Raw genomic sequence first — 228,432 nt, forward strand, 5'->3', positions numbered from 1 at the left:
TCATCGGCAGCAGCGCGCCGAGCGCGACATCGCCGTCCGCGTTCCGCTTGAACCAGATGTTCGGGAACCCGAGGAACCGGTGCCAGGCCACACCCATGTTCGTGTTCAGCGAGATGGTGATCGCCCAGACCATCGTCGTACCGAGCTTGATCATCGCGAACAGGTAGACCAGGTTCTGGAGCGTTTCGACGCTCAGCCCCTTGAAGGCCAGGACCAGGGGGTACGAGGCGAAGTACGCGGGGTCGTAGCTGTCGACGTGGTGGAGGGCGCCCTCCAGGCCGCGCAGCGCCATGATGGCGGTGCCGATGATGAGGATGACGATCTCGACGAAGTACGCCTGGCCCATCTTGGAGCCCGTGAAGCGCGACTTGCGGCCCGCCCGCGAGGGGAGGTTCAGCTGGCGGATCGCGATCAGCACGATGATGCCGAGGGTCGTGCCGAGCGCGATGAACTCGATGTAGAGCTCGTACGGGAGGAAGCCGCCGATGACCGGCAGCACCCAGTCCGCCTTGAACAGCTGGCCGTACGCCGTGACGATCGTCAGGCCCAGCGTCAGGAAGCCGACGGCGACGAACCAGTGGGCGACGCCCACGACGCCCCAGCGGTTCATTCGCGTGTGGCCGACGAACTCCTTGATCAGGGTGATCGTCCGCTGCTTGGGGTCGTCGGTGCGGCTGCCTGCCGGTACTGCCTGTCCCAGACGGACGAAGCGGTAGATCTGCACGATGGCTCGGGTGATGAGCGCAACGCCGACGACCGTCAGCACCAGCGACACGATGATCGCGGCGAGTTGCATGAGTAGGGCTCCTCGGGCCTGCGAGAGCGGGATCCAGTTACGTACGTGCGACTGCCCACTACTACTAAGCAGTAACTTATTTGGTCTGTGCTGACACTATCCACTTAGTCCACCCTGCTGTAGCCGGGCGGGCGGTGATCTGTGTCGCTCAGGTGTGCCTTGGTTGTGCCTTGGGCTGTGCCGCGGGCGGTGTCCCGGGTGGTGTCCCGGGTGGTGCCTCGGTCGGGCTGGCCTGTCGGAGGGTCGTCCGCAGGGTATTGCGTACGGCCTCCGTCAGGATCGCCAGGTCGAGTACTACTCCATGGTGCTCTGCGTAGTGCTGGTCCAGCAGGGCGGGGTCGTCCCACGGCATGCCCGAGCGGGCCCGCACCTGGGCCAGGCCGGTGAGTCCCGGCCGCAGCTCCTGCCGCCACTGCCGGGCCCCGGGGTGCGCGGACCGGGGGTCGCCCGGGGCCAGCGGGGCGGGGCCGACGAGGGCGAGGTCGCCCCTTACGACATGAGGGAGCCGGGAGAGCAGGTCCAGCCGGAGCCGTCGGGTGCGCAGGCTGCGGAGCTCGAAGACCCTGCCGTCCAGACCGGTGCGGGGGCGGCGGTCCCAGGCGCCGCCCGGGGTGCGCCGGGCGGTCAGGACGAGGGCACCGACGGCTACGGCGGGGGCGGTCAGGGCCAGCAGGGCGGTGCCGAGGGTCAGGTCCAGCAGCCGTTCTGCCGTCGTGCGGGGGGCGAGGCGGTCCGCCAGGCGTTCCGCCCGGTCCAGGAGGCCGGTCAGGTGGGCGGCGGGGCGCGAGGGGAAGTGGCCGCGCGCTGTTGCCGGGTTCGAGCGGGTGACGGCGGGAGGGGCGGCGGGGCTGGTGGCCGGTGTGCGGGGGGCGGCCGGTGGCGGTGTGGCTTCCGTGGGGCGGGGCTGTGGTGGCACCGGTGCCTGTGTGCGTACGGGGTTCTGCCCCTGCCTCCTCCGCTTCTCCCTCCGCTTCTCCTTCTGCCTGTTCTGTCGTACGCGCCGCTTCCTCGCGTTCTGCATCGCGCCCACCCGGGGTTCGAGATTCGATGGTGTGACGATCCACGGTGAAACCTGCCGGTCGGGGACGGTTGTGACCGTCTCGCGGCATTTTGTGACAGAACGATCCCATGGTGGGACGGTGGGGTGCGGGGTGTGCGAGGGGTGTGGCGTGCGCGGGTGTGTCCGTGGGGCGGGAGCGGGGGCGATGTGTGGTCCGGATAAGCACTTAAGTTGAGCCCGACCGACTCAGGTCTGTTGACTAGGGGGCGGGTGTCATGCATTCTTGAGTCAGATCCACTCAAGTAGTCAGTTGGAGGAATTGAAATGGCACGTGCGGTCGGCATCGACCTGGGCACGACTAACTCCGTCGTCAGCGTTCTCGAAGGCGGCGAGCCCACCGTCATCACCAACGCCGAAGGCGCCAGGACCACGCCGTCCGTCGTCGCCTTCGCCAAGAACGGCGAGGTGCTCGTCGGCGAGGTCGCCAAGCGCCAGGCGGTCACCAACGTCGACAGGACCATCCGCTCCGTCAAGCGCCACATGGGCACTGACTGGAAGATCGACCTGGACGGCAAGAGCTTCAACCCGCAGCAGATGAGCGCCTTCATCCTGCAGAAGCTGAAGCGCGACGCCGAGTCGTACCTGGGCGAGAAGGTGACCGACGCGGTCATCACCGTCCCGGCGTACTTCAACGACTCCGAGCGTCAGGCGACCAAGGAGGCCGGTGAGATCGCGGGCCTCAACGTCCTGCGCATCGTCAACGAGCCGACCGCCGCCGCCCTGGCGTACGGCCTGGACAAGGACGACCAGACGATCCTCGTCTTCGACCTCGGTGGCGGCACCTTCGACGTGTCCCTCCTGGAGATCGGTGACGGCGTCGTCGAGGTGAAGGCCACCAACGGTGACAACCACCTCGGTGGTGACGACTGGGACCAGCGTGTCGTCGACTACCTGGTGAAGCAGTTCGCCAACGGGCACGGCGTGGACCTGTCCAAGGACAAGATGGCTCTCCAGCGTCTCCGTGAGGCCGCGGAGAAGGCGAAGATCGAGCTCTCGTCCTCGACCGAGACCACGATCAACCTGCCCTACATCACGGCGTCCGCCGAGGGCCCGCTGCACCTGGACGAGAAGCTCACGCGCTCGCAGTTCCAGCAGCTGACCTCGGACCTCCTGGACCGCTGCAAGACCCCGTTCCACAACGTCATCAAGGACGCGGGCATCCAGCTCTCCGAGATCGACCACGTCGTTCTCGTCGGTGGCTCCACCCGTATGCCCGCCGTCGCCGAGCTCGTCAAGGAGCTGACCGGCGGCCAGGAGGCCAACAAGGGCGTGAACCCGGACGAGGTCGTCGCCATCGGCGCGTCGCTCCAGGCCGGTGTCCTCAAGGGCGAGGTCAAGGACGTCCTGCTCCTCGACGTCACCCCGCTCTCCCTCGGCATCGAGACCAAGGGAGGGATCATGACCAAGCTCATCGAGCGCAACACCACGATCCCGACCAAGCGTTCCGAGATCTTCACGACGGCCGAGGACAACCAGCCCTCCGTGCAGATCCAGGTCTACCAGGGCGAGCGCGAGATCGCGGCGTACAACAAGAAGCTCGGAATGTTCGAGCTGACCGGTCTGCCGCCGGCCCCGCGCGGCGTGCCGCAGATCGAGGTCGCCTTCGACATCGACGCCAACGGCATCATGCACGTCGCTGCCAAGGACCTCGGCACCGGCAAGGAGCAGAAGATGACCGTCACCGGTGGCTCCTCGCTGCCGAAGGACGAGGTCAACCGGATGCGCGAAGAGGCCGAGAAGTACGCCGAGGAGGACCACGCCCGCCGCGAGGCCGCCGAGTCCCGCAACCAGGGCGAGCAGCTCGTCTACCAGACGGAGAAGTTCCTCAAGGACAACGAGGACAAGGTCCCCGGTGACGTGAAGACGGAGGTGGAGACCGCTGTCGGCGAGCTGAAGGAGAAGCTCAAGGGCGAGGACACCGCCGAGATCCGTACGGCCACCGAGAAGGTCGCCGCCGTCTCCCAGAAGCTGGGCCAGGCGATGTACGCCAACGCTCAGGCCGAGGGCGCGACCCCGGGTGCCGAGGCCCCGGGCGACGGCCAGGCCAAGGCCGCCGACGACGACGTCGTCGACGCCGAGATCGTGGACGACGAGAAGGACACCAAGGACACCAAGGGCGGTGCGGCGTGACCGAGGAGACTCCGGGCTTCGAGGAGAAGCCCGACGTCCCCTCCGGCGCCACCCCTGATGACGCCGAGCCGAAGGCCGCCGCTCCCTCCGAGGAGGAGGCGGCGGCCCCGGCCGGGGACACCGACCAGACCGTCGGCCTGACCGCACAGCTGGACCAGGTCCGTACGGCGCTCGGCGAGCGCACCGCGGACCTCCAGCGGCTCCAGGCCGAGTACCAGAACTACCGCCGCCGTGTGGAGCGGGACCGGGTCACGGTCAAGGAGATCGCCGTCGCGAACCTCCTGTCCGAGCTCCTGCCCGTGCTCGACGACGTCGGCCGCGCACGGGAGCACGGCGAGCTGCTCGGCGGCTTCAAGTCGGTCGCCGAATCGCTGGAGACGGTCGTCGCGAAGCTGGGCCTCCAGCAGTTCGGCAAGGAGGGCGAGCCCTTCGACCCGACGATCCACGAGGCTCTGATGCACAGCTACGCGCCGGACGTCACCGAGACGACCTGCGTGGCGATCCTTCAGCCGGGGTATCGCATCGGCGAGCGCACCATCCGCCCCGCGCGGGTGGCCGTCGCCGAGCCGCAGCCGGGCGCCACGCCCGCCGCGGCCAAGGAAGAGAAGACAGACGACGAGGAGAGCGGTGGCACCGAGGAGGTCTGACGGCAACGCGTCTGACCACCAGGGTGCACACCGACCGGCCCGGCGGTCGGCCCACGGGCCGGCCGCTCGGCCGATCGTCCGGAAGGAGGGACGTCGATGAGCACGAAGGACTTCGTCGAGAAGGACTACTACAAGGTCCTCGGCGTCCCCAAGGACGCCACCGACGCCGAGATCAAGAAGGCGTACCGCAAGCTCGCCCGGGAGAACCACCCCGACGCCAACAAGGGTGACGCCAAGGCGGAGGAGCGCTTCAAGGAGATCTCCGAGGCGAACGACGTCCTCGGCGACGCCAAGCGGCGCAAGGAGTACGACGAGGCGCGCGCCCTCTTCGGCAACGGTGGCTTCCGCGCCGGTCCCGGTGGTGCCGGCGGCAACTTCAACTTCGACCTGGGCGACCTCTTCGGCGGGGGCGCACCGGGCGGCGGACAGGGCGGCGCGGGCGGCGGCTTCGGCGGCGGGGGCGGTCTCGGAGACGTCTTCGGCGGGCTGTTCAACCGCGGCGGCACGGGCAGCCGTGTCCAACCGCGGCGCGGCCAGGACGTCGAGTCCGAGGTGACGCTCAGCTTCACCGAGGCGGTCGACGGGGCCACGGTCCCGCTGCGGATGTCCAGCCAGGCGCCCTGCAAGGCGTGTTCCGGCACCGGTGACAAGAACGGCACCCCCAGGGTCTGCCCGACCTGCGTCGGCACCGGCCAGGTCTCGCGCGGCAGCGGCGGCGGCTTCTCGCTCACCGACCCCTGTGTGGACTGCAAGGGCCGGGGCCTCATCGCCCAGGACCCCTGCGAGGTCTGCAAGGGCAGCGGCCGGGCGAAGTCGGCCCGGACCATGCAGGTCAGGATTCCGGCGGGCGTCTCCGACGGCCAGCGGATCAGGCTGCGCGGCAAGGGCGGCCCGGGCGAGCGCGGCGGTCCGGCGGGCGACCTGTACGTCGTCGTGCACGTCGGCGCCCACCCGGTCTTCGGCCGCAAGGGCGACAATCTCACGGTCACGGTGCCCGTCACGTATCCGGAGGCGACGCTCGGCGGCGAGGTCAAGGTCCCCACCCTCGGCGGCCCCCCGGTCACCCTGAAGCTTCCCGCGGGCACCCCCAACGGGCGTACGATGCGCGCCCGGGGCAAGGGCGCGGTGCGCAAGGACGGCACCCGCGGCGACCTCCTGGTCACCGTGGAGGTCGCGGTCCCCACCTCCCTCGGCCAGGAGGCCAGGGACGCGCTGGAGGCCTACCGGAAGGCGACCGCGGACGAGGACCCGCGGGCGGAACTGTTCCAGGCTGCGAAGGGAGCTTGAGATGGACGGCCGTCGACGCAATCCGTACCAGCTGACCGATGAATCGCCGGTGTACGTGATCTCGGTGGCGGCCCAGCTCTCGGGCCTGCACCCGCAGACACTGCGACAGTACGACCGCCTCGGCCTGGTCTCCCCGGACCGTACGGCCGGGCGCGGTCGGCGATACTCGGCCCGCGACATCGAGCTGCTGCGCACGGTGCAGCAGCTGTCGCAGGACGAGGGCATCAACCTCGCGGGTATCAAGCGGATCATCGAGCTGGAGAACCAGGTGGCCGCGCTCCAGCAGCGCGTCGCCGAGCTCTCGGCGGCGGTGGACGGCGCGGCGGTCGCCATGCAGCAGCGCGAGGCCCAGGTGCACGCCTCGTACCGCCGCGATCTGGTGCCGTACCAGGACGTGCAGCAGACCAGCGCGCTGGTGGTCTGGCGGCCCAAGCCGAAGCGGTCCGCGGAGTAGGGCGGCGGGGCACCGGGGGGTACATACGACGACGGCCGGGCCGGGAGAACACCAGATGTTCTCCCGGCCCGGCCGTCGTCGTATGTCCGCGGCGTCGCACGGCTGGCACCAAGTGGCCGGGGCGCATGCAGCAAGTTGACAGTGATCGCCGCCTGGTCCGGCCCGCCCCGCTGGCAAGCTGACATACGTCGGCGGACGAAGCCGGCGAGACACGTGACGCAGTGAGTACGGGGAGGAAGAGATGGGTGTCTACGCGTTCACCGGGAGGATGGTCGGTGCGGGAGGACTGCTCCTGGCGCTGGTCGTCGGAGCGGCCGCCGCACCGGCCCACGCGAGCGCCGGAGCCGGGACGGTCGCCGCGTCCGCGACCGCCGCGCCGCTGTTGACCGGGGCTGGGGCTGGGGCTGGGGCCGGGGGCAATGCCGGTGCCGGTGCCGGTGCTGGGGTCGGTACGGCTTCGGAGGCGGTGTCGGACGTGGTGTCGAGGGTCACCTCGGCGGTCTCCCGAGTGCTCTGCGGCGCACCGCTGCCGAAGCCGGTCGGACCGTTCATGGGCAAGGTGAAGTGCGTCAACGGCTGGCAGTAGAGGACCCGGTGGAGATCACGGTGGTCCGTGCCTCCACCGACGCCGCGCCCGCCGGCACCGCGGTGCTCCGGCTCATCGGGATGCTGCCCGCGCACTGGGACTGCGGCCAGCACATCGAGGAGGACCGGATCACCGTCCTGGTGCGCGGCGGCGTGCGGGACGCGCGGGAGCGGTGCGCCGAGGCACTGCGGGACCGGGCCCTGGAGGGGTGGGTGCTGGAGGGGAGCGGGTAGGGCCTTGCCTCTCCCGTCTCAGATCCAGCCCTTCTCGCGGGCCAGCAGGGCAGCGTGCGGGCGGCTGGTCGCGTCCAGGATGCGGAGCACGTCGGCGACATGGCGGCGGTACGTCCGTACCGAGATGTCCAGGTTCCGTGCGCCCGTCTCGTCCTTGGCGACCCGGCACATCTCCTCCATGACGCGCTGCTCCATCTCGGACAGCACGCCCGAGGGCGCGGGGTGGGTGTCGATCAGGGCGGAGAGGTCCGTGGACTCGGTCCAGATCTTCTCGAACAGGGCCAGGATGTTGGAGACCAGCCCGGCCTGCTGGGTGACCAGCGCGCCGCGCGAGGTGTCCGAGGGATCGACGGGCACCAGGGCCGTACGCCGGTCGTACACGAGGATCCGCTCGGACAGCTTGTCCGCGGCCCGGATCGACGCGCCCTGCGCGGTGAGTTCGCGGAGGTAGGCCACGGTGGGCGGGTGGTCGAGTGCTTCCCGCAGCACCACGCTGCGGATCTGCACGCCCCGACGTAGGCACCGGGTGTCCAACGGGCGGGCGTGCGCGATGTTCTCGGGGGTGAGTGCTGTGTACGGCTCGACGGAAAGGATCTCCTGGCGGGCGAAGAAGGCCAGGTCGTCGATCCGGTCGCGGATCTGGCGGAGCACTTCGAGCCGCTCCACGCCCTGCGTGGCGAGGGGCCGGGCCTGCTGTTCGGCGGTCAGCTCGGCGACCAGATGCCGGGACCTGGTGACCTGGTGGAGCTGTTCGTGCAGCTCGCGCAGCCGTATCTCCGTGAGGCGCTCGACCGCGGTCTCCGGATCGGCCGCCGAGACGCCGCCGTGCCCGTCGGTCCGCAGCAGGCCCAGCTCGGCCAGCCGGGCGAGGGCCTTCTCCACCTCTTCGCGCGGGCTGTGGAGGAGGACGCCGATGTCCTCGGTGCTGGTGCCCGGATTGCGCAGGAAGTGCCGGTAGGCGCGTTCCTCCGTGGTGTTGAGACCGAGTATGGACAGGCTTCCGTCGTTCACTGCTGCCGCTCCCCCGCGTGCCGCACGACAACCGACGGTGCTGCCGCATCGGTCAAATGCCGCGCAACCGTCGAACTGATGAGGGAGAGGGTAATGCAAAGGTAAAGCAGCAGGTAGTCCCTGCCGGCCGGGTGGCGGGCGCGGGACGGGGGACAGTGGACGATCAATGGATGGAGACTGCTGTGACGGCGATGGCTGACGAACGGATGACGGTCGACGAACGGATGACTGCCGGTGGGCGGACGGCTGCCCATGGGCGGGCGATGGCCGGTGGGCGGCAGGCGATGGACTTCGCCGCGCTCACCGAACGCGAGCTGGAAGTGCTCGTACTGCTGGCGAGCGGCGAGCAGAACCGCTGGCTGGCCCGGAGGCTCGGCATCACGGAACGTACGGTTCGGGCCCACACGTCGAGCATCGTGCGCAAGCTGAACCTGAAGTCGCGGTTCGAGGCCGCGATCGTGTCGTACCTGCATGCCGAGGACATCAGGAGGGCCGCGTCCGTGACCTGACGCCGTGACCTGACGCCGCGGTACGTGCGCACGTCGAGGTGCGCACATTGAAGGGCGCACATTGAAGTGCGCAAGCCGAAGTCCCCTGCCGGAAGTCTTGCTTCCGGCAGGGGGCTTCGGTCGTTCACGGGCCCGCCCCTACGGCAGGGCCGCGCTGATCGCGTCCACCGCCATCATCCACATCGGCTGACCGCCGGTGCCGAACGCCGCCGACAGCGCGTAGCCGATGGCCGCGTCGAGCGGTTCGGGGGTGCCGGCGTCCTCCTGCCACTCGGCTATCACCCGGCGGTCTCCGTCCGAGGAGAAGTCCCCGAGGTGCTTGCCGTCGCGGGTCAGCCGGCTGAACGGGATCGAGTTCGGGACGAGCCGGTAGTGGATGCCCGCGTGACGGACGTCGACCCGGTACGTCTGCCGCCGGAGCTTCCCCTTGCCGGGCTTGATCGTCGCGGCCTCGCCGTCCACCGTGATCGTGAGGTGCCGGGGGTCGCGGGTGCCGATGACGATGTGGTCGTCGACCTCCGCCTCGGGGGCGCGGACGATGGTGATGGTGGGAATCCGCTCGCCGCTGACGACGAGCTTCTCCCGCTGCTCGCCGAGGAGTTCGACGGAGATCTCCCCGTAGTGGTCGTCCTCGGTCGAGGCGGGCAGGGGGAGGGGGGTGGTGTCGGTCATCTGGATCCTTGAATCCTTCGATCGTGCGATCGTGCTGAGGGGGGTGTTCGCAGGGAGTCAGTGACGTACGGGACTGGGGTACGGGACTGGCGTACGGAATTCTCGCAGGCGCGGCGGTGCTTCGGCGCAGTTCAGTGCATCGTCGCAGCAGTCTCCGCGGCTGCCGTGGCGACCGCCGGGGCCGTGGTCAACTGCGTCGCGGTCAACTGCGTCGCGGTGAGGTCCTGGTAGAGGGCGCTCCGCTCCAGCAGCTCCTCGTGCCGTCCGTAGTCGCTGACCCGGCCGTTCTCGAACAGCACCAGCCGGTCCGCCGTGGTGACCGTCGAGAGCCGGTGGGCGATGAGCAGCACCGTGCAGTCCCGTGCGGCCTCCTCCACCGTTCTGCGCAGAGCGGTCTCGCTGAGCCCGTCGAGGTGCGCGGTGACCTCGTCCAGGAGCAGGACCTGCGGGCGGCGCAGCAACGCCCTCGCGATGGCGAGGCGTTGGCGTTCTCCGCCGGAGAGGGCGAGGCCGCGGGCGCCCACCGCCGTGTCGAGGCCGTCCGGGAGCGAGGCGACGAAGCCGTCGAGCAGGGTCCGGCGGAGCACGTCGGCGACGGCTTCGTCGCTCGCGTCCGGTGCGGAGTAGAGGAGGTTCTCCCGGAGCGTGCCCGCCAGCATCGGGGAATCCTGCTCGACGTAGGCGATCCGGCGGCGGAGTTCTGCCCGGCCGAGTGAGCGGATGTCGGTGTCGTCAAGGAGGATGCGGCCGTCGTCGGTGTCGTAGAACCGCTGGATCAGGGAGAACACCGTGGTCTTGCCGGAGCCGGACGGGCCGACGATCGCGGTGACCTTCCCCGCCGGTGCGACGAAGCCCGTGCCGTTCAGGACGGGTGTACGCCCCTCGTAGGCGAAGGTCAGCCCGTCGACCGTGACGCGGGGCGGCGGGCCGGAGGGCGCCGACGGCGTACCGTCCACGTCGTCCTCCGCCGCCATGGACCGCACCTCCTCGATCCGGGCCAGGGCGCCGAGTCCCTGCTGGAGGGCGGTGGTGCCGCCGACCAGGGAGAGGACCGGGCCGCCCAGGTTGAACAGGTAGAGCAGGAAGCCGATCAGCGCGGCCAGTTCGAGGGTGCCCATGGCGACCAGCGCACCGCCGAAGCCGATGACGGCGAGGAACGACGCCTGGACGATCAGCCCGGCCAGTACGGCGATCAGCGCGTGGTAGCGGGCGCCCTTGAGGCCTGCCCGGTAGGCGCGTTCGGCGGCCTGGGTCGCCCGCTCGGTCTCCTTCGCCTCGCCGCCGTTGGCCTTCACGGTGCGGGCCGCGCCGAGCGAGCGGTCGAGTGCCGCGCCGATCTCGCCGACGGAGGTCTGTGCCTCGGTGGTGACCCGCTTGATACGGGGCATGACGACGCCCATCGCGATGCCGACGACCACCAGCACGGCGGAGGTGATGCCGAGCAGCGGCAGGCTGACGATGCCCATCAGCACGATCGTGGCCAGCAGGTGGATCGACCCGTCGACGAGCTGGATGAGACCGCCCGTCGCCGCGTGCTGCACGAGCGTGCTGTCGGAGGTGACGCGCGTGGTCAGTCCACCCGGCTCGGTACGGTCCAACTCGGCCGTGCGCAGGCGTATGAGGCGCGCGATCAGGCCGCGGCGGACCTGGAGCACGACGCGTTCGGCGGTCCGCTCGCTGAGCCAGGACTGTAGCCAGGTCAGCCCGATGGAGGCGAGCAGCAGGCCGAAGAGCAGGAGGATGTCCTCCCGCAGCCCTCCGCCCGTCATGAGCTTCGCCAGCACCGACTGGATGACCAGCGGCTGGGCCAGACCGGCGGCGCTGCCCATCAGGGTCAGGGCCAGCACGGTGAGGAGGATGCCGCGGTGCGGACGCGCGTACGAGAGCAGCGCCCGCAGCGCGGGCCGCTCCGCCGGAGACTGTTCTGCGTCAGGTGTGTTCACACCCGTAGTTCTATCCCCTTCTACCTGTGCGGGGAACTGTCGTTTGCGGCAATGCCGTAAGAGCCAATGGTGCGGGCCTCACGGTGTGGGTCAACATTCTTTCTGTCCGCAACGGACACCGGGAAACCGGGCATCACCGAGATGGCCGGGAATGCCGGACGTAAATCCCCTTTCGCCTATGGAGGCAACTCTCATGCAGAACGTCACCGAGAAGGACCTGTTCGACGGCTACACCGCCTACACCTCCGCCGAGGAGCTCGGCCTGCACGACGGCAAGGAGGCCGCGCCGGCGTTCAGCCCCACCATCCCGTGGGCCATCCGCGCCACGATCATCAGCGCGCGTTCCTCGCAGCAGTGCGCCGCCGCTCTCGGCTCGCTCGCCGCGAAGACCGTCGAGAACAAGTGCTGACCAGGCTCTCTTCGCTGTGAGCCGCGGGGTCCGGCCGGACGTGCCATGGGCACGCTCCGGCCGGACCCCGGCCCCCAACGCGCACAGGAGGCGTCGTGGAGGAACAGCAACGGGACTTCGAGCGCATCCTCGTCGTGGGGACGGGGGCCCTCGGCGTCGCCTTCCTGCCGTTCTGGATCAACTGGCTCGGGAACTCCTTTCCCGATACGGAGAAACGGGTCGCGCTGACCCGCTCCGCATGCCGATTCGTGTCACCGGACGCGGTGGCCGTACTCTCCGGGAAAGAAGTATTCATCGACGACTGGAACGCTTTTTCCGGCGTCGCCGTACCCCATGTGAGCCTCGCGGAATGGGCGGATCTGATTCTCGTCCATCCCGCCACTCTGAATTTCGTCGGCCGATTCGCCCTCGGCGTCGCCGACACCCCGCTCATGGTCGCTCTGCACACCACCCGCGCCCTGGTCGGCGTCGCCCCGTCGCTGCCGCCCGGTGCGCTCGGGAGCCCGGTCGTCCAGGGGCACCTGGCGGCCCTGCGCGAGCGTCCCGGTGTGGTGCTCGCCCCGACGATCCCCGCGCGGAGCGCGAGTACCGGAGAGGTGGAGGACGGTGGCTCCGCGCCGCTGAACGAGCTGTACGACCTGTGCGTCGCGCGCCGGAAGGAGTGTGCGCTGTGAGCGTGGCACATCCCCTTGCCGGTAGGGCCGTTCTGGTGGCCGAGTACGGCACCGGCCTTCAGGTCACCCGGGTGCACCGGGTCCCCGGCAGCGGCGCCAGTGACACCCTTGGTGCCGGTGCCGGTGCCGGTGCCGGTGCCGGTGCCGGTGCCGGTGCCGGCGTGGCTGTCGACGACGGTGTCGGTGACTTCCTGTGGTGGCACGGGCCCGGCCCTCGTCGTGTCGGCCCGCTCCGCGCGCCCGGTCGGCTGCTGCGCCTCGTCCCCGACCTGGAACCCGCCACGGGGGCCGCGCTGTTGTCCACCGGGACGCCGTACGGAGACGGGCTGCTCCACCGGGCCGCCGGGTCCGCATCGGCCGCCGCCTGGCTGCGGGACCCCCGCCCGCAGGCCGGGCGGCTCGTCGCCCACTCCCTCGCCGCCGCCGCACGCGCCCTCCGGGCCCTGCACGGGGTCCCCCTGCCCCCGGACCCGGAGCCGCTCCCTCCACCGGGAGTGCGGCGGCTGCGGGAGTGGGCGGCCGGGACCGGGACGCTCGCCCCGGCGGCTGCCCGGCTGCGCCGGTGTGCTCTGGAGGTGTGGGGCGGCGACCGTGCGGAGCGGCTGCTCGACTGGGCGGACGACGCCGTACGCCCCTCGGGCCCCGGAGCCTCTGCCGTACCGCTGCACGGCTGGGCGTCGGCCGGTTCGCTCGTACCGCCCCGGAGCCGGGGCAGGGTGGCGCTGCTGACCGGCGAGGACCTGGGCGTGGGCCGCCGGGAGTTGGACCTGGGCTGGATGCTGGGCGACCTCGTCGAGCTGGCCTGGTCGTCACCGCTCTACCGGACGGCGGGGGAGGGCGCGGGGCTGCCGTCCGCGGCCGTCCTCCAGCGGGTGTTCCTCGGCGCGTACGACGAGGACGGCGACGGCGACGACGGCGACAACGACAACGACGGCGACAACGACGGTGACAACGACAACGGCGGCGACGGTGACGGCCACCGGCTCTGGGGGCCGGTGTACGACCCGGGTGCCGTCGGGCGCTGCGCCGTGCTCCGCGTCGTCACGCACATGCAGGACTTCGCCACGTACTGCGAGTGGAGCGACGAATTGCTCGACTACCTCGCCTTCACTGCCGAGTTGATCGATGAGGAGGGCCGCCGCGCGGTCCCCCGAGGAGTGTCATGACGAGCACGACGAGCACGACGAGCACGACGAGCGGGCCAAGCACGACGGAGACGACCGGAGCGACGGTCGATGCGCCCGCGCTGATCCGGTTCCGGCCGACCGGTCTCGACACGGCGCCGGAGGTGAACGCGCTGCTGGAGCGGCTGGGGCTCGGCCCCTTCGTGCCGGACGGGCTGACCGCCTTCGGCGGGCGCAACGACAACTGGGCCGGTACGACGACCGGCGGCCAGCAGGTCTTCGTCAAGACCGTCGCCCGCGCCCCCGACGGCAGTCGGCCCGAGATCGACCGCGCCCTCGCCTTCGAGGCGGCGGCCGCGCGGCTCCCGGCCGGTTCGCCGCTCCGTACCCCCGAACACCTGGGCACCGACCGGGCCGCCGCCGTCAGCGCCTTCCGGCTGCTGCCCGGGGCCCGTTCGGGCTCGGAGGTCGCGTTGGACGGCGACTTCGACGAGGAGCTCTGCCGGGAGGCGGGACGGGCCATCGCCACGCTGCATGCGATGGGAACGCCGGAGTCCGGTGCGGACCCGGGCGCCGACGCGGCCCCCGCCATCGACACCGCCGAAGCCCCGCTGCCGCCGATGCGCTGGCTCCGGGCGTTCCCGTGGAGCGAGGTACAGGACCGCAGCATGGCGCAGATCGCCGCCTGGAAGCTGGTCCAGGACGACACGGAGGCCGTCGCCGCGCTCCACCGGCTGCGGGAGCGGGAGCGTAGGGCACCGCACACCCCCGCCCACTGCGATCTGCGATTCGACCAGTTCCTCGTCCACGGCGGGACGCTCCACCTCTGCGACTGGGAGGAGTTCCGGCTCGCCGACCCGGCCCGCGACGTCGGCGCGTTCGTCGGCGAGTGGCTCTTCCAGGCCACGTACTCCGTCTTCGCACCGACGGGCGAGGCCACGGCCGCGCAGGACTCCGTCGCGCTCGGTTTCGACCTCGCCCACGAGGAGATCGTGGAACGCGGCGCGGCCGGACTCCGCCGCCACATCCCTCGTATCGCGGCCTTCTGGGAGGGCTACACCGGCTGCCGCACCCCGGATCCGGAACTCGCCGAACGGGCCGTCGGGTTCGCGGGATGGCACCTGTACGACCGGCTCATCGCCACCGCGCAGGCGCACGCCGTCCTCAACCCGGTCGCGCGCGCCGCCGCCGGGATCGGGCGGACGCTGCTGCTGAATCCGGCCGGTGCGGTGACCACCCTGCGCCTGACCGATACGACAGCCGCGTCGAAGCCCGACGCCGCCCCTGACGCCCCGCCGACCGTCTCACCGCCCGACTCCGTACGGCGTACTGACCCCGTACGGCGTAACGAAGCCGCACTCCGTAACGAAGCCGTACGACGTACCGACTCCGCCCCGTCCGGGAGCTCCCGATGACCCTCACCCCCGCGCCGCGTCTCGTCGCCGCGCTCGACCTCGTGTCCGTACGCGCCGACGCCCTCGAAGCGCGGGTCGCCGGGCGGAGGCTGACCGCGGACAGCCCACGCGACCTGCGCGGGCGGCTCACCAACGCGCTGTACGAGGAGTTCCACGCCGGGAACGGGGCGCACCGCCGGGAAGCGGACGCCCCGCCCCGCCGTACGCTGCGCGACTCCGCGCTGGAACGCCGCCTCTCCGCGGCCGTGCCGCACGCCACGACACCGGTCACCGGCCGGCTGCTGGAGGTCGGGGACGGCGGTGAACTGGTCGTACGGCTGCCGGAGATCACCGCGCGGCTCACCGCCGACCGGCTCATCGGCCCCGGTGCGCCCGTCCCCGGCGAACTGGTCGAGGTCGCCCTTGAGGCGGCACGGCCCGCCCTCTCGCCCGGCTTCTTCTACGTGATGGGCTCGCGGCCCCTGCCCTCTCCCGCGGGTCCGGTCCGCCGACTCTTCCTCCACGCCCGCGACGCGGACGGGGCCGTCGGGCTGTGGACCGCCGCGCTGGCCGCGCTGGAGGGCGTCGGGGCGCGGTACCACGCCAAGGTCCTGTCCGACGAGGACGACTACCCGCGCCGCGACAGCGTCGTCGTCTATCTGCACGGCGACCACGTGCCGGCCGAGCGGGCGGTGGCCGAAGCCGTACGGGACCTGCCGGGCCTCGGCTCCGACACCTCGCTCTTCACCGCCAGGCTCGCCCCCGGCGTCGCCGCCGCGTGGGACCCGCGCGATCCGCGGCCCGGCCGTGACGGCATGAGCTTCGGGCAGCACCGCAGCTTCGCGCTGGCCACAGCCCTCGTCGACCACGCGCAGGCGCCCGGGTCCGGCGACCTCGCCGACCACGTCGTACGTGCCTTCCGCGAAGCGGGCATCGACCCCGAGCACCCCGAGAACAACCTTGCCGGAACCACCATCACCGCGACCGCTGGAGTGTGAGCCCGATGATCATCACGGAGACGACGGAGACGACGGAGACGGCAGACATGATGGAGACGACGGAGACCGCTGCTGAGATTCCTGAGGCGGCGGAGACTTCTGAGATTCCTGAGGCGGCGGAGGACGGCGAAACCGCCGTCGGCGCAGGAGGTTTCGGCGCGGCGATCACCGCCGCCTACAGCGACGCGCTGGCCGGTGTGTACGACGACATCTACCCGAGCACCCCGGACCTCGACGACATCGCGACGTACCTGCTCACCCTCACCGCACCCGGCGCGAGCGTCCTCGAACTCGGCGTCGGCACCGGCCGGGTGGCGCTTCCGCTCGCCGAGCGCGGCTTCGACGTCACCGGTGTCGAGTCTTCCGAAGGGATGCTGGCGCGCCTCGCGGAGAAGGACCCCGAGGGCCGGATCACCCCGGTCCACGGTGACTTCTCCGGTCTCGACCTCGGCCGCGCCTTCGACGTCGTCCTGGCCCCGTTCAACGTGCTGTGCTGCGCGATGGCGGTCGACGAGCAGATCGCGCTGATGCACGCGATGGCGCGGCACGTCACGGCGGACGGGCACGTGGTGATCGAGACGTTCGACCCGAGCGACTACCACGTACAGAAGAAGAACGAGGTCAACACCTACCCGATCGGCGCGCGCGGGGCGCTCATCGAGTCGGTGGGCGTGCTGCCCGCCTCGCAGAACATGATGTTGCAGAGCACGCTTTTCCTGGACGGCGACGCCCCCAGGTCCGCGACGACCGTGATGCGGTACGTGTGGCCGGGCGAACTGGACCTGCTCGGTGCGATCGCCGGTCTGGAGCTCGTCGGCCGGTACGCGGGCTGGCGCGAGCAGCCCTTCGACGGGGGCGACAGCCGGAAGATGTGCGTGTCCGTGTTCCGGCCGCTGAACTCGGGCGGCTGATATGAGCCCGAGCGTGTCCGTGCTCCCCGGCGGGCTGCGCGTGTGCGTCGATGCGGTCCCGCAGTACGGGCGCGGCCTGGCAGCCGTCGCGCTCACCGTGGCGGCGGGGGGCGACGACGACCCGGCGGGACGCCACGGTACGGCGCATCTCGTCGAGCACCTGATGTTCCCCCGGTCGGGCCCGGGAGGCGCCGGTGACCTCGCCGGGCAGGGGCACGCCGCGCTGATCGAGGGCGCGGGCGGGGTCTGCAACGCCGAGACCCACCGCGACCACACGGTCTTCCACACCACCGTCCCCGCCGAGCTGCTGCCCGACGTCCTGGCGTGGGAGGCCCGTCGCCTGCTCGGCTTCGTGCCGACGGAGGACGTGATCCGCACCGAAACCGCCGTCATCGGGGAGGAGATCCGCGGTGCGGGGGCCGCCGGACGGTACTGGGAATCGGCGCTGGGTGCTCTGTACCCGGGCAGCCGGGACAGTTTCGGTACGGCGGCCGAGCTCGCGGGCATCACGGCCGGTGAGGCCGAACGCTTCTTCCGGGCGCACTACACGGCACCCCGGATGGTGTTGTCGGTCGTCGGGGACGTGGACCCCGCGCGCGTCACGGCGGCGGTGCACGAGGTGTTCGACGGGGTGGGTGCACCGGGTGCGCAGGGTGCGCAGGGCTTGCTGGAGGCGCCGGGAACACCGGGAGTACCGGATGTGTCAGGCGCGCTGGGGGCGCAGGGAGTGGCTGGAGTTTCGGGTGCGTTGGGGGAGACCAGGGCGTCGGGTCCTGTTCCCGCTTCCCGCCAGGAGATCCGTACCGCCTCACTGTCCGCCGCCGGCCCCGGCGTCGCGGTCGGTCACCGGCTCCCCGACCTGGTGACCGACCGCCCCGCGTACCTCGCCCAGGCGGTTCTCGCCCAGGTGCTCGGCCGGTCCCGGCTGCCCGCGCTGGCCCGGTCGGCCCGGGACGGGCACCGACTCACCTCCGCCACCGTCACCTGCGGGTACCACGGCCAGTGGCTCGCCTCCGCCGCGCCCGACCTGACCCTCGCCGTGCTCGGCCGGGCGGCCGGGACCGGGGTCGACGCCGCCATGGACGTCTGGCGGTCCGTACTGCGGTCCGTGGCCGACCGGCCCCTCTCCGAGACCGAGCACCGGCGTGCGGTGAACTCGCTGCTCGTCGCCTGGCACCGGCAGGCCGACTCGCTCCCCACCCGCGCGGTCGCCCTCGGCCGTGACGCCCTGCTCCTGCCGGGCTCGGCGGGTCCCGACGCGCTGCCCGCCGAGCTGCGCCGCACGACCCCCGCCGAGGTGTCGGCGGCGGCCCGTGCCCTGCTCGAAGGGCCCACCACCGTGACCGAACTCGTCCCGCAGGAAGGCATAGCCGGATGACCCGGGCCAGCACCGCCACCGTTTCGCCCACCGTCTTGCCCACGGCCCTGTCCCCAGCCTCGCCCACCGTTCCGCCCACCGCTCTGTCCACCGTGCTGCCCACCGGGCTGCGGGTCCTCGCGGCACACGCCCCCGGTGCCCCGCTCGCGGAACTCCGCCTCGTCATCCCGTACGCGCGCACCGAACCGGGTCTCGCCGGCGCCCAGGAGCTCCTTGCCGCCTGCCTCGGAACGGGCAGCCGGGACCGTACCCGGCAGGAGATCGCCGACCGGGCCGCCGACCTCGGGGCGGAGTTCAGCACCGTCGTCACCGCTGAGTCCCTGATCCTCTCGGTCAGCGTGCTCGCCCCGGGCCTGCCCGGTGCGCTGGACCTGCTGGCCGAACTGCTGCTGCGCCCGAGGTACGAGGAGGGCGAAGTGGCCCTGGCCCAGCGCCGGGCGGCCGCCGCGCCACGTGCCCCCGCGCCCCGGGTCCGGCTGCGCCGCGCCGCGCTCGCGCACGGGTTCGGTCCGCACCCGCTGTCCTCGGAGTCCGGGGGTACGGCACCGCTCCTGGACGTCGTCTCCCTGCTTCCCGACGACCTCTTGGCTCTCCACGCGCGCGCCGTCGTGCCGGACGGGTCGTCGCTGGTCGTCCTGGCGGGCGAGGAGCCGGACGCCGTACTGCGCATGGCCGACGAGCGGCTCGCGCCCTGGTCGGGCGGCCCGTCGGGGCTCGTGCTGCCGCCGTTCGCGCACCTGGTTCCGCGACCGGGCCGGGTGTCGCTCACGGAGACGGAGACGGAGAAGGGGAGGTGGACGGGGACGAGGAGCGGGGCCGACGGGGGAGGCCGTGGCGACGACACCGCCGGGGAACAGGCCCTCGTCCTGACCGTCGGGCCCGCCGTCCCCACCGCCGATCCGCTCCACGCACCCTTCCACCTCGCCCAGTTGCTGCTGGGCGGCTACGCATCCGCCCGGCTCGCCCGGCAGGTGCGCGACCGGCACGGCCTCGCGTACGCCGTCTCCGCCCGCCTCCGCGAGAACGGGGCGGGCAGCTGGCTGGAGATCGAGTGCGCGGGAGCGCCGGGCGGCGCGGGCAGGCTCGCCGACGAGGTCACCCGATGCCTCCGGGAACTCGCCGAGGAGGGCCCGTCCCGGACAGAGGTGGATCGCGCCCGCGCCTACGCGACCGGCTTCACCCGCTTCGCCCTGGCGACCCGGGCGGAGGAGGCGAGTGCGCTGGCGGGGTTCGCCGCGGCGGGTCTGGAGCCGGACTGGCTGGAGGGCTACCGGGCCCGTGTCGCCGCCGTCACGCCCGAGCAGGTGGCGGAGGCGGCCGCGCGCCACCTGGCTCCGGACCGGGCCGTCGTGGCGACGCACGAGCCGGGCCCCGAGGGCGCGCCGACCGTCGACCACGAACCGAGCGCCTTTGCCCCCGCCTCTACTCCTGCCCCTCCCTCTGCCCCTGCCCACGCCTCTTGCACCGCCCCTGCTGCCCAGCTCGACCACCCCACCCCGTACGAACTCCGCGACCAGAAGGGTGCCCACCGGTGAACCCGGCCGTCCTCTACCCGCTCCAGCCCGACCACCCCGAACTCGTCGCCCCCTTCGCTGCGCTCGTCCAGCGGTCGGGGGCCCGGCGCCTGTGGATGTGCCAGTCCTTCCAGGCCGAGACGCACCAGGCGCTCGCGTATCTGGCGGGTGCGGGGCACGCGGTGCCGGTCGGGACGAGCGTGACGCTGCTTCCGCTGCGGCATCCGTACGAGGCGGCGCTCCAGGCCCGTTCACTGGCGCTGCTCACCGGCGAACCGGTCGTCGCGGGATTCGGCATCGGCAACCCGGACTTCGTGGCGGGCCTGACGGGACGCCCGTACGGCAGTCCGAGGACTGCGGTCCGCGACTACCTGCGGTCGGTACGCGCGCTGCTGGACGGCGAGCGGGTCGAGTTCAGCGGCCCGTACCACCATCTCGACGGCACGTTGCCGGTCCTCCCGCACGCGCCGCGGGTCGAGGTGGGCGCGGGCGTGCTGCGGCCCGGGATGGCGCGGACGGCGGGGGAGGCGGCGGACGTCGCCGTCACTTGGATGACGCCGCCCGCCTATGTGGCGGGGACGCTGCGGCCCGCGCTGGAGGAGGGGGCGGCAGCGGCCGCCCGGCCCCGGCCGCCCCGGATCGCGACGGCCGTCCACGTCGTCGTCGACCGGCCCGGCCGTGACGTGCGCGGCCTGGCGCTCGCTGCGACCTCCGGGCACCGGGAGGCGCCGCACTACGCGGCGATGCTCCGGGCCGCCGGGCTCGTTCTCGACCCGCACGACCCGGCGGGCACGGCGGACGCCCTGCTGCGCCACCGGGTGGTCGTGGCGGGCAGCGCGCGGGAGATCGCGGCCGAGCTCGACGCGTACCGCCGCAGCGGGGTGGACGAGGTGCTGCTCAACCCCACGGGGGTGCTCCTCGGGGAAGGGGTGCACGCGGCCGCGGAGGACGTCGAGGAGATCATCGCCGCCTGCCGCAGCTTCCTGCCGGACGTCCGGCAACAAGCTGCGTCCGTGGAGCCGCCGGAGCGGCCCGGACAGCTGGTTGGCTGAAGACACACCGGCAGGTGAGCGCTGAGCGAATCCGCCGGTTGCGGCCGATCAGCGGGATGCGGCCAAGCAGTCTGATGCGGCCGATCAGCGGGATGCGGCCAAGCAGTCTGATGCGGCCGATCAGCCGGATGCGGCCAAAGCGGTCTGATGCAGTCAGTCAGCGGGACGCAGCGCATCAAACCCGATGTACCGAATTGACCGAACGGCAGGACAGGACACAACACGTGCGATCCGTGCGACCAGAGCATCCGCCCCGGGCAGGGGGCAGCGTCGTCTTCTCCGGAGTGAGCAAGCGGTTCGGCGATCACCAGGCCCTCGACGACGTGAGTTTCGCGTTGCGGCCGGGCAAGGTCACCGGTCTGCTGGGCCCCAATGGGGCGGGCAAGAGCACGCTGCTGAGGATTCTGCTCGGGCTGGCCCGCCCCGACTCGGGGGCCGCCGAAGTGCTGGGCGGGGAGCCGCTGTCCGCTCCGGAGCGGGCGCAGCGGGTCGGCGTGGTCATGGACGCGATCGGCTTCCACCCGCGGGTGACGGTCCGCCGTCAGCTGGAGATCTCGGCCCGCTCGCTGGGGCTGCCGTCCGCGCGCATCGCCGAGGTGATCGGGCAGGTCGGCCTGGACGGTGCGGAACGCAAGCGGGTCAAGGCGTGTTCCACCGGTATGCGGCAGCGTCTGGCGCTGGCCGTCGCCCTGCTCCCCGACCCTGAACTCCTGATTCTGGACGAGCCGTTGAACGGGCTCGACCCGGATGGTATCCGCTGGATGCGCCGGCTGGTCGAGCGCTCCGCCGCTGAGGGGCGGACCGTGCTGATCGCCAGCCACATGCTTTCCGAGGTCGAGCAGAGCGTCGACGACGTGGTCGTCCTGCGTCGCTCGGTGCTGTTCACCGGTTCGCTCCAGGAGTTGGTGCAGCGCGGCGGAGGCCGCCTGGAGGACGCCTACTTCGCACTCGTCGAGGGCGCGGACGCCGCGCCGCGTACGGAGGTCACCCGTGCCTGAGGTCCTGCGCAACCAGCTTTCCGCCGAACTTCTCAAACTGCGTTCGGGCCTGGCCCTGCCGACGCTTCTCCTGGTGGCCCTCGCCTTCTGTGCGCTGGGCCAACTCGGCCTGGTGTACGCGGATTCCGACCCCGCTTCCGCCGGTGCCGAGCTCACCGAGAACATCGTGGGGCTCGGCGCGTCCGCCGCGCTCTTCGCGACGCTGCTCGGGGCCCTGCATGTCACCAACGAGTTCAGCTCCGGTGCGATCGGCCGCACCGTCCTGTACGCCCCCGGGCGCTCCTCGGTCGTCGGCGCCAAGCTGCTGACCGCGACGCTGTCCGGGCTGGTGTTCGGCGTCGCGGCGGTGGTCTGCTCCCTCGCCGTCGGTTACGCGGCCCTCGCGGCCAAGGACGCCGAGCTAACGGTCGATGGTTCCACCTGGACGACCGCCGCCGCCGTCCTGACCATCTGCACCCTGGCCGGCCCGTGGGGTGCGGCGATCGGCTTCGTCGTCCGCAACCGGCTCGCCGCGGTCCTCGGCCTGGTCGTCTGGGGCACGCTCGGTCAGATGCTGGTACTCGGCCAGCTCCCCGAGGTGGGCCGGTTCCTGCCCGAGGGCGCGCAGTTCGCCCTGCTCGGCGATGCCTCCGCCTACCCGGACGCGCTGGCGGCGCCGTACGGCCTGCTGCTGCTCGTGGGCTGGGCGGCGGCGATGTCCCTCGCGGGCGCCCGCCTCTTCAACCGCCGCGACGTCTGATCACGGGCCGCCGCCACCCGCCGTGCCTGGCCTGCCTCACCCCTGCCGTACCGGGCCTGCCTCGCCAGCCGTGCCTGGCCTGCCTCCGCGCTGCCTCACCCGCCGCCACGGTCCGCCCCGGCGATCCCGGACCGCACGAGGAGGGCGCCGAGGTGGGTGCGGCTGGTGGCGCCGAGGGTCTGCATGAGCTTGGCGATGTGGGCGCGGCAGGTGCGGACGCTGATGCCCATCTTCCGGGCGACGACGTCGTCCACGTGGCCTTCGGTGAGGAGGCGGGCGATGCTGAGCTGGACAGGGGTGACCGGGGCGTCCGGTGCGGCCGTGCGATGGTTCTCGGCCAGCGGGACGGACTGTGCCCACAGCACCTCGTAGACCTGGATGAGGTAGGAGACCAGGGCGGGATGCCTGATCCGCAGTGCGGTGTTCCGGTCGGCGGAGGCGGGGATGAACGCGACCGTCCGGTCGATGATGATCAGCCGCTCGACGGTGAGCTCGGTCGTGCGCACCTGAAGGTGCTGGGCCGGTACCCGGGACAGGTAGTCCCGGATGGAGCTGCTGTATCTGGCCGGGTGCTGGTAGATGTGGCGGATCCGTGCGCCGCGCTGGATGGCCTTGTGCGCGTTGGCCAGAGCTGCTCGCAGGGTTTCGGCGGGCCGGTTGCTGCCGGGCTGGGCGGTCAGGATCTCGTCGGTCGAGGCCGTGGCGGCTTCCTTGATGGATGCCTGGATGGTCGCGAATCCCTCCAGCACCGTGATCGCCAGGTTGGGGTCGTCGTCGGTGACGGCGGTCAGCGGCAGGAGTGCCTCGCTCAGCGAAGCCGCGAGGCGCAGACGCTCGTCGATCGCCCGGGATACGGGCTGCAACAGGTGGGCCAAGGCGGCTGACGGCGGTACGGGGCGCATCCACCCGTCGTCCCACGGGTCGGGGTGCAGCAGAGCCAGATCGATGAGGCAGGGTGCGGCCCTGAGTTCGGCACGTGGCACCCGTCCGGCGCGAAGGGCCTCGCGGTACAGGCGTAACCCTGGTCCGCACACCTCGGTGTTCGCGTGCGGGTGGGGTGTTTCACCCTCTTCCAGTGCCATTTGGTACCCCCCTGCTTTGTGCAGTGCAACAAGTGGACGGTGGTGCCACGGTAGTAGTTGGGGGGATTCTGTACGTGTCGAGGGAGCCGGGAACTCCCTCGGTGCACCTACGGGCGTGGCTGTGCTCTCCCCCGTTGCGCAGTCACGCCCGGGCCCGAGGCGCGAGGGTCGCGGATCAGGAGTCCGATTCCAGGATTCCCGACCGGGCGATCAGGTAGCCGAGTTGGGCCCGGCTGGTACTGCCTAGGGCGGCGGAGAGCTTGGCCACGTGGGCGCGACAGGTACGGACATTCATGCCGAGTCGGCGGGCGATGGAGTCATCGACGTGGCCATCCACCAGGAGTTGTGCGATGGACCGCTGGACACCGCTGATGCCCCGTGGCGTCGGGTCGTACTTGACCTCCTCCAGGAGAGGGGCCGCGCGGGTCCAGAGCTGTTCGAAGACTTTAGCCAGATACTCGACGAGTCCGGGGTGGCGTAGCTCCAGAGCCACCTGACGGTCGTCCTGGGCGGGAATGAAGGCGACCGTACGGTCGAAGATGATCAGGCGCTCGATGAGTTCTTCGAGGGTGCGGATCTCCACGTGCGTATCCGCCATGCGTTCCGCGTAGGCGAGCGTGCCGGGGCTGTGGCGCACGGTGTGCTGGTACAGCGTGCGGATGCTCACGCCGCGGTCCACCACGGACATGCCCCGCTCCAGGGCCTCGCTGAGCCGGTCCTCGCTGCGGCCGCCCCCGGGCTGCACGGTCAGCACCTCCGTGCGGCACTCCGCCGTGGCGAGATCCAGGGCGGCGTTGATGCGGTTGACGCCTTCCAGCACGGTGATGGCGTGGGTGGTCGGCGGATCCTGGGCGCTGATGGCCATGAAAGGCTCGAAGGATTCGGTCAATTCGACGGAGTGCCGTCGACGCTCCTGTATCTCGCGTTCTATGGGGTGCAGGCGTTGCGCCAGCGCCGCCGACGGAGGTACGGGCCGGAGCCACTCGGCATCATCGGGGTCGGGGTGGAGCAGCGCGAACTCCATCAGGCATGGTGCCGGTGCGACTTCCGCGCGCGTGATGCGTCCGGAGCGCAGAGCACTGGCATAGAGGCGACTCCCCACCTCACAGAGTTCAGTTATCCCGTGAGGATGTGTCGGCTTTGTGTTGCTTGTGGGCATATCTCCACCCCCCAGGTTCCTGAACATTCAGGAACATGATGCATCGACTCAGTGGTGTTCGAGTGCCCAGGTAGGACATCGTCTTAGGTGCGGGGGAGAAGAAACCACAAGTGAGGACGAAGCCGACTATGGATAAGCGAACGCTTCGCTCGGCGCTTGCCGCCTCGTTCATCGCAGCTGCGGTCTTCGGCGTGCTGGGCGGCAGCGGAATTGCCTCGGGCACCGAGGCTGCATCCGCGCCGGGGGACATCGCCTGGGGTACCGAAGCGGCGGCTGCGCCCGGCGACATCGCCTGGGGAGCCGAGGCGGTAGCCGCGCCGAGCGACATCGCCTGGCTGGTGTCACCCTCCTCGGGTGACATTGCCTGGTCCGCCCCGGCCCGCACGGTCGCATGACCACCCCGCCGGACGACCGCACCTTTCGGCGCGAGATGGCAACCGCCTATCGCTCAGGGTGGCATTTCATCGATCTGCTCACGGCCCTCCCCCGCCGTGGCGACTCGTTGATGGTCACCCTGTTCGGAGAGCCGATCGTCGTGGTGATGGAAGAGGACGAGGACGTCCGCGCCTATCGCTGTCTCCGTCGGCCCCGTGGTGCGCCGCAGCCGGTCCGCTGCGCCGTGAGGTACGGCATGATCTTCGTCAATCTCGATCAGCGGGACCACGAGCTGTTCGACGCAGAACCCCTTTCCGCCACCCCCCGCAGTGCCTGAGCGATTCCCCCGTCGTCACCTATCGCTCCGGCGCTTCCCCCACACAGCGGCGCCACCGTGACCTGAACACGGTGGCGCCGTTGTGCTGCCTCCGCGGCCCAGGGCCCCTCAGGCCCTGCCCTCAGGCCCTGCCGAGCGCCCGGTCCAGGGTGATCTCGATGACGACCCGGTCCGGGTTGGGCCGAGGCGTGCGCTCGTAGCGCTCCGCGTAACGGCTCACCGCGTCCGCGACGACCTCCGGCTCCGTGCGGATCGTCGCGACGCCCTCCAGGGTCGCCCAGCGGGCCCGGTGCATCTGGCAGACGGCCACCCGCGCTCCGTCGGGGCCCGCGGCCAGGATGTTGGCCACCTTCCGGCTGCCCTTGTTGGTGATCACGCGGGCGACCCCGGCCTCCGGGTCGTACGTCACGCCCACCGGCACCACGTGCGGCGTGCCGTCGGGGCGGAGTGTGGTCAAGGTGCACAGGTGGTACTCGCGCCAGAACGCGAGGTACTCGGGGCTGGGGTTGCGTACGTCTGCCATGGGGGCAGCGTAGGCGGGGCCGGGCCGCCCGCGTAGGCGGGACCGGGCCGCCCATGGGTATCCACGTGCGGAACCTCTTGAGTGGAGTAGACTCAACTTTGTGCACGTTGCATAAGTCAACGCCATGACTCACCAGCTGCGAGGAGGAGTAACCACACGTGGACGCAGAGCTGACCAACAAGAGCCGGGACGCGATCAACGCGGCCACCAGCAGGGCCGTGAAGGACGGGCATCCCGACCTCACTCCTGCGCATCTGCTCCTCGCGCTGCTGGAGGGCGAAGGACGGCAGGCGAGCGCGAACATCACCGATCTCCTCGCCGCCGTGGACGCCGATCAGGCCGCCGTGCGCGGCGAGACCGAGCGGCTCCTCGGCACCCTCCCCAGCGTCACCGGCTCCACCGTCGCCCCGCCGCAGCCCAACCGCGAGCTGCTCGCCGTCGTCCAGGACGCCGCGCAGCGGGCCAAGGAGCTGGGCGACGACTACACCTCCACCGAGCACCTGCTCATCGGGATCGCCGCGAAGGGCGGCCGGGCCGGTGAGATCCTCGACGGGCAGGGCGCCAGTGCGAAGAAGCTGCTGGCCGCATTCGAGACGAGCAGGGGAGGGCGCCGGGTGACCACACCCGACCCGGAGGGCCAGTACAAGGCCCTGGAGAAGTTCGGCACCGACTTCACCGCCGCCGCGCGCGAGGGCAAGCTGGACCCGGTCATCGGCCGTGACCAGGAGATCCGCCGTGTCGTGCAGGTGCTGTCCCGCCGGACGAAGAACAACCCCGTGCTCATCGGTGAGCCCGGCGTCGGCAAGACCGCCGTCGTCGAAGGGCTCGCCCAGCGCATCGTCAAGGGTGATGTTCCGGAGAGCCTGAAGAACAAGCGGCTGGTCTCCCTCGACCTCGGCGCCATGGTCGCCGGGGCCAAGTACCGCGGCGAGTTCGAGGAGCGTCTGAAGGCCGTCCTCTCCGAGATCAAGGAGAGCGACGGCCGCATCATCACCTTCATCGACGAGCTGCACACCGTCGTCGGCGCGGGAGCAGGCGGCGACTCCGCCATGGACGCGGGCAACATGCTCAAGCCGATGCTGGCCCGCGGTGAGCTGCGCATGGTCGGCGCGACCACGCTCGACGAGTACCGTGAGCGCATCGAGAAGGACCCCGCCCTGGAGCGCCGCTTCCAGCAGGTGCTGGTCGCCGAGCCCTCCGTCGAGGACACCATCGCGATCCTGCGCGGTCTCAAGGGCCGTTACGAGGCCCACCACAAGGTCCAGATCGCGGACTCGGCGCTGGTGGCCGCCGCCACCCTCTCCGACCGGTACATCACCTCCCGCTTCCTCCCCGACAAGGCCATCGACCTCGTCGACGAAGCCGCCTCGCGGCTGAGGATGGAAATCGACTCCTCGCCCCTGGAGATCGACGAACTCCAGCGTTCCGTCGACCGGCTGCGGATGGAGGAGCTGGCGCTCAAGAACGAGTCCGACGCCGCCTCCAAGCAGCGCCTGGACAAACTGCGCCGCGACCTCGCCGACAAGGAGGAGGAGCTGCGCGGCCTCAACGCCCGCTGGGAGAAGGAGAAGCAGGGCCTCAACCGGGTCGGTGAGCTGAAGGAGCGCCTCGACGAACTGCGCGGCCAGGCCGAACGCGCCCAGCGCGACGGGGACTTCGACACCGCCTCCCAGCTGTTGTACGGGGAGATCCCCGGCCTGGAGCGGGAGTTGGAGGAGGCCGCCGAGGCCGAGCAGGAGGCCGCCAAGGACACCATGGTCAAGGAGGAGGTCGGCCCGGACGACATCGCCGACGTCGTCGGCTCCTGGACCGGCATCCCGGCCGGGCGGCTGCTGGAGGGTGAGACCCAGAAGCTGCTGCGGATGGAGGACGAGCTCGGCAAGCGGCTGATCGGGCAGAGCGAGGCCGTGCAGGCCGTCTCCGACGCCGTACGCCGTACGCGCGCCGGGATCGCCGATCCCGACCGGCCCACCGGGTCGTTCCTCTTCCTCGGGCCCACCGGCGTCGGCAAGACCGAGCTGGCCAAGGCGCTCGCGGACTTCCTCTTCGACGACGAGCGGGCCATGATCCGCATCGACATGAGCGAGTACGGCGAGAAGCACAGCGTCGCCCGTCTCGTCGGCGCCCCGCCCGGTTACGTCGGCTACGAGGAGGGCGGCCAGCTCACCGAGGCCGTCCGCCGCCGCCCGTACAGCGTCGTGCTCCTGGACGAGGTCGAGAAGGCCCACCCCGAGGTCTTCGACATCCTGCTCCAGGTCCTCGACGACGGCCGGCTCACCGACGGCCAGGGCCGCACGGTCGACTTCCGCAACACCATCCTCATCCTCACCTCCAACCTCGGCAGCCAGTTCCTGATGGACCCCCTGGTCAAGCCCGAGGCGAAGAAGCAGCAGGTGCTGGACGTGGTGCGGGCCTCGTTCAAGCCGGAGTTCATCAACCGGCTCGACGACCTCGTGGTCTTCTCCGCCCTGTCCGGCGACGAGCTCGCGCACATCGCGGGGCTCCAGATCGGCCGGCTGGCCCGGCGGCTCGCCGACCGGCGGCTCACCCTGGACGTCACCCCCGAGGCACTGGCCTGGCTCGCCGAGGAGGGCAACGACCCCGCCTACGGTGCGCGACCGCTGCGCCGGCTCATCCAGACGGCCATCGGCGACCGGCTCGCCAAGGAGATCCTGGCCGGTGAGGTCCGCGACGGTGACACCGTACGGGTGGACCGGGCCGAGGACGGGCTGATCGTCGGCCCCGCTTCGTAACCGAAGGTCACCGGGTGTCGCAGCCCGTGGCCGTACGCCCGCCGGTCCCCGTCCCCACACGCTCTCTGTCAGCTTGTGGCGGATAGGGGCCGTGCGGGCTTGCCATGCCCCGCCCGCCATGGGAGAGGATGGCCGTACTCGTCACGAAGGGAAATAACGGTGAGCATCGATCCGTCCTCGATTCCTAATTTCGGGGGCCAGCCCGAACCGCAGGCGGCAGGACCGGAGGGCCCCGTCGTCCCTGACCAGGACCTCGTCAAGCAGCTCCTCGACCAGATGGAGCTGAAGTACGTCGTCGACGACGAGGGCGACCTCGCGGCACCGTGGGAAGAGTTCCGGACGTACTTCATGTTCCGGGGCGAGGACGAGCAGCAGGTCTTCTCGGTCCGTACGTTCTACGACCGCCCCCACGCGCTCGATCAGCGTCCCGTCCTCCTGGACGCCATCGACGACTGGAACCGCCGCACCCTGTGGCCCAAGGTCTACACCCACGCCCACGAGGGCGAGGAGGGCGAGGCGGGTTCCGTCCGGCTGATCGGTGAGGCGCAGATGCTCATCGGCACCGGCGTCAGCCTGGAGCACTTCGTCTCCTCCACGGTCAGCTGGGTCCGCGCGTCGATCGAGTTCGACAAGTGGCTCGTCGAGCGCCTCGGCATCCAGCCCGCCGAGGACAAGAAGGACGGCGAGGAGCCCGCCGGCGCCTGACGCCACGGCCCACGGCAGCGGCCCGGGAGGCGGTCATCACGACCGACTCCCGGGCCCTTTCCGTATCCGGGCTGATCCGCCCCGTGCCTGGCCGTACTCAGCCCAGCCGTCCCAGCCGTTCCACCGCCTCCTCCAGCACGTCGTCCCTCTTGCAGAAGGTGAAACGGACCTGGCTGCGGCCCGCCTCCGGATCGTCGTAGAAGACCGAGTTCGGCACCGCCGCCACCCCGCAGCGCTCGGGCAGCGCCCGGCAGAAGGCGTACGCGTCCTCGTCGCCGAACGGGGCGATGTCGGTGGTGATGAAGTACGTCCCCTCCGGCTCGTACACCCGGAAGCCCGCACTCCGCAGGCCCTTGGCGAGCAGGTCGCGCCTGCGCCGCATGTCCGCGCGGAAGTCCGCGAAGAACGTGTCGGGCAGCGCGAGCGCCTCGGCGATCGCGTACTGGAACGGGCCCCCGCTGACGAACGTCAGGTACTGCTTCGCCGAGCGCACCGCCGTCACCAGCGGCGCGTCCCCGGTGACCCAGCCGATCTTCCAGCCGGTGTACGAGAACGTCTTGCCCGAGCTCGAAATGGAGACCGTGCGCTCGCGCATCCCGGGCAGGGCGGCGATCGGGTGGTGCGCGCCCTCGAAGACCAGGTGTTCGTAGACCTCGTCGGTGACGACCAGCAGGTCGTGCTCCACCGCGAGGGCCGCGATCCCGGCCAGCTCGTCGGGCGTGAGCACCATGCCCGTCGGGTTGTGCGGGGTGTTCAGGAGCAGGAGACGGGTGCGCGGGGTGATCAGGGCGCGCAGTTCGTCGAGGTCCGGGCGGAAGTCCGGGGCGCGCAGGGTGAGCGGTACGCGCTGCGCGCCCGCCATGGCGATGCACGCGGCGTACGAGTCGTAGTACGGCTCGAACGCGATGACCTCGTCGCCCGGTTCGAGCAGGGCGAGCAGGGAGGCGGCGATCGCCTCGGTGGCGCCGGTGGTCACCAGGACCTCGGTCTCCGGGGACCAGGTCAGGCCGTAGAAGCGCTCCTGGTGGGCGGCGACGGCGCTGCGCAGTTCCGGGATGCCGGGGCCCGGCGGGTACTGGTTGCCGTGCCCGGCGCGCAGCGCCCGGACGGCCGCCTCCCGGATCTCCTCGGGGCCGTCGGTGTCGGGGAAGCCCTGGCCGAGGTTGATGGAGCCGGTCCGCAGGGCCAGCGCGGACATCTCGGCGAAGATCGTCGTGCCGAACGCGGCGAGGCGGCGGTTGAGCAGCGGCCGTCCCGCTGCGGGGTTTCCCTGGGTCGGTCGTCCCTGTGTCATGGGCGCCATCCTGTGCCGAAGCTCTGGAGTTGCTCAAGTCTGCTTTCACCTCCGCAGGCTGGGGCATGCCCCTGTCACGCGGGCAACCGGCACGCGGAAACAACGGGAAACGGAAAACGGGGAAGCGACGGGGGAACCTCGCTTCGGGGGAAGAAAGGCGGGTGAACGGCATGGTCTTCGTGGTGCTGATCGCGGCGGTGGTCGTAGGGGGACTGGTGTTCCTGGTGCGCAGGAGCGGAGGCGGCACGTCCGGCGCGAACGGCACGGGCGGGGGCTGGGTCGGCGGCACGGGCGGGGGCTGGGTCGGCGGCTCGGGCGGGGATTCGGGCGGGGATTCGGTCGGTCACTCGTGCGGTGGCGGCTCCTCGTGCGGCGGCGGCGGTGGCGGGGGTGGCGGCGGGTGCGGCGGTGGCAGCTGAGCCACGGCTGAGCGCGCCGTCCGGCAGTCACCGACAGTGACCCGGCGCCGGGCGTCCGGAGGGCGAACTCCCTCCGGACGCCTTTTTGTTGCGCGACGCGGACGTGTTCGGTTGAACAGTTGAACCGTGCTGCCCCCGAGGGGATGGAAACCACGGCAAGTTGGGCGAAAACGCTGTGAGTGCGGCGTACTTCGTGATTCCCTCGTCGAAGAGAACATTCAGCCCTCGGACCCCAGTTGGACCAGATCGGGCGTTCCCCTTCCCTCCACGCGCAGTAATACAGGGGCGCCCCGCTGTCCATGTGTCCATGTGTGTTTGCGGAGCCGACCCATGCTCACGACCCTCCAGACGGCCTATTCCGATACCCGCGCCGCCGACCTGGCCTGGACGCTGGGCCGGGAGCCGCTGCCCGCCCTCGCCGTCCTCGACCTCCAGCTCGACGGCGCGGAACTCCAGCTGCGACTGCTCGGCGCCTCCCACCAGGTGCTCCTTCAGGAGGACCGCGGAGTCTGCTCCGAGACCGTCGCCTGTATGCCCGGCAGCAGCACCCCTCTGCCCCTCGGCGTCGCGAAGCGGCTCGGGGAGTGGGAGTACGAATTCGCGGCCCGCGTAGAGACCCTGACCCAGGGCCAGTTCGCGGGGCGCGCGCAGGAGCTGCTCGCCCTGGTGAGCGACCACCCGCACGGTCTGGCGGGCACCTTCCCCGGCAGCCCGTACGCCTTCACCGCGATGCTCGCCCACCGCGCCGAGGGCCAGGTGCGGTGGCGCACCTGGCACGCGTATCCGCAGGAGGGGCAGTTGGTGGTGACCCGGACCCGGGTGGGGGTGCGGATTCCCGCGGCCGCGGCCTGAGCCGCGGGCATGCCGGTGGCGCGGCACTTGCACCCTTGTGGGTGACAAAAAGCGATCGTTCAGTGACGTAGCGTTCGCATCATGATCGACCAGCAGGTGTCGCTACGAGGGGGCGCGGCGCGGCTTCCCGTGCGGCCGAGGACCGGCCGGTTCCTGGTGCTGGCCGCTGTCTTCATCTGCGCCGCCTGCGGTCTCGTCTACGAGCTCGAACTGGTCGCCCTGGCCTCGTATCTGATCGGTGATTCGGTCACCCAGGCTTCCGTCGTGCTCTCCGTGATGGTGTTCGCGATGGGCATCGGCTCTCTCCTCGCGAAACGTTTGCGCTGCCACGCCGCGGTCGGGTTCGGGCTGATCGAGGCGGCCCTCGCCCTGATCGGCGGCTCCTCGGCGCTGGTCCTGTACGCCACCTTCGCCTGGCTCGGCGAGTCGCGGCACGCCCTGGTCGGGTTCTCCCTGGCGATCGGTGTGCTGATCGGTGCCGAGATCCCGCTGCTGATGACGCTGATCCAGCGCGTGGACCGGCAGGACGCGGGCGGGGCCGTCGCCGACCTCTTCGCCGCCGACTACGTGGGCGCGCTCGTCGGGGGGCTCGCGTTCCCCTTCCTCCTGCTGCCGATGCTGGGGCAGCTGACCGGTGCCCTGTTCACCGGCGTGGTGAACGCGGCGGCGGGCGGCGCGCTGATCCTGTGGGTTTTCCGGCGCGACCTCAGCTCCCGCTGCCGGTGGCTCCTCGTCCTGGTCAATGTCTCGGTGATCGCGGTCCTGGGCACCGCCACGGTGCTCGTCGACGACTTCGAGCGGGCGGCGCGGCGTGCGGTCTACGGGGACCAGGTGCGGGTCGCCGTGCAGACGGGGGTGCAGGAGCTCGTCCTGACCGGCGCGGACCGCGATTCCCTCGACCTCTATCTCGACGGCCGCCTGCGGGTCAGCGCCCGTGACGAGTACCGCTACCACGAGGCCCTGGTCCACCCCGCGATGAACGGGCCCCGTGCCCGCGTCCTCATCCTCGGCGGCGGCGACGGGCTGGCCGCCCGCGAGGTCCTGCGCTACCCGGACGTCCGCTCGGTCACCGTCGTCGAGCTGGACCCCGCCGTCACCCGACTGGCCCGCACGGACCCCGCCCTCTCCGGCCTCAACGGCCACGCCTACCGCGACCCGCGCCTCACCGCCGTCGCGGCGGACGCCTTCACCTGGCTGCGGGCCGACCGCGCGCGCTACGACGTGGTGATCTCCGACCTGCCGGACCCGGGCATCACCGCCAGTACGAAGCTGTACTCGGCGGAGTTCTACGGGCTGATCGCCCAGGCCCTCGCCCCGGACGGGCGGTTCGCGGTGCACGCCGGGCCGATGGGGGGCCGCCCGGAGACCTACTGGACGGTGGAGGCCTCCGTCCGCGCGGCCGGCCTCACGACCCGCCCGTACCGCATCGCCGGCCGGTACGCCGGCTTCGCCGCGAGCCCGGACCGGGTCGGGGGCGAGGGCCACGGCCCGGAGGACTGGGGCTTCGTCCTCGCGGGGCCGGGCGAGGTGCCGCAGCTCGCGCTGGCCGCCGGGGGGCCCGCGCTGCGGTCGCTGGGGAGCCGGGAGCTGCGGGAGGGCGCGCGGGCCGCGGACGCCGCACGGCTGCCGGGGCGGACCCCGTCGACACTGGTCCACCCGAGGTACTGGGAGGACGTGTGAGGACGTGTGACGTGTTGAGGCGGAGGGCAGGTTTCCGTGGCATGGGTCGCCGTTCGGCGGGCGGAAGCGCTGACGTCCGGGCCGTGGCCGATTAGGCTCGGTCGGCATGGAGCATGAGGTGCACGTTCCGGTTCCCGTCCCGGCCCTGCGGCGCGCGCTGGGCGATCCCGTCCGCGTCGCCCGCTGCGTCCCCGGCCTCCAGCAGGACGCCGACGCCTCGGCATCGCCCCTGGCGGGCCGACTGAAGCTCCGGGCCGGCGGCCACACCATCACCTACCGGGGCGAGCTGAGGCTCTCCGGCCCGGAGGGTGCGGAGACGGCGGGCGGTGAGCGGTTCTCGGTCACCGGGGACGGCGTGGAGGTCCGGGGCCGCGGTGCGGTGAAGCTCGCCCTGACCATCGCCCTCACGGAGGCGGACGGCGGGACGACCCTCACGTACAGCGGCACGGCGAGCGGGGACGGCCGGCTGGTCGAGCTGGAGGAGGGCGCGGCCCTCGCGGCCGCCCACCGGCTCCTGGACCGCTTCACCCAGCAGCTGGTGACGGAGTCGCTGGCGGCGCGGGCCGAGGACGGCGGAGCGGCCGCCGAGGGGCTCGCGGGCGACGACGAGCCCGTGGGGGAGGGTGCCGGGGACGCGGCCGAGCCCGACGCCGAAGCGGGTTCCGGGCCCGTGTCGGACGCCGAAGCCGACACAGGAGACGGGCCCGGGGCTGTGCCCGACACCGACCTCGACGCCGAAGCCGACAGCGAGGCCGAGGACCGGGCCGAAGACGGGTCCGTTTTTGACTCGCCCGTGCCGCCGCCCTCGCTCGACCCCGTCGCCGGGGTGGAGTTCACCGTCCCGGACGAACCGCCCGCCGAGGCCGCGCACGCCCGCCGCACCATGATCGGGCGCAGCGCGGAGGAGGTCGACCACGCGCCCCCGCGCGGTCGCTACGCCCCTGTGCCTTCCCCGGAGGCGGGCGGTGCGAGCACCGTCCTGCGCTGGGCCGCCCCGGCCGCCGCCCTCGCGCTGGCCTCCGCCGTGGTGCTGGGCCGGGCGTTGCGGCGCCGCAGGACATGAGCCGCCAGTAGGGTCGTCGGGTGAGCAGGAGCGAAGAGAACGTCAGGCTGAGTGTCGGCGACGCCGAGTTGACCGTCGACCCCGTACACGGCTGCCGCATCAGCAGCCTGCGGATCGGGGGCGTCGAACTGTTGCGCCAGGGCGAGCGGTACGGCTGCTTCCCGATGGTGCCCTGGTGCGGACGTACCGGGAACGGGCGGTTCCGAAACGGCGACGCGCTCCACGAGCTGCCACTGAACTCCCCGCCGCACGCCATCCACGGCACGGGCCGGGACACCTCCTGGCACACCGCGCACACGGCCGCCGACGCGGACGAGGGCCGGGCGTCCTTCTACTACGACCTCGCCGAGCCCTGGCCGTACGAGGGCCGGGTGACGCAGACCTTCGAGCTGACCGAGGACGGGCTGACGCTGGGCCTCGCCGTGGAGACGTACGGCAACTCCTTCCCGGCACAGGCGGGCTGGCACCCCTGGTTCCACCGCAGCATCGGGGGCGGCCGGGATGCTGAGCTCTCCTTCGACGCCGCCTGGCAGGAGGAACGCGGCGCGGACCATCTGCCCACCGGCCGCCGCATCGACCCCGTCGCGGGGCCGTGGGACGACTGCTTCGGGATGCCCGACGGTGTCGACGTCAAGCTCACCTGGCCGGGGCAGCTGGAGCTGACGGTGAAGAGCCGCAGTGAGTGGGTGGTCGTCTACGACGAGCAGGACGAGGCCGTCTGCGTGGAACCGCAGTCCGGGCCGCCGAACGGACTGAACACCGCACCCCGGCTGGTCACGCCGATCGACCCGCTGGAGACCACGACGACCTGGAGCTGGGTCCGGCTCTGAGCCGGTTCGCGGCCGGGTGTGCGATCAGGGATTCCGGCACCGCTTACCCTCGTGGACATGACTGACGTACGCGCTGAGCTGCTCCAGCAGATCAAGGACAAGGCCGTGGTGCACGGCAAGGTGACCCTCTCCTCGGGTCTGGAAGCCGACTGGTACATCGACCTGCGCCGGGTCACGCTGGACGGCACCGCCGCGCCGCTGGCCGGGCAGGTCATGCTCGACGCCACCGCCGAGCTGGACTACGACTGCGTCGGCGGACTGACGCTCGGTGCCGACCCGGTCGCCACCTCGATGCTGCACGCCTCCGCCGCGCGCGGTAAGAGCCTGGACGCGTTCGTCGTCCGCAAGGCGCAGAAGGCGCACGGGATGCAGCGCCGGATCGAGGGCACCGACGTCAAGGGCCGCCGCTGCCTGGTCGTCGAGGACACCTCGACCACGGGTGGCTCGCCGCTGACCGCCGTCGAGGCGGTGCGCGAGGCGGGCGGCGAGGTCGTGGCCGTGGCCGTGATCGTCGAGCGCGGGGCCGCCCCGGCGATCGCCGAGGCCGGTCTGCCGTACGTCCACGTCTACTCGGTGGCGGACCTGGGCCTCGCCTGAGCCTCGCCCCACCAGGGTGTGACCTGCGGTTTTCGTCAGGGGTGGACGGTTTCACGTGAAACCGTCCACCCCTGACCCGTAACCGTCCCGTATCCAACCGGGTCCGCCGGGTGGAGCCGGAGGGAGAGTCTGGGAAGATGGGGGCGACGATGACGTCGCCCCCAGGTCAGGGACCAGCCTGCACACCCGCACATCCCAAGGAGCGGTCAGATGCCCATCGCAACCCCCGAGGCGTACGCCGAGATGCTCGACCGGGCAAAGGCGGGCAAGTTCGCCTACCCGGCCATCAACGTGACCTCGTCCCAGACCCTGCACGCCGCCCTGCGCGGCTTCGCGGAGGCCGAGAGCGACGGCATCGTCCAGATCTCCACCGGCGGTGCGGAGTTCCTGGGCGGCCAGCACAACAAGGACATGGTCACGGGCGCGGTCGCCCTGGCGGAGTTCGCGCACATCGTCGCCGCGAAGTACGACGTCACCATCGCGCTGCACACCGACCACTGCCCCAAGGACAAGCTGGACGGTTACGTACGTCCGCTGCTCGACGTCTCCGCGGAGCGCGTCGCCAAGGGTCTGAACCCGCTGTTCCAGTCCCACATGTGGGACGGTTCGGCCGAGACCCTCGCCGACAACCTGGCCATCGGCCAGGAGCTGCTGGCCAAGGCCGCCGCCGCCAAGATCATCCTTGAGGTCGAGATCACCCCTACCGGCGGTGAGGAGGACGGCGTCACGCACGAGATCAACGACGAGCTGTACACGACCGTCGACGACGCGCTGCGCACCGCCGAGGCGCTCGGCCTGGGCGAGAAGGGCCGCTACCTGCTGGCCGCCTCCTTCGGCAACGTCCACGGCGTCTACAAGCCCGGCAACGTCGTGCTCCGCCCCGAGCTGCTGAAGGACCTTCAGTCGGGCGTCGCCGCCAAGTACGGCCAGGCCGCCGGAAGTCAGCCCTTCGACTTCGTCTTCCACGGCGGCTCCGGCTCCACCGCGGAGGAGATCCTCACCGCGCTGGAGAACGGCGTCGTGAAGATGAACCTCGACACCGACACCCAGTACGCCTTCACCCGCCCGGTCGTGGACCACATGTTCCGCAACTACGACGGTGTCCTGAAGGTCGACGGCGAGGTCGGCAACAAGAAGACCTACGACCCGCGCACCTGGGGCAAGGCGGCCGAGGCCGGTATGGCCAAGCGCGTCACCGAGGCCTGTGCGAACCTGCGCTCCACCGGTACGAAGCTGAAGTAACCATCCGTCGTTACCGACGTACGGTGCCGGGCCCGGTCCTCCTTCGGGGGGCCGGGCCCGTTGCTGTGCCGAGATCACCTGGAGAAGGAGGGCCCGTCGTGGCCGCGCTCTATGACTTCGACACCGCCGTCGACCGCCGGGGCACGTGGTGCGTCCAGTGGGACGGGGCCGCCGACCGGTTCGGGGCCGACGGCCTGCTGCCGTTCACCATCTCCGACATGGACTTCGCCACCGCCCCCGAAGTGCTGGAGGCGCTCCGGGCCCGGCTGGAGCACGGGGTGTTCGGCTACACCACCTGGCAGCAGGACGACTTCCGCTCCGCGATAGCCCACTGGTACGCCACCCGGTACGGCACCGACATCGACACCGGGCAGCTCGTCTACGGCCCGTCCGTGCTCAGCCAGCTCTCCCAGCTGCTCCAGATGTGGACGGAGGAGGGGGAGGGCGTCGTCGTCCACACCCCCGCCTACGACGGTTTCCGCAAGGCGATCACCGGGCTCGGGCGGGAGCTGCGCGGGGTGCCGGTGGGGGACGAGGAGGCGCTGGAGCGGGAGCTGGCCCGGGCGGACGCCAAGGTCCTGGTGCTGTGCTCGCCCCACAACCCGACGGGCCGGGTGTGGACGGCCGGAGAGCTGGCCCGGACGGCGGCGCTCGCGCAGCGGTACGGGGTCGCGGTGATCAGCGACGAGATCCACGCGGACTTCGTGCACGAGGGGCAGGTCCATGTGCCGTGGCCGCGGGTGGCGGGCGAGGGCGGGGGCGCGGGCCGCTGGGCGGTCGTCACCTCCGCGTCCAAGTCCTTCAACTTTCCCGCGCTGACCGGTTCGTACGGGCTTGTCGGCGATCCGGCGGACCGGGCGGAGTTCCTGCGGCGGATGGAGACGGCGGAGGGGCTGGCCTCCCCGGCCGTGCTGTCGCTGACCGCGCACATCGCGGCGTACCGGGAGGGCGGGGCGTGGCTGGACGCGGTACGGGAGTACGTGGCGGGGAACCTGGCGTACGTCGCGGAGCGGTTGGGCGCCGCGCTGCCCGAGCTGGGGTGGGTGCCGCCGCAGGCCGGGTACCTGGCGTGGATCGACCTGCGGCCGCTGGGGGTGGACGAGGACGCGTTGCAGCGGGTGCTGGTGGAGCGGGAGAAGGTGGCGGTGATGAGGGGGTCCGTCTACGGGGCGCCCGGGTTCGTCCGGCTGAACGTGGGGTGCCCTCGGGAGAAGGTGGTGCTGGGAGTGGAGGCGTTGGTGCGGGCGGTGAGGAGCACGGAGTCGAGCCCTTCCGCCGGTTGAGGAGCGGAGGCCCGGGGCAGCGCCCCCGCGTCGGGGCTCCGGGAGCGCGGAGTGCGGGCAGGGGCGCCGAGGGGGAAGCTGGCCCCATGGCTGCTGCTGCCTCCGAGCCCGGGGAGACGTCCGGGGAGATCCGTGTCGCCTCGCCGGCCGGGCGGTGGGTCGTGCTGACCACCGTGCTCGGGTCCGGCATGGCGATGCTGGACTCCACGGTCATCAACGTGGCCCTGCCCCGCATCGGCGCCGACCTCGGCACGGATCTGGCCGCGCTCCAGTGGACCGTCAACGCGTACATGCTCACGCTCGCCGGGCTGATCCTGCTCGGCGGGGCGCTCGGGGACCGGTACGGGCGGCGGCGGGTGTTCGTGGTGGGGGTGGTGTGGTTCGCGGTGGCCTCGTTGCTCTGCGGGATCGCGCCGAACGCGGGGGTGCTGATCGCCGCCCGGGCCCTGCAAGGGGTGGGTGGGGCGCTGCTCACGCCGGGGTCCCTGGCGCTCATCCAGGCGAGCTTCCATCCCGACGACCGGGCCCGGGCCGTGGGACTGTGGTCCGGGTTCGGCGGGGTCGGGGCGGCCGTGGGGCCGTTCGTGGGCGGGTGGCTCGTCGACGGGCCCGGGTGGCGGTGGGTGTTCCTGCTGAACCTGCCGCTCGCCGCGATCTGTGTGCCCGTCGCCCTCCGGCACGTGCCGGAGTCGCGCGATCCGGCGTCGCACGGCCGGTTCGACGTACTGGGGGCCGTGCTCGGTGCGCTCGCGCTGGCCGGGGTGACGTACGCGCTGATCGAGGCGCCGGAGCGGGGCGCGTCCCCGCTCGTGATCGGGTCGGCCGTCGGCGGGGTGCTGCTGGGGGCCGCGTTCGTGCGGGTGGAGCGGAAGCGGGCCGATCCCATGCTGCCGCCGTCGATCTTCCGCTCCCGGCTGTTCACCTCGGTCAACCTGGTGACCTTCTGCGTCTACGCGGCCCTTGGCGGCTTCTTCTTCCTCTCCGCGATCCAGCTCCAGGTGGTCGCCGGGTACTCGGCGCTCGGCGCGGGCACCGCCCTGCTGCCCACCACCGTGCTGATGCTGCTCTTCTCCGCCTCGGCCGGTGAACTGGGGCGGCGGATCGGGCCGCGCATCCCGCTCACGGTGGGCCCGCTGCTCGCCGCCGCCGGGATGCTCCTGATGCTGCGGGTGGGGCCGGGCAGCGCATCCTTCGGCTCGTACGTCGGCGAGGTGCTGCCTGCCGTCCTCGTGCTCGGCACCGGGCTCGTCGTGGTCGTCGCGCCGCTCACCGCGACCGTCCTGGCCGCCGTGGACACCGGGCGGGCCGGGCTGGCCAGCGGCATCAACAACGCCGCCGCACGGGCCGCCGGGCTGATCGCGGTGGCCGCCCTGCCGCTGCTCGCCGGGATGGGGCCGGAGGCGTACCGGGACGCGGGCGAGTTCGCCGCGACCTTCCGGCGGGCGATGCCGATGTGCGCCGGGCTGCTGGTCGCGGGCGCGGTCATCGCCTGGTGGACGGTCCGCGCCCCGGCGGCCGCCGCCGTCCGGGGCGAGCGGCCCGAGTGCGCGGTGCACTGCGGGGTCGCCGCCCCGCCCCTGGAACCGGAGCAGCCCTCCCCGCGGCGACCGGGGCGCGGTCCCGCCGGGACATGACGGCAGGCACACTTGAGCCATGTCCATCCACGAGAACCTGCTCGGGGGCCCTGCCCCGACCCACCTCCCCGACGACCCGGAGCCGCGCGAGCTGCTCGCCGCGGGCACCCCGCCCGCCGAGGTCGCCGCGAAGTACCCCACATCCTCGCTCGCCTGGGCGCAGCTCGCCGACGAGGCGTTCGAGGGCGGCCGGGTCGTCGAGTCGTACGCGTACGCCCGTACCGGCTACCACCGCGGCCTCGACGCCCTGCGCCGGGCCGGCTGGAAGGGCCACGGCCCCGTACCGTTCGAGCACGAGCCGAACCGCGGCTTCCTGCGCGCCCTGCACGCCCTGGCGCGGGCCGCCGGGTCGATCGGCGAGACCGCGGAGCACGAGCGCTGCTCGACGTTCCTGCGGGACTCCTCGCCGACCGCCGCCGACATCCTGAGCTGACCCCGGCCGCGCACTCCGTAGCCGGGCCCGACGCTCACACAGCGCGGGTCCGGCCCAGGGCCTCCCTTCGGACCAGGCCGGGCTCGCGGGGTCCGGTGCGCACATCTGCCGCGTTGTCGTCAGTCTCCGACGCTCCGCGTCGACTCCCTCCTCCGCCTTGCAGCTGCACGCACCGGACCCCGCTCCCTGATCCGGCCTGGTCCGAAGGGAGGCCCTAGTATGCGAGCAGGGGACCGGAGCTCCATCACCTCACGGAAGGGGCGGACCGCTACCCGGAAGCTCGTGTCGAGGAGACAGCGATGTCGACGAATCACCCCGACCCCGAAGCCACCGGTGCGGACACCCCGTACCTGGACTTCGCGGGAACGACTCCGTACGAGGACTATGTCCAGGCGGATGTCCTGACCCACCTCCAGCACCTCCGCTCGGACGACCCCGGCGAGATGGTCTTCCTGGTCACCACCCAGGTCATGGAGCTGTGGTTCACGGTCATCGTCCACGAGTGGGAGACCGCCACCCGCGCCCTGCGCGAGGACCGCATACCCGTCGCGCGTGACGCCCTGAAGCGTTCGCTGCGCGAGCTGGAGGCGCTGAACGAGTCCTGGCGGCCGCTCGCCGGACTCACCCCCGCCCAGTTCAACTCCTACCGGGGGTCGCTCGGGGAGGGCTCCGGATTCCAGTCCGCGATGTACCGGCGGATGGAGTTCCTGCTCGGCGACAAGTCCGCGTCCATGCTGGTGCCGCACCGGGGTGCGCCCCGCGTGTACGCCGAGCTGGAGAAGGCGCTCGGGGAGCCCAGCCTCTACGACGAGACGCTCGCCCTGCTGGCCCGGCGCGGGTACGCCATCCCCGAGGCCGTCATCGGCCGGGACCTGACCAAGCGCTACGAGCCGTCGCCCGAGGTCGAGGCCGTGTGGGCGGAGATCTACGCCTCCGACGACCAGAACGAGGAGCTGGTGCGCCTCGGCGAGCTGCTCACCGACGTCGGCGAGCTCGTCTGGCGATGGCGCAACGACCACCTCGTCGCCACCCGCCGGGCGATGGGCTCCAAGACCGGCACCGGCGGCTCCGCCGGAGTGGCCTGGCTGGAGAAGCGCGCCACGAAGAACGTGTTCCCCGAGCTGTGGACGGCGCGCAGCCATGTCTGAGACCTCCCGTGACACGCTCCGTGAGCGGGCGCTGAAGCTCGACGCCGCCGACCCGCTCGCCGACCGCCGGGGGCTCTTCGCCCTCGACGAAGGCGTCTATCTCGACGGCAACTCCCTCGGTGCGCTGCCCGTCCACGTTCCCGCCCGGGTACAGGACGTCCTCACCCGGCAGTGGGGCGAGCTGCGCATCCGGTCCTGGGACGAGAGCGGCTGGTGGACCGCGCCCGAGCGGATCGGTGACCGGATCGCCCCCCTCGTCGGGGCCGCCGGAGGCCAGATCGTCGTCGGTGACTCGACCAGCGTGAACGTCTTCAAGGCGGTCGTCGCGGCGGGCCGCCTCGCGGGCGAGGGACGTGACGAGATCTTGGTTGACGCGACGACCTTTCCCACGGACGAGTACATCGCGGCCTCCGCCGCACGGCTGACCGGCCACCGGATCGTGCCCGTCGCACCCGCCGACGTACCGGCCGCTCTCGGCCCCCGTACGGCCGCCGCCCTGCTCAACCAGGTGGACTACCGCACGGGCCGGCTGCACGACCTGCCCGGACTGACCGCCGCCGTCCACGCGGCGGGCGCGATGGCGGTGTGGGACCTCTGCCACAGCGCGGGCGCGCTGCCCGTCGGGCTGGACGAGAACGGGGTGGACCTGGCGGTCGGCTGTACGTACAAGTACCTCAACGGCGGCCCCGGTTCGCCCGCGTACCTGTACGTCGCCGAGCGCCACCAGGCGGCCTTCGACTCCCCGTTGCCGGGGTGGAACTCGCACGCCGACCCGTTCGGCATGACCCCCGACTACGCCCCGGCGGACGGTTCGGCACGGGGCCGGGTCGGCACGCCGGACATCGTCTCCATGCTCACGCTGGAAGCGGCGCTGGACGTGTGGGACGGGGTGTCGGTGGACGCCGTGCGGGCCAAGTCCCTCGCGTTGACGGACTTCTTCCTGGAGTGCGTCGAGGCGTACGTTCCGGCGGGCCGGGTCACCTCCGTCACGCCGGCCGCGCACGCCGAACGAGGCAGCCAGGTCGCCCTGCGCTGCGAGGACGCCGGGCCTGTGATGCGCCGCCTCATCGAGCGGGGCGTCGTGGGCGATCTGCGGCGGCCGGATGTGCTGCGGTTCGGCTTCACCCCGCTGTACCTGGGGTTCGCCGACGCGGAACGGGCGGCGTGGGTGCTGGCCGAGGTGCTTGAGGAGACAGCGGAGCCGCAGGCGGCCTGACGGGCCGTCACGGCGCCTGCGGCCGGGCGGGGACGGTACCGAGTGCTGGTACCGTCCCCGCAGGTCAACCCAGTTGGGCACCTGACCCAGGCATAGGCACTGGCATAGGCACAGTCACAGGCATAGGACGGTTGAGCAGCATGTCGGATTCTGCCGCGCGTGATCGGGACGAGGCCGAGAGCGCATCGGCGTTCGCGCATCCCGAGGTCGTCCCTGACCGGACCGCCTCCTACGGCGAACACCCCGACCAGGTCATCGACTTCTACGCCCCGCGCGACGGCCGCACCGCCGCCCCCCTCGTCGTCCTCCTGCACGGCGGCGCCTGGCGGGCCCCGTACGACCGGGCCCATGTCTCCCCGCTCGCGGACTTCCTGGCCCGCCGGGGGTTCGCCGTGGCGAGCGTGGAGTACCGGCGGGGCGCTGCGGCCGACTCGGGGCAGGCGCCCGGTACGGAGCTCGGCGCGGACCCCGCCGCGGGGCGCTGGCCGGACACCTTCGACGACGTGGCCGCCGCGCTCGACGCCGTACCGGCCCTGGCGGCACAGGAGTTGCCGGAGGCCGACGTGCGGCGCGTCGTGGTCACCGGGCACTCGGCGGGCGGACACCTCGCGCTCTGGGCGGCGGCACGGCACGTACTGCCCGAAGGGTCGCCGTGGCGCCTGCCTGCCCCGCCGCCCCTGCGCGGGGTCGTCGCACTGGCCCCGATCGCGGACTTCGCCAAGGCCGTGGAGCTGGGCGTATGCGGTGGAGCGTTCAGCCAACTGCTGGGGGAGGGCCGTGAGTCGGACGACCGTATCGCCCATGCCGACCCCGCGGCCCTGCTGCCCACCGGGATCGCCACGGCGATCGTCCAGGGCATCGAGGACATCGTCGTCCCGCAGGCCGTGTCGGAAGCGTACGTCGACGCGGCGGCGAAGTCCGGCGAGACGGTCGGGCTGACGCTCCTCGGCGGGGTCGGGCACTTCCCGCTGATCGACCCGGCCGCCGACGCCTGCGCGATCGTGGCGGAGGAGATCACGCAGCTGGCCTGGTGACGAAGGGGCCGCGGGCGGATCGCACACCGCAGTTGCGGACAGAAAGTGTCCGCAAGGGTCTCTAACTTGGTTGTTGTCGACCCGAACGGGCGCGAGGCGAATGGGCGCGAACCGTACGGGTACCGAACCGAGCTGAGGAGAACCCCATGACGATCCTGGTGACCGGGGCCACGGGAACGGTCGGCCGCCGTGTGGTCGAGCAGCTGCTGGAGCGCGGCGAGCACGTCCGGGCCCTGACCCGCGACCCGGCGCGGGCGGAGCTGCCCGAGGGCGTCGACGCCGTCCGGGGCGACCTCACGGACCCGGCGTCCCTGGAGTCCGCGCTCGACGGTGTGACCGGACTGCACCTCATCACCTTCGGCGGGGCCCTCTTCGCACCGCTGGAGACCGGTTGGGAGATCCTCGCGCTGGCCCGGAAGGCGGGCGTGCGGCGGGTGACCGTGCTCAACGGGGGCGGGGAGACCCCGATGGAGAGGGCGGTCCGCGCGAGCGGGCTGGCCTGGACGGTCGTGATGCCGGTGGAGTTCATGGCGAACGCCCTGGAGTGGGCGCCCGGAATCAAGGCCGAGGGCGTGGTGCGTGAACCGTACGTCGGCCGGCTGAGCGCGATGGTGCACGAGTCGGACATCGGCGCGGTGGCGGCGGTGGCGCTCACCGAGGACGGTCACGCGGGCCAGGTGTACCTGGTCACCGGTCCGCAGGTGCTGACCGTCGGCGACAAGGTGGCGGCCATCGCGGCGGCGCGCGGCGCGGACATCGAGCTGGTCGAGCTCACGGAGGAGCAGGCGCTGGAGTCGTGGCGGGCCAACGGGATGCCCAAGGACGTGATCGGGTTCCTGATCGACGTCTACCGGGACACCCCGCCCGAGGGCCGGACTGTGATCGACACCGTCCAGCAGGTCACCGGACGGCCGGCGCGGACGTTCGCGCAGTGGGCGCGGGAGCACGCGGAGCACTTCCGTGCGAAGGCGTAGCCAAGGGGGCCCTCGGGGCTCCGGACGGAGTGCGGTGGAGGCGGGGTAGTCCTTGAGACGGACCCCGCCGAATCCATATCGGTGCTGACGACCCGCCGTCCGCCGCCGCCTACCGTGGGAGCGTGACCGAGACCCAGACAAAGACCAAGGGCCCGGAGTTCCGGGCAGCCGAAGGGGCGATGAACGGCCTGCGGGAGGACCTCTTCCGCCAGGCGCTCGCCTACCGCCCCCTGCCGCCGCTGAACCCCGAGGGACGGCTGATCCGGCGGCTGCCCGGAGGGCTGCGCAAGGGCGTCGTCTGGGCCCCGCACGCCCTGGTGCTCTTCGCCGCCTTCGTGGTGATGATGATCGGCTTCGCCGAGTGGGAGTTCCGCTTCCTGATGGGTCTGGTGCCCGCGATAGCGGTGGCGATGACTCTCGTCAGGCCGGTCGCCGCGTTCTGGGCCTCCATGCTGGCGACCGTCTTCTGCGGGGTCCTGAGCGGCGAGCTGTGGGCGCCGAGCGCCTTCGCGGCGCAGGTGGTGGTCATGGTGGTCGTGGCCGCCCGGACCCGGCCCCGCACCGCCGCCTGGATGTGGCTGCTGACCCTGCTGTTCGGGATGCTGCTGGAGGGCGGCGACCCGACCGTCACCGCGCCCCTGGCGACGCTCTCCGCCTTCGTGCTGCTCGTCGTCGCCGTGGTCCAGATCCGGCGTGACGCCGAGCGCGAGGTCACCGTGCAGCGCACCGTCACCGCCGTCGAGCGCGACCGGCGCACCCTGCTGGAGGAGCGCACCACGATCGCCCGGGAGCTGCACGACGTGGTGGCCCACCACATGTCGGTCGTCGCGATCCAGGCCGAGGCCGCCCCCTACCGGGTCGAGAACCCGCCGCCGGAGCTGGAGCAGGCCTTCGTCACCATCCGGGAGAACGCCGTGGCCGCCCTCACCGAGCTGCGCCGCGTCCTCGGGGTCGTACGGGCGGAGGACTACGAGGCGCCTGACGCCCCGCAGCCCACGCTCGCCGTGCTGGACGGGCTGCTGGACAACGTCCGCGAAGCGGGTCTGGAGACGGAGAAGGTGATCACCGGGGCCGTCCGCGAGCTGCCGCAGGGCGTCGAGCTGTCGGCGTACCGGATCGTCCAGGAGGCCCTGAGCAACAGCCTGCGGCACGCGCCGGGCGCCTCCGCCAGGGTCGAGCTCGGCTATGTCCTCGGCGGGCTCGGACTGCGCGTGGTCAACGGGCCCCCGACCGGACTGGTCAAGCCGTCCCAGGGGGCCGGGCACGGGATCACCGGGATGCGGGAGCGGGTCGCGATGCTGAACGGTGAGATGACGGCCGGGACGACGGCGGACGGCGGGTACGAGATCGCGGTGTTCCTGCCCGTACCGCTGTCCGAGGAGCCGGAGACACGGGACGCGACGGGCAGCGAGGTGACCGGCCGCGACACGACCGGCGGCCCCCCGGACACGGACGCGGACGGCAACGCCGACACGGTCGTCATCGAACGGGACGGCCGCGCATGAGCGACACCGATATCCGGGTGCTGATCGTCGACGACCAGATGATGGTCCGCGAGGGCTTCTCGGTCCTGCTCAACGCGATGCCCGGGATCACCGTCGTGGGGGAGGCGGTGGACGGGCGGCAGGCCGTCGCCCAGGTCGCCGCCCTCCGCCCGGACGTCGTGCTGATGGACATCCGTATGCCCGAGATGAGCGGGATCGAGGCGACCCGCGAGATCGTCGCGCAGGACGCCGACGCGAAGGTCCTGGTGCTGACCACGTTCGACCTCGACGAGTACGTGTACCAGGCGCTGCGGGCCGGGGCCTCGGGCTTCCTCCTCAAGGACGCCTCGGCCCGGCAGCTCGCGGACGGCGTGCGGGTGGTGGCCTCGGGCGAGGCGCTGCTCGCCCCGACGGTCACCCGGCGGCTGATCACCGAGTTCTCCAAGCTCGCGGAAGCCCCGCGGCCGCCCGCCCTCGCCCGCGTCGGGGACCTCACGGAGCGCGAGACGGAGGTCCTCGTCCTGATCGCGCAGGGCCTGTCCAACGCGGAGATCGCCTCGCGCCTGATCGTCGCCGAGTCCACGATCAAGACGCACGTCAGCCGCATCCTGGTGAAGCTGGGTCTGCGCGACCGCACCCAGGCGGCGGTGTTCGCGTACGAGGCACGGCTGGTCACGCCGGGTTGACCCCGGCGGGGCTGCCCCGGGCCCCTTGCGCCGGCGGCGGAGGCGGGTAGCGTCGGGTCATGCACGTGTCATTCGACCCCTGGTCTCCCGCGTTCGTCGCCGACCCCTACCCCGCCTACGCCGCCCTGCGCGCCGCCGGGCGGGCGCACTGGTTCGAGCCGACCGGGCAGTGGCTGATCCCGCACCACTCCGACGTATCGGCGCTGCTGCGCGACCGCCGCCTGGGCCGTACGTATCTGCACCGCTTCAGCCACGAGGAGTTCGGCCGCACCCCGCCGCCCGCCGCGCACGAGCCGTTCACCACGCTCAACGGTCAGGGGATGCTCGACCTGGAGGCGCCCGACCACCCCCGTATCCGGCGGCTGGTCTCCAAGGCGTTCACCCCGCGTACGGTCGAGAACCTCGCCCCGACCGTACGGCGGCTGGCGGCCGGGCTGGTCGACGCGTTCGTGGCGAAGGGCGGTGGCGACCTGCTGGCAGAGGTCGCGGAGCCGCTTCCGGTCGCCGTGATCGCCGAGATGCTCGGGGTCCCCGAGGCGGACCGGGGGCCGCTGCGGCCCTGGTCGGCGGCGATCTGCGGGATGTACGAGCTGAACCCGTCCGAGGAGACGGCGAAGGCCGCCGTCCGGGCGTCGGAGGAGTTCTCCGCGTATCTGCGCGGGCTCATCGCCGAGCGCCGCAAGGCCCCCGGCGATGACCTGATCTCGGCGCTCATCGCCGCCCACGACGAGGGGGAGCGGCTGAGCGAGCAGGAGATGATCTCGACCTGTGTGCTGCTGCTGAACGCGGGCCACGAGGCGACGGTGAACACCACGGCGGGCGGCTGGCGCACCCTCTTCCACCACCCGGAACAGCTGGCCGCCCTGCGCGGCGACCCCGCGCTGCTGCCCACCGCGATCGAGGAGCTCCTGCGCTACGACACCCCGTTGCAGATGTTCGAGCGCTGGGTGCTGGACGACATCGAGATCGACGGTCAGGTCATCCGGCGCGGGGCGGAGGTGGCGCTGCTGTTCGGCTCGGCCAACCGGGACCCGGAGCGGTTCGCGCACCCGGACACGCTCGACCTGTCCCGTCCGGACAACCCGCACATCACCTTCGGCGCGGGCATCCACTACTGCCTGGGCGCCCCGCTGGCCCGGCTGGAGCTGGCCGCCTCCTTCGGGGAACTGCTGGGCAAGGCGCCCGGGATGCGACTGGCGGCGGAACCGGAGTGGCACCCGGGGTACGTGATCCGGGGGCTGAAGGAACTGGTGGTGGAGGTGTAGGCACACAGCCGGTGGGCTCTGCGCCCCGGCGTGCCCGTGGGCACCGCGAACCGGCGCCTTCAGCAGGGCGGTCCGCAGTCCACCAGCGCCTGAGGGCCTGTCAGGACGTCGAAGCCGTACCCGAACGCGGCGATCCCCGCGACGGCCGCCAGCAGCCCGAGCGCCGCGCGCCACCGGCCCCGTACGACGGCGAAGACGGCCAGGGCGGCCGCGGCCCCGCCGACGGCCATGACGGGCAGGCCCAGCCAGAAGACGTTCGGGTTGGTCTCGCTCTCGAAGGCGCCGAAGAGGCCTCTCCTGCCGTACGGGAGCCAGACCATGATGCCCGCGAGCGTGCCGAGCACGGCGATGAGGCAGCCAGCGGTGCCGGTGATGGCGTCCCGTCGGGTGTCCGTGGTGTTCATGCCAGGGGGGACGTGGGTGGGGTCCGGGCCGGTTCCCCCTCAAGCCGCTTCGGCGATCGAGGAGCGCGGCCCCGGGGACAGCGCCCCCGGGGACAGCGCCCCCGGAACTAGGTCAGTGGGTACGACGTCCTGCCCGACGCCTCGTCGATCTCCTCGTGCGCCTTGGTCAGCAGTTTCATCGCCAGTTCGTTGAGCGCTCTCGCTCCCGCGATCTCCTCGCCGACCCGCTGCTGGTCCTCGTCCGACGGGTGGCGGCTGGCGTAGCCGTGGGCGCGTACCTCTGTTCCGTCGGAGAGGCGGACGAGCGCCGCCGCACGGGTGCGATGGCTGTCCTCCTCGAATTCGAGGTCGATGTGCCATCCGACAGCGATCCTGGTCATGACGGTCACCTCCGGGACGTCCGCGGTCGTCTCCTTTCAGCGTGCGCCTGTCGTCCCGTCCGCGCTCGCCGGGGGCGGCAGCATCAGCCCCCAGGCGCCCGCCCGCACGGTCCAGGTCCGGGTACGGACAGGGCCGCCGGTCTGTATGTCGGCCCGGTAGCGGAAGTCGGCGCCGGAGACGGTGACGGCCTTGGCCTCCACGGTGACGTCCTCGCCGTCCGAGGTGCGGACGACGACGTCGACCAGGCCCGCGTCGCCCTGGGAGGTCACCGAGACGCCCCGTACGGGCGTGTCCAGGTCGCTCAGCAGCACCCCGTCCGCCTCGATGCGCAGCCGGTGCGTGCCCGGGTGGGCGGCGGCGACCGGGGCCGGGCGGACCAGGGACGTCATCAGGGAGCGGCAGGTGTCCCAGACGGCCGTGACGCCCGAGTGCGGGGTCCCCGAGCCGGGCGGCGGTGCCGGGGCGGGGATGCGCAGCCGGCCCAGCACGACGCCGTCGCTGTCGTCCACGAGCAGGTCGAGCCGCCGCACCGCCCCGTCGAGCGCGGTCCGCGCGGCGGCCACCGCGCCCCGGGGCACGCCGAGGGCATGGGCCACCTCCAGGGCGTGCGCCGCGCCGACGGGGATCAGCGAGAGGACGCCCCGGGCGAGCTCCCGCTCGCGGTGCAGCTGGGCGACGGCGCGCAGCAGGGCGTGGTCGTCACCGACCACCACGGGGCGGCGAGGACCCCGGCGGGACAGGGCCCGGGCGAACTCCTCGGGGGTGTCCGGAAGGCAGATCTTGGCGTGCGAACCGGCGCTCAGCACGTCCTTCGCGATACGCACGGACTCGCCGTCGGTCCGGCGGGCAACCGGGTCGATGACCACCAGGAGCTGGTCGCCGCCGTCGCCGGGGGGCTCTGCAGCCGACACCTCGGTCCTTCCTCGGGTAGCATCTTGGTGCAAGAGCCCCTTGCGCTATTGCGCCAGGGGCTTCGTCTATTCCGGGGCACCCGGTTCGACGGCTCAGGCTTTGCCGTACATCGTCGTGCGGCAGGTACGACCTTGACGTACGCCCCCTGACCTTGGACATGCCCCGCCCGGAAGGGGTGTACGCCTGTGCCCGCACTTGTGCTGCTCGGTGCTCAGTGGGGTGACGAGGGCAAGGGGAAGGCCACCGATCTCCTCGGTGGATCCGTGGACTATGTCGTGCGTTACCAAGGCGGAAACAACGCCGGTCACACGGTCGTCGTGGGCGACCAGAAGTACGCACTGCATCTCCTCCCCTCCGGAATCCTGTCGCCGGGCTGTACCCCGGTCATCGGGAACGGTGTCGTGGTCGACCCGGCGGTCCTGCTCTCCGAGCTGAGCGGTCTGAACGAGCGAGGCGTCGACACGTCCAAGCTTCTGATCAGCGGAAACGCTCATTTGATCACTCCGTACAACGTGACGATCGACAAGGTGAGCGAGCGCTTCCTCGGCAAGCGCAAGATCGGTACGACGGGCCGGGGCATCGGTCCGACGTACGCCGACAAGATCAACCGGGTGGGAATCCGCGTCCAGGACCTCTACGACGAGTCGATCCTGGAGCAGAAGGTCGAAGCGGCCCTGGAGCAGAAGAACCAGCTTCTGGCCAAGGTCTTCAACCGGCGGGCGATCGAGGCCGGCCGGATCGTCGAGGAGATGCTCCAGTACGCGGAGCAGATCAAGCCGTTCGTCGCCGACACGACCCTGATCCTGAACGATGCCATCGACGAGGGCAAGGTCGTCCTCTTCGAGGGCGGCCAGGGCACCCTGCTCGACGTCGACCACGGCACGTATCCCTTCGTCACCTCGTCGAACCCGACCGCGGGCGGCGCCTGCACCGGTGCCGGCGTCGGCCCGACGAAGATCAGCCGCGTGATCGGCATCCTCAAGGCCTATACGACGCGCGTGGGCGCCGGTCCGTTCCCGACCGAGCTGTTCGACGAGGACGGCGAGGCGCTGCGGCGCATCGGCGGCGAGCGCGGTGTCACCACCGGCCGTGACCGCCGCTGCGGCTGGTTCGACGCCCCGATCGCGCGGTACGCGACCCGGGTCAACGGCCTGACGGACTTCTTCCTCACCAAGCTGGACGTCCTCACCGGCTGGGAGCGGATTCCGGTCTGCGTGGCGTACGAGATCGACGGCAAGCGCGTCGAGGAGCTCCCGTACAGCCAGACCGACTTCCACCACGCGAAGCCGATCTACGAGACCCTGCCGGGCTGGTCCGAGGACATCACCAAGGCCAAGACCTTCTCCGACCTGCCGAAGAACGCGCAGGCTTACGTGAAGGCCCTGGAGGAGATGTCGGGCGCCCCGATCTCCGCGATCGGCGTCGGCCCCGGCCGCACCGAGACGATCGAGATCAACTCGTTCCTGTAGGCAGCCGGTACCGGCCCGCACGGGCTGTACCGCCTGCCCGGATCTTCCGGCCCCGTCCACATGATGGACGGGGCCGGAAGATTTTACTTTCGGTACCGTTCCCAGGATGGTCTAGACCTTGACAGGTACAGACCATCCTCGCTTGAGTGTCGGACACCCCCACGGCGGCGCACGGCCGGACGTCGCGCCGCGTCGAAGGAGTGTGATCACGTGATCCGACGTGTCTTGAGTGTGCTGGTCGCGCTGGGCGCGCTTGTCGCGGCGCTCGTCATCCTTCCCGCCGCCACCGCACAGGCCGCCGCCTGCGCCACGGCGTGGAGCTCGTCCTCCGTCTACACAGGCGGCCAGTCCGCCTCGTACAACGGCCGCAACTACACCGCCAAGTGGTGGACCCTGAACGAGACCCCGGGCAGCTCCGACGTCTGGGCCGACCAGGGTGCCTGCGGCGACGGAGGCGGTGGGGATCCGGGGGAGAACGACGGCTTCGTCGTCAGCGAGGCCCAGTTCAACCAGATGTTCCCGAACCGCAACGCCTTCTACACGTACCAGGGCCTCACCGACGCCCTGGGCGCCTACCCGGCCTTCGCCAACACCGGCAGCGACGAGCTCAAGAAGCGGGAGGCCGCGGCCTTCCTCGCGAACGTCAGCCACGAAACCGGCGGGCTGGTGTACATCAAGGAAATCAACGAGGCCAACTACCCGCACTACTGCGACGCGGGCCGGCCTTACGGCTGCCCGGCCGGACAGGCCGCCTACTACGGTCGCGGCCCCATCCAGCTGAGCTGGAACTTCAACTACAAGGCGGCCGGTGACGCCCTGGGCATCGACCTGCTGAACAACCCCTACCTCGTGGAGCAGAACTCCTCGATCGCCTGGAAGACCGCCCTCTGGTACTGGAACACGCAGACCGGCCCCGGCACGATCACGGGCCACAACGCCATCGTCAACGGGCCCGGCTTCGGCGAGACGATCCGGTCGATCAACGGCGCGCTTGAGTGCGACGGCGGCAACCCGGCGCAGGTCCAGAGCCGCATCAACAAGTTCACGCAGTTCACCCAGTTCCTCGGCACCACCACCGGCCCCAACCTGAGCTGCTGACCCGGCAACCTGGGCTGCTGACCCTGCCCGGCCCTGCCCGACTCTGATCCACCCGTGTCCCCATCCGTGCGGGGGGTGTGCCCGGCTCGCGCCGGACGCACCCTCCGTTCCGGCGTCCGGCGTCCGGCGTCCGGGGCGCGGTCGGCGCGGTCTGCGCGCTCGTGGACAGGGCGCCGCCCCCCCTGCGACGCGACTACGGGAACCGGGAGTCCGGGCGGACCCGGTCAGATCAACTGCGGCCGCACCGACATCAGCAGGTGCCTGTGGGCGTCCGTGCCCGTCCCGTCCGCCCCGCCCGTGATCATCGCGCGCTGGCCCGCCCCCAGCAGAAGGAGCCGCAGTGACGGCTCCTCGAAGGCGGCCAGCGCGTGGGCCAGATACGCCGGGTTGAAGGCCACCACCATCTCCTCGGCGCCCTCCAGTTCGGCGGGGACCCGCTGTGAGGCCACATCGTCCTCGTAGCCGGCCTGGAGCAGGACCGAGGCATCGGCACGGGAGAAGGTCATCTGCACCGGGCTGTCCCCGTCGGCGACGACGGAGACCCGCTTGACGGCCTCCATCAGCCGGGCCCGGTCCACCACCGCCACGGCCGGGTCCTGCATCGCGAACAGCTTCTCGTGGCGCGGCAGTCGGCCCTCCAGCAGGCGCACGGTGGTCCGCATCCCGGCGTGCTCGAAGCCCGCCGAACCGGCGTCCAGGGCCACGCTCACCAGCCCGGACCGCCCAAGCGAGCGGGCGATCTCGGTCAACCGGCGGGCGGAGACGATGACATCGGCGCTCTCGCCGGGGGCGGTGGCCTTCCACGGCAGCGTCCGCACGGCGAAGCGGTACCGGTCGGTCGCGGCGAGTGTCATCGTCCCCGCCTCCCCGTCGAGCCCCAGCCGGATGCCGGTGAGCGCGGGCAGGGTGTCATCGCGCCCCGCGGCCACCGCCACATCGGCGACCGCCGCCGCGAACAGCTCCGCGTCGACCGCTCCCCGGACCTGCGGCAGCGCGGGCAGCGCCGGATAGTCGGCCAACGGCAGCACGGACAGGCCGAACCGGGCACCGCCTCCCGACACCGTGAACCGCGAGCCCTCCACCGCGCACTCCACGGGCCCCTCGGGCAGCACCTTGCAGATGTCCAGCAGCCGTCGCCCCATCACGAGCACCCTGCCGGGCCGCAGGACTTCGGCGTCGCTCACGTCGATGCGCGCGGACGCCTCGTAGTCGAGCCCGGAGATCCGCAGCCGCCCGCCCTCGACCTCCGTGTCCAGCAGCAGTCCGCCCAGCACGGGAACGGGCGAGCGCACGGGCAGGACGCGGGCCGCCCAGGCCACGGCGTCGGTCAGAGCGCTGCGCTCGATACGGAACTCCATGGTGGTGCCTTTCCTCGGAAGCCGACACCGAGCACGCTAGAAGGCACCACTGACAGTCGGCCCCGGGCACGAGTCAACGGAAAGGCCATGAGGCCGGGCACCGACGACAGCGACCACCCCCGTGAGCCGCTGCCGTCGTTCCCCGAAGGACGTGCCCGAGCACGTTCGGACGATAGATCGCGGGGTAGGGAGACCGGGAGATTCAATACGCCCAGTGGGACGGCCGCGGAGGTATCAGTCCGCACAGCCACACCGGCCGGGCAGCGGCCGAGCAGGCCACGGACAGCAGACATCGGGGGAACACGTGCGAGTGCGTGAGCGGGCCGACGACCTCCTGCGGATGCACCGACTGGTGCGGAGCGGCGGCACGCCCGCCTTGCTGCGCTGGCTCTCCGGCCGGGCCGACGGCTGGGCCGGCCTCGTCGGGTCGGACGGGACCGTGCTGCACGCGGCGGCGCGTACGGCGGGGGCGGTCGTCCCCGATGTCGCAGAGCTGCTCGCCGAGGGCGCCACCGCCCTGACCGAGCGCGGGGCCCAGGCGTACTCCCTGGACACCGGCGAGCACACCGCCCTCCTCTTCCCCCTGCACACCGACGACCCCGGTACCGCCCCCGTGCTCGCCGTCGTCACGCCCCGGCCCGTCGCCGCCGGGCTCGCCACGCTGCTGGCGGACGTGGTGCTGGCGCTGGAGCTGTGCTGGCAGGCCGAAACGCTGGAGCGCAAGCGGCGCCGGGTGGACCTCGCCGAGTCGCGGGGCCGGGAGGCGGTGCTGCACCTGCTGATGACGGGCCAGCTCTCCATCGCCCAGCAGGTCGCCGGTGCGCTGCGTCCCCGGCTCCCCGACCCGGTGCGGGTGTGCGTCGTGGAGTGCTCGGGCGACGGGCGGGACGAGGTGGCCCGGGTCTGCGCGGAGGCGGACGGCGGCCGGTCCTGGATCGTGCGGTGCCCCGTCTACGTACGCCACCTGATCCTCGTGACGCCCGCGGACGAGGCGCCGCAGGGGACCGCCACCGACCGGGTCGACCGGGTCACGACCGACCGGGTCGCCACCGGCCGGGTCCCCATCGACGAGGCCGTCGCCGCCCGGGTCGGTGACTGCGTGGTCGGTGTCAGCGAACCGGTGCCGCTCGCCGACACCGCCACCGGCTACCGCCAGGCCTTCCATGCCCTCGCCGTGGCCCGCGAACTGCCTTCCCGGCACGCGAGGTTCGGCGTATCGCCGGAGGCGGCGCTCGTCGTCGGCCGCGCCGGGCGGCAGTGGGCCGACGCCCTGCTCGCCCCGCTCCTGACCCACGTCCCCCGCCGCGCCCAGGACCCCGTGAGCCAGGAGCTGGCTGCCACCGCCGCCTCCTGGCTGGCCTTCTCGTCGCACGCGACCGACCACCTCAAGATCCACCGCAACACCCTGGCCGCCCGCGTCCGGTTCATCGGCGAGCTGCTCGGCCTCGACCTGCACCGCCTCGCCGACCAGGCCGCCCTCGACCTCGCCCTGCGCATCCGCGCCACCCCCGCCCCGGCCTGCACCGCCGAGCCCGCCCCGTACGCGGACGGCACAGGCACAGGCACAGGTATCGGAACAGGCGCGGGCACCGGCACCGGCACCGGCCCGGGTACGGCAAAGGCGGCGCAGGCTCTCGACGAGCTCCTGCGCCGCCCTTCTGTACGGGAGTGGGCCGAACAGCAACTGGCCCCGGTCCAGGAGGTCCGGGGCGCGGAGGAGACCCTGCGCACGTGGCTGGAGTGCGAGGGCCGCCTCGGCCCGACGGCCGCCCGGCTGGGCATCTCCGTCCCCGGCGCCCGCAAGCGCCTCACCCGGCTGGAGACCGTGCTCCAGCGCTCACTGCTCCGGCCCCCCAGCGCCCGCTACGACCTGTGGCTGGCACTGCGGAGGAAGGACCTGGATCTGGCCCCCGGCCCGGACCTGGACCTGACGGCGTGTGATGCCGTCACTTCGTGACGGACGACGGAACTGGAGAGGACCGCGAGCGCTGTCGCGGTCACCGATGGGGCGCGGCCCGTATCGCCGTGCAAGGCCTACCGGTGACACGCCCGCACGAATTCTGCGGGCGCACACCGTGGGTCCTGCTGTGCCCGCTCAGTCCGCCCAGGTGAGGAAGGCCGACCAGGCGTCCGGCGCGACGGCGAAGTCGGGCCCGTCGGGCACCTTGGAGTCACGGACGTGGACGGAGTGGGGGCAGGCGGCGACCTCGACGCAGTCGCCGCCGCTGGCGTTGCTGTAGGAGGACTTACGCCAGTCGAAGGCGACCTCGATGCAGTCGCCGCCGCTGCTGCTGCTGTAGCTCGACTTGAACCACCGGAGGGTGCTGCTCATTCCTTCACTCCTGCCAACCGCATGATGAGGTCCAGCGATTCACGAGGACCCAGGGCCTGTGACCGGATCTTCGCATAGCGCTGAGCATAGATGCTCACCTTTGCCGGGTCACTGATCAGCAGGCTCTCGTCCTGCGGCTCCAGATAGACGAGATGTTCATGCGCGGGAGTCTCCAGCAGGTTCATCGAGCCGCGATCACCCGCGTACTCCCCGTACTTCCCGGCATCCAGGGGCAGCACAAGCAGCGTGACATTGCGCCGCCGGGCGCACTCCACAAGATGGAGCAGCTGCTCCCGCATGATCTCCTCGTTGCCGATGACGCGGCGCAGGACGGCCTCGTCGATGATGATCTCGATCATCGGGAGCGGGTCCCGGTCGAAGAGGGCCGTACGTGCCAGACGCAGCTGGACCAGCTCCTCCACGCGCTCGTCGGAGAGCGGTGGATATCCGCCACCGATGAGCGCCCGGGCGTAGGCCTCCGTCTGGAACAGTCCGTGGATGACGTTCGTGGCGAACAGCTGGAGGCTGATCGCGGCCTCCTCCAGCAGCGCGTAGTCCTGGAACTGCTGAGGCAGCCGCTCCATCCGCATGTACCGCCGGGCCGTCGTGAAGATGCCGGTGCCGTTGCCGAAGACCCGTTCCAGCTCGACGAGCATGGCGTCACTGGCGGGCTGCGCGCAGGTCTCCATCGCGCTGATCGCCGCCGCCGAGTAGCCGAGCTCCTTGCCCTCCTGCTCCTGTGTCCACCCGCGCTGGATGCGTAGCGTGCGAGCGATCTCCGCCACCATCTGGGCGGTCGGGCTCGCGGATTCCTTGTTCTCTGCACTCGCCATTACGCGATCTCTTTTCGACTCAACCGAACTCAACCGGTCACTACTCGATACCGTCGAACTCAACTCGGCTTCAGCGAAGTCGGTGCAGGTCAACGGCTATGCGACGCACCTCGGCAGGTAGGGAGAACGCTAGGCGACGAGCGCCACAATCGTCTTGTGAATGCAACGAATCGCGGGCTGAAAATCGAGTGGATTCCGGACTCCGGATTCCAGCTCCGCAAGGCGGGCGTGCAATTCGACGCCGTCCGCGTCGACGGCGACGAGGGGCGGCGGCTGGCCGACCTGATGGAGGAGTTGGTCGGGGGCGAACCGGGCCCGGTCGTCACCGAGTCGAACGGGCGGCGCGGGGTGTACTTCCTCGTACCGGCGGGCTCCACGGCCGGACGCCCGTGGCCGCGCGAGGTGTCGACGTTCAACGGGGCGACGGGCCGGGTCAGTTACGTACCCGTACCGGCGCTCGGGGGTGACACCTGGCCGCTGATGTGGCGGTACCGGCCGACGTGCGCGCACCGGTTCGTGCACACGCTGATCCTGTTCAACGCGGCTTATGCGTTACTGAGTTGAGTGCCTGGGGTGGAGGGCGGACGGCGGGCCCAGGGGGGGCATGGCGGGACCAGGCGGGGCATGGCGCCGATCCAGGTCGAGCCGACCGGATGTAGCTCAATCCGACTTGGTGTAGGTCAGGCTCTCGCCCGTGCCGGTCACCGTCCGGCGCAGGGTGCCGTCCGGCAGCAGGGTCAGCTCGGTGGCTTTGCCGGGGGAGCATGAGGTGGCCGGTTCGCCGGAGGAGACGGCGGAGGGCCCGATCCGGACGGGGCCGTCGGCGGTGGGGCGGGCGGCCAGGCGTGCGCTGAACTCGCAGTGGTACGTGGAGCCGGAGGAGAGGGGACCTTCGGCGGTGAGGGAGAGGACCGGGTCGCCGACGTCGCCCTGGCGGATGGTCAGCGTGCGGGTGGAGGGGCCTTGGTCGCCGGGTATGGAGCCGGACCAGGTGCCGAGGTAGACGCGGGGGACGGTGCCTTCGTTGTCGGTGGTGCCGCTGTCTCCGCTGCCCCCGCTCCCGCCGTTGCCTCCGCTGTCGCCGTTCGCACTTCCCGTGTCGTTCGTGCTGTTCGGGCCGTTCGCGTCGGCTGAGGAGGACGCGTCCGGGGAGATGGTGGTGCCCATGCCTCCGTCCTTCATGAACGCGTACACGGACCCGCCCGCACCTATCGCGACGACCACGGCGACGGCTATCAGCGCGGCGGTGGCCCCGGCGGACCGGCGGTCCCGGGCGGGAGGGGGCGCGGGGGTGAAGTAGGCGGGGGAGAAGGGCTGCTCGGCGGTAGGGCCGTGCGGGTGGGGGTACGGGGGCGGCTGGGGATGGGCATGGGGGTGCGGGGGCGGGTTCGGGTGCGGCGGGGCTGAGGCAGGGGGCGGAGCCGCGGGGGCTGGCGGGGGCACGGAGGCTTGGAGGGCCGCCGGGGCCGCCGGGGCCGCCGGGGCCGTCGGGGCCGTCGGGGCTTGCGGGTCCTCCGCGTCGAGCAGCTCCACCGCATGGCGGCCCAGTTGGGCGATGAGGATGCCGGGGAGCCAGGGTTCGTCCGCCTCGGCCCCGCCCAGGCGCGCCAGGATCTCGTCCGGGCCGGGCCGGGCCGCCGGGTCCTTCGCCAGACAGTCCCGTACGACGTCGGCGAGCTCCTCCGGTACGCCGGTCAGGTCCGGGTCCTCCTGGGCGATCCGGAACATCAGGGCGTGGGGCCCGCCGCCGTCCGCCGAGCCGAAGGGCAGGCGGCCGGAGGCGGCGTACGCGAGGACGGACCCGAGGCAGAACACGTCGCACGCGGTGGTCACGCGCTCGCCGCGCACCTGCTCCGGGGCCATGAACCCGGGCGAGCCGACGATCGCTCCTGTGCGGGTCAGGTCGCCGTCGGGCACGGAGTCCAGGGCGCGGGCGATGCCGAAGTCGATGACCCGGGGACCGTCGATGGTGAGGAGGACGTTGGACGGCTTCAGATCGCGGTGGATGAGCCCGGCGCCGTGGATGTGCTGGAGGGCGTGGGCGAGCCCGGAGCCGAGGAACCGGACGGAACGTACCGGGAGCGGCCCGTACGCCCCCGAGGCCGCGACGGGGGCGCCGGGGCGGCCGGAGACGATGCGCTGGAGGGAGGGCCCGGCGACGTAGCCGGTGGCGACCCAGGGGACCGGGGCCTCGGTGTCGGAGTCCAGCACGGGGGCGGTCCAGGCCCCGCCGACCCGGTGCGCCGCGTGGACCTCCTGGCGGAAGCGGGCGCGGAACTCGGGCCGCTCGGCGAGCTCGCGGCGGACGAGTTTGAGGGCGACGGTGCGGCCGCGGTCGGAGCGGGCGAGGAAGACCTGCCCCATGCCGCCTTCACCGAGGCGGCCGAGGAGCCTGTACGCGCCGATGCGGTGCGGGTCCTCGGCCCCGAGCTTGTCCATGGCGCGTTCCTCCCCTGTGCAGCCCGCACGAGGATAGCGCCGCGCCCCGACGACCGCCCCGTCCCGGATCTCCCCGCCGGGATCCGTATGCGCCGCTGCTCGCCCGCTTGATTTGGACGACCGTCCAGGACTACCGTCCAATTCGGACGAAGAGTTCAGACCTCTCTGCAACCCTGGAGTGCGTGATGGATCATTCCCTGCTGGCGACCCTGACCGCGGCGTTCCTGGTCTGGGAGGCACTCCTGCTGATCCCCATGGTCCCGGGGAAGCTGGTCGACACGAGGGACTTCTCGTCGCTCCCGCGCTGGCAGTACAACGGGTTCAACGCCTACCTCACGTCCCTCGGGCTGGCCAGCTTCGTGGTGGCCGGGTTCGCCATGGCGGGCCGGCACTGGGTGTTCGTGGCGGCACTGGTCCTGAGCCTGGGCTACGCCGCGGTCTTCGCGGCGGACCTCGGCGCGGTCTTCCCGGTCGTGCCCGACCGGCTTCCGGTGCAACTGCTGGTGCTCGAAGTCATCGCGCTGGCCTCGGCCGGTGTGGGTGCCGTGATCGCGATCCAGGGCATGCGCCTGTGAACACCACATCCCCTTCCGGCGCGACTACACGGGAGAAGATCATCGAGGCCGCGGCCTCCCTCATCCCCGAAGTGGGCTGGGGTGGTGTGACCAGCAGGCGGGTCGCGGAACGCGCGGGCGTGAACACCGGTGTGATCCACTACCACGTGGGAAGCATCGGCGAACTCCGGCGCATCGCCGCGGTGGGCAGGATCCGGATGTTCTTCCTCGACCGGCTCGGTGACGCCCTGACGCAGGAAGATCCGTCATCGGCCGTCGAGATGATCCTCCGCTCACTGTGCTCCGGTGACTCGCACGACCCGGAACTGCTACTGCTGTACGAATCCCTGGTCGCGGCAAACCGGGACGACCAGCTGCGCACCGAGATCGCCGCCTCCCTGTCCCAGTTCCGGCAGCGGTTGCACGACTGGTTCGCCGAGCACGGAGTCGCGCGTCCACTCCCTGCCGCAGTGACCCTCATCGCGGCGATGGACGGCTTCCTGCTCCAGCGAACGCTCGACCCGGACCTCGACCCCGCCCCCCTCATCGACGGCATCACCGCCCTGGTGACACGCCAACCGGTATAGCGTTCCCGCGCGAAACCGCGCCGGACTCCAGCCCGTCCTCGCGCGCCGGACTGGCTGGAGCGGGCCGGGTCCGGGCCCGGGGCGGACGGCCCCGGCGGTCAGCCTCTCCACCGCCCCCGACAACCGCTCCAGCACCCGCACCGTCTCGCGGGTCCCGGACCCGACACCCTGCCGACCTCCGCGCCCCACGTCATACAAGGTGGCCATGGAGACCGCCCCCACCAGCGCCTACGCTCACCGCATGACCCCTCATGCCCCTCATGTCCCGTGCGCCGACCCCGCGGCCGGTGCGGCCGTGAAGGCCGCGGACCGCGCGCACGTGTTCCACTCCTGGTCCGCCCAGGGCCTCATCGACCCGCTCGCCGTCGCCGGCGCCGAGGGGGCCTATTTCTGGGACTACGACGGCAACCGCTACCTCGACTTCACCAGCGGGCTCGTCTACACCAACATCGGCTACCAGCACCCGACCGTGATCGCCGCGATCCAGGAGCAGGCGGGCAAACTCGCCACCTTCGCGCCCGCGTTCGCCGTCGAGTCGCGCTCCGAGGCCGCACGCCTCATCGCCGAGCGCACCCCGGGTGACCTGGACAAGATCTTCTTCACCAACGGCGGTGCCGAGGCCGTGGAGAACGCCATCCGCATGGCCCGGCTGCACACCGGTCGTACGAAGGTGCTCTCCGCCTACCGCTCGTACCACGGCGCGACCTCCACCGCGATCAACCTCACGGGCGACCCGCGCCGCTGGGCCTCCGACAACGGTTCGGCGGGCGTCGTGCGGTTCTGGGCGCCGTTCCTCTACCGCTCGCCGTTCTACGCCGCGACCGAGGCCGAGGAGTGCGCCCGCGCACTCCAGCACCTGGAGGACACCCTCGCCTTCGAGGGCCCGGCCACCATCGCCGCGATCATCCTGGAGACCGTCCCGGGCACGGCGGGCATCATGACCCCGCCGCCCGGCTATCTGGCGGGTGTCCGCGAGATCTGCGACCGGTACGGGATCGTCTTCGTGCTGGACGAGGTGATGGCCGGGTTCGGACGCACCGGCGCCTGGTTCGCCGCCGACCACTTCGACGTCGTGCCGGACCTGCTGACCTTCGCGAAGGGCGTCAACTCCGGTTACGTACCGCTCGGCGGCGTCGCCATCAGCGCCGAGATCGCCGCGACCTTCGAGACCCGCCCGTACCCCGGCGGCCTCACCTACTCCGGCCACCCGCTGGCCTGTGCCGCCGCCGTCGCCACCATCCAGGTGATGGAGGACGAGAGGGTCGTCGAGCACGCGGCCCGGATCGGCGAGACCGTCCTCGGCCCCGGCCTGCGCGAACTCGCCGAGCGCCACCCCTCCGTCGGCGAGGTGCGCGGTCTCGGCGCGTTCTGGGCACTGGAGCTGGTCCGCAACCGCGAGACCCGTGAGCCGCTCGTCCCGTACAACGCCTCGGGCGAGGCCAACGCCCCGATGGCCGCCTTCGGCGCGGCGGCGAAGAAGCAGGGGCTGTGGCCGTTCATCAACATGAACCGGACCCACGCCGTCCCCGCTTGCAACGTCACCGAGGCCGAGGCCAAGGAGGGCCTCGCGGCGCTGGACATCGCACTCTCCGTGGCCGACGAGCACACGGTGTAGCGCCCGTACGTCCGGCCGGCGCGTACGCCAGGTAACCGGACGATCCGCTTCCGTACGCTATCGGCCCCGGAAGTGCCCCCAGTCGGCCGCCGCCGTGCCCGGAAACGGGCACGGCGGCGGCCCTGGCTTAAGGTGACCCGAGCCTAAGGTGACTGACCCTGACCGGGAACGACCGGCCGAAGGGGATGAACAGGGATGAACGGGAGGAACCGGTATGGGCCCGAGTGGAGGTGTGACCCGCAGTACCCTGCGCCAGCAGATCGCCGACGCGCTGCGTGACGAGGTGCTCGCAGGGCGTCTCCCGCCGGGCCGGGAGTTCACGGTCAAGCAGATCGCCGTGCAGTACGGGGTCTCCGCGACGCCCGTCCGCGAGGCCCTGTTCGACCTCTCCGCGCAGGGGCTCCTCGCCTCCGACCAGCACCGGGGGTTCCAGGTCCGCGAGTTCAGCGTCGCCGACTACCGTGCGATGACCGAGGCCCGGGCCCTCGTCGTCGAGGGCCTTTTCCGCGACCCCGCCGCCCGGGTCGCGGTCCGGCCCGACAGCCTCGCCTCGATCCGGCGGCGGGCGGCGGAGGCGGTCCGCGCGGCGAAGGGCGGCGACCTGGACGTACTGATCGGGTACGACCTGCGGTTCTGGCGGGAGCTGGGTCAGTTCGTGCTCAACCCCTACATCGCCGACTTCCTCACCAAACTCCGCGTCCAGGCCTGGATGTTCGCCGTGCACCGGCTACGCGGCGAGAACGGTGAGGGCGCGGACGGGAGCGCCCTGTGGGACGGTCACGAGGAACTGGTCGAGGCCATCGCCCGGGGCGACCACGAGCAGGTCCACGCCACCCTGCACTCCTACTACGCGCACGCACTGGCCTGGGCGGACCGCCTGGAGGCGCAAGAGCGGTGAGCCCCGAGGGCCCTGCGAGCCTTGCGGGGCTCCGAGTCGGGCCCCGAGTCGGGCCCCGAGTCGGGCCGCGGGTCGGGCCGCGGGTCGGGCCGCGCGGCAAGCTCTGTACAGCCCTCCGGACAGCCCTCCGGGCAGCCCTCCGGTCTCTCCGTTCTCCCTGGGGCACTGTGCGTGAGGTTCCGCCCGCATTACGCTGTCCCGACGATCGCCCGAACCCGTTGGAGAGCGAGACTTCGTGGCCTGTGACCTGTGGCTGGTCCCCCTCGTCGACGTGCTGTGCCACAGCGCCGACAATCCGTTCGCCGAAGAGATCGCCGTCTACGACAAGGCGTTGAACGACGCGGGCCTGCCGCCCGTCCCCGTCTACGCGTACATGCCGGGCCTCACGGGAGACGTCGCCCCCGTGGCGGGCTTCGACTACGACGCCCTGCACTTTCTGCGCCGCGCCTATCTGCTCCAGCTGAGCGGCCTCGCCGTCACCCCGGTCGCCGGTCTCGACGGTGACTACGAGCAGTTGCTGGAGATGTTCGAACAGGGCGCGCAGCAGTCGCATCTGGTCTGGCACTACGACCACGCGGGGGCGTACGTCCCCGTGGACTTCCCGGCGCCGCTCTCCGACGACGCGCTCCTGGCGGGCGGCGGCCCGCTGGGCTCCGCGCACGGGCTGCTGCGGGAGCTGGAGTTCGTCGCACCGGCCATCGGCATCGACCCGGCCAACCCCCCGGCCGCCCCGCAACCACCCGCGGGCCCCACGGCCCTGGAGCAGCCGGCGGACCCGATCCCCTACGACGACAGCCCGTTCGCCCGGGAACGCCACGTGTGGCTGGGCCTCCACGCGGCGGCGACCCGCAGCCTGGCACAGGGCTCAATGATCATCTTCAGTTGACCGCGACGGGCTGGGGACCCGGCCCGCGCGCTCTACCTGCGGGCGGGGGCAGGGGGCGCTGAAATCCAGCCCGTCCGGCGATTGAGGCCCGGGGCCGGGGGCAGCGCCCCCGAAGCAACCTCACCGCGCCCCCGGCTCCGGCGGCCGCTGCCGCGGCATGTTCGGCCGGGCCGCCACCGACGGCACCGAGAACCGCCCCTGCACCGCCCCCGACTCCGCCCGTCCGCCCGCGCTTCCGGTGACCAGCGCCTGCATGCCCATCGGCGCGGGCCCGGCCCGGAACTCCACCATCCAGTCCGCCGTCTCCGACCGCACCAGCTCGGTGACGTCCTCGGAGAACCTCCGCAGCACCCCCAGACACCGCTCCGCCGCCTCGCTGGCCGTGCCCTCGGCCGGCCCGAGCATCTCCCGTACGCACTCCGAGGCCCAGTCGAACTGGAGCACCTGGAGCCGTCGGTGCACGGCCTGGGCCGTGGCGAGGTTCCTTATCCAGCCGGAGGTGAGGCCGAAGTACCGGTCGCAGGCCATGCAGGCGGCGCCGAGGAGCAGTGACAGATAGCCCCACCCGGCCGAGCCGCTCAGCGCACCGGTCAGATCGAGCAGCGGGAGGGCCGCCCCGGCGATCACCCCGGCGGCGGTGCCCATTCGCAGGGCCCGCGCTCCCCGGCGCTTCCAGACCCGGTCCTTGAGGTACCAGTCGGCGGTGTCCAGGGCCCCTGCCTCGACCCAGCGGTAGAGCTCGTCCAGCCGCTCGGCGGGCTCGCCCCAGTCGCCGAGCGGGAAGGGGCGTCCGGTCAGATCGCGCCCCCCGGCGCGGCCGGTGGCGCTGTCTGCGGTCCTGGCCCCGTTCCCGGTAGCGGAACTATCCGCTCCGTTCTCACCGGATCCCGCATCGGACTCCTTGCGGGGCGGCCCCTCGGGCTGCATCTCCGGCTGACTCACCGGGGCACTCCTCTGCACTCTGACGGACGGGACGGCTCCCGTGGTGTAACTCTGCGTCACTGAATATGTGCGCTCGTGCGCCGTTGCGCATGCCCTTCCTACCGCCGAATGGTGGGCTGGGGGGCCGAAATCGCGGGATTCCCGCCTGGGCGGGGCCGCTGGTCAGGTATAGGAGCCCTCACGGCGGTTCTGGAATCTCACCCGAAAGAGTTGGTCACCGGTGGGTGGAGCGCGGCGACCGGGGAGCACGTAGGCTCGGCATACCGAAACATTTGTCGTCGAAATGCCAGGAGTGACCGTGATTCCCGGTGGTGGCCAGCCCAATATGCAGCAGTTGCTCCAGCAGGCCCAGAAGATGCAGCAGGATCTCGCCGCGGCCCAGGAGGAACTGGCCAGGACCGAGGTCGAAGGACAGGCGGGCGGCGGCCTCGTGAAGGCCACCGTGACCGGCTCCGGCGAACTGCGCGCCCTGGTGATCGACCCGAAGGCGGTGGACCCGGAGGACACGGAGACGCTCGCCGATCTCGTCGTCGCGGCCGTCCAGGCGGCCAACGAGAACGCGCAGGCGTTGCAGCAGGAGAAGCTCGGCCCGCTGGCGCAGGGCCTGGGCGGCGGTGGCGGCATCCCCGGCCTGCCGTTCTGACGCCGTTCTGACCGGACTCCCAGGGGTCCGGGCCCTACTGGTACCGACCCGTACCCACTACGGTACGGAGCAGGAAGCGAAGAAAGGCGTTCCGTTGTACGAAGGCGTTGTTCAGGACCTCATCGACGAACTGGGCAGGCTGCCCGGCGTCGGTCCCAAGAGCGCGCAGCGGATCGCCTTTCACGTCCTTCAGGCCGAGCCCACGGACGTGCGCCGGCTGGCCCACGCCCTCCTGGAGGTCAAGGACAAGGTCCGGTTCTGCGCCGTGTGCGGCAATGTCGCGCAGCAGGAGCAGTGCGGGATCTGCCGGGATACGCGCCGCGACGTGAGCGTCATCTGCGTCGTCGAGGAGCCCAAGGATGTCGTGGCGATCGAGCGGACGCGTGAGTTCCGGGGTCGCTACCACGTTCTGGGCGGGGCGATCAGCCCCATCGAGGGAGTGGGCCCGGACGATCTGCGCATCCGTGAGCTGCTGGCCCGGCTCGCGGACGGCTCCATCACGGAGCTGATCCTCGCGACCGACCCCAACCTGGAGGGCGAGGCCACCGCGACGTATCTGGCGCGGATGGTCAAGCCGATGGGCCTGAAGGTGACCCGGCTGGCCAGCGGTCTGCCGGTCGGCGGCGATCTGGAGTACGCCGACGAGGTCACTCTGGGCCGCGCGTTCGAGGGGAGGCGGCTGCTGGATGTCTGACCCCGCGGCGGTACGCCCCCGATCCCGGCCCCGCACTTACGCACTGTCGTCCGCTTCACCGTCTGTGACCGCGCCCACGGGAGGTCCCCTCGATGTCTGACGCCACGCTGAACTCCGTCACGCAGGACCCGGGCGACTTCGCCGTCCAGATCGCGGACCAGATCAAGACGTTCATCGTCGCGGTCACCGAGGTGTCCAGGGTCGAGGAGCCGGAGGAAGCCGTTCCGGTGCTTCTCCTCCAGGTCTCGCAGCTCCTGCTCGCGGGCGGCCGCCTCGGTGCGTACGAGGACGTCCTGCCCGACGAGCGCTACGAACCGGACCTCGGCGCGGAGCCGGACGCGGACGGCCTGCGCGAGCGGTTCGCGGCGCTCCTGGAGCCGATCGACGTCTACTCCGAGGTCTTCGACCCGTACGAGCCCCGCAAGGCCCCCGTCCCGCACCGCATCTCCGACGACCTCGCCGACCTGGTCACCGACCTCGGCCACGGCCTGGCCCACTACGAGGCCGACCGCACGGCCGAGGCGCTGTGGTGGTGGCAGTTCTCGTACTTCTCCAACTGGGGCTCCACCGCCTCCGCCACGCTGCGCGCCCTCCAGTCCCTGGTCGCCCACATCCGCCTGGGCCAGCCCCTGGAGGAACTGGACGGCCTGGACACCGACCAGGACCCGGGCGAGGAGGACCTCGCCGAGGAGGCGGGCCGCGTGATGCTGGAGGAGATCGCGGGGCCTCTGGGGCTGCGGCCGGTGAAGTAGCCCCTGCTCCCGGCCGCCGACCTCCTGGCCGCCGACCTCCCGGCCGCCGACCTCCCGGCCGCCGACGCGGAGCCCGTCTCCGTGGGCTGAGCTGCCCGTTCTCCCGCGTACCGGCCCGATATTCATAGCGGGCCGACGGACCTGATTGTTAATCTCCCCCAGCCCTTGATCACTGATCTTCGAGGGCCGAACAGGGGAGGGGAACGCGCATGACGGGACGTACCGGACATGGACGAGCGAGACGGGCGGCCACCGCGGTGGTGATCGCCGCCGGGACGGTGCTGGCGACGCCGGGCACCGTACTGGCGGCAGTGGGCGGGCTCCCGCCGAAGCAGCCGCTGGTCGCCGATCTGAAGACGGGCGGCGCGGCGTGCGTCTTTGGCGAGGACCGTCCGTACGTGATGAACGTTCCGCAGGTGACGGCCCGGTTGTACGGGCCCGGCGACGGCCAGTCCGGTGAAGTGGGCCGGGTCCGGGGCGAGTTCGAGGCGTGGTGGCGGGGCGAGGGCGGTGCCGAGGAGCGCGTGACCCTGACCACCGCGATGAAGGGCGACACCGCCCCGTTCAGCTGGCAGCTGCCGAGCACCGTTCCCGACGGCACCGTCGTGTCCTGGCGGGTGCGCGCCGCCAACGACGACGGGACATCGGCCTGGAGCAGCGAAGGGGCGGGCGCGCCCTGCGAGTTCGTCTACGACCGCACCCTGCCCGACGCCCCGGTAGTCACCTCCGCCGACTACCCGGACGACGACGTCTGGCGGCCCGGTGTCGGTGTCCGGGGGACCTTCCACGTCACGGCGCAGGCCGACGACGTCGTCTCCTACGCCTACTCCTTCATCGGCGGGCCGCAGAAGACCGTCGAGGCCGGGCCCGACGGATCGGCCGAGATCCGTTTCCTGCCGGAGCGGACCGGCCGGCAGACCCTCTCCGTGCAGGCGCAGGACCGGGCGGGCAACCGTGGTCCGCGCACCGACCACGCGTTCCTGATCGGCGCGGGGCCCGCCCCGGTGGCGCGGTGGAAGCTCGCCGACGCGGCGGGCTCCCGCTCGGCCGCCGCGGAGACCGGCACCCCGGCCCGGGCGGGCAAGGGCGTCACGTTCGGCGCGCCCGCGCCCTCCGGCACCCCGCTCACCTCCACCGCCTCGCTCGACGGATCGGGCCACGGCTTCCTGACCCCGGGCGCCCCGGTCGTCGTCGACACCGCGAAGGACTTCGCGGTGGGCGGCTGGGTGCGGCCGGCGCGCGTGGACGGCACCCGTACGGTCCTCTCGCAGGACGCGGGCACGGCACGCGCCTTCACCCTGGGCCTGACCCGGGCCGGGACGGGACCCGCCTGGTCGTTCTCCGTCGGCGGCGCGAAGGTCACGGGCGGGCTGCCCGAGACCGGCGGCTGGGCCCATGTGCTCGGCCAGTACGACGCGGAGACCGGCACGGCCCGGCTGTACGTGAACGGCCGCGCGGTCGGCGAGGAGACGGCCGCCGTCCCCGTGGCGGGCGAGGGCGACTTCCAGCTCGGCCGGGCGCGCGGGGCGCGGGGCTACCGGGACCGCTGGCAGGGCGAGATCGGTGACGTAAGGGCGTACGACCGGATCGTCGTGCCGGACGAGCTGACGGCCCTCGCCACCCGTGCCGCGCGGCAGCTCGGCCACTGGGCGCTCGACACCGCGCCGGACGGCCTCGCCCCGGAGACGGGCGGGGGAGCACCACTCAAGCTGGGCGCCGGGGCCTCGGTCTTCCGCCTCGACGAGCCGTGCGACCCGTTGGACCTGGAGTGCTCCCAGGACTGGCCGCTGGAGGGGGACGGCCACCTCCGCCTCGACGGCGTCTCGGGTCACGCAGCCACGGACGCACCCGTCGTCGACACCACCGGCAGCTTCACCGTCAGCGCCCGCGTCCGGCTCGCCGACGACGACCCGGCGGCGCCGATGACGGCGATCTCCCAGGGCGGCGAGCACGGTGACGCCTTCAAGGTGCGCTTCGACCCGGAGAACTCCAGCTGGGACCTGGTGATGTCGCACGCCGACGAGCCGGGTGCGCCGGAGACCGTGCTCAGCCGGATCGAGTGGCCCGACGGCGGCATGGGGGCGGGCCACCGGGTGACCGTGGTCCATGACGCCTCCGCGAAGCAGGTGTCGTTCTACCTCGACGGGGTGAAGTACGCGGAGGGCGGCACGGCGGACTTCGACGCCGCCTGGAAGAGCACGGGCGGGCTCCAGCTCGGCCGGGGCCGCACGGCCGACGGGTGGGGCGAGCAGCTGCGCGGCGTGGTGGACAGCGTGTACGCCTTCGCGGGTGTGCTGTCCGAGACGGAGATCCAGCAGTTGCCGTAGCGGGACGTGTCCCGGCTCGCGCTTTGCGTGCGGAAGGTGTGGGCTGGGACACAAACGGGAGTGCTCCGGGGCCTACGGGGCAACAGCCCCCTACGAGCGGTTCGGAACGACACGCCGTACCGGGTGATGAGCGGGACATCTCATCATCTGGTATGGACGGGTCGATTCCGGGCTGCTCGTTAAACTGAGCCGACCGCAGTAATGACTGAGCGAGGAGCGCACGTGGGCCTTGTCGTGCAGAAGTACGGAGGCTCCTCCGTAGCCGATGCCGAGGGCATCAAGCGGGTCGCCAAGCGAGTCGTCGACGCCAAGAGGAACGGCAACCAGGTGGTTGTCGTGGTGTCCGCGATGGGCGACACGACGGACGAGTTGATAGACCTCGCCGAGCAGGTGTCTCCGATGCCTACCGGCCGTGAATTCGACATGCTGCTGACCGCCGGTGAGCGGATCTCCATGGCCCTGCTGGCGATGGCGATCAAAAACCTGGGCCACGAGGCCCAGTCGTTCACGGGCAGCCAGGCCGGTGTCATCACCGACTCGGTCCACAACAAAGCGCGCATCATCGACGTCACGCCGGGCCGCATCCGGACCTCGATCGACGAGGGCAACATCGCCATCGTCGCCGGGTTCCAGGGCGTGAGCCAGGAGGGCAAGAACATCACCACCCTCGGCCGCGGCGGGTCGGACACGACCGCCGTCGCGCTGGCCGCCGCGCTGGACGCCGAGGTCTGTGAGATCTACACCGACGTCGACGGCGTCTTCACCGCGGACCCCCGGGTCGTGAAGAAGGCGAAGAAGATCGACTGGATCTCCTTCGAGGACATGCTGGAGCTGGCCGCGTCCGGCTCCAAGGTGCTGCTGCACCGCTGCGTCGAGTACGCACGCCGTTACAACATCCCGATCCACGTCCGCTCGTCCTTCTCCGGACTGCGCGGAACCTGGGTCAGCAACGAGCCGCAAGGGGACCAGAAGGTGGAGCACGCGATCATCTCCGGAGTCGCCCATGACGTCTCGGAGGCCAAGGTCACCGTCGTCGGCGTTCCGGACAAGCCGGGCGAGGCGGCCGCGATCTTCCGCGCCATCGCGGACGCCGAGGTCAACATCGACATGGTGGTGCAGAACGTCTCCGCCGCGTCGACCGGCCTGACGGACATCTCCTTCACCCTGCCCAAGGCCGAGGGCCGCAAGGCCGTCGACGCCCTGGAGCGGACCAAGGCCGCCATCGGCTTCGACTCGCTCCGCTACGACGACCAGATCGCCAAGATCTCCCTCGTCGGCGCGGGCATGAAGACCAACCCGGGTGTCACGGCGGGCTTCTTCGAGGCGCTGTCCGACGCGGGCGTCAACATCGAGCTGATCTCGACCTCCGAGATCCGTATCTCGGTGGTCACCCGCGCCGACGACGTCAACGAGGCCGTGCGCGCCGTGCACACCGCCTTCGGGCTCGACAGCGACTCCGACGAGGCCGTCGTCTACGGAGGCACCGGCCGATGACCGAGCACCGCCCTTCGCTCGCGGTCGTCGGTGCGACCGGGGCGATCGGCGGTGTCATGCTCCGGATTCTCTCGCAGCACGCGGATGTCTGGGGCGAGGTCAGACTCGTCGCCTCGCCGCGCTCGGCCGGCCGCAAGCTGGTCGTGCGCGGCGAGGAGAGCGAGGTGCTAGCGCTCGCCGAGGACGTGTTCGAGGGCATCGACGTGGCCCTCTTCCTGGTGCCGGACGAGGTGTCCGCCCGCTGGGCTCCGATCGCCGCCGCCAAGGGAGCCGTCGTCGTCGACGACTCGGCGGCCTTCCGGCTCGACGACGACGTGCCGCTGGTCGTCCCGGAGGTCAACGCCCATGCCGCCCGGCTCCGGCCGCGCGGCATCGTCGCGTCCCCGAACTGCACCACACTGTCGCTGATCGTCGCGGTCGGTGCGCTGCACGCCGAATTCGGACTGCGCGAGCTGATCGTCTCCTCCTACCAGGCGGTCAGCGGCGCGGGCCGGGACGGCGTCGCCGCCCTGCGCGAACAGCTCTCCCTGGTGGCCGGTACGGAGCTGGGCACCCAGCCCGGCGACGTACGCCGCGCCCTGGGGGACCGGGATGGCGCGGCCGGGAGCCCGTTCGCCGCCCCCGTCGCGCTGAACGTCGTGCCGTGGGCCGGTACGGATGCCGGGGACGGCTGGTCCTCCGAGGAGATCGCCATCCGCCAGGAGTGCCGCAAGGTCCTGGGGCTGCCCGATCTGAAGACCACCGCTACCTGCGTGTACGTGCCCGTCGTCGCGACCCACTCGATGTCCGTCCACGCCCGCTTCGAGAACGAGGTGGCCGTCGACCGGGCCCACGAGATTCTCGCGACCGCCCCCGGCGTGGTGCTGTTCGACAGCCCGGCCTCCGGGGATTTCCCGACCCCGTCCGATGTGGTGGGCACCGACCCCACCTGGGTGGGCCGGGTCCGGCGCTCGATGGACGATCCGCACGCCCTGGAAATGTTCCTTTGCGGAGACAATCTCCGAAAAGGTGCCGCTTTGAATGTGGCGCAGATCGCTGAATCCGTGGCTGCTGAATTTCCCCGAGGATGATCGAACCTGTTTTGTAGGATCTGTGAACGCTCTATGAGCAATTTGCTGGTCTGAACCTCTTGAGCTGGGGCGTTGTCATATCCGACGATGATCTCCCGGCCCTCTGCAACCGCATGTCGGCTGGGCGGCGTCTAAGTCGTCACTTCTTGCGCGGCCGGACGCTATTACGGGGCATTTGGGGAAGAGCGGGTACGTATGAGGGCATGTCGCACAGAGCTGAACGTGGCGCGGTCCGCGTACAACCCTGACGGGGGGCAGCGTGTCCAACAGGCGTGGCAGAGGTTCTCGACATCACAGTGGTGGGCCCGTTGCGAGGCGCGTCCGTGCGTCCGCTCCGGCGGCCCCGCGCGCCCGGCGGTATGCCGGTGATCGCGCCCATGCCCGCCGCGCGACCGGCCCAACTGCCCGCGCAGCGCGTGGGTGCTGACGAGACGGTGGCAGCTGGAACCACGGTCGACCATCTCACCGAGACCTACCGCGCCCACTACCGCTCCCTGCTCGGCCTCGCCGCCCTCCTGCTGGACGACACCGCGTCCTGCGAGGACGTGGTGCAGGAGGCGTTCATCCGCGTGCACTCAGCTCGCAACCGGGTCCGTGAGCCCGAGAAGACCCTGGCCTACCTCCGCCAGACCGTCGTCAACCTCTCCCGCTCCGCGCTGCGCCGCCGCATCCTCGGGCTGAAGCTGCTCTCCAAGCCGATGCCGGACATGGCGAGCGCGGAGGAGGGCGCGTACGACCAGCTGGAGCGGGACGCGCTGATCAAGGCCATGAAAGGGCTCCAGCGGCGCCAGCGCGAGGTGCTCGTGCTGCGCTACTTCGCGGACATGACGGAGGCCCAGGTCGCTGAGACGCTGGGCATCTCACTGGGGTCGGTCAAGGCGTACGGTTCCCGGGGCATCGCGGCGCTGCGCGTCGTGATGGAGGCCCAGACATGAGCGGGCCCGACTTCCGGCCCGAGCGCAGGCACGAGAATGACCCGACGGGAAACGGAATGGTGAACGACGGGCCGGAGACGACTCCGCACAACGATCCGGAGCGCCCGCACGACGAGAGCGCGGAGCCCGAGCAGAGCGAGCTCCCGGAACCGTCTCCGGCCACGCGGTCGGCCGAAGAGCGTGCCGGCGGCGGGAGCGGCCCGGGCTCAGTGGCCGAACTCTTCGCCGGGCGGCGCGGCGCATCCGCTCGGGGCGAGCGCGCCGAGCCGGAGGAGCTGGACGAGGTCGCCCTGCGTCGGCTGCTCCAGGGGGCAGTGGGGCAGCTCGAACCCTCCGAGGGGACCCTCGACCGTCTGCACCGAGCCGTCCCCGCCCGCCGGGCCAAGCGGCGGCAGGCCGTCGTCGGAGCGGCCGCGGCGGCCCTGCTGATCGGCACCGCCGTCCCCGCCTTCGTCCACGTCGCCGCCTCCGACAGCTCGTCCACCGCCGCCCCCGCCATCGCCGGACACGGTGAGCAGGCCCAGGGCGGCAACGGGGCCGATACGGGCCCCGCGGAGCGCGGCGATGTCGCAGCGGCGCCCACAGAGCGCCAGAGCGAGGGCGGTGTCGGCGAGCCCGACCCGCCCCGGAGCCCCTCCCCGGGCCTGGGCAGCGATCCGGACGCCACCGCGACCGGCGGCGAGGTGCCCGGCTCCCCGCACACCGGGCTCGCGGCCCTGCCCGTCTGCGACCCGGGTCAGCTCGGCGTCGCCTCGGCGGGGACCGACGCGCCGGACGCCGACGGCACGGTCTACGGCAGCTTCAAGATCGCCAACGTGTCCCGCTCGGAATGCGCGGTCAGCAGCAACGGCACCGTCGGCTTCACCGCCCTCGGCGCGGCGGACCCGCTCAAGATCGACGTGATCCAGCACGCGGCGGGCGACGCGGCCCCCGGCCTGCCCGACCCCTCGAAGGAGCCGGGCACGGTGCGGCTGAAGCCGTCCATGGCGTACGAGGTGAAGTTCGCCTGGGTGCCGACGGACACCTGTCCGACCGTGGGTCCCTCACCGAGCCCCACCCCGTCGGCGGACGGCGCGGGCGGATCCGTGAGCGAGGGCTCCGGCCAGTCAGGCACGGACACCCAGTCACTGCGCGAGGACGACGGCGGGGGCACGGCAGAGGGCAGCGTCACCGTGACGCACACCCCGGAGACGGGCGCGCCCACCGCGGAGACGAAGATCCCCAACGCCTGCTCCGGCACGATCTACCGCACAGGCATCCTCGCCACGTCCTAGGCCTGGGCCGTAGGCGGCCTCGCGGTCGTCCCGGGGCAGCCCTCAGGCCTCCGACGATTCCCGGGCCTTCGGGGCCGCGCCCTCCGGGGACTCCGGGGAATCAGAGGGCCCCGGGACCGACGAGGCCTTCACGGCCTTCACGGCCTCCTCGGCCGACGGGTCCTCCGGCGCCGGGCCGTCTTCCGAAGCCGGCCCGTCCTCCGTCTCCGGGACGAGGCCGAGCGCTACGTCGCGGACGGCCTCGGCCTCGCGGCGGACCAGCCGGAACCACATGAAGAGCACGAACCCGGCGAAGACGAACCACTCGCCCGTGTACCCCAGGTTCTGGAAGGCCTTGAGGTCGAGGCCACTGCCCTGCGGCGCCGCCGCGGGCACCGGCTTCATCGCACCGCCCGTGCCGGTCGCGCCGCCCGCCTCGGCCTCGGGAAGCGTCACCCACGCGTCATACACGTCGTACGGGACGAGGTTCACCAGGGTCGCGGCGCTGATCATGCCGAGCTGGCCCTCGGGCAGCCCGCCCCGCGCGTTGACGCCGTCGCTGTTGATGTTCTCGGACGCCTGGAGGTCGCCGGTCACCGTGACCTCGCCCTCCGGCGCGGCAGGCACCCGGGCGCCGCTCGCGGAACCGGGCAGCCACCCCCGTACCACCGGAAGGGCCTTGCCGCTGTCCGTACGCAGCATGTTCAGGACGTAGAAGCCCTGGCGGTCGTCCAGCTCACGGTCCGGCACCAGGAACTGGTCGGCGTACGTCCCCGTGGCGATGGCCGGGCGGCCGGACGTCACCTTGTCGACCGGCAGCAGCTCGTCCAGCGGTTCGGCGGCCCGGGTGCTCGGGTCGGGCTGCTTCGTCGCCTGCTCGTGCGACTGCACACGGTCCTCGAAGCGGCCGAGCTGCCAGGTGCCCATGAACACGCAGAACGGGATGGCCAGCACGACGAAGAGGTTGATCCCCCACCATCGCGGGGTCAGCAGGAACCGGTACACCCCTCCAAGGTACGGTTCCCCGCTCCGGTACCCCGGAGCGGGGTCCGCCTACGCGCGCCTTCTTATCCGGCCCTTACGCCCCCAGGGCGTCACCGCCCCCCAGGTGCTTCAGGGCGAACCCCAGCTCCAGCCGGACCTGCTTGATCCGCTCCTCCACGACCAGCGACCCGTGTCCGGCGTCGTACCGGTAGACCTCGTGCACCGCGCCGCGGGCCGCGAGGCGGTCCACGTAGTTCTCCACCTGACGGATGGGGCAGCGCGGATCGTTGACGCCCGCTGAGATGTAGACCGGGGCGCGCACCGCGTCGACGTACGTCAGCGGGGACGAGGCCTCGAAGCGCTCGGGGACCTCCTCCGGCGTGCCGCCCAGCAGCGTGCGGTCCATCGCTTTCAGGGCCTCCATCTCGTCGTGGTACGCCGTGACGTAGTCCGCGACCGGCACCGCGGCCAGGCCCAGCGCCCAGGCGTCGGGCTGGGTGCCGAGGCCGAGCAGGGTGAGATAGCCGCCCCACGAACCGCCGGCCAGGACCAGCCGCTCCGGGTCCGCGAGCCCGGACTTCACCGACCAGTCCCGCACGGCCGCGATGTCCTCCAGCTCGATCAGGCCGACCCGGTGCTTCAGCGCGTCTGTCCAGGCGCGGCCGTACCCGGTGGAGCCGCGGTAGTTGACCCGGACGACAGCGAAGCCGTGGTCCACCCATGCGGCCGGACCGGAGGCGAAGGCGTCGCTGTCGTGCCAGGTCGGCCCGCCGTGGATCTCGAACACCGTGGGGAAGGGGCCGTCACCGGCGGCGGGCTTCTGCACGAGGGCATGAATGCGGCCGCCCGGCCCCTGCACCCACACGTCCTCCACGGGCACCGACGGCGGAGCCTTCGCGCCCGGCGGGTCCAGGACCACCGCACCGCTCGTCGACCGCACCACCGGCGGCTGCGCGGCCGAGGACCACAGATACTCCACGGTCCCGTCCGGGCGGGCAGTGGCACCCGACACCGTCCCCGCAGGGGTCTCCACGCGTACGGGCCCCGGGGCCCCCGGCTCGTACCGCCACAGCTCGCTACGGGCCTCGAAGCTGTGCTCGATGAGCAGCGCGGAGCCGTCCGGATACCACTCGGCGCCCACATCGCCCGGCAGATCGACGGCGAGCGCGGTCTCCGTGCCCGCGACCGGGTCCCAGATCATCGGCTCCCAGCGGCCCCGGCGCTGGTGCCCCACGAGCAGCCGGGTGTCACCGGCCACCGGCGCGAACCCCAGCACCGCGAGCCCCAGTTCCTTCGTGCCACCCTCGGTGTCGTCCAGCTCGGCCACCGTGGAGCCGTCCGGGCGCACCACGCGCAGCGCCGAGTGCATCGCGTCGCCGTGCTCGGTGTGCTCCAGCGCGATCAGGGTCCCGTCGTGGGAGAGGTCGCCGACGCCCGCGGACTCCCGGTGCTGGTAGATCTCCACTGTCTCCACCGACTCCGAGGAGCCCCCGCCCCCGCCCGGCTTCCGCACCAGGTGGATCGTCGTACCGTCCTCGTCGGTCGAGCGGCCGATCACCGCCGAACCGTCCCGCCCGATCGCGAGGCCCGCCGGATACGAGGGGGCGAGAGACGGGGCCACGGGCTCGTCCTCCCCGCCGCCGAACGGCTGGCGCATCCACACCCCGAACTCGTCGCCGTCGGTGTCGCTGAACCACCAGATGGCTTCGCCGTCGGGCGTCAGCACACCGTCGGTCGTGCCGTTCGGCCGGTCGGTGACCTGGCGCTGCCTGCCGCTCACCCGGTCCCACGCGTACAGCTCGTAGGTCCCGGTGGCGTTGGACACGAACAGAGAGCGGTCAGGCGCGTCCTCGGCCCAGTCGGGCAGGGACACCCGGGGCGCGCGGAACCGCTGCTCCCACTCCGGCGTGGTGGAGAGCTCCGGCCTGGTCGAGACGTTCGGTGATTCGCTCATGCCCTCCATCCAACCCGATCGGCCACCTCGCCGGGGACCCTGTGGACAACCCGTCCGCCGAGCCTGCCCCGGCCTGTGGATAACCACTCGCATCCCTGTCGGCACGCGGGTAGCTTGCGGCCCATGTACTCCCCGACACCGGACGACTGGCAGGCGGCCAACCGCGCGCGCTGGGACGAGCGCGTGCCGATCCATGTGGCGAGCGACTTCTACGGCCTGGAGGCGTTCCGGGCGGGCAAGGACGCGCTGCGGGCCTTCGAGCTCGCGGAGGTCGGCGACGTCACGGGCCGGACCCTGCTGCACCTCCAGTGCCACATCGGGCTGGACACCCTGTCCTGGGCGCGGCACGGCGCCGCTCAGGTGGTGGGCCTCGACTTCTCCGAGCCCGCCGTCGAGACGGCCCGCGGGCTGGCCAGGTCCCTGGGGCTGGGGCCGGACCGGGCGGCGTTCGTCGCCGCCGACGTGTACGACGCCCCGGCAGCCGTCCCCGACCCCGCGTACGACATCGTCTACACGGGCGTGGGCGCGCTGAACTGGCTGCCGGACATCGTGCGCTGGGCGGAGACCGCCGCCTCGCTGGTCGCCCCGGGCGGATTCCTCTATCTCGCGGAGTTCCATCCGCTGACCGACGTGCTGGACGACGCGACGGGTTCCGTGGTCACCGACGACTACTTCAGCCGTGAGGCCTGGGTGGACGAGACGCCGGGGACGTACGCGGACTTCGACGCCCCCACGGTGCACAACCGCAGTGTCGAGTGGCAGCACCCGGTGGGCGAGGTGGTGACGGCCCTCGCGGCGGCGGGCCTGCGGATCGAGTTCCTCCACGAGCACGACGCCTCACTCTTCGCGCGGTTCGGCACGCTGGAGCGCCATCCGGACGGCCGCTACCGTTTCCCCGCGGACCGGCCGCGGATCCCGCTGATGTACTCGATCAAGGCCTCGCGCCCCACGGGACCTCAGGCATGACCACAGCTCAGCAGCTGTCTCCCGGGTGATTGTCAGTGGTGGGGGTCACACTCGATCCCATGACCGACATGACAGGCAGGACCATCGGAACGGGCCGACTGCGCGCGGCGGTGGAGAGGTTCTGGGCGGCGGCCGAAGCCCGCGAGTGGGACGCGTTCGCCGCGACGCTCGCCGACGACGTGGTGTACGACCTGCCGCAGACGCGGGAGCGGATCCGCGGCAAGGAGCGGTATCTCCGGTTCAACCAGGAGTATCCGGGCGACTGGCACGTCCGGGTCGAGCGGATCGTCGCCGACGCGGAGGGCCGGCAGGCCGCAGCTCGGACGGGGTTCACCGTGACGGGGGAGGGGCCGAAGGGGACGGGGAAGGGGCCGGAGGAGACAGGGAAGGGGCCGCAGGAGCTGGACGCCATCCACTTCTTCACCTTCGACGCTCAGGGGCTGATCACGGGGGTGACGGACTTCTGGCCCGAGTCGTACGAGCCACCGGCAGGCCGCGAGCACCTGGTCGAGCGCTACTGAGAACGGCGGTCCACCGGTCGCCCGGTGAACCGCCGCACTGCAGTTCCGTCGTACGACCGTTTTGCCGTACGACTGTTCCGTGCGGTGGCCGGACCTACACCGCCGAGTGGAAGGCGGGCAGATAGCCGCCCGACTGCCCAACGGCCTTGGGGTGGTACGAGTGGTAGACCGGCACGGTCACGCTGTGGAGCCAGGCGTCGCCGGAGCACAGCTCGTGCCCGGTGAATTCGTCCACCACGTTGGAGAAGGCGAACCCGGCGTCGGCGGCCCGCTTGGCGAGGACGTCGTTCAGCACGTCCGACGCGTTGTTGATCGCGGCCCGCTCGGACTCGGTCAGTCCGGCGATGCAGTTGCCGGACAGCTGGTAGAAGCGCGGATATCCGAGCACCACGACCCGGGCCTGCGGGGCGCGCTCGCGGATACTGCCGTAGAGCGAATCAAGGTTTCCCGGAAGGGAGTTGTTCATCCGTGAGATAGCGGCGTCCACGCTGTCGAGGCAGACGGCCTCGCTCGACAGCAGGCAGTCCTGCATCACGTCGGCGAACTCGATGTCGTTGCCTCCGGCCGTGACACTGACCAGTGACGTCGATGCGTTGAGCGCGCTCAGCTGGCTGCCTGCCACCGAGGCGGTGGTCGCTCCGGAGCAGGCGACGAAGTCGAACGAGGCGGGGGAGTTCGCCGCCGCCCAGAGATACGGGTAGGCGTTGGTGCTGCGTCGGCAGTCACCGCTGTCGGAGAGGTAGTCCCCGGCGCCGACGCCCGAGGAGTAGGAATCGCCGAGTGCGACATAGCCGCCCGCGGCGGCGGGTTCAGCCGCCGACTCCGCCGCGGAAGCGGGACCGACGACGCCGAGAGCGGTCACGGCGGCGAGCGCCAGAGTGGAGAGGGATGCCCAGATCCTTCGTACTGACATGGCTGCCAGCCCTTCGAAGTGTGGGGGGTGAGTGGGTGGTTGAAGGGAGCGAACCAGTTTCTGGCAGCTCGCTGTACACACCGCGCATGTCCGCGCGAGAAGTCTTCTGATATGCCCGAATGGCTGTTCGGCAGGTTCGGGTGCAAGGACAAGGGGCGCCCGGCCGGACTGAGGAGCGCTCGGCCGGTCGATGCGGACGTTGGTCGACTTCCCCCGGACCGTCGCGGCCCCCCTGTGCACGGGGGCACCCCGGCGGCCCGGCCGATGCTGTGCCTCGGCGCGGGGTATTCCAGGGGATCCAGGACTCCGCGGCTCGCCGCACTGCCCAGGGAACTGGATCGGACCGGCCACCCCTGGAAAACTTGTCTGGTGCGGATCAAGGAAGCCCTCGGCTGACCGAGGGCGACCGATGGTGTACGACGACGGGACGCGATCGTGACCGAGCGCAACAGCACGGCGGACCCCGACCGCGCACTGGCGCTGCCACCGGTAGCCGACCGGGCCTCCTTCCAGGCCCAGCTGGACAGCTTGCGGCTCCGCGAGAAGGCGCACACCCGGGAGGGCGATGCCATCGCCGCGGCCCGGCGCCGACTGCCCATGGTCGAGGTGGCCGCCGACCTCGAACTGACCGGCCCGGGCGGCCCGGTCACTCTGCTCGACGCGTTCGAAGGGCGTCGGCAGCTCATCGCCTACTACTTCATGTGGCACGACGGCCACACCGCGGCCGACCAGTGCGAGGGCTGCACCTGGGTCACCAACCAGGTCCAGGAGCTGTCCTTCCTGCACTCCCGCGACATCACCTACGCGGTCCTCTGCCAGGGCCCGTACGAGGAGAGCCACCGCTACCGGGAATTCATGGGCTGGGACATGCCGTGGTACTCGGCCCTACCGTCGAAGGACGAGCTCCTGGTCGGACGCCGCGTCGGCATGATGCACGTGGTCTGCTACCTGCGCGACAGGGGCCGCGTCTACGAGACGTACTGGACGACGCTGCGAGGCGTGGAGGCGATGGACTACAGCTACGCGCTCATGGACCTCACCGTGTACGGACGCCAGGAGCAGTGGGAGGACTCGCCACCGGGCTGGCCGCAGGACAAGGACGTACCCCCCGAGCACCCCATGCGCAGCAATGGGCGCCCCATCCCCCAGTGGTCCCGCATCAACGCCGGGCGCTCCGACGACCTCAGGCCCCGACTGTGGCGGTGCAGCGGTGACAGCAGGTAACGGCGTCCGTGCAGCCCCCTGCCACAGCAAGTCGGCGTCTCGATGGGCCGGCTGGTCAGTCGGGATTCGCAGCCGAACCGGTGAGCGGGTACCCGGGGGAGCAGCCGGTGATCCTGCGCCAAGCTTTCGAGTTGGCGGAGAAGGATCAAGCGATGACTTGCCCGTACTTGACGAGCGCCAATGCGTCGACCGGTCGAACAGAGCCATGGATGGGAGGCGAACCACCCACTTGGCTCCCAAGCGGCTCCCAAAATGGCCTGACAACGCAGGTCAGGCCCGGTACTGATTTCTCAGTACCGGGCCTGACCTGGTGTTTCAGCTGTCGGGGTGGCGGGATTTGAACCCACGACCTCTTCGTCCCGAATGAGGTTCGGGCGGAATCAGCCCCAGCCAAATTCACGTTTTGCCTGGTCAGCGCGTTGGGCCCGGATGGTCTCGGGTGGTCTCGAACGGGCTTGGAGGGCGGATCGGCTCCCAGGTGGCTCCCAAGGCTGGGGTCCTCTCGCACCAGTGGTTGAGCGAGGGCGAACGAGGGGCGGGAGAGTCATGTGTCGCCCGTCGTATCCGTTCCTGCACTGTTTATGCTTTCCACATGTCTGAGCGGCGCGGACGCCCACTCGTGGGCCAGACGCCAGCCACACAACGGAACGACGTAGCCACTGGCCACGGGAACAATCAGAAAGAAGCTCCCCCGGCCTGGTTGCAGGGGTATGCATTGAGGGAGTGATCGGACATTCACTAGAGCCGATACGGAGGGGGAGTAGATGACGATCAAGGTGCTTCCGGTGTCCGGAGAGCAGACCGATCTGCTCGGCGCTGTTGTGGCCCTGGGGGACCGGTACACCAAATGGCTGGGGCTGCTCACGCCGCCTGCCTATCGTGCGGCCGCCGAGGAAGGCGGCCTTCTCGTCGCTGTCGAGGGGGAGAAGGTCGTCGGGTATGCGCTGTTCGGACTGCCGAAGCGCAATACCCATGTGCGCCTGGCTCACCTTTGCGTGGCCGAGGCACACCGAGGCAAGGGCATCGCCCGCCGACTGATTCAGGCCATTCGTGCGCGGCACCCAGAGCGGCTGGGGATCAGGGCCAGGTGCCGGCGTGACTATGACCTCAGCGGGATGTGGACCAGCCTGGGTTTTGTCCCTCTTGGTGAAGGACTGGGCCGCGGCCGGGACCAAGAGACCCTGGACACCTGGTGGCTCGGCTTGGGACACCAGGATCTGTTCGCGGAGGTCCAGAGCGACGCCCTGCTGGTGGTGACTGTGGACCACAGCGTCTTTGCTGGCCTCCGAGGTAATGGCACCGCGTCCGATGTCGAGGACTCGCGCGCCCTGGAAGCCGGCTGGCTGGCCGACCTGATCGAGCTCGCGTTCACGCCTCAGTTGTTGCACGATGTGCGAGATGTCGCCGATCGAACCACCCGGCAGCATCAGCGGGCTGGGCTGCCGGGCCTTCGGCAAATCACCCCTACCCAGGACACCGTGGCTGCCCGACACAAGGAACTCCTGGCCGCCGTGGAGAAGAATCTGCCGGAGTTGCCACTCGATGCAAAGGTGCGGAGCAGGCTGAAGTACGTGGCCGAGACGTCCTGCGCCGGACTCCAGATTCTGGTGACTCGTGACCCGGCGCTGGCTCGGCTGTCCGACGTCGCCTGGGATATCGCCGGCGTCAAGGTAGTCGCTCCGTCCGTGGTGACCCTTCACGTCGATGAGTTGCGCCAGGCCCAGCTCTACCGGCCCAAGGACCTCTTGGGCACCGCGCTCTCCGCAGGAGAGGTGGCGCCGGGCGGCGAGGGCGAGCTGGTCGCCTTCTTCGACCAAGCGGACAGCGACAACGGATCTGCCTTCCAGGAGCGACTCAAGGACTTCGCCAACGATCAGACCCTGTGGCGACGGGAACTACTGAGGGATGGCGAGGGGCGCCCGGTGGCCCTGTACGTCTGGGCCTTGGATGGGCGCAACCTGAACGTCCCGTTGCTGCGTACCGCGACGCATCCGCTCGAAGAGTCCCTCGCCCGACAGCTGCTCCTGATGCTCAAACGCCTCGGGCGTGATCGCAAGGCTCAGGCCATCCGGATTACGGATCCCTTTCTCTCGCCCGTAGCTCGGGCGGCGGCCGGTGCGGACGGTTTCACCGAGCAATCAGGCGACCTCGTCGCGCTGCTTGTGGACGTCTGCGGGTCTGCCGCTGAAGTGTCCGCTGCGGCGACTGGGATCGCCAGCCGCCTGGGGCTTGCCGTACCCGAGCTGCACGCCGGACTTGCCGCTGAAGTGGCGAGCACCGCTGAGCGCGCCTGGTGGCCTGCGAAGATCATCGACTCCAAACTGCCGTCGTTCAGCGTACCCATCGAGCCTCGATGGTCCGCCGAACTGTTCGACTTCCCGACCATGCTGGTGCCGCGCGACGAGGTATTGGGCATCAGCCGCGAGCATGTCTACTACCGCTCGCCGGGCCACCGGAGTGAGAGCGTCCCTGCCCGCCTTCTCTGGTACGTGAGCAAGGGCGGGCCGGGACAGCAGGGGCAGATGGTCATCGGGTGTTCGCGCTTGGACGAGGTGGTGATCGACGAGCCGGATACCCTCTTCTCGCGGTTCGAACATCTGGGCGTATATGGTCGTGAGCAAGTCCGCGCGGTGGCCGAACCCTACGGCAGTGCAATGGCGTTGAGGTTCTCGGACACCGAACTCTTCCCGGTGCCGGTGTCGCTCGGACGTTTCAAAGCGTTTGCAGAGGATCTGGGTCTACCGTTGTCGTTGATCTCGCTGTCCAAGATCAGCAACGCGCTTTTCCAGGCGGTTTACAAAGAGGGGCACCGAAAGACGTGAGTGATCCGGAGCGCGCAATGCTGCTGTCCGTCCATCCCAGGTTCGCGTCGGCGATCCTGGCCGGCAGCAAGACGGTGGAGGTGCGGCGGCAGCGCGTCGCGGCGCCTCCCGGCACCCGCGTGCTCCTCTATGCAACAGCGCCGACGATGGCCATCGTGGGCATGGCCAGCATTGCCTCCGTGCAGGTGGCTTCTCCTCGCGATGTGTGGTCGGCCAGCCGCACCCGCGCTGGGATCAGCAGGCGCGAGTACGACGCCTACATGAGCGGTGCGGCACAGGCAAGCGGTCTCACTCTTGAGGATCCCGTCACGTTCGAAGAACCGGTGCCGCTGAGCGCCCTCAGGGCCGTCGGCTCCTTTCACCCGCCACAGAGTTACCGGTACCTGAAGAGGGAAGATCTGCGGCAGTTGGCAGAAGCGGCACAGACCGGTGGTGATGAGGCCCTGCGCAGTGTGCTGAGCGACGCCGTTCCGGCCTGACGGCTGCTACGCTCACCGTACTGCCGGACCCTCGGCGGCGGACTGCGCGGCTTTATGCCAGGTCGTCCACCAGCAGGTCGAGGGTGGCCTCCTCGTGAAGCGCAACCCCGAGGGCGGTCATCGCAGGGGCGAGACCCGGGTCCCAGGCCGCGCTGACGGGGTGGCCGTCGAGAGGCAGTTGTGGGATTCCATCTGCCTGGCTGCGAGCGGCCAGGTGCTCGTAGTCCTCCGCGCCCATGCGCCATGGCTGGGCTCCGTAACGGCGGATGATCCGGTTCGCCAGAGCGATGCCTGGCCAGTCGAAATCCCCGTGATACGCGAAACGGCAGCCGGTGGCGGCGAGGGCGTCGAGAAGTGTGAGGACCACCGTGGCGGCGCTGCCGGAGGTGCACACCAGGGAATGGACGCAGGCAGCGTCCGCCGCAGCCTCCACCACGCGTGGGTTCTCACAGATGTGGATCACTGTTCCGGCAGGCAGTTGCAGTTGCAGGTCGTGCAGGTCCCGGGAGGTGAGGTGGGCTTCGGCGTGATGGTCGGTCCGCTCCCGCAGGGCCTGATCCCGCCATCCCCCACCTACGGGCCGCAGCCCGTAGGTCAGCACGGTGCTGGAGACCTCGTCCGGTGTGACGGACACGAGCCGCCAGAGTGCGCGCCGACCGGACGCGTCGCCGGGGAACTCGGTGCCGTGGGCGAGGGCGATGCCGCGTTGGACGAGGCGTGCGAGCCAGGTGCCGTCGTCCAGGCCGTGTGCGGACCCGGTCGCCATGGCGGCGAGTTCTCCTCGGCCCCGGGTGCCACCCCCCTCCGGGCCGAGCAGCAGGGTGAGGACGTGGACTGCCTGTTGGAGCGTCCGTACCGACGTTTCCGGCGTCACACCTCTCGGGATGCCGGTACGGCGGAGCAGCTCGTACCACTGTCCAGCCCAGTCCTGGCCGGCGAGCGGAGAGGCGCCCAGCACCGAGGCGAGCGACGACCAAACATGCTCGCGCCGTGCCGCGATGCCCGCGCGGACGGCACGGCGGTCGGTGAGCGGCTGACCGAGTTCCTCCAGGACCTCTCTGAGCCCGAGCCCGGCAGCCGAGGCGCGCAGCCGGGCGTCGAGCATGTCCAGGTGCACAGTGGCGGTGGCCCCTGTGAAGGGCTTGCCCAGCAGGAGCGACAGGGCGTTGCGTTCCTGGGCGTTCACCGAGGTCAACCGGAGGGAACCGGTGGCCTGCACGCCGTTGCTCTCCAGGCGCTTGCGTACCGCCTCCCAGAGCCGGGTGAGCCCGGGACCGGCCAGCCAGTCCCGTGTCGCCGTGGGTAGCTTGCTCATACGGACACCAGACGCCGGTGCCGGCCGTTCCAGGTGTAGTGCAGGGTGGCCACCCCGCGCACATGGGGATCGCGGAGGCACTCGTAGATGTGCAGGGACGGCACCTCCGGCCAGTTGCCCATAAGTCGTTCGCTGGTGAGGACGAAGTCGAGGTCGAGGTCGACGAGGATCCGCCCTAGTCGGCCGTGGGTGGGTTCGTCGACCTTGGCGAAGGCGTCGTCGAGAAGGATCAGCCGCGGCGCGTGGGGTGCCGACTCGGCGAGACTGGTGAAGTGGGCGGCAGCTGCGGCGAAGAGCACGAGGTAGGAGAGCACTCGTTGCTCGCCCTGGCTGAGCCCGGTGCGGCCGGTCAGTTTGCGCCTGCGTCCCGGGGCGGCGTCCTCGACCACGAAGGTGTGGAAGCGGAACCAGTCGCGGTAGTCAAGCGCGGTCCGCAGGTGGGCGGCGTAACCGGCTGAGGGATCGGCTCGTCGGGCATCCTCGATCCGGCGTTGCAGCACCTCGCGAAGCTGCTCGGTCTGCTCACGCGTGCGCAGGCTCGACGGGCTGCGCAGCAGCTCTACGGCCGCCCTGACATCCGCGTCCACGTCCTCGTCCAGCTTCCACAGCAGTTCCACGCCGAGACCGTGGGAGGTGCGTACGGTCCGCAGTGTGTCGTTGAGAGCCGCGACCAGGTTCGCCGCGGTGATGACCTGGGCCGAGAGGTGGTCGCCGAGCTCGCCGGTCAGGAATCGCTGGAACACCTCGCGTTCGCGTTCGGTGAGCCGCCCTCGGGCCTCTGCGGCCTGGATGGCGATCCGCTCGCCCACGGCCGCGACGTCGTGGGAGCCGTGGTCGTCGATCAGGCGACACACCTTGATCCCGTCGCGTTCCTCCAGTTGCGCGTCGTAGCCGCCGGCCAGCTGGTCGCGCAGTTCGGTGTGCCGGTTGAGCAGGGTGCTGTCCGAAACCTCGCCCTTCGGGCGGCCGAGGGTCTGTGCAACGGCGTCGGCCAGTGTCCGCAGTGCTCGTAGACGGCTGCGGACGTCCGAGCCGGGATCGTCCGCCACGTCCTCGGGCAGTGAGGATCGGTCCAGCCCGGCGCCGCGCACCACCTCCGGCCGGCCGAGCGCGCCGCGAAGGGCGCCGCCGGTTGCGATGACCGCCGTCTCCTGGGCGGCCAGGTCCTCGCGCAGACGCTTCTCCTCCTCTTCTGCACGCACGCGTCGGTCGTGGAGGTCGTCGCGGGCCCGCTGTGCCGCCGGAAGGGCCTGGACGGCGTGCGCGATGCGACGCCTAGTTTCCTGTTCGCGGGTGAGGATCTCTTCTTCGGTCGCCCCGATGGCCTCCTCGCGGGTGCGCAGGTCCTGTTGCGCGCTGCGCAGCCCGGTGAGGCGGAGCCGGTAGTTCTCCTCCGCGTCCAGGCGGTCTGTCCGGGCGCGTTCGTACCGTTCGGCATCGGCGTGATGGGCGCCGAGCCGCTCGCCCGTGTTGCCGATCGCCCGGCGAAGATGTCCGATGCCGGTGAGCAGGGCAGCCAGAGCGGTGCGTACGCGCTCCAGCTCGACTGGGTCGCTGGGCAGGTCATGGGCGGTGGCGGTGGCGTCCGCCTCGGTGCGTGCGGCTACGGCGAGAGCGCGGGCCTCCTCGGCCAGCCGTGCTGCACGGGTCGCCTTGGCGGTCAGCTCACGCAGAGTCCTCTCATCCGACTCGACCCTGCTCCAGGCGTCGGCGAGACCTCGTGCCCGGGGGAAGTCGTGCTCCGCGAGCCTGAGGGCCCGGCGCCCGGCATCGGCATCGGTGAGTTCCTGACGGGCGTCGGCCATCCGCTGCTCCGTCTGCGTGAGCCGCTCCTCCAGCTCGGCCAGGATGCGCCGCCGGGTCTCGGCGCGTACAGCGGCTCCCACGTACTCGGCGTCACTCTTGTGGTGCCGGCCGCCGAGGATGCCCAGACGCCAGCTCCCGTCGTAGTACACCGCGTCATGAGAGTTCGTTTCCTCGGGTGGTGCGAGCGCGATGGCGGTCAGCAGGTGTTCCACATGCTCGGACGTGACCCCGCACCCAGGCTGGGGTGCTGGGCGCAGGGCCGAGGCGAGGGTCGGCCCGTCCGGCAGCGCGGGCCCCAGGCGCAGCAAAGTGTCACGAGTGCCGGGATCCACAAGGGCGCCGTCCGCGCCGACCCACCCGTCCAGGATCCCGCTGGCCTCCAGCGCCGCTTCCAGCCCGGCCCGATGCCCGGGGCTCAGATCATCCGCGAAGTCCACCAGCCGGTAGAAGGGTGCCCCGGTACCCGGTGTCCTTTCGGCGACGCGATGGTAGGGGACCGGAGGCTCAGGATCGGTACGTCGCTCCCAGTCACGCTTCTGACTCGCCAGGCGGTCGAGTTCCTCGTCGAGCCGACCGACGGTGACGGCGAGGGCGTCGCGGCGCCCGGTAAGTTCCTCGCCGTACGGCTCCAGTGCGGCATGGGCTGCCTGCCACGCCTGGTTGTCGATGTCGGGCGGCAGTGTGCGGTCCGCGAACGGGGCGTCGGCGGAGCTCTCGTAGGCGACCGCTGCGTGGACGGCATCCAGGGGCGGGCAGTCGGACCCGACGTCGATCCGCGTGCGTGTTACCCACTCGGCGACCCGGCGGCCGTAGGCACCGCTCTCCTCGGCGACCTTCTCGCGGTTGGCGTCGAGACGGCCGGCGGCCTCCTCCGCCTCGCCCTCCAGCCGTTCCCGTTCGGTGTCGGCCTGCGCCGCCCGGCTTCGGGCCTTCTCGGCCCGCGCGGTGAGACGCGTCACCTCTTGGACCATCCGGGCGCGGTTCTTCACGACCGTCTCGGCGGCCTCCAGCTGTTCCTGCCAAGACCGCAGTCCTTCCTGCACCGCGGCCGTGTCCACGAGGACGACCGATGGCTGCTGCACGGTGTGCGTCTCCCCGTCCGGGGCGGTCAGCTCTGACTCGGCGGCCTGGGAGCGGACCGTGCGGGGCAGGGCGACTGCCTCGCCGAGATGGCCGGTGGGAAGCCCGGCCTTCTCCGCTTGCGTCAGCAGCTCCCGGTGTTCGGTGCCCAGTTCGGCGAGCCGACTCCCGAGGTGTTCGACACCGTCGGCCAGCCGCTCGGCCGCACCCTCCTCTGCGCCGTATGCGTTGCTGAGTGCGGTGAAGGCGGCCACGGCGGCGGTGTGCAGCGCCTCGACCGTGCTGCGGCGTTCCGACAGTTCGCGCAGGCTGCGGTAGGCGTGACTGGCGTGCAGGGCGGCGAGATCGGTCCGGGCGGCTTCTTCCTCTTCACGCAGGGTTTCCAGCCGGGCTTCCGACTCCTCCTCCTGTGTCCTCAGCTCGCTTGTCCGCTGTGCGGCGTCTCCGGTCGCCCGGCGTCGCTGCGCGAGCACCTCCAGCTCCTGGCTCACGGCTCGGGCGGAGGTGCGCAGGATCCCGGAAAGGTAGCCGCGGTAACTGGTGAGGAAGGTGCGCAGCGCCGTATCGGTGCGCTCCAGGCGGCCGAGTTCGTCGCGTACGGCGTCGAGGTCGTGGAGGTTGCGCGCGACCTTCTCGACCACGTCCTCGTCGAGTCCCGGCAGGGTCTCGCTCAGCAGGGACGCCAGTCCGCCGTGCTCGATGCGGTCCCCGACCGTGGGCCGCCGCAGCCGGTGGAGGAGCTGGGTGAGGTTGCGGTAGCGGGTCGCGTCGGTGATGCCGAACAGTTCCCGGGCCACCCGCGAGCGGTGGAGGACCGCGCGATCGGTGACATTGTCGGAGCCGACGATCTCCTTCAACCGGTCGACCGGCAGGGGCTTTCCGCCTTCGACCAAGGGCAGGTCCTCACCGACGCGCAGCGGAGTGACGAAGAACGTCGGCAGCGCCTTCTGCGTCGACTTCGAGGCGCGGATGGCGGCGCCGAGTGTGAGGTGGCGGTGATCGCCGCCGTGGGTCGTGCCCCGGAACTCCACCCACAGGTAGCCGAGACGGTTGGTCTGCTCGAAACCGTCCAGCATCAGCCAGGCGAGGGTGGTCCGGCCGGTGCCCGTCGCATCCAAGGCCCGCGAGTCGCCATCCAGCAGATACGGGAGCAGCATTTCCAGGGCCTTGGACTTGCCCGCGCCGTTCTTGCCGCGCAGCAGCAGCCGTCCGTCGCCGAAGGCGAACTCCTGCTCGTCGTACTGCCAGACGTTCTGGATGCCCGCGCGGTGCAGCCGGAAGCGGGTGCCGGCGCTCGTCGCAGGGCCGGAGCGCGGCAGCGGGATGAGGCCACGCGCATCGGTGCTCACAGCGGCAGTTCCTCCTGGACGTCGGTGCGCTTGTCGGCTGCGGTGGCCGGGCGCACGGTCACGTGGGTGGCGTAGCGTGCCGCCGCGGCCAGCAGCACCCAGCCGTCACCGCCGGGACGTGCCCCGCGGACATCGGTCACGGTGCGCCCTTCCGGTGCCTCTTCGGCGTACCCCTCCGGCAGCCCGTCACCCTCGGCACGCAGCCGGCCCGTGCGGGCCACGAGCCGCATGCGAGCCAGCAGGTCCAGCACGGCCTTCCTCAGGGCGGGGATGTCCTCCAGGTAACCGCGCTGCCAGTTGCTGCGCTGTCCGTACTCGGCGACCAGTTCGGCCAGCAGCTCGTCCACGAGGCCGTCCGGGACGGCCACGCCGATCACGAGCGTCCCTCCGGTCGCCGGGTGTCCGGGCTCCTGCGGCCGAAACCGCTCCACGAGCCGTTCCACCAGCAGCAGCGCGGCCTGCGCCACCGTCCCGGTGCCCGGCAGGTGCAGATCCGTGAGCTCGTCCTCGGGATCCACCAACGCCACGCCCTCGGCGCGGATCTCCATCTCCAGGCCCAGGAGTTCGGAGAACGCCTGTGCTTCCCGGCGCTGCCGGGTGCGCAACCAGTCGCGTTCGGCGTCGGTCAGCTCATCGAGGTAGACAACGGGTGTTTCGACGAGCATCCGGCGCACATAGGTGCGAGGTCCGCCGAATCCCGGGTCCGCCGCACGCCGGACCAGGTCGGCGCCGTCACGGGCCTGGGCGAGCGGGCCGGCGACGACGATGCGGGCCAGCTCGCGGTCCACTGTGATCAGGGCCTCCCCGCCCGCGTCCTGCGAGAGCGCGGTCACATGGCCCTCGGTCTCGATGAGGACGCCCCACTCGACCAACAGGCGCAGAGCCGCTACCAAGGTCCGTTTCCCGGCCGCTCTGCCAGACTCCTCCAGCTCGATCTCCGCGTCGGCCGCGGCGGCCCGGATGTCGGCCACCAGCTGGGACAGCAGAAGTTGTTCGGGGGCGGTCACCAGTACGGACAGGGCCAGCGCGAGGCAGGCGTACGTGTGCGGGCTGAACGGGGTGCCGGTGGAGCGCTCCAGCCGGTGGCCCGCGCCTGCCCCCAGCCCCGCTTTGAACAGCCGGGCGTAGGAGCTGTCGACCAGCAGGCGGTAGCCGAGCACCTGCTGGAACCGCTTGCTCAGCCAGTCGGAATGCCTGCGGATCATCGGGAAGAGGTCGGAGTGCGGGCCGTCCGAGGTGACCAGCGGGTGGGCAAGCAGCAGCCGGGCGGCGCTGCGGCGCTCGGCTGCCAGGGCGACGTCGTGTGTCGAGGGGAGAGTCATGACACGCTCACCTCCGCATCGCGTCGGCCGGGTTGGAGGAGGTACGGCCGATGCCCAGTTCCAGGTCGTCCAGCAGTAGGTCGCCATCAGCAGAGTGCAGGACGCACCGCGCGCCCGCCGTGCGTCGCACGGTGAGCCGGATGCCCAGCTCGGCGTCCTCGCTGTGCGCCTGGTAGAGATCGAATTCCGTCGCGCCCTCCCCGTCCGTGTCGGCGCGACGCCGGAGCTGCGCGTTCCCGAGTGCGGAGGCCAGCAGCTCCAAGAGCAGACCGAGCGCTGCCGAGGTGAGGCGCACCTCGGCGAACCAGCCCGAGGCGCTGTGCAGTTCGTCCGCCGCCGCTGCCCTGGCCGCCGCCCGCTCACGAGCTACCTCCCGCAGCCGCTGCTTCTGCACGGAGTGGTCCTCCACCGCCGACGTCCGGCCACGCTGGGCGCGGCTGCCCCTTTCCCGCAGGGCCACCGGAACCTCGACCACTGGCCCGGTCCACCAACTCGTGTAGGCGGGCACCACCTCGTCGGTAGCGGGGGGTATGCCCAGATGGCGGGCGCCGTAGAGCCCGAAGGCGGCGACGGCGATGTCATGCGCGTCCTGCGGTGCCGCTTCGTCGAACCACCGGGCCAGCCTTAGCAGATCCCTGCGCCGGGACATCTCCCCAGTGGCCGATCGCAGCATCCGCTTTGCGTTGGCGAGCAGCGACTGCAACGCACGGAGGGTGGCGTCCCGCAGCTGGTCGACCTGGCTGCCCTGCCCGTCGGTGTCGCTGAACCAGCCCCGCAGGCCCTCCCAGTCCGCCAACTCGCGTCCACGGCTGCGCTGAACCCGTGTCTCCAGTCGGCCGTCGCCCTGCGGTGACAGCCCGGTGAGGCCCTGTGCGTGGGCGTCCAGCCGGGCGAGTAGACCAGGGATGTGCGGCCACAGCGTGTCCAGCGCCGCCGAGATTCGGGGTGCACGGAATGCCACATCCTCCGTGATCGCCTCGACGTAGTCGAGGAGTAGCTCCTTGAAGCCCTGGTACTCGGCGCTGTCTAGGTCGTACCGGGCCAGCACTTGGCCGAGGTAGGCGTAGAAGTCCCGGATGGAGTCCGCGAACTCGGTGAACTGCACGAACAGCGTGCTGACCCGCTCCAGCCCGTCCTGCGGTTCGATGCCACCAGGCGCGGTCACGAGCTCGGCCAGCTCTCTGAGCCCGCGCTCGACCAGAGCGAGCAGCTCGTTGCTCACCTCGCGGGCCGCGTCCGCCTCGGCCAGGACCCCATCGGCGTCCCGCTGAACGCGCTCACCCAGCTTCGACAGCTGGTAGCGCGAGCGGGACCGCTGGTACTCGCTGATGCTGGACGCCTTCAAGGTGTGGCTGCTGCGCAGCAGATTTCCCCACCGCACCAGCTGTTCGAGCCGGACGGTGAGGGTGTCGGCGTCGAGCCCGGCAGCAGGTCCGCCAGCCTGGCGCAGCTTGGCCATGACTTCCGACACGGAAAGGTCCGCCAACAAGGTCCCGCAGAAGACCCGCATGATCGCGACGTGCTCCAGTCGCTCGGGCGCGCTGAGGTAGGTGTACGCGTCCAGCCGCCGACGCGCCTCGCTGTGGGCGTCCTGCGTTGCGGCGTCTTGCGCTGCGCCGGGTGCGGGTGCCTCCATGCATGCGAGGTTACGCGGCGCGTTCGCCTGCCACCGGTGGGTGGCTGAAAATGCCCCCGGCCCCTGCTCGGCCGGGCTCTGCTCCCGTCCACAAACCGGTTTCGGCCGCTTTCTCTCGCGATAGGCTCGACCAGGCACTTTTGCATCGTGGTCCGAGAGAAAAGCCTGGGGAGGCCGGACGGTGACAGCTCAGTCAGGCACGTCGGCACCGAGGCCCGGCACACCCAAGCCGGGCCCGCCGCGCCCCGCCCGGCAGTGGTTCCAGGAGCGCCCCTCGCCGTACCCGTGGGAACAGGACGCGCTGGACCATGTGCGGAGGCTCATGCCGCAGGCCGAGCCGTTCCGCGCCTGGGCCACGTTCTCCTTCACCGCGATGTCCGGCCGCGTCAACGAGTGCGATCTGCTGATCGCCGTTCCCGCCGGGCTCTTCCTCATCGAGATCAAGGGGCATCCGGGGCAGCTGCGCAATACCGGGTCAACTTGGAACTTCCAGGGACCTGACCGCATGCGGACCATCAACAACCCCCTGCACCTGACCGACCTGAAGTCCAAGGAGCTGAAGAGCCAGCTCCAGTGGGCGGCTCGCAAACTGGGCCTGTCCGAGCGGGTGGTCCCCCGCGTCGAGCCCGCTGTGTTCCTGTCGTCGCCCGACCTCGAAAGCCACCTGGACGAGGTCCAGCAGATCAAGGTCTATGGGCGTGACGACGGCGGTAGCGGCCTGAAGCGGATCTGGCAGGACTTCCTCGGTCTGCCCCCGGACCGTCCCGACCGGCGCATCACGCCGGAGTTCTCCCGGCACACCCTGCCGCAACTGCTCAAGGCGATCGGGATCCGTCAGTCCGCGGCCCACCTCCGCTTCGGCGACGCCTGGAAGATGGAGCCGCACCCGCTGGACGCTGGACCGTCCTGGGAGGACCGCCTGGCCACCCGGGACGACGGCCTCGTCCAGGAGGAGGGCCGGGTCCGCATCTATCTGGTGAGCCAGATGGCGACGGAGGCGGCCCGCAGAGCCACCGAACGCGCTGCGCGCCGCGAGTACCAGGTGCTGCAGGGCATCACCCACCGCGGCATCGTCGACGCGCTCGACTACCGCGAGCACCAGGGCGGACCGGCGATCCTCTTCCGCCACCGCCACGGCGATCTCCGCCTCGATCAGTACCTGGACACCTACGGCGGCAGGCTGACGCCCGAGATCCGCCTGGATCTGGTCCGGCAACTCGCCGAGGCGGTCCGCTACGCGCACAACCGCTCGCTCTACCACCGGGCGCTCGCGGCCCGCTCTGTGTACGTGTCGTTCCGGGCCGACGGGACGGCTCCGGAGCTGCGGATCACCGACTGGCAGACCGCGGCGCGGGACTTCGACAGCAACGCCACGTTCTTCCGTTCCATCGGCGGCTCCGCCCTCGACGCCGCCCTGATCGAGGACGCGGCCCGGGTCTATCTCGCCCCCGAGTCGGACCAGCCGTACGCGGACCCGGCCGACCTGGACATCTTCGGCCTAGGCGCGGTCGCCTACCTGATCCTCACCGGCCGCCCGCCGGCCACTCAGCGCAGCGACCTGGCCGAACGGCTCCGCGGTGACGGAGGGCTGCACCTGTTCGCGGTGGCCGACGGCCTGCCCGATGTCCTCGACGACCTGGTCTTCCGGGCGACCCGCGCCGACGTCAACGAGCGGCTCGGCTCGGCCGAGGCGTTCCTGGACCTGCTGGACGAGGCGGAACGCGCCAGTATCCTCCCGGACTCACCGGCGGCGACCTGCGTCGACCCGCTCGAAGCGGTGCCCGGTCAGGCGCTCGACGCCGAGTGGACGGTACGCCGGGTCCTGGGCACCGGAGCCACCGCGCGCGCCCTGCTCGTGGAGCGGGCCACGGAGGATGAGGACGGTCGCACCCAGGTTGACGAGCACGTCTTCAAGGTCGCCCTCGACGAGGAGAAGGCGGGGCGGCTGCGTGCCGAGGAGCGGGCGCTGCGCAAGGTCGGCGGCGGCTCCGTCGTCCAGCTGCGCGGCGAGGGGCTGCGGGAGCTGGGCGGGCGGACCGTCCTGGAGCTGGAGTACGCCGGCGCGCAGTCGCTCGGCGAGCGGCTGCGTGGCAAGGGGCGACTCACGTACCACGAGCTGGAGCGCTTCGCGGACGACCTGTTCCACGCCCTGGACCAGCTCGCCGCGCAGGGCGTGCGCCACCGCGACATCAAACCGGACAACTTCGGTATCCAGCGCCGCAAGGACCGCACGTGGCAGCTCAAGTTGTTCGACTTCTCCCTGACGGACGCCTCCGACCGGGACGTGAAGGCCGGCACGCGCGGCTATCTCGACCCGTTCCTCGGTTCGATGCGCCGCGCCCACTACGACGACCACGCGGAGCGGTACGCAGCCGCCGTCACCCTTCACGAGATGGCGAGCGGCGAGCGACCGCTGTGGGGCGAGGGCCAGCTCGACCCGCTGACCAACGACTCGGCTGAACTCCACGTCGCCACGGAGCTGTTCGAGCCCGCGCTGCGCGAGGGGCTCAGCGCCTTCTTCCAGCGTGCGCTGCACCGCGACACCGAGCAGCGCTTCGACACGCTGCGGCAGATGTGGGACGTCTGGCGGGAGGTGTTCCGCGCTGCCGACGCAACCGCGCCCGCCACGACCCCCTCCACCGTGGGTACCTCGTCCGATGACCCGGAGGAGGCCCGCGACCGGGCCGCCGCGGCGGCCGACCTGACAACGCCGCTGGATGCCGCCGGCCTGTCCCCGCGTGCCGTGTCGGTCGCCGGCGGACTGGGCGCCACGACGGTCGGGGAGCTGCTGGACATCCAGCCGTACGCCATCTCCAAGGCGCGCGGCGCGGGCGCCTTGGTCCGCAAGGAACTCAACCGGCGCCGCAAGCAGTGGGCCACCGCGCTGCGCTCGACGGCGGCTTACGTGCCCCCCCGCCGGCAGGCGCCCGACGCCGCCGCCCCGCCGCATTCCGTCCCCGGCTCCGACGAGACCCGCATCCCGTCGATAGACGACATGGCCGCGCTCCTCGCCCCGGAGCCGGGCCGCAAGGGCTCCCACCGTGCCGACGTCGTACGCCTCACCCTAGGACTGCCCCTGGACGACGGCGGGCTGTCCCCGCTCGGCGTATGGCCCGTGCAGGCCCGGATCGCCGACCACCTGGGCATCAAGCAGACCTCCGTATCCCGCCACCACCGGAACGAGATCAAGAGGTGGGCCGAGGCGGACTGGCTGACCCCAGTCCGCACCGAGCTGACCGAGATCGTCGAGGCTGTCGGCCGGGTGATGACCGCCGACGAGGCCGCGGCCGAACTGCGCGCTCGCCACGGCGCCGGGGCGGACACCCCTGCGAGGACGCTTGCCAGGGCTCTGGCCGTCGTCCGGGCCGCCGCCGACGCGGAGACCGCCGAACGCCAGGACGAGGACCCTGCCGGGCAGCACGAGCCCCGTTTCGCCGTGCACCGGCGCGGTGACACCGTCCTGCTTGCCGCCGAGTCACTGCCGGGCGCCGACGACCCCAGCCCGCGCGAGCTGGCGGACTACGCGGCGCTCCTTGGCCAGGCCGCCGAACGATTGGCGCGGCAGGACCCCCTGCCCGGCCGGGGCGAGGTCCTGCGTGTCCTGCGGTCCGTGCCCGCGCCCGACGGACTGGCCCCGCTGGCCGACACCCGTCTGGTGTCCCTGGCCGCTGCGACGGCCCCCGGCGTCGCGGCCACGCCCCGACTGGAGCTGTACCCGCGTGACCTGAGCCTGGAGCGGGCGGTGCGCATCTCCCAGGCGGGCGCGGGTGTCCGCCGCGACCGGGGGATCACCGTCGCCGAGCTGGTGGCGCGGCTGCGCGCCCGTTTCCCGGGCCTGAACCTGGTCTCAGGCTCCCGGGAACCCACCCATGTGGAGCTGCTGGACGCCCTAGAAGGGGCACGCTTCGATCTCGTGTACGACGACGAGGCGGAGAAGTTCCTCCCCCGCGCGCCGGACTCACGGGGGCCGTGGAGCTCCACCGGTGTCCTCACCAGTTACCAGCCGCCCACTCCCGTAACCCGGGCCGACCGTCAGGACCCGCACGGCCCGCTGCGGGAGCGGCTGACCGCCGTGGCGGAGCGCGGCGGGTTCCTCGCCCTCACGGTGAAGCCGAACGCGTTCGCGGGAGCGGCGGAGACCGTGGCAGCTGCCTTCCCGGTCGAAGCCGTCGACCTGTCGGACGTGTTCCTCACCGCCTTCCATGCCCTGGCCGCGGAGAAGGGCCAGGACTGGCAGAAGGTCCTGCGCGCCGACAGCATCTCCACCCCCGGCAGCATCAAGCCGGGGCTGGCGTCCTTCGTTCGGGTGGTCTGGCAGCGCGTCGAGCAGGTGGTGCTCGCCCGCGCCGACGCCCCGCGAACCGTGCTGTTCCTACACGACGCCGGCCTGGTCGCCCGCTACTGGGACGAGGGCGGCCACGCCTTCCTCGTCCGGCTCCAGAACGCGGCACGCCGCCCCGCCGACGCGCCGCACGGCCTGTGGCTGCTGTGCACGGTCGAGACACGCGCGCAGGAGCCGAAGCTGGACGGCCGTACGGTGGAAGTGATCGGCGGCGACGGGGAACGGGCGCACTTGGACCAGGAGTTCCTGGACACGCTGCGGGTGCCGGTCGGCACGGGCTGAGCGTGGGCAGGACGGCGCTGGCCGACCATCTATCAACCTTGATAGTTCAGGTCTTCCGGGGCACCCCGCCCTTGCGCCCGATGTTGAACGCCAGCCGGTACACGTCGGGGAGGTCCAGGGCGCCACTGGTTCGTTCGGTCAGTACGCCGAGGTCCACCAGTTCCTCGATCAGTGCGAAGGGGTCCCCGGCGTCACGGGGACCGCTGCTCTCGCCGTCGTCCTCCCGCATCCGGCGCAGGGCTTCGGCGAGTCCGCCCTGCTCCCAGCACTGGCGGACGTACGACGGCTCCATCGGCACCTGCCCGCCCTCGAGCCGCTCTATGGCTGCGGCGGCCCAGGCGATGTCCTCCGTCAGCTCCTCCACCCGGACCCGCGACGCCTCGTGGAGGCTCTCCCGGATCGCCTCGTAGTGCAGCGGGTGGGGGTGTCCGGCGTACCGCTCTGTCGTCAGGGCCGCGGCCGAGCGCAGGGCGAGCAGCCAGGTCCTCGGGCTCACCCGGCCCTTGCCGTCCTGGAGGTGGTTCGGAACCCAGGTGAAGGTGTGGCCCTTGCGCCGGTCGGTGCCCATGTACGGGCCGGCCAGAGAGACGAAGACCTTCTCCTGGCACTTCTCGTCGGCGATCACGTCGACCGGCGCGATGAACCGCCCCTCGCCCTCCGGCCGCCACTCGCCGTACTGGGCGCGGAACTTCTCCGCCTCGGCGCTCGGATCGTTGCCCAGCCGGTGGAAGAGCAGCCCGTAGAGGTTCTCCCGGCTCCACTCCAGGTCGGCCGCGTTCGCCCCGAGCTTGGAGGCGTCGGGGAACCTCTTGGGCGCACTGTCGTACATGTCCGGGCGGACGAAGATCTTGGCGCGCAGCGCCCCTGTGGTCAGCCGCAGTTCCAGTGCCACCTGGAACAGCGCCGACACCAGCCGGTCGGCGGTCGTCCGATCCGCGTGGAGATGGTCCAGAGCGTCGAAGAGCAGCACGCGGGTCTCGCCGCTATCCCGGGCCTCCCGGTCAGCCTTCCGAAGGGCGTCTTCGTACGCGTCCTCGTTCTCCGCGGCCCACCGGATGCGGTCGGCCCAGTCGGGGATGCTCGCGATCTCGGCTACACCGAGCGCCATCATCACGACCGCGTACCAGAAGAATTCGTAGACGTCGGGACCGGTCACCTCGCGCAGCAGCCGGGCGATCTTGCGCTTGCTCGGGTACGGGGTGTCGCTGCCGCCGCCCGTGGTGAACCCGGTCGTGACCCTGACCCGCCGCAGCCGCGGCATCATGTACGACCGGGCGGCCACCTCCCGCAGCTCGGGGTCGGTCAGCGCCTTCGCCCAGTACGTCTTGCCGGTGCCGCGCGCACCGCGGACCACGGTCACGTCGGGGTCGAGCGCGAGGCGGTGGCTGGACGGCGTGAACAGCCGCCGCAGGTCGGGGTTGTCCGTGTCCGCGTCGAGCGCGACACCGAGGGCCCTGGTAATCAGGGTGCGGTACTCGTCGGTGGTCGGGGCGGCGGTCATGAGGGCTCCGGGGCGGGGTGCGGTGGCGGCAGCAGACGCTCCACCGTAGTCGTGAACGTCCGGTACGCGGCCTCGACGAACGGCAGCTCGGGCCAGTCCCGGCTGCGCAGGGGGTCCAGCCCCACCAGGTCGTTGCCGAAGAGGATGGGGATGGGGGCGTGCGGCGCGTTGTCGTCCTCCAGCGGAGGGTGGTACAGCTCGTCGCCCTCCTCGTCCGTGCCGTCCTCGTCCGTGTCGAGCTGGTCGTACAGCGTCTTGGCGAACAGCTCCTGGGCGCGGTCGCGGAGGGCGGGCAGTCGCTTCGCGTCCCCGGCGGAGTGGAACATGGCCGCCACGATCCGCAGCCGCTCCCGCAGCTCCCGGGCCAGGGCAGGCCGTTGCTGCCACTGCCTGAACAGCATCCGGTAGCCCTCCCAGGTGGAGGGGTTGTCCACCGCGAACAGCAGGGCGAGCCCGCTGAGGTGGGTCAGCGTGACCGCCGCGATGTCGTGCATGCCGGCCCTGCTGTCCAGCAGGACGACGTCCGGTGGCCGCGACAACTCGGTGATCTGGTCCTCGCAGGCGGCGATCGCCTCTTCCAGCCGCGCGGCGAACGGTCGGTCGCCGTCACCGGGGTTGAGCCCGGCGAGATCGCTGTAGATGCGGTTCAGCTTGGCGAGGTAGTCGTACGGCTCTCCCTCCAGCGGCGAGCCGCCCGCGGGCGCCAGCCACACCTCCCCGTTGCCCTTGAAAGGCAGCGCCGTACTGCGCGCCACCAGCTCCAGCCCGTCCGCGTTGCCGACACCGCCCTCTATCAGGTGGTCCACGATGCCGTGGCGGGGGATGCCGGCGGGGTCCTCCAGCAGGTTGGATACGCCCGGGGACTCCAGGTCGAGGTCCACCACGAGCACGCAGCGGCCGGTCCCGGCCAGGTGCCGGGCGAGGAGGGCGGTGGCGGTGGTGCGCCCCACCCCACCCTTGAAGCCGTACAGCGCCACCCGCCGGTCCCGGCGCCCAGCGGCGCCGTCGGACGGGGCCGGAACACTGCGGGCCCAGTCGGTGCCGATGATGGTCCGCTCCAGGACGTGCACGCTACCCGTGCCAGCGCCCTGCCGGGGGCTGACCGGCACGCGGTCGTCGGCGCTGAAGTACAGCTCGGGCGCGAACAGTTTGTCGGCGAAGAGGATCGGTTCGAGCCCGGTGAAGGGCCGGGTGGCGGCGGCGAACGCGTCGCGGAGCGCCACCACGGCCGGGTCGTCGTGCGCGAGCGGGCTCTGCCGGTCGTCGAGGAGCAGACAGGCCCGGCCGAGCACGTCACGGGTGACGACGACGTCCATGCCCAACCGGGCCGCAGCCTGCTGTGCGTGGTCGAGGGCGGCCTGCCAGGCGGTGTCGAACCGCACGGGGGAAGGGCTCATGCGCGTGTCCTCGTCCCCAGGATGCTTGCCTGCTCATGGGCGGCGATGAGGTCGTACGCGGCCTTCAGGTGCCGGTCGATGACGGCGTCGGTGATCGCGGTGCCGTCGCAGTAGCGGTCTCCGACGTCCCAGCCGGCGAACGGGTTGTTCCAGATGAGCTGGGTGAACAACGCGCCCGACCCGCCTCCCCGGCGGCGGTGAGCGACGGCGGTGAGATGCTCCCAGAGTTCCGGCAGATGCCCGTGCTTGTTCGTCCACTGCGGCTTCTTGCGGGAGCGGTCCAGGTACTTCACCTCCGGATGCTCCGGCTTGTTCCACACGTCGAGACGGGACCCGAGGAAGTCGATCAAAATGGCCTTGACGGCGCACTCCGCCGCCAGTCCGGCCAGATGGTCGGCGGATATCCGCAGGTCCCTCTCCGCGGCCAGAGTGGCCGCGCGATAGTGGTTCCTGCTCGCCGTCGCGAACGCGGGCGGCTGGGTCGCGGAGGGTGTCGAGGCCGTCACGACGATCACTTTAACGAGTCGATCAGGAGGGCCGCGCGGGCCTTTCCCGGATTGCGACTCCCCTGGGCCGCGGTCCGGGGGCGCGGGTGCGGCAGGATGGGAGGTCCGGTCCGCTCAGGACGCGGTGGGGCGCTGACGCGGTGCAGGGAGAAGGAAGCGAAGAGTGACGGTGACGACTACAGGCACGGACAAGGCGGGCCTGCTCAAGGACCTGAAGAAGCTGGTCGTCGACCTGGAGAACGATCTGCGGTCGCGCAGCGAGTCCGAGGAGGAGTTCCGCACCCGCCTGGACCGTGAGTGGCGCGAGGCGAAGGAGGCCCGGCGTACCGCCCTGTCCTACCCGGCCTGGCGCGACGAGCGTGTCACACAGGCCGCAGTGGCATGGGTGCTGGGCTGTGTCTTCGTCCGCTTCTGCGAGGACAACGGCCTGATCGACGAGCCGTACCTCGCCGGCCCCGGCGAGCGCCTCGCCGAGGCGGAGGCCCGGCACGAGGCGCACTTCCGCACCTACCCTCACCACAACAACCGCGACTGGCTCATCGAGGCGTTCCGCCACCTGGCGAGCACCAACGAGACGGCCGCCGGCCTCTTCGACGAGCGGCACAATCCGCTGTGGGGACTGACCCCCGGCTACGAGATGGCGACGGAACTGCTGATGTTCTGGCGCCGCTGGGGCGCGGACGGCGAGATCCGCTACGACTTCACCGACCCCGAGTGGGACACCCGCTTCCTCGGTGACCTCTACCAGGACCTGAGCGAGCATGCCCGCAAGACGTACGCGCTGCTGCAAACCCCCGAGTTCGTCGAGGAGTTCATCCTCGACCTGACCCTGGAACCGGCGGTCGCCGACGACGGGCAGGGCTTCGGCCTCAACCCCGTGTGGACTGGCCCCGACGACCGGGAGCGCCGCGGCCTGCGCACCATCGACCCGGCGTGCGGCTCCGGCCACTTCCTGCTCGGCATCTTCCACCGCCTGCTGGACAAGTGGCGCCAGGCGGAACCCGGCACGGACGACTGGACGCTGGTCCGCCGTGTGCTGGAGTCCGTCCACGGCTGCGACAAGAACCCCTTCGCCGCGAGCATCGCCCGCTTCCGTCTCCTGGTCGCCGCGATGAGCGCGGCGGGCACGCGGAGGCTGGCGGACGCGCCGCCGTTCCCCATCAACGTGGCCGTGGGTGACTCCCTGCTGCACGGCCGGGACGCGGCGGGCATCCAGACCGACCTGGACACGCTGTTCGCGGAGGCGGTCGTGGGGCGCGAGGAGGGGGAGACGCACGCGTACGCCACGGAGGACGTGTGGGAGTACGCGAAGCGGGTGGACTTGCTGGGGCGGGGGTCGTATCACGTGGTGGTGGGGAATCCGCCGTACATCACGGTAAAGGACAAGCAGGAGAACGAGAACTACCGGGCGGCGTACGACGCGTGTGCGGGAACATACGCCCTGTCGGTGCCGTTCGCCCAGCGCATGTTCGAGCTTGCGGTGAAGGGGCCCGGCGGGCGGCTGGGCGGGGGCGGGTTCGTGGGGCAGATCACCGCGAACTCGTTCATGAAGCGGGAGTTCGGCAAGAAGCTGATCGAGGTCGTCTTCCGGAACCGGGTCGAGCTGTCGCATGTCATCGACACCTCGGGGGCCTTCATTCCGGGGCACGGCACGCCGACGGTGATTCTGGTGGGGCGCAACCGGGTTCCCAGTCCGGAGCGGACGGTGCGGGCGGTGCTGGGGGTTCGGGGGGAGCCGGGGCAACCGGAGGATGCGACACGGGGCGCTGTCTGGCAGGCAATTGTCGCTCAGGCGAACAAGCCAGGAAGCGAGTCGGAGTGGGTTTCAGTTGAGGACGCGGGTGCCTCAGGGTTCGCGGAGCATCCCTGGTCGCTCTCCGGCGCTGGCAGCGCGCCCCTCTTGTCCGCACTCAATTCTTTCTCGTCCATAAGGTTGGGTAGCCGTGTCTCGTCAATTGGTCGGACGACGAACCCGGGAGATGACGAAGCCTGGACCCTGCCTGATCAGCGGACGGCCGAGAGGCTGCGTGAAGGAAGACTGGTTCAGCGCTTTGTTACCGGCGAGGCGGTTCGTGATTTCTCAATCCACGGGGGGCTGGTCATCCGCGACCCGTATTGCGGAGCGTCTCACAGTGATGTAGTGCCCGCTCATACCTGGTTGCCGACGCGTGCGCTTTGGCCAAGCAGGGCAATCCTTAGAAATCGGCGTCTGTTTGGGAGGGTGATGGAAGAGGCCGGGAGGGCCTGGTACGAGCATCTGGAAAACTATGCATACCGCCTGAGTGGCCAGTTCTCTATTTCTTTCGCGTTCGTTGCAACTCATAACCACTTCGTTCTTGAGCGCGGTAAAAAGCTCTTCAAGCAGTCCGCGCCCGTGATCAAGCTGCCCGATGGGGCCGGGGAGAACGACCACCTGGAGCTGTTGGGGATCCTAAACTCTTCGACGGCCTGTTTTTGGCTTAAGCAGATGAGTCAGGCAAAGGGGGGGACTGATAATTCGAGCGGCGGTGGTAATAGGTGGACGCCTGAGGCATGGATCGACCGTTACGAGTTTACCGGTACCAAGCTGCAAGAGTTCCCCCTACCGGAAAAGCTTCCGCTTCACCGGGGGCGCATTCTCGACGCGCTGGCTCAGAAGATTGCTACGTTTGAGCCGTCGGCCATGTGCGCCGAGGGCGGTGTACCGCAGCGGCATGCGCTCGATGAAGCTAGGGCTAGCTACGATCGCGTTCGCCGACGCATGATCGCTCTGCAAGAAGAGCTGGACTGGCAGGTCTACGGTCTCTACGGGCTGCTCACTGACCGCGAGGTCGCCCGGACCGTAACCCCCGAACCCGACCCCGAGACCATCCCCGAGGTCAGGCTCGGCGAGCGCGCCTTCGAGATCGTCCTCGCACGGAAGGTCGAGGCCGGGGAGGTGGAGACCGCCTGGTTCACGCGCCATGGCTCGACGCCCGTCATTGAGATTCCGGCCCACTGGCCTGACTGGTACCGCGAGATCGTCCAGGCCCGTATCGACCTGATCACCAGCCGCAAGGACATCGCCCTCATCGAGCGCCCGGAGTGCAAGCGCCGCTGGGCTACCGACTCCTGGGAGAAGAAGGAACGCGCTGCGCTGCGGGACTGGCTGCTGGACCGTTGCGAGGACGAGGACCTGTGGTTCGAGGTGCGTGAGGGTATGCGCTACCCCCGGACGCTGACCGTCAACAACCTTGCCGACCGGCTCGGTTCCGACCCCGACTTCACGTCCGTCGCCGCGCTCTACGCCGCCGACCACCTGAAGAAGCCGGACCTCCCCCTCGCGCAGATCCTCAACGAGATCATCGCTGATGAGCACGTGCCCTACCTCGCCGCGATGCGCTACAAGGACTCCGGCCTGCGCACCCGCCGAGAGTGGGAGAAGGTTTGGGAGAAGCAGCGCGAGGAGGACCATACGGGCATGCGGCTCGACATCGACCCGCCGACCAAGTACAAGTCATCCGACTTCCTCAAGCAGTCCTACTGGACCCATCGCGGCAAGCTCGACGTCCCCAAGGAGCGGTTCATCTCCTACCCAGAGGCGGGCCCGGATAGCGACTCCACGCTGATGCTCGGCTGGGCTGGCTGGGACCACAAGGACCAGGCGCTGGCTCTCACAGACCTGATCGACAAGCGTGTCAAGAGCGACGCCTGGGGCGCCGACCGGCTCGTCCCCCTGCTGGCCGGACTGCGCGAGATCATGCCCTGGGTGCACCAGTGGCACAGCGCTGAGGACGACGAGTGGGAGAACTCGCCAGCCGAAGACCTGGAAGCGGAGTACCAGAAACTGCTGCGCACGCATGGCGTGAGCGAGGCGCAGATGAAGGACTGGCGTCCGGTACGGAAGACGCGTGGGCGGAAGGCCGTACAGCGCCGGCAGACGACCGAACAGACGGAGCTGGGCGACGCGTAGCACAGGGCAAGAGCGGAGAGCCGCTGTGCTCTCCTCCGAGCTGCCGACCGGCGACTCAGCGGGCGATGCCGGAGGCTTGCGCGGTGAAGGAACGCACCGTGTGGGCGGAGCTGGATCTCCCGGCGGGCACCCGCGCCGGACACCGCACGTGAGCGCGCCCGGCGATCCGTCTGCGGACGGTCACCCACTGTGCTGCCCTGCCCCCGAAGCGGTGGCGATCTCCACTCCCGCTGTCGGACTCACCTGGCAAGATGGACGTCGCGCCAACGCCTGAGGGGGGCGCTGTCCGGGCCGGCCGCCAGCACAGTGAGGGAATGATCGCCTGATGTCGACCACAGAGCTGTTTCTCCGCGATGTCATCGACATCAAGGAGGACGTCCACGCGGGCGATTTCAAGGTCGATCTCTCCCAGGGCTTCCACGAGGCCGACGAGCGGGTGGCGGAGTACGTCGTCACCGAGCAGTTGCAGAAGGCGTTCCGCAAGGCGCTCGGCATCGTCGCCAAGGCCGTTCGTACGGGGGACTCGCACGCCGCCTACCTGCACGGCTCGTTCGGCGCCGGTAAGAGCCACTTCCTCACCGTGCTGCACGCCGTGCTCAACGGCCACGAGGGCGCCCTGGACAAGCGGGGGCTGAAGGAGGTCGTCGGCGAGCACCGGGACTGGCTGGGCGGCAGCCGGTTCCTGATGATCCCGTACCACCTGGTCGGATCGACCGATCTCGACTCGGCGCTGCTCGGCGGGTACGTCCACACCGTGCGGGAGCTGCACCCGGAGGCGGCGACCCCCGCCGTCTACCGGTCGGACGCGCTGCTCGCCGACGCGGACAGGCAGCGGAAGTTCCTCGGCGATGACGACAAGTTTCGGCAGTGGCTCGGAGCCGGTGCGGCGGCCATCCCCGGCGGCGGGGCCGAGGACGACGAGGACGACCTGCCGGGCATCGACGGGGGAGCCGACCTGCCCGGTACGGGCGGCTGGAGCACCGCCGAGCTGGACCGGGCCTTCGCGGCGCCGCCCGGCAGCGAGGAGCGGGAGCGGCTGGTGTCGGCGCTGTTGACCGGGCCTATGGCCGCGTACACGCAGGCCGCTCGTGGTGACGCGCAGTCCTTCATCCCCTTGGAGAACGGCCTCAAGGTCATCTCCCGCCACGCCCAGTCGCTCGGTTACGACGGCGTCGTCCTCTTCCTCGACGAGCTGATCCTCTGGCTCCAGGCGCACATGGGAGACCAGGACTTCGTCCGGGACCAGGTGCAGCGACTGGTCAAGCTGATCGAGTCCGCCGACAGCGGCCGGCCCGTGCCGATCGTCTCCTTCATCTCCCGCCAGCGCGACCTGTCCCAGCTCATCGGCTCCGACGTGGCAGGCGCCGACGTGCAGAACCTGGAGCAGCAGGTCGACTACCTCGCGGGCCGGATCGATGTCGTGGAGCTGGAGGACAGCAATCTCGTCGAGATCATCAAGCATCGCGTGCTCGCGCCCCGTCCGGGTATGGAGCAGGCGCGCGACGACGCGTTCAAGCTCGTGGAGTCGTCGCGGGACGAGGTGCGGCAGGTGCTGCTCGACGCGCAGGGGCGCACCGAGGCGAGCTGGGACGACTTTCGCACCCTGTATCCGCTCTCCCCGGCGCTGCTCAACGTACTGGTCGATCTGTCCGGCGCGCTGCAGCGCGAGCGGACCGGTCTCAAGCTGGTGCAGGAGCTGCTGCGGCGGCACCGCGACGACCTGCGGCTCGGCCAGCTCGTTCCGATCGGCGACCTGTGGGATGTGATCGCTGAACGGACCGGTGAGGCGTTCACCGCGAAGCTTCGCAAGGAGTCGGAGATCGCGCACCGCTTCCACGCCCGGGTCCGCGAGCAGCTGCTGACGAAGTACGGCTCGGCGGACGACAAGCGCTTCCAGACCGACGAGCGCCTGGTCAAGACGCTGCTGCTGGCCTCCCTCGCGCCCAACGTGCCCGCCCTGACCCGGCTCACGGGCGGCCGGCTTGCCGCGCTGAACCACGGCACCATCAGGACCCGGGTGGGGGACGCGGGGGCCGTCGCCGTCAAGCGCCTGCAGGAGCTCCAGGCCGAGGGCTTCGACGGCGAGCTGCGCAGCGAGGGCGACCCCGCCGACCCCGTCTTCCACCTGCACCTGTCCGACCTGGACGTCGAGCCGCTGCTGGAAGAGGTGCAGGGCGTCGCCGACCAGGACGGCTACCGCCGCCAGTGGATCAAGGACCAGCTGTGGGCGGCCCTGGGCATCCCCGACGCCCAGGCGTTCGTGTGCGAGCGGACGGTCGTCTGGCGCGGCACCAAGCGCACGGTCGAGTTCGTCTTCGGCAACGTCCGCGACCCGCACCTTCCCGACGCCGAGTTCACGCCACAGACCGAGGGCAACATCCGCTTCGTCTTCGACTACCCCTTCGACGACCACGGCCGCTCGCCGATGGACGACGTGCAGCGGGTGGAGCGGATGAAGCGCGCCGGGAGGACGGCACCGACGATCGTTTGGCTGCCGCATTTCCTGTCCGAGCAGAAGGCCCGCAGCCTCGGCCGCCTCCTCAAGATCAACTACCTGCTGGAGCGCGACCGGCTCGACGACCACACCGCGACCCGCCCCGCCGAGGAGCGCGTCCAGATCCGCAACCAGCTCAAGGCGTCCCGCGACAGCCTGACCAGTCAGCTCACCGACGCGCTGCTCCAGCTCTACGGCATCAACAGGGCCGAGCCCGGCACCGCGGGCGCCGAGGTGCCCGAGAGCCACCACCTAATCTCGCTCCAGCCGGGCTTCACTCGCACCCGGCCCGAACCAGCAGTCGGCTTCGAGGAGAACCTCCTCCTGCTCGCCGACGGGCTCCTCAGCGCCCGCCATCCCAAGCACCCCGACTTCGACCCGCGGCTCACCCGCAAGGCCGTCACCACCCGCGAGCTGAAGACCACGCTCGAGTGGATCACGAGGGCGATGGAGGACGGCTCTCGGCGCGTTGTGGTCGACAGCCAGCACCTCCCCGTCGTCCGCCGGATCGTGCACGCCCTCCAGCTCGGTGAGGTCCACGACGGGCCGCTGAACGTGACCACCGACTGGCGCCTGCGCATCAACAAGAAGGCTGCGGAGACCCCCGACGCCGGCCCGGAACTGTCCGTTGACGACATCCGCCGGTGGATCGAGGACCTCGGTTACACCGGCCTCGACCGCCACGTCAGCAACCTGATCATCGCCACGTACGCCCTGCTCGACGACCGCACCTGGGTGTACCAGACCTCGCCGCTGCCCAAGGCACCGGATCTGGAGCGGATCGGCCCCGGGTATGGCCTGAGGGCTGTGGAACTGCCCACCGAGGATGAGTTCCACACCGCGCTCGGCCGCGCCGGGACGATCTTCGGCAGGACCGTCTCGCGGGTCCTGTTCGCCCGCAACGTTGCCCGGCTCGCCGAAGGCGTGCGCGCGGTTGCGGAGGAACATCGCGTGGCCCTCGGCGAAGTGCGCACCCTCCTGACACAGCACGCCGCCCACCTCGGGCTGACCGGGCCCGGCGGCGTCGACGCCCCCCGCCTGAAGTCCACCAAGGCCGCCGCCGACCTCGTCGCCCGGCTGCTGCGTACCACCGAACCAGCCGCGTGCGTGCGGGAGCTGGCCGCTGCTGCGTACGACGTGACCGACGAGGAGATCGCGGGCGCCCTGCGGCACGCCCCGGAAGTGGCCGCCGCGCTACGCGGCACCGACTGGTCGTTGATGGACACCGTCCGCCGTGACCTCGTCGGACGCGAGGACAGCGTCGGTGAGCGGGCGGCCCGGTTCCTGGACGACGTGCACCGGACCGCCCGCGACCACGAGCAGGCCGTCTCGCTGGTGCCTGTGCTGGACCGGCTCCCGGATACCGTGATGGCGCTGCTGCGCGAGGCCACCCGCCTTGCCCAGGCAGCGCAGCCCGCCCAGCCAGCCACTCCGCCCGCGCCGGTCACTCCGGAGCCGACCGCCGAGGACGTCAGCCTCACCGACCACGGCAAGCCCTCCGTCCCCTCGACGCCCGCGCTGGACCAGCCCTCCACGCCGGACGACGTACCCCGCGGCCAGGGCGGCGCGCAGACTAACGTCCCGGGACAGGCCGGTCGCCAGCGTGCCGTCCACCTCATCGAGCCCACCCGGCTGGAGGTGTCGCTGGCCACCACGGTCGCCGAGCTCGACGCCGAGATTCGCGCCTACCTCGCTGCCCACCCCGGCACCCGCATCCAGGTCTCCTGGCAGCCGGTCACCGACACCGGGTCCGGTCCCGACGGTTCCGCCGAGACCGGGGCGGAACCGGGCGACGGGAACGCCTGCTGATGGCCCCGGTCCTGCCCCGGGTGGGCCGTCGTACCGTCGAGGCCCTGCTTGCCGCGAACGCCAAGGACCTGGGCGAGCGCAGCCTCGTGCTCGTCCACGGCCAGTACGCGTCCGGCGCCCCGCCCCGGTTCACCGTCACCCTGGACGGCGAGGCGCGGCGCGTCCACGTGCGGGACGAAGCCTCCGTCCTCGGCGTGGTCGCCGCCCTGCGCGAGCACCGGAGCGCAGCCGCTTCCTCCGACGTGCTCGTCGTGACGACGGGCGTCGACGACGAGCAGCTCGGCTGGGACGTGCGCGGCAGGGCTGTACGGCGCAAGACCCTCACCGTCGAGAACGCCGAGGTCGTCCTCCAGCGCTTCGGCGCCACCGCCCTCGACCCGCGCATGTACCGCGAACGGTGGCTCCTGGAAGCCCTGGTCGAAGCGGAGCCGGCCGAAGGCGGCTGGCCGCGCGTCGGTGGAGTACTGACCCGGGACGCGGCCCTGCGCGTCCTCAGCGCCGAACGGCTCGGCCTGCGCGCGGTGCACGGCTCCTCCGGCGAAGACGGGCAGGTCACCCTCGATGCCGACACGCTGCTCGCCTGGTCGCGCACACCCGCCGGACCCCGGCGGTTCGCCGAACTGGGCGCCACCGAGCGCGCCGAACTGAAAAAGTGGCTCGCGGAGGTCGCCGGGCCGGCGGTCCCCGTCCTGCTGTCCCTCGCCGAGGCTGGACTCGGCCACGACGCCCTGCCCCTCGGACTGCTCGGCGCCGCACTGCGGGATCCGGCAGCCCAGCCCGACACCGTGCTTGCCCTCGGCGGGCTGTTCGGGCAGGTCATGCCCCGGCGGTCGGAACTCGCTGTGTTCACCGACGCCGTGGAGGGGATCCTCACCCGCTGGATCGCCGACGCCCGCACCAGCCAGGACGCCCGCCAGCGCGTCGACGCCGTACTGGCCCGGGCCGACGAGCTGGCTGACAGGGCGGGCCTCACCCTCGGCCTCATCGCGAGCCGCTTCCTCCCCTCCAGCTTCACCGCGCAACTGCGCCGGACCGTCGCGGAAGCCCGCCGTTCCCCGTCCGCTGGTGTGGCCGCGCTGGCCGACCTGCTCGGTCACGCCCTGGCCGGCCTCCGCCCCGACCAGGTCCAGGCCGCCGAGGCGGCCGTACGGGTGGCGCGCCGGCTCAACGGCCCCGAGCCCGCCGTCACCGGCGTGGCCGCCGCCGTACGGGCCCACGTCTCCGACTGGGGTTGGGTGGACCGAGCGCTCACCGTGCTGTGGGCGGGCGACCCCGACGGTGATGTGGAGACCGGCCGGGACCTGCGAGCCCTCTACGAGCAGGCACGTGAGCGCAGGCAGCGCCTCGATCAGGAGTTCGCCCGGAGGCTCGCCGCCTGGGCAGCGCACGCCACCGCCCAGCACCCCGACGGCTGCCTCGTCGTCGAGAACGTGCTGGACACCGTCGTACGCCCGCTGACCGGTCAGGCCGCTCCGCTCCTCCTCGTCCTCGACGGCATGAGCAGCGCGGTCGCCGCCCAGCTCGGGGAGGAGGCGGAACGCGACGGCTGGCGCGAGATCGTGCCCCGCCCGGAGGCAGGCGAGACCCCGGCACGGCTCGCCGCCGTCTCCATGCTGCCCTCGATCACTCGCGTCAGCCGTGCCTCCCTGCTGGTGGGCGAGGCAGCCGAGGGCGGCCAGTCGGCCGAGACGAGCGGCTTCACCGCCTTCTGGAAGCGGCGGCGCAAGGCGGCAGCCCTCTTCCACAAGGCCGCCATCGGCGGCGAAGCGGGCCACGCGCTCTCGCACGAACTCATGACCGCCCTCGCCTCCGACGCCGTGGTGGGCGTAGTCCTCAACACCATCGACGAGGCACTCGACAACGGCCGGCACGGCCGTGGCACCACCTGGTCCCTGGCTGACGTCACGCACCTGCGGGAACTGCTCGCCGCCGCCCGCAGCTACGGCCGCCCGGTCATCCTCGTCGCCGACCACGGACACGTCCTGGAGCGCGGCAGCCGCACCGACGGCCCGACGGCCGCCGCAGACGGCGCGGAGTCCGCCCGCTGGCGCACCGGGGACGTGGTGGGGGAAGGCGAGATCGCCGTCCACGGCCCGAGGGTGCGAGAGGGCGGGGGAGCAGTGGTCCTGCCCTGGCGCGAGGACATCCGCTACACCGGGCGGCGCGCCGGGTACCACGGCGGAGCCTCCCTGGCCGAAGTCACCGTCCCGGTGCTCGTCCTGCTGCCGGCCGGTGAGGAAGCCCCGAGGGACTGGGTGCCGCTGCCGCGCGAGCTGTCCACGCCGAGCTGGTGGCGGACGCAGATCGGTGACGTTCCGGAGTCCGCCGACGTGCCCGCTGATCAGCCGGCGGTGCCCTCGCCCGCCCGACCCACGGCACCCTCCGAAAGCGCGCCGACCACCGACGCGCGGCCGGCCGCCCGGTCGGAAGCCGGACCGCCGGTGGCCGAGTCGCTGGGCAGCACGGTGGTGAGCAGCGAGGTGTACGCGGCCCAGAAGGAGTACGTCCGCAAAGCGCCCGAGGCGAAGGTGGTGGCCGCGGTTATCGACGCACTCGTCTCGGCGGGCGGGACGATGTCCCCGGCCGCTCTCGCCGCGGCTATCTCCGCGACCGGGCGGGTCCGCCGCAACATCGAGGGCTTCGTCGCCACGGTGCAGCGGCTGCTGAACGTCGAGGGGTATCCCGTCCTCGGGTTCATCGACGGCGGACACGCGGTCAAGCTCGACGTGCCGCTCCTGCGCGAGCAGTTCCTGCCGAAGGAGAGCGCGCCGGAGACGGACGACGCCGAAGACGGACAGCGGGAGGAGGAGAAGGCGTGACCGACCCCGCTTCCGTGAGCGCGGTCCGCCGCCGCGAGGTCATCGACGCCCTGCGGCGAGGCACGGTTCCGCAGTCCGGCCTCGACCTGTTCGCGGTCGGACTGGACCGGTTCGCAGCCGCCCTGGACGACGATCTGGCCACCGTCACCCGCGGCGGTGCCGCCTTCCACGCCGTCCGCGGCGACTACGGCTCCGGCAAGACCTTCTTCGCCCGCTGGCTGGCCGAGCGGGCCAAACGTGCCGGACTCGCCACCGCGGAAGTGCAGATCTCCGAGACTGAGACACCGCTGCACCGGCTGGAGACGGTCTACCGCCGGCTCACCGAGCGCCTGGCCACCGCCACACACCAGCCCAGCGCGCTGCGCGCGGTTGTTGACTCGTGGTTCTACACCCTCGAGGAGGAGGTCCTCGACGGCTCGGAGATCGACGAGGACGACGAGGAAGCCCTCGCCGACGCCGTGGACACGCTGATGGAACGCCGGCTCGCCGACGTCGCCCGCACCACACCCGCGTTCGCCTCCGCCCTGCGCGGCTACCGCCGTGCCGTCACCGCCGGGGACGGCGCCACGTCGGAAGCCCTGATCGCCTGGCTCGGCGGCCAGAAGTCTGTTGCCGCCTCCGCCCGCCGGGCCGCCGGAGTGCGTGGAGACCTGGACCACTTCGCCGCGCTCGGCTTCCTCCAAGGTCTGCTGACCGTGCTGCGCGACTGCGGCCACCCGGGGCTGCTCCTCGTACTCGACGAGACGGAGACCCTGCAACGCGTCCGCGGCGATGTCCGGGAGAAGGGCCTCAACGCACTGCGCCAGCTCCTCGACGAGATCGACGCCGGCCGCTTCCCCGGCCTCTTCCTCGTCATCACCGGGACCCCGGCGTTCTACGACGGCCAGCAGGGCGTCCAGCGGCTCCCGCCCCTGGCCCAGCGGCTCGCCACTGACTTCACCACAGATGCGCGCTTCGACTCTCCCCGCGCCGTCCAGCTCCGCCTGCCCGGCTTCGACCTCCCGCGCCTGGGGGAACTCGGCCGGAAAGCGCGGGACCTCTACCGGGGCGCGGCCCGCCATCCCGAGCGTGTCACCGCCCGGGTCGACGACGCCTACGTCGGCGAACTCGCCACCGCCATCACCGGAGGGTTGGGCGGCAACGTCGGCATCGCCCCGCGCGTCTTCCTGCGCAAGCTCGTCGCCGACGTCCTCGACCGTGTCGACGAGTTCGAGGACTTCGACCCGCGCAAGCACTACCAGCTCACCATCTCGGGCGGCGAGTTGACGGACACCGAACGTAACGCCGCCGCCGACCGGGCGGACGACATCGAGCTGGACCTGCCGTGACCGCCGCCGACGGCCTGGAACCGGCGCTGGTCCACCACATCGTCAACGCCTTGGGCTGGAAGGACCTGCGCCCGCTCCAGAAGGCCGCCGTCGCGCCGCTGACGGCAGGAGACGACGCCCTCCTCCTGGCCCCGACGGCCGGCGGCAAGACCGAAGCCGCCTGCTTCCCCCTGCTGTCCCGGATGCACGCCCAGGGCTGGTCCGGCACATCGGTGCTGTACGTGTGCCCCCTCAAGGCGCTGCTGAACAACCTGCTGCCGCGCGTGGAGACCTACACCGCCTGGCTCGGCCGGACCGCGGCCCTGTGGCACGGCGACACCCCGGCCGGCGCCCGGCGGCGCATCCTCGCCTCCCGGCCCGACGTGCTGCTCACCACCCCCGAGTCGCTGGAAGCGATGCTGGTCAGCGTCAACGTTGACCACGCATCCTTCTTCTCCGGCCTGCGGGCCGTGGTCGTCGACGAGGTCCACGCCTTCGCCGGCGACGACCGCGGCTGGCACCTGCTCGCCGTACTGGAGCGACTGCAGCGCGTCGTGGGCCGCTCCCTGCAACGCGTCGGCCTCTCCGCGACCGTCGGCAACCCCGAAGCCCTGCTCACCTGGCTCCAGGGATCGGGAGCAGGGCGGCGCCCGGGCCGCGTGATCGCGCCCCACCTGGCCGAGACTCAGCCGACGTCGGCTTCCCTACCACCAGGTGACATCCAGCTCGACTACGTCGGCTCGCTCGACAACGCGGCGACCGTCATCAGCGTCCTCCACCGTGGCGAGAAGCGGCTCATCTTCTGCGAGTCGCGGCGCCTGGTCGAGGAACTGGGCGCCAAGCTGCGGGCCAAGGGCGTGACCACGTTCCTCTCGCACGCCTCCCTCTCCCTCGACGAACGCAGACGCGCGGAGACCGCGTTTGCCGAAGCGCGTGACTGCGTCATCATCTCCACGAGCACACTCGAACTAGGCATCGACGTGGGCGATCTGGACCGTGTCATTCAAATCGACGCACCCACCTCCGTCGCCTCGTTCCTGCAGCGCCTGGGACGTACAGGGCGCCGCCCCGGAACGACACGCAACTGCCTCTTCCTCACACTCGACCAAGGCGGTCTGCTGAGTGCTGCCGGACTCCTGCTCCAGTGGTCGCGAGGCTGGGTGGAACCCGTGATCGCGCCGCCCGAGCCCCGGCACATCGTCGCCCAGCAGTTGCTCGCCCTCTGCCTCCAGGAACACCGGGTCGGAGACCGGCTCTGGCAGGAGTGGTGGAACGGCCTGGGACCATTCGGAGGGTCCGCCGAGCCGATCGTCCGGCATCTGGTAGAGGAGGGGTACCTGGACCAGGACGGCGGCATGCTGTTCATCGGCCCCGAAGCCGAACGGCGCTTCGGACAGCGCCACTTCATGAACCTCACCGCCGTCTTCACCGCACCCCCGCAGTTCACCGTCCTCCAAGGCCGCACTGAGATCGGCCGCACCGACCCCGCCCTGCTCACCGAGCGGGTCGCCGGCCCCCGCAGGCTTCTCCTGGCCGGGCGCAGCTGGCAGGTCACCTACATCGACTGGCACCGCAAACGCTGCTTCGTCGAGCCGGTCGACGGCGGCGGCAAGGCGAAGTGGAGCGGCACTGGGTTCGGCCAAGGGGCATCCTTCGAAGTTACCCGTGCCGTGCGTGAGGTACTGCTTGGCGCCGATCCTCCGGTCACCCTGACGCGGCGCGCCACCTCGGCAGTAGTGGAGGCCCGTGAACACTTCCTGGAGAGGGTCCATCCGGGAGGCACTCTGGTCGTGTGCGACACATCAGGGCAGGCGCGCTGGTGGACCTGGGCGGGCCACCGTGCGAACGCGACGCTGGCCGCGACTCTGGAAGGCGTCGCGGTGCCCGCCCAGAGGATCAACGACCACTGGATCCGGCTTCGGGAGGACCTCACCCCCGTGTCATGGAAGGAGGCCGTGAGCGACGCTCCGGAGCGGCTTTGCCTTCCCGCCGTTGATGAGCGGGCGGTGCGGGGATTGAAATTCGGTGACGCGCTACCGCCGAGGCTGGCGGAGGCAACGCTGTCCGCTCGGCTGGCCGACTTGGACTCCGCTGCTGCCATTCTCGCCGAGCCGGTACGTTTCATCACGAAGGGTGTGTAGGGCAACCCTCAGGACGCGCTACGGCCACGATCACTCGAATTCAGAACGGCTTGGCTGAGGCTGCGCTCATGACGCTGGTCCGGAACCAGCTCACTGTCGCGGAGATACCTTCCTCAAGCGCCACCGGCGCCACCGTCGGGAAGAACGCCCGCAGGCGGCTGCTCTCCGCCTGGGAGTGCGGGACATCGCCAGTGCGGGCCGACACGTGCTGCCGGTGGACGACGCAGCCAGTTGCCGCCTCGATCTCCGAGATCAGGTCTAGGAGGGATATGCGGGTCCCAAAGGCCAGGTTCACGGGGCGAGGGTCCACGATGCGGCGGAGGAGGGCGTCGGTGAGGACGCGGCACACGGTGCCCACGTACGTGAAGTCGCGGGTCTGGGTGCCGTCGCCGTACACGGTCACGGGCTGGCCGGCGAGCGTGGCGCTGATCCACTTCGGGATGACCGCGGCGTAGGCGTGGTCGGCGCGCTGGCCGGGACCGTAGACGTTGAAGAAACGGAAGGGCAGCACCGGCAGGTCGAAACTGTGGTGGTAGGCGCCCAGGTACGCCTCCGTGGCGAGCTTGGTGACCGCGTACGGGCTCAGCGGGGCCGTGGTGAGGTCTTCGTGCTTCGGCAGGCGCGGGTTCGCGCCGTAGACCGAGGACGAGGAGGCGGCGATCACGTGCAGGCCGCCCGCGCGGCGTGCGGCTTCGAGGACCTGGAGGGTTCCGGTCGCGTTGGCGTGGTGGCTGGCCAAGGGATCTCGGACCGAGCGCGGTACGGAGGGCAGCGCGGCGAGGTGGACGACGGCGTCCGCGCCGCGGAACACCTGGTCCAGGAGGTCGGCGTTCTGGATGTCGCCTTCGAAGAAGTCGATGCCGAGGCCGGCGATGTTGGCCTCGCGACTGGTGGAGAGGTTGTCGACCACCCGGACTTGGGAGATCTTGGGGTGGTCGGTCAGGGCTCGGGCGAGGTTGCTTCCAATGAAGCCGGCGCCACCGGTGATCACGATCTTCACGTGGGCTTCCCTTCAGAGAGAGTCGATGTGTTCGCCGACGAGGCGACGGCGGCAGTCGAGGATGTAGGAGGCGTGCGCGGTGATCAGGGGGTAGTCGAAGGCGTCGTGGTCTGCGAGGAGGACGACGGCGTCGGCCGCCGCGAGGCCAGCGGGAGTGACGTCGACTCGCTTGAGGTTCGCCAGGCCGTCGGCGCGAGGGTGAGCGTCGTCGCTGACGTGGGGGTCGGCCGCCTGCACCTCCGCGCCCATGCTGATGAGCAGCTCCGCGATCCGCGCCGCCGGCGTCTCGCGGGCGTCCCCGGTGTTGGCCTTGTACGCGAGGCCGAGCAGCAGCACTCGGGAGCCGTTGACCGACTTCTTGCGTTTGTTGAGCCCGTCGACCAGGCGCCGGACCACGTAGTCGGGCATGTGGTTGTTGACGTCGTTCGCGAGCTCGACGAAGCGGAAATTGCGGCCCACGGTCCGCTGGACGCGCCAGGACAGGTAGGAGGGGTCTATGGGCAGGCAGTGGCCTCCCACTCCCGGCCCTGGGGTGAAGCGCATGAAGCCGAACGGCTTGGTGGAGGCCGCGTCGATGGCGGCCCAGACGTCGATGCCCAGCTCGTGCGCGAAGATCGCCAGCTCGTTGGCGAGCGCGATGTTCACGTGCCGGAAGGTGTTCTCCAGCAGCTTCGTCAGCTCGGCTTCCTTGCAGCTGGCCACCGGGACGACCTTGTCGACGAGTGACGCGTAGAAGTGACGGATTGCTTCCTGGGACGCCGCATCGATCCCGGAGACGATCTTCGGGGTGTTCTCCAGTCTCCATCTCGGGTTGCCAGGGTCGATGCGCTCAGGGCTGTAGCCAAGGTGGAAGTCGGAGCCCGCCGTCAGGCCGGAAGTGTTTTCGAGGAGGGGGCCGAAGACTTCCTCCGTGGTGCCCGGGTACGTCGTGGATTCCAGGACGACGGTCGCCCCGCGAGTGAGGTGGTGGCCCAGCAGCAGCGCCGAGTCTTCGACATGGGACAGGTCCGGAGCTCCGTCGCGGAGCGGCGTGGGCACCGTGACGACCGCTACGTCGAATCCCGCGCAGTCGGAGGGGTCGAGGGTGGGCCGGTAAGCGCCGGCAGCGAGGAGCGGTGCCAGACGCGAGTCGGTGACGTCCTCGATGTAGGACTCTCCGAGCATGAGTCGCTTGACCCGCCCCGCGTCCACGTCGAAGCCAACGACCTGGTGCCCGGCCTCGGCGGCTCTCACCGCGAGCGGGAGCCCGACATACCCCTGTCCCACGACGGCGACGCGGAGCCGCTGGGTCTCACGCTTTTCGATCATGCTGTCCACCTCGTTGTGTAAGCGTGCGGATGTGTACGGCGGGCGCGGCCCGTGGCGTGGCGGTGGCTCTAAGATGGGAAGCGCCTCGGCCGTACGAGACTCGCTTGGCCGCCTGTCTTGGACGGCCGAGTGCTTTTCGCGCTCCACCCAGGCCGGTCAGAAAACCTGTGGGATGGGGAAAGCACCGGTTCGATACGATGGCGGTGGCTTGTAGACCCGTTCCGTCACCGTGCGCGACAACAGCGTGCGATCGGAGTGATCGCATCGGCTGCAGCCTCCCGACTTGGGCCCGCCGTGGCACTGTCACCGGCGCCGTACGTACGAAATGGAGCATCCGAGGATGGCTCGACACCTGGTCACCAGCGCGCTTCCCTACATCAACGGGATCAAGCACCTGGGCAACATGGTCGGGTCGATGCTTCCGGCGGATGTGTACTCCCGGTACCTCCGCCAGCGCGGTCACGACGTCCTCTACATTTGCGCCACCGACGAGCACGGCACGCCGGCCGAGCTGGCCGCCAAGGAGGCCGGGCTCTCCGTCGCCGAGTTCTGCGCGCAGGCCCACGACGCCCAGAAGGCCGTATACGACGGCTTTGAGCTGGCCTTCGACTACTTCGGCCGGAGCTCCTCGCAGCAGACCCGCGAGATCACTCAGCATTTCGCGCGCAAGCTGAACGAAAACGGTTTCATCGAGGAGCGGGCAATCCGGCAGGTGTACTCGCCGGTCGACGGCCGCTTCCTGCCGGACCGGTACGTCGAGGGCACCTGCCCGCACTGCGATTACGACAAGGCCCGCGGCGACCAGTGCGAGAACTGCACCCGCGTGCTCGACCCGACCGACCTGATCGACCCTCGCTCCGCGATCAGCGGCTCCACGGAGCTGGAGGTCCGAGAGACCAAGCACCTCTTCCTTCTGCAGTCCAAGCTCCAGCACGAGGTCGAGGCGTGGATCGACTCGGTGAGCGAGAAGTGGCCGCACCTGTCCTCGTCGATCGCCCGCAAGTGGCTGACCGAGGGCCTGCACGACCGCGCGATCACCCGCGACCTTGACTGGGGTGTGCCGGTCCCGGCCGACACCTGGCCGGAGCTCGCGGCTGAGGGCAAGGTGTTCTACGTCTGGTTCGACGCTCCGATCGCGTACATCGGCGCGACGAAGGAATGGGCGGACGCCGCCCGGGACGGCGAGACCCGCGACTGGAAGTCGTGGTGGTACGAGGCCGACGACGTCCGGTACACCGAGTTCATGGCGAAGGACAACGTCCCCTTCCACACCGTGATGTTCCCAGCCACTGAGCTGGGCGTCCGTGAGCCGTGGAAGATGGTCGACTTCGTCAAGGGCTTCAACTGGCTGACGTACTACGGCGGTAAGTTCTCCACCTCCCAGAAGCGCGGTGTCTTCACCGACGCGGCCCTGGAGATCCTCCCCGCCGATTACTGGCGCTACTTCCTGATCGCCAACGCCCCCGAGTCGGACGACTCGTCCTTCACCTGGGAGCACTTCACCGCCACGGTCAACAAGGACCTGGCCGACACCCTCGGCAACTTCGTCAACCGAGTGCTGTCCTTCTCCCGGAAGCGGTTCGGCGACGAGGTCCCGGCCGGCCGCGCCGCCGGTGGTGCGGAGGCGAAGCTCGGCGAGGAGATCGCGCGTCTGCTGGCCGAGTACGAGGAGCACATGGAGGCGCTCCAGTTCCGTAAGGCCGCCGCAGCTCTGCGCGCCCTGTGGTCCGCGGGCAACTCCTACTTGGAGGAGAAGGCTCCCTGGCTGGAGATCAAGACCGATGCCGACGGTGCCGCGCTGACCCTGCGTACCGCGATGAACCTGATCCACCTGTACGCGGTCGTCTCGGAGCCGTTCATCCCGGCCACGGCCGGTGCCATGCGCGGGGCTTTCGCCCTGGAGAACGACACCGCGACCTGGGTGACCGCCGAGCAGGCCAAGGCCCTGGACGCTGTCACGGCCGGCACCGCGTTCACCGTGCCGCCAGTGCTCTTCGCGAAGATCACGGAAGAGGACCTGGAGTCCTACCGTGAGCGCTTCGGCGGTGCCCCGGACGCCTGACCGTGTCCCCCGAGCCCGTACCGTCCCTTCTCTCATCGGGCGGTACGGGGGTCGAGATGGCTGGGCAGGCTCGCGGGAGGCACGTTCATCAGTCGGATGTCGGACGCCGTGTCGTCCGCCTCGACCCACGTGAGACCGGCTGACCCAGGGACGTGCTGGAGGTAGCGCTCGAAGCCGTTCCCCGTCAGCCACAGCAGCAGGCATGCGATGCCCCCACCATGCCCGACGAGGACGGTCGTCCGATGTGGCCCGGTGTGGACCTGGTTCCACAGGTCCACATAGCGGGCTTGCACGTCCTCCGATGACTCGCCGCCTGGCGTGCGGAACTGGTGGATGGGCACGCCATGGCGTGCTGCCTCAGAGGCGGCGAGCTCCCTGGGCCGACCACCGAGGTGGCCACTGTTCTTGGCGGCGAGGCGTTCATCCACGAGTACGTTGGTCGGCCTGAGCAATGCGGCCAGCAGCGTCGCCGATTCGCGGCAGCGGGACATCGGGCTCACGAGCATCTGGTTCACGGTGATCCCGGTTCCGGCGAGGCCGGCGCCGACTGCGCGGATGTCATTCCTGCCGCGCTCGCTGAGCCTCCCACCGACAGCCTGGCCCTGGTGAATGCCCTGCAGGTTCTCCTCGGTCTCGCCGTGCTTGATCAGGTAGATGTGCTTGGTGCGCATGGCGTGGTGTCCCCTTTCTCGGATCAGTCCCAGTCGCGGACGTCGACACAAGCGGAGACCGCGGCAGCGACCTGGTCGTGTTCGGCACGGCTCATGGCGGGGAAACGGTCGTGGTGCCACTCGATGTAGAGGACCGAGATCAGGTTGATGGTCCCGTCGTCCAGCAGCTTGGTGAGCACGGGGTACTCGGCACCTTCGATGTCCATCTTCACGACGACGTGATCGCCGGGACTGACCGTCCGCCGGAGCCAGGCGCTGAAGTCGATGGCGGGCACCGGGACCGGCGAGCTGTAGTCGATCTGCTGGTCGTACATCGGCGGCACGCGCTTGCCCGGCATCACGGTGGAGCTTTCGTGGTGGCCGAGGAAGAGGTCGATCGTGCCGTCATGGGTCCACACCGCGCTCGGGGAGATCTCGATACGGGCCGAGTCCTGGGCCTGTTCGACGTGTCGGCGGATGGAAGGGATCAGCTCCGCGTTCGGCTCGAAGGCGTAGAAGTCGTGATCCGGAAGCTCGTGCATGAAGCGGTTCAGCACGACTCCGAGGTTGGTGCCGCAGTCGATGAAGATTTTGCGCATGAGGGGCTCCCGTGGTCGGGTTTCGGGGGTTCGAGGTCGATTTCGTGTAGGACGTCGTGGGCGAGCAGGACGAAGTCGCCGGTCGCGGGGCGGTAGCAGCGCTCCTCGTACCGGATGGTGATGCGGCGGACGGCTTCGTCGCCGCGGTAGGGAGGAAGGTCGCCCCACCGGTAGAGCTGGCCGCCGGGCGCTTTGAGCCAGCGCAGTGTCCTGGGCAACGGACCTTTCGGCACCCCGCTGTTGAGGCGGCTGAACATCGTGGTCAGGAAGTCGACGTGCTCGTTCGCTAGCTGCTCGTCCTTCTGCACGCGGCCATAGGTCTCCTTAAGGCTCCGCAGCCGGTCCGGATCCCCGTCCGCGTGGACGATCAGGTCGCGAAGCCGCCGGTCCCAGACGATGCCGAGGTGGTCGTGGAGGACCGGTTCGCTCGTCAGGAAGTAGCCCAGGACGCGACCGAACTCCCGCTCGTACGGGCACATGAAGCCGTTGTAGAGACCCTGCTGTTCGCCGGACGCGGTCTCCACCTGCCAGTGGACACGGGCTGTGAAAGGGGAGTCCCACCACCCCAGGTGCCAGGGCTGCCACAGCAGGTCGGCGGCGCTGAGCACGAGCACCGCAAGTGCCAGCAGCGCGGCTGGCCAGCCGAAGGCCGTGTCGTACTCCGCAGCGGGGAGAAACCCGACGGTGATCGCGAGAGCGATGTTGGTGCCGATGTTCTCCCAGAAGAGGATGCCGGAGGCGAGAGCGACGGCGAGGTTGAAGAGGGCCGTTCCCGCGAGTACCGCGACCAGAAGGCGGCGGTCGAGGAAGGCGATTAGCCCGGCCGCCTCGATCGCCATCGCGAGGATATTGACGGGGCGATCAAAGCCGCGTGCACGGCGCAGTACGCGGGACACGGTCTCGGGGCGCAGGAAGCGTGCCCAGCCCCAGGAGTATGCCGAAGCGATGAGGTAGTGGGTGCGGTTGTGCCAGGTCCATGACCAGGGTCGCGGCCCGAGTTGGGCCTTGCTCCAGGCCGGCTTTACGTAGTGGGAGAGCGAGACGCAGCCGAGCACGAGCAGGAGGGCCGGCGACGAGCCCGAAGTCTCGCAGAGCGTCGCCACGACGAACCAGGCGAGGTATGCCTTGAGCAGCCGCAACGGCATCATCGCGTGGTGCTTCCAGCCTCGGAGCTTGCCGCAGTACACCCCCATCCAAGCCAGGAGAGCCGGAGGCCAGAAGCACGAAACGGCACCCAGCACCAGAAGCAGCTGCTTGTCCAGGCGCTGCGGTCCGATCGGTTCCGTTACGTCGTAGTCGCTCGTCACGCCCTGCCAGGTGAGCACCGTGATCACGAACAGGGCGAACCACCGGATCGGTCCGGGATCGGGCGATGGCAGGAGGATGAGCAGTACGGCGGGTGCCATGCTCGTGACGAGTATCAACGGGGTAGGGCGGCGCGCGATGGTCCGTACAGTCGGCGAGATCGTGAAGCGGTAGCAGGCCACCACAGCGGTGACGGTCACGATGGTGTGCAGGTACGCGGCGAGCGGTGGCGTTCCCATGGCGCGCCTACCGTGTGGTTGGGGCGAAGATCGGAGAACCGGCTGTGGGCAGGCTCTCCAGGTAGGCGGCGATCCGCTCCCGGGGGTCGACCGCGAGGTGCTCGTCCCGGTGGCGTACGACGTTGGCGCGGAGCTCTCGATTTCGGTTGAGGAAGTCGAGCACCGCTCCGCCGTCGATGCGGGGCACCGATGTGCCCAGTTCCGCCTCGTGGACGACCTTGGCGCACCAGTGTTGGTCGTACGTGGGCAGCGGGATCAGATGGACCGGTTTGCCGAGGACGAAGGCTTCGCTGATGAGGTTGAAGCCGGCGTTGGAGAAGACAGCCTCGGACCGCGCCATGTCCCTGATGAACGCCTCGCGGTCGAAGGTACGAATTTCGATCTTGCCGTCGGCGTACTGGCGCAGTTTGCCGATCTCCGTCGGCTGCACGTAGATCCGTAGGGCGCGGTCCGGGACGTACTGGCGGAAGACGGCGGTCAGCGTTCGGACGGACTCTTCCGGTCCGTGGTCGAAGTAGCGCGAGAAGTAGGCCGTGGCGAGGGGTTCGGTGGCGACCGGCGTGGAACGCACCGAGTTGGGAATGACCGGGGCGATGAACTCCAGCCGTCGGTCGTCCGCCTTCAGGGGGACGTACGAGCAGATGAACGACCGGTCGACGTGCGGCGCGAAGTAGCGGAGGCGTTGTTCGTCAGCGGTCCTGGCATATCGGCCGACGGTCGGGAGGTCGAGGTGTCGGTATTTGCTCTGCTGGTCGACGGAGATCAGCGGTCTGCCGAAGTGATACGCGAGGCGGGGAGTGTTGGGCTCGTAGTCGGTGATGAACACGTCGGGGACGCCGGTCTCGCGAACGATTCGGCGCAGGCGCATGTGCCTGGCGAGGCCGGTGGGGGCCTGCCAGATGTTGGCGCGTATCGCGTCGCTCGCGTATATGCGGTCGGCGCGGGCGAGGAGCGTCGGCATCCAGCCGTCCCACGCGGGGAAGCCGAGGTCTCGGAAGTACTCCACGCGGGCGCTGCCGTTGGTGACGATGCGCACCTCATGCCCGCGGTCGCGGAGGTACTGGGCGATCACGCTCTGTCTGACCGAGTGGCCCATACCGATGCCGTTGACGCCAATGATCACATTGAGCGGCCGTACGTTTCCAGACACGACGATCCCTTCGGTCAGGAGAGACGGGTGAAGACGTTGCGGGTGATGGCCGCGACCTGTGGGTCGGTGGCCAGAAGGCGGGCCCAGTCGGTCGTGGCGGCGGTGAAGACCGTGCCGTTCGCCGTGTAGAGGCCGAGGGTCGCTGCCCGACGGCTGTCCATCGCCTCCCGAGCCGCGAAATTCCAATCGCCGGGCAGCGGCGCGATGCCGAGGATCTCGAAGTTCTTCGGAGTTCCATCTCGGCCTGTCGGGCGCGGTCGGCCGAACGCGTCGAGTTCGTACGCCGCCCCGTCGCATTCGTAGCCGACCAGCGCCCCGTTGCGGCCGACGACGTCGCCCGTCTGCAGGCCCGTGCCGGAGAAGAGCCAGTGTTCCGCTTCCGTGACGGTGAACCCGAGGGGAGTACGCGGGCCGTCCCAGTGGCCACCACCGTTTCGGTAGCTCACGCCGAGAAGGGAGTTCTCGGGCTCCGATTCCCACCAGTGATCGGGGCAGCCGTACGAGCTGTCCGGATCCGTCTCCGCGGAGGCTCCGGGCGGGAACTTGTCGCAGCGCAGCCCGGCTCCGTCCCGGGCCACGTGTACTCGCCACCAGCAGCTATTGGCACCGAAGTTGGCGATATTGCCCCCGCCGTCCCGGAACGCGGTGACGTTTTGGCGGATCTCGGCGCTCCAGTACTCGTCGTGACCGGCGGCGACTAGGAGGCGGTATCCGTCATGAAGGTGCTGGCCTTCATGAAGGTCCAGGTCGGTGCAGTAGTCACTCTCGATCCCGTTCCCTTCCATCCACGTGATGAAGGGGGCGTCCCAGTGGGCGAACGTCTGCCGCGGCGAGGTGGTGTCGTACGGGTCGGGCAGCCCCTTGACGGGGCCGCCCACACCGCCTCCGGGTCGGAGCATCGTGACCTGGGCGGAGCTGTAGAGACTGCCTCCGCCCGCTGTGTTGTAGGCGTGGTAGGTGAAGGTCGGAATCTTGAAGAGGACCCTGCGGCCAGAGGGCGCGGAGGGTGTGACCACGAAGAGAATCCGCGCCTCACGGGAGTCCATCGGCGGTATGCCCGATGCCGGCTCCGGGCTCAGCGTCGCGATGTAGACCCCGGACCTCCACTCGGGAGGTACGGGGAACTCGTAGGCGGGCCACCGCCAGTCCGCGTCGAACGTGCCGGGCTCGGTGGTGCCGCCGGGCCACTCGACGTGGCCCGCGTGACGGGGCGTCGCGCCCCAGCGGTAGAAGTCGACGTGGAAGCGCGGGACCGAAGCGGAGATGTGCAGCCGGAGCACTTCGCCGGCGCGGACGCTCGGTCGGGCCGGGTAGCCGCTCATGCTCGTCATTCGCTCGTCCAGGGGCGAGCGACACCAGCGATGTGGTACCGGTCGATCGACTCGATCTGGGCTTCCCATTCCAGGTCGCGCAGCTGCGAGGTGAGGTCGGCGGCGTCACGCAGCACCTTCACGGCCAGGTGGTGGGATCCGTCGGCGAGCCTGCGGCGCACCGTGGGCACTTGGGCCTCGGCGACGCCCTCCTCGATCTCCGCCTTGGCAGGTGCGTCGTCGAGGAACACCACGCGGCCGCCCGGCGCCAGCGTCCACCTCAGCAGGTCCCAGAAGGCTTCCATCTCCACAGGTGGCACGTGGCTCAGCCAGAAGGCAAAGAAGATGGTGTCGTACTGGCGATCCGGCTCCCAGCTGAAGACGTCCGCCTCGATGAAGCGAGTCGCGGTCCCGTGCATCCGCTCTCGGGCCGCGGACAGCATCTCCGGCGCGGCGTCCAGCGCGGTCAGGCTGCGTACGCGGTCGGAGATCAGCCGGGTCCACTGGCCGGTACCGCACGCCAGCTCCAGGACGTCGCCGCGGATCGGCAGGCCGTCGAGGACGTTCGCGAGCTGAGGCATGTGCATGCGGTCGCTGTAGGAGTCGTCGTACTCGCCGGCTCGCGCTCGGTAGTAGGCGATCTGCCTCTCGGACCACCCGCCCTCACCGCCATGCTGCTTCGTTCCGATCACCTGAAACCACCCCTTCGTCGTCCACGCGGAGCGGCAGCGCTCCGTGATGAGCAGACTGCCGAGCGGTGCGGGACAGCGGGCTGCCGTCGCGCCGCACTCGCGTGGCAACGCCGTCGCTCGCGTGGGCGGTCGCGGGACGCCGGCTTCGCCGGGCGGGTCCACCCGGGTGCCGAATCGGTGCTGAACTCCTGTCGAAGCGAAGGCCCTACGCCCCTGGTCAGACCGCCCTACGCTGTTACCGTCGTTGGTGTCGGTCGAAGGAGCTTCGGTGGCCACAGTGCAGCGCTGGACCGGAAGGGAGGCGCGCGCTCTGCGGCTCGCGACGCGTCGGAGCGTGCGTCGCTTCGCCGCCTACCTCGGCGTCAGCGACCGGACGGTGTCCAACTGGGAGGCCCGAGGTGAGGAGATCGTTCTCACCCCGGATTCCCAGGCGTTATTGGATACGGCGCTGGAGCGGAGCGACGCGGAGGTGCGGCAGCGCTTCTGGGACTCGGTTGGTGCTCCGATGTCCTCTGCCGCGCCCGCACCGGACCAATACCTCCCGATACCCGTCCCGGAGCCCGGCTTGGTGCACAGGTCAGATGATTTCGAGGGGCTCGTCTCCGTCCTACGGGAGGCGTCGGCGGACAACAGCGCCTCCACGGTCGCCCTGTGCGGTCCCGGTGGGTTCGGAAAGACGACGCTCGCGACGCAGGTATGCCACGACCCTCGTGTACGGAACTCCTTCTCGGATTTCCTGTGGGTGGAAACAGGAGAGGGGTGCACGGCGGCGAGGGTTGTCGAACTGATCTCCGACCTGTGCGTTCATCTGGACGGCAGCCGCCCTTCTTTCGCGGATCCGGAGCAGGCCGGCTTCCACCTGGCTCGTCTGCTCCAGGGACGGCGTGCCCTCCTCGTCATCGACAACGTCTGGTCCGCGGCCGACCTCAGCCCCTTCTTGCTGGGCGGGGAGGACTGCGTACGGCTCGTCACCACCAGGAACGTGCGCGTGTGCCCCAGCGCCGCCAGGGTCGTACGGCTGGGTCCCATGGCGCCGGGCGAGATCAGAGAGCTGCTCGTCCGCAACGTTGGGAACCTGGGCGAGGCCGAAGCCGCCCGTCTTGCCGGCGCGTGCGGAGGATGGCCCTTGCTGGCGTCGATCGTCGGGGCGAACGTCGCACAGGAGGTCGTCTCTGGTGCCCCGGCCGGTCGTGTGGTGGCTGAGACGAGCGCAACGATCCGTGCGTACGGCCCCCAGGCATTCGACGTCTGGGACTCGGACCAGCGGAAGAACGCGATCGGGCAGGCCCTCGCGTCCAGTCTCCGCAGCCTTGAGGAGAGCGTCTCGATCGCGGGCCACTCGGACCTGCGGGACCGGTACCTCTCGCTCGCGGTCTTCCCGCCGTCGCTGCCGATCCCCGTGTCGGTGCTCACTCACTGGTGGCGAACAGCGCACGGATGGGCGCCTCACGTGGTGAGGCAGTTCTGCCGACTGCTGTCCGACCGGTCCCTGATCAGCGCCTATCTCGCCGACCGGGACGCCATCGTGCTGCACGATGTGTTCCGGTCCTACCTGCGCCACCTGATCGGCGATCGTTGGGCGGCCCTTCACCGGTCCCTTATCGAGTCATACCGGCACGGCACCGAGGGCGCGTGGGAGACGCTGGACGAGACCGAGGGCTACCTGTGGCGCCATCTTCCCTACCACCTGCGTGAAGCCGAGCTCGACGCCGAGCTCGTCAGCCTCCTGGCGTCCCCGTCGTACGTGGTACGCAAGGTCGCGCTCGTCGGACACCAGCACCTGACCGCGGACGCCGCCGTCCTCGACGCTCTTCCAGGGCGGCGCGAGGCCGGCCACCCCCAGCGTGAGGAGTGGCTGACCGCCCGCGCCCTGACCGGCGCCGGGTACCTGCTGAGCGGACTGGAAAGCCCGGCTGATATCGCCTCGACGCTTTCCATCGTGCTGCGGCGCTCACCTCTGTCCCAGGCCACGCGAACCCTCGAACGCGTCACTGGCGCGGAGGCGGTGCTCGCCCCGAAGTGGCTACTGCCTCCCGAGGACGACACCACGGGAGCGGCCCCCGGCCACATCGGTGCGATTGTCAGCGTCTGCGCCGCTCGCGACATGGTCGCGTCGGGTGGCGAGGACGGAGTGGTCAGGCTGTGGAACGTCGACACCGGTCGGCTACTCCGAGCCCATCAGGCGCACATCGGGTGGGTGTTCGCCACCGCGCTCTCCTCGGACGGGCTGGTCCTCGCTTCGGCGGGAGACGACGGGGCGATCCGACTATGGCGTACCGACACCGGAGACCCTATCGGGGTGCTGCCCGGGCACAATCGCCGCATCCGCAGCCTCGCCTTCTCCCCATCCGGCCCGTTCCTGCTCTCCGGGGCCGAGGACGGAGCTGTGCATGTGTGGGACGTGGACAGGCTCGTGCTCGTGCGGTCGATGCGTACGGTCGGCACTCCCGTCTGGTCCGTGGCGATCGGAGGAGACGCCCACTCGCTTGTGGCCGTGGCCGGCGAGGACGAGTTCGTCCGCCTCTTCGACTTGCGTACAGGTCGTCTCCTGGACGAACGCGCCGCTCACCGCGACTGGGTACGTTCCGTGGCCTTCGCCCCCGGCTCCTCTCTGTTGGCCTCCGGATCAGGTGACCGCTCCATCGCCGTGTGGGACGCGGCGGATGGCCAGCTCGCTCTCGTTCGCCGAATCGCCGATCTCAAGGCGCGCGTGCGTGCCGTTGCTCTGTCTTCGCACGATGCCATCGTCGCCGCCACCGAAGAGCCCAGGATCCAGGCGTTCTCGGCGGAAGGCCCAGCGGGCGAGACTCAGCCCCCACCGGGTGTCGACTGGGTGCGTTCACTCGTCAGAACAGGCGATGGCTCCGTGATAGCGGGATGTGAGGACGGTGCTGTTCGCGTCTGGACGGTGGGCAGGAGCAGGCTCAGGACGCTGGCCAGCGGCTCGAACACTGTGTGGTCCACGCAGTTCGCCGCCGACGGCCGTACCGCTGTGGTCGGCGACGGGGCCGGCGGCGTCGGCGTCATCGACACCTCGGCCGGGACGGTCAGCAGGAGGCTCGCGGCGGCCCATGGGCGGGTTTGGTCCCTGGCAGGCAGCGGTGAGCACGTCGCGGCCGCCTGCGGCGACGGAGCGGTCAGGGTCTGGTCGCTGCTCGACAAGGCATGGTCCCTCACCCTGAACCAGGACACCCCGCGTACGTGGGCCGTGGCGATGGCTCGCTCGACATCCCGACTTGCCGCGAGTACGGGCGACGGACACATCCGGGTTTGGGATTTCTCCGCCGGGGCGCTGCTGTGGAGCCAGGATGTTCATGCTGGCCGATTGCGCTCGCTCGCCTTCGACGACAGCGGAGACCTCCTCGCTGCCTGTGGCGGCGACGGCTCCGTACGCGTGTGGCACGCCCTCACCGGCGAGTTCAAGGGCCGGTTCTCCAGCCCCAGCGGGTGGGCCCGCGCCGTCACGGTCGACGGACCGGGGCATCGCGTCGCGGTCGGGGCGGGAACCGGTGATATCGCGGTACGGCACCTGGGTACGGACAGGTTCACCTCCCACCTCTCCGGGCACACCGGCCGCATCCTCATGCTGGGCTTCCTCAGCGACGAGGACCGCCTGGTGTCTGCCGCGGCAGACGGGACGGTGCGCCTGTGGGCGCTCGGAGAGCAGCGCCAGATCGCCAAGGTCAGAGTGGACGCCTCCTTGCACTGCGCGGCCTTCGAACCCGGCACCGACGAGGTGCTGGTCGGCAGTGCGGCAGGGGTCGTGGCCCTGGAGATCAAGGACTCGTGAGCGATAAGCGAAGGGCTTGGACACTATGACAGAAAAGACCCCCCGCACTACGGACGTAGCGACCGACCCCAACTCCGGACCGGCCGCCGACCGCGAGGCGCCAGTCATCCTGAGTAACGAGCCCGGCTCGTTCGCCTGGGGCGTCCTGGCCAAACGCCACCCGGCCCTGATCCAGCAGGTGCGAGACGCCTTCCCGTACGGGCGCCGACAGCACGAGGCCCTCGATGCCCTGCTGGACGAGATCACCAACGGTGTTGTCGAACCGCTCGCTCCTACGGAGCACGATCACGGGCAATGGTCGGAGTGGGGACGGGAGCACTTCGGGCGATCGTGGTTCGACGCCCCGTTCCTATGGGCGGAGAGCTACTTCTACCGCAGGCTCCTCGCCGCCATCGAGTACTTCGGTACCGGCCCGTGGCAGGGAGTCGATCCCTTCGCTCCGTTCAAGCAGGCCGAACTGCGCGGCGAGGCGGTGGAGGAGGAGCTGTTTGCCCTGGACGCGCTCGCCGACGTACCTGCCGACGAGCGGGCCACGGCGTTGCTCCACGCCTCGCTCTGGGGCAACCGCGCGGACCTCGGCTTCCGTGTCTCGGCGGGGGAGCCAGCGACCGGCGAAGCTACCTCCGCGCTCGTCGCCGACGAGAGCGGCGTGCTTTGGCAGCTCCTGCCCGCTGGAGCGCCCGCGACCGTCGCCGTGGTGGCGGACAACGCCGGCCGCGAGCTGATCCCGGACCTGATCCTCATCGATCACCTCCTCGAACGCCGGCACGCTGAGCGGGTCATGCTCCACGTCAAGCCGTACCCGTACTACGTCTCCGACGCGATGACGGCGGACGTCGTCGACTGCCTCCGCCGCCTCACCGAGGCACCCGGTGAAGCAGGCACGATCGGCGACCGACTGTGGAAGGCCATGGCGTCAGGACGTCTGGAGGTCCGCACCCACCCCTTCTTCTGCGCTCCGCTGCCGTACGAGGAGATGCCCGAGGACCTTCGAAGCGAGTTCGAGGCCGCCTCGCTCACCATCCTGAAGGGCGACCTCAACTACCGGCGCTTGGTGGGCGACCGGCTCTGGGACGCCACGGCGCCGTTCGCCGACCTCACCGCGTACTTCCCAGGGGCTGTCGCAGCTCTCCGTACTCTGAAGTCCGACGTCATCGTAGGGCTGGACCACGGAACGCTGGACGCCCTCGAACAGGCCGGTGCGGCGTGGCGTACCAGCGGCACTCACGCTCTCATCCAGGTTCGGCCATAGTCCTGAGCCTCGATGCGAGGCTCGCTGACGTGTTCCACGCACCGAGCGGGGGCCAGGTCTTACCTACTGCGACCTGGGGCCGTGGTGTGCGTGGACGAACCTCCCTTCCAGCTTCGACACCTGGTCCTGCCTGCCCATGCTTCTCGAGATCGATGGACCCGACGAGGCATCGGCCCGCCAGCTGCCGCCCTGCTCGGCCTTGACTACACAGAAGCCCGTTTCGGGAGCGTCCACGAGGTCTGCAAGAGCGAGATGGGCCGGGGCTCCCTCGCCGAGCCCACTTCGCACCACCGGCGGGATCCTCCCGCACATCCACGTCTCCGCCGGCCTGAAGGCCCAGTCGGCCGACTCCAGGACGAGCCACCTCCTCAGCGCCAAGGTCCAGTTCCTCAGTGAGCTGCTGATCGTGGAGGTCGCGTCGCCCCGACGACCCGGCCCCGGAACCCCGACCGTTACGAGGTTCCCCTGCTCATGTTCGGCTAACCGGCAGGAGCCGGCGGAGCCAGTGATGGGTGGGCGCGATCACCTTGATCGCGTCTGCCAGCCAGGCGCGGGCCGGAGCGTCGAGCAGCGGCAGTACCGCTTCGAAGTCGGTCTCGTCCTTGTCTCGGGTCGCCTTCGCCTTGTAGAAGAGCTGCACCTCGGGCGCGAGATACGGGATGCCCGTCTCGCTCGTCCGCCCGAGTCGGTCGATCGGGAGCCGGATCTCCGGGGTGCGCCGCGAGACCCACTGAGTGCCCTCGGCCTCGTCCAGCATGAGCTGCACGGACCAGGGCGCCTCCGGCGCGCGGCGGCACCAGATGTCGTGGAGCGGCGGCCGTAGGATCTCTCCAGGACGCCACGGTCGCAGCTCCCCCTGGCCCGGCGGGTCCGCCACGTACAGGTCCCAGTCGGCCAGGAGATCCCGTACGCGGGCCTGGTCACGCCGGAGGACGAGGACGTCGAGATCGCCGTGTGCGCGCAGCTCGCGGCCGACCGCGAGTTCGATCGCGTAGCCACCGGCGATCCACCATGGGAAGTCCGCCTTGGCGAAGACTGCGGCCACATCCTCGGGACGATCCGGCACCCAGCGTCCCAACACGTCAGTGCTCACCCGCCCATACTCCCAGTGACCAGGCGGGCGGAGCGAAGGCCGACGGCGGGTCGGCGGTCTCGCTGGAGCGCCCTGGCGCCCGCTCGCACCCTGCGCTCATAAACGCCCATGAGCATCAGGCGCACCGGCAGCCATCTTTGAGCGAGTGACTCGCGACCGGTCTCGTGGCCGGGGGCATGAGCCACGACTCTCCCAGGGCCGGACACACTCGATGCCATGGTGCTTTCTGATGTTTCGTATGTCTTTCGGTGGCGTACGCACTGCCGCAGCCGCTCCGGATCCCTGCGAGGAGGCCACCGACCCGCAGGAGGCCCGCCGCCCGATGATCAGTGCGCCGTTCGCCGCCCTCGTATCTCGGTCCCCGCGAGGTTCACGAAGTCCCACCACGCTTGTAGCCGACCCACAACCGACCACCGGCCTGTCCGATCACCTCTTCGACAGCGGCTACGAGGGGCTCTACCCGCCCCTCCAATACCTCCCGCAGGCCACGGTGCAGTCGCAAGCTGAGCCCCGGTGAGGTCGTCTCCAGACGGCGTGCGAGCCACTTTCCACCCCCGCCCCACGAGCCGCCAATGGCTAGTGCCAACTCGCCCGTCCGTCGAACCAGTTCGGTGGCGATAAACAGTCGCTCGCTTCGGTCGCTGCTTCCTGCGAGGTCGTCGAGGAGGTCGGTGATCGCGTAGCGGCGATCATCGATCTCCTCGGCCGACACCATGGGTGGCCCTGCGGCGGTCAGCTTTCGGGCCTCCGCTGCGATGCGCGCGCCGACTCCGTCAGTGTCGAATAGCAGCTCACCGTCGGCGCACATCCAAAGCAGCGGCGACCGGCGCTTGCGTACTTCCCGCTCGACGTACGCGTACCACGTCGCTTCGGTGTGCACGAACATCTCCACCGGCCAGTCGTCACTCCGGAGGCTTGCTCGGTACGGGGCCGGGGCTCCGCGGAGCAGGACCACGATGTCGAGGTCCGACATTGCCGTGCGCAGTCCCGTCACGACGCTGCCTCCCAGGAAGGCAGCCAGAGCGTCAGGGTGGTGCTCATCTACAACGGCACGTGCGGCCTCGATCGCATCCATGCGGCAACTATCGGCATTCTGCCGACCACGCGCACGCCGTTTCTCCGGGCGTACGGCAGCGCTCTCTCACGCCTCGTCGCAGTTCGCCCGGGGCAGACAGCAAAGATCGATGAATGACTGGCCAACGCTGCAATGGCATGTCAACGTGGATGACCTTCTGGTAAACCACCAGGTCAAAGAGGTGATCGCCTGTGGCTCCGGAACCCCCGAGTCCGGGATTTTCCACCACCATCGAGGCCCTGCGGTTGCGCGAGTGGCAGCTTGGGCCGGCCAGCCCACGCTCGTAATGGATCAGTTCTGCGCCGGAGACTTCAACCTGGTCGTCGACGACCGCGCGGACGTACACGTCAACTCCAAGGACGGCTCCTTCTATCTCGGATGGTTCCCGTCCGGCCCCCCGGGCACCGACAGCGAGGGATGGAAGATCGCCGTTACCGGTACGGCCAAGGTGCGCGGCTACCAGATGTCCTTCGACACCGAGACGCCGGCCGATATCGTCGCCGCCGCAGTCGCTCGCGTGCTGGAGACCTCCAGCAGGTGTGACAGCAGAGGCTCGAGTCGGAGCCCCTCGGGCGGACCGGCCGCCGCCTCGCCAGGCCGCCATGTGGAAACGAAGACCGGTCATCTGCCACCCGAGGCCGTCACACAACCGGCCCGGCACTCCTGACCAGCGCCACACACCCCGGTGGCAACGAGTACCCCGACGCCTTTGGAGGCACCCTGCATCCCGACTTCCCGTTCGGCCCACTCACCCCAGCCAGCGACCCGTCCGCGTACTGGGTCGGCCCCCGTCACCTGGCTGGTGACGACGGACGTCTCTACGACGACGTCGCCGACACTCTCGCTGGCCTGGGCTGGACGAGCCTGACGATCGTCCGTGGTCGCCAGGAGCCGGACGAGGCTCCCGAGGACCGCCAGGTCCTGCGCAGCACCGTCCTTCACATCAGCCCCGACTCCCTGCGGTGGGCGCAGTGGGTCTTGCCGGACGAGCCGTTCCATCTGGGGAATCTGCCCATCGCCTGGCAGGTTTCCGCCCGTACGGACCCGAGCAGTCCGCTCGCCCAGTGGTCGGCCTACTTCACCCCCGAGGTCCCCGCAGAGGTTCTCGCCGACTTCCTCGTCGCGCTCGACGCCCGCACCCAGCCCGCCCGGTCGCTCGGTGGCCCCGAGCTGGTTCTCGACGCCGTTACGGTCCACGGCTGGCTGCGTGACGTCGACCAGCCCGGCACGGGAGCGATCGATCCGACCTTCGCCTCCCACATCCGCCTCGGCGAGGTGCCGCCCCTCATTCAGGACGCCGAGCCACTCGCGCTGGTGGCTCAGGCGGACGAGGCGCTCCTTGCTGGATGGCAGGCGTGGGCCGAGCCGGTGCTCGGCGCAGGCTACCTGTGGGCGGCCTCGTTCGGCGCTAGCGTGCCGCACGACCTCGTCGCCACCTTTGCCGACTCCCTCAGTTCCAGCGCACCGGTCGTGCGCCGGATGCTGCCGGAAAGCACACGCGACCGGCTCCTGCGCGCTCCAGCCAGCTGAGGGCCGTCCAACGCATCGAAGCCGGGCCTCCCTTTGCGGGAGGCCCGGCTTCGCGCGCACGCCTCGCTGTCAGATGCCACATCTGTCCTGGGGGCAGTTACCTTACGTTGGTTGTGGTGCGCCGCGGGCCGTCGCTAGAAGGCGTACGGGGCGAAGGAACGGACCGGTTCGATTGTGAGGCCGAGGAGGCGATCGAACTCAGCTCGTTCGTCCTCGTTCATGAGCTTGACGGCGTTGCCGAGGTTCTTCTCGGTGAGCTGCTCCATGAACGGGGCGAGGAAGCGCTGCAGAGTTTCCGGGGTTTCGTCCATCGTGCGCCGGTACTCCCTGTATCGCTTGAACTGTTCCTGTATCTCTTCGAACTCGACGCGAGTGGCACTGAGGACAAGGGCCTGCTCCTCCTTGCTGAACGGGCGCCCGTCGCGGTGGATCCACCTCTTGGTTTCACGCCAGCGCTTGATGTCCGCGTCGCAGAGTAGGACGACGATGTTGGGGCGGGCTGTGGTCTTGGGCATACGGGTGCTCCTCGGAGGTGTCGGGTGGGTGGAGGCATCAATGGTCCGGAGGATCGCCGGTTTGCCCAACCGGCGATCATCGGCTATGTTCCGCCCGCTTTGCCGGTCAGCGACGACGACTGGAGTCGTTCACGGCGCCGGCCGTTGGTGGTGTGGTGGGCGCCGGGGATGGAGTGCGCCGGTTGCCTCGGGTGGGTGTGCCCTGGGGGCTTTCGGGTGCGGCGGGCAGGTGGGCGCTGCGGCGCAGGCGCCAGACGAGCACGTCGCTGATGGATGCGGCGGTGGCGAGCTCGCGCCGTCTAGTGGCCTCGATAAGCAGGGCGGCCGGGTCGTGGCCGGCTCTGCGGGCGTCGTCGAGGGTGGTGGCCAGGGCGGGCCAGCCGGGCTCGGCCCGGATTCGTTCGGCCAGTTCTGGCAGCACCTGGTGGAGAAGGTCTGCTTGCCGCTGCCGGACACGCGGGGCCAGACGCTGGCCTCTCTGGCGCAGGATGGCCATGGGCTGGCCGGCGGCGGCTTGGTAGGCGGCGCGGAGGTGTTGGGCGGCTTGTTCGGCGGCGGCTGCCTGCTGGCTGTGGTGCTTCCTGGCGTGCCAGTTCGCCGCGGCGATGGCGAGGAAGAAGGCCATGTCGATGAGCATGGCGGTGGTGGCGCCGTCTTCGCCGCGGCCGAGGGCGGGCCCGCTGTAGATAAGGTCTCGGGCGGCCTGTCGCAGGGTGCGGTCGTGCCCGCGTACGGCCTTCACGTGGGAGCGACTGGCCCGCTCGAACGCGACGGCTGCCTCGCGGAGTTCGGAGCGGGTGTGGGTGGCGGAGGTCTTGGCGAGCGCGTCCAGGACCTCCCCTGAGGCAGCGATGTGGGCTGCTGCTGTGCCGTCGTCGCCGTGGTCGATGATCAGCAGGGCCTGCCACGTGGCGGCGGTGGCCCGGCGCCGCGCGAACGCGGGACCTGTCACGGGTGGCAGGGTGGGCTGCTCCAGCCCGGAGCCGTCCGCCGAGGTGGCAGCCTCTGCGGGAAGGGTCCAGCGTTCGCGGATGCGGGGCAAGGAGAGGTCGGGTGCGAGTTTGGAACCGGGGTAGAAGACCGGCTCATCGTCCTTGTTGCGGTCGTCGGGCAGCGCGACCTTGTAGCCGAGCAGGTCACCAGATGGGGCGACCCGCTTGCGGATCAGCAGGCCGGCGGCGGCCAGCCGCTCGAAGAACTCCTCCTCGCTGGTCGCACCGGCCACCGCACGGCGTACGGTCTCCCGCAGCTCCTCGCGCGCCGGTCGCACTCTGCCTTGGCGTTCGGCTTTGTGGCGTTCAGCGCTGGTGGGGCGCTTGGCGGCGGTGCCATCGCCCGGCGCGACGCGGCGCAAGCCGTAGTCGGCCTCGATGGCGCGGGCCTCGGCTTGGGCACGGCGGGCCTCGTTGTGCAGGCGGGGCCGTCGGCCGTCGTCACGGACCAGGGTGGCGATGATGTGGATGTGGTCGTCGGCGTGCCGGACGGCGGCCCACCGGCACGCGGCATCGTCGCCGTCGGGAGCGATGCCGGTAGCGGCGACCATGCGCCAGGCAATGGCAGCCCAGTCCTCGTCGGGCAGGACCGGATCCTCCGGGCTGGCCCGCACGGACAGGTGCCACACGTGCTTCTTGGGGCGCCGGCCGTCGGGCAGGGCGTTGACGGGCTGGTCGAGCAGCCGCTGAAGCTGCCCGTACGTAACCTGCGGGTCGCGGCCGGGGTCGGGGGTGAGTGGGTCGAAGGCGGCCACCAGATGGGGGTCGGTGTGCTCCTCATGGGTGCCGGGGCCGTACAGGTAGCGGATCAGCCCGATCGTTTCGCTGCCGCGCTTGTGGATGCTGGGGATCACGCAGCGGCACCGCCGTCACGATGGGCGAGCAGAGCATCGGCGGCATCCTCCATCCGGCGGGCCGCGCTCCGGACGGCCTTGGCCGCGGCGTCCAGGTGGGGTGCCTCGGCGCCGGAGTTGAGGGCCTTGGCGACCTGGTTGAACAGACCGTGCATGCGGCCCAGGTGTCGGCGGGCGGCGAACAGCTCGTCGATGACCTCCCGCTCGGTGGCGATCTCGGCGGCCGTGCGGGTCAGGTCGCGGGCGGCCTTGTCGACGGCGTAGGCGAGGAAGGCGGCGTTGGTCATCTGGCACTGGGCGGCTGCGTCGGTGAAGCGCTTGTACTCGGCGTCGTTCATGCGGCAGCTGGGCTGCTTCAGGCGCTTGCGCTTCTTCGGCTGTCGGGCGCGCTGACGGCGCCGCGGAAGGGATTCGGCCTGCCGTCCCCCACCAGGCTGCGGTCCGCCCTCGGTCGCTGCCTGCCGGTCCTGCGCCCCCTGGCGCTGGACCGTCCCTGCCACCCCCGGGGCAGGGACTCCGGGAGCATTGCTCCCGGGACAACTTGCTCGCGCTGGGGACGGGGTGGTTGGTAGGGCGTTGTCGCTGGTGGTGGAGTCTTCGCGGTGTGGGTCGTGCATCGAGCCTCCGTCTCAGGGGGCGGCTGTGGGAGCGGTTGGCTGTGAGGATCAGGGAGTGAGGTCGCTGGGCGCGGCCTTGAGTTGGTTTTTGAATTCGCGGACGACGCGTCCGGCGTCGTCGCTGGAGACGGTGTATCCGGCGTCGCGGAGGGCGTCCTCTACCCGGTCTCGGCCGATGCGGCCTGTCTCCTCGTACACGCGGCGGGCGAACTTGCGGATGACCTCGTCGGAGGCGCGCGGTTTGCGGTCCTCCTGTTTCTGCCGGGCAGCCGGTTTTCGCTTGCGCCTGCCCGGGGCACTGTCGGAGGCGTCGCTGCCCGTATGCGGTGGACCGCCTTCGGGCTCTGCCCGTCGGGTGGGCAGTCCTGGCGTCGGGCGGGCAGGTCGCGGGCGGGCAGTTGGGGGCGCCTGGTCGTCGCCCGGGTGCGATGGATGCGGGCGGGCAGTCTCCTCTGCCCGTGGAGCTGGGTCCGGGCGGGTGGAGGGCGGTTGGCTGCTCTGCCCGGAGTAGCGAGCGGTGTACGAGGTCGGGGTGTGCCAGCGCGGCGGCAGTGTGACGGTAGCGAGGCCGAGAGCCTGCTTGCGGGTGGCGAGCTTGCGCAGCAGCAACTCGTCCTGGAGTGGGTCTCCGTCGACGTCGGCCCGCTCCAGCGCCTCGTGCAGACGATCGGACAGGCGCCGGCCCCGCAGTGTGCCGCGCTGCTTGTCGGTCATCGATTCGGCGCGGAGGATCAGGGTGACGGCGTCGCTCAGCGCACGCTCGCGGATGAGCCGGGCGGCGTCCGCGTCCTGGTCGGCGATGCCTAGCCGGGCCAGCAGCCGTTCACGCATCTGCCGGACGAGGACGGCGGCCAGACCGCGCGAGGCGGCCTGCGGTGTGCGGTGGCGCAGCTCGATGCCCATGGCCAGGTGCCACAGCATCGTGGCCATGACCGGGCCTACGAAGGCGCGCACGGTGCCGCCGACGAGCCCGAACTCGGCGTAGGCGGGGATGATCTGCACTCCGGTGAGCACCCACACGAGGACGCCTGGCACGCCCGGCGCGCGTGCGGGCCCGTTGAGGTTCTGGCGTGCCATCAGCGCGGTGGCGAACAGGGCTAGCTCGGCGGTGGCGAACATGAAGGCGCGTTCGACGGTGCTGCCCATGTCCAGGTAGTCGGCGGCGAACCGCCAGCTGGTGTCCGCGCTGTAGGCGGTGCAGCCGAGCGCGGCCATGGCGGCGACCGGCATTGCGACGGTCCCGCGCCAGCGGTTTGCGCCGGGCGGCTGACGGCGCTGCTGGCGGAGCATCCATCCGGCGAGCACGAGCAAGGCGAGCAGTACCGCTGTCGTTACGGGGGAGGTGACCCAGTCCGGCAGGAGCGAGATGCTGGCGCTCTGGGCAGCCAGGCGCGTGAGGGCGGGGAAGGGCAGGGTGGGGCTCCAAGGGTTGGGGGAAATGAAGGGCGGGAGTGGCCGCTTGGCTCGGTCTCCGGGGGGTCTGCCGCCGCCAAGGCAGGGTGTGGTGAGCGAGGCAGGTGGGAGGGGCACGCGCACGGGCCGATCAGCCGGTGGGCGTGCTCCGGCGGCGTCGGTCGGGGCCGGTGAGGATGACGCGTTCGGTCATCTCGGCGAGGCGGGAGGCGACGCGGTCACCGAGCGCGGTGCGCAGCTCGGGGGTCGGCAGGTTGGTGGTGATGAGGGTAGGGAGCATGCGCTCGTACCGGTGGTTGATGAGCCGGTAGGTCAGCTCCTCGGTCCACTCGCTGGTCTTTGCCGCGCCGAGATCGTCCAGGAGGAGCAGCGGGCTGCGGGCCAGCGTCTGGAGGTCCCGCTCGGTGTCGTGGCCGTTGCGGGGGCGGAGTCGCGCGTGGAGGTCGGCGGAGGTGGTGGCTTCCCAGCGCAGGCGGACGCCTCGCGTGAGAAGCGCGCGGAGGGCACCGTACGCCTGGTGGGTTTTGCCGGTTCCGGTGGGGCCGACGATCAGCAGCGACGGGCCCTCGGCGATGCCGGGTCCGCTGGGACCGGGGCGCCCGGCGCCGGCGACCTGGTCGGCCCAGGCGGTGACCAGCGGGTGGTCGGCCAGGGCTCGTCGGTAGCGGGCGGGGATACGGGCGTCGGCGAGCTCCAGTGCCGTGACCGGCTCGGCTGGCGGTTCCTCGGTCGCGGCACCGGGTTCGATGCCCCGGCTGGCCAGGATCGTGTTGAGCCGGTCGGCGAGCGGGCCAACGCGGCGGGGCTCTCGGGTGAGGGTCGCGGTCAGAGTTCACCTCCGTAGGCGGCGTCGACGTCGCCGGGATTCGTCCATGCCCTGTGGGCGACTGGTGTGGGTGTCGCGTTCATGGCCTCGTGGACGAGGCTCGCCAGGGTGCTGGGGTGCAGCCCCTTGGCTCGGTGGCGCTCGAGTCCGGCCCGGATGTGGGCGGGGGCGATGCCCTCATCGAGCAGCTTGTGCGCCTCCCGGCCGAGGTGGCCCAGGACGCCCGCCGGCGGGCGGTGGGCACATGCGGCGACGTACTCGCCGATCAGCTGATCGGTCGAGACGGTGTCGGGCGCGTGGGCGCTCGCGCCCCCCGAAGGGGTACTTCCTAGATCCATGATCCTAGGTCCTAGATCCGGGCCGTGAGGCGTCACTGTCCCCGCAGGGAGCCCTCCGACATCCTTCACGGAGCGCTCCGTGAAACCCCTCTGACCTGCGGGTTCGTCGTCAGTTCCTGGGTTCACCGTGTGCTCCGGCACTTCGCCGGAGGCTTCACGGAGGGTTCCGTGAGACGACGGTGCGGGCACCGTGAAGCTGCCTCCTACGGTGCGCTCGGCGACGATCGGCATCGCGCCGGTCGGGGTGTCGTGGTGCGGGCAGCCGGGGAGGCGGCTCTTGCTCGGCCGGTTGATCTTCTGGTGCTCTCGCCAGGTGACGATGTGCAGGTAGCGCTTGTGGTCCGGCCCCTGGTAGCGGCAGATCAGGCCGGCGTCGGCGAGCTGGGCGAGGTCATCCTCGACGTCGGCGGGGGTGTGGTCCGGACGTAGGACCCAGAGCTGTCCGGCGATGATCGCGGCGTGGTCACGGTGGCGGCCCTGGTCGTCGGCCTGGGTGAGCAGGCCGAAGAAGGTGCGCTCGGCGGTGAGGGTGACGACGGCCAGGGACTCGGAGACGAAGGCTTCGGGCTTGATGGTGCGGATTCGTGCCAAGAGGGTGCGGTCCTCACTCGGTTGCCGGCGGGCGTGCAGCCGCGGCTCACCGTCGGTCGGGGCGGAGTGGGCGTAAGGGCAGGGCGGAGATCGGTTGTTCGCGCGGGCGCGCGGAGAACCGTTCGCGTTTCCTGGGGATGTCGTCAACATAGCCACACCCAGGTCGCACAAGTCCAGCCCAATGCGGCCGAATCTCTGACGGCAGAAAGGCTGCCGAGAATCGGGAGAAGAGGGCGGTGCGAAAACGGTAGGGCACGATCGGCGGTTGACCAAATAGTTGCCCGGGACGCCGAGCCAGAAGCATCACATCGCCAAGCGGTTGACGGGCTCTCTACGGGAAGTTACAACACAACACCCCACGTCAGAGCAGCCTCTTGATGCCGATTGGCATGACGGAGCCCGGACGCCAGGACCAGCGAATCCCTCCGCGCCGAAGTCATGCGCGGCGCAACATAGACCACGATCGCCGGTTAACCAAACCGGCGAATGGACGCTACAACTTGGGGCATGGCAGCACGATCACTTGAAATCATCGGCGCGGGGATTATGAGCCGTCCGAACCATCGAATTCCTCGGCGCAGAACGGGGCGTCGTTCAGCGCGAGTTGGCCGCATGGCTGCCTGCCCTCGGCCATCCACTGTCCAACAGGATGCTGTCCCGCGAACGCGTCCAGCGCCGCTGCGACGTCGACGACCTCCTTGAGATCGCCGAAGCCCTCCTCGTCTCGCCCCCTGTGCTGCTCCAGGGGCCGAGTGATCGGTGACGAGGTCGTCCCGCACCGCTGACCGAGCCACACACCCACCACCGAGATAGGACCTACGCCCCTTGCAGCGTCACCCCGCGATGCCCTTCACCCCCACACCTGGCGTTTCCGGCACTGAGGGCGGAGCTTTCCTGCCTCGCCTCTACCGGCCCGAGGAGATCGCCGAGATCCTCGGTTGCTCGGCCTGGTGGGTCATGGACCGAGCACGCCGCCGACTGATCCCACACACGCGAGTCGGTCGCGCCTACCGCTTCACCACCGGCCACCTCGCCGAGATCGTCCGCCTCTACGAGGAGCGGCCGACGCGTGCTGCGCAAGGTGTTGCGGCGGTGGCTGCTCTCGTCTCGGCGCCCACCGCTCAGGCCACCACGCAACCCCGTCGGGCGCTCGGCACTCCGACGTCGCGCCTGCGTGCCCGGCCGCCGCGCCGGATGCAGCACGACGCGGTCGCGTAGCGCGGCACCAACCGAAACAGAACAAGGGGAGGACAGCAAGACGTGGGCTTCGCGGAGAAGCGCGGAAACTACTGGCGCGGCCGATACAAGATCGAGCCCGGCAAGCACCTCACGGTCGTCGACGAAAGCGGCAAGGCGATCAAGTTCGCGACCAAGGGCGAGGCCCAGCGCGCCGCGAGCGAGGCCGAGAACAAATACAGGCGCGGCGACTGGCGCGACCCGGCACTGGGCCAGGAGACATTCGGCGAGTACGCGAGCCGCTGGTACGAGGCCCAGGACTTGGCCGCGTCGACGATGCAGAACTACAAGCGGCACATCGAGGAGCATCTGCTCCCCGACTTCGAGGACAAGGCGCTTGCCGGCATCCTGCGCACGGATGTCGAGCTGTGGGAGAAGAAGGAGAAGGCCGTCTACGCGGCCTCCAGCGTCAAGACCTGGCGCTCGACGCTCCACCTGATCTTCGAGGACGCGATCGATGAGGGGCTGATCACCTCGAACCCGGCGGCCAGACGACGCGGGCGAGGCAAGCGCGCCGGTCGCTCCCGAGACCGAGGCCCAGAGAAGGTGGTCACCGATGCGCTCGGCGTCCTGTTGACTGCCGAGCGGGCCGCTCTCCTGTCGGGTCGCGACGACGAGTTCGTCGCCGTGGTCCTCAAGGGGTACACCGGCATGCGCTGGGGCGAGATCGTTGGCCTTGAAACCACGTTCGTCCGCCCTGGGGCCGTCCGTGTCGAGTGGCAGCTGTACGAACTCGACACGGGCGAGCTGGTGCGCTGCCCGCCCAAGGATGACAGCTACCGCACCATTGACTCGATGGGCTGGTTGTTGGCTCTGGTCGCCAACCACGTCGCACGCACGAAGCCCACACCGTGCTCCTGCCACGGCAAGACTTATGTCTTTCGAGGTCAGGGCGCGGCTCGCACCGGCGGCCACCAGGGCGCGAAGCTCGTCGACGTCGCGCGTCGGGCCAGCGTCTCCACTGGCACGGTGTCCAACGTCCTCAACCACCCCGAGCGCGTCACCGAGGCCACGCGAGCGAAGGTCGAGCAGGCCATCGCGGACCTCGGATTCGTACGGGGCGGCACTGCGCCGGAGCATGCCGCTCACTGGCGCAGGAACGGTTTTGCGACCTGGCTGTTCACGCCGGCGGTCTCTGGCTGGTATCCGAAGAAGGCGCCACAGGAGCCACGGCCGGTGCCCCTGCTTGGAGAGCCGTGGCCCGGTGTCCCAGCACGGGGGCGGGGTGCCAGCGATCGGGCCGACGCCTGCTGGCTCCCGATAGCCCAAGGACTCACGCCCCACGGCCTCCGCCACACGCACCGGACGATGATGGAGGACCTGGGGACCGAGAAGGTGCTCATGGACGAACGTATGGGCCACATCGACGGCTCGGTCTCGGCGCGCTACGCCCACGTCACCCCAGGCATGCGCAAACGCCTCATGCTGGGACTGACCGAGCAGTGGGAGGCAGCACTCGACACCCGCCTCGCGATGAGCCCCACGTCACCTGTGCGCGCCCTCAACGATCTCCTGCACGCACGCAAGCAGGCCCGTGGCCTGACGACGCCTGATTGATGTGCGACACCTGCGCCCCACGCGATCACCGCGTGGGGCGCAGCGCTTGCTTCGCGTAACGGCTGCTTCTATCGCCGCCTGGGATCAGACGGTGAAGGCTTCCCCGCATACGAGGCAGTGATACGGGCCCGACGCGTCTTCGGGGACCTTTACCGGCTCGTACGAGTGGCATGGGGACGTCACGATGACCATGTCGTCGGGCTCGGTGAGCGGGGTCGGTACGTCCGGTGCGTCGATGCCGCCTTTGCAGTCGAACCTCACGTACTTGCTGCTGGCTCCCTTGAACGCGTCCCGCAGTCCTTGCTCGACCTCTCGCGTCGCTGCAGGAATCGCCACACCTTGGGCGTATTCGAGTTGCTCCTGCGTCCACCAGGAGTCCATCCCTGCTGGCTGCCCGCACAGGGGACAGTGGTAGGCCGCCGGGGCGGGCTGCGTTTCGGCTTCTTCGTTCGCCGGACCGTGATGCCACTTGAACTGGCGTACGCAGTGCGGGCATTCCCGACGGAGGAACCCGTCGTGATCCAGAGGGAAGGTCAACTGGATGTCCATGTCACGCTCCGCTCACGAACTCGTCGATCTCGATGGGTGTCCCATCGGCGGTCTTGGCGGTGATGGTGATGTTGAAGTACGAGTTCGAGCGTGACGCGAGAGAGTCCGACGACATGCGCCCTACGCGCACGGATTTGCCTTCGGGTAGCTTCGGGACGGGGAACTCGTCTGCGTTTCGCATGACGAGGCCAACCTTGGCATCCGCGTCGACGTCTAGGTCGTACACGTCACCGGGACCGTGGTTGGTGATCTCGACAGCGTCGATCTTCCCGCGCCCATTGTCGATGTACCGGGCCTTGAGCCGGGGTGTGCCGGACGCCTGAGATGACGGCAGTTTCCGGCCCATCGGGAGCCCGCCGCCCGGAGGAACAGGTGGGGTCAGGTCCCCAGCCTCATGCCAGTCCGTTCCTGTTAGCCGGATGGCGCACCCTGCGGTTTCTAGACGGGTGGCGAGATCCTGCCGCTTCTTAACGCTGTTGTCGAGGCGGACGACATGTCGGCCGTGGATGTCGCTGAAGACCTTCACCTGTCCGAGTTCCACGATCACAGTGCGATCCGCGTCTCGCCCCATGGCCATGCCCGCCTCGAAGAGCACATTCGGGCGGGGCTGCATCTGCGGGTTGCACTCTGGATCGCCTGGGTGAGCCAGGCTCTCATGCAGATAGGTGACGTCGTCCGGAGTCTGCAGGACGACGACGGCCTGGGCGCTACCGAATGCCGCGTCGAGGATCTCTCCGATATACGGCGAGCCCTTTCCCGTCATGCGGCCTGCTTCCGACCACTCGATCGGGTCGAGTCCGATAGCACGCAGGAACTCGAACAGTCCCCGGCGTGCGCGCTCGTTGCGTCCGTGGATCACGAACACTCTGCGGCGGTCCACCCCACGCCCGTCTTCTGATGTGGTCGGCATGCCTTGCTCCCTGCTGATGTACGAGAGACCTGTGCCACTCGACGTTAGCGGCAGGGTCTGACAACGGACTCAGCTGACGAGATTGGGAGCCAGATGCGAAGATCGGCTCCCAAACGGCTCCCAGAGTGGCCTCGGAAACCACTCAGGGGCCTGATCCACTGAGTGGATCAGGCCCCTGACCTGGTGTTTCAGCTGTCGGGGTGGCGGGATTTGAACCCACGACCTCTTCGTCCCGAACGAAGCGCGCTGCCAAGCTGCGCTACACCCCGATGTCCACCGGACTCCCGGCGACATCGATTACTTTAGCCCACCAGCGGCCGGAGGCGAAATCCGGTTTCTCCGGGCCTGGAGCCACCCCGCCGTGTTCGGCCGGAGGTGGTCCGCGGCGGTGAGCAGGACACCGAGGGCGGCGAAGAGAAGGCCCAGGGCCGTGGCCTGGGTGAGGACACCGGCGTAGCCGTACGTATCGACGTCGAGGAACGGGTACGGGTAGCGGGCCCGCGGCTGCCGTCGCGCACACCAGCGCGCACAGGGCGGCGGCACACCGGCGGGGCGGGGTGCCGACGGCCGCCGGGAGCACCTCTGCCGCCCGGGGGCGGGGGAGCAGAGCGGTCCTGGGGGCGGTCATGGTTCGTACCGTATGCGGGTGGGAAGGCCCCCGCGATTCGTCGCCCGCCGACCGGCACCGCCCCCTGAGGGCTGTCCCCTGATCCTTGCCGGGCGCGCGACTCTCGCCGGGCGCACGATGGCAGCTACGGAGCCTCGCCGCGTTGTCGGAACGCCCGAATGCAACCCGTGCATCCCGTATCAGACGCCCCTCCGCCGTGCGATGCGCCGCATCCGACGCCGCGCGCTGATCCACCAGGGACACGGGGCAGCCCTGAGGTGCCGCTCAGGCCTTCGGGGCCAGCGTCAGCAGCGTGGCCTCGGGCGGGCAGGCGAAGCGGACCGGGGTGTAGCGGTTGGTGCCGCAGCCCGCGGAGACGTGGAGGTAGGCGCGCTTGTCCCCGACCGTGTGGCTGGACAGGCCCTTCACTCGGTCGGTGTCCAGGTCGCAGTTGGTGACCAGGGCCCCGTAGAACGGGATGCACAGCTGGCCGCCGTGTGTGTGGCCAGCCAGGATCAAGGGGTAGCCGTCGGCGGTGAAGGCGTCCAGGGAGCGCAGGTACGGGGCGTGGACCACGCCGATGGAGAGGTCGGCGCCTGCCTCCGGTCCGCCCTGGACCTCGGCGTAACGGTCCCGCTTGATGTGCGGGTCGTCCAGACCGGTGAACGCCAGCTCCAGGCCGTCGAGCTTGAGCCGGCCCCGGGTGTTCGACAGGTCCAGCCAGCCCGCCTCGTCGAAGGCGTCGCGCATCGGCTCCCACGGGTTGTGGACGACGCCGACCGCGGGCTCGTTGCCGTTGAGGCCGTGCTTGCCCTGGATCTTCTCCAGGAGGTAGCGGCCAGGGTTGCGCAGCCGGGGGCCGTAGTAGTCGTTGGAGCCGAAGACGTACACCCCGGGGTACTCCATCAGCGGGCCGAGCGCGTCCAGCACCTCGGGCACCGCGTCCGGGTCGGACAGGTTGTCGCCCGTGTTCACCACGAAGTCCGGGCGCAGGCCCGCCAGCGACTGGAGCCAGGCGCGCTTCTTGCGCTGACCGCTCACCATGTGGATGTCGGAGACCTGGAGCACGCGCAACGGGCGGGCCCCGTGCGGGAGTACGGGAACGGTGACCCGGCGCAGCCGGAACGAGCGGGCCTCGAATCCGGCGGCGTAGGCGAGACCGGCAGCGCCGACCGCCGCACCGACTGCCGTGACTTTCAGGGGTACTCCGTAGCGTGCGCGCATGCGTCCATCGTCGCAGAAGCGGCACGGTGAGCGGAAAACCGGTGGAGGCAGCGGAAAACCCGTGGGCGGCCCGGGCCCCGCACCTGTCACAATCGCGGCATGACCACGCTCAAGTCCAAGCTCAAGGAAGACCTCCACACGGCCATGAAGGCGCGTGACGAGCTGACCTCGTCCACCCTTCGGCTCACCCTCACCGCGATCACCAAGGAAGAGGTCAGCGGCAAGTCGGCGCGCGAGCTCTCCGACGACGAGGTGCAGAAGGTGATCGCCAGGGAGGCGAAGAAGCGCCGCGAGGCGGCCGAGGCCTTCGCCCAGGGCGGCCGGACCGAGCAGGCCGAGCGGGAGAAGGCGGAGGGCGAGCTGCTCGACAGCTACCTCCCCAAGCAGCTCAGCGACGACGAGCTGAACGCGGTCGTGGCGTCCGCCGTCGAGGAGGCGAAGGCCGCCGGCGCCGAGGGGCCGCGCGCGATGGGCGCCGTCATGAAGATCGTCAATCCGAAGGTCGCCGGGCTCGCGGAGGGCGGCCGGGTGGCCGCCGCGGTGAAGAAGCTCCTCGCGGGCTGAGCTTCCTGGCCGGAACAGAACCGGAACAGACCGGAACAGAAGAGGGGTGGGGCGCCCCGGTCCGTGACCGGGGCGCCCCACCCCACTTCTGTGTGCGTACGCGTACGGGTTCTTCCTGTGTGCGTACGCGTATGGGTCAGGGGCCTTCCGAGCCGCCGCCCTGCCCGCGTGGTCCGCCGCCGCCCGGTCCGCCGATCACGCTCTCCGGGAGATCGATGCCGGGGAACGGGTCGTCACGGCCGGGCTTGTCGTCCTCGCGGTCCTCGTTCCCGCGGTCCCGGTCCCGGTCGCGGTCCCGGTCGCGGTCGCCCTTCTCCTTGTCCTCCTTGGCCTTCGCCCGGGGGACGGAGACCGGGTTGAAGGAGGGGGTCTCGGACGCGTCCAGTGCGCCGGTCATGGCGATCTTCCAGATCGGGCCGGGGAGGCAGCCGCCGCAGACCTTGGGGTACCACCGGCCACCGATGGTGACGTTGAACATCGAGCTCTTCTCGCCGATGTCGTCGCCCACCCACACCGCGGTGGAGAGGTTCGGCGTGTACCCGACGAACCAGGCGTCCTTGCGGTCGTTCGTCGTACCCGTCTTGCCCGCGTTGTCCCGGTCGCTCAGCCCTGCCTGCGTACCGGTGCCGTCCTCCACCACACCCTTGAGCATCTGGTTGATGGTGTCCGCGGTCTTCTCGCTCATCGCCCGCGTGCACGTCGACTGGGGGACCTTGAGCTTCTTGCCGTTCGGGTCGGTGATCGACTCGATGGCGATCGGCGTGCAGTACGTTCCCCGGTTGGCGAACGCGGCGTAGGCGCCGGCCATGGAGAGCGGGGTGCTCACCTCACCACCGAGGGTGATCGAGGGGTACTCGCCGATCTTCTTGCCGTCGCCGCGCTCGTAGCCGAGCTTCTTCGCCATCTCCACGGTCTCGCAGAGGCCGGCCTTCTGCTCCAGCAGCGCGAAGTAGGTGTTGATGGACTTGCCGAGGGCGCTGGTCATGTCCCAGGAGCCCTTCTCGGACTCCAGCTCGTTCTGCAGGGGCCAGTCCGCGTAGCCCGCCGGGGAGCCGGTGCAGTTCCTGAAGTCCCGCTCCTTCAGCGTCATCTTCCAGTCCGTCGAGAACGACGTCGCCGGGCTGATGCCCTTCTCCAGCGCGGCCGCCGCGGTGAACGGCTTGAACGTGGAGCCGACCTGGAAGCCGTAGGTGGAGCCGCCCATCTTGTTGCTGACGGAGAGGTTGAGGACGGTCTCGTGCTGCTTCTGGTCCAGGCCGTACGGGCGGGACTGGCCCATGGAGAGGATCTTGCCGCTGCCCGGCTGGACCTGCACCACGGACGCCGCGAACTTGTCGTCCTTGTTGACCCTCGCGGTGGCGGCCTCATTGGCGGCCCGCTGGGCCCGCGGGTCCAGCGTGGTCCGGATAGTCAGCCCGCCGAGGTTCCAGAGCTTGGCGCGCTCCTCGTCGGTCTTGCCGAAGGCGGGGTCGGTCAGGATCGTCTTGCGGACGTAGTCGCAGAAGAAGCCGGAGCCGCTGACGGCGGTGATGCAGCCGTTGTTCGGCCTGGAGACCTTCAGCTTGACCGGGGTCTTCATGGCCTTCTCGGCCTCGGCCTGCGAAATGCTGCGGACGGCGGCCATCCGCGCCAGCACCGTGTTGCGGCGTTTGGTCGCTTCCTCCGCGTCGTTGACCGGGTCGTAACGGCTGGGCGACTGGACGATACCGGCGAGCAGCGCGGCCTCCTCCAGCTTGAGGTCCTTGGCGTGCTTGGAGAAGTAGCGCTGGGAGGCGGCCTCGATGCCGTACGCCTGCTGCCCGAAGAACGTGATGTTGAGGTAGTTCTCCAGGATCTTCTTCTTGCCGAGCTCCTCCTCGACCTGGATCGCGTACTTCAGCTCGCGGACCTTGCGGCCGAGCGTCTGCTGGGTGGCCTCCGCGACCTTCTCCGGGTCGTCGCCCGCCTCCTCGACGAAGACGTTCTTCACGTACTGCTGGGTGAGCGTCGACGCGCCCTGCGCGGTCCCGCCCGCCTGTACGTTGCGGTTCAACGCCCGCAGGATGCCCTTGAGGTCGACCGCCCCGTGTTCGTAGAAGCGGGAGTCCTCGATCGCGATGATCGCGTCCTGCATGTACGGCGAGATGTCCTTGAGCGGGACGACCGTGCGGTCACGTGAGTAGACCGTCGCGATGGCACCGCCATCGCGGTCCAGGATCGTGGTCCGCTGACTGAGCGGCGGAGTCTTGAGGTTGGCGGGGATCTCGTCGAATCCTTCGACCGTCCCCTTAGCGGCGAGCCCCAGCGCTCCGGCTGCGGGCAGCGCGATGCCTGCCAGCACAGCTCCGGAGAGCGCGGCGACACCGAGGAACTTGGCGGCCTGCTGGGTCGTGGTGAGACCCCCGCCCGAGCGCGACTTTGGCATGAGGGCAGCCTACGTTCTCATTCGCCGGACACGCGTATAGGCCTTGGCCTAAGCTGCTCTCAACTGTCACAGCAGTCCGGTTCCGTATCAAGCCCCCTGCAGCCCCATGCGCGTCTTCTGGTCATTCTTCCCCTGGCCGATGCGCAGCCGCATCGCCGTTCACGCACACATCGTGGCGCTCCCGAATCGCCCCCAATGTCACCGAAAGTCCGTTGCGACTTGAGTGAACTGTCCCGCTTTGGTGTCGATAGTCGCTGATGTCCTCGCATCACTCCCCTGGGTGATCTGCCGCATACGCATAGTCCGTTCGGACCATTCAAGATTGGGCCCGAAGGGGGTGTTGTGCTGTCCCCACCTTCCGTAACGTCCTCAACTGGCAGCGGTGAATATGCCGCTACCGCCGTGGGGGAGCCTCGATTCGGGAGAGGACGGCGCCGGCATGGGCTGGGTAACCGACTGGAGTGCGCAGGCAGCCTGCCGCACTACCGATCCGGATGAACTGTTCGTACAAGGGGCAGCGCAGAACAGGGCCAAGGCGGTGTGCACCGGATGCCCGGTGCGGACCGAGTGCCTGGCCGACGCGCTGGACAATCGCGTCGAGTTCGGCGTGTGGGGTGGAATGACGGAACGGGAGCGCCGCGCACTGCTGCGCCGCCGGCCGACCGTCACGTCCTGGCGCCGACTGCTGGAGACCGCACGCAGCGAGTACGAGCGGTCCACCGGCATTCTGCCCGGAGTCATCGGGCTGGAGGACGAGGAACTGCACGAGACGTACGCCGCTGTGGGGTAGGCGGCCTTCCGGGGCAGGCGCACCTGCGCCGCCTTCGGTAAGCGCCTACGCTGCTCCGGCCAAGCGCCTACGTCGCTCCGGCCGGCGCCGGGGCGGAACCGGCCGCCAAGCGGTCGCCGATGGCCCGGAGGCCGTCGAGGTCGTGCACATCGCCGGGCAGCGCCGCTACAGCGGTCACCGGCACCTCGGGGTGCCGGGCCGCGAAGCGGTCGCGTGTACGGCGTTCGCGGGCCACGACTTGCATGCGCTCGGAGTGCAGGCGCAGCAGACCTGACGTCAGTTCCTCGACCGTCAGTTCCTCGGCAGAGGTGGTCCCGGGGCTCGCGATGTCCTCGTGGTCCTCGTGGTTCTCGTGTTCTTTGTGGTCCCCGTCGTTCTTGTGGGGCGGCTCGGTCGTGTCGGGAGCGGTGATCGCCGGGTCGGGGGCTCGCTGGTCACCAAGGCCAGCTTTCCCGGCCCTCTGATCCACAATGCGGGCGTCGTCAAGATTTTCCGCGGCGGCCAGGGCCTGTTCGGCGGAGAGCCGTGAAGCCTCACTGCCGTGCACGCGGTTGAGGACGAGACCGGCCAGCGGCATGTCCTCGGCAGCCAGCCGCTCCACGAAGTAGGCGGCCTCGCGCAGCGCGTCCTGCTCCGGCGTCGCGACCACGAGGAAGGCCGTGCCGGGCGCCTGGAGCAGCTTGTACGTGGCGTCCGCGCGGCTGCGGAAGCCGCCGAACATGGTGTCCATCGCGGCGACGAACGTCTGGACGTCCCGCAGGAACTGGCCGCCGAGCAGCTTGCCCAGCGTTCCGCTCATCATCGACATACCGACATTGAGGAACTTCATCCCGGCCCGGCCGCCCACCTTCGCGGGCGCCATCAGCAGCCGGATGAACTTCCCGTCGAGGAACGAACCGAGCCGCTTCGGCGCGTCCAGGAAGTCCAGCGCGGAGCGCGAGGGAGGGGTGTCGACGATGATCAGGTCCCACTCGTCGCGCGCCCGCAGCTGCCCGAGCTTCTCCATCGCCATGTACTCCTGCGTACCGGCGAACCCGGCCGACAGGGACTGGTAGAAGGGGTTCTCCAGGATCGCCCTGGCCCGTTCGGCGTCCGCGTGTGCCTCGACGGTCTCGTCGAAGGTCCGCTTCATGTCGAGCATCATGGCGTGCAGTTCGCCGTCGCCCACGATGCCGTCGACGCGCCGGGGGACGTTGTCCAGCCGGTCGATGCCCATGGACTGGGCGAGGCGGCGGGCCGGGTCGATGGTGAGGACGACGGCCTTCCGGCCACGCTCGGCGGCCCGTACGCCGAGGGCGGCGGCGGTCGTGGTCTTGCCGACCCCGCCGGAGCCGCAGCACACGACGATCCGGATGCCCGGGTCGTCCAGCAGCGCGTCCGTGTCCAGGGACGTACCGATGTCCGGGGACGTAACCGTGTCCGTGGACGTATCCGTCCCCGTGTCGGGGGATGTACCGGTGCCCGGGAGCACGTCCGTGTCCAGCCCGGCCGCATCCGTGCCGGGTGTGCCCGCTGTCATACGTCTCCCTCTTCCCCCGCGCCCTGTTTACGGAGCTCCGTGGCCAGAACGTGCAGCGAGGCCAGGTCCACCCCGTCGCCGAGCAGCGGGAGCTCCGCCGTCGGCAGGCCGAGCCCGGCCAGCACCGCGCGTTGCTCCCGCTCCAGGCCGACGCGCTCGGCGTGCTCGGCAGCCTGCTCGACCAGAGGGCGTACGAGGGCGGCGGAACCGGTCACTCCGGCCCGGGTCAGCGTCTTGGCGATCTCCTTGCGGCGGCCGCCCGCCGCGGTGCGCAGGGCGTCCTCGTCCAGCAGGTGCGGGCGGACCATGTTCACGATCACGCGGCCCACGGGCAGTTCGGCGGCGCGCAGCTCGGCGATGCCGTCCGCGGTCTCCTGGACCGGCATCTCCTCCAGGAGCGTTACCAGGTGGACGGCGGTCTGCGGGGACTTCAGGACCCGCATCACGGCCTGCGCCTGGTTGTGTATCGGGCCGATCTTCGCCAGCCCGGCGACCTCGTCGTTCACGTTCAGGAAGCGGGTGATGCGGCCGGTCGGCGGGGCGTCCATGATGACGTGGTCGTAGACGAACCGGCCCTGCTTGTCCTTGCGGCGTACGGCCTCGCAGGCCTTGCCGGTCAGCAGGACGTCCCGGACGCCGGGCGCGATGGTGGTGGCGAAGTCGATCGCGCCGAGCTTCTTCAGCGCCCGGCCCGCGCCGCCGAGCTTGTAGAACATCTGGAGGTAGTCGAGGAGCGCGCGTTCGGCGTCGATCGCCAGTGCGTACACCTCGCCGCCGCCCGGCGCTGCGGCGATCTTGCGCTCCTCGTAGGGGAGTGCGTCGGAATCGAAGAGCTGGGCGATGCCCTGCCTGCCCTCGACCTCGACGAGGAGGGTGCGCCTGCCCTCGGCCGCGAGGGAGAGCGCGAGGGCGGCGGCGACCGTGGTCTTACCGGTACCGCCCTTGCCGCTGACGACCTGGAACCTGCTCACGTATTCGAGCCTAACCAGTCCAGCCCCGGGCTACGCACGGGACCGTACGTGCGAGGCATTACAGTCGGGCCCATGACCAAGTGGGAATACGCGACCGTGCCCCTTCTCGTGCACGCGACCAAGCAGATTCTGGACACCTGGGGCGAGGACGGCTGGGAGCTGGTCCAGGTCGTTCCCGGCCCGAACAACCCCGAGCAGCTCGTGGCCTACCTGAAGCGGGAGAAGGCGTAGTGGCGGGCGCTGTCGAGGCGCAGCTCGCCGAACTCGGCCTGACCCTGCCCGCCGTCGTGCCGCCGCTGGCCTCGTACCAGCCGGCCGTGCGGTCCGGCGTGTACGTGTACACCTCCGGCCAGCTGCCGATGGTGGACGGCAAGCTCGCCGTCACCGGCAAGGTCGGCGCCGAGGTCACACCGGACGAGGCGAAGGAGCTCGCGAGGACCTGCGCGCTCAACGCCCTCGCCGCCGTGAAGTCCGTCGCCGGTGACCTGGACCGGATCAAGCGCGTCGTGAAGGTGGTGGGCTTCGTCGCCTCGGCCTCCGACTTCACCGGCCAGCCCGCCGTGATCAACGGCGCCAGCGAGCTGCTGGGCGCGGTCCTCGGCGACAAGGGCGTGCACGCCCGCAGCGCCGTGGGCGTGGCGGTACTGCCGCTGGACGCCCCGGTCGAGGTCGAGGTCCAGGTGGAGCTCGTCGAGGCCTGAGCCGTACGCACCTTTCGACGCGCCTCCCGATCCCGTCCGGTCCCCGCGACCGGGCGGGATCGTGTGTGTACGGGGCCTGTCGGGTCGCTGTGGTGATCCCGGCGCCTCTCGAACATCGGCGCGGTTCCGGATAGCCTCCGGCCATGTCCCAAGGTCAGTGGTACCCCCCGGAATGGCCCGACAGGATCCGGGCCCTCGCCGCCGGTGAGCTGACGCCCGCGAAGCCCCGGCGGGCCGCCACGGTGATGCTGCTCCGCGATCCGGGGGCGCGGGGCGCGGCGAGCGGGCCCGTCGTGCACATGCTGCGCCGCCGGACCTCCATGGCCTTCGCCGGAGGCGCGTACGCCTATCCGGGTGGCGGAGTCGATCCGCGTGACGACGATCGGCTGATCGGGTGGGCCGGGCCCTCGCTGGAGCAGTGGGCCGCCCGACTCGGCGTCGCGACGGTCACCGAGGCGCAGGCCATCGTCTGCGCGGCGGTGCGCGAGACCTTCGAGGAGGCGGGCGTCCTGCTCGCCGGGCCGACCGCCGGGAGCGTGGTCCGCGATACGACCGGGGCGGACTGGGAGGCCGACCGCGAGGCGCTGGTGGCCCGGGACCTGTCCTTCGCGGAGTTCCTGGACCGGCGGGGCCTGGTGCTGCGCTCGGACCTGCTGGGCGCCTGGGCGCGCTGGATCACCCCAGAGTTCGAACCGCGCCGGTACGACACCTGGTTCTTCGTCGCCGCGCTCCCCGAGGGGCAGCGCACCCGTGCCGTCTCCACCGAGGCGGACCGTACGGTGTGGATCGCTCCGGCGGAGGCCGCCCGCCGCTACGACGCGGGCGAGCTGCTGATGATGCCGCCCACCGTGTCGACGCTGCGGGCCCTGGCGCCGTTCAGGACGGCTTCCGGGGCGCTCGGGGCGGCGGACGTCCAGGATCTGACTCCCGTACTCGCGCAGGCCCGTCTGGAGGGGGAAGAGCTGGTGCTGAGCTGGCCCGGGCACGACGAGTTCACCAAGCACGTGTCCACGGCGGGCGAGGAACCCGCGGCGGGCGAGGACGGGGGTGCGGCGTGACCGACGCAGCCGCCCTCCCCGGACAGCCGCGCGGAGCCGTGACCTCCGGACCCGCGACCGCCCGGACGGTCAACGTACTGGCGCCGAATCCGTCCGCGATGACCCTCGACGGTACGAACACCTGGATCGTCGCCGAGCCCGACTCCGATCTCGCGGTCGTCATCGACCCCGGGCCGCTCGACGACGTCCACCTGACGGCCGTGATCGAGGCTGTGGAGCGGTCCGGGCGGCGCGTGGGCCTCACGCTGCTCACGCACGGCCACCCCGATCACGCGGAGGGCGCGGGCCGGTTCGCGGAGCTGACGCGGACGAGGGTACGGGCCCTGGACGCGGCGCTGCGACTGGGCGACGAGGGCCTCGGGGCGGGTGACGTGATCACCACGGGCGGCCTGGAGCTGCGCGTGGTCCCGACGCCCGGGCACACCGCGGACTCGCTCTCCTTCCATCTGCCCGCCGACCGGGCGGTGCTGACGGGCGACACGATCCTCGGCCGCGGTTCGACGGTGGTCGCCCACCCGGACGGGCGGCTCGGCGACTACCTGGACTCCCTCAGGCGGCTGCGGTCGCTGACGGTGGACGACGGCGTCCACACGGTGCTGCCGGGCCACGGGCCGGTGCTGGAGGACGCGCAGGGGGCCGTGGAGTTCTACCTGGCCCACCGCGCGCACCGGCTCGCCCAGGTGGAGACGGCGGTGGAGGCCGGGCACCGTACGCCGTCGGAGGTGGTGGCCCAGGTGTACGCCGACGTGGACCGCTCCCTGTGGCCGGCCGCCGAGCTGTCGGTACGGGCACAGCTGGAGTACCTGAGCGAGCACGGGCTGATCTGAGGGGCCGACGGCCCGAACGCGAGGGCCCCGCCCACCGGTACGTACTCCGGTCGGCGGGGCCCTCGTGCCGGCTCACATCGCGCGCGTCGGCTCACGGAGTCACGCGAGCGTCACGTCACGCGGGGCGCGGGTCGGCGTACGGGGTCAGCGCGAGCGCTTCGCCAGCCGCTCCACGTCCAGCAGGATGACCGCGCGGGCCTCCAGGCGCAGCCAGCCGCGGCCCGCGAAGTCCGCCAGGGCCTTGTTGACCGTCTCGCGGGAGGCGCCGACCAGCTGGGCCAGCTCCTCCTGGGTGAGGTCGTGCACGACGTGGATGCCTTCCTCCGACTGCACGCCGAAGCGGCGCGACAGGTCCAGGAGGGCACGGGCGACGCGGCCCGGCACATCGGAGAAGACCAGGTCGGACATCTGGTCGTTGGTCTTGCGCAGCCGTCGGGCGACCGCGCGCAGCAGCGCGGTGGCCACCTCGGGCCGGGCGTTCAGCCAGGGCTGGAGGTCGCCGTGGCCGAGGCCGAGGAGCTTGACCTCGGTCAGTGCGGAGGCAGTCGCCGTACGCGGGCCCGGGTCGAAGAGCGACAGCTCCCCGATCAGCTCGCCGGGGCCGAGCACGGCCAGCATGTTCTCGCGCCCGTCGGGTGAGGTGCGGTGGAGCTTCACCTTGCCCTCGGTGACCACGTACAGGCGGTCACCCTGGTCGCCCTCGTGGAACAGCGCGTCTCCGCGCGCGAGGGTCACCTCACTCATCGAGGCGCGGAGCTCCGCGGCCTGCTCATCATCGAGCGCCGCGAAAAGCGGGGCGCGCCGCAGAACGTCGTCCACGAGTTCTCTCCTTGTCGGCCTGTCCAGGGAACCGTGGTCCCCATCATGCCGGACGGTAAAACAGTGCGATCAATCACAAACCAGTTTGACGCACGGGCGTGCCGGACCCTACGGCAGGGGGCCGATCGGGGGTGGATATGCGGTGTCAGGGGTGGTTGTCGGTGGCTGGCTCTAGGCTGGCCGGGTGTCCAGAATGCCGGGGAGAGCGCAGGCCGAGGGGGCTGACGGGGTGCTGAAGGACCGCGATTCCGCTGTGGGCGAACAACCCCGGTCGCGCCCGGAGAGTGCCGCGAATGGCTCCCTCGGAGAGCCGGGGGGACCCCTCCGGAAGTCGGCCAGGAGGTCCGCAGTGTCATCGTCAACGCCCGCCAAGCCCGCCAAACCCGCCACGGCGGCTTCGGCCGAAGCAGCTAAGGCCAAGGCGGCGACAGCGCGCAAGGAGCCGAAGGCGGAGTCGCACCTCGCGATGGTCCGCCGGGCGCGCCGGATCAACCGCGAGCTCGCCGAGGTGTATCCGTACGCCCATCCCGAGCTGGACTTCCGTAACCCCTTCGAGCTCCTCGTGGCCACGGTCCTCTCCGCCCAGACCACCGACCTGAGGGTCAACCAGACGACTCCCGCTCTGTTCGCCGCCTATCCCACGCCGGAGGACATGGCGGCGGCCGTGCCGGAGGAGATGGAGGAGATCATCCGGCCGACCGGGTTCTTCCGGGCCAAGACCAAGTCTCTGCTCGGCCTATCGGCCGCTCTCCGGGACGAGTTCGGCGGCGAGGTCCCGGGGCGGCTGGAGGATCTCGTCAAGCTGCCCGGGGTCGGCCGCAAGACCGCCAATGTCGTTCTGGGCAATGCTTTCGGCGTCCCTGGAATCACTGTCGACACGCACTTCGGCCGCCTCGTGCGGCGCTGGAAGTGGACGGACGAGGAGGACCCGGTGAAGGTCGAGGCGGTGGTCGCCGGGATCTTCCCGAAGAGCGAGTGGACGATGCTCTCGCACCGGGTGGTGTTCCACGGCCGCCGCATCTGCCACGCCCGTAAGCCCGCCTGCGGCGCCTGCCCCATCGCCCCGCTCTGCCCGTCGTACGGGGAGGGCGAGACCGATCCGGAGAAGGCCAGGAAGCTCCTGAAGTACGAGATGGGCGGCTATCCGGGCCAGCGGCTCAGCCCGCCCGCCGACTACCCGGGCAAGCCCGCGCCCGCGCTGGGAGCCGGGTGAGGGTCACGCCCTCCGGACAGCCCAGGACGGCACCGCACTCCCTCAGGACGGAACGGCTCGGAACGAAATGGCCGACGACAGGCGTTGTGAAACGACGGGGGTGCCTATGACGCAGACGCAGACGCACGCGGACGCGGATACGGATACGGACAGGGACACGGATACGGACACACAAGGCGCGACGCAGACCGGCGGCGGAGTCCCCGACGAGGCCCTCGCCGTGACCACTGACGGGCTGCCCGCCTGGCTCGACCCGGTCGCGAGCGCCGCGCGCAGCGTCCGGCCGCAGCAGCTGAGCCGCTTCCTGCCGCCCGAGAGCGGGGCGGGTCGGCAGTCCGCCGTCCTGGTCCTGTTCGGGGACGGGGAGCGCGGGCCCGAGCTGCTGCTCATGGAGCGCTCGGGGACCCTGCGCTCGCACGCCGGGCAGCCCTCCTTCCCCGGCGGTGCGCTCGACCCCGAGGACGGCGACCAGGCCACCACAGGACCGCTGCGGGCGGCGCTGCGTGAGGCCGAGGAGGAAACCGGGCTCGACCCTCGGGGCGTGCAGCTCTTCGGTGTGCTGCCCCGGTTGTACATCCCGGTCAGCAGCTTCGTCGTGACGCCCGTGCTCGGCTGGTGGCGCGTGCCCAGCCCGGTCGGGGTGGTCGACCCGGCCGAGACGGCCCGGGTCTTCACGGTTCCCGTGGCGGATCTCACGGACCCCGCCAACCGGGCCACGGCCGTGCACCCCAGTGGGCACCACGGTCCGGCATTCCTGGTCGAATCGGCTCTCGTCTGGGGTTTCACGGCCGGAGTGATCGACCGGATTCTGTACTACGCGGGCTGGGAACGCCCGTGGGACAGGTCCAGACAGGTGCCGCTCGACTGGCGCGCATGACACGCTGACTCTCTGCTGCGCTGTACCGGGCCCGGCCCGGACCCCGTCACCACCGACGGGCCAGGTGACGAAACTGCGAGGCTATAGACGGTGAACGTGCTCGACATCCTGCTGCTGCTCGCCGCCGTGTGGTTCGCGGTCATCGGCTATCGCCAGGGTTTCGTCGTCGGCATCCTGTCCGTGATCGGCTTCCTCGGCGGCGGTCTCGTCGCCGTCTATCTGCTGCCGATCATCTGGGACAGGGTGACCGAGGGGTCCGAGGTCTCCACCACGACCGCCATCGTCGCGGTCGTCATCGTGATCGTCTGCGCCTCCGTCGGCCAGGCCTTCACCACCCACCTGGGCAACAGGCTCCGCCGCTACATCACCTGGTCGCCCGTGCGCGCCCTGGACGCCACGGGCGGTGCCCTGGTCAATGTGGTGGCCATGCTGATGGTGGCCTGGCTGATCGGCCTGCTGCTCGCCAACACCGCTGTGCCGACCGTCAGCAAGGAGGTCCGCAGCTCCTCGGTCCTGCTCGGGGTCGACCGGGTGATGCCCCAACAGGCGCCCAACTGGTTCAAGGACTTCTCCTCCACCCTGGCCCAGAACGGCTTCCCGCAGGTCTTCAGCCCGTTCGCCAACGAGCCGATCACCGAGGTCAAGGCCCCCGATCCGGCGCTGGTGGGCAGCCCGGTCGCCGCGCGCGCCAAGAAGTCGATCGTCAAGGTCGTGGGTACGGCCCCGAGCTGCGGCAAGGTCCTCGAAGGGACCGGCTTCGTCTTCGCCGAGCGCCGGGTCATGACCAACGCCCATGTCGTCGGCGGCGTCGACGAACCCACCGTCCAGATCGGCGGCGAAGGCCGGCTGTACGACGCGAAGGTCGTCCTCTACGACTGGCAGCGCGACATCGCGGTCCTGGACGTCCCCGACCTCCGGGCCAGGCCCCTGGAGTTCACCGCCACGAACGGCGACGCCAAGACCGGCGACAGCGCGATCGTCGCGGGCTTCCCGGAGAACGGTGCGTACGACGTGCGCTCCGCCCGCGTGCGCGCCCGCATCGAGGCCGACGGCCCGGACATCTACCACCGGGGCACCGTCCGCCGCGACGTCTACTCGCTCTTCGCGACGGTGCGTCAGGGCAACTCGGGCGGCCCGCTGCTCACTCCGGACGGAAAGGTGTACGGAGTGGTGTTCGCGAAGTCGCTCGACGACCCGGACACCGGCTACGCGCTGACGGCCGACGAGATTCGCGAGGACATCGAGATCGGGCGTACGGCCAACCAGCAGGTCGACAGCCAGGGCTGCGCCCTCTAGAGGCTGTCCCGCACATCCGCGCGGGAGTCAGTTACGGGGGTGGCGCAGCCGGGCCGAGACCCAGCGGGCCCGGCGGCGGAGGATGCGCGGAATACCGAGCCGGCGATGGCGAAGGTCATGCACATCGTGCACCCGGCCGCTGGGGCCGCCCCCCTCATGAGTGCCCACACCGGGTGTCGCGGCGGAGCGGCGGTTGCGTGCTTCGGCAGTGAAGTCGTGCGTCCAGCCCATACCTCGACGTCTGCCCGTGGTCCAAGGTCGGTAATCGTCGGCGAGTCAGCCAATTGGCCTATGCGGCAGGCAATTGGCTGTTCGTCGGACACCTGTACCCGGGCCGGGCGGCGGGCTACCGGTCGGGCTCAGGATCCTTGAGCCAGTTGATGAGTTCGGTGGAGAAGCCGATCGGGTCCTCCTCGTGGGGGAAGTGCCCGACACCGTCGAAAAGTCGCCACCGGTAGGGTGCCTCGACATACTCCCCGGACCCCGCCGAACTGCGGGTGCGGACCGCCGGATCGAGCGACCCGTGCAGGTGCAGCGTGGGCACCCGGACCGGCCGCTTCATCCTCCGGTTGAACTGGACCCCGTCCGGTCGCGCCATCGACCGCACCATCCAGCGGTACGGCTCGATGGAGCAGTGGGCGGTGGAGGGGATGCTCATGGCCCGCCGGTAGACGTCCAGGGTCCTCTCGTCGGGGAACTCCGGATTCCGGGGGCCTGCCCACTCCTGGACGAGGCGGCCCACCAGGGCTGCGTCGTCGGCGACGAGCTTGCGCTCCGGCAGCCACGGCCGCTGGAAGCCCCAGATGTAGGAGCCCGCCCGGGTCTGCGCGACGTCGGACAGCATCGAGGAGCGCCAGCGGCGCGGGTGGGGCATGGAGGAGACGGCGAGCCGGCGGACCAGCTTGGGCCGCATCACAGCGGCCGTCCAGGCGAGGTAGCCGCCGAGGTCGTGGCCGACCAGGGCCGCGTCGGGCTCGCCGAGGGAGCGGATCACCCCGGTGACGTCGAGGGCCAGGTTGGCGGGATCGTAACCACGCGGCGTCCGGTCGCTGCCGCCCACCCCGCGCAGGTCCATCGCCACGGCCCGGAAGCCCGCGTCGGCGAGCGCGGTCAGCTGGTGGCGCCAGGTCCACCAGAACTGCGGGAAGCCGTGCAGCAGAAGCACCAGCGGCCCGTCGCCCGCCTCGGCGATGTGGAAACGCGCCCCGTTGGCCGCCACGTCACGGTGGGTCCAGGGGCCGTCGATGCGTACGGGGCCCCCGGCGGCGGGCCGGCCCGCCGCACCGGCCCGGTCGGGCGGGACCGCTGCCCCGCTCTCCGTCGGACCGCATGCGCTGGAATCGGGAACCGTCATGTGGACGAGCGTCCCACAGCGTCGGCCTCATCCCGACCGGACCGGCCCTCGACGGCCTTCTTCGCCAGGCTGCTGCCGGAGGAACGTTCGATGATCGCGGCGGCCTCGACGGACGGCCGCGGGTGCGGCTTCGCGCTCTGGAGGACGGCGGCGGTCTGCTTGGCCGAGGCGATCGACTTCTGCGGCGGCTTGACCTTCTTGAACTTCCTGATGCCCAGGAACGCCAGCAAAGCGCCCAGCAGGATGAACGCCGCGCCCACGATCAGGAACGACCAGGCGAGCCCGAGGCCCAGGTTGTGGATCCCGTACGCCGCGGCGAAGCTCAGCACCGGGATCGAGAAGAGCGCCAGCACGCCCGCGACGACGAACGCCACACTGCCGATCGCTCCGCGCTTGACGTCCTGCCGCACCTCCGCCTTGGCCAGGGCGATCTCGTCGTGCACCAGCGCGGACATCTCGGCCGTCGCCGAGGCGACCAGCTGCCCGATGCTGCGGTCCGCGCTGCTCACGTAGCTGCCGGGGTCGCTCATCCCTGACTCCCTCTCCGTATCCGACACATCCGATGTCAGATCATGCCGGACTCTCCGGCTCAATGCCCGCTGCCCCCGCCTGTTCGGCGCGACGGCGGTGATCAGCCGCCTTCTCCTCGTAGATCGCGGCCATCCGCAGGTGGTACCCCGGATCGCCCTGTTCATAGATGTCGGGGATTCCGGATCCGTCCTCGTCCAGCTCCTCCGCCTCATAGAGGGCGCGGTATCGGCGGACCCGCAGCCTGAGCAGCACCGAGGCGAGCAGGGCCGCGAACAGCGAACCGATGAGGACAGCCGCCTTGATCTCGTTGGTCATCTCCGGGTCGTCCGAGAACGCGAGCTCGCCGATGAGGAGGGAGACGGTGAAGCCGATTCCGGCCAGCGAGGCGAGGGCGAGGACGTCAGCCCAGGCCAGGTCCTTGTTCAGCTCCGCCTTGGTGAAGCGGGCGGCGAGATACGTACCGCCGAAGATGCCGAAGGTCTTGCCGAGGACGAGTCCGAGGACGACGCCGAGGGTCTCGGGCCGGGTGAAGACGCCCGCCAGGGCCTCGCCGCTCAGGGAGACCCCGGCCGCGAAGAGGGCGAACAGCGGTACGGCGATCCCGGCCGACACCGGGCGGACCAGGTGCTCGATGTGCTCGCCCGGGGAGTGGTCCTCGCCCTCGCGGCGGCTGCAGCGCAGCATCAGGCCCATGGCGACACCGGCGATGGTGGCGTGGACCCCGCTGTTGTACATCAGGCCCCAGATGGTCAGGGCGAGGGGAACGTACACATACCAGCCTCGGACCTCGAAGCGGAGGAGCAGATAGAAGGCGGCCAGGCCGAGGACGGCTCCGCCAAGGGCCAGGAAGTTCAGGTCCGACGTGAAGAAGACAGCGATGATCAGGATGGCGAAGAGGTCGTCGACGACAGCCAGGGTGAGCAGGAAGGCCCGCAGTGCGGACGGCAGCGAGGCGCCGATCACCGCGAGGACGGCGAGCGCGAAGGCGATGTCCGTGGCGGTCGGCACGGCCCACCCGGCCAGGGAGCCACCGCCGACGACCACGGTAAGCGTGTAGACCAGGGCGGGCACGGCCATGCCGCAGAGCGCCGCGACCACCGGCAGGGCGGCGGCCTTGGGGTCTCGGAGCTCGCCCGCGACCAGCTCGCGCTTCAGTTCGACGCCTGCGACGAAGAAGAACACGGCGAGCATTCCGTCAGCCGCCCAGTGCGCGACGGAGAGGTCCAGTCCGAGGAAGTCCGGGCCGAAGTGGAAGTCGCTCACCGAGGCGTACGAACCACCGAAGGTGTTGGCCCAGATGAGTGCCGCGACTGCGGCGACCAGCAGCAGGATACCGCCGACGGTCTCGGTACGCAGTGCCTCGGCCACGTAGCTCCGCTCGGGGAGCGGCAGTCGGCCGAGAAGGGTGCGGCGGGGCGGGGAGGGAGTGGGGGTTGGCGCGGCCACGAAGGAGTCCTCCGGATCAGTACAGCGAAAATGGCATGGCTGATGACACGTGCCGACCAGACTTCCCGGCGCCCCTGTGGAGATCTGTATGACGTTATGACTGCAGGCGCACACTCTACCTGGGGTGCTTCAACCCTTACCCGTTGATCGTCCCCGCAGACGCCGATGGGCACCCGGCGCCTCGCCGGATGCCCATCGGAGCCGTAAGCAGGAAGGTTCTCTCAGTCCTCGGAGGACGAGGACGGCAGCTGGGTGGTGATCAGGTCCATCACCGAGGAGTCGGTGAGCGTGGTGACGTCGCCCAGCTCGCGGTTCTCGGCCACATCGCGCAGCAGACGGCGCATGATCTTGCCGGACCGGGTCTTCGGCAGTTCGGCGACCGGCAGCACCCGCTTGGGCTTGGCGATCGGGCCGAGGGTCGCCCCGACGTGGTTGCGCAGGTCGGCGACCAGTTCGTCGGAGGCGGTCGCGCTCCCGCGCAGGATCACGAACGCGACGATGGCCTGGCCGGTCGTCTCGTCGGCCGCACCGACCACGGCGGCCTCGGCGACCGAGGGGTGCGAGACGAGGGCGGACTCGACCTCGGTGGTCGAGATGTTGTGGCCCGACACGAGCATGACGTCATCGACCCGGCCGAGCAGCCAGATGTCGCCGTCCTCGTCCTTCTTCGCACCGTCGCCCGCGAAGTACTTGCCCGCGAAGCGCGACCAGTAGGTGTCGATGAACCGCTGGTCGTCGCCCCAGATGGTGCGGAGCATCGACGGCCACGGCTCGGTGAGGACGAGATAGCCGCCCCCGCCGTCCGGAACCTCGTTCGCCTCGTCGTCCACGACGGTGGCTCCGATGCCCGGCAGCGCGCGCTGGGCGCTGCCCGGCTTGGTCTCCGTCACGCCCGGCAGCGGCGCGATCATCATCGCGCCGGTCTCGGTCTGCCACCAGGTGTCCACGATGGGGCACTTGTCGGCGCCGATGTTCTTCCGGTACCACATCCACGCTTCCGGGTTGATCGGCTCACCGACCGAACCGAGGACCCGGAGACTGCTCAGGTCGAACTTCGCGGGGATGTCGTCCCCCCACTTCATGAACGTACGGATCGCGGTCGGCGCCGTGTAGAGGATCGTGACGCCGTACTTCTGCACGATCTCCCAGAAGCGGCCCTGGTGCGGGGTGTCGGGCGTGCCCTCGTACATGACCTGGGTCGCGCCGTTGGCCAGTGGCCCGTAGACGATGTACGAGTGGCCGGTCACCCAGCCGACGTCGGCGGTGCACCAGTAGACGTCGGACTCCGGCTTGAGGTCGAAGACCGCTTGGTGGGTGTACGCCGCCTGGGTGAGGTAGCCGCCGGAGGTGTGCAGGATGCCCTTCGGCTTCCCGGTGGTGCCCGAGGTGTAGAGGATGAACAGCGGCTGCTCCGCCTCGAAGGCCTCCGGGGCGTGCTCGGCGGACTGGCGGCCGGTGATCTCGTGCCACCAGACGTCGCGGCCCTCGGTCCAGGCGGTGTCCTGACCGGTGCGGCGGACGACGAGGACGTGTTCGACGCTGTCGATACGGGACACGGCGTCGTCGACCGCGGGCTTGAGCGCGGAGGGCTTGCCGCGGCGGTAGCCGCCGTCGGCCGTGATGACGACCTTGGCGTCCGCGTCCTGGATGCGGGCGGCGATGGCGTCGGCGGAGAAGCCGCCGAAGACCACCGAGTGCGTGGCGCCGATGCGGGCGCAGGCCAGCATCGCTACGGCGGCCTCGGGGATCATCGGCAGGTAGACGGCGACCCGGTCGCCCTTGCCGACACCCAGCTCGGTGAGCGCGTTGGCGGCCCGGGAGACCTCGTCCTTCAGCTCCGCGTAGGTGATGGCGCGGCTGTCGCCCGGCTCGCCCTCGAAGTGGATGGCGACCCGGTCGCCGTTGCCCGCCTCGACGTGGCGGTCCACGCAGTTGTACGCGACGTTCAGCTTGCCGTCCGCGAACCACTTCGCGAAGGGCGGGTTGCTCCAGTCGAGGGTCTCGGTCGGCTCGGTGGCCCACGTCAGGCGGCGGGCCTGCTCGGCCCAGAAGCCCAGCCGGTCCGCCTCGGCCTGCTCGTACGCCGCTGCGGTGACGTTGGCGTTGGCGGCCAGCTCGGTAGGCGGAGCGAACTTCCGCTCTTCCCGAAGCAGGTTGGCCAGGCTCTCGTTGCTCACGACTTCTCCCAGTCCCAGGGTGTCCGTTGTGTCCCGGCGCATAGCTCATCAGGCGCGAGGCCGGGTGACAAGTGCCTGCCGGGAATTGGTTTAGACCTGTGTCTTCGTGTATGGAAGCATGATCCCGCTCCGCTGGTCAGGGCGGCTTTACGACGCGTATCCGTGAGGTGTGGCGCAAAGTCGCCCTGGTCTGCCGTGCGGTGCTCCTGCCGTGCGGCGTGGACCGGGGTCATCAGGTCTCACGGCCCCGGGGGCCCTCCGGTTCAGACGCCGGGGCGGTTCGGCCCACCCGTGCGCCCGCCCGCGCAATCGGGCCAGCGCGTCATCCGTCCCAGCGAATAGGCAGCTTTTCATTCGGCCTGTCGCCCTTGCTGTCCGGAACCGTGTGCGAGTTTGACCTCGCCGTGTCGGCACTTCGACGCAAACGAACCTGCAAGGAAGAGGGTGGGCGGATGATGGCCGCCACGAAGAGGATCGCCTTGGGCGTCATGGCCACGGCTGTGGCCGCCGTACTCGCGGGCTGTTCCGGCGCCGGGTCCGGAGGGCCCGCGACCGGGGGAGCGGGAGCCGGTGCGGAGAAGGGGGCGCACGGCGCCAAGGAGAACGCACCCGAGGCTCCCCCGAAGAACGCGGTCAAGCTCATCGGGGACGGATCCACCGCCTTCACCGGGGTTCAGCCGAAGATCCCGACCGCCGAACGCCTGGCGCCCGGTCAGAAGCCCCCGCAGTTCGTGGTGTTCTCCTGGGACGGGGCCGGGGAGGACAGCCAGAAGCTCTTCTCCCACTTCCGCGGCGTGGCCAAGAAGTACAACGCCACCATGACGTACTTCCTCAGCGGTGTGTATCTGCTGCCGGAGGAGAAGCGGGACCTCTACAACCCGCCCAAGCACGCGCCGGGCCGTTCCGACATCGGCTTCAACGACACCGAGGGCATCCGCAACACCCTCGCCGAGGTCCGTGCCGCCTGGAAGGACGGCAACGAGATCGGCACCCACTTCAACGGACACTTCTGCGGCGCGGACGGCGGCGTCGGGACCTGGTCCGTCGAGGAGTGGAGGAGCGAGATCGAGCAGGCGAAAGCTTTCGTCAAGAGCTGGAAGAGCAACGCTCCGGAGCTGAAGGGCGAGGCCCCGCTCCCCTTCGACTACGACAAGGAACTGATCGGCGCCCGGACTCCCTGCCTCGAAGGGCAGAAGAACATGGTCGCCGCGGCCCGGGACATGGGCTTCCGCTACGACTCCAGCGGCGTCGGCAACCAGGTCTGGCCCAAGAAGAAGAACGGGGTCTGGGACATCCCGCTCCAGCTCGTCCCGATGCCCGGCCGCGCCTTCGAGACCCTCTCGATGGACTACAACTTCATGGTCAACCAGTCCGGTACGGCCACGCAGGGCGACCCCTCGAAGCACGAGTTCTGGGGAAACCAGATGAGGGACGGCCTCCTCCAGGCCTTCGACCGCTCGTACAACGGCAACCGGGCGCCGCTGATCATCGGCAACCACTTCGAGTCCTGGAACGGCGGCACCTACATGCGCGCCATCGAGGAGACCATCGCGCGGGTGTGCACCAAGGAGGGCGTGCGCTGCGTGTCCTTCCGGCAGCTCGCCGACTGGCTGGATGCCCAAGACCCGAACGTGCTGGCCAAGCTCACGACGCTCGGCGTCGGCCAGGCGCCGAAGGAGGGTTGGTCGTCCTACCTGGGAGCCCAGCCCGCTGCCGCATCGCCTGCGGGCAAGACGGCGGGCAAGGGGGCGGGCAGGGAGTAGAGGCCTAGCAGCCGTGTTCGAAATGTGGTCACAAGGCCTGGCGAATCAAAGTGAGTTGAACGGTAGCTTCGTAGCGGACGGCGAGTTTTTCGTACCGCGTCGCGACCCCTCTGGCCTGCTTGAGGGGCCCAATCCGGCATTCGACTTTGCGCCTGGCCTTGTATCGCTCACGGTCGAAGCCGGGCGGGCGACCACCGGTCGAACCCCTGCGAAGGCGGTGCCCGGCCTGGTCGCGCTTCTCCGGAATGGTGTGCGGGATCTGCCGGCGACGCAGGTACTGGCGGATCTGACGGGAGGAGTACGCGCGGTCGGCCAGGACGTGAGCAGGTCGGGTGCGCGGAGGTCCGCCACCGATCCGCGGAACACTGATGCGGTCCATAACCCCGGTGAACACCGGGGCATCGGCTCACTGCCCAGCGGTGACCACAGCGGCCAGAACGTGAAACGAGGCGTCAACAGCCAGGTGGATCCTGGTGGTCAGGCCGCCGCGCGAGCGGCCAGGCGCGTGGTCGTCCGGCTCGGCCGCCAGGCCGCCGGGAGTCGCCCCGGCCCGGATCAGCAGCCCTCCTTCTCCTCGCCCCGGCGGCGTGCTGGTGGGCCCGGCGGATCGTGGAATCGACCGACACCTCCCACACGAGATGCCCGGCAGCATCGGCCTTGCCCTGCAACTTCTTCAAGACTCTGGCCCAAGTGCCGTCGATCTGCCAGCGGCGGAAGAGCGTGTACGCGGTATCCCACGGACCGTACCGCTCGGGTATGTCCCGCCACGGCGAGCCCGTGCGAGCACGCCACCAGATCCCGTCGAAGACCTGCCGCCGATGCCGTGGCGGACGCCCCATAGTCGGTATCGGCGGCAACAGCCGCTCCAGCCAAACCCACTGTTCGCCCGTCAGATCGCCACGAGCCATTCCAAGATCGTTTCAGATCTTGGTCAACACCTCGGCACGCGTCCTAGCCCTGCGCCGGGTTGCTTCGCAGCTTGCACTGTTCCCGGCGGTTGGGGTGGCGGATGATTACTCCCCCCATGCCGCCGGCCCCGGTGAGCCGGATCAGCGGAGTCCCTGGAAGCCGGTCGGGAGTGGTCTTGTCGGTCAGGCCGCCGACGCCGGGATCCATGCCGTTGGTGTCCGCGGCCCAGCCGTCGGGGATGACGATCGTGACACCAGATGTCTCCCCGTACGCCTCCACTGCGACCTCCATGAGGCGGCACTCAACCCGGGTGAAGTCAACCTTCACACCCCCCACGCCTCCGTGAGCGATCACGCGCCCGGGAACCTCCCAGCGCCCGGGGCCTCGAGACGCGCCACTCATGCCGCCCTTGAGCACCAGTGGCGGCTGGCTCTCAGCGGACTTCGGCCTCGGCAAGTCGGCGGTCAGGACGGCCAACTGGGCATGAGTCTTGGACGTCAGCGCCTGCTCCAGGCGTGAATCCAGCTCATCGAAATCGATTCGCCCCTCGGCTGCCGCATCGCGCAGCTGCTCCACCACTGCTTCCCGGTCGTCGTGAGAGGCGCGGAGCTCTCCTGGCGGAGCAGGGTGCGGAGAGGGCTCCGGAGGCTGGGCAGTCATGGCCACAAGGATAAGCAGCCAGCGGACTGAGCGGACTGGGACTGCACATCTCAAACACCGCTTAGCAGCCCGCCTGGCAGGCCGCCCCCCCCGGCCTTCGCCCGGCCCACCTGGTCCCCGCCCGGCCCACCCGGCCCCTGCCCGGCCCCGGAGGGCGGCAGGGGCCGGGCAGATGGCTCCGGCGCTGCGGGGGGCCGCTGCGGCGTGCGCGGGGCGGTGTGACGGGTCAGGCGGGTGCGGCGACGCCCGCCCCGACGCGCTGCTCGTCGAGCACGAAGGCGGGGTCGACCTGGGCGGCCAGGTCGGCGCCCGTCTTCTCGTTGCCCCAGCTCTCGGCGTTCTTCAGGTGGAAGTGCACCATCTGCCGCGTGTAGCGCTCCCAGTCGCGGAGCTCGTACGAATCCTCGGCGGCGTCCTGGAGGGTCTGCAAGGCCATCCGGTTGTCGGCCTCCAGCAGCTCGAACCGGGACGGTCGGCCCTTCTCCATCGCCCGTACCCAATCGGAGTGGCCGACCCCGACCAGCAGGTCGTCGCCGACCTCCGAGCGCAGGAAGTCCAGGTCGTCCGGGCCCTGCACCTTGTTGCCGACGACCTTCAGCGCGACGCCGAAGTCCCGGGCGTACTCCTTGTACTGGCGGTACACCGACACTCCCTTACGAGTCGGCTCCGCGACCAGGAATGTCATGTCGAAGCGGGTGAACATCCCCGAGGCGAACGAGTCCGAGCCTGCCGTCATGTCGACCACGACGTACTCGTCCGGGCCGTCGACCAAGTGATTGAGGCAGAGCTCTACGGCTCCGACTTTGGAGTGGTAGCAGGCGACGCCGAGATCGGACTCCGTGAAGGGGCCGGTCGCCATCAGCCGGATGTCGCCGTCGTCGAGCAGGACCGTCCGCGCACAGGCGTCGAAGATCGGATTGTCCTCGCGGACCCGCAGCAGCCGTGAGCCCTCGCCGGGGGGAGTCGTCTTGATCATCGTCGCGGCGGAGGCGATGCGCGGGTTGGTGCCACGCAGGTAGTCCTTGATGAGCGGCAGGTGCGCACCCATGGCGGGCAGCGCGGCTGCCTCCGCCTCGTCCAGGCCGAGTGCGGCCCCCAGGTGCTGGTTGATATCGGCGTCCACGGCGATGACGTGGGCTTCATTGGCGGCGAGGTGGCGGATGAAGAGCGAGGACAGCGTGGTCTTTCCGCTGCCGCCCTTCCCGACGAAAGCGATCTTCATGTTCACCTAGGGTAGCGGCATGATCTCTTTGTGTTGTCGATGTTCGTGAAGAAGGCCACTTGAGGGTGGTCCGGGTGGAGTGGGCGCGTAGCCTCGCTACTTATGAGTACGACTGCCTCAGACCCGCTCGCCGCGCTCGGCGCTCTGCCCGGGGTGCCCGACGCCGTGGACTCCGTACGCAAGGCCGTCGACCGTGTGTACGGTCACCGCGTCATGCGGCGCCGCAGCAACGAGGTCACGGCCGAAGCCGCGCTGCGGGGTTCCCGTGGATCGGCCGCGCTGGCCGGTGCCGACTGGAATCTTGAGGAGGTGCGGCGGCGTACCGACTTCAGTGGTGACGGCGAGACGCGCACGGTCGGCGCCGCCCTGCGGCTCACCGCGGAAGCGGGTCAACTCCTTTCCATCTGGCGGCAGTCGCCGCTGCGGGTACTGGCTCGGCTGCATCTGGTGGCGGCCGGCGGGGCGACCCCCGACGATGCGGTGGGCCGGCCCAGGCTGGCGGGTGAATCCGTCGACGAACCGCTGGTCGAGGCTCCGCTCCCCGATGCCGACGAGGTTGCCGGACGACTGGAAGGGCTCTCTCAGCTGATCATCGCGGGCGGTACGGCCCCCGCCCTGGTCACGGCCGCCGTGGTGCACGGTGAGCTGCTCGCGCTGCGCCCCTTCGGTTCCCACAATGGCCTGGTCGCTCGCACCGCCGAGCGCATTGTCCTGATCGGCAGCGGGCTGGACCCGAAGTCGATCTGCCCGGCCGAGGTGGGGCACGCGGAGCAGGGCCGGGCGGCCTACGTCGCGGCACTCGAGGGCTACACAGCCGGGACCCCGGAGGGGATGGCCGCCTGGATCGCGCACTGCGGGCGGGCGGTCGAGCTGGGTGTGCGCGAGTCGACGGCGGTGTGCGAGGCATTGCAGCGCGGCGCGGCGTAGGCGGCGTCCGGCCGGGCGGCAGGGGCCCGGCGGGTGACGGCGCCCCGGGCAAGGGTTGCGGCGGTACCGAGGTGCGGTACCGCCGCTGGCACGTCCGCCCAGTTACCAAGCGTCCTCGATATGTGCCCATCAGGTCGGGTGCTTTGCCCGTCACCTGGTGCGGCTGGCCCGTAATCGACGGGTCGACGTCGCGTGGGTGCTCGACTTCCGTGCTCGGTCCGTGGGGCCGTCTTGCGTCACAGGTCATCCTCGCGGATGTCCTTGGTCTCGCGGGCCGTTGAGTCCTTTCTACTCCAGTGCCAGGGGAAGGGAAACCCCTGGCCCCACTTCTTTACTTTTAGGTTCAATCAAGGGCGAATCGGGCGGGCCTTTCTCTGGCGAGGGGCCCGGCCCCCGGAGGGGCCTCGCCGGCGAGGCCTCGGTCCGGGGTTCACCCGGGCAGGGCTGCTCCGGCGGTGCGTCGGCGGTTGGCGTACCAGACCAGCCCCGCTGTGACCGTGGCCGCACCGACCGCGGCCGCTGCCACCAGGGCGGGGCGGGGCGGCAGTGAGAACGCGGGCAGGCGTTTCTTGAGCCGGACCGGGCGGTTGAAGACGAGAATCGGCCACTCGCGAAGGGTCGCTTCGCGGCGCAGCGCGCGGTCAGGGTTGACCGCGTGCGGGTGCCCGACCGATTCCAGCATCGGTACGTCGGTCGCCGAGTCGCTGTAGGCGTAGCAGCGCGAGAGGTCGTACCCCTCGGAGGCGGCGAGGGTCCTCACGGCCTCGGCCTTGGTCGGCCCGTAGGCGTAGTACTCGACCTCCCCCGTGAAACAGCCGTCGTCGCCGACGACCATGCGTGTGGCGACCACGCGGTCGGCGCCGAGCAGTTCCCCGATCGGCTCGACCACTTCCGCGCCCGAGGTCGAAACGATGACCACGTCGCGTCCTGCCATGTGGTGTTCTTCGATGAGGGTGGCGGCCTCGTCGTAGATGATCGGGTCGATCAGGTCGTGCAGGGTCTCGGCGACGATCTCCTTGACCTGCTGGACGTTCCATCCCTTGCAGAGGGCGGAGAGGTATTCACGCATCCGCTCCATCTGGTCGTGATCGGCGCCCCCGGCAAGGAACACGAACTGTGCGTACGCGGTGCGCAGTACGGCGCGGCGGTTGATCAGTCCGCCTTGGTAGAAGGACTTGCTGAAGGTCAGCGTCGAAGACTTCGCAATGACCGTCTTGTCCAGGTCAAAGAAGGCTGCTGTGCGCGGCGAGAAGCGGTTTTCCACAACGCTGAGCATAGGGGCCCACCATTCGGCGTAAAATCCGGCGCGTGGGTTTGCCTGAGAAGGCCCTCGGGTACACCATGGAAGTCACGGATCGTTCGCGACCGTGCTAACCCGGTCCGACTCCTCCCCCCCCCCCGAGGCGGCCGTGGGGACGACCCCCGCCCTCCCCCCCCCCCGAGTCGGCCGTGGAGACGACCCCCGCTCTCCCCCCCGGCGGGGGTCGTCGCATGTCCGGACGCATTTTCACGGGCGAGATCCACTTCAGCCTCCCAGTCGGCCGTCATCGGCCTGATCGTGCGAGCCGTCGATGCGCGCCTCGTCTTGTCACAGTGTGTAACGGGCGGGCTGCTCTCCGGAAGTCGCTGGTATGGGTGACGGAGATATTCACAAGGTCGAAGTTGTCCACAGTTTTTCAGCAAGATCCACACGTTTTTCCGTTGTGCTGCACGTTGATTCCACCCGCGAAGTCCGCGGGTGCCGGAATCGCGCATCTCGGAAACGTTCCGAGATCGCCGCGAACCGTACTGAAGGGGCAGTGAGAAGGGGGCGGAGATCGTGGCTGGATCCCTGGCTGAAGAAGGGGTGGCGATCGCCGAAGGGCGGCGTGGAGGCCCGCTGATCGTGACGGAAGACGTGGAGTTGCTCGACGACCTGCTGCGGCTGTGCGCGGCAGCGGGGGCCGAGCCGGAAGTCCACCACGGGCCGCCCGGGCGACGGGGCGGCTGGGAGCGGGCTCCGATGGTTCTGGTGGGGGAAGACGCCGCCGTGCGATGCCGGGGCGCCGGCCGCAGGCGGGGCGTGATGCTGGTCGGGCGGGACCAGGACGACCCGGACGTGTGGCGGCGTGCGGTGGAGATCGGGGCCGAATACGTGCTGCGGCTGCCCGACTCCGAGGGCTGGCTCGTCGACCAGATCGCCAATGCGGCCGAAGGGGTGGGGAAGCCCGCGCTCACGGTCGGCGTGATGGGCGGACGGGGCGGCTCCGGCGCGTCCACGCTGGCCTGCGCCCTCGCGGTGAGTGCGGCCCGATCGGGGCGGCGCACGATGCTGATCGACGCCGACCCCTTGGGCGGAGGAATCGACGTCCTGCTCGGCGGGGAGCGCGCCGAAGGTATGCGGTGGCCGGATTTCGCCCATTCGAAGGGGCGCCTCGGCGGGGGAGCCCTGGAGGACTCGCTGCCCGCTCTCCACGGGCTGCGGGTGCTGAGCTGGGGCCGTGACGACGAGGTGGTGATCCCGCCGCAGGCCATGCGAGCGGTGCTGGCCGCCGCCCGTCGGCTCGGCGGCGTGGTGGTCGTGGATCTGCCGCGCCGGGTCGACGAGGGCGTCGCGGAAGCCCTGGCTCAGCTCGATCTCGGTCTGCTCGTGGTCCCGGGCGAACTGCGAGCCGTCGCAGCCGCCAAACGCGTGGCCTCCCTGGCCGGAATAGTGCTGGACGACCTGCGCGTCGTGCCCCGCGGACCGTATGCGGCAGGCCTGGACGAGCAGTGGGTGGCCCAGGCCATCGGGCTCCCGCTCATCGGCGAACTGCCCCTGGAGTCAGGGCTTCTGGCCTCCCAGGGCAGCGGCACCCCGCCCGGTGGCAACGCCCGCGGCCCGCTGGCCCGCTTCTGCGCGGCCTTCTGGCAGCAGGCGGCGGCCGCAGGAGACACCGGCGCCGCGACGGGTCCGGCCGGGGGAGGCGCGCCATGACCGACGCGCTGCTCGACGCCGTACGGCAGCGGTTGGCGCGCAGTGGTACCGCTCCCACCCCGGCCGGAGTGGCGGCCGCTCTGCGGGCCCAGGGGCGGCTGCTGGGCGATGCCGAGGTGCTGGGGGCGGCGGCGGAGCTGCGGGGCGAACTCGTTGGCACGGGAGTGCTGGAACCCCTGCTCGCGGACCCGGCGGTGACCGATGTGCTGGTCTCCGCGCCGGACCGGGTGTGGGTGGACCGGGGCGGCGGGCTCCAGCTGACGGGTGTCACCTTCCCGGACGCGGCGGCGGTGCGGCGACTGGCTCAGCGCCTCGCCGCGGTGGCGGGCCGGCGACTGGACGACGCGCGGCCGTGGGTGGACGCACGGTTGCCGGACGGCACCCGGATGCATGCCGTGCTGCCTCCGGTGTCGGTCGGCTCGACCTGCCTCTCCCTGCGGGTGGTGCGGCCGCGGGCCTTCTCGCTCGCGGAGTTGGTGGAGGCGGGCACGGTCCCGCCGGGCGGCGACCGGATTCTGCGGTGCTTGGTCGAAGCCCGGCTCTCGTATCTGATCAGCGGAGGCACGGGGGCGGGCAAGACGACTCTCCTCGCCAGTCTGCTGGGTGCGGTCGGGGCGGACGAGCGGATCGTGCTCGCCGAGGACTCCGCCGAACTGCGGCCGGACCACCCACATGTGGTCCGCCTGGAGTCCCGCCCCGCCAACCAGGAAGGGGCAGGGAAGGTGACACTGCGGGACCTGGTGCGGCAGGCGCTGCGCATGCGCCCCGACCGGCTGGTGGTCGGCGAGGTGCGGGGCGTCGAAGTTCTCGAACTCCTGGCGGCCCTGAACACCGGCCACGAAGGCGGATGCGGCACGGTCCACGCGAACGCGGCCGAGCACGTTCCGGCCCGACTGGAGGCGCTTGGGACCGCGGCCGGTCTCGACCGGGTCGCCCTCCACAGCCAGTTGGCGGCCGCGCTCTCGGTGGTCGTACACCTCGTGCGGGACCGCTCGGGGCAACGGCGGATCGCCGAGGTGCACGTTCTGGACCGGGATGAGGCGGGGCTGGTCGTCACGGTCCCCGCACTGGCCTGGGGCATCGACGGCTTCGTTCCGGAGCGGGGATGGGAACGGCTGCGGTCGCTGGTCGGAGGTGTGCTGTGACAGGGGGAACGTCGGTACAGGCGACCCACATCGCGGCCCTCTGCGCCGGTTCTGCGGTGTGGCTCACCATGATGCGGGACCCGGGGGCCCGGCGGGCGCGGGTGCTGTTCGTGGGCGTTCGGCCCGAGCCGCTTCGGTCGTGGAGCCGGTGGCCGGGGCTGCCCAAGGCTTGGGATCGGCTGCGGGAGTTGACCGGTCGGCGTCGGGAGTGGTGGTGCGTTCCGATCGCGGTGCTGCTCGCTGTGCTGGGCGGCTCGGTGCTGCCCTTGGTCGCTGGAGCCGTGGCGGTTCCGTTGGTGCGGCGGTGGTTGCGCGGTCGGGCCGGACGGAGGGAGAGGGAGCGCAGGGCGGACGCGGTGGCGTCGTTGTGCGGAGCCGTGGTCGGGGAGCTTCGTGCCGGTCAGGAGCCGGGGCAGGCGTTGCTGGCCGCGTTGCGCGACTGCGAGGCGGCGGGCCGCGACCGGGTGGCGGACGGAGGTGCGTCGGTGAGTGCCCGCCCCGGTGCGTGGCTGGGGGATGCGGAGGCCGCGGTGCTGGCGGCGGCGCGGTTCGGGGGTGATGTGCCGAGGGCGCTGCGGCAGGCGGCGGAAGGGGCGGGGCTTGAAGGGCTGTCCGGGATGGCTGCGTGCTGGCGGGTGGCCGTCGACGGCGGGGCGGGGCTGGCGGCCGGGCTAGACCGCTTGGAGACGGCGTTGCGGGAGGACCGGCGTCAACGGGAAGCCCTGCGGGCCCAGCTGGCGGGAGCCTGGTCGACCGTCGTGGTCCTGGCGCTGCTCCCGGTCGCGGGCCTGGGGCTGGGAGCAGCGCTCGGAGCCGAGCCCCTGCGCGTGCTGCTGCACTCCCCGGGCGGACTGTTCTGCCTGGCAGTGGGCGGCTTCCTGGAGGCGGCCGGACTGTTCTGGGCCTGCCGGATCGTACGCGGAGGGGAGGCGACGTGAGTGTGATGGGCGGGGAAGTTCTCCACAGCCTGGGGATGGCGGCGGCAGCGTTCGGTGCGGCAGTGCTATCGGGGCTTGTGTGGGCCGTCGGGCGCCGGGAGCGAGCTGTTCGCGGGCGGGGCGCGTTGCTGCTGGGGACGGTCCCGGGCGCACGAGCCGGGTGGTGTAGCCGGGTGACCGCATGGATCAGGACGAGCGGCGGGGACGGTTCCGCCGGGAGTGCTGGGGGTGTCGGGGTCGGCGGCGTTGCAGGGCGGTGGGCGGCGCCTGCCGGGGTCTGGCTGACTGGATGGATCCTGGTGGGTGGTGCGAGGGGATGCGCTGTCGGTTTGGCTGCGGCGTACGGGATGTGGCGTTGGCAGCGGAGCCGGACCCGGCAACGTTCGGGCCGGGCTCACCAGGAGCAAGCCGTGATCGCCGGGCAGCTTCCGCTCGCCGCGGATCTGCTGGCGGCCTGTATCGCTGTCGGGGCAGGGCCCCGGGAGGCGGCGGAGGCGGTCGGCGAATCCATCGGCGGCCCGGTCGGCGACGGGCTCGCCCGTACCGCCGCCGAGATCCGCCTCGGCGGCGAACCGGCCGAGGCGTGGAGCCGCCTCGGGGAGATACCGGGTGCGGGTTCGCTGGCCCGCTGTCTGCACCGGGCCGGATCGACAGGTGCACCGGCCGCTGAGCCGGTCGCCGCACTCGCCAGGGCGATGCGGGCCGAGCGGGCCGATGCGGCCGTGGCCCGGGCACAACGGGCCGGGGTGCTGATCACCGCACCGGTCGGGCTCTGCTTCCTCCCGGCCTTCCTGGCGGTCGGGGTGGCACCGGTGATCATCGGGCTGGCAGGTGGACTGCTCGGGGCCGGTTAGGGAGATCCGGCTCGGTCGCTCCGCGGGCCTTCGGGGCCGGTGGGGCCCACAGGGCCAGCAGGGCCCACGGGCCTTCGGGGCCGGTGGTCCGGGAGGTTGCGGGAGGTCGGTGGGCCAGCGCGTGGCTCGGGCCGCGACTCGGTTGCCACCAGCGAAGCCTCGGCTTGTCAGCTCAGCCGTCACTCATGGGTGTTCCGTTCGGGCGCCCACTCGATATCGATGCTCATCGGGGGATGAAATGGAAACGAAGTTCTGGGACCGGGCCGTCGGCGCACTGTGCCGAACGCGGCCGTCGATGTGGCTGTCGGACCGGCAGACCAAGTGGACCGCACGGTGGTCGGGGCGGCTCGGCCGGTCGGATCGCGGGATGACCACATCCGAATACGCGGTGGGGACCATCGCGGCATGCGCCTTCGCCGCGGTGCTCTACAAGGTGGTCAACAGCGGGCCGGTGCTGTCGGCCATGCAGTCCCTGGTCGAGGACGCGCTCGATGCGAAGTTCTGAGGGCGGGGCCGGATGCGGGCGGGGGGCCGCCGCCCGCGAACGGCACCGGTGCGAGGGGCGAAAGGCTGCCGGGCGGCGGAGCCCGGAACGGATGTGCGACAGGAGTGTGGTTCGGAGCCTGATCTGCTCCAGGCGCCGGGATCGTGGGGCGGTGACCGCTGAGGCGGCCGTGGTGATCCCGGTGCTGGTGGCCTTCGCCTTGGCGCTGCTCTGGGCGCTGGTGGCGGCCTCGGACCAGATCCGGTGCGTGGACGCGGCGCGGGCGGGGGCGCGGGCCGCGGCACGTTCGGAGCCGGAGGCGGCGGTGCTGGCAGCCGCGCGGGACGCTGCGCCCGGCGGAGCCCGCGTCGAGGTGGTGAGGGCGGGGGACCTGTGGCGCGTCCGGGTGGAGGCGCCGACCCCGGGCCCGGGCGCGTTGGCTCTCACGCTGCGTGCCGAGGCGGCAGCCCTGGCCGAGGACATGGTGGGGAGCGCTGGGCCATGAAGACGGCGTACGTCAAGGTCCGGGGGCGGAGTCTGCGCCGCCGGAGCAAGGCCCGGGGCCGGGGCACTGGCCGGATCCTGGCCCAGGATCGGGACCGCGACGACGCCCGGGACCGCGATGACGCCCGGGACCGCGGCTTGGGTCTGGGCCGGGCCCGCGACCGGTGCCGACGCCGGGACCCGCTCCCGTGCCGGCACCCGTGCGGGTTCAGGCTTCGGAGTCGGGACCCGCTTCGGCTCCACGCTCCGCTTCGGGGGGCCCGGTTCCCGCCCCTGGTCCGGCATTGGACGAAGCCCCGGGGCGGGTGGCCGGGTGGGGTGCGGTCGCAGAGGATGGATCGAGGGATGGCGACGGTGTGGGTGGCTGTGACCACGGCGACCCTGTGCACGGTGTTCGCACTGGTTCTCGCCCTGGGGCAGGCCGTGGCCGCACGTCACCAGGCGGGCGGCGCAGCGGATTTGGCGGCCCTCGCCGCTGCGGATCGGGCGCTGGAGGGGGCGGAGGTCGCCTGCGGGGCGGCCCGGAGGGTGGCCCTGGCGCAGCACGCTGTGCTCGTCCGCTGCGCGGTGCACGGGGAAATCGCCGATGTGGTCGCCCGGTCGAGCTTCGGGCCCTACAGGCCCGCTGTCCGGGCCCGGGCCGGCCCTCCAGTTGCTCTCGACGCGGTGGTGGTCGGCAGGTTCGGCCGGGTCGATTCGGCCGCGAGCCTTCTCAAGGCGTCAGCTGGTGGGACGGCTCGGCTGCTCCGCCGTGAGCGCCGGTGCGACCACGACCTCCAGGTTCCCCGAGCGCCAGCCCGACAGCCCCCACGCCGCGGGGAGCTGGAGGCTGAAGAGAGCGAAGATGCCGGTCACGAACGCGCTGTCGACCGGTGCTTCGTCCCCGGTGGCCCAGGCGGTGATTCCTCCACACAGCAACAGGACAGCTGTGTAGAGGAGTCCGTCGGTCACGATCACACGCCAGCGCGGAAGGGGCTGCAGGAAGCGGCGGGCGGCGGTCAGAGCCACGACGGCGGCGACCGGGAAGACCAGCTCCCAGGGGTCCGCCGCTCTCCCGGCGCTCCAGTCGTCGTGCCCGTCGGAGAGGACCAGCAGTGCGAGTTCGACGCCCAGGCCGACCAGCCAGGACACGACGGTTACGGTCAGCGCGTACGAGAGAGCGCCGCGCCATGTGACAGTCATGTCTACCCCTTTCGAACGGGACGCCGGGTGGCGTCCTGTCCCGCTTCATCGTCCCACCGGGGCCTTCCGCTGTGGTTGTGGGGTGGGTGGGTGGGGTCAGTAACCACCGCTGTTTCCGATGGTGCCGCGCTCGCACATCGGCTGGGACAGGCACAGAAGGCTGCCACCCTTCGACCGGTGCACGACCTTGGTGGAGTGCTTCTTCCCTCGGTGGCCGAACAGGTACAGCTCGTGATCCGGCGCCTTGCGGTACTTGCCGGTGGCGTAGAAGTCGCCGTTGCGGGCCAGGCGCATGTCGAAGGTGGCCCCGACCCCGGCTCGGCGGGGCCCGGACGAGGGGCAGAACGGGTCGGTGGCCTCGATCGTGCCGCGTACGGCACGGGTCTTTCCGTTGTGCTTCGTCATCGCACGGAAGTCGATCTTCTTCGTGCTGGCCTTGCGCTTGGCAACGAACTTCCCGGACTTGGCCTTGTAGACCTTGGTCCATCCCGTCTTGGGGAACAGGTCGTACGAGGACTTGTTCCAGTGGATGACACCCCGGACCCCGGCCCGGAAGCGGGGCCCGGTGATCTTCTTGGAGTATCCGCGGTTGTCTCCGGCGTACTTGTAACCGGAGGTGTACTTGCAGCCGGAGACCGAGCCGAGCTTCTTCGGCACGGTGGCCCACTTCTGACGGATGAAAGACCGCCAGACCACGGTGGTCTTGGTGTACTTCTTCGCCTTGGCCTCGATCTGCCGCGCGGTGGCGGCGAGCGTGGCGGGGTCGTCGTCGGTGGGCACGGTGGCGTTCAGCCCCCAGGTGTGGCCGACGCCTCCCTTGGTCTCCCCGACGACGGTGTACGAGACCTCGGAGCCCGGGGTGACGGCGGTGTCACGGAGGCTGTGACCGGTCGCCTCACCGATCTCGGTGCCGTCGCGGTACACCGTGTAACGGGTGGCGCCGAGATCCGGCCAGGACAGGTCGACGAACGTGGACGAGGCGGCCCAGGCGGCGCGTTCCGCCTTGTTGGGAGAGGAGGCGAGGGTGTTGTCGGCGACCGCACGCTGGCTGCCGAGGGCGAGAACCTGGGTATCGGTGGCGGTGCCGACGTAGTTCTTGACGGTCTGGATGCTGCTGCTCTGTGCGCTCCGAAGGACCCTCGTGGCACCGAACTTTCCGCTGTCGGCGTCGAGGACGAAGGCGGCTTCGGTGGAAGAGGCGGCAGCCCTCGGCTGGACCGGGGCGGGTGCTGCGGCGGTGAGGCTGCCGATGAGGAGGGACGCTCCGGTGGCCGTGAGGATGCCGGTGCGGAGCCGTGCCTGTATGGGCATAGGAGGGTGATCTTCCTCTCGTGTCAGGTGGATGCCGCGCGCCTGGCCGCTTCGGCCGCCATACGGGGAAGGCGAGTTGCACACGTGGCAGCGATCCCCGGGGGCAGTGGCCGGCCTGCCCTGAACCCCGTGGTTCTGGCGGCGCGTGATCCTCAACGAGGTTATGGGGATGGATGGTTGGGTGACATTGTCCCTTCAGGCATGGCCCGAAAGGGACCCTCCCGAAAGGTCAATGCGGCGTATGTGAACCGGACTTATGGACTTTGTGTTGACCGTGTCCGCGTCAGAGGGAGCGGTACGCTGATAGCTGGTCTCTGTTGCCACCAGGCCACGGGGGTCTGCTGGAAGGGGCGGGGATCAGGAAGGACCGGAATGACCACACGGTCCGAGGCGGGAGACGCGACCTGTCCATACCTGCGCACGGGGCGCGATCCCAGGAGCGCTGCATGGCGGTTGGAGAGCCTTACCGGCCGGGAGAAGGAAGTCCTTCTGCTGCTCGGTATGGGCCTGGGCAACAGACAGTTGGCTCAGGAGCTGGGTATCGCGGAGCGAACGGTGAAGGCGCATATAGCGAGCATCGTGGGCAAGATCGGGCAGGAGACGCGGACGCAGGCCGCGATCGTGTCGGCTCTGGCGCATGACGTGCTGTGTTCCGATCCGTCGTGCACGCGGCACCCGGCGAAGGTTTCCGGCCGCCATCGGGGGCATGCCGCCGCGTGATGAGGGTCTTGCGCCCGCGCCGTGCCAGGTGCGGGCGCAAGGCTGATCAGTCCGGCTGAACGCACTGCGCGGTCTGCTCGATCGGCGAGATCAGGGCCGAGAGCTCGACGAGCACCTCGTCGGGCGCCTTGAGGGACTGGGTGACGGTGACCTCGGTGGCCGGGGTGCGGCCGTAGGTGGTGATCACCTTGCTGGTGTCGGTTGACCTCGCGCTGTCGATGACCCAGTCGACGCCGTCGGCTGCGAAGCAGGGGTCTGTGGTGGGGCCGAGTTCGGGTACGCCGCAGCGAAGAACGATGTCGCTGTCTCCCCAGACGGCGACTCCGGGCAACTCGGTGGCGTGGTGTGCGTGCCCTGCCAGCTTGCCTGGAGCGCTTTCCGTGATGCGCTCGCACTGGGGGTTGCCGGCTTCGGCGCCCGGCCGGATGTCGTAGTGGGGCTCCTTGGTCACGACGAACGCAAGCGCGGCGGCGACGGCCACGACTGCAGCCGCCAGAGGAAGGGTTGTGCGTTTGCTGGGCATGCTCAACGGTTCGTCTTCCCGGCGAGAGGGAGATGGTCGGGCGACACGTTATGGCATGGGGTGAAGCGGAGGGAATGAGGGGCGCGCGTATTGCCCATTGGGGCAATGCCCCTTTGGACACCTCCCCAAGAGACGTGGTGGACAGAGGGGTTCACTTCTAGGTTCGGGCGCTCAGCCTTTTGTTTCCTCGTGGAGGGGGACCTCGATGTACAAAGCAACCGGTTCGCTCGTACTGGCCGCAGTCGCCGCAGGGTCGTTGCCGCTGCTTTCGACGCCTGCCCAGGCGGCTCCGCAGGCGAAGAACCCGTACACGCACACCCGGCTGGAGCGAGTGTGGGCGCCGGGCAACTGCCTGTCGATGGGTGGCAGCAGGAAGAACAACGCGCGACTGGTCCTGGCCAAGTGCGCCAAGGCCTACAAGACGCAGAGGTGGACACTGAAGCGAGTTTCCAAGAACAAGTCGGTGTTCACCATCAAGAACGACAAGTCCGGGAAGTGCCTGGTCGTCGGCGCCAAGAGCCGTCTGGTGCAGAGCACCTGCAACTCGGCGAAGAAGAGCCACCAGTGGGCGCTCAGCGGCTCGAAGATCTACAGCAAGTCGAAGGGCAAGGTCATCGCCTCGAAGTCCACGAAGGCGGGCTCACACCCGTATCTGGAGAAGAGCAGCGGATCGAACAAGGCCCGCGGGCGCCAGGAATGGGGCCTGTCCTGACGGAAATGCCCGGACGCCCCCTTTTCCGTCCGGGGCTCGGACTTCTCCCGGGTCCGGACCGGTGTATTCAGCCCCTCCCGCGTGCAGGCCATGCGGGAGGCGGTGGCATCATCGACGAGTGTGAAGACGCTAAGAGCCTCAATTGCGGCGGCCCTTCTGCTCGCTGCGCTGGCGGGCTGCTCGACATCTCCGCCGCCCGCGGACGACGTCCGCAGGCCCGGGCCGCTCAAGTCCTATGCCCCCGCCGACCGGGTCGCGATGCCCGAGCTTTCCGGTGAGCGTGTGGGTGGCGATGGGCAGGTCAGCCTGAAGGGGCTGCGGGGCAAGGTCGTCGTGGTCAACGCGTGGGCGTCGTGGTGCGGCCCGTGTCGTGCGGAGGCTCCGGAACTCTCCCGGGTGCACGAGGAGTTGCAGGGCAAGGGCCTGCGGGTGGTGGGGGTCAACGCGGACGTTTCGGTCGAGGCGGCGCGCTCCTTCGAGAGGGACGCGGGGCTCGTCTATCCGAGCCTGCACGACCCGCAGGGGCGGCAGCTTCTCCGGCTGCCGAAGGGCGTCGTCAACACCACCGGCTATCCGTTCACGATCATCGTCGACCCGGAGGGGCGGATCGCGGCGGCACGGATCGGGGCGATCAGTGAAGCGGAGCTGAAGAGGCTCGTCAGGCCGCTGCTCCCGTCCTGACCTGCTGCCCCCTCAGGCCGCTGCTCCCGGCCTGACTCGTCAGACCTCGCTGCCAATCCTGCCCGTCAGACCTGTCCGCCAGTCTTCCCTCAGGCCTCTGCCAGGCCTCTGCCAGGCCTCTGCCAGGCCTCTGTCAGGCCTGCCCGTCAGTCCGTCCGGCCGACGGCTCCGGTGGTGCTGCTCGGAGGAGTTCGGTGAGGAGGCGTACGGCGCCGCGTTTGTGCAGGGGGTCGTTGCCGTTGCCGCACTTGGGGGACTGGATGCAGGAGGGGCAGCCCGCCTCGCACTCGCAGGAGGCGATGGCTTCACGGGTCGCCGTCAGCCACGTACGGGCGGTGTGGAAGGCGCGCTCGGCGAACCCGGCGCCGCCCGGGTGGCCGTCGTACACGAAGACCGTCGGCAGCAGGGTGTCCGGGTGGAGCGGTACCGATACGCCGCCGATGTCCCACCGGTCGCAGGTGGCGAAGAGGGGCAGAAGGCCGATCGAGGCGTGTTCGGCGGCGTGGAGGGCGCCGCCGAGGATCTCCGGGTTGATCCGGGCTGCGTCGAGCTGGTCCTCGGTGACGGTCCACCAGACGGCTCGGGTGCGCAGGGTCCGGGGCGGCAGGTCGAGCTTGGTCTCGCCCAGGACCTCGCCGGTGATGAGTTTGCGACGGAGGAAGGAGACGACCTGGTTGGTGACCTCGACGGAGCCGTAACAGAGCCGCCCCTGCCCCCAGGGGACTTCGGTGTCGGTCTCCAGGACGCTGATGGCCGTGGTGTCGCGGGCGACGGTGGAGTACGGCGGGTCGGCCTGCTCTACCAGGGCGACGGAGTCCTCCAGATCCAGTTTCCGGACCAGGTGGGTGCGGCCCTGGTGGAGATGGACGGCGCCCTCGTGGACGGCGGTGTGGGCGGCGGCCGCGTCGACGGTGCCCAGCAGGCGTCCGGTGCCCTCCTCGACGATCTGGACGGGGCGGCCGCCCCCGCCCCGGATGTCGGCGAGGTCGACGGCTCGTTCGCGGCGCGTCCAGTGCCAGCCCGACGCCCGCTTGCGCAGCAGCTTCGCCGCCTCCAGCTGCGGGAGCAGTTCGGGCACGGCGGGGCCGAAGAGCGCGATGTCGGTTTCGGTGAGGGGCAGTTCGGCGGCCGCCGCACACAGATGGGGGGCGAGGACGTAGGGGTTGTCCGGGTCCAGCACGGTCGACTCCACGGGCTGTTGGAACAGCGCCTCGGGGTGGTGCACCAGGTAGGTGTCCAGCGGATCGTCCCGGGCCACCAGGACGGCGAGGGCGCCCTGGCCCGAGCGGCCGGCGCGGCCCGCCTGCTGCCAGAGGGAGGCCCGGGTGCCCGGGTAGCCGGAGATGACGACCGCGTCGAGGCCGGAGACGTCGATGCCGAGCTCCAGGGCGGTGGTGGCGGCCAGTCCGAGCAGCTCGCCGGAGTGCAGCGCCCTCTCCAGGGCCCGCCGCTCCTCGGGGAGGTAACCGCCCCGGTAGGCGGCGATCCGCTTCGGCAGCGAGCGGTCCACCTCCGCGAGGCGCTCCTTGGCGATCACCGAGATCAGTTCGGCGCCGCGCCGGGAGCGTACGAAGGCGACCGAGCGGACGCCCTGGACGGTCAGGTCGGTGAGCAGCTCGGCGGTCTCGGCCGTCGCCGTACGGCGTACGGGGGCACCTTTCTCGCCGTGCAGGTCGGTCAGCGGGGGCTCCCAGAGGGCGAAGACCAGCTCGCCGCGCGGGGAGGCGTCGTCGGACACCTCACGGACCGGCAGGCCTGTGAGGCGCCCTGCGGCCACCGCGGGGTCCGCCGCGGTGGCCGAGGCGAGGAGGAAGACCGGATCTGCCCCGTAGCGGGCACACAGGCGGCGCAGACGGCGCAGGACCTGGGCGACGTGCGAGCCGAAGACGCCCCGGTAGGTGTGGCACTCGTCGATCACGACGTACCGCAGGGCGCGCAGGAAGGAGGACCAGCGGGGGTGGGAGGGCAGTATTCCGCGGTGCAGCATGTCGGGGTTGGTCAGGACGTAGTTCGCGTACTGGCGCACCCACTCGCGTTCCTCGACCGGGGTGTCGCCGTCGTAGACCGCGGGCCGGACGGCATTGCCGAGCGGAGCCGCCAGGGCTTTCACCGAGCGCCGCTGATCCGCTGCCAGGGCCTTGGTGGGGGCGAGGTACAGGGCGGTGGCGCCGCGGCCGTTCGGGGCCTCGGAGCCGTCCAGGAGGGTACTGAGGACCGGTGCGAGGTACGCGAGGGACTTCCCGGAGGCCGTGCCGGTGGCGATCACGGCGGACTCGCCGTCCAGCGCGTGCTCGGCGGCGGTCGCCTGATGCGCCCACGGATGGTCGATTCCGGCTTTTTCGATCGCCGAGATCACTTCTGGCCGGATGCGATCCGGCCAGATGGCATGGGTTCCCGATCGTGGGGGCAGGTGCTCCGTATGAGTGATGCGCGCGGCCCGGCCCGCCCCTGTGGCGAGCCGGTCGAGGATCATGGCGGGAGAGGGGCGCGAGTCCCCACTCTCGGGTGGTCGTCCGGGACGGTGATTCTTGGCCATCGGCACCGAGTGTGTCACTGGCGTGACGGACAATGGTCCCAAGGCGTCGTGCATGGCTGCTGGTAAGTGATTGAATGCCATCGCGGCTGGCGATCCGTCCCCTGGCCTCCGTCGGGGAGACTGAGGGGCGACCGCTCGATAGCAAGGTGCTGGAGGATCCGTGGACCTGTCCCTGTCGACTCGCAATGTGTCCGGCCCTGGTGGCGACCGTACGGTCGTCGAGGTCGGTGGCGAGATTGATGTGTATACCGCGCCCAAGCTGCGCGAGCAGTTGGTCGAGTTGGTGAATGACGGCAGCTACCACCTGGTTGTCGACATGGAAGGTGTCGACTTCCTCGACTCCACCGGCCTCGGCGTGCTCGTGGGTGGCTTGAAGCGTGTCCGGGCCCATGAGGGCTCGTTGCGCCTGGTCTGCAACCAGGAGCGCATTCTCAAGATCTTCCGGATCACAGGTCTGACCAAGGTGTTCCCGATTCACACCACGGTCGACGAGGCTGTCGCCGCCACCGACTGAGGTCGGAGTGGACCGGCCCCCGGGCCGGTCGGCAGGTAGCGAACAGGCCGGCAGCGGCAGCGCATGGGCCGCGACGGGCGGGCGGTCGACCTTCGGGTCGGCTGTCGGCCTTGTCGGCTTCCGGAAGAGGAGAGCAGGGGTGCCGGGCCACAAGCCCGGGGCCCCTGAGGCGTACGCCCGAACGTTCGAGGGGGATGGCATGGCCACCGTTGAACTCCGCTTCAGCGCCCAGCCTGAACATGTCAGGACGGCCCGCCTGGTGGCGGCCGCCGTGGCGCGCCGGGCCGGCGTCGACGAGGCGGTGCTCGACGAGGTCAGGCTCGCCGTCGGCGAGGCGTGCAGCCGTGCCGTGGGGCTGCACCGTAGCCACGGCATCACCGAGCCGGTCAGCGTCGCGCTGACCGAGGACGAGAAGGCGTTCTCCATCGAGGTCGGGGACAGCGTTCCCGGCCCCGGCAGCGATTCCGCAACGTCCAAAGCGCGCAACGGCGCCGGTGGGTCCGGGGCGGGGCTGGACGAGCCCGATCCCGAGACCGACGCTGAGGGCGAGGACGAGATGGGCCTCGCGGTCATCAGCGGCCTCGTCGACGATGTGGAGGTCCGCTCCGGTGCGGCCGGCGGGGTGATCCGCATGAGCTGGCCGACGGCCGATGCGGTGGCGCGTCCCTGAGGGCCCCGACGCCCTTTGCCCGGCGGAGACCCGCAGGCGATGTTCAGTTTTCCGAGGCCCTGCTGAGCAGGGCCTTTTTTCTTGAGTCTCTTCGTGTAATGCGCTTGCTCCATTACTGCATTCGAGCAGGATCCCTCCGTTGATCTTTCGGCGTTGGGGGGAGAGCGATCAATTCTCTTCCTGCCCACTGTTTTGATCAGGTTCCGCTCCCTACAATCCGTCCACGTCTTGAGCGCTGAGCGTCAAGGAGGACGTATGGCGGAGTTCCTCACCACCCCAATGGCAGCACTGACGCAAGAATCCGCATTTTCCGACCGACCCGTCTCCCTCGCGGCGGCGGTACTCACCGGCGACAACCGGCTGATCATCATCGTGGTGGCGGCCGTCGCCGTCGCCGCGCTGGTCGTCGCCCAACTGCTCGTACGCCAGGTCCTGGCCGCCGGTGAGGGCACCGAACGCATGAAGGAGATCGCGGCGGCGGTCCAGGAGGGCGCCAACGCCTATCTGGCCCGGCAGTTGCGCACGGTCGGCGTTTTCTCCGTCGTCGTGTTCTTCCTGTTGTTCCTGCTGCCGGCCGACAACTGGTCGCAACGTGCGGGGCGTTCGCTGTTCTTCCTGGTAGGTGCGCTTTTCTCGGCGGCGACCGGATACATCGGCATGCGGCTCGCCGTACGGAGCAATGTGCGAGTGGCCGCGGCCGCGCGGGAAGCGACTCCCGCGGAAGGCGAACCGGAAAAGGATCTCACCGCCGTCTCGCACAAAGCGATGAAGATCGCTTTCCGTACCGGTGGCGTGGTCGGAATGATCACGGTGGGGCTCGGCCTGCTCGGGGCCTCCTGCGTGGTGCTCGTCTACGCCGCCGACGCGCCCAAGGTGCTGGAGGGCTTCGGCCTCGGCGCGGCGCTGATCGCCATGTTCATGAGGGTCGGTGGCGGGATCTTCACGAAGGCCGCCGACGTGGGCGCCGACCTCGTCGGCAAGGTCGAGCAGGGCATCCCGGAGGATGACCCGCGCAACGCCGCGACCATCGCCGACAACGTGGGCGACAACGTCGGTGACTGCGCGGGCATGGCCGCCGACCTCTTCGAGTCCTACGCCGTCACGCTCGTCGCCGCGCTCATCCTCGGGACCGCCGCGTTCGGCGACTCCGGACTCGCCTTCCCTCTGATGGTTCCGGCGATCGGTGTCGTCACCGCGATGATCGGGATCTTCGCGGTCGCCCCGCGCCGCACCGACCGCAGCGGGATGACCGCCATCAACCGAGGCTTCTTCATCTCCGCGGTGATCTCGCTCGCCCTGGTGGCCGTCGCCGCCTTCGCCTATCTGCCGTCCTCGTACGCCGAACTGGACGGGGTCACCGACGAGGCGATCACCGGGCACGGTGGCGACCCGAGGATCTTCGCCCTGGTCGCGGTCGCCATCGGCATCGTGCTGGCCGCGCTCATCCAGCAGCTCACCGGCTACTTCACCGAGACCAACCGCCGCCCCGTCCAGGACATCGGGAAGTCCTCGCTGACCGGACCGGCCACCGTGGTGCTCGCGGGCATCTCCATCGGCCTGGAGTCGGCCGTCTACACCGCGCTGCTGATCAGCCTCGGCGTCTACGGGGCGTTCCTGCTGGGCGGTACGTCGATCATGCTGGCGCTCTTCGCGGTGGCCCTCGCCGGGACCGGGCTCCTCACCACCGTCGGGGTCATCGTCGCCATGGACACCTTCGGGCCGGTCTCCGACAACGCCCAGGGCATCGCCGAGATGTCCGGGGACGTCACCGGGGCCGGGGCGCAGGTGCTCACCGACCTGGACGCGGTGGGCAACACGACCAAGGCCATCACCAAGGGCATCGCCATCGCCACCGCCGTCCTCGCGGCGGCCGCGCTCTTCGGCTCCTACCGCGACGCCATCGCCACGGCCGTCGCGGAGGTCGGGGCCGGAGCGGGCGAGCTGGGGCTGAGCCTGGACATCTCGCAGCCCAACAACCTCGTCGGCCTGGTCCTGGGCGCCGCGGTCGTCTTCCTGTTCTCCGGGCTCGCCATCAACGCGGTCTCCCGGTCCGCCGGGTCCGTGGTCTACGAGGTCCGGCGGCAGTTCCGCGAGCACCCCGGGATCATGGACTACTCGGAGAAGCCGGAGTACGGGCGCGTCGTCGACATCTGCACCCGGGACGCCCTGCGCGAGCTGGCCACGCCCGGACTGCTCGCGGTGCTGGCGCCGATCGCGGTCGGGTTCAGCCTCGGCGTCGGCGCGCTCGGCTCGTACCTCGCGGGCGCCATCGGCACCGGGACGCTGATGGCGGTGTTCCTCGCCAACTCCGGCGGCGCCTGGGACAACGCCAAGAAGCTCGTCGAGGACGGCCACCACGGCGGCAAGGGCAGCGAGGCCCACGCCGCGACCGTCATCGGCGACACGGTCGGCGACCCGTTCAAGGACACGGCGGGCCCGGCGATCAACCCGCTCCTCAAGGTGATGAACCTGGTCGCCCTGCTCATCGCTCCGGCGATCGTGCAGTTCAGCTACGGAGTGGACGCGAGCCCCTGGGTGCGGGCGGTGGTGGCCGCCGTCGCCATCGTGATCATCGTCGGGGCGGTCTACGTCTCCAAGCGGCGCGGCATCGCCGTGGGCGACGGCGAGGCTCCGGGCGATGGCGGCCCCTCGGTCCCGGCCCCGGACCCCGCGGCGGCCCCGTGAGCGGCACGGACGGGCGCGTCGGCCCCACGTCCGGGTGACGTGGGGTGGCGTTTGGCCGGGGCGGGGGCGGGCGGCGCAGGCGGATGCGCCGCCCGCCCCCCCGCGTGAGTCCTCGCCCGGTGCCGTACGTTCCCGATCGTGTGTCCGAATCTCGGGCCGAGTGGCGTCTCCCTCATTCTCCTTGGTGCAAATGGCTTCAAAAGCGTTCACATCGGATGCCCGTCACCCGGTTGTCGTCCCCTCGGCGTGTAAGTTCCGGGGCCGAGAGCCTTGGAAGGGACCAATCCGGTGAACAAGAAGCTTGCAGCCGCACTGTCCGGCGGTGCGGTACTCGTACTGACGCTGTCGGGTTGCAGCGACGACAGCGACAACAAGGTGAACGACTGGGCCAAGAAGGTCTGCGACCAGGTCCAGCCCCAGCTGCAGAAGATCGCCAACGCCAACGCCTCCATCCAGCAGCAGACCGCGGACAACAGCAAGCCCGCCGATGTCCAGAAGACCGACTCGGCCGCCTTCCAACAGATCTCCCAGGCGTACAAGTCGCTGGGCGCGGCCGTGGACTCGGCGGGTCCGCCGCCGGTCGACGACGGCGAGACCACGCAGAAGGAGGCCGTCAAGGAGCTCAATGACTCCTCCAAGGCGTACGCCGACCTCAAGACCCAGGTCGACGCCCTCGACACCAAGGACCAGGCGAAGTTCGCCGATGGCCTGAAGGGCATCGCCGACGAGCTGAACAAGATCAGCACCAGCGGTGACCAGGCGCTGAAGAAGCTTCAGTCCGGTGAGGTCGGGGTCGCCATGTCGAAGCAGAAGGGCTGCCAGAAGCCCACGGCCTCGACCGGAGCCTCGGGCTCCGGGGCGCCCGACGCCGGCGCGGACGCGTCCCCGGAGGCCTCGGCGTCCGCGGACAAGAAGTCGTAGCCAGCGTTCCGCGGCGGCCCGGACACTCGATGAGCGTCCGGGCCGCTGCCGTTGTCAGTGGGACCGGACACAATGGGTGGCGTGAGTAAGACCAGCCTTCCCGCAACCGACCATGCCGCCGTCCTCCGCGAGGCCCTGCTCGCCGCGGACTTCACCGCCGACGGGCTTCTCGACCGGCTCGGCGCGCCCGCCTATGCCGCCCTCGCCCGCAGCGAGACGGTCCCCGCCCTGCGGGCCACCCGGGGCGGCACGCCGCTCGACACGCTGGTGAGGCTGTTCCTTCTCCAGCGCCCCGTCGCCCAGGAGCAGGCCCGTGCCGCCCTGCCGCTGGAGGAGTGCGTCGCGGACGGCTGGGTGACCCGTGAGGGCGGTGCGGGCGGTGAGGTCCGCGCGAGCGTCGACGTACGGCCGTACGGGGGCCCGGACGGCGAGGACTGGTTCATCGTGTCCGACCTCGGATGCGCGGTCGGCGGTGCGGGCGGGATCGGCTCGCGCGAGGAGGGCGTCGTCCTCGGCGTCGGCGGGGCCTCCACCACCCTCGCCGGGATCACCGTGCGTACGCCGGTGGCCTCCGCCCTCGACCTCGGTACGGGCTCCGGCATCCAGGCGCTGCACGCCGCCCAGCACGCGACCCGGGTCACCGCCACGGACCTCAACCCGCGCGCCCTGGAGTTCACCCGGCTCACCCTGGCCCTGTCCGGCGCCGCCCCCGCCGACCTGCGCGAGGGCTCCCTCTTCGAGCCGGTCGGCTCCGACACGTTCGACCTGATCGTCTCCAACCCGCCCTTCGTCATCTCGCCCGGCGCCCGCCTCACATACCGGGACGGCGGCATGGGCGGCGACGACCTGTGCCGCACGCTGGTGCAGCAGTCCGGGGACCACCTGAATGAGGGGGGCTACGCCCAGTTCCTCGCCAACTGGCAGCACGTGGAGGGCGAGGAGTGGCAGGACCGGCTGCGTTCCTGGGTGCCGTCCGGCTGTGACGCCTGGATCGTGCAGCGCGAGGTCCAGGACGTCACGCAGTACGCCGAGCTGTGGCTGCGGGACAGCGGTGACCACCGCAGCGACCCCGCCGAGTACACCGAGCGGTACGAGGCGTGGCTCGACGAGTTCGAGGCGCGCGGCACCAAGGCCGTCGGCTTCGGCTGGATCACCCTGCGCAAGTCCGCCGCGGCCGCCGCCGGGAATCCCTCGGTCGTCGTCGAGGAATGGCCGCACGCCGTGCAGCAGCCGCTCGGCCGGGCCGTCCAGGACCACTTCGCCCGCCAGGACTACCTCCGCGACCAGGACGACGCGGCCCTGCTCGCCGGGCACTTCAGCCTGGCCGCCGAGGTGGTCCAGGAGCAGGTCGGCCTGCCCGGCGCGGAGGACCCCGAGCATGTGGTGCTGCGTCAGCACCGGGGCATGATGCGGGCGACCAAGGTGGACGCGGTGGCCGCCGGGTTCGCCGGTGTGTGCGACGGCTCGCTGCCCGCGGGGCGCATCCTGGACGCCATCGCGCAGTTGATGTCCGAGGACCCGGTGCTCCTGCGCGACCGCACCCCGCAGGCGATCCGGCTGCTGGTCGAGGAGGGCTTCCTGGAGCCGGTGGCCGGGGGTACGACGAGAAAGGGCCTCGGGTGAGGGCGGCGTGATCCGGATCGGGCTGGACGAAGCCACGCTCGGGGCCCCCGGATCGCTGTCAGCCCGCTGTGGGACGCGTTCTGCAGCAGGCACCTCGCGCTGCCGCACCGTGCCCCCTCCTGGCCGTACGAGCACTGAGTGGCCCGGGCCCGCGAGGCGCTGCGGCACGACGAGCGCACACGGCCGCTGCGGCTCCCGGCCCATGGGTCGCACAGCTTCCCGGACTGCCTGCTGCCCCTGCCGGTCGGAGTCTCGTCCGTCGACGCCGAGCTGGACATCATCCGTGCCACCCCGGGCGACGTCGTCCTCAAGGGCGTAAGGGAGCACTACGCGGGGATGGAGGAACACCCGCACGTCCGGCCGTACGTGGACGACCCCGAGTCCGCCTGCGCCACCCTCGCCGAGGCCTACGCGGCGTACTGGGAAGGTGCGCTGGAGCAGCACTGGCCCACCGGATCGCGGCCATCGTGGCCATCGCGGGCGGCGAGATACGCGCGCTCGACACCCCCGGCAGGCTCAAGTCCCGCTTTCAGGAACGCGATATCCGGGAGATCGACGCGTACGGCGCGGGCGACGAACACCTCGACCGCATCCGTGCTCTGCCCGGCGAACGGGGCGCGGCGGCCGAGGAACGCGACAGCGCGCAGACCGTCACCGTACTGCCGGAGTGGGCGTTTCCGGTCTCCTGGGCGCTGCCCACCACTTGGGGGGCGCGGGCCGTGCACGCGGCGACCTCCGGCGGGCCGGACGGAGTGGGCGGAGGGGGCGGGGCGGGAGGAGTGAGCGGTACTGCCGACGTGCTGGTGCCCATGGCCGCCCCCTCGCCCTCGGGGCGTTCTACGCGCTGCTCGCCGTGCTCGTCCTCGGCCGGGTCGAACGCCGTGCCCGGGCCGCGGCCACGCTTTCGCTCGCCTGATGACGATGGCCAGGAGCCGCCGTATGCCCGCCACCCTCCGTACCTTGCGCCGCCTCGTCGTCGGAGCCATCTCGTACCGCGCCCTGTTCAGCTGGACGACGCCGCCCATGTTCATCGGCACCCTGCTGGTCGGGTCGCTGCTCCAGCTCCTCTGCTTCGTATTCCTCGGACGTCAGCTCCAGGTGGCCGACGACCACTTCTATCTGCTGGGCAACACGGTGCTCGCCGCCTCCACCGCGTGTTTCCACGGTGGCACGATGGCGCTCTCCAACGAGCGCCGGTACGGGACCCTGGGAGCGGTGCTTCTCAGCCCCCGCCACCGGGCTCCGCTCTGGATCGGCCGGGCTCTTCCCTATGTCCTCAACGGACTCCTCATCAGCGTCTTCACCCTCTCCGCCGCTTCGCTCCTGCTCGGCCTGCGGATTCCGGTCGGTGCTCTGCCGGGGCTCGGGGCGGTGCTCGTCGCGGGCGCCGCCGGGTGCTCGGCGTTCGGGCTGGCGCTGGGTGCGCTCGGGCTGCACTTCCGGGACGTCTTCCTGGTCTCCAACGTGGCCGGATCCCTGCTGTTCCTGCTCACCGGGGCGAACGTGCCGCGTGAGGTGCTCCCCGGCTGGATGCGGGCGACGGGCGACGTGCTGCCGCTCACCCATGCCGTGGAGGCCGCCCGCGCGCCGGCCGCCTCAACGGGGGGCTGCTCGGGACCGAGCTGCTGGTCGGCGCCGGGTACGGGCTGCTCGCCGTGCTCCTTCCGGCGGCCTTCGAGCGGGGCGGCCGACGGCGCGCGACCCTCGACGTCATGTGACGTATGCGACGCGACCGCCAGGCCCGGGTGCGACCGCCAGGCCAGGACGCGACCGCCAGGCCGGAGAGGGCCATGGGGGGCCATGGGGGCCATAGGGATGCGCCGCTCGGGCGAAGGCGTCGGTGCGTCGTGCGGCGGGGGAGTGCTGTTCACCCGGGGTTCGTGTGGGCGATGTCCCGGGGTGGCAGCCTCCCCGGGACGGTCAAGACAGCCGAGGGGCATGACGAGGGGAACGACATGGAGAGCGTCTCAGCAGTCTTCGCCGGGACGGCCCTGACGCTGTTCGGTGCCGCCCTCCTCATCTGGACAGGGGCGCGCGTTCTGCATCGCGCGCCGGTTGCGCACGGTGTGAGCCCCGTCGCCTCCACCGCACTCACGACGCTCTTCGGCGTAGTTTTTCTCGCCCTCGGCGTGTGGTGCTTCACGCTCGTCTGATCCCCGCCCCCCGGCGGGGCGCGCCCGGGGCGGTGGGCCGCCCGGCGGGTACCGGTACCGCCTTCGGAAACACGTGGGTCAGGGCTTCGCGCGGCGCGGACCCGACGGTCCGGGCGGCAGGAATGGCGGAAGTCGGGTTACCGTTCGAGTGGCCGTTGCGGGCTTTTGCCGTTTGACACGGGGGCGGGTTGTACCGTCACACTCCGCAGCGACAGCACCGCAGGCAGCGTCTCGACGCTGCCCGGATGCCCATCGAGCGTCGACCGGAGAGAAGAGCGAAGTTGTCCCCGACCAGCGAGACCGCACAGGGCGGCCGCCGACTCGTCATCGTCGAGTCGCCTGCCAAGGCGAAGACGATCAAGGGCTATCTCGGCCCCGGATACGTCGTCGAGGCGAGCGTCGGGCACATCCGCGACCTCCCGAACGGCGCGGCCGAGGTCCCGGACGAGTACACCGGCGAGGTACGCCGCCTCGGGGTGGACGTCGAACATGACTTCCAGCCCATCTATGTCGTCAACGCCGACAAGAAGGCCCAGGTCAGGAAGCTGAAGCAGCTGCTGGCCGAGTCCGACGAACTCTTCCTCGCCACCGATGAGGACCGCGAGGGCGAAGCCATCGCGTGGCACCTCCAGGAAGTGCTGAGGCCCAAGGTCCCGGTCCACCGGATGGTCTTCCACGAGATCACCAAGGACGCGATCAGGGCCGCCGTCGCCAACCCGCGCGAGCTCAACCAGCGCATGGTCGACGCCCAGGAGACCCGCCGTATCCTCGACCGCCTCTACGGCTACGAGGTCTCGCCGGTCCTGTGGAAGAAGGTCATGCCGCGGCTCTCGGCGGGCCGTGTGCAGTCCGTCGCCACCCGGCTCGTCGTCGAGCGGGAGCGCGAGCGCATCGCCTTCCGCTCCGCCGAGTACTGGGACCTCACCGGCACCTTCGCCACCGGCCGTACCGGTGACGCCTCCGATCCCTCGACGCTCACCGCCCGCCTCAGCGCGGTCGACGGCCGCCGGATCGCCCAGGGCCGTGACTTCGGCCCCGACGGTCAGCTGAAGGCAGGGTCCGCCCAGACCCTGCACCTGGACGAGGCGAACGCCCGTGCCCTGGCCGCCGCGCTCGCCGACTCCTCCTTCGCGGTCCGGTCCGTCGAGTCGAAGCCGTACCGCCGTTCCCCGTACGCCCCCTTCCGGACCACGACCCTCCAGCAGGAGGCGAGCCGCAAGCTGGGCTTCGGGGCGAAGGCGACCATGCAGGTGGCGCAGAAGCTGTACGAGAACGGCTTCATCACCTATATGCGTACGGACTCCACCACCCTCTCGGACACCGCGGTCTCCGCGGCCCGGGCCCAGGTCACGCAGCTGTACGGGGCGAACTACCTCCCCGAGAAGCCGCGTACGTACGCGGGCAAGGTCAAGAACGCGCAGGAAGCGCACGAGGCGATCCGCCCCTCCGGCGACCGCTTCCGCACGCCTGCCGAGACCGGGCTCACCGGTGACCAGTTCCGGCTCTACGAGCTGATCTGGAAGCGGACCGTCGCCTCCCAGATGAAGGACGCGACCGGCAACTCCGTCACCGTCAAGATCGGCGGCCGGGCGAGCGACGGCCGGGACGCCGAGTTCTCCGCCTCCGGCAAGACGATCACCTTCCACGGCTTCATGAAGGCGTACGTCGAGGGCGCTGATGACCCGAACGCCGAGCTGGACGACCGCGAGCGGCGGCTGCCGCAGGTCGCCGAGGGCGACGCGCTGTCCGCCGACGAGGTCACGGTCGACGGGCACGCCACCAAGCCCCCGGCCCGCTACACCGAGGCCTCGCTGGTCAAGGAGCTGGAAGAGCGCGAGATCGGCCGCCCGTCGACGTACGCCTCGATCATCGGGACCATCCTGGACCGCGGCTACGTCTTCAAGAAGGGCACCGCGCTCGTCCCGTCCTTCCTGTCCTTCGCCGTCGTCAACCTGCTGGAGAAGCACTTCGGCCGGCTCGTCGACTACGGCTTCACCGCCCGTATGGAGGACGACCTCGACCGCATCGCACGCGGCGAGGCCCAGTCCGTGCCGTGGCTGAAGCGTTTCTACTTCGGGGCGCAGCCCGGTGACGACACCTCCGGTGCCGGTGCGGCCTCCGACGCGGGCAACGGCGACGGCGACCACCTCGGCGGCCTGAAGGAGCTGGTCACCGACCTCGGCGCGATCGACGCCCGGGAGATCTCCTCCTTCCCGGTCGGCAACGACATCAAGCTCCGCGTCGGCCGCTACGGCCCGTACATCGAGCGCGGTGAGAAGGACGCCGAGGGCCACCAGCGCGCCGACGTCCCCGAGGACCTGGCCCCCGACGAGCTGACCGTCGAGCTCGCGGAAGAGCTGCTGGCCAAGCCCAGCGGCGACTTCGAGCTGGGCGCCGACCCGGTCAGCGGCAACCAGATCATCGCCAAGGACGGGCGCTACGGTCCGTACGTCACCGAGGTGCTGCCCGAGGGGACGCCGAAGACCGGCAAGAACGCGGTGAAGCCGCGGACCGCCTCCCTCTTCAAGTCCATGTCCCTCGACACGGTCACCCTCGCCGACGCCCTCAAGCTGATGTCGCTGCCGCGCGTCGTCGGCGAGGACGCCGAGGGCGTCGAGATCACCGCGCAGAACGGCCGCTACGGCCCGTATCTGAAGAAGGGCACCGACTCCCGGTCGCTCACCTCCGAGGACCAGCTCTTCGACATCACCCTCGAAGAGGCCCTCGCGATCTACGCCCAGCCCAAGCAGCGCGGCCGGGCCGCAGCCAAGCCGCCGCTGAAGGAGCTGGGCACCGACCCGGTCAGCGGTTCGCCGGTAGTGGTGAAGGACGGCCGCTTCGGCGCGTACGTCACCGACGGTGAGACCAACGCCACCCTGCGGACCGGCGACAGCGTTGAGGAGATCACGCCGGAGCGCGGCTACGAGCTGCTCGCCGAGAAGCGCGCCAAGGGACCCGCCAAGAAGAAGACGGCGAAGAAGGCCCCGGCGAAGAAGGCGACGGCCAAGAAGACGGCCGCGAAGAAGACCACGGCCGCCAAGACCACGGCCGCGAAGAAGACCGCGGCGAAGAAGACGACGGCCAAGAAGGCGACGGCCACCAAGACGGCCGCCAAGAAGACGACGGCGAAGAAGACGGCCTCGGCCTCTTCCGCCGCTCCGTCGGACGACTGACAGGCCCGTCACACCCGCACCGTCACCGCACACGCGTCAGGGCACACCCGCACCGGCAGCGCACACGCGTCACCGCACACCGGTATCGGGCACGCGCACCGCCACCGCCGCCCGGCACCTCACCGCAGGTGCCGGGCGGCGGTGCGTCGGAGGCCGGGGACCAGAGTGGCCGGAAGCCGTCTGCGGCCGTATGTTCGGACGGGCCGACAGTCACCGCACCACTGCCGATAGGCTGGGCGGATGACGCGAGCCGAGCAGCCAACGGTCGTGAGCCCCACCTCCGACACACTTGCCGCAGACTCACGCGAGCGCGCCGTACGAGCCCTGTTGCGTGTTCCCCCGCTGAAGCGGTTGTGGAGCGCCCAGCTCGTCGGCGGTATCGGCGATGCACTCGCCCTTCTCGTGCTGGTGCTGCTGTCGCTGCAAGCGGCGGTCCTCGAGGGCTCATTCGGGGCCGGATACCGCGGGGTGGCCTTCGCCGTCGCCGCCGTGTTCGGCGTCCGGATCCTTTCCACCCTGCTCTTCGGAGCCGTACTCCTGGGGCCTCTGACCTCGCTCACGGTGCCCGGCGGCAAGCTGGACCGGCGATGGCTGATGATCGGGGTCGACGGGCTGCGCCTGCTGCTCCTGGTCATCGCCCCGCTGTGGATCGACTGGATGCCTGACAAGGCGCTCATGATGGTCCTCATCACCGTCTTCGTGACCGGCGCGGCCGAGCGCCTGTGGGCCGTGGCCAAGGAGAGCGCCGCCCCGGCACTGCTCCCCGCCCCGCCCCTCGAAGGCGCCGCGGTACGCCCGCTGCCCGACCACCACGACGCCCTGCGCAGGCTGTCCCTCCGAACGAACTTCCTCGCGCTGCCCGCTGCCGCGGCGGTCCTGCTGGCCGCCACGCTGATCGGCAACATCCTCGGCTCGGGTCTGGAGTGGTTCTCCTTCCACCAGGCGGCTCTGGGGTCGTATGTCGCGGCCGGGCTCTTCTCCGCCTCCATCTCCACCCTGTACTTCCTGGAGTTCCCGGCCACCCAGACGCCCCGGCCGCGCTCCCCGCTGGAGGGCCTGCGCCGCCCCGCCACCGGCAACGGGCCCGACAAGGGCCGCACCGGCGCCGTTCCGCTGCTGGTGGCCGCCTGCGCCGCCGTGGCCGGAGCCGTCGCCGCGGCCGCGGCCGTATCCGTACTGCACGCCTACGACCTCGGCGGCGGGCCCGTCACGTTCGCGCTGCTGATCCTCGGCCTGACCGGCGGCAGCGCCCTCGGCATCCGCACCGCGCGCCACGTCCTGCCCACCCTGTCGCGCCGCCGCCTGCTGGCGCTGGCCATCGCCGTCACCGGCCTGGCGCTCCTCGCGCTCGGCCTGGTGCCGGACACGGCGACCGGGATCGCCATCGCGCTGCTCGCCGGTTACGCCGCCGGGGTCGCCGCGAACACCGGGCACACCCTGATCGACCAGGAGACCGAGGCGTTCCGGCAGGCCCGGACGACCGATCACCTCCAGGCCGTCGTCCGGGTGCTCGTCGCGCTCGGCGCGGTCGCGGGGCCGCTGCTGGCCGCCGCGATCGGACAGCACCGCCTGGTCGCGGGCGACTTCGTGTTCGCCCACGGCGGGGCCGCCTTCACCCTGATGCTGCTCGGCGCGCTGCTGCTGCCCGTCGCCGCCGTCGTCCTCGCCAAGACGGACGACCGGGCGGGCGTGCCGCTGCGCCGGGATCTGAGCGAGGCGCTGCGTGGCGGCGAACCGGCCGTCGCGCCCGCCGCCACCGGCTTCTTCCTCGCCCTGGAGGGCGGCGACGGAGCGGGCAAGTCCACCCAGGTCGAGGCGCTCGCCGAGTGGATCCGGGCCAAGGGCCACGAGGTCGTCGTCACCCGCGAGCCCGGGGCCACCCCGGTCGGAAAGCGGCTGCGGTCGATCCTGCTGGACGTGTCCTCCGCCGGTCTCTCCAACCGGGCCGAGGCCCTGCTGTACGCCGCCGACCGAGCCGAGCACGTCGACGCCGTCGTCCGCCCGGCCCTGGAGCGCGGCGCGATCGTCATCTCCGACCGCTACATCGACTCGTCCGTCGCCTACCAGGGCGCGGGCCGGGACCTGGCTCCCACCGAGATCGCGCGGATCTCGCGGTGGGCGACGAGCGGCCTCGTACCGCATCTGACGGTGCTGCTGGACGTCGACCCGGCCACCGCGCGAGAGCGGTTCACGGAGGCGCCGGACCGGCTGGAGTCGGAGCCGGTCGAGTTCCACGAGCGCGTACGGTCCGGGTTCCTGACCCTGGCCGCGGCCGACCCGACGCGTTACCTGGTGGTGGACGCCGGGCAGGAACCGGAGTCGATCACCACGGTCGTACGTCACCGGCTCGACCAGGTTCTCCCGCTCTCCGAGGCCGAGATCGAGGCCATCGAGGAGGCGCGGAGGGCGGCCGAGGAGGAGGCCCGGCGCAAGGCGGAGGAAGAGGCTGCCCGCAAGGCCGAGGAGGAACGCCTGGAGAAGGAGCGCCAGGAGCAGCTCGCCCGGCTGCGCGCCGAGGAGGAGGAGCGCAAGCAGCGCGAGCTGGAGGAGGCCCGCCGCCGCGAGGCCGAACGCCAGGCGGAAGAGGCCCGGCAGCGCGCCGAGGAGGCCCGCCGCCGTGCCGAGGAGGACCGGCTCCGGCTGGAGGCCGAGGAGCGGGTCCGCGAGGCCGAGCAGGAACGCCTGCGCAAGCAGGCCGAGGAGGAGGCGCGGCTCCGCAGGGAGGCCGAGGCGCAGAGGCTGGAGAAGCAGCGCAAGGCCGAGGAAGCCCTGCTGCGAGCCGAGGAGGCCCGCCGCCGTGCCGAGGAGGAGGCGGCGGCCCGTACGGAGGCCGCGCGGGCGGAAGCCGAGCGGGCCGAGGCGGCGAGGGCTGAGGCTGCGAGGGTCGAGGCGGCTCGTGGGGAGGCGTCTTCGCGCTCGGAGGGCTTCGGTCCGGCGGGGTCGGGGCCAGGGGCTGCCGGGGCTTTCGGGGCCGCTGGTCCTTCGGGTTCCTCCGGTTCCTCCGGTACTTCGGATTCCTCCGGCTCCTCCGGTTCCTCCGGGCGGTCCGTGCCGGAGAACGAGATCACGGTGCCCACGCCGATCGTGAACCCGAACGAGATCACGCAGCCGGTGCCGACGGCCTACCCGCCCCGACCGGAGGGCGGCGCACCGTCCGACCGCCGGGCCCCCTCCGGGGAGGACGAGACGGCGATGCTGCCGCGCGTCACGGACCGGCGTCCGGACGCGGGCGCCCGGGACGCCCGGGACGCGGACGAGACGGCAGTGCTGCCGCCGGTGCGGGGGGAACAGCCCTCCGACCGGGTGCCCAAGGGCTTCTTCCGGGACGAGAGCCCTGAGCCCTCGCCCGCGGAGAGCGAGAACGAGCGCACCCGGGAACTGCCGCAGATCGAGGACCCGCGGGCCGCGGAGGCCTCGGACCGGACGCAGCAGGGCCGCCGCAAGCGCCCCCGCCCGGACTGGGCCGAGGAGACCCCGCTGGACGATCTGCCGACCCTGGCGGACGAGCTGCTCGGCGGTCACGACGACGAGGGCGACGGGGCCGCTGGAGGCCGGGGGCGCCGTCCGCGCGGCTGACCCGACCCTGTCCGGAGTCCGGCCCGTCCGCCCCTGAGGGGTGGGCGGGCCGGACTTGTCAGTGGCGTCCCCCACAATGGAATCCGACGAGGGACGGCGGACGAGGGATGGCATCCGACGGGCGATGGCACGGGGCGCTGTCGCCGTACGTCTCCGCACCACCCGCACGACACCACCGGAAGGGCGGTGACCCATGACCGTATGGGACGACCTGGTCGGACAGGACCGAGTGAGGGAACAGCTCGCCGCTGCCGCCAGGGATGCCGATGCGTTGGTCACGGCCGTCTCCGACGGTGAGGCGCTGGAGCAGGGCTCGAAGATGACCCATGCCTGGCTGTTCACCGGACCGCCGGGTTCCGGGCGGTCCACCGCCGCCCGGGCCTTCGCCGCCGCGCTCCAGTGCACCAGCCCGGACCGGGCGTTGGGCGGGGAGCCCGGCTGCGGGTTCTGCGACGGCTGCCACACGAGCCTGATCGGTACGCACGCCGACGTCCAGGTGATCCGTACGGACCTGCTCTCGATCGGAGTGAAGGAGACCCGCGACCTGGTCCGCCGGGCCCAGCTCTCCCCGGCGGTCGGCCGGTGGCAGGTCATCGTCATGGAGGACGCCGACCGCCTCACCGAGGGCGCGGGCAACGTCCTGCTGAAGGCGGTCGAGGAGCCCGCGCCGCGCACGGTCTGGATGCTGTGTGCCCCTTCCCTCGAAGACGTCCTGCCCACGATCCGTTCCCGCTGCCGTCATCTGACCCTGAGCACCCCGCCGGTGGAGGCCGTGGCCGACGTCCTGATCCGCCGCGACGGCGTCGATCCGGCCCAGGCCCACTCCGCGGCCCGGGCCACCCAGGGGCACATCGGCCGGGCCCGCCGCCTGGCCACGGACGAGCGGGCGCGGGCACGGCGGGCCGCGGTGCTCAAGGTCCCGCTGCGGATCGCCGACGTGGGCGGCTGCCTCAAGGCGGCCCAGGAGCTGATCGACACGGCCACCGACGACGCCAAGCAGCTGGCTGAGGAGGTAGACGGCAAGGAGGCCGAGGACCTGAAGGCGGCGCTCGGCGGGGTGGCCGGGGGGCGGATGCCGCGCGGTACGGCGGGGGCGATGAAGGAGCTGGAGGACAAGCAGAAGCGCCGCAAGACGCGTACGCAGCGCGACAGCCTCGACCTGGCCCTCACCGAGCTCACCGGGTTCTACCGCGATGTGCTGGCGCTCCAGTTCGGTTCGAAGCTGGCGATCGCCAACGCGGATGTGCAGGACTCCCTGGAGCGGATCGCGGAGTCCTCGACGCCCGCGCAGACGCTGCGCAGGATCGAGGCGGTGACCGCCTGCCGGGAGGCGATGGACCGCAATGTGGCGCCGCTGCTGGCGGTGGAGGCGATGACGATGGCGCTGCGGGCGGGCTGAGACGACGATCAGGATGGGTCCCTGTTCACCCGAATGAGCAGGGAATCGGACGACTCGTCACCTGCCGGATACGCTCCCAGGATGGATACCAGGCGCCTGCTCCGCACCTTCGCCATCGGGATCGGCACTGCCGGCCTCCTCATCTCCGGCTGCAGCGGCGGAGGCTCGTCGCCGAGCGCATCGGCCACCGGCACCGCGGCCCCCGAGGAGCTGTCGTCGTACTACACGCAGAAGCTGAGCTGGCGCGACTGCGGGGTGGAGGGGTTCGAGTGCACGACGATGAAAGCGCCGAGGGACTACGAGAAGCCGGACGACGGCGACATCGGCCTCGCCGTCTCCCGTAAGAAGGCCACCGGCCCCGGCGAACGGATCGGCTCGCTCCTGGTGAACCCGGGCGGCCCCGGCGGCTCCGCGATCGGCTATCTCCAGGGGTACGCGGCACTCGGCTACCCGGCTCCGGTCCGGGCCCGCTACGACATGGTGGCCATCGACCCGCGCGGCGTGGCCCGCAGCGAACCGGTGGAGTGCCTGACGGGCAAGGAAATGGACACCTATACCCAGGTGGACCAGACACCGGACGACGAGGCGGAGGTCCAGGAGCTCAAGGGGGCCTTCGAGAAGTTCGCGGCGGGCTGCGAGAAGCGGAGCGGCGAGATCCTCCCGTACGTCTCCACCGTCGACACGGCCCGGGACATGGACATCCTGCGGGGCCTGCTCGGGGACGAGAAGCTGCACTACGTCGGCGCCTCGTACGGGACCTTCCTGGGCGCCACGTACGCGGAACTCTTCCCGGACCGGTCCGGGCGGCTCGTCCTGGACGGGGCGATGGACCCGTCCCTCAAGGCCATCGACATGAACCGCGACCAGACCGCGGGCTTCGAGGGGGCCTTCCAGTCCTTCGCCGCCGACTGCGTCAAGCAGCCGGACTGCCCGCTGGGCACCACGACGACCGCCGACGCGGCGACCGCGCTGAAGCAGCTCTTCGCGGACCTGGACGCCAAGCCGATCCCGACCGGCGACGACCGCGAGCTCGGCGAGTCCCTGGCGACGACCGGGGTGATCGCCGCCATGTACGACGAGGCGGCCTGGCCCCAGCTCCGCGAGGCCCTGGAAGGCGCACAGCGCAGCGACGGCTCGGGCCTCCTCTCGCTGGCCGACAGCTACTACGAGCGAGAGCCGGACGGGAGGTACGCGAACCTGATGTTCGCCAACGCCGCCGTGAACTGCCTCGACCTCCCGCCCGCCTTCGACGGCCCCGACGCCGTGGAGAAGGCCGTCCCCGGCTTCGAGAAGGCCTCCCCGGTCTTCGGCCGAGGCTTCGCCTGGGCCTCCCTGAACTGCGCCTACTGGCCCGCGAAGGCCACCGGTACCCCCCACCGCACCGAGGCGAAGGGCGCCGACCCGATCGTCGTCGTCGGCACCACCCGCGACCCGGCCACCCCGTACAAGTGGTCCGAATCCCTCGCCGCCCAGCTCTCCTCCGGCACCCTGCTCACCTACGACGGCGACGGCCACACCGCGTACGGCCGGGGCAGCGACTGCATCGACACGGCGATCAACACGTACCTCCTGGACGGCACCCCGCCCACGGACGGCAAGAAGTGCACCTGACCCCCTGACCTGTCCGGCCCCGTTCCGCCCCGTCCTGACCTGCGTAAACGTCTCCGGGGGTGCCCTGTGCGGAGCACCCCCGGAAACTGTGTAGACTTGGCCCCGCTGCTGATCGCACCATGGTGCGACGGGGCGCGCCGCCTTAGCTCAGTTGGCCAGAGCAACGCACTCGTAATGCGTAGGTCTCGGGTTCGAATCCCGAAGGCGGCTCAGTGAAGGCCCAGGACAGATAGCCTCTGACCTGGGCCTTTGTGGTTTTCGAGGTCAGATGTCGTGGGTGGGGTGCTCAGTTCGAGGCTCCATGATCGCCGCCGGTGGACAACCGGTGGACAGGCGTGCAGTGAGCGTGCAGAGCGGTGGACAACCACATGGCCACCGGTGGACGGTGACCGGCCGGAACTGAGCGGGCGTCCGCGGTCCATCGGAGCCCGGCGGCCGGAGGCGTTCTTGGCGGGTTCCCATAAACCGGACGACCTGCGGCTTCGGCTGATGGAGAATCACCAGCCTTGACGTCGGCGAGGCCGGCGGCATACCCGCTGCGTGATCCGGACGCGGTTGAGCTCGACGAGGACGACGACGCTGACTGCGACAACGCACGTGCTCCTTGCTCAAGGACAGGCGAGACGAGAGGAAAGGCGGCGGACGGCAGGGCACGGCCGCCCGGAGGGTATGGGCGGCGCCGCAGGGGTCCGGCCGAGGAAGGCGCACTGCGGGTCGCAGCGGTCCCCACGCTCAGGCAGTTCGTCCAGGTGCCCCACCGTGCGGTGCAGGGACGCGGTGAACACGGCCACTCGAAGGGAACACCTCCGACGGTAATCCGGTACCTAGGTACTGGTTGCAAGCTCCTGCGAACGGGTGGATCACCCGAACCCTTGGCCGCGCCTGAGCGAGACCTCCATGTGGAAGGGGCCGGGCACCTCGGGTGCCGACCCCTTCCACATGGGGCGCCAAGGACTGATAGCGGCAGGTCATCCGGCAACTCAGCGAGGCTCGCGGCAGCCTCCCAGCCCCGGTCCTTGGGAGGGAAAGCCTGCCCACCTCGTCACCTGTCAGGCCGGTCTCACGACCCCGCCCTCAGAGCCATGCCGAGGCGCACGCCGAGAGCTGTGGGTATCGAACCTTTATACGAGAAGCCACACCTGAGGTCGATGTTTGCCGCACCGATGAGATGACGACTCGAACCTCACGCTCCGTATTCACCATGGCGGCCAGGGAATCACTGCATTCGCCCTCGATGGCACATGCCAGAGGCATCACCTTGTGGGATACGCCCAGCAGGTCGCTGCCCGCTGGCCCTCTCTGCGGGCAGGCCACCCGTTCGAGGGACGGCGGAGTTCGATTACCTGGGGCTAGCATTCCTTCACGCTCAAGCCATGCAATTGCACGATGGGATTGCATGGCTCTCCCACCTGCGGCGTTCCCCGACCACTACGGGTAGGCGACAGAAACAATCCGATAATCGAACTAAAGGGAGGCTTGGCGTGGAGAATTGTAGAAACGGAATCCCTGCCAGCTCGTTTGATGCAGTATGGACAAAGAGCCACAAGAGTGCGGCGAACGGCCAGTGCATCGAGCTGGCGCCGATCGAGAAGGGTGTCGTCGCACTGCGTAACTCCAGGGACCCCCACGGTCCGGCATTACTCTTCACTGCGGCAGAGGTTGACGCCTTCTTGGACGGCGCTCGGAAGGGCGAGTTCGATCACCTGACGGCGAACTGAGGTCAGGCAAAGAGGAGTTCGAGCGACACGCGGACTATCGTCATGCCATCATCGGGGCGTAAGCGTCGATGAACGGAGTTCGCGTGTCTGCTGTGCCCGATGACCCTGTTCCCTTGTTCCGTGCTTTCGCGCGAGAAGCGACGCCGACGGCCGCTGCCATCATGCTCGGAGTGGACCTTCGGCGCCTTCGGGGCGGGATGCCCGCGAAGGTGGCCGCAAAGGCGATTGATGCTTCGGTCTCCAAGATCAGTCGTTTGGAGAGAGCGGAGAGCCCTCCCGATATTCGAGACGTACTGACACTGGCGGACCGCTACGGGGTGGACCTCGAGACCAGGGCGGCACTCGAGCGGCTCACCATCCGAGCCAAAGAGCCGGAGTGGTTCCAGCCCCACTTCAACGATTGCACTGCCCAGTGGCTTCGCCGGCTGTTCGGACTGGAGAGCCTGGCCACCGACTTGATGAACTACGAGTCCGGCGTTGTCCCCGGCCTCCTTCAGACCTCGGAGTACGCGAGGGAAGTCATCAGGACGGGACTGCACGGCTGTGAGCACGCAGAGGTCGACCGACGGGTCGAACTGCGAGAGGAACGGCAGCGCCGCGTCTTTGGTCAGGCATGTCCCCCGCGGGCGACCTTCCTGATGGACGAGGCCGTTCTGCGACGCCGCGCCGGCAGCGACCAGGTCATGGCCGGGCAGATGTGGAAGCTGCTCGAGATGTCCGACCTGCCTCACGTCAGCATCCGCTTCGTGCTGGAAGACGCTGCTATCGCGGCGAACGCCGCCTCCGCGGGCTCAGGTTCCATGACCCATCTCAAGTTTGGCCTCGGCGGACCGCCGGAGATGGTGTACCTGGAAGGGTACGAGGAGGCGAGCTACCGCACCAAGGAAGACGATCTGGAAAGGCACGTCCAGCTGTTGCTCCGTCTCAGTGCGGAAGCCGCCGCTTCGAGGGCCGAGAGCCGTCGAATGCTGATCGAAGCCTTCAAGCGGTTCACGGTCTAAAGATCAAACGGATAACGGAACGCCGAGCCTCCTCACTCCTCCGGAATCTCCGCGAGTCCTCCGTACTCTGTCCACTCGATGCTGCGCTGTCGCTGACGCAGATCGGAATCGGGGCGCCAGTCCGTGACGTCTACCAGACCTGGCCGCTTCACATCGAGACCCTGGAAGTAGCCGTGTACGTCGCTCTCGGTACGTACACGGCCCCAGTTTCCGTGGGTGAGCTCCAGCATGAGATCTGTCACCTGGCTCCGCAGCCGTGAACTGTCACTGACCAGGTGGCAAATCACTACAAAACTGCCAGGCTTCAGCTTGTCGATGACTCGCCGGACGAGCGCACCTGGCTTCGCCGCATCCGGAAGGCAGTGCAGTACAGAGACGAACAGCGCGGCCGCCGGCTCGTCGAGGTTGATGAGATGCTCGAATTCGGGGTGGTTGAAGATGAACTCTGTATCCGCCATGTCCGAGCCGACTATGGCCGTTCGATCGTTCTCGTCCAGTAGGGACTTCCCGTACCCCAGGACAACAGGGTCGTTGTCGACGTACACGACTCTGGACGACGGATCGACCGCCTGCGCGATCTGATGCACGTTGTTCTGCGTCGGCAGACCCGACCCGAAGTCGATGAACTGGCGGATCCCGTGCTCCTCAGCCAGGACTCGCACGACCCGCTCCAGGAACCACCGGTTGTTCAGAGCCAGCGCCTTGGTCGTCGGCGCGGCCTCTAACAGCAGTTGACATGCGACTTTGTCCACATCGAAGTTGTTGCTGCCACCAAGCAGCCAGTCGTACATCCTTGCCGCGCTCGGCACGGTCAGATCAACAGGCTTCTTGTCCAGCAACAGACAGTCCCCTCAAGCGAGTTAGAGCCCTGGGTGCCAGAGCGGTAAGGGGATCAATCCTAGGAGGGCACGGCGAACTGCACCACCGCCAGTAAGGGTGACAGTGGCGCAAGACGGCGAACTGAGGCATCCGACCGGCTGGTCGGGCTCACTCTGTGCGCCGGGGCGGTCGTGGAAGATCTGTCTCATTCCTCCTCGGGGTCGTCGAACGCTGACGGGAGAGACCGCTTCGCCGTCAGGAGGGCTGCCGCGATCGCGGAGCGTTCTACTCCCATGAGCCCCGCGGTGGTATCCACGGAGAGCTGAAGTTTCCGGTTGAGCACAACAGCGTCCGCCACTCGACTCGAGAGCGTTCCGTAGAGGTTGTCGACCAGCGGATCCCGACAAGCAGCGTGCCTGGCTGCCGCGTCCACATTCAGACGGAGACGGAGCCAGACGGCTGCGGCTGGCTGCGGGCCCTGCAACAGGGCGGGCCATCGACTGGCTGTCTCGGTGAGCGTCGAGTTGACCGTGGCTGCTGCGGCCCCTTGGCTGACGACCCGGGCCAGGGCGTAACGGAGGTAGAAGCGCCCGTTCGTCTGGACAAGGGCGGTGAACTCAAGCCCGCTAAACGGCCTGGACGGCGCCTGCACGCACTGGGGCACACCGTCAGGGTCACGGCTCAGGCGATGTGCCCCTACAACCGCATGGGGGCAGTAGAGGCCGGCGTGCGAGTAGGGGGCATTCCTAAGGTCATTTCGGCGCCACATGGTTAGTCCTCAGGTTTCGCGCAGCTCTGGTGATGCCAACAACAGAGGGTCATTGGCCGGGCCGGGCTGTGGCCGGGGTGGTCCTGGCGCATGCAGCAGGACCACCTCAAGACGCCTACCTGCCTCGGAACCAAGCCAGCTGGGCGCTGGCCTGCCACGTGAAGCTCGTCATGGTGATGAGAAGTGCCGACTTCGTGGGATCGACCTCTCCGTTGGCGACGAGCATCCACACAACCACCGCGAACGCCAGCAGGGCGCTCAAGCGAACTGAGACGGCCCCGGCGATGAACGCACGAAGCCCCACTGCGGCGATATTGAAACTGGTACCGTGAAATTGCCCGGAGGGAACCTGCGTGTACCCTCGGCGAATTCGGTCAAGCATTCGCATTCCTGTTCTTGGTCGTTTCGCATCCCAGGGAGTGGCAGCTACCACCCCTGGGACGGGCCTCTTGAGCGAGGTAGGTAGGACGCTACAACGCAGCGAGCGACCTGTAGGTCTGCGATGCCCCTCCTGCAAAGTCAGATAGTGGGGCAGTCGGAATTTGATCAAATTCAGTCACGATTGCTCCACTTCGCAAGTGTGGTGCTGTCGTTCGGTCACCAGTGAGTCGGCCTAAGGCTGGTGCCCTGTGCAACCGCCTTGAGTTCTGCGATCGGCCGCCCGAGTCGGCTCCTCGCCTCGCGCACCAACAGCCGCACGCTCATCGTTGTCAGCAGCGCCCTCAGTGCCGAGCGGCGATACGCGGACAGCCGCCTCACCCGCATACTCGGACGCGACCGACCAGGAAGGTCCTGGAGACACGGGTGGCCCGTCGGCATCGCTGGCGGGCCACCCGTGTTCCGGACCTCTACGAGTCGGAGACCCGCCGCCCGTTGATCCACTGCACCGCAGCTGTCTCCTCGCGGGGCAGCATGGCGTTGATTTCTGGACCAAGCCAGCTGAACCATTCACGCTGATCATCAGAGAGCGGCCCTTCTGGGCCACGCCAGTCCGAGATGAAGGCCAGTAGACGGGCGGCCAACACGTCCGGTTGGAAGCCGCCGTCGGGTTCTGGATCCCACGGTCCGACTCCCGACACGACGAACGGCAGGCTGCCTTCGAACGGCTCTGCTACGACGACGTGGCGATCATCCGACTTGAGCCGCGTCCGCAGCAAGTACTTCCAGTCGATCTCAGGCCGCTTCGGGCCCCCCTCAGTCGGCTGCTGACCGAAGAGCGGAACCGGCTCGGAGGTCAGGCGCAGCAGCACCGTTCCCGTGGGATCGGACTCCTCGGGTTCGGCCGGAACAGGGATCTCATACACGTATTCGTGCAGTTCGCCCTTAGCTCGGTGCTCGTCTCGGATCGTGCGGTTGAGCCAATCGCTCATCGGGCCCCCTACTCGTCCGCACCATGGTGGTGCTCTCGCTCGTCGCGTCAGGATGGCACACGGCTCCGGTGACCAACTGATCGTTTCAGAATGAAGTTCGGAGTCGTCGCAAGCAGAGCATGCTGCAGGCGAGTTGGAGCAGGCCAAGGTGGAGATCGGCTCGTATCTCGTAGCGGATCCGGAGTCGTTTGAACTGGTGGAGCCAGGCGAAGGTCCGCTCCACGACCCAGCGGGTCTTGCCTAGACCGGAACCGTATGGGACGCCTCTCCGGGCGATCTTGGTGGTGGTCAGTAGTCGTCGCGTTCGGAGGGCTGCCCGTACTCCTCGTTGAGGTCGCAGGCGCACGTCCCGCCCGTGTAGGAGGTCTTGTCGCACTTGTCGTGGTGGTTCCGCTGTGCCGATGACGTCAGCGGCACAGCGGCGGGCGTCGGGGCGGCCTCGCCCTAATCCATGCTCAGCTTCGGGTCGCGTCGGTAGTCAGCCGTTCTACGCTGCCCTCATGGCACGCACATGGACAAGAATTCACGAGCATCTCGGATGCCCACCCGGGCCTCTCACCTTCGACATGGTCCGCCGGGCCACGGACGACAAGCTGGACGAGTTCGACGACCTGGACTGGAAGGAGCCGCTCCCTCAGCCGCCCAGGGACGGTCGTTGGAACGAGTTCGCCAAGGACGTCGCGGCCATGGCGAACACCCGTGGTGGTCTGATCATCTACGGCGTAGAGGACAAGACGACCCGCTTGTTGGGCATAGACCCCCAGGAAGCCAACCTGCAGCAGTACGCGCAGTGGATCCGCAACCACGTCCACCCATACCTGCCGGACCTGGACATGTTCGAGCTGACCGATGGAACGAGGTCCGTCTTGGTCGTCGATGTGCCGGCCAGCGAGATGGCACCGCACCTGGTGTACGGCACCGCCGCCAAGGACAAGGATCAGCAGGCCGCGGTCGTCCCCTATCGGGACAACGACCACACCGCCTGGATGGCGGAGCATCAGGTCGAGCGCGCCTACCGCGACCGCTTCGCCCGTGTTGGCCTGGCAGAGGAACAACTTCAGCGCCACATCGACTTCACAACCAGGACCATCACTGCGCACGCGTCCGTGCCCTCGGCATGGTTCATCGCGGTCTCCCGACCGCAGCGGCCCCTGCCGCGCGGTGCCTACACGATGAGCCAGCAAGAGGCACGGGAGGTCCTGGAGGCTGCCGAGATGCGAGCCCGCGCTCTGCACGGGAGGCCGTTGGTCCCAGGGCCTCTGGTCGGTATGGGGCCGGACACGCTGCTCAACCCGCGCTCCGGCCTGCGCCGCTGGGTGTGCAGCAATTTGGAGTCGCCCATTAACCGGGAGATCATCACCGAGCTGCACTACGACGGCACTGTGGTGATGGCCGCCAACCTGTCCTTCATCCGCGAGAGCGAGGAGCCTCCCGGTCAGGACGATGACCTCCTCGTATCCGAGCGCCTGGTGACGGCGTGCTGTTATGACTTCGTCGCCACCGCGCAGGAGCAGCAGAGGAAGCTGCGCCTGGACAGCGCGCTGCAACTCACAGCGGTGATCATCTCCGCTGACAAGCCCAGAGCCCTGGCACCGCTCACCTCGCAATGGGGCGATCTCCAAGGCCGGGAAAGCACACTCCCCTACGCCCGCCGGCCCCACTACATCCAACCCGCGCACACAGCGCTCTCCCCGGTGTCGGCGGATGATGAGGGGCGCGGCAGCGCCGACGAACTGTGCACGGACCTGATGAACCAGTTCGGGCTGTAGTTCAGACCGGAGGCCATCGGCTGTGCCATTCTCGGCACTGCCTGGCCGGCCCTTCGCTGATCGATCGATGAGTGCCCCCGCCCGGCACGGCATCATCAGGAGATGGCCTCCACACCAACGCCCCCACCGACCTACCTGGATCGGTTGCGGTCGGGCCTGGACCTGATCGAAGCGGCCTTCGTGCAGATCCTGGCGGACTCGCAGATCCGGAACACTGACCCCAACCGCGGACGCGGCTACGTGATGCACGTTGGCGCTCCGAAGTGGGGCTGGGTACCCAGCAACCCAGAACTCGAGGCGCGACGCATGGAGCTGCTGGGCCAGGTAAGGGAATGGGAGCCTTTGTTCCGGCTCCTGTTCCCGCATCCGACGCCCGAGGTCACCAAGCGTCTTGAGCAGAGCCTCGGCCTGTTGCTGCGCTGGCTTGAGCGCCCTCGTGACACGACGGTGCCTTCCACCACCGACAAGGCCACCGGCCACGTGCGTCACGCCGTGACCACCCTCCGACAGCTGGGGGAGTTGCTGCCCCCTGACCTCTGGGCAGTACGTCTGGTTGTCGACACGAACGTCTTGCTGGACGACCCCGACGTAGCGATCTACACACCGCTGCTGGGGAAGCGGTACATGGTCCATCTGATGCCGACTGTGCTGCGGGAGCTGGACGACCACAAGCGCGCCGGACGTAACCCCGATATCCGGGACGCGGCGCAGAAGGCCGACCGCCGCCTGAAGGGGTTGCGGACCAACGGCGACATGCGGCGCGGCGTCCGTGTCGCGGGTGATGTGCACGCCGTTTTCGAGCACATTGAACCCAAGGGCGACGGGTTGCCGAATTGGCTGGACCTGACTGTGCCTGATGATCGCTTGGTGGCCTCCACTCTCCTACTGCAGTCCCGGCATCCGGGATCTTCCGTCTACGTTGCGAGCGACGACATCAACCTCCAGACGAAGCTCGCCGCCGTCGGACTGCCTTTTCTGCAGGCACCATGACCGGACCACGGGCGTTTCGTACGCTCAGGACATGACGATGACGCCGCAGGAGTTCGAGGATCAGAAGGAGACCTTGGAGCTGATCAACAGCGAACTTGCGGCGCGGCTGGCGCGACAGTCGGAGTCGGGGGCGAAGGTGGACACCAAGGCCATCTTCCTGGTCGGGTTCGCTGCCACAGCCGCCCAGTTCCTGGCTTCCCGGGGCTTCGAGCCGTTCACCGGCACTGCGGCCTTCGTGGCGTATGCAGTTGCCATTGGCTTCGGTATCTCGGTGTTCAACCTCGCCGCGTACGAGGACATCAAGCCGCGGGATGTCCTGGACACCTATGGGCGATCGGCGAAGGGCGCGGCGCTGGGGGCTCTTGCCGGAACGAGGGTGGGCATGTTCGAGAAGAACGACGCCCTGCACCAGCGGAAGACAAGACGTTGGACGGTCACTCTGGCCGCTGTCGCCGCAGGAATCTCCCTCTCGACTGTCAGTCTCGTACTGCACACTAACGGGCATGACAAACGAACAGAACCAGGGAAACCCGCCCCCGCCCCCACCTCCTCCACCGCCCCCGCCCAGCCTCACTGACTCACTGAATAATCCGGCTCTTGTGGGCACGGAGAAGAGGAACGAAGGCGAGCCCGCGCGCAACAGAGCGAAGAACAGGGGACAGACCATGGAACGGCGCTGACCCGCCCCACCACACCTTGCTCGCCGTGGCGAGACAGCAAGAGGCCCCGGGCAGCTTCCCTCTGACCGGGGCTCCGTTTCCGTTCGCCGTCAGGCTGAACGATTCTGCTGGAGTGCCTCGCCCTTGCGCGGTGGCACCATCCTCGGCAGTTGAGGAGCCGCGTCCGTCTTCGGCGCGATCTCGGGGACAGCCGCCAGCTGCTTGCGGGCGTGCGGTACGAGCTGCACGACCTTCTCGGCGGCGTCGCGAGCGAGGTCGTCGAGGACGGACTGGTAGATGTCCCGCGTGATCCGGGTATCGGAGTGGCCGAGCGTTTCCGAGACGATCTTGATGTCGACTCCGGCCGCGAGCATCAGCGTCGCGGCGACGTGACGGAGGTCGTGGAGGCGGATGGGTGGCAGGCCGGCCGCCTTCACGAGGCGTTCGAACAGGTCGCTGACCTTGCCGGGGTGGAGGAGGGAGCCGTCCTCCTGGGTGAAGATGCGGCCGGTGTCCTGCCAGCCCTCGCCCCACGCTTCGCGTTCCCGCTGCTGACGTGTCTTATGGGTGAGGATGCCCTCGTTGGTGTCCTCGTCGAGGGCGATCAGGCGGATGCCGCTGTCGGTCTTGGGCGCGCCCTCGTGGACCTCCCAGCCGTCCTGGACGAGCTGGGTGGCAATCGCGAGTGAGTGGCCCTTCGCGGAGTGGTCCTCCCAGCGGACACCGCAGGCTTCCCCTCGGCGGGTACCCCGGAAGGCGATGAGCCGCCAGAGCATGTACAGCCGGTCCCCCGCGACGAAGTCGAGGAAGACGGCGGTCTGCTCCGGAGTCCAGACCATGACCGGCGACGGCTTCTCGCCGGTCTCCAGCCAGCGAGCGATGCGCTCCTCGGTCCAGATCAGGGCCTTGGGGTTCGTTCCCGGAAGCAGCTCGACGTGAGCGGCCGGGTTGAAGGCGGGCATCACCTGCTGGGCGATGGCAACGTTGAGCGCGGCCCGGAGCGTGCTGCGGATGTGCGGTTGGGTGTTCAGCCCGGTGATCCGCCGGAACGGCGGCATCGCGTCGAGCTGGGCGCGGAACCACTTCCGCCGCGCCCGATTCTCGGCCCCCTTGTTCGGCGTCGCTTTCAGCTCCGCTTGGACTGCCCGGCGCTGGGCGTTCTGCTCCTGGATCTCGATGTTGCGCTCGTTGATGGCGTCGAACATCTTGTCGATGTGGTGGACCCGGAGCTTGTCGAGGCGAAGGTGTCCGAGGTGGGGCTTGAGGTGGACGCGTATATCGCACTCGTAGCGATTCGCTCCGGTCTTGCGCAGACGCTTACGTCCGGCGAGCCAGGTGTCCAGCCACTGCGCGACGGTGATCTTGGAGTTGAGCTTCTGTCCGGTCTGGAACCGGCGGCGGGTCTCGTCGTAGTCCGGCAGTGGTGCCTTGTCCTTGACGCAGTTTTCCAGCATGTTGCTGATCTGCGTCTTCCCCCAGGCGTCGTCCTTTTCGGGGATGGCCATGAGGGCGCGGACCTTGTCCAGCTCCTCCTGGGCCTCGGTGGAAGTCTCGAAGCCGCCGCGACGGAATCGTCGCCGACGGCCGTCCTGGGCGGGATCCAGCTCCTGGAAGACCCCGAAAGTCCCGTGCCGCCGTGACTGGAGCTTCGAGCACGAGGCCCCGAGATCCTTTCCGGTTTCGGGGTCAGTGCACCGGCACCGCCGCGTGATGGTGCCGTTCTTCACTCACTCTCCTCGGCCTCGGGGTGTATGTCGGGCTGGTCGACGAAGGAGAGTCCGTCGGGAAGGGCTGGCGGGGTGAGTCCACGCTGGAGCATCCGCTGTCGGTAGGCGCGCAGCTCCTGGGCATCCTCGAAGGCGTGCTCCTCGTAGCCCTCGGCGCGCTCAAGGAGGGTGGCCCTACGGGCCCGGTCCAGCGTGATGCTGGCCGCCCGTCGCCGCTCCTGGGCCAGGGCGTACGAGGACGTCGCGGCGGCCACCAAGTCGCCGTGCCGACGGAAGGCGTCGAGGACGCCCCGTGGGGACTTCTCGGGGGCGGTCGCGTCGAGAGGAGACTCACCGGTGAACCACGCGACCGCGTCCCAGGTGGAGACGGTGCGGCCCGGCAGAACCTCGACCGTCGAGGAGGAGCCGAGCGGGAAGAGGAGGGTCACCGGAGGGACGCTCAAGACGTCCGCCAGCACGGCGATGTCCGCCACGGTGATGCTCGTCTTGCGCCCGGACTCCAGGTTTTTCATGGAGTGCTCGGTGAGTTCTGGCAAGCCGCGGGCGGCGCAGCCCTGAGCAACTTCGGCCATGGTGAGGCCGGCCGCCTTGCGAGCCTCGCGTAGACGCTGGGCGATCCGACCGGTGAACGCTGTCGACCATTGATCAGGTGTCATGGCTACACCTTAGGGATGCAAAAGGTGTGGCTGCAACTGAGTGATACACCTGATGTGTCACTACTGCACGTAATATCCTTTGGAGGGCATCATGGCGGCATCGGACTCGTCCCGTACTGCGAGGGGGCTGACGGGCGACGAGCTGCTCGCCCTCCCAGCCGTGATCGACCTCGACACCTCGAACCAGGCGCTGATGATCGGACGATCCACGGGATACGGACTCGCGAAGCAGGGGAAGTACCCGGTCAAGGTGCTGCGCCTGGGCAACGCCTATCGAGTTGTGACGGCCGACCTGCTGAAGCTGCTGGGTCTGGAGCGCGAGCAGCCCGGCGGCGAGCGGGACGGGGCTGAAGACGGGCGCCACGGTCTCGCCGCCTAGGTGGAACCTTGGCATGTGCGGCAAAGACCAGCAGCCGTCGGGCGCCTCTTCGGCATACTCCTGGGCGGACTGACGTCACAGACCGATAATGGGACCGATGACTGAACGACACCTGATGACGGCGGAGGAGACCCGCACGCTCGTCAACGGTGCGCTCACGGACCCCACCATCGATCTGGCCACCGCTCTGGGAGTATCGCTCGCGTTCCGCGAGGGCCTGCGAACTGTGGTCCTCGCCTCGCTGTCCCGCGCGGACTACCACCCCGCCGTCGGGGAGGTGCCAGGGATCCTGACCTATCGCGATGGCGACCAGGTGCGCGCCGCCAAGCTCTCGCCGGAGTCCGAACTCCTCTTTGCGGCTGTCCTGGACCGGTGATTGCGCCGTTCGGGGCGTTCGTCCGCCTACTCGCCGTACGTCCACCGAATATCGGCGCGGATCGATGGCTCAGCGCACCGGACCGGCCCCGGAGTCAGATGCCGTCGGCGATCTACCCGCAGGCCAAGTCGAAACGGCGCAGCGTAGCGACCTACGCGTCGCTCGTCCGCACCAGCGCACCGTGATCGTTCGGCTCGTACGTACGGCCGGAGTTCTTCTCGATCTTCCGAGCGACTTCGGAGGCCAGGTCGACGCCGTTCATCTCCGACAGACCTGCCAGGTAGAGGAAGACGTCGGCCAGCTCCTCCCCGAGGCCGGCCTCGCCCTTGCGCCAAGCGGTGAAGGCTTCACCGACCTCGGCGGTGAGGAGGCCGAACTCCAGTGCCGTGTCGCTGGTGTTGAACCCCTTGACGAGCTTGTTCTCCCAGGCAAGTTTCTGGGCGTCTTCGATTCGCAAGGCTCCTCCAACGGCGGTACAGCAGGTGCTCCAGGAGCCTAGCGGGAGCCGTGTGTCGACGTGCTGGTTTCGGCGAGCAGTCACCCTGTCGCAGGGAGGTCGAGGGCCGAGGTGTCGATGGTGAGCACGTGGGTGTAGTCGGCGAGTGTGGAGAAGACCGTCTCGTACCCCTTCACCAGGGCGGAGACCTCCTCCAGAGTGACCGCCTCGCCGTCGCGTCTGAGAAGCCGCTGCCGGATGACGGCAGGCGGTGCGGTCAGGTGGATGAGGACGCCGGAGCGCTCGATGACGCTCTCGGCCAAGTCGATCGCCTGGGTCCAGTTGATCCGGGAGCGGCCCCGGTGGAGAGGGCCGTAGACCAACTCGCTGATGAAGCACCGGTCGAAAAGGATCCGCCCCTCCCCGGCGAGGATGGTTCTGTAGCGGCTGGCCAGGTCGAGATGGTCGGGAGTCTTCGGTGAGTGCACTACGGCGAAGCCGTGATGCGTCCCCAGGCGCTCGGCGAGAGTGCTCTTGCCGACTCCGTCGCAGCCTTCCAGGACCACGGTCTCGTATCCGCCGGTCATCTCGTCGAGGTTCATACGGTCAGCCAGGACAGGACGGCCTCGCCGCTGTCGAGGTGGGCGTCGGCGGCGTACTGGACCATGAGGTTGCGCCAGTTGGGCTCGCGGCCATGGGCGTGCGTGAACGTGACACGTGGCTGGAAGGCCGCGATCCGTACGCCGCTGGCCAATGCCGCACCGATGAGCAGCGCGGTTCCCGGTGGGGTCTCCGGGCCGGAGACGTCAGCCAGCAGCCGGGCAGCCGAGCGCACCGCGGTCAGGTCGGCCAAGGCTCCCGCCACCGGGCTCGTCGCCGTGAAGCGCTGGGGCACCATGACGGTGTGGCCGGCATCGACACAGGCTTCGGCCAGGGGATCTCGGCCCCAGGCCGTGTACGGCGATGCCTCGACGTACATGTGCGTACCGATGTCGGAGGGGGAGCCCGTCCGGAGGGTACTGCGGTCCGGGAGGGCGAGCAGGGTATCGACGGCCTCGTCGAGGGCGGCGCCCGTCTGGGCCGCGTTGCGTGCCCGGAAGCCGTGGAACCGCGACTGGTCCGGTGCGGGCGACAAAGTCGGTGGTCCGAGCTTGGGCACGCGCACGATCTGTGTGGCCACGGCCTGGATGAGCGGGTCCGGGAATTCGAGGTGGGCGCCGGTCTCGGTCATCGAGTAGGTCTGGAAGTCCGTGCTGACCACGATGACAGGAACGTCGGAGGCGGCGGCGTATCCGATCTCCATGCAGACCCCGTCGTCGAGGCTCGGGCCGTGCAGGATGGCGATCATGGCGTCGAGGCGGCCGAGGCGGTCGCGGTCCAGCTCGAACAGGCGGCGTCCCTTGACCTCGGCGACGAGGTCCTCCTCGTCGGTGTCGCAGAAGGGCAGGAAGACGCGATCGGGGCCGATCTTCCCCGCGAGCCGGTCGGCGAGGTCTGCGGCGAGAGCACGGTCGTGGGCGGCGAAAAGCCGATGGGCTATGTAGACGGACACAGGGAGAGGCCCCCAAGTCGTAGGTCACCCGCGTCGGGGCGCGGGGATCGGAAGGAATGGGGCTGCGACGTACCTGGATGCCGCTGCCGTTGCTTCGGACAGAGCTTGAGTGGCCGTAGCACCGCGCGAGCGGTGGGCCAGAAAGGTGCCGGCCAGTGTGTCCCCGGCACCAGAGATCTCGTACGGGAACTGAGGGGGAGGCACGGCGGAGGCGATCCGACGCCCGAAACCGCGGACTACGGCGGCCCGGGGACCATCGGTGACCACCACCTCCGGCAGCGTGCCGCAGTCGACCACCTGGTCCAGGAGCCGGTATTCGGCTGTGTTGAGGAACAGAGTTGTCGCTTTCGGCAGCCAGGGGGCAGCAGCGCGGATCATCGCCTCCGCGCTCGGCAGGAAGAAGTCCACGCTGAAGTCCGCCGCGAATTCAGCGAGTCGGCCGAGCACCGCCGGAACCTCCAAAGGACGGCGGCAGCAGACGTGGAAGGTGGCGCGCGGATGGGCATCCACGTGCGCGAGCGCATGCTCGGTCAGGATCTCGGCCACGCCGTAGTCCGTACCCACCCCCACCAACTCGCCCTGCGGGTCGTACTGCAGGTCGAAGGTGGTGGATGGGCCGTCAGCCTGGAGGCGGGCCGACCAGTCGAGTACGTCCAGGCCCGGCACCTTCGGGAGATGCGCGAGATCGTTTCCGAGGACGCAGACCGGGGCCGCTCGGCGGCCGGCCCGCGTCGCCGCCACGGATACGAACAGGGCCGCCCCGCCGATCCGGGAGCCCCCACGGTCGTCGGGGTAGCGGGTCAGGTCCAGGCTAACGTTGCCGATCACGTCGAGCCGCTCCATGCTCTCCCCCCGGTTCTTCGGCGACCGAGGTCGAGTGCGGGCAGCCGACGACCTTTGTACAGACCGGTCGCCGGTCGCAGAGCTGAGGTGCGGGGCCGTTGAGGTAGAGGCGTTTGAAGTAGATGAGGACGAGATGCACCCACCAGGTCGGCTCCACTCCGGCCGGGATCGTGACCTGGTAGCCGTTGGTGGTGACCAGTGCGCGGAACTCGGCAGATCGGGCTCGCACTGCCGCCTCAAGGACGTGCCGCATTCGTTCATGTGCCACCGCGCCCGAGGGGAGGGTGATCCCCAGGACGGGCGCCAGTTTGGAGACCATGCCGGAATCCACCGGGATGATGCCGCAGTGGTATCCGCGGGCGGTGAGCAGCGCGCACTGGGCGACCTTGTACGAAGCGCCCCGCACCCGCGCCGCGAAGTCGAGAACCAGGGCGTCGAGATCGACGGACTCGGCAGCCGGGTCGATCCCCTCCTTCTCCCAGTTGCGCAGGAGTTCGGCGAGCGAACGCAAGTAGCCGATCCGGGCCTGAGGCAGGCCGATGGGCCGGACCAACGAGGCTAGTTCGGAGTCCGTGTCCGCGACGAGATCGTCGAAACCACGGGAGGCCGCCGAGGCGATCACTCCCGCATACGTCCCCACCATCCGGTACGAGACCCTGGAGGACCAACCGGCAGCAAGCATCCGGACCCGGGGGTCGCTGATCGAGGTCGGCCACCACCGGTTCTCGTCGTGATTCGCCTCTACCTCGGCCCGTACATCCGGCAGGCCGGCGGCGCGGGCAACCAGCTGGTAGGTACGCCGGACTTCAAGCGCCTTCGGCTTCACGCGTTCGATGGTCATGAACCGACTCCAGCAGGGGCTCGGGCAGACAGAAGCGCTATGGCGAGGTTGGACGAAAGTACCGGCTTCCCGTACCGGTGCTCCAGGTGGGCGATCACCGGCAGGGTGTGCCACCCGGTACACGACAGGACCACTGCTCCGGCGGCCTCGACGGCGGACTCCGGTAGCTGCTCCACCAGGGCAAGCACCTGGTCCGGAGTGACCTCGGGGTAGCCGTCGACCAGGCCCAGACTCACGTGCGCGAGGACCTCCACGCCGGCCTCGGCGAGCGCACCAGCTTCCGCTTCGGTCACCGGGGCGGGATAGGGCGTCGCGAGAACAACCCGTGCCACCGAAGCCTCGGTCAAGGCCCGCAGGAGAGCATCGAAGGCGTTGAACACGCCGCTCGGCAGTGGGGGCCCACCGGTGAAGCCCACCGAGGTGCACGCCAGCACCACCGCGTCGAGCCGGACGTGTGACAACGAGTCCAGCGCTTGAGCCGATGCCTCGCGCAGCCCTTGCCAGAACGAAGCGTCGATCGCCGTTGTCCTGGACGGGGGCACGAGCCGCGCATGGTGGAAGACCGTGTGGCGTAGGCCGAGGAGCGGTAGCTCGGTCTCCACGGCGACATTGGCCCAGGGCAACAACAGCCCAACACGGACGGTGCGGTTCGCCGCCGCGTCCAAGGCGGCGAGTGTCGCGAGTGCCCCGTCAGGAAACGGATTCAACGCGCTCTCCAAAGATCACGCGCGGCGAGTGATCGGTGACCACCAGATCACCGGTAGTGCCGAGCGGAACCGCCGCGCCACGCTCGACGACCTGGATGGAGTACGAGCCCAGCCGCCGCCAGTACGTGCCCTCTTCGCTGATGAAGTAGGAGTGCAGGCCGGGCACCCGCAGATCGGTCGGGTAGACCCGCTCCTTCATCGGCTGGTCCCAGGTGAAGTCGATATCCGCCTTCCACGACGCGAAGTGCTCGGCTGACGGCAGTGGTTCCCGCTCGCCGAGCGCGGCGAGCGGGGTTCCGGGGAAGGCCCTCGCCAGGCGTACGTTCGTCCGGTGGCACAGCAGGACGGCATCGAGAATCGCGGCCAGGCCGCGAAGGTTCGCCATGTGGGTGCGGTGAGTTTCTCCGGGGAGACCGTAGATCAGGTTCAGGCCCGGGAGGAGCATCGGCAGCCCCCCCGGTCCGCGAACGGCGCCCGCCTCGTTCACGTGCTCCACGGCGCGCATCAGGATCTCGGGCGTGCAGGTAAGGGTGTTGCGCTCGATGACCACCGGGTCGAAGCTCTCGATCCCCATCGGCGCGCAGTTGCCCTCGGTGCAGAAGTCCGCCACCAGCTTCGCGATCCGCAGCCCGACGGGAGCGGCGACGGCGAGGGGGTCCGCGTTGTCGATGTGGAGCACCTCCAGCTCGGGGCAGCGCTCGCGGATGCCCCCGAGCAGGGCGCGGATCGCGTTCTCGTCCCGCTGGCGGTAGGAGAAGAAGCAGGTCTGCTGACCGAGGCGGAAGTTCCGGACGCCGGCGGCGTAGAGCTGGGCAGCTTCGGCGACGACATCGTCGACCTCGCGGAAGACGGCGAGAGGTGACTTCGTGGGCTCGTTGCAGAAGTTACAGAACTTGCGCCGGGTGCAGCCGCGGTACAGCTCCATCTCGGCGATCGGACGCCAGGGCATCTGGTCGACGAGGCCGGTGAAGGAGTCGCGCTCCCGTCGCACCTGCTCGTAGTCGGCCGGGCGCCTGCTACCGAGCAGGAGGTCCCCGGACGTCACGGTGTGGGTGTGGACAGCGTCGAACAACCCGGCGTACTCCGCAGGGGCGGACAAGGCGTAGGTGGACAGCGGACCAAGCAAGTAGCGGCGCCCCCGCGTGCAGGCGAGCGCGCGAGCAATCTCCTCGACCGACCCGTTGACCGCGTGCAGATGGACGGACGGGACCGCATCTCCAGCGATGACGATCACAACTTCGGCGTCTCGCAGGAGCTGGATGGCAGCATCCCGGTTGACGGTGGTCGAGTACGTGAGCCGATCGCTCAGGGGCGGTTCGACGGCGGGCTTGCCTCCGGCCAGACACCACCGGACATCGTCGATGGTCAGGTACCTGACGTCCGCCTCGGGCCGGGCCCGCCGCAGTGCCGACCAGGCGGTCCGGACGTAGGTCGACAGGTAGGGCGGTACGCCGAGGCCGCTCGGCTCAACGGTGAAGCAGTCCAAGATCACTACAGGCTGCATGTGGGTCTCCCTCCGGCGCTGGGGACATCGGCGGTGTTCCAGCGGCATCCTCGCCGGGAAGGCCGTGGGCCCGCAGCTCTCTCAGTGTCGGTGCTCGCCCGGCTCAGGAGGAGGGGGTGACGGGGTTGTTCGGTTGTACGGAGGTTGTATTTCGGTGGCTCTGTGTCCGAAGGCTGGGACGCAGGGTGATCCACAAGGCATCATCTACACATGGGCAGTTCAAAGGCGAGCGGCGAGGCCAACACCGCCTTCACGGCTGTGCTCGCGGAGGCCGGTTGTTCGCACGCGGCTCTGGCGCGCAGAGTCAACGAACTAAGCGCGCTCCAAGGGGAGGTGTGCCGCTACGACAAGGCGTCGGTGAGTCGATGGCTAGGGGGCATGACCCCACGAGGCCGCACACCGGAGTTCATCGCTGCCGCGTTATCGGGCTTCTTGAGCCGACCTGTCTCCCCTGTGGACATCGGCTTCTCTGAGCAGCCGCAGCGGCCCGTCGTTGCACGGGCCTTGACGTACCGTGAAGATGTGGGTGAGACACTTCATACGCTCGCGGAGCTTGGCTCGACCGATATCTCGCGGCGCAGCCTCCTCGGCGCGGTTCCGTACGTCGCGACTGCTCTGATGGACCCCCAACGGCAGTGGCTGCTCTGGCTCCTTGAGGACGATCAGGCGCCCCGCCTCGCCGTAGTCGCAGGCAGTGGCCCCATCGAGCAGGTCCAGGCGATGATCGGGATGTTCGACGAGATGGACAACCGCTTCGGCGGGGGCGTCGTCCGAGCGAGCGTCGTGAACTATCTGAGCGCCGAACTCGCCCCGAAGCTCCAGCAGCGCAGCATGCCCGCGCATCAACGCCGACTCCTGTACACCTCAGCCGCCAAGCTGGCAGCGATGGCAGGGTGGTGCTCGTACGACTCCGCTGACTACGGACTCGCGGAACGCTACATGATCCAGGCGCTGAGGCTGTGCGCCGAAGGGGGCGACCGCGTCCTCGGCGGCCAGATCCTGGCCGGCATGTCGCACCTCGCCACCAGCCTCGGAAACCCCGCCGAAGGAGTCTCGCTGGCGAGAGTCGGTATCGCGACCGCTAAGTCTGCAGGTAGCCCGCTCGGGCTCATGCGCCTGCACGCCATGGCCGCCCGGGGCTACGCAGTTTTGGGTGATTCTCGGCGGGCGACGGCTTCCCTCCTGGAGGCCGGCAAGGACCTGGAGGCCAGCCACGGCCCCGCCGAGGAATCACCGTGGGTTCGCTTCCTGGACCACCACTATCTCGAAGCCGAAGCCGCACTCGTCCACCGCGATCTCGGCGAAGCAGGGCAGGCCGAGCGTCTCGCCTTGGCGTCCGTCGAAGCGAACGGCGACCGTCGCCGTCGACAGGCCATCAGCCGCTCTGTGCTCGCGACAGCGTTCATCCAGCAGAACAGGCTGGATGAAGCGGTTAATACCGCTAGCAACGCCGTGGATCTGCTCGCAGGAGTTCACAGCGAGCGGTCTGTCCAGGCACTGCGTGACTTCCGTACACGTCTTGCTCCTCACCGGGGCGAGGCAGTTGTCCGGGACTTCGAACGGAAGGCCCGGCCGATACTCGGCACAGCAGCCTGAACCGCCGGTCAATACCCCTCTGGCGTCGGCGCGTTCTGACCTCTGTCGACCGGCAGGTTGATCCCGGTCACCGCCCGAGACTGATCGGAGAGCAGGAAGGCGATCACGTCCGCCACCTCCTCCGGCCGTACCAGCTCTCCCCCTGGGAACTCGGTGCTGAACTGGTCGAAGGCCGACGGGTCCTGCCGGCGCATTCGGTCCCACCGCTTGCCCGGGATGAGCATCGAGCCGGGCGAGACCGCGTTCACACGGATGCCGTCGTCGGCCAGCTCTCTGGCCAGCGACGACACCATCTGGATCTGGGCGGCCTTCGCCGAGCCGTACTGAGCCTGCGGCCCCGGCTTCCATCCGGAGATCGACGCCACCACAACGACGGATCCGCCCCCGGCCGCCCGCAGGTGGGGGGTACTCTCCGCGATCAGCTGAGCGACGTGGCCAACGTTCATCTTCCACGTCGTCACCCAGTCCTCGGCGGACGCTTCGGTGATTCCCCTTCCCCGCGCCCCGCCCGCGCAGGCGACGGCACCGTCCAACCCACCGAGGGCTGAGGCGGCCTCTTCCACGAACCGCTCCAGCAGCTCCGGCTCGGAGACGTCCAAGGGCCGGACGAACAGAGGAGCAGACGTGTCAACTGAACGGCGGAGTTCTTCCAACGGCTCGGGCTTTCGGGCGCATGTCGCCACATGCGCTCCCTCGGACAAGAGCAGCCGCACAACGTGTTCTCCCAGGCCCCGGGAGCCTCCCGTCACCACAATGCGGCGGCCTGAGAACCGCCCAACTGCTCGCTGCCCGCGGTGATGCTCTGTGCCCGTCATCCGTACAACCCTTCACCAACCGTGCCAACCTGCATGGCCGAAGACACCCTTCGTGCCCCCTTCTTACCGGGCCGCCGGAGCGCTTCTCTTATGGCGTACCCGGTCCGGGGGCAACCGTGCAGTCGGCGAGGAGCCGGCCCCGGTCCCTCGGATTCAGGTAACAGCACGCCCCCGGGACACAGGTCTTTCACTGCACAGCTGCCGAGCCCGGGTCAGACAGTCCCCACCACGAAGCGAGCGAGAGCCAGCGAACGCACCCCGCGCTCCTCTCCCAACTCGGGAGGCACATCATGTCCCAGGCACCACACCCGTGTAACACGCTCGAATTGGCAGACACTCCCAACGCCGTGCCCTTGGCGCGGCTGCACACCGCCGATCTTCTTTCCCGGTGGGGCGTGCCCGCCCAGGCCGCGGAGACGGTACAGCTTCTGGTCTCGGAGCTGGTCACCAACGCCGTGCAGCACCCTCAGGAGCAGGGAGAGAAGACCCAGGTCTCGATCCTCTCGTCGCGGAACACGTCTCGGACCTTCGAGCTGACTCTGGAGATGCTCTGGGACGCCGTGCGGGTGTCGGTCCGGGACCGTGACGCACGGCCGCCCGTCGTCAAAAAGGTCGGAGTCGAGGCGGAGAGCGGGCGTGGGATCTTCATCGTCGCGATGATGAGCAGGAACTGGGGTCACTACCCGGCCGTGGGCATACCCGGCAAGGTGGTCTGGGCCGAGGTCGGGCTCCTCCCCATTGGATGTGTCGGTGAGGACGAGAGGGCTGTACGCCCTCCCGGTCGGCCGCCGTCGGGCGAGCCCGGAATACCGAGGGCCGCGCCGGCAGACCCGAACGTGCTCGGCCGCGTGCTCGTCGGTGTCAGGGAACTCTGAGCCGTGGCGGCGACAGATCGAGTCCACCAGGTTCCCGCAGAGACGAGGGAGCTGTCCTTCTGGGAGCGCCACTTGTTCGCCGGAGTGCGGATGGTGAGTCCTGACGAGCAGGCAGTGATAGCCGCGACACCTCGCCACCGGCCGGACCAGGCCGGTTGCCTCCAGGACTCCGCTGTGGCGAGGGAGACGGCTGTCACCTCGTCACCAATGTGAGATTTCCACAGACCCCCTCTCCGGTGTCGGGTGGTGTTCCCCCGCGACGCCCGGCATCGGAGAGGTCCAACTACCCATCATTCTGCAGAGGATGGCGCGTTCGATGTGCCCTCATACCCCGCCGTGTCCCACGGCTGACGCGGCCGACCACCAGGCCGCCCGCGTCTCCACCGCCTGTCATGAACAGGGGTGGTGCCGCCTCTGCAATGGCGTCGTGCGGTTCGAGGACACCGGTGCGCTGCTGCCGGACGGCCGGCTGATCCCGCCCCAACGTGACGCCCTCGCCGGTCGGCCCTCGTGACCACCGTGCGGACCCGTGCTCCGCCTCCCGAGCCCGCAAAACCCTGTTGGACCGCCCCCTCCGCCCCGCGACCCACTGACCGTCCCACCAAGGATTTGCCGTGATTCCCGTACCTGTTGTTCTCGATGCCGCTCACGTACCGCCGCTGCCGCTGGCCTTGAAGGTGAGCGGGGCGCCCCAGCCGCTGGTCCCGACCCGTCCGCTGCCGGGGGAGCGCTTCGACGCCGGCCTCCAGGTCCGCGTCGACCGCGACGGAAGCCCGGTGATCCAGAGCGACCAGTACCGAGCATCCAACACCGGGGTCAGTTTTACGCATCTGCGGCCCGGGGACTGGGTCGTCAGCGATGTGGACGGTGCGGCGTGAGCCCGATCAAGACCGACGGCGACACCGTCCTCGTCATCACCGCCCGGGACTCCGATACCGGGGACGCGGTCACCTTGGCCCTCCAGGACCTCGGTGTCCGCACCGTCCGCTTCGACCTCGCCGACCTAAGCCGCACGGTCAGCGTGAGCGCCCGGTGCGACGGCGGCCAATGGCAGGGAACGCTCACCGTCAGATCCCGTGTCACCAGACTGCGCGACGTACGGTCCGTGTTCTGGTGCCACCCAACGCCCCCACGGGTCTGGATCGACGGCATGACCCAGGCGGAGACGCAGTGGGCCTCCCAGGAGGCGCTTGCCGGACTGGCCGGAGTGCTCGGCACCCTGGGCTGCCTGCACGTCAACCACCCGTCGGACATCCGCCGGGCGCAGGTCAAGGCCGGTGTGGTCGCTGCCGCTGTACGGGCCGGGCTGACCGTACCGCCCACCTGGATCGGGAGCCTGCCGTCCGGCGCTCGCCGGTTCAACCTCGGCGCCCCGGACGGCATCGTCACCAAGACCCTCACCGTCCCGCAGATCACCGAGGGCGACCATCACGTCCGCCCGCTCTACACCACGCCGGTGGTGGACAGCGACCTGGACGCCGTCGCGACCGGTATCACCCACCTCCAGCACCGCGTCCTCACCGACTACGCCGTGCGCGCCCACACCATCGGCACCCGGACCATCGCAGTCCGGATCGACGCGCACACCACGGCAGGCCGGACGGACTGGCGAGCCACCCCCGAGTCCCTGATCTACACGCCGATCACCCTCCCCACCTCGGTCGAGGACTCCCTGAACGCCCTGGTGCAGGGCTACGGACTCTCCTACGCGGCAAGCGACCTCCTCGTGGACAGCCACGGCAGGTGGTACTTCGTCGACCTCAACCCGGCCGGGCAGTACCGGTGGCTGGAGAACGAACTGCCAGACCTCGGCATCACCCAGGCGCTGGCACAGCTGTTGGCCGGAGATTCCGAACGTCCCAGACGGAACGGCCTCACCGCAGCGGCGCAACAGCTCACCTCCAACCGGGCACGTCCCGCACACCGTCAGAAAGGCATTTGATGGCAAACCTGAGGTTCGTCTGCTGGAACCTGGAGAGAAACGGAGCGGGTGACCCGGAGATTCGGCGGGCCGCCGCCGAGACGCTGCGCCGCCTCCAGCCGGACATCGTTTTCCGGCAGGAGATGTTCCGTGCCGACGAGCGCGGACACACGATCTTCAACGAGCAGTGCCGCGAGCTGGACATGCAGGGCGTCCTCGGCCCCGGGGCGTGCACCGCCATCCTCTTCAACCCCCGGCGGTTCCACCTCGTACGTGACTGGTCGGGCGACCGAGGCCCGCACTTCGTGCTTCCGCCCACCGCGATCACTCTGAGCTTCCCGGAGGCCGGACCCGACGCGTCGCCCTTCAACGCGGTCAGCTTTCATTTCGCCTACGCCAGCGCGGAACAGCGCCACCTGGAGGCCGAGTGGACGACGACTTGGGCCGACAAGGGGTGGCTGGCTCCTGATGGCAGTCGCCTCGTGCTGCCGGCCATCTTCGGCGGCGACGGCAACAGCTTCCCGGAGCCGGGTACGGCGGGCGACCTACCCCTCCCCGACCTCTCCGCCATCAAGGACCGGCCCCACCGTCTCCACCGCTCGCGCCGAGGCCCCGATGGTGTCCGCGTCCCTGACTCTCAGCGATGGTACGCAGACGCTGTGCGTAGCGGTGATCGGCTGGTTCGCCGAACCCTTCCCACCACTCGGCCGTCGTGTCGAGGATCTCCACGACCCGCTGAAGAACGCCGTCGCCCGGGGCGGTCACTTCGCTCAAGTTGGCGACCATGTCGCGCGTATGCGTCGACGCCTGGATGTGTTTGGCCAGAAACCCGAGGCGGTCGCCGAGGCTCGTCTCCGGGATCCAGGGGGGAGGCATGTCGTGTTCCAGCAGGTCAGGGTCGCACGAGACATCGAAGCCGTCGGCCCGCAGCATGTCGAAGGCCCGGGTCACCACCAGCCGCTGCTCCTCCGGGTCGGTCATGGCCGAGGGCAGCCGGTAGTAGTGCTCACCGCCGAACTCGACGGCGGGGACAAAGCCCGTGCGGTGGAGAACCGCGTCGGCGGCGACGTCGTGAGCGAACCGTTTCGGCTCCGGTCGTGGAGGTACGCCGAGCTGATCCAGACGGGTGTCGACGGCGGCCAGCAACCTTGTGACGTCGCCGCGGTGCTGGGCGTGCGGGCCGTCCGGCTCCGAGTCGTAGATCACTTCGTAGGCTGCCGGCTCATCGCTGCGGTGGCGGGTGACGAGCCAGCTCTCGGGATACCCGGGTGGGTGCTTGCTGGACGGTTCCTGCGGCGGCGAGATGATCACGTCGCTGCCGTCTGGAAGCGAGGCATGGACGAAGTAGTCGCTGAGGCCGTACTCGACGGTGCAGACCAGGCCGCGTTGCCGAAGGGGGGAGGTGAGGTGCCCGTACCCGCGTTCCTGCTCCGGGTCGCTGTCCGGCGCCCGTGAGGCAGCGGGTCCGCTTGTACGCGCGGTGATATGCGCGCCCTCCCGTTGGAGGGTAACCAGGGGCTGATCGGGGGGCATTGATGGTCTCCGTGGCCGAGCGCCCCAGAG

The 228,432-nt window shown here is 70.3% G+C and carries 192 protein-coding genes, 2 tRNA genes and 5 pseudogenes; 119 read left to right on the forward strand and 80 right to left on the reverse strand.

Features of this window, described 5'->3' with window-relative positions:
- Both CIB93_RS00005 and CIB93_RS00010 read right to left on the reverse strand, forming a co-directional pair.
- Positions 1-796, reverse strand: a pseudogene (locus CIB93_RS00005) (Fe-S oxidoreductase); the annotation flags it as partial.
- A 148-nt stretch (positions 797-944) separates the two neighbouring features.
- On the reverse strand, positions 945-1,712 hold the full coding sequence (locus CIB93_RS00010; RefSeq protein ID WP_257001936.1) for a sugar transferase: 768 nt from the start codon (positions 1,710-1,712) through the stop codon (positions 945-947).
- 408 nt (positions 1,713-2,120) lie between these two features.
- On the opposite strand from CIB93_RS00010, the gene dnaK reads away from it, so the two are divergent.
- The 6 genes from dnaK to CIB93_RS00040 all read left to right on the forward strand — a co-directional run bounded on the left by dnaK (position 2,121) and on the right by CIB93_RS00040 (position 7,193).
- Positions 2,121-3,986 carry a molecular chaperone DnaK gene (dnaK, locus tag CIB93_RS00015; protein ID WP_096622696.1) on the forward strand — a complete coding sequence of 622 codons (1,866 nt, stop codon included), beginning with the start codon at positions 2,121-2,123 and terminating at the stop codon, positions 3,984-3,986.
- A complete protein-coding gene (grpE, locus tag CIB93_RS00020) occupies positions 3,983-4,633 on the forward strand; it encodes a nucleotide exchange factor GrpE (protein WP_096622698.1) in 651 nt (216 codons plus the stop codon). The genes dnaK and grpE overlap by 4 nt, the downstream gene beginning before the upstream one ends.
- Before the next feature lie 96 nt (positions 4,634-4,729).
- Positions 4,730-5,920, forward strand: coding sequence for a molecular chaperone DnaJ (gene dnaJ / locus CIB93_RS00025; protein ID WP_096622700.1), 1,191 nt, complete (start codon positions 4,730-4,732; stop codon positions 5,918-5,920).
- A gap of 1 nt (position 5,921) precedes the next feature.
- A complete protein-coding gene (locus CIB93_RS00030; protein WP_096622702.1) occupies positions 5,922-6,374 on the forward strand; it encodes a heat shock protein transcriptional repressor HspR in 453 nt (150 codons plus the stop codon).
- Between the two features lie 241 nt (positions 6,375-6,615).
- Positions 6,616-6,960, forward strand: coding sequence for a hypothetical protein (locus CIB93_RS37580; RefSeq protein WP_179499892.1), 345 nt, complete (start codon positions 6,616-6,618; stop codon positions 6,958-6,960).
- A complete protein-coding gene (locus tag CIB93_RS00040; protein ID WP_179499893.1) occupies positions 6,939-7,193 on the forward strand; it encodes a hypothetical protein in 255 nt (84 codons plus the stop codon). Before CIB93_RS37580 ends, CIB93_RS00040 begins: the two co-directional genes overlap by 22 nt.
- Positions 7,194-7,211: 18 nt before the next feature.
- Here the strand turns inward: CIB93_RS00040 and CIB93_RS00045 are convergent, their stop codons facing one another.
- Positions 7,212-8,204 carry a helix-turn-helix transcriptional regulator gene (locus tag CIB93_RS00045; protein ID WP_096622704.1) on the reverse strand — a complete coding sequence of 331 codons (993 nt, stop codon included), beginning with the start codon at positions 8,202-8,204 and terminating at the stop codon, positions 7,212-7,214.
- Between the two features lie 170 nt (positions 8,205-8,374).
- Here CIB93_RS00045 and CIB93_RS00050 point away from each other — a divergent pair, with 170 nt between their 5' ends.
- Positions 8,375-8,713 carry a helix-turn-helix transcriptional regulator gene (locus tag CIB93_RS00050; RefSeq protein ID WP_257001937.1) on the forward strand — a complete coding sequence of 113 codons (339 nt, stop codon included), beginning with the start codon at positions 8,375-8,377 and terminating at the stop codon, positions 8,711-8,713.
- Positions 8,714-8,851: 138 nt separating this feature from the next.
- Here the strand turns inward: CIB93_RS00050 and CIB93_RS00055 are convergent, their stop codons facing one another.
- Both CIB93_RS00055 and CIB93_RS00060 read right to left on the reverse strand, forming a co-directional pair.
- The gene (locus tag CIB93_RS00055) at positions 8,852-9,385 is read right to left on the reverse strand and encodes a hypothetical protein (protein WP_096622706.1); all 534 of its coding nucleotides are present in this window, start codon (positions 9,383-9,385) and stop codon (positions 8,852-8,854) included.
- Between the two features lie 131 nt (positions 9,386-9,516).
- Positions 9,517-11,328, reverse strand: coding sequence for an ABC transporter ATP-binding protein (locus CIB93_RS00060; protein ID WP_096622708.1), 1,812 nt, complete (start codon positions 11,326-11,328; stop codon positions 9,517-9,519).
- A gap of 193 nt (positions 11,329-11,521) precedes the next feature.
- Here CIB93_RS00060 and lxmA point away from each other — a divergent pair, with 193 nt between their 5' ends.
- From lxmA to CIB93_RS00115, 11 genes are all read left to right on the forward strand, one after another.
- Positions 11,522-11,737: a lexapeptide family class V lantibiotic gene (gene lxmA, locus CIB93_RS00065; protein ID WP_096622710.1), complete on the forward strand. Its 216-nt coding sequence runs from the start codon at positions 11,522-11,524 to the stop codon at positions 11,735-11,737.
- A 95-nt stretch (positions 11,738-11,832) separates the two neighbouring features.
- The gene (gene lxmD, locus CIB93_RS00070; protein WP_096622712.1) at positions 11,833-12,411 is read left to right on the forward strand and encodes a peptide terminal cysteine decarboxylase LxmD; all 579 of its coding nucleotides are present in this window, start codon (positions 11,833-11,835) and stop codon (positions 12,409-12,411) included.
- A 2-nt stretch (positions 12,412-12,413) separates the two neighbouring features.
- On the forward strand, positions 12,414-13,577 hold the full coding sequence (locus CIB93_RS37355; RefSeq protein WP_306454796.1) for a hypothetical protein: 1,164 nt from the start codon (positions 12,414-12,416) through the stop codon (positions 13,575-13,577).
- The gene (lxmK, locus tag CIB93_RS00080) at positions 13,574-14,950 is read left to right on the forward strand and encodes a class V lanthionine synthetase subunit LxmK (protein WP_096622716.1); all 1,377 of its coding nucleotides are present in this window, start codon (positions 13,574-13,576) and stop codon (positions 14,948-14,950) included. The genes CIB93_RS37355 and lxmK overlap by 4 nt, the downstream gene beginning before the upstream one ends.
- On the forward strand, positions 14,947-15,927 hold the full coding sequence (locus CIB93_RS00085) for a T3SS effector HopA1 family protein (RefSeq protein WP_096622718.1): 981 nt from the start codon (positions 14,947-14,949) through the stop codon (positions 15,925-15,927). Before lxmK ends, CIB93_RS00085 begins: the two co-directional genes overlap by 4 nt.
- Before the next feature lie 5 nt (positions 15,928-15,932).
- Complete coding sequence (locus CIB93_RS00090) at positions 15,933-16,838, forward strand: bifunctional 2-polyprenyl-6-hydroxyphenol methylase/3-demethylubiquinol 3-O-methyltransferase UbiG (protein ID WP_257001938.1); 906 nt, start codon at positions 15,933-15,935, stop codon at positions 16,836-16,838.
- 13 nt (positions 16,839-16,851) lie between these two features.
- The gene (locus CIB93_RS00095) at positions 16,852-18,216 is read left to right on the forward strand and encodes a pitrilysin family protein (protein ID WP_179499894.1); all 1,365 of its coding nucleotides are present in this window, start codon (positions 16,852-16,854) and stop codon (positions 18,214-18,216) included.
- A complete protein-coding gene (locus tag CIB93_RS00100; RefSeq protein WP_096622722.1) occupies positions 18,213-19,751 on the forward strand; it encodes a pitrilysin family protein in 1,539 nt (512 codons plus the stop codon). The genes CIB93_RS00095 and CIB93_RS00100 overlap by 4 nt, the downstream gene beginning before the upstream one ends.
- Entirely contained in the window at positions 19,748-20,782 is a 1,035-nt protein-coding gene (lxmJ, locus tag CIB93_RS00105) for a F420-dependent peptide dehydroalanine reductase LxmJ (protein WP_096622724.1), read from the forward strand. Before CIB93_RS00100 ends, lxmJ begins: the two co-directional genes overlap by 4 nt.
- Positions 20,783-21,066: 284 nt before the next feature.
- Positions 21,067-21,780, forward strand: coding sequence for an ABC transporter ATP-binding protein (locus CIB93_RS00110; RefSeq protein ID WP_096622726.1), 714 nt, complete (start codon positions 21,067-21,069; stop codon positions 21,778-21,780).
- Entirely contained in the window at positions 21,773-22,519 is a 747-nt protein-coding gene (locus CIB93_RS00115) for an ABC transporter permease subunit (protein WP_096622728.1), read from the forward strand. Before CIB93_RS00110 ends, CIB93_RS00115 begins: the two co-directional genes overlap by 8 nt.
- Positions 22,520-22,614: 95 nt before the next feature.
- Here the strand turns inward: CIB93_RS00115 and CIB93_RS00120 are convergent, their stop codons facing one another.
- A complete protein-coding gene (locus CIB93_RS00120) occupies positions 22,615-23,601 on the reverse strand; it encodes a helix-turn-helix transcriptional regulator (RefSeq protein WP_096622730.1) in 987 nt (328 codons plus the stop codon).
- A gap of 175 nt (positions 23,602-23,776) precedes the next feature.
- A complete protein-coding gene (locus CIB93_RS00125) occupies positions 23,777-24,760 on the reverse strand; it encodes a helix-turn-helix transcriptional regulator (protein ID WP_373558703.1) in 984 nt (327 codons plus the stop codon).
- A gap of 128 nt (positions 24,761-24,888) precedes the next feature.
- Here CIB93_RS00125 and CIB93_RS00130 point away from each other — a divergent pair, with 128 nt between their 5' ends.
- Entirely contained in the window at positions 24,889-25,155 is a 267-nt protein-coding gene (locus CIB93_RS00130; protein WP_096623019.1) for a 5'-nucleotidase, read from the forward strand.
- Positions 25,152-25,472: a hypothetical protein gene (locus CIB93_RS00135; RefSeq protein WP_030588701.1), complete on the forward strand. Its 321-nt coding sequence runs from the start codon at positions 25,152-25,154 to the stop codon at positions 25,470-25,472. The genes CIB93_RS00130 and CIB93_RS00135 overlap by 4 nt, the downstream gene beginning before the upstream one ends.
- Before the next feature lie 121 nt (positions 25,473-25,593).
- On the opposite strand, the gene CIB93_RS00140 is transcribed toward CIB93_RS00135, so the two are convergent.
- The gene (locus CIB93_RS00140; protein ID WP_096622732.1) at positions 25,594-25,995 is read right to left on the reverse strand and encodes a pyridoxamine 5'-phosphate oxidase family protein; all 402 of its coding nucleotides are present in this window, start codon (positions 25,993-25,995) and stop codon (positions 25,594-25,596) included.
- Positions 25,996-26,153: 158 nt separating this feature from the next.
- Here CIB93_RS00140 and clpB point away from each other — a divergent pair, with 158 nt between their 5' ends.
- Together clpB and CIB93_RS00150 are read left to right on the forward strand one after the other, a co-directional pair.
- Positions 26,154-28,748 (forward strand): ATP-dependent chaperone ClpB, encoded by a 2,595-nt coding sequence (gene clpB, locus CIB93_RS00145; RefSeq protein ID WP_096622734.1) that lies wholly within the window; start codon positions 26,154-26,156, stop codon positions 28,746-28,748.
- A 159-nt stretch (positions 28,749-28,907) separates the two neighbouring features.
- Positions 28,908-29,453, forward strand: a complete 546-nt coding sequence (locus CIB93_RS00150) for a YbjN domain-containing protein (RefSeq protein WP_030082039.1) — start codon at positions 28,908-28,910, stop codon at positions 29,451-29,453.
- A gap of 97 nt (positions 29,454-29,550) precedes the next feature.
- Here CIB93_RS00150 and CIB93_RS00155 read toward each other — a convergent pair whose 3' ends face one another.
- On the reverse strand, positions 29,551-30,747 hold the full coding sequence (locus tag CIB93_RS00155; protein ID WP_096622736.1) for a pyridoxal phosphate-dependent aminotransferase: 1,197 nt from the start codon (positions 30,745-30,747) through the stop codon (positions 29,551-29,553).
- A 170-nt stretch (positions 30,748-30,917) separates the two neighbouring features.
- Here CIB93_RS00155 and CIB93_RS37585 point away from each other — a divergent pair, with 170 nt between their 5' ends.
- From CIB93_RS37585 to CIB93_RS00245, 17 genes are all read left to right on the forward strand, one after another.
- The gene (locus CIB93_RS37585) at positions 30,918-31,166 is read left to right on the forward strand and encodes a hypothetical protein (protein ID WP_096623021.1); all 249 of its coding nucleotides are present in this window, start codon (positions 30,918-30,920) and stop codon (positions 31,164-31,166) included.
- A 330-nt stretch (positions 31,167-31,496) separates the two neighbouring features.
- Entirely contained in the window at positions 31,497-32,018 is a 522-nt protein-coding gene (locus tag CIB93_RS00165; protein WP_096622738.1) for a DUF2617 family protein, read from the forward strand.
- Between the two features lie 81 nt (positions 32,019-32,099).
- Positions 32,100-33,698 carry a polyamine aminopropyltransferase gene (locus CIB93_RS00170; protein ID WP_096622740.1) on the forward strand — a complete coding sequence of 533 codons (1,599 nt, stop codon included), beginning with the start codon at positions 32,100-32,102 and terminating at the stop codon, positions 33,696-33,698.
- Between the two features lie 106 nt (positions 33,699-33,804).
- Positions 33,805-34,761, forward strand: a complete 957-nt coding sequence (locus tag CIB93_RS00175; RefSeq protein ID WP_096622742.1) for an SRPBCC domain-containing protein — start codon at positions 33,805-33,807, stop codon at positions 34,759-34,761.
- A 20-nt stretch (positions 34,762-34,781) separates the two neighbouring features.
- Positions 34,782-35,591: an aldose epimerase gene (locus tag CIB93_RS00180; protein WP_096622744.1), complete on the forward strand. Its 810-nt coding sequence runs from the start codon at positions 34,782-34,784 to the stop codon at positions 35,589-35,591.
- Positions 35,592-35,648: 57 nt separating this feature from the next.
- Positions 35,649-36,188, forward strand: a complete 540-nt coding sequence (gene pyrE, locus CIB93_RS00185; RefSeq protein ID WP_096622746.1) for an orotate phosphoribosyltransferase — start codon at positions 35,649-35,651, stop codon at positions 36,186-36,188.
- 210 nt (positions 36,189-36,398) lie between these two features.
- Positions 36,399-37,430: a class II fructose-bisphosphate aldolase gene (gene fbaA / locus CIB93_RS00190; protein WP_096622748.1), complete on the forward strand. Its 1,032-nt coding sequence runs from the start codon at positions 36,399-36,401 to the stop codon at positions 37,428-37,430.
- A 98-nt stretch (positions 37,431-37,528) separates the two neighbouring features.
- Complete coding sequence (locus tag CIB93_RS00195) at positions 37,529-38,713, forward strand: MalY/PatB family protein (RefSeq protein WP_096622750.1); 1,185 nt, start codon at positions 37,529-37,531, stop codon at positions 38,711-38,713.
- Positions 38,714-38,799: 86 nt separating this feature from the next.
- Complete coding sequence (locus tag CIB93_RS00200) at positions 38,800-40,347, forward strand: DHA2 family efflux MFS transporter permease subunit (protein WP_096622752.1); 1,548 nt, start codon at positions 38,800-38,802, stop codon at positions 40,345-40,347.
- A 19-nt stretch (positions 40,348-40,366) separates the two neighbouring features.
- Positions 40,367-40,780 (forward strand): DUF3151 domain-containing protein, encoded by a 414-nt coding sequence (locus CIB93_RS00205; RefSeq protein ID WP_096622754.1) that lies wholly within the window; start codon positions 40,367-40,369, stop codon positions 40,778-40,780.
- A 299-nt stretch (positions 40,781-41,079) separates the two neighbouring features.
- Positions 41,080-41,928, forward strand: coding sequence for a tryptophan 2,3-dioxygenase family protein (locus CIB93_RS00215; RefSeq protein WP_096622756.1), 849 nt, complete (start codon positions 41,080-41,082; stop codon positions 41,926-41,928).
- Positions 41,921-43,144, forward strand: a complete 1,224-nt coding sequence (gene kynU, locus CIB93_RS00220) for a kynureninase (RefSeq protein ID WP_096622758.1) — start codon at positions 41,921-41,923, stop codon at positions 43,142-43,144. Before CIB93_RS00215 ends, kynU begins: the two co-directional genes overlap by 8 nt.
- A gap of 140 nt (positions 43,145-43,284) precedes the next feature.
- Complete coding sequence (locus CIB93_RS00225; RefSeq protein ID WP_096622760.1) at positions 43,285-44,178, forward strand: S9 family peptidase; 894 nt, start codon at positions 43,285-43,287, stop codon at positions 44,176-44,178.
- Positions 44,179-44,324: 146 nt separating this feature from the next.
- The gene (locus tag CIB93_RS00230) at positions 44,325-45,152 is read left to right on the forward strand and encodes an NAD(P)H-binding protein (protein WP_096622762.1); all 828 of its coding nucleotides are present in this window, start codon (positions 44,325-44,327) and stop codon (positions 45,150-45,152) included.
- A gap of 122 nt (positions 45,153-45,274) precedes the next feature.
- A complete protein-coding gene (locus CIB93_RS00235; protein WP_096622764.1) occupies positions 45,275-46,657 on the forward strand; it encodes a sensor histidine kinase in 1,383 nt (460 codons plus the stop codon).
- A complete protein-coding gene (locus tag CIB93_RS00240; protein ID WP_096622766.1) occupies positions 46,654-47,322 on the forward strand; it encodes a response regulator transcription factor in 669 nt (222 codons plus the stop codon). Before CIB93_RS00235 ends, CIB93_RS00240 begins: the two co-directional genes overlap by 4 nt.
- Positions 47,323-47,381: 59 nt before the next feature.
- Positions 47,382-48,587, forward strand: coding sequence for a cytochrome P450 (locus CIB93_RS00245; RefSeq protein WP_096622768.1), 1,206 nt, complete (start codon positions 47,382-47,384; stop codon positions 48,585-48,587).
- Between the two features lie 59 nt (positions 48,588-48,646).
- On the opposite strand, the gene CIB93_RS00250 is transcribed toward CIB93_RS00245, so the two are convergent.
- The 3 genes from CIB93_RS00250 to CIB93_RS00260 form a co-directional block, all read right to left on the reverse strand.
- Positions 48,647-48,991, reverse strand: coding sequence for a hypothetical protein (locus CIB93_RS00250; protein ID WP_096622770.1), 345 nt, complete (start codon positions 48,989-48,991; stop codon positions 48,647-48,649).
- Between the two features lie 107 nt (positions 48,992-49,098).
- Positions 49,099-49,371 carry a DUF1876 domain-containing protein gene (locus CIB93_RS00255; RefSeq protein ID WP_096623023.1) on the reverse strand — a complete coding sequence of 91 codons (273 nt, stop codon included), beginning with the start codon at positions 49,369-49,371 and terminating at the stop codon, positions 49,099-49,101.
- Between the two features lie 36 nt (positions 49,372-49,407).
- A complete protein-coding gene (locus CIB93_RS00260; RefSeq protein ID WP_096622772.1) occupies positions 49,408-50,283 on the reverse strand; it encodes a diacylglycerol kinase in 876 nt (291 codons plus the stop codon).
- Positions 50,284-50,469: 186 nt separating this feature from the next.
- Between CIB93_RS00260 and CIB93_RS00265 the strand changes: the two genes are divergently transcribed.
- Positions 50,470-51,753 carry an adenylosuccinate synthase gene (locus tag CIB93_RS00265; RefSeq protein WP_096622774.1) on the forward strand — a complete coding sequence of 428 codons (1,284 nt, stop codon included), beginning with the start codon at positions 50,470-50,472 and terminating at the stop codon, positions 51,751-51,753.
- A 210-nt stretch (positions 51,754-51,963) separates the two neighbouring features.
- Positions 51,964-52,851, forward strand: a complete 888-nt coding sequence (locus CIB93_RS00270; RefSeq protein ID WP_096622776.1) for a glycoside hydrolase family 19 protein — start codon at positions 51,964-51,966, stop codon at positions 52,849-52,851.
- A gap of 224 nt (positions 52,852-53,075) precedes the next feature.
- On the opposite strand, the gene dnaN is transcribed toward CIB93_RS00270, so the two are convergent.
- Positions 53,076-54,209 carry a DNA polymerase III subunit beta gene (gene dnaN / locus CIB93_RS00275; RefSeq protein WP_096622778.1) on the reverse strand — a complete coding sequence of 378 codons (1,134 nt, stop codon included), beginning with the start codon at positions 54,207-54,209 and terminating at the stop codon, positions 53,076-53,078.
- A 340-nt stretch (positions 54,210-54,549) separates the two neighbouring features.
- On the opposite strand from dnaN, the gene CIB93_RS00280 reads away from it, so the two are divergent.
- The gene (locus tag CIB93_RS00280) at positions 54,550-56,166 is read left to right on the forward strand and encodes a helix-turn-helix domain-containing protein (protein ID WP_096623025.1); all 1,617 of its coding nucleotides are present in this window, start codon (positions 54,550-54,552) and stop codon (positions 56,164-56,166) included.
- A 138-nt stretch (positions 56,167-56,304) separates the two neighbouring features.
- Here CIB93_RS00280 and CIB93_RS00285 read toward each other — a convergent pair whose 3' ends face one another.
- Both CIB93_RS00285 and CIB93_RS00290 read right to left on the reverse strand, forming a co-directional pair.
- Positions 56,305-56,541, reverse strand: a complete 237-nt coding sequence (locus CIB93_RS00285; RefSeq protein ID WP_096622780.1) for a DUF397 domain-containing protein — start codon at positions 56,539-56,541, stop codon at positions 56,305-56,307.
- Positions 56,538-57,374: a helix-turn-helix transcriptional regulator gene (locus tag CIB93_RS00290; RefSeq protein ID WP_096622782.1), complete on the reverse strand. Its 837-nt coding sequence runs from the start codon at positions 57,372-57,374 to the stop codon at positions 56,538-56,540. Before CIB93_RS00290 ends, CIB93_RS00285 begins: the two co-directional genes overlap by 4 nt.
- 156 nt (positions 57,375-57,530) lie before the next feature.
- On the opposite strand from CIB93_RS00290, the gene CIB93_RS00295 reads away from it, so the two are divergent.
- On the forward strand, positions 57,531-57,938 hold the full coding sequence (locus tag CIB93_RS00295) for a hypothetical protein (RefSeq protein ID WP_179499897.1): 408 nt from the start codon (positions 57,531-57,533) through the stop codon (positions 57,936-57,938).
- Between the two features lie 96 nt (positions 57,939-58,034).
- Here the strand turns inward: CIB93_RS00295 and CIB93_RS00300 are convergent, their stop codons facing one another.
- Positions 58,035-59,813: a serine/threonine-protein kinase gene (locus tag CIB93_RS00300; RefSeq protein WP_096622784.1), complete on the reverse strand. Its 1,779-nt coding sequence runs from the start codon at positions 59,811-59,813 to the stop codon at positions 58,035-58,037.
- A gap of 185 nt (positions 59,814-59,998) precedes the next feature.
- Between CIB93_RS00300 and CIB93_RS37590 the strand changes: the two genes are divergently transcribed.
- The 5 genes from CIB93_RS37590 to CIB93_RS00320 all read left to right on the forward strand — a co-directional run bounded on the left by CIB93_RS37590 (position 59,999) and on the right by CIB93_RS00320 (position 64,353).
- Positions 59,999-60,388 (forward strand): hypothetical protein, encoded by a 390-nt coding sequence (locus CIB93_RS37590; protein WP_179499898.1) that lies wholly within the window; start codon positions 59,999-60,001, stop codon positions 60,386-60,388.
- Complete coding sequence (locus CIB93_RS37595; protein ID WP_179499899.1) at positions 60,385-60,954, forward strand: TetR/AcrR family transcriptional regulator; 570 nt, start codon at positions 60,385-60,387, stop codon at positions 60,952-60,954. Before CIB93_RS37590 ends, CIB93_RS37595 begins: the two co-directional genes overlap by 4 nt.
- A gap of 241 nt (positions 60,955-61,195) precedes the next feature.
- Positions 61,196-62,569 carry an aspartate aminotransferase family protein gene (locus CIB93_RS00310; protein WP_096623031.1) on the forward strand — a complete coding sequence of 458 codons (1,374 nt, stop codon included), beginning with the start codon at positions 61,196-61,198 and terminating at the stop codon, positions 62,567-62,569.
- Positions 62,570-62,783: 214 nt separating this feature from the next.
- Positions 62,784-63,467: a GntR family transcriptional regulator gene (locus CIB93_RS00315; RefSeq protein WP_096622786.1), complete on the forward strand. Its 684-nt coding sequence runs from the start codon at positions 62,784-62,786 to the stop codon at positions 63,465-63,467.
- Positions 63,468-63,702: 235 nt separating this feature from the next.
- Complete coding sequence (locus CIB93_RS00320; protein WP_096622788.1) at positions 63,703-64,353, forward strand: hypothetical protein; 651 nt, start codon at positions 63,703-63,705, stop codon at positions 64,351-64,353.
- 120 nt (positions 64,354-64,473) lie between these two features.
- On the opposite strand, the gene CIB93_RS00325 is transcribed toward CIB93_RS00320, so the two are convergent.
- Complete coding sequence (locus CIB93_RS00325) at positions 64,474-65,295, reverse strand: SLATT domain-containing protein (RefSeq protein ID WP_096622790.1); 822 nt, start codon at positions 65,293-65,295, stop codon at positions 64,474-64,476.
- A gap of 298 nt (positions 65,296-65,593) precedes the next feature.
- On the opposite strand from CIB93_RS00325, the gene CIB93_RS00330 reads away from it, so the two are divergent.
- From CIB93_RS00330 to CIB93_RS00365, 8 genes are all read left to right on the forward strand, one after another.
- On the forward strand, positions 65,594-65,938 hold the full coding sequence (locus CIB93_RS00330; RefSeq protein WP_073775674.1) for a YbaB/EbfC family nucleoid-associated protein: 345 nt from the start codon (positions 65,594-65,596) through the stop codon (positions 65,936-65,938).
- A 94-nt stretch (positions 65,939-66,032) separates the two neighbouring features.
- Positions 66,033-66,632, forward strand: a complete 600-nt coding sequence (gene recR / locus CIB93_RS00335; RefSeq protein WP_096622792.1) for a recombination mediator RecR — start codon at positions 66,033-66,035, stop codon at positions 66,630-66,632.
- 92 nt (positions 66,633-66,724) lie between these two features.
- Positions 66,725-67,384 (forward strand): DUF5063 domain-containing protein, encoded by a 660-nt coding sequence (locus tag CIB93_RS00340; protein WP_096622794.1) that lies wholly within the window; start codon positions 66,725-66,727, stop codon positions 67,382-67,384.
- A 209-nt stretch (positions 67,385-67,593) separates the two neighbouring features.
- A complete protein-coding gene (locus tag CIB93_RS00345) occupies positions 67,594-69,711 on the forward strand; it encodes a LamG domain-containing protein (protein ID WP_096622796.1) in 2,118 nt (705 codons plus the stop codon).
- 222 nt (positions 69,712-69,933) lie between these two features.
- Positions 69,934-71,205 (forward strand): aspartate kinase, encoded by a 1,272-nt coding sequence (locus tag CIB93_RS00350; RefSeq protein ID WP_096622798.1) that lies wholly within the window; start codon positions 69,934-69,936, stop codon positions 71,203-71,205.
- Positions 71,202-72,275, forward strand: coding sequence for an aspartate-semialdehyde dehydrogenase (locus CIB93_RS00355; RefSeq protein ID WP_096622800.1), 1,074 nt, complete (start codon positions 71,202-71,204; stop codon positions 72,273-72,275). The genes CIB93_RS00350 and CIB93_RS00355 overlap by 4 nt, the downstream gene beginning before the upstream one ends.
- A gap of 359 nt (positions 72,276-72,634) precedes the next feature.
- On the forward strand, positions 72,635-73,210 hold the full coding sequence (locus tag CIB93_RS00360; RefSeq protein ID WP_096622802.1) for a SigE family RNA polymerase sigma factor: 576 nt from the start codon (positions 72,635-72,637) through the stop codon (positions 73,208-73,210).
- The gene (locus tag CIB93_RS00365; protein ID WP_096622804.1) at positions 73,207-74,484 is read left to right on the forward strand and encodes a hypothetical protein; all 1,278 of its coding nucleotides are present in this window, start codon (positions 73,207-73,209) and stop codon (positions 74,482-74,484) included. Before CIB93_RS00360 ends, CIB93_RS00365 begins: the two co-directional genes overlap by 4 nt.
- 42 nt (positions 74,485-74,526) lie before the next feature.
- Here the strand turns inward: CIB93_RS00365 and CIB93_RS00370 are convergent, their stop codons facing one another.
- Together CIB93_RS00370 and CIB93_RS00375 are read right to left on the reverse strand one after the other, a co-directional pair.
- Positions 74,527-75,468: an SURF1 family protein gene (locus tag CIB93_RS00370; RefSeq protein WP_096622806.1), complete on the reverse strand. Its 942-nt coding sequence runs from the start codon at positions 75,466-75,468 to the stop codon at positions 74,527-74,529.
- A gap of 73 nt (positions 75,469-75,541) precedes the next feature.
- A complete protein-coding gene (locus tag CIB93_RS00375) occupies positions 75,542-77,410 on the reverse strand; it encodes a prolyl oligopeptidase family serine peptidase (RefSeq protein ID WP_096622808.1) in 1,869 nt (622 codons plus the stop codon).
- A gap of 114 nt (positions 77,411-77,524) precedes the next feature.
- Between CIB93_RS00375 and CIB93_RS00380 the strand changes: the two genes are divergently transcribed.
- Complete coding sequence (locus CIB93_RS00380) at positions 77,525-78,367, forward strand: bifunctional 2-polyprenyl-6-hydroxyphenol methylase/3-demethylubiquinol 3-O-methyltransferase UbiG (protein ID WP_096622810.1); 843 nt, start codon at positions 77,525-77,527, stop codon at positions 78,365-78,367.
- A gap of 59 nt (positions 78,368-78,426) precedes the next feature.
- Complete coding sequence (locus CIB93_RS00385; protein WP_179499900.1) at positions 78,427-78,888, forward strand: nuclear transport factor 2 family protein; 462 nt, start codon at positions 78,427-78,429, stop codon at positions 78,886-78,888.
- 94 nt (positions 78,889-78,982) lie between these two features.
- Here CIB93_RS00385 and CIB93_RS00390 read toward each other — a convergent pair whose 3' ends face one another.
- On the reverse strand, positions 78,983-79,801 hold the full coding sequence (locus CIB93_RS00390; RefSeq protein ID WP_096622812.1) for an SGNH/GDSL hydrolase family protein: 819 nt from the start codon (positions 79,799-79,801) through the stop codon (positions 78,983-78,985).
- A gap of 435 nt (positions 79,802-80,236) precedes the next feature.
- Here CIB93_RS00390 and CIB93_RS00395 point away from each other — a divergent pair, with 435 nt between their 5' ends.
- From CIB93_RS00395 to CIB93_RS00410, 3 genes are all read left to right on the forward strand, one after another.
- The gene (locus CIB93_RS00395) at positions 80,237-81,025 is read left to right on the forward strand and encodes a DUF899 family protein (RefSeq protein ID WP_096622814.1); all 789 of its coding nucleotides are present in this window, start codon (positions 80,237-80,239) and stop codon (positions 81,023-81,025) included.
- Between the two features lie 764 nt (positions 81,026-81,789).
- On the forward strand, positions 81,790-83,847 hold the full coding sequence (locus tag CIB93_RS00405) for a GNAT family N-acetyltransferase (RefSeq protein ID WP_096622816.1): 2,058 nt from the start codon (positions 81,790-81,792) through the stop codon (positions 83,845-83,847).
- Complete coding sequence (locus tag CIB93_RS00410; protein WP_257001939.1) at positions 83,844-84,326, forward strand: ASCH domain-containing protein; 483 nt, start codon at positions 83,844-83,846, stop codon at positions 84,324-84,326. Before CIB93_RS00405 ends, CIB93_RS00410 begins: the two co-directional genes overlap by 4 nt.
- 52 nt (positions 84,327-84,378) lie before the next feature.
- Here CIB93_RS00410 and CIB93_RS00415 read toward each other — a convergent pair whose 3' ends face one another.
- From CIB93_RS00415 to CIB93_RS00430, 4 genes are read right to left on the reverse strand one after another with little or no spacing between them, the layout of a single operon-like run.
- Complete coding sequence (locus CIB93_RS00415) at positions 84,379-85,641, reverse strand: TIGR02679 family protein (protein WP_096622821.1); 1,263 nt, start codon at positions 85,639-85,641, stop codon at positions 84,379-84,381.
- Entirely contained in the window at positions 85,638-89,876 is a 4,239-nt protein-coding gene (locus CIB93_RS00420; protein ID WP_096622823.1) for a TIGR02680 family protein, read from the reverse strand. The genes CIB93_RS00415 and CIB93_RS00420 overlap by 4 nt, the downstream gene beginning before the upstream one ends.
- Entirely contained in the window at positions 89,873-91,198 is a 1,326-nt protein-coding gene (locus CIB93_RS00425) for a TIGR02678 family protein (RefSeq protein ID WP_096622825.1), read from the reverse strand. The genes CIB93_RS00420 and CIB93_RS00425 overlap by 4 nt, the downstream gene beginning before the upstream one ends.
- A 7-nt stretch (positions 91,199-91,205) precedes the next feature.
- Positions 91,206-92,834: a TIGR02677 family protein gene (locus CIB93_RS00430; RefSeq protein WP_096622827.1), complete on the reverse strand. Its 1,629-nt coding sequence runs from the start codon at positions 92,832-92,834 to the stop codon at positions 91,206-91,208.
- 181 nt (positions 92,835-93,015) lie between these two features.
- Here CIB93_RS00430 and pglW point away from each other — a divergent pair, with 181 nt between their 5' ends.
- Positions 93,016-97,458: a BREX system serine/threonine kinase PglW gene (gene pglW, locus CIB93_RS00435; protein ID WP_096622829.1), complete on the forward strand. Its 4,443-nt coding sequence runs from the start codon at positions 93,016-93,018 to the stop codon at positions 97,456-97,458.
- A gap of 46 nt (positions 97,459-97,504) precedes the next feature.
- On the opposite strand, the gene CIB93_RS00440 is transcribed toward pglW, so the two are convergent.
- The 3 genes from CIB93_RS00440 to CIB93_RS00450 are packed head-to-tail and all read right to left on the reverse strand — an operon-like array spanning position 97,505 to position 100,862.
- Entirely contained in the window at positions 97,505-98,959 is a 1,455-nt protein-coding gene (locus CIB93_RS00440) for a hypothetical protein (protein ID WP_096622831.1), read from the reverse strand.
- A complete protein-coding gene (locus CIB93_RS00445) occupies positions 98,956-100,356 on the reverse strand; it encodes a KGGVGR-motif variant AAA ATPase (RefSeq protein ID WP_096622833.1) in 1,401 nt (466 codons plus the stop codon). Before CIB93_RS00445 ends, CIB93_RS00440 begins: the two co-directional genes overlap by 4 nt.
- Positions 100,353-100,862: a hypothetical protein gene (locus CIB93_RS00450; RefSeq protein WP_143659966.1), complete on the reverse strand. Its 510-nt coding sequence runs from the start codon at positions 100,860-100,862 to the stop codon at positions 100,353-100,355. The genes CIB93_RS00445 and CIB93_RS00450 overlap by 4 nt, the downstream gene beginning before the upstream one ends.
- A gap of 163 nt (positions 100,863-101,025) precedes the next feature.
- Here CIB93_RS00450 and pglX point away from each other — a divergent pair, with 163 nt between their 5' ends.
- From pglX to CIB93_RS00475, 5 genes are all read left to right on the forward strand, one after another.
- Positions 101,026-104,793: a BREX-2 system adenine-specific DNA-methyltransferase PglX gene (pglX, locus tag CIB93_RS00455; protein WP_096622837.1), complete on the forward strand. Its 3,768-nt coding sequence runs from the start codon at positions 101,026-101,028 to the stop codon at positions 104,791-104,793.
- 325 nt (positions 104,794-105,118) lie between these two features.
- A complete protein-coding gene (locus CIB93_RS00460) occupies positions 105,119-109,096 on the forward strand; it encodes a PglY protein (protein WP_096622839.1) in 3,978 nt (1,325 codons plus the stop codon).
- Positions 109,096-111,915 (forward strand): BREX-2 system phosphatase PglZ, encoded by a 2,820-nt coding sequence (gene pglZ, locus CIB93_RS00465; protein WP_096622841.1) that lies wholly within the window; start codon positions 109,096-109,098, stop codon positions 111,913-111,915. Before CIB93_RS00460 ends, pglZ begins: the two co-directional genes overlap by 1 nt.
- Complete coding sequence (gene brxD, locus CIB93_RS00470) at positions 111,912-113,243, forward strand: BREX system ATP-binding protein BrxD (RefSeq protein WP_096622843.1); 1,332 nt, start codon at positions 111,912-111,914, stop codon at positions 113,241-113,243. Before pglZ ends, brxD begins: the two co-directional genes overlap by 4 nt.
- The gene (locus CIB93_RS00475; protein ID WP_096622845.1) at positions 113,240-115,363 is read left to right on the forward strand and encodes a DEAD/DEAH box helicase; all 2,124 of its coding nucleotides are present in this window, start codon (positions 113,240-113,242) and stop codon (positions 115,361-115,363) included. The genes brxD and CIB93_RS00475 overlap by 4 nt, the downstream gene beginning before the upstream one ends.
- A 40-nt stretch (positions 115,364-115,403) precedes the next feature.
- On the opposite strand, the gene CIB93_RS00480 is transcribed toward CIB93_RS00475, so the two are convergent.
- Positions 115,404-116,363 (reverse strand): NAD-dependent epimerase/dehydratase family protein, encoded by a 960-nt coding sequence (locus CIB93_RS00480; RefSeq protein WP_096622847.1) that lies wholly within the window; start codon positions 116,361-116,363, stop codon positions 115,404-115,406.
- Between the two features lie 12 nt (positions 116,364-116,375).
- Positions 116,376-117,671, reverse strand: coding sequence for a nucleotide sugar dehydrogenase (locus tag CIB93_RS00485; RefSeq protein ID WP_096622849.1), 1,296 nt, complete (start codon positions 117,669-117,671; stop codon positions 116,376-116,378).
- Positions 117,672-118,011: 340 nt separating this feature from the next.
- Between CIB93_RS00485 and metG the strand changes: the two genes are divergently transcribed.
- Complete coding sequence (metG, locus tag CIB93_RS00490; protein WP_096622851.1) at positions 118,012-119,733, forward strand: methionine--tRNA ligase; 1,722 nt, start codon at positions 118,012-118,014, stop codon at positions 119,731-119,733.
- A gap of 32 nt (positions 119,734-119,765) precedes the next feature.
- Here the strand turns inward: metG and CIB93_RS00495 are convergent, their stop codons facing one another.
- From CIB93_RS00495 to CIB93_RS00520, 6 genes are read right to left on the reverse strand one after another with little or no spacing between them, the layout of a single operon-like run.
- Entirely contained in the window at positions 119,766-120,404 is a 639-nt protein-coding gene (locus tag CIB93_RS00495) for a histidine phosphatase family protein (protein ID WP_096622853.1), read from the reverse strand.
- A 23-nt stretch (positions 120,405-120,427) separates the two neighbouring features.
- Positions 120,428-120,982, reverse strand: a complete 555-nt coding sequence (locus CIB93_RS00500) for an FkbM family methyltransferase (RefSeq protein ID WP_096622855.1) — start codon at positions 120,980-120,982, stop codon at positions 120,428-120,430.
- On the reverse strand, positions 120,934-122,526 hold the full coding sequence (locus CIB93_RS00505) for a hypothetical protein (RefSeq protein ID WP_096622857.1): 1,593 nt from the start codon (positions 122,524-122,526) through the stop codon (positions 120,934-120,936). Before CIB93_RS00505 ends, CIB93_RS00500 begins: the two co-directional genes overlap by 49 nt.
- Positions 122,527-122,533: 7 nt before the next feature.
- Positions 122,534-123,676, reverse strand: coding sequence for a glycosyltransferase family protein (locus tag CIB93_RS00510; RefSeq protein WP_257001940.1), 1,143 nt, complete (start codon positions 123,674-123,676; stop codon positions 122,534-122,536).
- A gap of 14 nt (positions 123,677-123,690) precedes the next feature.
- A complete protein-coding gene (locus CIB93_RS00515) occupies positions 123,691-125,007 on the reverse strand; it encodes a N,N-dimethylformamidase beta subunit family domain-containing protein (RefSeq protein WP_096622859.1) in 1,317 nt (438 codons plus the stop codon).
- On the reverse strand, positions 125,004-125,573 hold the full coding sequence (locus CIB93_RS00520; RefSeq protein ID WP_096623037.1) for a trans-aconitate 2-methyltransferase: 570 nt from the start codon (positions 125,571-125,573) through the stop codon (positions 125,004-125,006). Before CIB93_RS00520 ends, CIB93_RS00515 begins: the two co-directional genes overlap by 4 nt.
- A gap of 373 nt (positions 125,574-125,946) precedes the next feature.
- On the opposite strand from CIB93_RS00520, the gene CIB93_RS00525 reads away from it, so the two are divergent.
- Entirely contained in the window at positions 125,947-129,468 is a 3,522-nt protein-coding gene (locus CIB93_RS00525) for an NB-ARC domain-containing protein (RefSeq protein WP_096622861.1), read from the forward strand.
- A 25-nt stretch (positions 129,469-129,493) separates the two neighbouring features.
- The gene (locus tag CIB93_RS00530) at positions 129,494-130,720 is read left to right on the forward strand and encodes a damage-control phosphatase ARMT1 family protein (RefSeq protein WP_096622863.1); all 1,227 of its coding nucleotides are present in this window, start codon (positions 129,494-129,496) and stop codon (positions 130,718-130,720) included.
- Between the two features lie 469 nt (positions 130,721-131,189).
- Here CIB93_RS00530 and CIB93_RS00545 read toward each other — a convergent pair whose 3' ends face one another.
- Positions 131,190-131,813, reverse strand: a complete 624-nt coding sequence (locus tag CIB93_RS00545) for a nucleotidyltransferase domain-containing protein (protein ID WP_096622865.1) — start codon at positions 131,811-131,813, stop codon at positions 131,190-131,192.
- A gap of 370 nt (positions 131,814-132,183) precedes the next feature.
- Positions 132,184-132,888 carry a nucleotidyltransferase domain-containing protein gene (locus CIB93_RS00550; RefSeq protein WP_096622867.1) on the reverse strand — a complete coding sequence of 235 codons (705 nt, stop codon included), beginning with the start codon at positions 132,886-132,888 and terminating at the stop codon, positions 132,184-132,186.
- Between the two features lie 191 nt (positions 132,889-133,079).
- On the opposite strand from CIB93_RS00550, the pseudogene CIB93_RS00555 reads away from it, so the two are divergent.
- A pseudogene (locus CIB93_RS00555) lies at positions 133,080-133,426 on the forward strand (DUF317 domain-containing protein); the annotation flags it as partial.
- Between the two features lie 182 nt (positions 133,427-133,608).
- Positions 133,609-134,418 (forward strand): DUF317 domain-containing protein, encoded by an 810-nt coding sequence (locus CIB93_RS00560; RefSeq protein WP_096622869.1) that lies wholly within the window; start codon positions 133,609-133,611, stop codon positions 134,416-134,418.
- Between the two features lie 134 nt (positions 134,419-134,552).
- Here CIB93_RS00560 and CIB93_RS00565 read toward each other — a convergent pair whose 3' ends face one another.
- From CIB93_RS00565 to CIB93_RS00590, 6 genes are all read right to left on the reverse strand, one after another.
- On the reverse strand, positions 134,553-134,933 hold the full coding sequence (locus tag CIB93_RS00565) for a hypothetical protein (protein ID WP_096622871.1): 381 nt from the start codon (positions 134,931-134,933) through the stop codon (positions 134,553-134,555).
- A 106-nt stretch (positions 134,934-135,039) separates the two neighbouring features.
- The gene (locus tag CIB93_RS00570) at positions 135,040-136,779 is read right to left on the reverse strand and encodes a relaxase/mobilization nuclease domain-containing protein (protein ID WP_096622873.1); all 1,740 of its coding nucleotides are present in this window, start codon (positions 136,777-136,779) and stop codon (positions 135,040-135,042) included.
- The gene (locus tag CIB93_RS00575; RefSeq protein ID WP_096622875.1) at positions 136,776-137,117 is read right to left on the reverse strand and encodes a plasmid mobilization relaxosome protein MobC; all 342 of its coding nucleotides are present in this window, start codon (positions 137,115-137,117) and stop codon (positions 136,776-136,778) included. The genes CIB93_RS00570 and CIB93_RS00575 overlap by 4 nt, the downstream gene beginning before the upstream one ends.
- A 327-nt stretch (positions 137,118-137,444) precedes the next feature.
- Complete coding sequence (locus tag CIB93_RS00580; protein WP_257001941.1) at positions 137,445-138,626, reverse strand: hypothetical protein; 1,182 nt, start codon at positions 138,624-138,626, stop codon at positions 137,445-137,447.
- A gap of 313 nt (positions 138,627-138,939) precedes the next feature.
- Complete coding sequence (locus CIB93_RS00585; RefSeq protein WP_096622877.1) at positions 138,940-139,638, reverse strand: ATP-binding protein; 699 nt, start codon at positions 139,636-139,638, stop codon at positions 138,940-138,942.
- The gene (locus CIB93_RS00590) at positions 139,635-140,564 is read right to left on the reverse strand and encodes a hypothetical protein (RefSeq protein WP_096622879.1); all 930 of its coding nucleotides are present in this window, start codon (positions 140,562-140,564) and stop codon (positions 139,635-139,637) included. Before CIB93_RS00590 ends, CIB93_RS00585 begins: the two co-directional genes overlap by 4 nt.
- 843 nt (positions 140,565-141,407) lie before the next feature.
- On the opposite strand from CIB93_RS00590, the gene CIB93_RS00600 reads away from it, so the two are divergent.
- Entirely contained in the window at positions 141,408-141,782 is a 375-nt protein-coding gene (locus tag CIB93_RS00600) for a helix-turn-helix domain-containing protein (protein ID WP_096622881.1), read from the forward strand.
- A 42-nt stretch (positions 141,783-141,824) separates the two neighbouring features.
- Positions 141,825-143,357: a LacI family DNA-binding transcriptional regulator gene (locus tag CIB93_RS00605; RefSeq protein WP_096622883.1), complete on the forward strand. Its 1,533-nt coding sequence runs from the start codon at positions 141,825-141,827 to the stop codon at positions 143,355-143,357.
- An 84-nt stretch (positions 143,358-143,441) separates the two neighbouring features.
- On the opposite strand, the gene CIB93_RS00610 is transcribed toward CIB93_RS00605, so the two are convergent.
- The 4 genes from CIB93_RS00610 to CIB93_RS00630 all read right to left on the reverse strand — a co-directional run bounded on the left by CIB93_RS00610 (position 143,442) and on the right by CIB93_RS00630 (position 146,647).
- Complete coding sequence (locus tag CIB93_RS00610) at positions 143,442-143,906, reverse strand: hypothetical protein (RefSeq protein WP_096622885.1); 465 nt, start codon at positions 143,904-143,906, stop codon at positions 143,442-143,444.
- A 1-nt stretch (position 143,907) separates the two neighbouring features.
- Positions 143,908-144,816, reverse strand: coding sequence for a TIR domain-containing protein (locus tag CIB93_RS00615; protein ID WP_179499902.1), 909 nt, complete (start codon positions 144,814-144,816; stop codon positions 143,908-143,910).
- A 195-nt stretch (positions 144,817-145,011) separates the two neighbouring features.
- Positions 145,012-145,085 (reverse strand) — tRNA-Pro (locus tag CIB93_RS00620).
- A 623-nt stretch (positions 145,086-145,708) separates the two neighbouring features.
- Complete coding sequence (locus tag CIB93_RS00630) at positions 145,709-146,647, reverse strand: metallophosphoesterase (protein ID WP_096622889.1); 939 nt, start codon at positions 146,645-146,647, stop codon at positions 145,709-145,711.
- A 99-nt stretch (positions 146,648-146,746) separates the two neighbouring features.
- Here CIB93_RS00630 and CIB93_RS00635 point away from each other — a divergent pair, with 99 nt between their 5' ends.
- Positions 146,747-147,211: a GatB/YqeY domain-containing protein gene (locus tag CIB93_RS00635; protein ID WP_096622891.1), complete on the forward strand. Its 465-nt coding sequence runs from the start codon at positions 146,747-146,749 to the stop codon at positions 147,209-147,211.
- Between the two features lie 136 nt (positions 147,212-147,347).
- Here CIB93_RS00635 and CIB93_RS00640 read toward each other — a convergent pair whose 3' ends face one another.
- Positions 147,348-149,615 (reverse strand): transglycosylase domain-containing protein, encoded by a 2,268-nt coding sequence (locus tag CIB93_RS00640; protein WP_096622893.1) that lies wholly within the window; start codon positions 149,613-149,615, stop codon positions 147,348-147,350.
- A gap of 439 nt (positions 149,616-150,054) precedes the next feature.
- On the opposite strand from CIB93_RS00640, the gene CIB93_RS00650 reads away from it, so the two are divergent.
- A complete protein-coding gene (locus CIB93_RS00650) occupies positions 150,055-150,405 on the forward strand; it encodes a WhiB family transcriptional regulator (RefSeq protein WP_006126397.1) in 351 nt (116 codons plus the stop codon).
- Between the two features lie 67 nt (positions 150,406-150,472).
- On the opposite strand, the gene CIB93_RS00655 is transcribed toward CIB93_RS00650, so the two are convergent.
- On the reverse strand, positions 150,473-151,924 hold the full coding sequence (locus CIB93_RS00655; RefSeq protein WP_257001942.1) for an ArsA family ATPase: 1,452 nt from the start codon (positions 151,922-151,924) through the stop codon (positions 150,473-150,475).
- The gene (locus CIB93_RS00660) at positions 151,921-152,895 is read right to left on the reverse strand and encodes an ArsA-related P-loop ATPase (RefSeq protein ID WP_096622895.1); all 975 of its coding nucleotides are present in this window, start codon (positions 152,893-152,895) and stop codon (positions 151,921-151,923) included. Before CIB93_RS00660 ends, CIB93_RS00655 begins: the two co-directional genes overlap by 4 nt.
- A 72-nt stretch (positions 152,896-152,967) precedes the next feature.
- On the opposite strand from CIB93_RS00660, the gene CIB93_RS00665 reads away from it, so the two are divergent.
- The 4 genes from CIB93_RS00665 (at position 152,968) to CIB93_RS00680 (ending at position 155,481) form a co-directional block, all read left to right on the forward strand.
- Entirely contained in the window at positions 152,968-153,126 is a 159-nt protein-coding gene (locus tag CIB93_RS00665) for a DUF4177 domain-containing protein (RefSeq protein ID WP_003967454.1), read from the forward strand.
- The gene (locus CIB93_RS00670) at positions 153,126-153,596 is read left to right on the forward strand and encodes a RidA family protein (RefSeq protein WP_096622897.1); all 471 of its coding nucleotides are present in this window, start codon (positions 153,126-153,128) and stop codon (positions 153,594-153,596) included. Before CIB93_RS00665 ends, CIB93_RS00670 begins: the two co-directional genes overlap by 1 nt.
- Before the next feature lie 143 nt (positions 153,597-153,739).
- Positions 153,740-154,654 (forward strand): NUDIX hydrolase, encoded by a 915-nt coding sequence (locus tag CIB93_RS00675; RefSeq protein WP_096622899.1) that lies wholly within the window; start codon positions 153,740-153,742, stop codon positions 154,652-154,654.
- Positions 154,651-155,481 carry an MBL fold metallo-hydrolase gene (locus CIB93_RS00680; protein WP_096622901.1) on the forward strand — a complete coding sequence of 277 codons (831 nt, stop codon included), beginning with the start codon at positions 154,651-154,653 and terminating at the stop codon, positions 155,479-155,481. The genes CIB93_RS00675 and CIB93_RS00680 overlap by 4 nt, the downstream gene beginning before the upstream one ends.
- A 144-nt stretch (positions 155,482-155,625) precedes the next feature.
- On the opposite strand, the gene CIB93_RS00685 is transcribed toward CIB93_RS00680, so the two are convergent.
- Positions 155,626-156,300 carry a Crp/Fnr family transcriptional regulator gene (locus CIB93_RS00685; RefSeq protein ID WP_003967450.1) on the reverse strand — a complete coding sequence of 225 codons (675 nt, stop codon included), beginning with the start codon at positions 156,298-156,300 and terminating at the stop codon, positions 155,626-155,628.
- Positions 156,301-156,766: 466 nt separating this feature from the next.
- On the opposite strand from CIB93_RS00685, the gene nth reads away from it, so the two are divergent.
- From nth to CIB93_RS00700, 3 genes are all read left to right on the forward strand, one after another.
- Entirely contained in the window at positions 156,767-157,513 is a 747-nt protein-coding gene (gene nth / locus CIB93_RS00690) for an endonuclease III (RefSeq protein ID WP_069735622.1), read from the forward strand.
- A gap of 106 nt (positions 157,514-157,619) precedes the next feature.
- Entirely contained in the window at positions 157,620-158,390 is a 771-nt protein-coding gene (locus CIB93_RS00695) for a CoA pyrophosphatase (protein ID WP_373558704.1), read from the forward strand.
- Positions 158,391-158,480: 90 nt separating this feature from the next.
- Positions 158,481-159,686 (forward strand): MarP family serine protease, encoded by a 1,206-nt coding sequence (locus tag CIB93_RS00700; RefSeq protein ID WP_096622905.1) that lies wholly within the window; start codon positions 158,481-158,483, stop codon positions 159,684-159,686.
- 27 nt (positions 159,687-159,713) lie between these two features.
- Here CIB93_RS00700 and CIB93_RS38535 read toward each other — a convergent pair whose 3' ends face one another.
- The 5 genes from CIB93_RS38535 to acs form a co-directional block, all read right to left on the reverse strand.
- Positions 159,714-159,917, reverse strand: coding sequence for a hypothetical protein (locus tag CIB93_RS38535; protein WP_096622907.1), 204 nt, complete (start codon positions 159,915-159,917; stop codon positions 159,714-159,716).
- A gap of 115 nt (positions 159,918-160,032) precedes the next feature.
- A complete protein-coding gene (locus CIB93_RS00710; RefSeq protein WP_096622909.1) occupies positions 160,033-161,040 on the reverse strand; it encodes an alpha/beta fold hydrolase in 1,008 nt (335 codons plus the stop codon).
- Positions 161,037-161,570 carry a phage holin family protein gene (locus CIB93_RS00715; protein WP_096622911.1) on the reverse strand — a complete coding sequence of 178 codons (534 nt, stop codon included), beginning with the start codon at positions 161,568-161,570 and terminating at the stop codon, positions 161,037-161,039. The genes CIB93_RS00710 and CIB93_RS00715 overlap by 4 nt, the downstream gene beginning before the upstream one ends.
- Positions 161,571-161,610: 40 nt before the next feature.
- Positions 161,611-163,017, reverse strand: a complete 1,407-nt coding sequence (gene nhaA / locus CIB93_RS00720) for a Na+/H+ antiporter NhaA (RefSeq protein WP_096622913.1) — start codon at positions 163,015-163,017, stop codon at positions 161,611-161,613.
- Positions 163,018-163,238: 221 nt separating this feature from the next.
- Entirely contained in the window at positions 163,239-165,236 is a 1,998-nt protein-coding gene (gene acs, locus CIB93_RS00725) for an acetate--CoA ligase (RefSeq protein ID WP_096622915.1), read from the reverse strand.
- A gap of 410 nt (positions 165,237-165,646) precedes the next feature.
- On the opposite strand from acs, the gene CIB93_RS00730 reads away from it, so the two are divergent.
- On the forward strand, positions 165,647-166,957 hold the full coding sequence (locus CIB93_RS00730) for a hypothetical protein (protein ID WP_096622917.1): 1,311 nt from the start codon (positions 165,647-165,649) through the stop codon (positions 166,955-166,957).
- 28 nt (positions 166,958-166,985) lie between these two features.
- Here CIB93_RS00730 and CIB93_RS00735 read toward each other — a convergent pair.
- From CIB93_RS00735 to CIB93_RS00745, 3 genes and pseudogenes are all read right to left on the reverse strand, one after another.
- A pseudogene (locus tag CIB93_RS00735) lies at positions 166,986-167,865 on the reverse strand (IS5 family transposase).
- A 43-nt stretch (positions 167,866-167,908) separates the two neighbouring features.
- Complete coding sequence (locus tag CIB93_RS00740) at positions 167,909-168,526, reverse strand: DUF1707 domain-containing protein (protein WP_096622919.1); 618 nt, start codon at positions 168,524-168,526, stop codon at positions 167,909-167,911.
- A gap of 226 nt (positions 168,527-168,752) precedes the next feature.
- On the reverse strand, positions 168,753-169,748 hold the full coding sequence (locus CIB93_RS00745; protein WP_096622921.1) for an ATP-binding protein: 996 nt from the start codon (positions 169,746-169,748) through the stop codon (positions 168,753-168,755).
- Positions 169,749-169,850: 102 nt separating this feature from the next.
- Here CIB93_RS00745 and CIB93_RS00750 point away from each other — a divergent pair, with 102 nt between their 5' ends.
- Positions 169,851-170,675, forward strand: coding sequence for an oxidoreductase (locus CIB93_RS00750; protein WP_096622923.1), 825 nt, complete (start codon positions 169,851-169,853; stop codon positions 170,673-170,675).
- Between the two features lie 430 nt (positions 170,676-171,105).
- Here the strand turns inward: CIB93_RS00750 and CIB93_RS00755 are convergent, their stop codons facing one another.
- Positions 171,106-171,951, reverse strand: a complete 846-nt coding sequence (locus tag CIB93_RS00755) for an HAD family phosphatase (RefSeq protein ID WP_096622925.1) — start codon at positions 171,949-171,951, stop codon at positions 171,106-171,108.
- A 543-nt stretch (positions 171,952-172,494) separates the two neighbouring features.
- On the opposite strand from CIB93_RS00755, the gene ssd reads away from it, so the two are divergent.
- From ssd to CIB93_RS00790, 7 genes and pseudogenes are all read left to right on the forward strand, one after another.
- Positions 172,495-173,631: a septum site-determining protein Ssd gene (gene ssd / locus CIB93_RS00760; protein WP_096622927.1), complete on the forward strand. Its 1,137-nt coding sequence runs from the start codon at positions 172,495-172,497 to the stop codon at positions 173,629-173,631.
- Entirely contained in the window at positions 173,628-174,776 is a 1,149-nt protein-coding gene (locus CIB93_RS00765) for a TadA family conjugal transfer-associated ATPase (RefSeq protein WP_096622929.1), read from the forward strand. Before ssd ends, CIB93_RS00765 begins: the two co-directional genes overlap by 4 nt.
- Positions 174,773-175,714 carry a type II secretion system F family protein gene (locus CIB93_RS00770; RefSeq protein ID WP_257001944.1) on the forward strand — a complete coding sequence of 314 codons (942 nt, stop codon included), beginning with the start codon at positions 174,773-174,775 and terminating at the stop codon, positions 175,712-175,714. Before CIB93_RS00765 ends, CIB93_RS00770 begins: the two co-directional genes overlap by 4 nt.
- The gene (locus CIB93_RS00775; protein ID WP_096622933.1) at positions 175,711-176,568 is read left to right on the forward strand and encodes a type II secretion system F family protein; all 858 of its coding nucleotides are present in this window, start codon (positions 175,711-175,713) and stop codon (positions 176,566-176,568) included. Before CIB93_RS00770 ends, CIB93_RS00775 begins: the two co-directional genes overlap by 4 nt.
- Before the next feature lie 238 nt (positions 176,569-176,806).
- Positions 176,807-177,073, forward strand: coding sequence for a DUF4244 domain-containing protein (locus tag CIB93_RS00780; protein ID WP_096622935.1), 267 nt, complete (start codon positions 176,807-176,809; stop codon positions 177,071-177,073).
- A gap of 91 nt (positions 177,074-177,164) precedes the next feature.
- Positions 177,165-177,557, forward strand: coding sequence for a TadE family type IV pilus minor pilin (locus CIB93_RS00785; RefSeq protein ID WP_096622937.1), 393 nt, complete (start codon positions 177,165-177,167; stop codon positions 177,555-177,557).
- 344 nt (positions 177,558-177,901) lie between these two features.
- Positions 177,902-178,144, forward strand: a pseudogene (locus tag CIB93_RS00790) (Rv3654c family TadE-like protein); the annotation flags it as partial.
- A gap of 132 nt (positions 178,145-178,276) precedes the next feature.
- Here CIB93_RS00790 and CIB93_RS00795 read toward each other — a convergent pair.
- Positions 178,277-178,738, reverse strand: a complete 462-nt coding sequence (locus tag CIB93_RS00795; RefSeq protein WP_096622939.1) for a hypothetical protein — start codon at positions 178,736-178,738, stop codon at positions 178,277-178,279.
- A gap of 96 nt (positions 178,739-178,834) precedes the next feature.
- Positions 178,835-180,049: a hypothetical protein gene (locus CIB93_RS00800; RefSeq protein WP_096622941.1), complete on the reverse strand. Its 1,215-nt coding sequence runs from the start codon at positions 180,047-180,049 to the stop codon at positions 178,835-178,837.
- Positions 180,050-180,421: 372 nt separating this feature from the next.
- On the opposite strand from CIB93_RS00800, the gene CIB93_RS00805 reads away from it, so the two are divergent.
- A complete protein-coding gene (locus CIB93_RS00805; protein ID WP_096623043.1) occupies positions 180,422-180,769 on the forward strand; it encodes a helix-turn-helix transcriptional regulator in 348 nt (115 codons plus the stop codon).
- Positions 180,770-180,815: 46 nt separating this feature from the next.
- On the opposite strand, the gene CIB93_RS00810 is transcribed toward CIB93_RS00805, so the two are convergent.
- Positions 180,816-181,292: a DUF3515 family protein gene (locus tag CIB93_RS00810; protein WP_096622943.1), complete on the reverse strand. Its 477-nt coding sequence runs from the start codon at positions 181,290-181,292 to the stop codon at positions 180,816-180,818.
- A 205-nt stretch (positions 181,293-181,497) separates the two neighbouring features.
- Between CIB93_RS00810 and CIB93_RS00815 the strand changes: the two genes are divergently transcribed.
- On the forward strand, positions 181,498-182,004 hold the full coding sequence (locus CIB93_RS00815; RefSeq protein WP_096622945.1) for an RICIN domain-containing protein: 507 nt from the start codon (positions 181,498-181,500) through the stop codon (positions 182,002-182,004).
- 120 nt (positions 182,005-182,124) lie between these two features.
- Positions 182,125-182,685: a TlpA disulfide reductase family protein gene (locus CIB93_RS00820; protein ID WP_257001945.1), complete on the forward strand. Its 561-nt coding sequence runs from the start codon at positions 182,125-182,127 to the stop codon at positions 182,683-182,685.
- 133 nt (positions 182,686-182,818) lie between these two features.
- On the opposite strand, the gene CIB93_RS00825 is transcribed toward CIB93_RS00820, so the two are convergent.
- Complete coding sequence (locus CIB93_RS00825) at positions 182,819-185,302, reverse strand: DEAD/DEAH box helicase (RefSeq protein WP_096622947.1); 2,484 nt, start codon at positions 185,300-185,302, stop codon at positions 182,819-182,821.
- A gap of 79 nt (positions 185,303-185,381) precedes the next feature.
- Here CIB93_RS00825 and CIB93_RS00830 point away from each other — a divergent pair, with 79 nt between their 5' ends.
- The 14 genes from CIB93_RS00830 (at position 185,382) to CIB93_RS00900 (ending at position 206,265) form a co-directional block, all read left to right on the forward strand.
- A complete protein-coding gene (locus CIB93_RS00830; protein WP_003967428.1) occupies positions 185,382-185,735 on the forward strand; it encodes an STAS domain-containing protein in 354 nt (117 codons plus the stop codon).
- Between the two features lie 199 nt (positions 185,736-185,934).
- Complete coding sequence (locus CIB93_RS00835) at positions 185,935-186,405, forward strand: ATP-binding protein (protein ID WP_096623047.1); 471 nt, start codon at positions 185,935-185,937, stop codon at positions 186,403-186,405.
- A gap of 255 nt (positions 186,406-186,660) precedes the next feature.
- Complete coding sequence (locus tag CIB93_RS00840; RefSeq protein ID WP_096622949.1) at positions 186,661-189,090, forward strand: sodium-translocating pyrophosphatase; 2,430 nt, start codon at positions 186,661-186,663, stop codon at positions 189,088-189,090.
- A 288-nt stretch (positions 189,091-189,378) separates the two neighbouring features.
- Positions 189,379-190,011: a small secreted protein gene (locus CIB93_RS00845; RefSeq protein WP_096622951.1), complete on the forward strand. Its 633-nt coding sequence runs from the start codon at positions 189,379-189,381 to the stop codon at positions 190,009-190,011.
- An 81-nt stretch (positions 190,012-190,092) separates the two neighbouring features.
- Positions 190,093-191,634 (forward strand): methyltransferase, encoded by a 1,542-nt coding sequence (locus CIB93_RS00850; RefSeq protein ID WP_179499903.1) that lies wholly within the window; start codon positions 190,093-190,095, stop codon positions 191,632-191,634.
- A 939-nt stretch (positions 191,635-192,573) separates the two neighbouring features.
- The gene (locus tag CIB93_RS00860; RefSeq protein WP_257001946.1) at positions 192,574-193,629 is read left to right on the forward strand and encodes an ABC transporter permease; all 1,056 of its coding nucleotides are present in this window, start codon (positions 192,574-192,576) and stop codon (positions 193,627-193,629) included.
- Positions 193,590-193,787 (forward strand): hypothetical protein, encoded by a 198-nt coding sequence (locus CIB93_RS00865; protein WP_096623049.1) that lies wholly within the window; start codon positions 193,590-193,592, stop codon positions 193,785-193,787. The genes CIB93_RS00860 and CIB93_RS00865 overlap by 40 nt, the downstream gene beginning before the upstream one ends.
- A gap of 281 nt (positions 193,788-194,068) precedes the next feature.
- On the forward strand, positions 194,069-196,960 hold the full coding sequence (gene topA / locus CIB93_RS00870) for a type I DNA topoisomerase (RefSeq protein WP_096622955.1): 2,892 nt from the start codon (positions 194,069-194,071) through the stop codon (positions 196,958-196,960).
- A gap of 240 nt (positions 196,961-197,200) precedes the next feature.
- Positions 197,201-200,536: a dTMP kinase gene (tmk, locus tag CIB93_RS00875; protein ID WP_096622957.1), complete on the forward strand. Its 3,336-nt coding sequence runs from the start codon at positions 197,201-197,203 to the stop codon at positions 200,534-200,536.
- A 193-nt stretch (positions 200,537-200,729) separates the two neighbouring features.
- Positions 200,730-201,935 (forward strand): DNA polymerase III subunit delta', encoded by a 1,206-nt coding sequence (locus CIB93_RS00880; protein WP_096622959.1) that lies wholly within the window; start codon positions 200,730-200,732, stop codon positions 201,933-201,935.
- Between the two features lie 81 nt (positions 201,936-202,016).
- Positions 202,017-203,546, forward strand: a complete 1,530-nt coding sequence (locus CIB93_RS00885; RefSeq protein ID WP_096622961.1) for an alpha/beta hydrolase — start codon at positions 202,017-202,019, stop codon at positions 203,544-203,546.
- Between the two features lie 136 nt (positions 203,547-203,682).
- Positions 203,683-203,756, forward strand: a tRNA-Thr gene (locus tag CIB93_RS00890).
- Positions 203,757-205,027: 1,271 nt separating this feature from the next.
- Entirely contained in the window at positions 205,028-205,264 is a 237-nt protein-coding gene (locus tag CIB93_RS00895; protein ID WP_257001947.1) for a DUF397 domain-containing protein, read from the forward strand.
- A gap of 83 nt (positions 205,265-205,347) precedes the next feature.
- On the forward strand, positions 205,348-206,265 hold the full coding sequence (locus CIB93_RS00900) for a helix-turn-helix transcriptional regulator (RefSeq protein ID WP_179499904.1): 918 nt from the start codon (positions 205,348-205,350) through the stop codon (positions 206,263-206,265).
- Between the two features lie 32 nt (positions 206,266-206,297).
- Here the strand turns inward: CIB93_RS00900 and CIB93_RS00905 are convergent, their stop codons facing one another.
- From CIB93_RS00905 to CIB93_RS38545, 4 genes and pseudogenes are all read right to left on the reverse strand, one after another.
- Positions 206,298-207,104, reverse strand: coding sequence for an SAM-dependent methyltransferase (locus CIB93_RS00905; protein ID WP_257001948.1), 807 nt, complete (start codon positions 207,102-207,104; stop codon positions 206,298-206,300).
- Positions 207,105-208,701: 1,597 nt separating this feature from the next.
- On the reverse strand, positions 208,702-209,223 hold the full coding sequence (locus CIB93_RS00920) for a hypothetical protein (protein WP_096622971.1): 522 nt from the start codon (positions 209,221-209,223) through the stop codon (positions 208,702-208,704).
- 85 nt (positions 209,224-209,308) lie between these two features.
- Positions 209,309-209,500: pseudogene (locus CIB93_RS00925) on the reverse strand (transposase); the annotation flags it as partial.
- Positions 209,501-209,511: 11 nt separating this feature from the next.
- On the reverse strand, positions 209,512-209,640 hold the full coding sequence (locus CIB93_RS38545) for a hypothetical protein (RefSeq protein WP_257001954.1): 129 nt from the start codon (positions 209,638-209,640) through the stop codon (positions 209,512-209,514).
- Positions 209,641-209,723: 83 nt separating this feature from the next.
- Here CIB93_RS38545 and CIB93_RS00930 point away from each other — a divergent pair, with 83 nt between their 5' ends.
- The 3 genes from CIB93_RS00930 (at position 209,724) to CIB93_RS00940 (ending at position 212,559) form a co-directional block, all read left to right on the forward strand.
- Positions 209,724-210,992, forward strand: a complete 1,269-nt coding sequence (locus CIB93_RS00930; RefSeq protein WP_179499905.1) for a helix-turn-helix domain-containing protein — start codon at positions 209,724-209,726, stop codon at positions 210,990-210,992.
- A gap of 102 nt (positions 210,993-211,094) precedes the next feature.
- Positions 211,095-211,982, forward strand: coding sequence for a PIN domain-containing protein (locus tag CIB93_RS00935; RefSeq protein ID WP_096622975.1), 888 nt, complete (start codon positions 211,095-211,097; stop codon positions 211,980-211,982).
- 31 nt (positions 211,983-212,013) lie between these two features.
- Positions 212,014-212,559, forward strand: coding sequence for a hypothetical protein (locus CIB93_RS00940; protein WP_179499906.1), 546 nt, complete (start codon positions 212,014-212,016; stop codon positions 212,557-212,559).
- Positions 212,560-212,751: 192 nt separating this feature from the next.
- Here CIB93_RS00940 and CIB93_RS00945 read toward each other — a convergent pair whose 3' ends face one another.
- The gene (locus CIB93_RS00945; RefSeq protein WP_096622977.1) at positions 212,752-214,368 is read right to left on the reverse strand and encodes a site-specific integrase; all 1,617 of its coding nucleotides are present in this window, start codon (positions 214,366-214,368) and stop codon (positions 212,752-212,754) included.
- On the reverse strand, positions 214,365-215,024 hold the full coding sequence (locus tag CIB93_RS00950) for a helix-turn-helix domain-containing protein (protein WP_096622979.1): 660 nt from the start codon (positions 215,022-215,024) through the stop codon (positions 214,365-214,367). The genes CIB93_RS00945 and CIB93_RS00950 overlap by 4 nt, the downstream gene beginning before the upstream one ends.
- A gap of 91 nt (positions 215,025-215,115) precedes the next feature.
- Between CIB93_RS00950 and CIB93_RS00955 the strand changes: the two genes are divergently transcribed.
- A complete protein-coding gene (locus CIB93_RS00955) occupies positions 215,116-215,403 on the forward strand; it encodes a hypothetical protein (protein ID WP_096622981.1) in 288 nt (95 codons plus the stop codon).
- Positions 215,404-215,500: 97 nt separating this feature from the next.
- Positions 215,501-215,779: a hypothetical protein gene (locus CIB93_RS00960; protein WP_143659968.1), complete on the forward strand. Its 279-nt coding sequence runs from the start codon at positions 215,501-215,503 to the stop codon at positions 215,777-215,779.
- A gap of 151 nt (positions 215,780-215,930) precedes the next feature.
- Here CIB93_RS00960 and CIB93_RS00965 read toward each other — a convergent pair whose 3' ends face one another.
- The 7 genes from CIB93_RS00965 to CIB93_RS00995 all read right to left on the reverse strand — a co-directional run bounded on the left by CIB93_RS00965 (position 215,931) and on the right by CIB93_RS00995 (position 221,662).
- Positions 215,931-216,236, reverse strand: coding sequence for a MazG nucleotide pyrophosphohydrolase domain-containing protein (locus CIB93_RS00965; protein ID WP_096622985.1), 306 nt, complete (start codon positions 216,234-216,236; stop codon positions 215,931-215,933).
- A gap of 80 nt (positions 216,237-216,316) precedes the next feature.
- Complete coding sequence (locus CIB93_RS00970; protein ID WP_096622987.1) at positions 216,317-216,817, reverse strand: hypothetical protein; 501 nt, start codon at positions 216,815-216,817, stop codon at positions 216,317-216,319.
- Positions 216,814-217,767 (reverse strand): nucleoside 2-deoxyribosyltransferase, encoded by a 954-nt coding sequence (locus CIB93_RS00975; RefSeq protein ID WP_096622989.1) that lies wholly within the window; start codon positions 217,765-217,767, stop codon positions 216,814-216,816. Before CIB93_RS00975 ends, CIB93_RS00970 begins: the two co-directional genes overlap by 4 nt.
- 24 nt (positions 217,768-217,791) lie before the next feature.
- Positions 217,792-218,595: a carbohydrate kinase family protein gene (locus CIB93_RS00980; RefSeq protein WP_257001949.1), complete on the reverse strand. Its 804-nt coding sequence runs from the start codon at positions 218,593-218,595 to the stop codon at positions 217,792-217,794.
- The gene (locus CIB93_RS00985) at positions 218,579-219,451 is read right to left on the reverse strand and encodes a hypothetical protein (protein WP_096622993.1); all 873 of its coding nucleotides are present in this window, start codon (positions 219,449-219,451) and stop codon (positions 218,579-218,581) included. The genes CIB93_RS00980 and CIB93_RS00985 overlap by 17 nt, the downstream gene beginning before the upstream one ends.
- Positions 219,448-220,116, reverse strand: a complete 669-nt coding sequence (locus tag CIB93_RS00990; protein WP_257001950.1) for a hypothetical protein — start codon at positions 220,114-220,116, stop codon at positions 219,448-219,450. Before CIB93_RS00990 ends, CIB93_RS00985 begins: the two co-directional genes overlap by 4 nt.
- Positions 220,117-220,141: 25 nt before the next feature.
- Entirely contained in the window at positions 220,142-221,662 is a 1,521-nt protein-coding gene (locus CIB93_RS00995; RefSeq protein ID WP_096622997.1) for a radical SAM protein, read from the reverse strand.
- A 210-nt stretch (positions 221,663-221,872) separates the two neighbouring features.
- On the opposite strand from CIB93_RS00995, the gene CIB93_RS01000 reads away from it, so the two are divergent.
- A complete protein-coding gene (locus CIB93_RS01000; protein WP_179499907.1) occupies positions 221,873-223,258 on the forward strand; it encodes a hypothetical protein in 1,386 nt (461 codons plus the stop codon).
- Between the two features lie 8 nt (positions 223,259-223,266).
- Here the strand turns inward: CIB93_RS01000 and CIB93_RS01005 are convergent, their stop codons facing one another.
- Positions 223,267-224,073 carry an SDR family NAD(P)-dependent oxidoreductase gene (locus CIB93_RS01005; RefSeq protein WP_096622999.1) on the reverse strand — a complete coding sequence of 269 codons (807 nt, stop codon included), beginning with the start codon at positions 224,071-224,073 and terminating at the stop codon, positions 223,267-223,269.
- Between the two features lie 290 nt (positions 224,074-224,363).
- On the opposite strand from CIB93_RS01005, the gene CIB93_RS01010 reads away from it, so the two are divergent.
- The 4 genes from CIB93_RS01010 to CIB93_RS01030 all read left to right on the forward strand — a co-directional run bounded on the left by CIB93_RS01010 (position 224,364) and on the right by CIB93_RS01030 (position 226,890).
- Positions 224,364-224,948 carry an ATP-binding protein gene (locus CIB93_RS01010; RefSeq protein ID WP_096623001.1) on the forward strand — a complete coding sequence of 195 codons (585 nt, stop codon included), beginning with the start codon at positions 224,364-224,366 and terminating at the stop codon, positions 224,946-224,948.
- Between the two features lie 316 nt (positions 224,949-225,264).
- Positions 225,265-225,462: a DUF5999 family protein gene (locus CIB93_RS38550; protein WP_096623005.1), complete on the forward strand. Its 198-nt coding sequence runs from the start codon at positions 225,265-225,267 to the stop codon at positions 225,460-225,462.
- A gap of 100 nt (positions 225,463-225,562) precedes the next feature.
- The gene (locus CIB93_RS01025) at positions 225,563-225,826 is read left to right on the forward strand and encodes a hypothetical protein (RefSeq protein WP_073804751.1); all 264 of its coding nucleotides are present in this window, start codon (positions 225,563-225,565) and stop codon (positions 225,824-225,826) included.
- Positions 225,823-226,890 carry an MvdC/MvdD family ATP grasp protein gene (locus CIB93_RS01030; protein ID WP_096623007.1) on the forward strand — a complete coding sequence of 356 codons (1,068 nt, stop codon included), beginning with the start codon at positions 225,823-225,825 and terminating at the stop codon, positions 226,888-226,890. The genes CIB93_RS01025 and CIB93_RS01030 overlap by 4 nt, the downstream gene beginning before the upstream one ends.
- Here the strand turns inward: CIB93_RS01030 and CIB93_RS37370 are convergent.
- Complete coding sequence (locus CIB93_RS37370; RefSeq protein ID WP_143659969.1) at positions 226,875-227,285, reverse strand: hypothetical protein; 411 nt, start codon at positions 227,283-227,285, stop codon at positions 226,875-226,877. The genes CIB93_RS01030 and CIB93_RS37370 overlap by 16 nt on opposite strands.
- A gap of 154 nt (positions 227,286-227,439) precedes the next feature.
- Entirely contained in the window at positions 227,440-228,402 is a 963-nt protein-coding gene (locus tag CIB93_RS38555; protein ID WP_257001951.1) for a hypothetical protein, read from the reverse strand.
- Between the last annotated feature and the right edge of the window lie 30 nt (positions 228,403-228,432).

It is taken from the genome of Streptomyces sp. WZ.A104, assembly GCF_002382885.1.
Lineage (GTDB): Bacteria > Actinomycetota > Actinomycetes > Streptomycetales > Streptomycetaceae > Streptomyces.

What these genes read in the sequence shown, in the direction of transcription:
- dnaK (WP_096622696.1), top strand. Translation starts at nt 2,121, where the DNA reads ATGGCACGTGCGGTCGGCATCGACCTGGGCACGACTAACTCCGTCGTC.
- dnaJ (WP_096622700.1), top strand. Translation starts at nt 4,730, where the DNA reads ATGAGCACGAAGGACTTCGTCGAGAAGGACTACTACAAGGTCCTCGGC.
- CIB93_RS00030 (WP_096622702.1), top strand. Translation starts at nt 5,922, where the DNA reads ATGGACGGCCGTCGACGCAATCCGTACCAGCTGACCGATGAATCGCCG.
- CIB93_RS37580 (WP_179499892.1), top strand. Translation starts at nt 6,616, where the DNA reads ATGGGTGTCTACGCGTTCACCGGGAGGATGGTCGGTGCGGGAGGACTG.
- CIB93_RS00050 (WP_257001937.1), top strand. Translation starts at nt 8,375, where the DNA reads ATGGAGACTGCTGTGACGGCGATGGCTGACGAACGGATGACGGTCGAC.
- CIB93_RS00055 (WP_096622706.1), bottom strand. Translation starts at nt 9,385, where the DNA reads ATGACCGACACCACCCCCCTCCCCCTGCCCGCCTCGACCGAGGACGAC.
- lxmA (WP_096622710.1), top strand. Translation starts at nt 11,522, where the DNA reads ATGCAGAACGTCACCGAGAAGGACCTGTTCGACGGCTACACCGCCTAC.
- lxmK (WP_096622716.1), top strand. Translation starts at nt 13,574, where the DNA reads ATGACGAGCACGACGAGCACGACGAGCACGACGAGCGGGCCAAGCACG.
- CIB93_RS00085 (WP_096622718.1), top strand. Translation starts at nt 14,947, where the DNA reads ATGACCCTCACCCCCGCGCCGCGTCTCGTCGCCGCGCTCGACCTCGTG.
- CIB93_RS00090 (WP_257001938.1), top strand. Translation starts at nt 15,933, where the DNA reads ATGATCATCACGGAGACGACGGAGACGACGGAGACGGCAGACATGATG.
- CIB93_RS00100 (WP_096622722.1), top strand. Translation starts at nt 18,213, where the DNA reads ATGACCCGGGCCAGCACCGCCACCGTTTCGCCCACCGTCTTGCCCACG.
- CIB93_RS00120 (WP_096622730.1), bottom strand. Translation starts at nt 23,601, where the DNA reads ATGGCACTGGAAGAGGGTGAAACACCCCACCCGCACGCGAACACCGAG.
- CIB93_RS00125 (WP_373558703.1), bottom strand. Translation starts at nt 24,760, where the DNA reads ATGCCCACAAGCAACACAAAGCCGACACATCCTCACGGGATAACTGAA.
- CIB93_RS00130 (WP_096623019.1), top strand. Translation starts at nt 24,889, where the DNA reads ATGGATAAGCGAACGCTTCGCTCGGCGCTTGCCGCCTCGTTCATCGCA.
- CIB93_RS00135 (WP_030588701.1), top strand. Translation starts at nt 25,152, where the DNA reads ATGACCACCCCGCCGGACGACCGCACCTTTCGGCGCGAGATGGCAACC.
- CIB93_RS00140 (WP_096622732.1), bottom strand. Translation starts at nt 25,995, where the DNA reads ATGGCAGACGTACGCAACCCCAGCCCCGAGTACCTCGCGTTCTGGCGC.
- CIB93_RS00155 (WP_096622736.1), bottom strand. Translation starts at nt 30,747, where the DNA reads ATGACACAGGGACGACCGACCCAGGGAAACCCCGCAGCGGGACGGCCG.
- CIB93_RS37585 (WP_096623021.1), top strand. Translation starts at nt 30,918, where the DNA reads ATGGTCTTCGTGGTGCTGATCGCGGCGGTGGTCGTAGGGGGACTGGTG.
- CIB93_RS00165 (WP_096622738.1), top strand. Translation starts at nt 31,497, where the DNA reads ATGCTCACGACCCTCCAGACGGCCTATTCCGATACCCGCGCCGCCGAC.
- CIB93_RS00170 (WP_096622740.1), top strand. Translation starts at nt 32,100, where the DNA reads ATGATCGACCAGCAGGTGTCGCTACGAGGGGGCGCGGCGCGGCTTCCC.
- CIB93_RS00175 (WP_096622742.1), top strand. Translation starts at nt 33,805, where the DNA reads ATGGAGCATGAGGTGCACGTTCCGGTTCCCGTCCCGGCCCTGCGGCGC.
- pyrE (WP_096622746.1), top strand. Translation starts at nt 35,649, where the DNA reads ATGACTGACGTACGCGCTGAGCTGCTCCAGCAGATCAAGGACAAGGCC.
- fbaA (WP_096622748.1), top strand. Translation starts at nt 36,399, where the DNA reads ATGCCCATCGCAACCCCCGAGGCGTACGCCGAGATGCTCGACCGGGCA.
- CIB93_RS00200 (WP_096622752.1), top strand. Translation starts at nt 38,800, where the DNA reads ATGGCTGCTGCTGCCTCCGAGCCCGGGGAGACGTCCGGGGAGATCCGT.
- CIB93_RS00205 (WP_096622754.1), top strand. Translation starts at nt 40,367, where the DNA reads ATGTCCATCCACGAGAACCTGCTCGGGGGCCCTGCCCCGACCCACCTC.
- CIB93_RS00215 (WP_096622756.1), top strand. Translation starts at nt 41,080, where the DNA reads ATGTCGACGAATCACCCCGACCCCGAAGCCACCGGTGCGGACACCCCG.
- kynU (WP_096622758.1), top strand. Translation starts at nt 41,921, where the DNA reads ATGTCTGAGACCTCCCGTGACACGCTCCGTGAGCGGGCGCTGAAGCTC.
- CIB93_RS00225 (WP_096622760.1), top strand. Translation starts at nt 43,285, where the DNA reads ATGTCGGATTCTGCCGCGCGTGATCGGGACGAGGCCGAGAGCGCATCG.
- CIB93_RS00230 (WP_096622762.1), top strand. Translation starts at nt 44,325, where the DNA reads ATGACGATCCTGGTGACCGGGGCCACGGGAACGGTCGGCCGCCGTGTG.
- CIB93_RS00240 (WP_096622766.1), top strand. Translation starts at nt 46,654, where the DNA reads ATGAGCGACACCGATATCCGGGTGCTGATCGTCGACGACCAGATGATG.
- CIB93_RS00245 (WP_096622768.1), top strand. Translation starts at nt 47,382, where the DNA reads ATGCACGTGTCATTCGACCCCTGGTCTCCCGCGTTCGTCGCCGACCCC.
- CIB93_RS00250 (WP_096622770.1), bottom strand. Translation starts at nt 48,991, where the DNA reads ATGAACACCACGGACACCCGACGGGACGCCATCACCGGCACCGCTGGC.
- CIB93_RS00255 (WP_096623023.1), bottom strand. Translation starts at nt 49,371, where the DNA reads ATGACCAGGATCGCTGTCGGATGGCACATCGACCTCGAATTCGAGGAG.
- dnaN (WP_096622778.1), bottom strand. Translation starts at nt 54,209, where the DNA reads ATGGAGTTCCGTATCGAGCGCAGCGCTCTGACCGACGCCGTGGCCTGG.
- CIB93_RS00280 (WP_096623025.1), top strand. Translation starts at nt 54,550, where the DNA reads ATGCACCGACTGGTGCGGAGCGGCGGCACGCCCGCCTTGCTGCGCTGG.
- CIB93_RS00285 (WP_096622780.1), bottom strand. Translation starts at nt 56,541, where the DNA reads ATGAGCAGCACCCTCCGGTGGTTCAAGTCGAGCTACAGCAGCAGCAGC.
- CIB93_RS00290 (WP_096622782.1), bottom strand. Translation starts at nt 57,374, where the DNA reads ATGGCGAGTGCAGAGAACAAGGAATCCGCGAGCCCGACCGCCCAGATG.
- CIB93_RS00300 (WP_096622784.1), bottom strand. Translation starts at nt 59,813, where the DNA reads ATGGACAAGCTCGGGGCCGAGGACCCGCACCGCATCGGCGCGTACAGG.
- CIB93_RS37590 (WP_179499898.1), top strand. Translation starts at nt 59,999, where the DNA reads ATGGATCATTCCCTGCTGGCGACCCTGACCGCGGCGTTCCTGGTCTGG.
- CIB93_RS00310 (WP_096623031.1), top strand. Translation starts at nt 61,196, where the DNA reads ATGACCCCTCATGCCCCTCATGTCCCGTGCGCCGACCCCGCGGCCGGT.
- CIB93_RS00315 (WP_096622786.1), top strand. Translation starts at nt 62,784, where the DNA reads ATGGGCCCGAGTGGAGGTGTGACCCGCAGTACCCTGCGCCAGCAGATC.
- CIB93_RS00340 (WP_096622794.1), top strand. Translation starts at nt 66,725, where the DNA reads ATGTCTGACGCCACGCTGAACTCCGTCACGCAGGACCCGGGCGACTTC.
- CIB93_RS00345 (WP_096622796.1), top strand. Translation starts at nt 67,594, where the DNA reads ATGACGGGACGTACCGGACATGGACGAGCGAGACGGGCGGCCACCGCG.
- CIB93_RS00355 (WP_096622800.1), top strand. Translation starts at nt 71,202, where the DNA reads ATGACCGAGCACCGCCCTTCGCTCGCGGTCGTCGGTGCGACCGGGGCG.
- CIB93_RS00360 (WP_096622802.1), top strand. Translation starts at nt 72,635, where the DNA reads ATGCCGGTGATCGCGCCCATGCCCGCCGCGCGACCGGCCCAACTGCCC.
- CIB93_RS00365 (WP_096622804.1), top strand. Translation starts at nt 73,207, where the DNA reads ATGAGCGGGCCCGACTTCCGGCCCGAGCGCAGGCACGAGAATGACCCG.
- CIB93_RS00375 (WP_096622808.1), bottom strand. Translation starts at nt 77,410, where the DNA reads ATGGAGGGCATGAGCGAATCACCGAACGTCTCGACCAGGCCGGAGCTC.
- CIB93_RS00380 (WP_096622810.1), top strand. Translation starts at nt 77,525, where the DNA reads ATGTACTCCCCGACACCGGACGACTGGCAGGCGGCCAACCGCGCGCGC.
- CIB93_RS00385 (WP_179499900.1), top strand. Translation starts at nt 78,427, where the DNA reads ATGACCGACATGACAGGCAGGACCATCGGAACGGGCCGACTGCGCGCG.
- CIB93_RS00390 (WP_096622812.1), bottom strand. Translation starts at nt 79,801, where the DNA reads ATGTCAGTACGAAGGATCTGGGCATCCCTCTCCACTCTGGCGCTCGCC.
- CIB93_RS00405 (WP_096622816.1), top strand. Translation starts at nt 81,790, where the DNA reads ATGACGATCAAGGTGCTTCCGGTGTCCGGAGAGCAGACCGATCTGCTC.
- CIB93_RS00415 (WP_096622821.1), bottom strand. Translation starts at nt 85,641, where the DNA reads ATGAGCAAGCTACCCACGGCGACACGGGACTGGCTGGCCGGTCCCGGG.
- CIB93_RS00425 (WP_096622825.1), bottom strand. Translation starts at nt 91,198, where the DNA reads ATGACTCTCCCCTCGACACACGACGTCGCCCTGGCAGCCGAGCGCCGC.
- CIB93_RS00430 (WP_096622827.1), bottom strand. Translation starts at nt 92,834, where the DNA reads ATGGAGGCACCCGCACCCGGCGCAGCGCAAGACGCCGCAACGCAGGAC.
- CIB93_RS00440 (WP_096622831.1), bottom strand. Translation starts at nt 98,959, where the DNA reads ATGACCGCCGCCCCGACCACCGACGAGTACCGCACCCTGATTACCAGG.
- CIB93_RS00445 (WP_096622833.1), bottom strand. Translation starts at nt 100,356, where the DNA reads ATGAGCCCTTCCCCCGTGCGGTTCGACACCGCCTGGCAGGCCGCCCTC.
- CIB93_RS00460 (WP_096622839.1), top strand. Translation starts at nt 105,119, where the DNA reads ATGTCGACCACAGAGCTGTTTCTCCGCGATGTCATCGACATCAAGGAG.
- pglZ (WP_096622841.1), top strand. Translation starts at nt 109,096, where the DNA reads ATGGCCCCGGTCCTGCCCCGGGTGGGCCGTCGTACCGTCGAGGCCCTG.
- CIB93_RS00485 (WP_096622849.1), bottom strand. Translation starts at nt 117,671, where the DNA reads ATGATCGAAAAGCGTGAGACCCAGCGGCTCCGCGTCGCCGTCGTGGGA.
- metG (WP_096622851.1), top strand. Translation starts at nt 118,012, where the DNA reads ATGGCTCGACACCTGGTCACCAGCGCGCTTCCCTACATCAACGGGATC.
- CIB93_RS00495 (WP_096622853.1), bottom strand. Translation starts at nt 120,404, where the DNA reads ATGCGCACCAAGCACATCTACCTGATCAAGCACGGCGAGACCGAGGAG.
- CIB93_RS00500 (WP_096622855.1), bottom strand. Translation starts at nt 120,982, where the DNA reads ATGCGCAAAATCTTCATCGACTGCGGCACCAACCTCGGAGTCGTGCTG.
- CIB93_RS00505 (WP_096622857.1), bottom strand. Translation starts at nt 122,526, where the DNA reads ATGGGAACGCCACCGCTCGCCGCGTACCTGCACACCATCGTGACCGTC.
- CIB93_RS00515 (WP_096622859.1), bottom strand. Translation starts at nt 125,007, where the DNA reads ATGACGAGCATGAGCGGCTACCCGGCCCGACCGAGCGTCCGCGCCGGC.
- CIB93_RS00520 (WP_096623037.1), bottom strand. Translation starts at nt 125,573, where the DNA reads ATGCACATGCCTCAGCTCGCGAACGTCCTCGACGGCCTGCCGATCCGC.
- CIB93_RS00530 (WP_096622863.1), top strand. Translation starts at nt 129,494, where the DNA reads ATGACAGAAAAGACCCCCCGCACTACGGACGTAGCGACCGACCCCAAC.
- CIB93_RS00550 (WP_096622867.1), bottom strand. Translation starts at nt 132,888, where the DNA reads ATGGATGCGATCGAGGCCGCACGTGCCGTTGTAGATGAGCACCACCCT.
- CIB93_RS00565 (WP_096622871.1), bottom strand. Translation starts at nt 134,933, where the DNA reads ATGCCCAAGACCACAGCCCGCCCCAACATCGTCGTCCTACTCTGCGAC.
- CIB93_RS00575 (WP_096622875.1), bottom strand. Translation starts at nt 137,117, where the DNA reads ATGAACGACGCCGAGTACAAGCGCTTCACCGACGCAGCCGCCCAGTGC.
- CIB93_RS00580 (WP_257001941.1), bottom strand. Translation starts at nt 138,626, where the DNA reads ATGCCGGTCGCCGCCATGGCCGCGCTCGGCTGCACCGCCTACAGCGCG.
- CIB93_RS00600 (WP_096622881.1), top strand. Translation starts at nt 141,408, where the DNA reads ATGCCCTTCACCCCCACACCTGGCGTTTCCGGCACTGAGGGCGGAGCT.
- CIB93_RS00610 (WP_096622885.1), bottom strand. Translation starts at nt 143,906, where the DNA reads ATGGACATCCAGTTGACCTTCCCTCTGGATCACGACGGGTTCCTCCGT.
- CIB93_RS00615 (WP_179499902.1), bottom strand. Translation starts at nt 144,816, where the DNA reads ATGCCGACCACATCAGAAGACGGGCGTGGGGTGGACCGCCGCAGAGTG.
- CIB93_RS00630 (WP_096622889.1), bottom strand. Translation starts at nt 146,647, where the DNA reads ATGCGCGCACGCTACGGAGTACCCCTGAAAGTCACGGCAGTCGGTGCG.
- CIB93_RS00635 (WP_096622891.1), top strand. Translation starts at nt 146,747, where the DNA reads ATGACCACGCTCAAGTCCAAGCTCAAGGAAGACCTCCACACGGCCATG.
- CIB93_RS00640 (WP_096622893.1), bottom strand. Translation starts at nt 149,615, where the DNA reads ATGCCAAAGTCGCGCTCGGGCGGGGGTCTCACCACGACCCAGCAGGCC.
- CIB93_RS00650 (WP_006126397.1), top strand. Translation starts at nt 150,055, where the DNA reads ATGGGCTGGGTAACCGACTGGAGTGCGCAGGCAGCCTGCCGCACTACC.
- CIB93_RS00655 (WP_257001942.1), bottom strand. Translation starts at nt 151,924, where the DNA reads ATGACAGCGGGCACACCCGGCACGGATGCGGCCGGGCTGGACACGGAC.
- CIB93_RS00665 (WP_003967454.1), top strand. Translation starts at nt 152,968, where the DNA reads ATGACCAAGTGGGAATACGCGACCGTGCCCCTTCTCGTGCACGCGACC.
- CIB93_RS00675 (WP_096622899.1), top strand. Translation starts at nt 153,740, where the DNA reads ATGTCCCAAGGTCAGTGGTACCCCCCGGAATGGCCCGACAGGATCCGG.
- nth (WP_069735622.1), top strand. Translation starts at nt 156,767, where the DNA reads ATGGTCCGCCGGGCGCGCCGGATCAACCGCGAGCTCGCCGAGGTGTAT.
- CIB93_RS00695 (WP_373558704.1), top strand. Translation starts at nt 157,620, where the DNA reads ATGACGCAGACGCAGACGCACGCGGACGCGGATACGGATACGGACAGG.
- CIB93_RS38535 (WP_096622907.1), bottom strand. Translation starts at nt 159,917, where the DNA reads ATGGGCTGGACGCACGACTTCACTGCCGAAGCACGCAACCGCCGCTCC.
- CIB93_RS00710 (WP_096622909.1), bottom strand. Translation starts at nt 161,040, where the DNA reads ATGACGGTTCCCGATTCCAGCGCATGCGGTCCGACGGAGAGCGGGGCA.
- CIB93_RS00715 (WP_096622911.1), bottom strand. Translation starts at nt 161,570, where the DNA reads ATGAGCGACCCCGGCAGCTACGTGAGCAGCGCGGACCGCAGCATCGGG.
- acs (WP_096622915.1), bottom strand. Translation starts at nt 165,236, where the DNA reads ATGCGCCGGGACACAACGGACACCCTGGGACTGGGAGAAGTCGTGAGC.
- CIB93_RS00730 (WP_096622917.1), top strand. Translation starts at nt 165,647, where the DNA reads ATGATGGCCGCCACGAAGAGGATCGCCTTGGGCGTCATGGCCACGGCT.
- CIB93_RS00740 (WP_096622919.1), bottom strand. Translation starts at nt 168,526, where the DNA reads ATGACTGCCCAGCCTCCGGAGCCCTCTCCGCACCCTGCTCCGCCAGGA.
- CIB93_RS00745 (WP_096622921.1), bottom strand. Translation starts at nt 169,748, where the DNA reads ATGAAGATCGCTTTCGTCGGGAAGGGCGGCAGCGGAAAGACCACGCTG.
- CIB93_RS00750 (WP_096622923.1), top strand. Translation starts at nt 169,851, where the DNA reads ATGAGTACGACTGCCTCAGACCCGCTCGCCGCGCTCGGCGCTCTGCCC.
- CIB93_RS00755 (WP_096622925.1), bottom strand. Translation starts at nt 171,951, where the DNA reads ATGCTCAGCGTTGTGGAAAACCGCTTCTCGCCGCGCACAGCAGCCTTC.
- CIB93_RS00765 (WP_096622929.1), top strand. Translation starts at nt 173,628, where the DNA reads ATGACCGACGCGCTGCTCGACGCCGTACGGCAGCGGTTGGCGCGCAGT.
- CIB93_RS00780 (WP_096622935.1), top strand. Translation starts at nt 176,807, where the DNA reads ATGGAAACGAAGTTCTGGGACCGGGCCGTCGGCGCACTGTGCCGAACG.
- CIB93_RS00785 (WP_096622937.1), top strand. Translation starts at nt 177,165, where the DNA reads ATGTGCGACAGGAGTGTGGTTCGGAGCCTGATCTGCTCCAGGCGCCGG.
- CIB93_RS00795 (WP_096622939.1), bottom strand. Translation starts at nt 178,738, where the DNA reads ATGACTGTCACATGGCGCGGCGCTCTCTCGTACGCGCTGACCGTAACC.
- CIB93_RS00800 (WP_096622941.1), bottom strand. Translation starts at nt 180,049, where the DNA reads ATGCCCATACAGGCACGGCTCCGCACCGGCATCCTCACGGCCACCGGA.
- CIB93_RS00805 (WP_096623043.1), top strand. Translation starts at nt 180,422, where the DNA reads ATGACCACACGGTCCGAGGCGGGAGACGCGACCTGTCCATACCTGCGC.
- CIB93_RS00810 (WP_096622943.1), bottom strand. Translation starts at nt 181,292, where the DNA reads ATGCCCAGCAAACGCACAACCCTTCCTCTGGCGGCTGCAGTCGTGGCC.
- CIB93_RS00815 (WP_096622945.1), top strand. Translation starts at nt 181,498, where the DNA reads ATGTACAAAGCAACCGGTTCGCTCGTACTGGCCGCAGTCGCCGCAGGG.
- CIB93_RS00825 (WP_096622947.1), bottom strand. Translation starts at nt 185,302, where the DNA reads ATGGCATTCAATCACTTACCAGCAGCCATGCACGACGCCTTGGGACCA.
- CIB93_RS00835 (WP_096623047.1), top strand. Translation starts at nt 185,935, where the DNA reads ATGGCCACCGTTGAACTCCGCTTCAGCGCCCAGCCTGAACATGTCAGG.
- CIB93_RS00840 (WP_096622949.1), top strand. Translation starts at nt 186,661, where the DNA reads ATGGCGGAGTTCCTCACCACCCCAATGGCAGCACTGACGCAAGAATCC.
- CIB93_RS00860 (WP_257001946.1), top strand. Translation starts at nt 192,574, where the DNA reads ATGCCCGCCACCCTCCGTACCTTGCGCCGCCTCGTCGTCGGAGCCATC.
- CIB93_RS00865 (WP_096623049.1), top strand. Translation starts at nt 193,590, where the DNA reads ATGGAGAGCGTCTCAGCAGTCTTCGCCGGGACGGCCCTGACGCTGTTC.
- tmk (WP_096622957.1), top strand. Translation starts at nt 197,201, where the DNA reads ATGACGCGAGCCGAGCAGCCAACGGTCGTGAGCCCCACCTCCGACACA.
- CIB93_RS00880 (WP_096622959.1), top strand. Translation starts at nt 200,730, where the DNA reads ATGACCGTATGGGACGACCTGGTCGGACAGGACCGAGTGAGGGAACAG.
- CIB93_RS00885 (WP_096622961.1), top strand. Translation starts at nt 202,017, where the DNA reads ATGGATACCAGGCGCCTGCTCCGCACCTTCGCCATCGGGATCGGCACT.
- CIB93_RS00920 (WP_096622971.1), bottom strand. Translation starts at nt 209,223, where the DNA reads ATGAGCGATTGGCTCAACCGCACGATCCGAGACGAGCACCGAGCTAAG.
- CIB93_RS00930 (WP_179499905.1), top strand. Translation starts at nt 209,724, where the DNA reads ATGGCACGCACATGGACAAGAATTCACGAGCATCTCGGATGCCCACCC.
- CIB93_RS00935 (WP_096622975.1), top strand. Translation starts at nt 211,095, where the DNA reads ATGGCCTCCACACCAACGCCCCCACCGACCTACCTGGATCGGTTGCGG.
- CIB93_RS00940 (WP_179499906.1), top strand. Translation starts at nt 212,014, where the DNA reads ATGACGATGACGCCGCAGGAGTTCGAGGATCAGAAGGAGACCTTGGAG.
- CIB93_RS00950 (WP_096622979.1), bottom strand. Translation starts at nt 215,024, where the DNA reads ATGACACCTGATCAATGGTCGACAGCGTTCACCGGTCGGATCGCCCAG.
- CIB93_RS00955 (WP_096622981.1), top strand. Translation starts at nt 215,116, where the DNA reads ATGGCGGCATCGGACTCGTCCCGTACTGCGAGGGGGCTGACGGGCGAC.
- CIB93_RS00960 (WP_143659968.1), top strand. Translation starts at nt 215,501, where the DNA reads ATGACTGAACGACACCTGATGACGGCGGAGGAGACCCGCACGCTCGTC.
- CIB93_RS00970 (WP_096622987.1), bottom strand. Translation starts at nt 216,817, where the DNA reads ATGAACCTCGACGAGATGACCGGCGGATACGAGACCGTGGTCCTGGAA.
- CIB93_RS00985 (WP_096622993.1), bottom strand. Translation starts at nt 219,451, where the DNA reads ATGACCATCGAACGCGTGAAGCCGAAGGCGCTTGAAGTCCGGCGTACC.
- CIB93_RS00995 (WP_096622997.1), bottom strand. Translation starts at nt 221,662, where the DNA reads ATGCAGCCTGTAGTGATCTTGGACTGCTTCACCGTTGAGCCGAGCGGC.
- CIB93_RS01000 (WP_179499907.1), top strand. Translation starts at nt 221,873, where the DNA reads ATGGGCAGTTCAAAGGCGAGCGGCGAGGCCAACACCGCCTTCACGGCT.
- CIB93_RS01005 (WP_096622999.1), bottom strand. Translation starts at nt 224,073, where the DNA reads ATGACGGGCACAGAGCATCACCGCGGGCAGCGAGCAGTTGGGCGGTTC.
- CIB93_RS01010 (WP_096623001.1), top strand. Translation starts at nt 224,364, where the DNA reads ATGTCCCAGGCACCACACCCGTGTAACACGCTCGAATTGGCAGACACT.
- CIB93_RS38550 (WP_096623005.1), top strand. Translation starts at nt 225,265, where the DNA reads ATGTGCCCTCATACCCCGCCGTGTCCCACGGCTGACGCGGCCGACCAC.
- CIB93_RS38555 (WP_257001951.1), bottom strand. Translation starts at nt 228,402, where the DNA reads ATGCCCCCCGATCAGCCCCTGGTTACCCTCCAACGGGAGGGCGCGCAT.